The organism is Nocardia sp. NPDC005825 (assembly GCF_040630175.1).
Taxonomy (GTDB): domain Bacteria; phylum Actinomycetota; class Actinomycetes; order Mycobacteriales; family Mycobacteriaceae; genus Nocardia.
The window spans coordinates 57,672-288,357 of the sequence record NZ_JBEXXC010000002.1 but is presented as its reverse complement, the minus strand read 5'-3'; the positions used below and the strand labels follow the sequence as shown (position 1 = coordinate 288,357).

Genomic DNA, 230,686 nt, shown 5'->3' with positions numbered 1-230,686 from the left:
ACATTCCGCGCGGCGGCGTCGGCAATCGGCCGGGTGACACCGGCCGGCCGGCGGACCGGACCCCCCATCGACCACGGGCCATCCAGAATCTGCCGGGCCCGATTCTGACCGCCGCCGGAATCGTGTCGATCGCATTGACTTTGACTACCGCCGGGTACGGTGAGCTCACCTGGAGCGTGCTGTGCGGACTCACCGGGGCGCTCTGCCTGCGTTTCGGAATCGGCCTGATGGTCCTCGAACAGGACCGGATCAAAGCTGCGAAGGTCCAGGACAGGGCTGATCACGGCGATATTTGATCTTCAGCGAATTCCTGGATAAAGCGGAACACTCGTTTCTCTCCAGAACTTTCGATCGGAAGTACTGGGAAAGCCCTGTTCGGGCGACATTACAACCTTTCGCCAACCCTCGTTTCGCAAACTCATAGCATCCCGAAAAGCACTCTGACACTGCGAATTCGATGTTGCAGATGTACTTGCATCTGCGCAACGCACGGTCATAGACTCGTCGTTGCAAGGCACCAATAAGGGGACAACCAGAGAGCCGAGCGGTGAATCACCGGCGATTCTTCGCCCACGGTCAGCCGTCGGCCTGGCGTCAGGGGCGTTCGAATGAACCAGCCAATCAACCTCAGCCGACTCGGGTTTGCCGACAGAAGTCAGCCGGAGCAAACCTATTCACGTGAGACGGCAACCGCTTTCGTCATCCGCCAGGTCGAATCCACCGGAGCGGCCACTCGGTATGATTTTGACATCGAGCGGATCGTCACCACGGCCCACGCCATGGTGAACGACTGGGATCTGCACCACATGCAGCCGGAGGCGTTCTGGCGGATCGCTTCCAGCTTCATCAGGCAGTAACCGAATCCGGCCGTGCCGCAGACCCACCCGGTCCGTGACACGCTGATAGGGGCCCCGTGAGGGGCCCCTTATCCGTCTGCGGGGGTACCGCAGGGCAGCCGGCGCCGGTCCTGGGGACCAGCGCGGCGCTCAGTCGAGCTTCTCGGCAATCTTCGCCAGCTCTTTGCGAGAGCGCTCCGGCGGCTCCGCCTGCACGCTCAGCTGATCCATCACCTGGCGGTACAGCTCGAGGTCCTCACGGCGATCCAGGTACAGCGCGCTCGTGAGCTGCTCCAGATACACGATGTCGGGCAGTTCGGCCTCGGCGAAGCGAAGCATGGTGAACGAGCTTCCCGCAGCCGCGTGGCCACCCGCCCCGTACGGCAGGAACTGGATGGTGACATTCGGGCGCTTGGAGATCTCGATGAGGTACTCGATCTGACCACGCAGCACGCCCGGCCCGCCCACGGGACGGTGCAGGACCGCCTCGTCCAGCACGGCCCAGAAGCTGGGCGCGCCATCGCGGGTGAGTAGCTCCTGCCGACGCCGGCGCAGCGAGACGCGGCGCTCCCCATCCACGTCGTGCCCGAGGGCAACGACCGAGCGAGCGTAGTCGGGGGTCTGCAGCAGACCCGGGACCAGCTGTCCCTCGTAGGTGCGAATGGATTTCGCCGCGTGCTCGAGCCCCAGATAGGTTTCGAACCAGGATGGCAGCAGATCGCTGTAGCGGTGCCACCAGCCCGGCTGATTCGCCTTGCGAACCAGATCCAGGAACTGCTCGCGCTCGCCGGGATCGTCAACGCCGTACAGCGTCAACAGATCCCGGATATCGCGCTCCTTGAATCCGGTTCGCCCGAGTTCCAGGCGACTGATCTTGGCGTGGGATCCGCGGATGTGTTCACCCGCGGCCTCCCGCGTGATTTTGTTGAACTCCCGCAGCTTTCGTAGCTGGCTGCCCACCGCGATCCGCAGTGCGGTCGGGCCGCGTTCGGCGACAGCGGAATCCGCCTGCAGGTGGGCAAGGGGTTCTGCGATCATGAGGTCCACTCCGATGCTCGGGTTTGCCGGCAGTGGACTCACAACGGCTAGTCGCGAACCACCGCGCCGATTGCCAATGCTACCGCTCAGCGCGCGAGGTCGTCGAACTCTCCACTCTTCGCGCCTTGCAGGAACGCATCGATCTCCGGGCGCGTGTACACGATCAGCGAGCCTTCGGGGTCGCGCGAGTTGCGCACCGCGACGTGCCCGTTGGAGAGCGGGGCGAGTTCCACGCAGTTTCCACTGGGATTGCTGAAGGTGCTCTTGCGCCACAAGAGATTCGAGCGATCGATCGAGGTTGCCGAGATGTCCGTCATTTCAGACTCCTTGCCGGTACCGCCCGCAGACGGTGGTCCCAGTACTTGCAATTGTTCGATCAGATGTACTTACAGTTGCAACCGCAAGCACGACGATAGCACGCAGGTAGCCCATGATCGATGGCCTCGAGGCGGCACATCCTTTGCAACACAACAGATTTGATCTTGGAAACCCGTGTCCACGAGCGAAGTTGCGAAGGGAGAGCGGAGAATTCGGGTCAGTTCGTCCCGTTCGCCCGATTGTTCCGGAACCCTTTGTCCGAAAGGTCACGTGACGCCGGAATCTCTCCTCGACACCCGTGACGAGCGTGCAGATGTGCTTGCATCTGCACGATCCGAGCTCCTAAACTCGGTGCACCAATCCCCCACTCGGCCAGAGGCATCCCATGACACAGATGCTCGTCCGTCCCACCGATGCGGCCGCTCGCGGCGACCAATCCGGTGACTGCGAGGCGGAACCACGCACCCTCACCTACCGCCAGGCCCGCGCCGTCCTCCGTGCGCACGACCAGCACTTCGCCTGCCGGCAGTATCTGGCGGCCATAGCGTACCTCTCGGCCGACAACGACGTGGACTGACCGTACCGGGCGCGCGCACTATTGCGTTCGCGTCGATGCCCGATGACGAACAAGAGCGCGACTTCCCTTGCGTGACAGTGGGTCCGGCGAGTACCCCGGAGGGTGAATTGCCCCCGCGTGGAAGAGCGCCGAGATGTTTCTTATTGCCGCCCACGAGCTGCTGACCCAGATTCAGCACGCGCAGATCATCGACCCCACGCCCGAGACCCCGCCCGCGGCCCAGCCGCATCAGCGCTCGTCGGCGGCATCGTGGCGACGAGCGCGGGCACCATCATGAACGCGGTAATCGGTCAATAGCTCCCAATTCGGGCGCTCGAAAATCACCGAGAATTCTGCCAAGAGGGGTTGTCTGAGACGAGACCGACCCGTCGGCCCGAACTCACGCGGTCGCGGCCACCACACCGGCGTCGCCGGATCCGGCCGCACCGACCAGTTCCTCGAAGCGCGCCACCACTTTCCGGTGATACATGCCGAACAGATCCTCGAACAGCGCCAGCTGCGCCTCACTCGGACCGGCGTCGGATTCCCACACCGCCACCAGCGCCCGCCACACCAGCACGTGCAGATCCGGGGAGACCGCGAAGTAGGCCTCGACCGCCGCCGGCACCTCGAGCACCATCTCGCCGATCGAGTTGAGCACCGCGCGCTGCACCGAGAGCCCGAGCGCGGTGAGCATCCGGCGCAGCAGCCCGAGTTCGATGCTCAGCATCCGATACGGGTCCGGGTCCGTGCCGCGCGCAAGGGTTTCCAGTTCGTCGATCTCGGCCTTGAGTTCGGCCGGATCGAGCGGGCGCTCGCTGCCGGTGTAGGCCAGCAGCGCCTCGAGCGCGATCCCGCGTTCCTCGTCGACGATATTGCCGAACATCTCCGCGGCGATCTCCGGTTCCGGCATGGACAGCCGGAACAGCCGCCCGTACACGTCCACACCGCCCTCGGAGCGCACATCGCGGATCACGAATCCCTTGCCGCGGTGGGCGTCCACGAAGCCGTAGGATTCCAGCCGGCCCAGAATCAATTGCGCTGTAGCACGATTGAGGTCGAACTCCTCGGCGACCTGGCGGACGGACGGCATCAGACCACCGGGCTCGTACTCCCCGGATGCCACGCGGCGCGCCAATTCGTCGGCTACGTCGGCGACGACCGTCCGGTCTCCCATCGTGTCACCTCTCCAAAAACCCTCGATTACGTCCCAGACAGTCTAGGTGGTTGTTCGATCAACCGCACAAGTCTTCGAATCCGCAGGCAGCGGGGCCGGACAGTTCGGTATCTTTACGAATTCTCTACGGCATGGGGCTCCGATTCTCCCGGTTTCCAGACCTAGGCTGCGAGCGTGGTTTCACCGATCGACGTAGCCAAACGACTCGTGCTCGGACGGCCGTTTCGCAGTGATCGGCTCGGCGAGACCCTGCTGCCCAAGCGGCTCGCGCTGCCGATCTTCGCCAGCGACCCGCTGTCCTCGGTCGCCTACGCCACCCAGGAGATCCTGCTCATCCTGACCCTGGGCGGGCTGGCCTACCTGCACCTGACCCCGGTGGTCGCGGCGGGCGTGGTGGTCCTGCTGGCCGTGGTGGCGCTGTCGTATCGCCAGGTGGTGCAGGCGTATCCGTCCGGCGGCGGGTCCTACGAGGTGGTGGCCGAGAACCTCGGCGCGCTGCCCGGCCTGGTGGTGGCGGCCGCGCTGCTGGTCGACTACGTGATGACCGTGGCGGTGTCGGTGTCGGCCGGCGTGGACAACATCATCTCGGCGGTGCCCGACCTGAACGCCCACCGGGTGGCCATCGATCTGGGGTTCATCGTCTTCCTGACCGCCATGAACCTGCGTGGCGTGCGAGAGTCCGGCCGCGCCTTCGCGATTCCCACCTACGGGTTCGTCCTCGGGGTGTTCGCGCTCATCGTGGTCGGGCTGGGCCAGACCCTGCTCGGGCACACCCCGGTCGCGGAGAGCGCGCACTACGAGATCCACGCCGAGCAGGTGGGGCTGTCCACCGCCGGGGTCGCCTTCCTGCTGCTGCGGGCCTTCTCCTCCGGCTGTACCGCGCTCACCGGCGCGGAGGCCATCTCCAACGGGGTGCCGGCCTTCCGCAAGCCCAAGGCGCTCAATGCCGCGCGCACCATGACCGCCATGGGCGCCATCGCCATCGCCATGTTCTCCGGGGTGACGGCGCTGGCCATGATCACCAAGACCAGGGTCACCGAGAACACCTGCGACATCATCGGATTCGCCGGGGACTGCCACAACGACGCGCAGAAGACCGTCATCGCGCAGATCTCGGCGGCCGTGTTCGGCGGCAACTCGCTCGCCTTCTACTACCTGATGGTCACCACGGCGCTCATCCTCATCCTGGCCGCCAACACCGCCTACAACGGCTTCCCGCTGTTGAACTCGATTCTCGCGCAGCACCGCTACATGCCGCGCCAGCTGCACACCCGCGGCGACCGGCTGGCCTTCTCCAACGGCATCATCCTGCTGGCGGTGGCGGCGGGGACGCTCATCTACGCCTTCGACGGGTCCACCACCCGGCTCATCCAGCTCTACATCATCGGTGTGTTCACCTCGTTCACGCTGTGCCAGACCGGCATGGTGCGGCACTGGAACCGGGAGCTGCGGACCGCGCGGAGCTCCGGCGAGCGGCTGCGAATCCACCGGGCGCGCTTCATCAATGCCTTCGGCGCGTGCTTCACCGGGGTGGTGCTGGTGGTCGTGATGATCACCAAATTCACCCACGGCGCGTATCTGGTGGTCATCGCCATGCCGATCCTGGTGGCCATCATGTGGCTGATCCACCGGCACTACACGTCGGTGCGCGGCGAGCTGGCCATCGATCCGCACGATATGGAGATGCTGCCGGGGCGGGTGCACGCGCTGGTGCTGGTGTCGGGCTGGCACAAGGCAACACAGCGGGCGGTGCAGTTCGCGCGCGCGACCCGGCCGGACACGCTGATGGCGGTGACGGTCAATGTGGACGACGCCGATACCCGCGACCTGGCCCGGGACTGGGAGCGCTTCGGGGTCGGCATCCCGCTCAAGGTCATCGAATCGCCGTACCGGGAGATCACCCGTCCGGTGCTGGACGAGATCAAGCGGCAGCGCAAGTCGCGGCCCCGGGATGTGGTGAGCGTGTTCATTCCCGAGTACGTGGTGGGTCGCTGGTGGGAGAACCTGCTGCACAACCAGAGTTCGCTGCGGCTCAAGGCGCGGCTGCTGTTCGAGCCGGGGGTGATGGTGACCAGCGTGCCCTGGCAGCTGCATTCGTCGCGCTTCCGCGCCGTACCGCGTGAGGAGCACACGCCGGGTGAGATCCGGCGGGGCATCACAGGATCCGGCGACCGGGTCTGATCTTCCGCGCCGCCGAGCCCCGCGGCGCCCTTACCCGCCTTCGGTGTCGCGGGTGCCCTCGAGCTTGTCGGCCCACCGCTCCGACCACTCCCATACGCCTTCCAGGACGCGACCCAAGTCCTTACCGGCGGTGGTCAACTCGTAGGACTTGTCGGGCCGCTTGAGCACGACCTCGGCGTCGGCGAGCCGCTGCAGGCGCACCGACAGCATGCTCGACGAGCAATTGCCCATGCGGCGGCGCAGTTCCAGGAAGCCCAGTGCGCCCGGCTCCAATTCCCAGATCACGCGCAGGATCCAGCGCTGGCCGAGCAGGTCCATGGCGGCCAGGAGCGGGGCGGCCGAGTCGTCGGCACGGCTGTTGGCGGGCGGTGGCTGACTTGCGCTTCTCATTTCGAAGTACCAATGTAGTACTTCTGAATTAGAAGCACTCTGGTGGATGGAGGTCGCGCATGACTACGACGACAGGGAACGGGCGGCGCATCGTGCTGGTCACCGGGTCCTCCCGCGGTATCGGCGCGGAGACCGCGCGGGTGCTGGCGGGCCGGGGCGACCACGTGGTCGTGAACTACCGGGAGAAGCGCAAGCGAGCCGAGACCCTGGCCGCCGAGATCGCCGCCGCGGGTGGCAGTGCCTCGGTGGCGGGTGCGGACATCGCGGATCCCGAGAGCGCGCGGGCGCTCGTCGAGGGTGTGGTGGCCGAGTTCGGCCGCCTGGATGTGCTGGTGCTCAACGCCTCCGGTGGTCTGGAGCGCGATGCCGCGCCCGACTACGCCATGCTGCTCAATCGCGACGCCCAGACCGGGCTGGCCGCGCTCGCGCTGCCACATCTGCCCGCGGGCGGCCGGATCGTGTTCGTCACCAGCCACCAGGCCCACTTCTCCCCCACCCGCCAGGCCCCGCCCGGCTACGAGCAGATCGCCGCGAGCAAGCGGGCCGGTGAGGACGCGCTGCGTGCCATGACCGGCGAATTCGCCGACCGCGGAATCGGTTTCACCGTGGTGTCCGGCGACATGATCGACGGCACCATCATCGTGCGCCTGCTCGAGCGCCGCGACCCCGACGCGGTGACCCAGCGCCGCGACCAGGGCGATCTGCCGACGGTCGAGGAATTCGCCACCGCCGTCGCCGACGCCACCACCCTGGACGCGCCCCTGGGCCACACGGTCTACGTCGGCGGCCAGGACTTCCTGTCGGCGCCTGCCTCACCCCGTTGACCTGGCCCGGCAGTCCGCTGCGGGTCAGCGGGCGTCGGCCGCGAGGCCCAGGCCGAGCGCGACGAGGATCGCGGCCAGGGTGCGTTCGATGCGGTGGCGAATGCCGGTGCGGCGCAGCCAGGTTCCGGCGCGGTCGGCGGCCAGGACGACGCCGACGCACCACGAGGTGTCGATGACCAGCTGGATGGCGGCCAGGATGAACACAGTCGGCAGCACCGGGCCGCTGCCGGGTAGGAACTGCGGCAGAATCGTCAGGCCGAAGACCGCGGCCTTGGGGTTGGCCGCGATGGAGATCAACGAGGCGCGGAAGGCGGCTGCGGGCGTGCGGCCGCCGGGCAGCGCGGCGGTCAGCGCCGCACCGAAGGCGTCGTCGGCGCGGGCCCCGCGATCGCCGCGGGTGCCACGCCAGGCCTGGATTCCCAGCCAGATCAGGACGAACGCGCCGATCAGGTGGATGCCCACGTTCAGGATCTGGTTGGCCACCAGCAGCGCCGACAGTCCCGCGCCTCCGGCGACCGTCCACCCGAAGATGCCGATCTCATTGCCCACCACGGCCGCCAGCCCCGCGGCCCGCCCGTCGCGCACCGACCGCTGCAGGAACAGCGCGGTGGCCGGTCCGGGCAGCGCGGCCAGGATGAGCGAGGCGAGGGCGAAGGCGGGCAGCACCTGAATCCAGTGGGGCATGCCTCGATGCTGACACACCACCCCATGACTTCGGCGAGGGGTTTTCACCGGAATGCCGCACTCCGCACCCCTGATCGGCTGGTCGGGGCGTGCCACGCCGCCGTCGCGGGGACGATCATGGTGGTATCCAGCGTGGGAACGGGTAACGCCAGGGCGAGGAGGTGCGGCGATGGTCAATGACGTGGAGAAGCGGTGGAACGATCCGGAGATGCTGCGGCACGCGACCCGCTACGTGCTGAGCGTGCTCGGGATCGCGGTGGGGGGCGGCGTGATCGTGCTGGTGTGGGCGTCGGCCCGGGATCGGTGTCTGAACGCGGGGTCGGTGCTGTGCGACGGGACCTCGAAGGTGGTGGTGGGCCTGGTGCCGGGCGGAGTCCTGCTCGCCGGTGGCATCCTCGCGCTGGTGCTGGCGTTCCGCGCGTGGCGGGCCGGGCGGGCGTGGCCGATCTGGCAGGGCGTGGGCTGGTTCCTGTTCACGCTGATGGTCGTGTACCTGGGCATCGTGGGGTCGCAGGGCTGACCGATCAGACCGGGCAGCTCGCGGCGTCCGCGGTGCTGTCGTGGTGGTCGAACGGAGTGCCGCGGATGCCGGCGCGGGCGGCGAGGTAGCGCGCGACGCGGGTGTTGCGGTCCCACATGGGGTCGATGTGGCGGGCACGGCGGACCATGCGGGCGCGAGCGCCGGGCAGCCGGTCGTCGAGCGCCCGGAGCCGGACCTGAGTGGCCGCGGCCAGCGCGGTGAGCTGCGAGAAGGGTTGCAGCGGGACCGAACTCAACGGGGTGTCCGCGAGCAGAGCCCGGACCAGAGGCGCGCCGCTGTAGTAGGCGAGTGCGCCGAGCAGCGGTGCGGTGGCGGCGATTTGGAGGCGACCGGTCGGTGTTCCGGTAGTGAAGCGCCGGGTGGCGGCCCCGGCCATGGCGGCGGTCCACTGCGGGGCCACGCCCGCGGTGGCGACCATGTAGTCGGCCTGCTCCATCCCCTCGGCCGCCGTCCGCGGGACGAGTTCGTCGGCCACACCGAAGACGTGCGCGATATAGGCCCAGTAGTGCATCACCGCATCGAGCTGCCGGGTGGTGCTGCGCCGCCCGTGCACGTGGTCGAAACAGATGGGTGACAGACCGAAGGTGACCGCCGCGCCCATGGTGGTGGCGTTGGAGATGGGGTTGCCGTGTTCGGCGAAATGCTCGTCGCCCCAGGTGCGCCGGAGCATGGCTCGCACCTGGGCGTGCATGAGCCGGACCCGCACGGTGTCGTGGAAGATCGCGTTGCGGCGGTCCAGCGCTCCGGGCGCGGTGACGCTGCGGAACCAGACCGAGGATTCCAGGCCGCGCCGGTACGGGTCCCGCACGAACCGCCCGGTCTGACCAACGGCGGAGGCGACCTCCGCGCCGACGAAGGTGCCCATGAAGTCCTGCACGCCCATGGCCATCTTGCCCGCGAGCGATACGTTGATCCAGAGCCGGCGACCGTACTCCCACAGGTCCGGGTCGTACCAGTCGGGCGGATCATCCAGCAGCGCGAACAGATTCACCAGTTCCGGCAGCGGGTCGTCGAGGCTGTCGATGCCGTGGGTGAGGGCCTGGTTCAGCATGCGGCGACCGCCCGCGGATCCGAGGCGGCCGAACGCCGCGACGAGCGCGTCCATCGGTTCGTCGCCCTGCCACAGGTGATCGGCCATGAGCCGGGCGCGTGGCGTCTCGACGGGTTCGCGGCGCACGTCGATCCACGCGCCCAGCAACGCTTTCCGCGGTTCGAACCACAGGTCGGAGGCCACGGCTCGCGGCGGTGCCGGGCGCAGCGGCATCCCCGGCCGGTAGTAGTAGTCGTACGGGTGAGTCATGGCGTCACCACCCTGTCAGCTGGCGGAATCTGGTGATCCGGTCCGAGCCGCGATCGGCGTGGACCGGGCAGTAGTGCTTGCCCTCGGCGCGGTGTCCGGCGGCGGGCCACAGCATTTCGGGTGCTTCGGGCGGCGGCAGCCAGGCCGGGCGGCTCCCCGCGACTCGGCGGCGGGCGGCGTGAATACGCGGGAAGAAGTACTTGACCCCGTCGGGTGTCACCCGGTTCATGGCCGACAGCGTCCGGCAGAGCCGCTCGAACCGCCGCTGGTCGCGGTCGGTCCAGGTGAAACCCATGATCCGGCGGATCTCCGGATCGCACAGCCCGATCGTCACGAACCGATAGAACTGCCCGCCCGCGGGCCGGACGAGGTGTTCCCACAGTGGTGTCGGCAGCCGTCGCACCAGCGGGAACGGCGGTACGGGCACGGTGTCGACGAGCTGGAAGACATCGCGGGCGGCCTTGGTCGGTTCCAGGGTGTCGCGGCACATGCCGGCCCAATAGCGTTGGAAGGCGGGCCAGCTCGTCGGCACCACCCGCATGCTCATGCCGTACAGCTCGTACCAGCGATAGTGCTCGCGCCAGAGTTGTTCGCGCTCGGCCTCGCTCAGCCCGCCCATGAAAAGGTCGGCGGCACGCAGGTTCTGGACGAAGAACACCGCGTGCGCCCAGTAGAAGGTGCCCGGGTCCAGCGCGTGGTATCGGCGGCCCTGCCCGTCGACGCCTTTGATGTCACGGTGATAGCCGACGATCTCCCGTGCGGTCCGCCCGGCGCGCTCGCCGTCGAACACCACCCCGTAGATCGGATACAGCGACCGCAGAATTCGTTGATAGAACTCGTCGTGGATCTCGGAATGGAATTCGACTCCCGCTCCGAGCCCCGGGTGCATGTTCTGCACCATCCCGACGAACAATGCACTGGGCAGGAAGTACAGCGACCCGAAGGTCTTCCAGGTCAGCGAATCCGGTCCGAGCGGACCCCCGGGCTCTCGGATCTCCCGCGGCCCCTGGTCCGACACCACGTTGTGTGACACCATGTGCCAACGCTGACACGACTTTTCGCTCGCCTTCAATTCGCATTTCCGGATCTCGCCCGAATCGCCATGACATCGAAACGCCGCACCCCGAAATCACCGGTGCCGCCGCCGCGTCGGACCCCGCAGCAGGATCGTTCGCGCGCCATGGTGGCCCGCATCGTCGACGCGGGCCAGCGGGTGCTGATCACCCACGGCTACGATGGCGCGTCGACCAATCGCATTGCGGCGGCGGCGGATATCAGCCCGGGTTCGCTGTATCAGTACTTCCCGAACAAGGACGCGATCGTGGCCGCGGTGATCGAGCGCTACACCGTCGAGGTGGCCGAGCGGGTCCGCGCACGGGTGCTGTCGAATATCGGCCGTCCGCCGGAAGTGTCGGTGCCGGAGACGATCTCGTATCTGATGGATGCGCTGGGCAATGACCGTGAACTGTTGCGGGCCGTGGTCGAGCAGACGCCACGGCTTTCGGCGGCGGGCCCGGTGGTGGCGTTCGAGCAGCAGATCGGCGAGCTGGCCCGGGTCGCGCTGTCCATGCGGCAGTATCCGATTCCGGCCGAGGTGGACGCCGATGCGGCGGCGTGGATGCTGGTGCGGACGGTCGAGCATCTGACCATCCGCTATCTGCTGGACGGTCCGCCCATCCCGCGGGAGCGCTTCCTCGCCGACATCACGCGGCTGATCCTCAACTACTTCCGCGAGCCCGTGTCGCGAGCCGAACGCGAGTGATGGTTCGCCGACTCAGCGCCGCATGACCTTGCGCCGGTTCTGGGTCCGGACGGCGGGGAGGGCGAGCAGGAGGTCGACAGCCTTGGCCGCGCTCTGGGCGGCGCTCTCCATGGTGGCCGACCAGTCGGTCCGGGTCCAATCCCCCGCCAGCACCAGCGTGGGCACCGAGGTGGCCTGGTCCGGCCGCAACCCGTCGGTGCCGACCACCTGTGAGAAGGTGGCCCGCGGCATCGGAACCACCTGCGCGTGCAGCACTTCGGCTTCCTCGGCGGCCGGGTAGTAGCGCCGCAGCAGCGCCATCTGCTCGTCGACCACCTCGTGGTGCGGTTTGTGGATCTGCTCGTACGCGCCGCTGGTGGTCAGGCAGTACAGCCAGCCGTTCAGGGTCCCGCGCCCGTGCATGCGCTGCCGGTCGAAGACCTCGTCGATGACGCCGGTCCCGCCGATGAGGGCCTCCATGGCGGCCTTGGTGCCGAGCGGGCGGTCCAGATACAGGTTGGTGCTGACAATCGGCGTGTAGCCGAGTTTGTCGGCGGCCGAATAGATGCGGTCGTGCTCGGGCAGCTCGTCGAGCAGTCCGCCGATGTAGGAATTGGGGACCGCGCACACCACCGCGTCGGCGGGTTGCATCTCGCCCCCGGCCAATTCGACGCCGGTGACCGCACCGTCGGCGATGTGGATGCGGCGCGCCACGGCCCGGTATTTCACGTCCACCCCGTGCCGGTCGAAGACCCGCTGCGCGCCGGAGACGAACAAGGTGTCCAGATCGGTGGTCGGATAGCCGATGGTGACCGGACGCATCCGCTTGACGCCCAAGCGGATTCCGGTGGCCAGCACGTCGGCGAACACCTTGGCCGATTCCTGCCGCACCGGTTCGGCGGCGATACCGAGGGCCAGCCAGTCCCACAGCGCCTCGCGGGCGGTGTCGGGCATGCCGAGGCGGCGGAACCATTGGTCGGTGGTGAGGTCGGCCAGATCACCGGGCTGGCGCAGACTCTGCCAGCCCATCTTGACGGTCGCGGCGGCCGCGCGCACCCGGTCGGCGGCGCTCGCGTCGGGGTGGGCGCCGAGCAGGGCGCGCACGGCGGGAAGTCCGGTGGTGCCCATGATCGCCGTGCGCCCGCCGGGCCAGCGCAGCACGCCCTGCTGCGGGAAGCTCACGTACTGCCGGGTGCCGACGCTGGTCAGGTACCGGAACAGATGCTCGTAACCGCTGGCGATCACGTGCTGGCCGTTGTCGGGAATGTCGCGCAGCGGCGCGACTTCCAGCGAGTGCGTGCGCCCGCCGAGCCGTCCGCGGCGTTCCAGGAGCGTGACCTGTTTCCCGGCTTCGGCGAGCCAGACCGCGGAGGCCAATCCGGCCAGTCCCCCGCCGATGACAACATAGCGTCGCGGATCGTTCATGTTCACCCCTGGAACTAGCCTGCACCAAGCAAGCTACGCCCGCCGCGCGCCCCGCATGCCCGGATTTCATTACCTCGCACAGGGAATGAGACCCGGGGTGAAACGACTCCGCCCGCCCGGCCACGAGTGGGCGGCGGGCGGGCGTCGTCTCGGATCTGTCCGGAGTTACTGGTGGACAGCGCTTTCCGCGGATTTGCGGGCCATCAACGGATAGGCCGCGCACACCAGCAGACCCCACACCGCGCCGACCACGAGCGCGCTGCGACCGTCCTCGGTGAAGAACAGCAGCACCACGACCAGTGCCAGGAACGCCAGCGCCAGCGCCGTGGTGATCGGGGCTCCCGGCAGCCGGTAGTCGCTGCCCGGCAGCACGCCCTGCTTGACGCGGACCCGGTAGATCAGGTGGCAGATCAGGATCATGCCCCACACGAAGATGATGCCCATGGTGGACACCGAGGTGATGTAGCCGAACGCCTTGTCCGGCGAGAAGTAGTTCACCGCGACACCGATCACCATGACCGCCGCCGAGACCGCGATACCGGCCGCCGGCACCGACCGGCCGCTCAGGTTCGCCAGCGCGGGCGGCGCGTCCTGACGCTGCGACAGGCTGCGCAGCATGCGCCCGGTCGAGTAGATGCCCGAGTTGCACGACGACAGCGCCGCGGTGAGCAGCACGAAGTTGATGATCCCGGCCGCGCCCGGAATGCCGATCTGTTCGAAGACCTCCACGAACGGACTGCGACCCGCGTGGAAGGTGCGCCAGCTCGACACCGACATGATGACCACGAGCGCGCCGACGTAGAACAGGCCGATCCGCAACGGCAGCGAGTTGATGGCCTTGCGCAGCGTGCGCTTGGGGTCGCGGGCCTCACCGGCGGTCACGCCCACCAGCTCCACGCCGACATAGGCGAAGACCACGATCTGCAGGGCCAGCAGCGCCTGCCCGAAGCCGTTGGGGAACACGCCGCCGTCGTTCCACAGATTGGTGACGGTCGGGTTGGCGGCGTGGCCGAAGTGGAAGATCAGCACGCCCAGGCCGAGCACGATCATGGTGACGATGGCGGTCACCTTGATGGTGGAGAACCAGAACTCGCCCTCGCCGAACAGTCGCACCGACACCAGGTTGGCGACGAACATGATGCCCAGCACGACCAGCGCGGTCACCCACTGCGGGATATCGAACCAGTACTGCACGTACTTCCCGGCTACGGTGATCTCGGCCATGCAGGTGGCCACCCAGACCGCCCAGTAGGTCCAGCCGGTGGCGAATCCCGCGAAGCGACCCAGGAATTCGTGCGCGTAGTCGGCGAAACTGCCCGCGACCGGGCGATAGGTGAGCAGTTCGCCCAGCGCCCGCATGATCACGAAGATGGCCAGACCGGCGGCCAGGTAGCACAGGATGAGCGCGGGACCGGCCTTCTGGATCGCGCCGCCCGCGCCGTAGAACAGGCCGGTGCCGATCGCGCCGCCGATGGCGATCATCTGGATGGTGCGCGGGGAGAGGCCGCGCGAGTATCCCTCGTCCGTGGGTGCGGCGCCGGTGTCCGGTAGCTGCCGTTCCGAGGCTGTCAAATGGTGTTCCTTCCGCGTGCCGGCGGCCGGAACCCCCCTGTTCGCACCTGCGAGACACCGGCCGCGTCGAGCGTGCCGACGAATTGCGGCGCTCGATCCAACGGCGTGTCACGCTACCGGAGCGGTCTGTGGCTCACAGTGACCCCGGCGCGTGGTGTCGGGTCGGCGCGGTACAGGGCGCCGAGTCGGAGTGGCGCCCGGTGCCGGATCAGCGCGGCGAAGGGCGCTGGGGCTGGGTCCAGTCGCCCTCGTCGATCAGCTCCAGACCGGTGACGATCTCGGCCTCGATGCGGATGACGTGGTCCATCGGCATATTGATCCACGGGTCGAGCAGCGTCTCGTAGCGCTGCACCTGTTCGGGATCCATGACCACCCGCGCCACCCCGGTGACGATCACGCTCCAGCCCTGCCGGGTGTGCTCGTCGAACGAGTCGGCCTCGTACGCCACCACCTGACCGTCACCGCGCAGCAGGCTGGCGCCCAGGTGCGCGCGCACCACGACGACATCCTCCTCGACGATGTGATTGACCGGCCGGATGATCGGAAGTCCCCGGCGCGAGTAGACGATTCGCCCGTATTGCGCGCCCGCCAGTCGTTTCAGTGAATCGGCAGCCGAAAGCTCGCGTAGCTTCCGTGCCCCTACGCCGCCCATCCCTCCAATTGTGGTCGATCGCTACCGATAACGCCAATTGCCTTGCCCCATCGCGAGGTTCGCACGGGTGTCAGCGCCGTGGCGGGACCGAGACCAGGGCGGGCGGTTTGTCGGTGCGCAACCCTTTCCAGCTGGGCATGCGCAGGCGTTCGCCGGAGTATTCGCGATATTCGACGTCGGCGACGAGGATCGGATCCACCCAGCGCCAGCCCGCCCCCGCCGCTTCCGGTGGCGGCGGGTCGAAAGGGGCTGTGGAGACGGCGATCCCGTCGAGGGCACCGCGCAGGACGCGGCGGGCGGCGTGAGTGAAGCCGGTGCCGACATTGCCGATATAGACGAGCCGACCGGTCTCGTCGTGCGCACCCATGATCAGCGAGCCGAACGACGGTCCGAACGCGCCCGCGCCCGGTGTCCACCCGGCCACCACGACCTCGGTGTTCTGCCGCAGCGGCGTCTTGATCCAGGCGGGCGACCGGCGGCCGGGCAGATACACCGAATCGGTCCGTTTGGACACGATCCCCTCGATCCGATGTTCCCGCGCGACCTCCAGCAACTGTGCCGCATCCACATCGAGCCAGTGCGGCGGCGCCGACAGCGGTTCGACGAGCGGCAGCTCGGCCAGCCGCTCGCGCCGCTGGAGGTAGGTCTCCCCGGTGACGTCGAGGTCGTCCACACGAAGCACGTCGAAGACGAAGAAACGCACCGGGACCTCGCCGATCAGCTGCTCTCCCGGCCGTACCACGTGCATGCGCCGCTGCAACCGGCCGAACGAGGGCGCTCCCTCGCGGTCCGGCGCCACGATCTCGCCGTCCAGGATCAGAGATCGGTTGCCGGACAGGTCTTTCAGCGCCGTGACGATCTCCGGATAGGCCGCGCTGACGTCATTGCCGTTGCGGCTGAGCAAACTACATTCCCCGCCCTCGCGGATCGCGATGATGCGACATGTTGACTGAACTACCGCGTGTCCATTGGCGGGATATGTGATCGTTCGTCGATATGGAGGGTGGCAGGATGAGCATTGGCGCGGCGGCGTTGCCAACGGTGGGTCGGATCGAGCCGATCTCCGACGTTCCGGGCTGGTTGGTCAGGTTTCCAGACCGTCCTCATGAGGCTGCGGAGTTGTGGCTACGGGACTTGTGGACATGCGATTTGAGCTCCGCGTCACTTCGGAGCTACGCGTTCGATCTGCTGCGTTGGCTGCGGTTCCTGCACGCGCTGGGCGTGCCATGGCAGCGCGCGGAACGCTGGCATGTCCGCGAGTTGGTGGAGTACCTGCGAGTCGCGCCGAACCCGCAGCGGGTTCGGCGCTCACCTTCGGCCCCACCGTTGGGCTCGGTGAATCTTGTTACGGGGAAGCCTTATCCGACTCTGGGTTACGCGGCGAGGACGATCAATCACCAGTTGACGGTCGTGTCGGGGTTCTACACTTTCGCTATCGATGCCGATCTGGGGCCGCTGATGAATCCGGTCCCACAGCGAGCAGGGCGCGGCGGGGGCCGAATTTACGCTCACCACAATCCGATGGAGCCGTTCGCGGGGTCGCGGCGGGGAAAGTACCGGCAGCGCGTTCCTCGGCAGTTGCCTCGTTCGATCCCTGATCAGGCAGTGGACAATCTGTTCTCGGCCCTGCGCAGTGACCGGGACCGGGCCTTGGTTGCGTTCTATCTGTCGTCTGGGGTTCGAGCATCGGAGCTGTTGGGAGTGCGTCTCGACGGCATCGACGCCGGGCGGCGAACAATCGCGGTGATTGCCAAGGGAACTCGCGAGGCTGCCGAGGTTCCGGCATCGGCTGATGCGTTCGGATGGCTGGCTCTCTACCTGATGCAAGCCGCGCAGCAGGGGTGTCTGGACGACGGGTTGGTCTGGCATACCTTGCGCCGCCCCCATCGGCCGTTGACCTATCACGCGATGCGCGCCGTCCTGATGCGCGCAAACGAGGCGTTGGGAACGAACCACTCGCTGCACGATCTGCGGCACACTGCGGCGGCGCGGATGGCTTCGGACCCAACGTTCACCTTGGTCGATGTCCAGTCCATTCTTCGACATGCGTCGATCAGCACCACGTTGCTCTACACCAGGCCCCGGCTCGAGGATTTGATCGCCAAGGTCACCGAGCATCATGCCCGTCCCCGCCCCGTCGGTCTCCGGATCGGCGAGGAGTATGACGCGGCACAGGTTCGCGAACTGCTCGGGCTGACCGAATGAGCATTCATTCGACGCCGGTGTCTCGCACCGTTATCGAGGTTCCCCGAGACTCCCGATACGGTCCTGCCGGCCGCGTCCTTCTGCTCGCTGGCTATGACGCTGGCCACGCGCCGCCACCACGCCCCGACAACAGTCCAGGGGTCGAGCTGCTCACCCAGGATGCCGAAGCATTGACAGCCACCCTCACCGAAAGGCTTGAGCCGCTGCTTCCACCTGCCCCTCACAATCGGAAGCGCTGGATTCGGCATCTGCGGGTGATGCTGGAATGGCTTGGCGAGTTTCCCGGCGCGACTTGGGAGGAGCGGTGGCTGGCTAGCGGCGCGGATGAGGCACCTAGGGCTTGGGCCCGAGAGCTGGCACGTCAGGGACGGATTACCCGGTCCTACGATGGGCAGGGGGCATTGGTGGCGTTGACGTTCGGTCGGGTGATCCGGCCGTCCTATTCGTTCATGTTGTGCACCCGGATTCATGATTTGGTGCCGCGCTTCACGTTGTTCAACGATGCGGAATTGTTCGCTCGGCTGCGGGAATTGGAGACCTATCGGATCCAGGTCCGACGGTTGCAACTCGATGCCGAGACCTGCCTGATCCGGGTCATGATCCGCACCGGCAAACGTTTGGCGGAGGTGACCGGGGAGGACTTGCTCGCTTACGCCGATCTGGTCCGGGCCTCGGGTCGGCTCCGACGCGAGCATCTGGCCTGGGAGTTGATGGTCGAACTGGGGCCTTTCGCGGACGAGCCGCCGACACTGCGGGCAGTTTGGAGCGCCAAGGGCAATACTCGACAGCACTCCACAGTCGCGCTCGTCGACCGCTACGGTGTCCCGCCCAGCCCCGTCCGAGACCTGCTGGTCGACTACCTCGAAGAAATCCGGCCAGGAGTCGACTACGCCACGGTCCAGCACATCGCTCACCACCTGGTGCGCTTGTTCTGGTGGACGATTCTGCAAGACCACCCGAACCAAGCGGATCTGCGACTGAGCCCCGCGGTCATCGCGGCTTGGAGAGAACGCCTCTCATCGACCTACAACGGCCACGCTCGCGGGGACTACCATGGGATTCTTTTCAGCGTTCGCGCGTTCTACCGCGATATTCAGCAATGGGCCATCGAGGATCCGTCGCGCTGGGCCCAGTGGGCTGCGCCATCGCCGGTTCGTGACGCCGATGTTCGTTCCTCGACGAAGGTGCGCAATCGAGTCAAAGCGCGTATGCAGCAACGCACCCGCGTCCTGACTCCGTTGCTGCCCGCACTCACCGCCACTGCGACCCGACGCAAGGACGGGACCGCCCGCTTGCTTCGGGCCGCTGAAAACGCTGAGCACGAAACAGAATTCGAGATCGACGGCAGCTGCTATCGCCGCCACGACCCTCCCCTCGGGACTCCGCGCGAACGCCGCGCACGGATCTGGATCGCCGGCCCGGCTGAGCTGTCCAACAAGCTCGGTTTGATCGACGTGACCCAGCTCGAAGCGGACACTTTCTGGGCATGGGCGGTGATCGAGACCCTGCGGCTGACGGGCTGTCGCATCGAGGAGGTTGTGGAACTCACGCAGCTGTCAATCCGGCACTACACCCCGCCCACCACCGACACCCTGGTCCCGCTGCTGCACATCGCACCATCGAAGATCGATATCGAACGCCTCATCCCGATGAGCCCGGAACTGGTCGAAGTTCTTGTCGCCGTTCAGCGACGAGCCAAAGGCGGCCAACAACGCATACCGTTGTCGGTCCGCTACGACATACACGAGCGGCTGCACGGACCGCCGCTGCCTCACCTGTTCGCGCGCCGCGTCGGCTCGCGTCAGGAAGTGCTGTCCTTCCACTACATCCGAACCATTCTCAATGCCACCGCCCAGGCGGCCGAACTGGCCGACAACGGGACGCCGATCACGTTCACGCCTCATGATTTCCGCCGTCTGTTCAGCACCGACGCCGTCGGATCCGGGCTCCCGCTGCATATCGTTGCGGCGTTGCTCGGTCACTTGGATCTCGACACCACGCGCGGCTACACCGCGGTCTTCCCCGACGAGGTCATCCGCCACCATCAGGAGTTCATCGTTCACCGGCGGACCCTGCGCGAGTCCATCGAATATCGTGACGCCACGCCGGAGGAATGGGCCGAGTTCGAGCGGCATTTTCTGCTCCGACGCGTTGAGCTCGGTGATTGCTTTCGCCCCTACGGCACACCCTGCATCCACGAACACGCCTGCGTCCGTTGCCCATTCCTACGTTTGGACGCCGCCCAGCTACCCCGACTGGAACAGATGCGGGCCAACGCCGAAACACGCCTGGCGCAGGCACGCGAAAAGCAGTGGCTCGGTGAGGTCAGTGCTCTGCAGCAGACACTGCGCCATATCGACTCCAAGCAGGCACAACTTGCTCAGCAGACCGACTAACGCCTGCCGGGACTGACGACCCGGGGGCCCTTCGCCGAACTCACGACAGCTGTCAGTTTCTCAGGAGAGCATCGAAGGAAGGGCCACGCGAATAGGTGTAATTGGTCCTCGCCAACCAGGCCGAACAGCCGTGTAAGCGCGGCATAGCGTATCGATCCGGTAGCCTACGGATGCGGATCATCCGGCGTCCGAACTACCGCACGCGAAGCAAGCGCTGGATGTAGCCGTCGTGAATGCGCCTCAGATGATGGCGTCTCTACGAGAGGAAAGCGTGGCATCGCTAGTCCCCATCTTCGGGTTTCTGGCGTTTGATCCAGTGTCGCGGATTCACCACGACTGGCGATAAATCCGTGCGCTACCTACGCGTCGGATCTATCCGTAGGTCATGGCGGATCGGCGTTGTTGTGGATGACCCACCGGATCGCCCGTGAAAGGGGGATTGGAGTATCGTAATCCCGGCGTGAACCAGCAGCTCTCCACAAGGAGAGCTGCTGGTTCACGAGCAACTGAATGACAGAGCGGCCGACCTACTGGATTCGCAATAGCCAGTTTCCGAAATCGGGTTCACGACCGTATTGGATTCCAATCAATACATCGCGAAGCCGTGAGGTCAACGACTCGCCGGAAATCTGCATGATCACCGAGGCGCCGTTGTCGGACAGAATGCGACCAACAGGGGTTATCCCAGACGCTGTGCCACATGCGAACACCTCTGCGATGGTCCCGTCGTCGATCTGTTTGCAGAAGTCGTCGATCGCCATCCTTCGCTCCTCGACTGGAATGCCCAGTCGACCAGCGATCGAGATGACAGAATCTCTGGTCACGCCAGGCAGGATGGTATCGGTGAGAGGAGGCGTCACCAGCACTCCGGATCTGGTAACCCAGAACACATTCATGCCGCCCATCTCTTCGACCCATCGCTTCTCCGACGAGTCGAGCCAGAGCACCTGACGGCAGTCATGCTCTTCTGCTTCTTTCTGCGCCAGAAAGCTCGCGGCATAGTTGCCTGCACATTTGGCGAAACCCGTTCCCCCTGGAGCGGCCCGCGAGTATTTCCTGGATACCCACACGTCGATTGGCTCCAACATCGAGCCGAAGAAGGGGGCCGTGGGGAATCCGACGAGCAGAAAGGTGTATTCGATTGCCGGTCGCAACGCGAGGGTTGCTTCACTTGCGTAGATGGTCGGGCGAAGGTACAGGCTCTGTCCCTCGTCGCTGGGTATCCAGCGATCGTCGGCGATCGCCAACTCACGTACCGCCGCCACGAACATGCCCGCCGGTAAGGTCGGCATGGCCAGTCGACGTGCAGAGTCCCCAAACCGGTGCGCATAGTCCGCCGCGCGGAACGCGGCTATCCCGCCGTCAGGCTGGCGCAGCACCTTCAAACCTTCGAACACCACCTGGCCGTAGTGCAGCCCAACCAGGGACGGGTCCACCGACAACGGCCCATATGGAACCACGGTGCCGTTGTGCCATCCACGCTCCGCCGTCCAGGTCAGCATTACCATGTGCTCGGTGAAGTTACTGCCGAATCCGCCTGCAGCAGAACGCTTGTGAATCGTGGACTCAGATGCTCTGTGTGCCGCCGGAACCAAGGTTCTCGTCCACACATCGCTGGGGGTCGGCAGGCTCGAGGATGGCACCGAACCACTTTGTACGCTGGTCATGAAAAATCGTCTCGTCGATGCGACGCCGTCACTTCCTCGCCACGAACAGCCGCCCAGTCGGGAAGGCGAGTTCGATCGAGTCGACTGTCGAGAAGCCGGCATTTCGCAGCCGGTCCTTCCACTCGTCCTCGGACTGCAGGCGCCGCTTCATGAACTGCTTGTGAAAGTAGCTGACCGCTGCGCTGAACCGACGCTCTCGATCGTTCCGGAGGAACGGCACTGCTTCGGTCAATGCGAGGATGCCGCCAGGCGCCAAGGCGTCACGGCAGGCCGCAAGTACCCCGTCGGCAATCGACTCTTCGGTGGGGAACATATCGTGGAACACGAAGCCACCGTGAATAAGGTCGGCGCCTTCGAGCGGCGTCGCATCGGTGGCGACCGACTGGATCGATCGCTCGACAACCGTTAGCCGGTCCTGCACGCCCGCTGTCGCCGCTGCCTTCTCTGCGGCCACGCAGGAAGCGTGATCGAGATCGAGGCCGACCGCGCGTGAACCCGGAATATTCAGCAGTGTCTCGATGAGCAGCCGGCAAGTGCCCGAGCCGAGGTCGACGATCCGGTTGGGTCGTGTCTCAAGGATCAATGCCAATGCGGCCGGATAGAACGCCTTCGATCCCATCCACTGAGAACTCACCGCGACCTCGCGACCGTCGCGAAGGTTGATGCCGGTCCCACGCCCGAGATCGGTCAGAAACTCCCGAGCATTCTCGATGAACGGGCGATTGGCGTTCATCGTCCACGAGATGAACCCGGCCTGGTGCTGAATGATCGGGAACTCGGCAACTGCACGGTACCCGTCCCCATTCGTACCGACGGGTTCGATGATCGCCGCTGACTCGAGGGCTTCGCAGTATCCCGCCACGCCTTCGGCCGGGAGGTCGGAGGCCTCGGCGAGCTCCGCGACGGTGAAGGGTCGACCGGTCTCGATCACCGCGACCAGCCCCAGCCGATCGCCCATCTCCAGCAGGGCGGCAGCGGCGGCGAGCTCGGGTGCCCCGCCACCGGCCTCGCATTCGGCGAGGAAGTCGTGTCCGAGCGCCGACCCATTGATGGTCGATACGTCATTGGTAGACATTCACATACTCCTGATTCGATTTACTGTCGTTGGCTGATTTTCGGATTTAGGGCGCCGACCGCCACTACAGGAAAGCGGGGATGGTTTTCAGTGTTTTGCCGATCTGGTGCAATGATTCGGGCTGGTCGAAATCTTGATGTGCACACGCGATGTCGAACACCGTGATTTCGCCGTTGACGTAAGGGCGCCACGACACCGCCAAATCATGAGATTGCAGGGGAAGAGGATCACCCCGGTCGTCGAGGGTCGCTCTGAATATCGTCGCGTCACCGTTGTAGATCGACGGTAGGTGCCCTTCGACCGCTTGGATGTTGCGCATCGTGACCCGTATCGCGCGCGATACCCCTTCACGTACCAGAGCATCGTTGCGCTTTTCTCCGAAGCGTTTCTCGACCCATGTCTCAAGGTTCTCGGCGATCTGCTCTTCGTTCATGCCTGACAGCTCGTCGGGCGAGAGAGTAGGGTGACAGTCGATGAGTCCGACGAAGGCCACGGTTTGCCCGCGGCGCGTGAATTCGTACGCCATTTCGTGTGCCAGCATGCCGCCGTAGGACCAGCCCAAAAGAAAGTAGGGGCCGGTGGGCTGGAGATCGGATATCTGGTCGACGTAGTCGACTGCCATAGCGCGAAACGACTGTGCCGGTGCGGCGCTGTTGAGCCCCCGGGACTGAACGGCGTAGACGGACCGCTGGTCCAGGTGCTGGCCCAATGTCTGATAGAACCAGCCGAGTCCGCCGGCAGGGTGGATGCACCACACCGGCTCTTTCGGCCCTGAACTCGTCAACGGCAGTATCGGATCGAAGCTGAGGTCGGGCCCGTCGTGGTCGAGTCGCGGTGCGAGTGCGGCGACGGTCGGGGCCTCGAAGACCGTCGACAGCTTGAGGTCGACCCCGAGCGCCGCGCGTATCCGGCTGATCAGCCTGGCTGCGAGCAGGGAATGCCCACCCAGGTCGAAGAAGCTGTCGTCGAGACCGACCTGTGGTACGCCCAGTACCTCGGAGAACAGATTCACCAGGAGGTGTTCCCGCGGCGAACTCGGTGGTCGGGAATCGGCGGTGCGTGCGGGAGGTGGAGTCGGCAGCGCTTTGCGGTCGAGCTTGCCGTTGGGCGTGACCGGCAGGGTTTCCATCACCACGACGGTCGACGGCACCATGTATTCGGGCAGGCGGTCGGCGACGAACCTGCGCAGATCAGCGGTTCCGCCGTCGGCGCTCAGGGGCGATCGGTCGACGTCTGCGCCCGGCACGACATAGGCGACCAGTCGTCCACCGAGCGATCCAGCGCCGGTCCGGGAGATCTCGACCACGGCCTGGGCGATCATCGGGTGCGACAGCAGGACCGCTTCCACCTCGCCGGGTTCGACGCGGAACCCCCGGATCTTCGCTTGTTGGTCGACGCGTCCGATGAATTCCAGTTGGCCCGCCGAGCTCCAACGTCCGATGTCACCGGTGCGGTAGAGCCTGCCGCCCCTCTCGACGCTGCTGAATGGGTCGGCTACGAAGCGTGAGGCGGTCAGGGAAGGCTGACGATGGTAGCCGCGCGCGAGCTGCACGCCGGCGATGTACATCTCGCCGGGGACGCCGACGGGGACCGGCTTGAGCCGCGTATCCAGCACATAGGTCCGCATGTTGTCGATGGGACGGCCGACAGGAATGGAGGCGGCGCGGTAGTTGCGGTCCAGAGAGTATTCCGTCGCGTAGACGGTGGTCTCCGTCGCGCCGTACATGTTGACGAGCCGGACGTCGGGGTGGAATTTCTCCAGTGCGGCAATGACGCCGGCGGTGACTCGATCTGCACCAGTATTGAGCTGCTGGATGGAGGTCAGATCTGCTCGTGGGTCGGTGCCGGCGTTCTCGGCCAGGGCGGTGATCAAGGCGGGTGTTGCGAACATCTTCGTGATGGCGTTGCCGGCGACGATCGTGGTGAGGTCAGTGATATCGGTACGGCGGCCCAGGGCCAGCACGAGAGTTCCGCCACCCACCAGGGTGGGCCAGATCTCGTAGGTCGAGGCGTCGAAGGCGACCGAGGAATAGGCGATAACCCGGTCGGTGGGTGCGATGGTCCACGATTGGGTCATGAGCGCGCTCAGGCCGCCGTGGGAGATGGCCACACCCTTCGGCGTCCCCGTGGAGCCGGACGTGTAGATCAGATATGCCAGGTTTCCGGGCCGAAGCCTGGGGGCCGGTTCCACCTCGGACGGGCCCGGCGAGGGTAGGTCGTCATCGTCCGTGCGGTCGAGCAGCACGTGCGGTGTGGCGATGTCGGGCAGTTGCGGGAGGACAGCGCTGTCTGTGACGACGACCTGCGGCGAAGCGTCGTCGAGAATCGCTTCGATGCGCTGTGCGGGGTAGGCGCAGTCGATCGGCAGATAGGCCGCTCCGGCTCTGAGGACGGCGAGTGCGGCGATGACGAATTCCGCCGAGCGTGGCAGCGCAATCGCGAGAATGCTGTCGGGTCCGGACCCGAGGCGAATCAGACGGCGGGCAAGCGCTTCGACCCGCGTGTTGAGCTGATGGTAAGTGAGGACGACATCGGCGGCGACGATCGCGGGGTGGTCGGGCGACTGGAGGACGCGTGTCTGGAATTGCTCGACTATCGAGGTCCAGGCGGCGACAGGAGTGGACGTGTCGTTCCAGGTCTCCAGAATTAGCCGGCGCTCCTCGTCGTCGAGCGACTCCAGATCGCCGACGGGAGCGTCGGGGTTGCGGATCAGTTGTCGCAGGACGTTTCGGTAGCGTGCGGCGATGCTCTGCGCGGTCGAGCGGTCAAGCAGGTCGGTGGCGTATTCGAGAAATCCCTTGTACCCGGCCTCCGCCGGGGACGAGCCGGCGGGCGTATTTACGTCCCAGATATTGAGGGAAAGGTCGAACCGGGCGACGGTGGAGGGCACCTCGATCCGCACGACCCGGACCCCGGACAGCTCCGCGTCGGCCCGTGGGGCGTTGTGGAATGCGAGCGACACCTGAAACAGCGGGTGGTGGGCCGGGGATCGCGTGGGGTTCAGTAATTCCACCAACAGCTCGAAAGGAGCGTCCTGGTTGGCATAGGCGGCGATCGCCTTCGCCCGGACCTGTCCGACGATCTCGGCGAACGTCGAGGTTGCCTCGACGGTCGCACGTAGCACCCACGTGTTGACGAAGAAGCCGACCAGATCGGCCAGGTCGGCTTCGGTGCGTCCCGCGATCGGCGATCCGATGGCGATGTCGCTGCCTGCACCGAGTTTGTGGAGCACGACTGCCAGGGCTGCTTGCAGGACCATGGACACGGTGGCGCCGCGCTGACGGGCGAACTGCTCGACCGCGGCCCGCGTCGGCGCGTCGATATCGAGCGACACCGCCTGCCCCCGACTGGTGGCTACCCGAGGCCGGGGCCGGTCGAACGGCAGCTCAAGACTTTCGGGGATGCCGTCGAGTTCGTCATACCAGTAGTCGAGCTGCCGGGACAGGATGCTGTCGGGATCGCCCTCGCTGCCCAGCAACTCCCGCTGCCACAGGGTGTAGTCGGCGTACTGGACCGACAACGGTTCCCAGTCCGGTACCCGACTTTCGGACCGTGCCGCGTAGGCGACAGCGAGGTCTCGAAAGAACGGGGCGAGCGACCAGCCGTCTCCTGCGATGTGATGGATCACGAAGACCACGACGTATTCCGACGGCTTGTCCTGCAGCAGACGGACGCGAATCGGTATTTCCGACGAGAGATCGAATTCGTACTCGATGGCCGCGGAGATCGCTTCGTTCACGTCGTCCACCGCGGTCACCTCGGTGGAGAGCTCGTACTGTCCGGGTTCCAGGATGTGCTGAGTCGCGACACCATCCAATTCCTTAAAAATTGTCCGCAAGGATTCATGGCGTCCGACGATATCGTGAACGGCGGCATTCAGGGCGTCCACGTCCAATGTTCCGATCAGGCGCAACGCGACCGGAATATTGTATGTTGCAGACGATCCCTCGAATTTGTGGATGAACCACAATCGACGCTGTGCGTACGACAAAGGTATCACTCAAAATCCATTCTGACACAACTCGGAATGCGAACGTATTACACGAGGTTTCGACAGGCTTCGGTGCGGCAACGACGCGCGGGCCGTTATGATCTCTTCTCTCGATCCATTTTTCGCAGGCGCGGGCGGTGCGTCGCCTGCTGCGTCGGAAGGCTTTCGGCCAACTCGCGAACGGTTGGAGATTCGAAGATCGTCGGCAGCGGTACCTCCACACCCATCTCCGACCGTATCCTGCTGACCAACTGCGTCACCAGCAGAGAATGCCCGCCGAGGTCGAAGAAGCTGTCGTCGATCCCGACCCGCGGCACATCGAGGATTTTCTCGTACAGCGAGGTGAGAGAATTCTCGCGCTCGTCTCTCGGTGGTTGATATTCGATTGTGGTGTGGAATACCGGTGCTGGCAGCGCTCGTCGATCGAGTTTCCCGTTCGGCGTCAGCGGCAGGCTCTCCAGCATCATGATCGATGCGGGTACCATGTATTTCGGTAATTTCTCGGACAAGTAGTGGCGCAACTGCGCCGGATCCGGGTCGCCGCCCCTCGCGCGAGGCACTGCGTAGCCGATGAGCTGCGTGTCCAGGTCGGTCACGCCGATCGCCCTCGCCACCACCACGGCCTGGTCCACTCCGGGATGGGTTCGCAGGACGGTTTCGATCTCGCCGAGCTCGATGCGGTGTCCGCGGATCTTGACCTGGTTGTCGGCGCGGCCGATGAACTCCAGTTCTCCCGACAGGTTCCATCGCACGAGGTCACCCGTCCGGTAGAGACGTCCACCTCCGGAGACATCGAAGGGATCGGCCACGAAACGACCGGCGGTGAGGGCTGCCCGCCCTCGATAACACCGTGCCACCTGCGCCCCGGCGATGTACAACTCGCCGGCCACTCCTGCTGGGACCGGGCGTAGCCGGGTGTCCAGGACGAACACTCGGGTGTTGGCGATGGGTCGACCGATCGGCATCGGACCCTCGGCAGGCACGTGGTTGCCGCAGATCGCTTTGGAGGTCACGTATACCGTGGTCTCGGTCGGCCCGTATCCGTTGACGACTGTGGCGCCCGGCAGGAGCGCAGCGGTCCGCTCGACGAGGTCGTAGGTCAGTTGCTCACCGATGAACACGATCGTCTCGGCGCGAGGATCGGCCGACGAGTTGAGCACCGCGTTCCACGCCGACGGGACCGTGCTGAGCACGTCACCCTTCCATGGTCGGCCGTGCGCCAGCGTGAGCACGTCGGCTACGACCTCGATCGTGCCTCCGGCACACAGCACCCCGAAAATCTCCAGTACCGACACGTCGAAGGCGACCGAGGTGGTTGCCAGGGTCGTCCCGGAGAGGCTTTCCTGCAGATCGAGTGCGGCGGCCGCGACGAAACTCGTCGCGTTCCGATGGCTGACGGCGACCGCTTTCGGTACTCCGCTGGATCCCGAGGTGTAGATCAGGTAAGCGAGGTTGTCCGGATGTAGGTCGACGTCGGTACGACCGGGGGTCGGGTCGTCTGGTTCGCCGGGGTCGAGGTGGATGTCGATCGTGTCGAGCAGCAGGGGCTCGTGCCCCGTGTCGGGGAGCAACCCGGCTGTGGCACTGTCGGTCAACAGCAGAACCGGATCGGAGTCCTCGAGGATGAAAGCTAGTCGCTCGGAGGGGTAGTCCGGATCGACAGGGATGTAGGCTCCTCCGGCTTTGAGGACCGCGAGCATGGCGACGACCAGCGCGGCCGAGCGGGGGAACGCGACGGCGACGACGCTGTCGGGTGTGACTCCGCGGTGTATCAGCTGGCGCGCGCATACGTCGGCTCTGGCGTTCAGTTCGCGATACGACAGTTCGACGCCCTCGGACACGACTGCTATCGAGCGTGGACTTCGGCAAACCCGATCCTCGATCAGACTCACGAGCGTTGCGCGGTCGTCGATCGCCACCGCCGTGTCGTTCCATCTGCTCAACAGTTGTTCACGCTCGGATGCTGCCAGGATCTCCACGTCGCCGAGCGCGGTGTTCGGCGCGGTCGCTACCTGCTGCAGCACGCGGATAAACCGGGCAGCGAGGCCCTCGACGGTCGATTGTTCGAACAGGTCTGTCGAATACTCGATGAATCCTGTCCAGGCTTCCCCGGCCGGCGAGTCGAGGACGTCGAACAGGAGGTCGAAGCGTGCAACTGTCGATGCGATGGGCATCGTGTCGATGTCCAGTCCGGGGAGTGTGACGGTGGGTTGTGTGGTGTTCTGGAAGGCCAGTGAGATCTGGAACAGTGGATGCGCTGAGGAACGCACCGGGTTGAGCTGTTCGACCAGCAGCTCGAAGGGGGCGTCCTGATTCGAGTAAGCAGCCAACGACTTGGTCCTGACCTGCGACACCAACTCGGTGAATGACAGATCCGGTGTCACCCGCGCACGCAACACCCACGTGTTGACGAAGAACCCGACCAGGTCGTCCAACGCCTCGTCGGTGCGCCCTGCGATCGGCGAACCGATCGCAATGTCATCACCGGCCCCGAGCCGATGCAGCAAGGTCACCAACGCCGACTGCAACACCATCGACACGGTCGCGTTCGCCCGACGCGCCAACCGCTCGATCGACTCACGAGTCTCGGCGTCGATCCGCAGCGGGACGATGTCACCGCGATGACTGGCGACCCGAGGCCTGGGCCGATCGGTGGGCAACGCGATCTGTTCGGGAAGGCCCGCGAGCTCGCGACGCCAGTAGTCCAGCTGCTGCGACAACACGCTCGCCTCGTCGCCGGCCGAACCCAGAAGCTGCCGCTGCCACAACGTATAGTCCGCATATTGCACCGGCAACGGCACCCGATCAGCGACATCGCCGAGCACCCGCGCCGCATACGCGCTAGTCAGATCCCCAAAGAACGGCGCGACCGACCACCCGTCGCCCGCAATGTGATGAACCACCAGAACCAGCACATACTCATCGACCGAGCAACGAAACACACTGGCACGCAACGGAATTTCGCGCGAAAGATCGAAACGATACTGCGCCGCGGACACACACGCAGCGTCCAGATCATCGGCATCCGACACCGAGAACGGGACATCGACCTGCGCGATGTCCACCACCCGCTGCTCGGCAACCCCGTCCACCTCGATGAACACAGTGCGCAACGCTTCGTGGCGCTCGACGACGTCCACGACGGCAGCCCGCAATGCCACCAAGTCCACCGAACCGCTCAACCGCAACGCCACCGGCATGTTATAGGTCGCCGACGGGCCCTCGAAACGATGCAGGAACCACAACCGCTGCTGCGCGAACGACAACGGGACACTGCCCGGGCGGACCGTCCTCACCAGTGCAGGACGCACCGGGCCCGCCTCGTCGAGCCGAGTCACCAACTGCGCCACCGTCGGCCCGTCGAACACTACCGGCAACGGCACCTCGACACCGAAAACAGACCGGATCCTGCTCACCAGCCGCGTCGCCAACAGCGAATGCCCACCCAACTCGAAGAAACTGTCATCGACACCCACCCCCGACACACCCAGCACCTCACCGAACACATCAGCCAACAACCGCTCACGATCACCCCGCGGAGCCCGATACTCCACCGACGATTCGAACCCCGGATCCGGCAACGCCCGACGATCCAACTTCCCGTTCACCGTCAACGGAAACGCATCCAACACCATCACCCGCGCCGGAACCATGAACTCCGGCAACCGATCCCCCACGAAACGACGCAACTCCACACCCCCGACCGCTGGCTCGGCAGACGAGAGGACATAGCCGATCAGGTGAGCGTCACGCGCGATGACGACCGCGCGCGCCACGGCGGGATGGGCGAGTAGGGCAGCTTCGATCTCGCCGAGTTCGATGCGGTATCCGCGCAGCTTCACCTGCAGATCTCGTCGGCCTATGTATTCGAGCATCCCGGTCGGAGCCCAGGACGCCAGGTCGCCAGTGCGGTACAGGCGCCCACCGTCGGGATCGAACGGGTTCGCGACAAACCGGGAGGCGGTGAGCGCCGGTCGCTGGTGATAGCCCCGCGCCACCTGGACCCCGGCCAGGTAGAGCTCGCCGGCGACACCGATCGGCGTCGGGGCGAGGCGATGGTCGAGGACGTAGGCCCGGCAGTTTCCGTAGGGCCTGCCGATCGGCACGGAGTCGGGGGTGTCGTCTTCGCCGAGCGCGAACTCGGTGATGGCGACGGTGGTTTCGGTGGGGCCGTAGAGGTTGTAGAGCTGCGTCTGCGGATACGTGGAGTGCAGTGCGCCGACCGTGGTCGGCGGCAGCACCTCGGTGCCGGTGTCGATCCGCTTCAGACTGCCCAGTTGTGTCCCGTCGTCGGCGTCGAGCAGCGCCGCCAGTGCCGAACAGGTCGCGAACAGATGCGTGATCTGTTGGTTGTCGATCAGTTTGGTGATCGCGGTGGGCTCGAAACTCCCCGCAGGGCCCGGCACCAGGGTTGCCCCGCTGATGAGGGTGGGCCAGATCTCGTAGGCCGAGGCATCGAACGCGATGGCGCAGTGTGTCAGCACCCGGTCCCCCGGGCCGATTTGCCATGCCTGCTTGGTGACGTTGGCGATCGCGGCGTGGGTGACGACTGTTCCCTTCGGCATGCCGGTGGTGCCAGAGGTGTAGATCACGTAGGCCGCGTTCGCCGGTGTGGGGGCGTGAGCGCGACCGGCGTCCTCGAGGTTGCGGGATTTCTCGTCACCGATCAACTGGTCGACCAGCAGATGCGATGACTGCCTGGGGATTTGCGTGCTGGTCGCGCTGTCGGTGACGACGACGACGGGGGCAGCGTCGGTGAGTATGTAGTCGAGGCGTTCTGCGGGATAGGACAGATCGAGAGGCAGATAGGCCGCGCCGGCCTTGAGGATCCCGACGAGCGCGATGATCAGCTCGGGCGACCGGGGGAGGGCCACGGCGACGACGCTCTCCGGCCCTACACCGAGACCGAGGAGGGTGTACGCCAGAAGGTTTGTGCGCGTGTCCAATTCCCTGTATGTCAGGTGGGTCTCGGCGCCAAGGAGTGCGACGGCGTTGGGCGAGGCGGATACTCGCCGCTCGAACAGCTCGATCAGGGTGTCGTGGTCGACGTCAGTGGTCGTGCCGCTCCACCGGTTCAGCAGCAGATCGCGTTCGCCCTGGTCGAGTATGTCCACGGCGGCGACGGCGATCGTCGGGTCGGCCGCCGCGTTGCGCACCGTTCGAGCGAATCGTGCGGCGATGGTTTCGACTGTCACGCGGTCGAACAGGTCGGTCGAGTATTCGATGTAGCCGGCGAGGCCGGCGTGGTCGCGGTTGTTCAGCGCGTCGGGCTCGGACGTGTCTTCTTCCCGCAGATGGAAGGCGAGGTCGAAACGTGCGGTGTTCGTGGGTATCTCGAGTTCGGTGACGATCGTGCCGGGGAGTGTGACGGTGGGTTGTGTGGTGTTCTGGAAGGCCAGTGAGATCTGGAACAGTGGATGCGCTGAGGAACGCACCGGGTTGAGCTGTTCGACCAGCAGCTCGAAGGGGGCGTCCTGATTCGAGTAAGCAGCCAACGACTTGGTCCTGACCTGCGACACCAACTCGGTGAATGACAGATCCGGTGTCACCCGCGCACGCAACACCCACGTGTTGACGAAGAACCCGACCAGGTCGTCCAACGCCTCGTCGGTGCGCCCTGCGATCGGCGAACCGATCGCAATGTCATCACCGGCCCCGAGCCGATGCAGCAAGGTCACCAACGCCGACTGCAACACCATCGACACGGTCGCGTTCGCCCGACGCGCCAACCGCTCGATCGACTCACGAGTCTCGGCGTCGATCCGCAGCGGGACGATGTCACCGCGATGACTGGCGACCCGAGGCCTGGGCCGATCGGTGGGCAACGCGATCTGTTCGGGAAGGCCCGCGAGCTCGCGACGCCAGTAGTCCAGCTGCTGCGACAACACGCTCGCCTCGTCGCCGGCCGAACCCAGAAGCTGCCGCTGCCACAACGTATAGTCCGCATATTGCACCGGCAACGGCACCCGATCAGCGACATCGCCGAGCACCCGCGCCGCATACGCGCTAGTCAGATCCCCAAAGAACGGCGCGACCGACCACCCGTCGCCCGCAATGTGATGAACCACCAGAACCAGCACATACTCATCGACCGAGCAACGAAACACACTGGCACGCAACGGAATTTCGCGCGAAAGATCGAAACGATACTGCGCCGCGGACACACACGCAGCGTCCAGATCATCGGCATCCGACACCGAGAACGGGACATCGACCTGCGCGATGTCCACCACCCGCTGCTCGGCAACCCCGTCCACCTCGATGAACACAGTGCGCAACGCTTCGTGGCGCTCGACGACGTCCACGACGGCAGCCCGCAATGCCACCAAGTCCACCGAACCGCTCAACCGCAACGCCACCGGCATGTTATAGGTCGCCGACGGGCCCTCGAAACGATGCAGGAACCACAACCGCTGCTGCGCGAACGACAACGGGACACTGCCCGGGCGGACCGTCCTCACCAGTGCAGGACGCACCGGGCCCGCCTCGTCGAGCCGAGTCACCAACTGCGCCACCGTCGGCCCGTCGAACACTACCGGCAACGGCACCTCGACACCGAAAACAGACCGGATCCTGCTCACCAGCCGCGTCGCCAACAGCGAATGCCCACCCAACTCGAAGAAACTGTCATCGACACCCACCCCCGACACACCCAGCACCTCACCGAACACATCAGCCAACAACCGCTCACGATCACCCCGCGGAGCCCGATACTCCACCGACGATTCGAACCCCGGATCCGGCAACGCCCGACGATCCAACTTCCCGTTCACCGTCAACGGAAACGCATCCAACACCATCACCCGCGCCGGAACCATGAACTCCGGCAACCGATCCCCCACGAAACGACGCAACTCCACACCCCCGACGGTGTCGACGCCGCGGTGCAGCCGGACGTAGCCGATCAACCGCGGCTCCGCGTTCACGACGGATCTGTGCACATCGACGGCCGCTTGCACCACGGCGGGATGGGCGAGTAGGGCAGCTTCGATCTCGCCGAGTTCGATGCGGTATCCGCGCAGCTTCACCTGGTCGTCGGACCGGCCCAGGTAGTCGAGTTCACCGGTGCTCGTCCATCGGACCACGTCGCCGGTGCGGTACAGGCGAGCGCCGGGGGACTCGTCGAAGGGGTTCGCGACGAACCGTGCAGCAGTCAGTCCGGCGTGCCCGAGGTAGCCGCGGGCCAGTTGTCGCCCTGCGACATAGAGCTCGCCCGGTATTCCGATCGGCATCGGGCGCAGCGCCGAGTCCAGGACGTACGCGGTCATGCCCGACAGGGGCTGCCCTATCGGGCTTGCCTCGTCGAGCAGGTCGTCGGCGGTGATGACGCGGTGTGTCACGTGCACGGTGGACTCGGTGAGCCCGTACATGTTGATCAGTGTCACGTGGTCTGCTGCCGAGGAGTTCAGCCATTTCGAGACGCGACCCGGATCGAGCGCCTCGCCACCGAAGACCACCATGCGCAGTGCGGCTAGCTCGTCGGTGAACCGAGGCTCGCTGTCGATCAGCGAATAGAAGGCCGAGGGGGTCTGGTTGAGAATCGTGACGCCCTCCGCGGCGATCAGGCGCCGCAAGTCCTGGGGTGATCTCACCGCTTCCCATGGCGCGACAACGAGCCGCCCACCGTAGGCGAGCGCCCCCCACATCTCCCACACGGAGAAATCGAATGCGTGCGAATGGCACCAGATCCAGACGTCCTCCGGTCCGAACCGGGCCCATTCGGACGTGCTTCGGAGCAGACCGATGAGGTCGGCGTGGGTGATTGCCACGCCCTTGGGTCGCCCAGTGGAGCCCGAGGTGTAGATCACGTAGGCGAGGTGGTCGGGGCGCGAGGCGGGGGTTCGAGTGCTGCGGCCTGGATTGCCGCGGCCATCGTCGAGCGGATCCGCGTGGTCCACACGCATGACGACGCCCTCGAAGCCGGCGGGGATCAGCAGCGCGGAGGTCGCGTCGGTGACGATGACGACCGGGCCGGCGTCGGCGAGCATGAACTCGATTCGCTCGCGGGGAGAGGACAGATCGACGGGAAGATAAGCGCCGCCCGCCTTCATAACGGCGAGAAGAACGATGATCAGTTCGGGCGAGCGTGTCAGAGCGACCGCTACCACATCGTCGGGGCCGACGCCGTGCCCGATCAGGGTCCGGGCGAGGGCGTCGGCTCGAGCGGCCATCTCTCGATAGGTGATCGAGCCGCTGTCAAAGCTGATCGCGACAGAGTCGGGGGAAGCCGTCGACCAGTGTTCGATCAGATCGACGGTGCTCGGGCCGACGCTTGGGTGCTCGGGTGTGTTCGTCCGGTTCTCGAGAACAAGTTGTCGTTCGGCTTCGTCGAGCACGGCCAACGCACCGACGACGACATCGGGATCGCCGATCACCTGATCGAGGAATCGCCGGAGCAGGCTCGTGTACGTAATCAGATCCTCGCGGGCGTACAGCGCCGCGTCCGCCTCGAGGTTCACTGCCATCTCGGAGGTCGATCGCGGGTCGTAGCAGAACGTGATCGAGAATTCTCCGCTGCGTCCCGAACCCACCGGGTACAGACGCGCTTGCCCGTCACCGACCGGTATCGAGGTGGCCAATGGAAGGACGTTCACCGATGGACCGAACGGGTTGGTCGCGTGGCTCGACAGTCCGAGGTCACGCTTGATGCCGGCGATGCCGTACCGCGCGTGCCTGCCAGCGTCGAGGATCCGTCGGCGCAGGTCCCGAGTCAAGGACTGCAACGACGTGTCCCCGGCGACCTCGACGGTGACGGGCACCGTGGTCGAGACGACGCACGGTGTCCGCCCTACCGCGCCACGACGGTTCGACAGCGGCACTTGCAGGGAAAGGTCCTGCTGTTGGCTGCACCGGTGCAGGACTGCCGCAGTGACGGCCATCAACACGAACGGCGGCTCGACACGCCAACGATCAGCAAGTTCGACAACACCGTCGAGGGATTGGACAGGAAGAAGCATCGAGTGCGTTGTCCGGCCGAGGCGACCGCTGCGCATGGTGCCCGGGAATCCGGGGAACTCGTGGTGCCCCTCGACCTGGGCGAGCCAATAGTCGCGATCGACCGCCATTTCGTTGGCCTCGTAGCGGCGACGCGAGTCGAGGATCTCTTCGATCCCGACGAAGCCGCTCGGTTTGATTTCTCTCCCGTCGAGCAGTGAACCGTAGACCTCGAACACCCGATGCACCCACAGCGCCAAACCCGCCGCGTCGACGACAATGTGATGGAAGCACAAAGCGATGAAGTGCCGTGTGGTGTCGATGCGCAGCAGCGTCACCCTGTAGAGGTCGTCTTTCTGCAGATCGAACAGACGGGTGCGTTCGTCATCGAGGTATCGATCCGCGGCGGCGACGGCATCTGTCCGGCTCCTCAGATCGATCGTCTCCGGCGACCACTCGGTGTTGCGCCGAGAGATCACGCACAGTTGATCGTCCGCTTCGCGGAAGTTGATATTCAGAGTGGTGGATTCCGCCGCAACACGGCGCAGCGCGGCCCCGAGCAGGTCGATATCGACATCGGTGTCGATATCGATGTAGGCCACGACATTGTTCGCGGCCTCAGGATACAAGATCTGAGCGATCCAGAATTCTTCCTGAACTGTCGTGGCAATGTACACGGCCGACTCGTCGACGGATTCCATTTCTGATTCAGCCTTTCACTCAATCACGCATCATCGAACGACGCAGGCTTGCCGGCCGCATATCCGTCCAGTGATGTTCGACGTATTCGACGCAGGAGGCGCGGGACGCCTCACCGAAGACCGTGCGCCAGCCTTTCGGCACTTCAGCGAAGGCCGGCCACAGCGAATGCTGGTCCTCGTCGTTGACAAGCACGTAGAAGGATCCATCGTCATCGTCGAACGGATTCACAGTCATGACCACAGACTCCTGCGCCTCAACGGGGGCCGGCGGACTCGACCACCAGCGCGACGACATCGCCGACCGATTGCGCCTTGTAGACGTCATCGGGGCGGACATCCGAGTTGAATGCATCGTTCAGGTCGTCGATCAGTTCGATCATCGAGATCGAATCGATCGGAAGCGTGTACAAGGATGTTCCGGCATCCATGTCCGACAATCCGGCGGACGTCAATTCCTCGGCGGGAATTGCGCGTTCGACGAAACTGCGGATGACATCGACCACCGTACCGGGGTCGATCGTCGACAGTGACGACTCTGTCGGACTTCCCATATGAAATCTCCCTGAGGGTGCAGAATTGGTTATACGAGCGAATTGTCGAATTCGGCGACTGGGGCGGAGGGTCCTATCCCGTAGCCGTTCACGAGTTTGTTGGCATACACTTCGCGCATTGTCTCGGAACTCCCCGAGAACACGCCGAGAACACGGCTGTCGCGGTAGGAATCGGTGAGGTAGGTCGGATCGGAGAACACAGATCCGCTCACCGACCTGAAGCAGTTGCGGATGACTCTCTGCACGAGTTCGGCCGAGAGGAATTTTGCGCAGGCGGCCTCGGATTCTGAGACTCCGACATGATCTCTCCTCCTCATCATGTCCGCGAAGTAGGTCTCGAGAACGAAGACTTCGGCGATGTCCGCGGCCGCGGCTGTCCCCTTCGTGACGTCGTCCCAGTCGATGTGGACAGCGGTCTCGAGCGACCGACGGGCTGTCGCAGCGGCGCATACCGAGATGAGGAGCCGCTCGTTGGACAAGACCGTGGATGCTTCGGGGAAGCCGTTCCCGACCGTGCCGAGAACGGCCGAGTCCGGGACGTAGCAGTCGACGAATTCGAGCCAGCCGGTCGGAGAGGCACGCAATCCGGTCTTCTCGAGCGCCGCTTTCACCGAGAACCCGGGATTGCTCGTGTCGACGAGGAAGAGTGTGAATCCCAGTGCCCCACGACGCGGATCGGTGCGTGCGAGGACGACCAGGAAATCCGCGATGGGGCCGTTGGTGATGAACAGTTTCTGACCGTTGAGCACCCAGCCGTGTTTGGATCGTTCGGCGTCGAGTCGGATGGATCGGACCAGATCGGAGCCGCCGGACGGGTCGGTGATGGCGATTCCCGACACGAGTTCACCGGCCAGGGACGGAGCCAAATAGGTCCGTCGTTGATCTGGGCTGCCGAGTCTCGCGATCAGGGGCAGTACGCCGTGTGACTGAGCGACGAGGCTGGTCATCACACCTGCGACAGGGTATCGCATTAGTTCGTCGATCAGGATCCGGGATTGCTCGAAGGTTCCGCCGGCACCGCCGAGATCACGGTCGATGATCAGTCCGGTGAATCCGGCCTCGGCGAAGTCTTCGAACAGTGCGCGCGGCAGATCAGCGGTGTGGTCCCAATCCCGGTGATGGGGTGCGATCTTCGATTCCACGAATGTGCGGCATCGCGTGCGGAAGCTGCGCAGGGACGGGTCTTCGTGTGCTTCGGCGGTCTCGGCGAACGCGCGGCTCGCAGCCAGTGCTCCGACGACTTCGGACAGAAGATCGCCGCGCCCGAGCAGTGATGCCAATCGATGCGCGGACTGGTAGTCCACGGCGATCGGGTAGTTCTGCAGAAGGCCGCGTCCGCCGTAGAACTGGCAGCAATCGGCGACTGCCTCGGTGATCAACCGGCCTGCGGTGAGAGCCAGCTGGGCGGCGTGCCTTGCTCGATCGGCAGCGGTGCCCGTGCTCGCGAGGAAGGTCGTTGCGGCCTGCAGGGCGACCTGGCGGCCAGCGATTTCTGCCAATCGATGCCTGACGACTTGATAGTCGATCAGCTTTCCGCCCGCCATCTTGCGCCGAGCAGTGTGGTCCAGCGCTGAATCGAGGGATTGCCGCACGACGGCACCGCCCAGGGCGCACAGCAGTATTCGCGTCGTTTCGACGATAGCGGCGAGCCGCTCGAAATCATCCGGAAAGTCCGTCACCGAGCGGTCGGCAGAAAGCTCGCAATCGGTGAACTGGATATCGGCCGTCGTGAATCCCTCCAGGACTCCGACCGTCTGTCTGCGCACGGCGACACCGTCCGATCTCACCGGAACCGTGATGAGGACGGGGCTGTCGTCGAGTCGTGCTTGGACGTGGATGGACGCTGTGGTCTCGGTGATCGGGACGCCGGTGACGACTCCGCTCAGCGTTATCGTGCCGTCGGTCCTGGCAGCGTGAACCGACGAGGAGATACCGAAGAGTTCGGCGGTGAGTGCGGCGTCCAGCGCGATCGTTGCGGTGTCCGGTTGTGATGCGATAGGTGTGAGGTCGAGAACCGGGCGTAGAAAGGCGTTTCGGAAGATCTCCTGGACACGCGGTCCGACTGCCCGGCCGCTCTCGTTCAGAAGGACTCGCTCGAAGCTGACGATCTGATCCAGCAAATTCATGTTCTTGGTGTCTCCGCGAGAATTCGGTCTTCAGCGGCCGGGTCGGCTGTCGCTGGCGAACAGGCCAGCGGCTTCGGCCCTTCGCAGCTTCCCCGACGACGTTTTCGGCAGCGTCCCGGGCATGACCACCCGGACCGCCTTCGGACGGGCATCCACGGCGCGAAGGATGACGGTGCGGACCTCGGATTCGATTCTCGTGCGCACCGCGGCGTCGCTCGCTTCATGACTCTCGATGAGAATCCCGAAGCCGTCGGAGCCGAGCGACACCGCCGCGGCGCCGCCGGGTCGTACACCCTCGATTCCCGCGAGCTGACGTTCGACATCGACGGGATAGATGTTTCGACCGCCGACGATGATGATGTCCTTGCTGCGCCCGCAGATCACCAGACGGTCCTCGGGCGTGAAGTAGGCTCGGTCGCCGGTATCGAGCCAGCCGCTGGAGTCGTTGGCGGGCATCTTCCCGTCGACGGTCAGATAAAAGTTCGTGATCGAGCTGCCTCGGACCTGCAAATTTCCTACGTGCCTGCCCGGGAGGGCTTGTCCGTCACGATCGACCACTCGACATTCGAGCCCGTCGACGACGCGGCCGACGGTAGCGATCTCTCGGTGACCGTCCGCCTCGGAGGGCACGGCGACCAGGTTGTGTTCGAGCTCGAGCGGATCTATGCGGTCGGTGACCATTCCTTCGCCGGGTCGGCTCAACGCCACCGACAGGGTGGCCTCGGCCAGGCCGTAGCACGGCAGCAGGCACCCAGGATCCAGACCGAATCGCTGGCCGGCGTCGGCGAGGCGACGCATGGTTCGAGGATCGACGGGTTCGGCACCGTTGACGACGACGCGCAGGGCAGAAAGGTCGAACAGGCCGTCGGAGGACTTCTCGAACGTTCGCGCGAGTATGTCGTAGGCGAAGTTCGGAGCCGCGGTCATCGTGCCACGATGGGCAGCCAGCAATCGCGGCCACAGATCCGGTGACGCCATGAACTCCCGAGGTGTCGCCTTGACCAACGGGTATCCGAGTTGCATGGGGAGGGTGAAGAACACGATCATGCCCATGTCGTGGAACAGCGGCAACCAGCTGACAATCACGTCACGTGACGGTGCGAGCCCGAAGGCCGCGACATTGGCTTGAATATTGGCGTGCAGGTTCTCGTGGCTGATCGCGATCCCTTTCGGGAACGATGTCGAGCCGCTCGACAGCTGCAGCAGGGCGATGTCAGATTCGTCACCGTCGACCGGCTCGACGGGTTCGCAGTCGGCGAGCTCGGCCGCCGATTGCGTCGCGATCCCGTGGGAGTTCAACGCTTCGGCGAGGTGCGCGAAGTCCCCGTCGACGAGGACGAATCGAGCTCCAACCATCCGGCACGCTCGGGCGGTGTCGGCCGACCAGCTGTCCATGTCCGTGCGCGGGGTCGGCTGTTGAAGCATGGTCACCGTCGCGCGCAGCATCCAGATGCCCTGGATCAGCGGCGCGACCTGGCTGGGTGCTTGCATGAGCACTGCAATGACGTCTCCGGGCTCGATCCCTGCCTCACGCAGCCCCCCAGCGACTCGCCGTGCCGCGCGGTGTACTTCCGTCCAGGTGGTCGTGACGGGGGCGGTCGGGGGGCCGGTGATGAAGGAAGCCGCGGACGTCTCGCCGGTTGCGTACAGGTTCTTCGTGAAGCGGCTCAAAACGTGTTCCCTTCGAGATTTCCTCGGTGTCGACCCACGGTCGTTCGGTGATGGGACGCCGGCCATCGGATGTCCAGTGCCGGAGGCCCGAGATGTGTCCGCGATGCGCCCTCGCACAACGAGGTCGTTCACGCGGACACCGGGTTTCATCGTGCGAGAGTGGAATCGGGGTCCGGGTGGCGTGCGGGGGCGTCGTGGGCGCTGCTGCGATATCGGGCCACGAATCGGCTCAGGATCACCGGGGGTACCGTGATCTCCTCCCGCCGGCCGTCGGCGATGAGGTGTTCGGCCTCGCCGGTCGCGAAATAGCCACGCTCGCTATAGATCCTGATTCTGAGGGCGAGCCCGTCGGCGTCTAGTTCGGGATGGAACTGTGTCGCATACACATTGCGCCCGCTTCGGAACATCTGCACGGGGCAATCGATCGCCCCCGCCAGTAGGACGGCGGCGGCGGGAACGTGCTGGCATGCCTCTTTGTGTCCGACGAACGCGCGAAACGATCGCTGCAGTCCGAGGAGCAATGGGTCGCGGGTACCCGCGGTGGTGAGGGTAATCGTCTGTGCGCCCGGTGTTTCGCCGTATTGCTCGGTTCCCACCCGCGCGCCCAAGGTGTCGGCCAGTATCCCCATTCCGTAGCAGATGCCGAGATAAGGAAAGTCCCGGCGCACGATCTCTCCGATCAGCAGCCTGAGCCTCGGCTCGAAGAGCCGCTGGTAGGGGTACTTGTCGGCGGGTGAATCGCTCACATTGCTGGGTCCGCCGCCGACGATGACCGCGGCATAGTCGTCGAGGACGATGTCGTCAGGAAACCCCTGGTCCATGCGTACACGTACGACGTCTCGAGACGTCAGTTTGGCTCCTCGGAGAATCGCTCGATACTCGTCGTCCGACGCGGCGTCCTCAGGTCTCAACTGGAGCAGCAAGAATGGTTTGGTCACGCTACATACATCCCGTGAGCATTGTTCTCATTTCCACAGTGAGAATTTCTTGGTGAGTTGGTCGATAACCTCGCCGTCTCCGAAGGTCGCGATCGCCAGAGGGGTGAGATCGTCGCTTTTTGTAGCCGACGTGGACTCACGTTGACTGTCCGATCCGCCTGTCAGCATCGTGTCTAGGTATGTAACACATGGCAGGTCCCGGATCTGCAGCTCAGTTCCGAATGAACGAATATGCCCACCGGTTCCCCGCAGGACGATGAAGGGCCATTCACTGATCCACGGGTAGGTCTCACCGTCGAACGATTCGTACCGGACGAAATTCATTCGATCACGTTCTGCATGGAGGCTTGCGCTCAATCCCGCCGTGACGTGCCCCAGTCCGGATGCAAGCCTGGCGAGGTCGTAATTCTTGTTCAGAACGACAACGAATTTGGATTTCTGCACGGGGCTATTCCGGATCTGCGCTAGGCGAACACGACAATCGGATCACGCGTCGATCGCACGCCCAGAAAGCAGGCAGCAGTAATCCGCGAACCCGATGTCAATCGGCGGACTCCGTGTACGCGAGCCGCGTCGAACATGACGAGGTCGCCCTGTTCGGGATGAATGGACAATAGCGGTTCACCGAGATTCTCGCGGTCGATGCCGTAATCTTGTCGCTTGATCGACATGTACTGACTTTCATCGGTGAAACTGTGCCAGAAATCGACCTCGCCACCCCCGTCAGCAGGTGGGGTCTCGAGATAGACGTTGACGCCAATTCGCCTTTCGAGCCGGTATTCATCCAGCAGCGGCACACTCTTCTGATCGATGTGCGGATTTGCATGACCTCCCTTGACCCACCTGCGCACGATGCTGGCGAGCATCTGTCGACCCTCGTACCGCGCCAGTGTCACACCGGCCGGCCACCACTCGTCGCAACGCAGGCGTACCAGGTCCGCCGGAGCCGCCAGCCTCCCGAAGATGTCGTCGCGTATCTGGGTGGTGGTGTGTTGGGCTGTATCGAGGTAGCGCGATTGTGCAACCTCGGATTCACTGGCCTCCCCGATCGACGTTCCGAGGCTCTGCAGATCACCGGTCAGGGTGTAGTTGGCGGCTTCACATGCCTCGACGATCTTCGGCATCGCGGTCTGACAGCTTTCAGATGGATAGAACTTGTGGTGCCAGATTACGTCGATTCTCCCTTCGCTCAGATCGAGAAGAGTGTCTTGGCTCAATTCATGGGCAAGCGAAATAGCTTTAGTCATGGGTGCCACCTGTTTCGCTAGTTCGTTGTTCGACCGAACAAGATGGAGCGCCCCCGGGGCGCGACTACCGACAAATGTCACCTGCGGTGACGAATTTGCAAAATGACTCGCCGTGTTACCACGGGCGCAAACACCGAACTCCCCCTATGGACGTTGCACTACCGAATGCTAACTGCACTGGCAATTGGCCGAATACATTGCGCAAGAGCCTGTTAGTGCGCGATTCCGCAGTCAATCCGAACCCCCCGTCAATGAATCCCCCGTTTGGCTGCATCCCTATTTGCGAGCCGTAAGCGACAGTAACTACATCCGAATCCGAACGGCAAGTGGAAGGTTCATTTTTCAACTCAGATGTGAGTCATGACACAGTTGCTTGACAGTAACTGCACTACGTGCCGGTGTCACGCATCGCAGCCGAGGGCTGCCGCCCGAGATACATCAGCTACCAGGCCCGGCATCCCTGGTCTGATCGACCAGAAATCCGCTAGATCGGATTAGGAGATTGGACGGGACATACCACTTGCAGCGCGTGGCGAACGGCAGATAGCACTTCCAGTACGCCAGTTCAGATGAGAACTGACAACACCCTCCGCGCCGATCCCCATCATAAGTAGGACCGGTCGGTATTATTTGAACGATTGTCGAGCACCGTTCGAGTTCGGGAGAGGACCAGCGATGGCGACGAGGCAACGGTGACGGGGCTGCCGCACTATGCGCCGATGCTGGCCACCGCCGGCGTCATCCCCCGCGACGACATCGCATGGAACTACGAAGTGAAATTCGATGGCATTCGCGCGACCAGCTACATCACCGATCAGCTGCGTGTTCTATCTCGCAACGACAAGGACATCACCGCAGCCTGGCCCGAACTCGCCGCACTCGCACCAGCGAACCCGCCCTTCATCATCGACGGCGAAATCGTCGCACTCGCCGCAGACGGACGGTCCTCCTTCGAAGCGCTGCAGCCGCGGATGCATCAACGCAACCTGGCCACCATCCGCTCCCTCGCCGCCGCCACCCCAATCACCTACATGATCTTCGACCTGCTGCACATCGGCGACCGATCCCTGATCAACTTGCCCTATCAGCAACGGCGAGAACTCCTTGAGCAACTCGACCTGCGCGGCCCGCACTGGCAGACCCCGCCCCGCCTCGGCGGCCCTGGCGCAACCGTTCTCGACGAATCACGACGCCTCGGACTTGAGGGCATCATCTGCAAGCGCCTCGACAGCCGCTACCAGCCCGGGCGCCGTAGCCCACTCTGGCTCAAGGTCAAGAACATTCGCGATCAAGAGATCGTCATCGTCGGCTGGAAACCGGGCACCGGTCGCCGCGCCGGGCACATCGGCTCACTACTGATGGCCGTACACAGCGACACCGGCGAACTCACCTACGTAGGCAACGTTGGCACCGGCTTCGCCCAAGCCACCCTCAGCGACCTACGCACAAAACTCCAACCACTGCAACGCAACACAGCAACAGTCGACGCCCCGGTCCCCGATGCAGTCTGGGTTGAACCTGAACTCGTCGGCGAGGTCACCTTCACCGAATGGACCGGCGATGGACGATTACGACATCCTTCATGGCGCGGACTGCGCCTCGACAAGAACCCCCGCGACATTCGGCGAGCGCCATAGCGTCGACTTGCCAAGTTCAGAGAAGGACTCCGTCCCACTTCATCTCCACCGCCCACCCGGGCCCGCCCGGCGGCGGTCCCCCGGTCGCCAGCATGGGCGACGGGCCGCGGCGGACCGAGGCGGCCACGCGGGCCGCTATCCGCGCCGATATCCGGGCGAACGGGACATGCCCGAGAGTTTGCTATCGAGTTGCGTTCCCGCCGCCGCGGCACGCCGGGAACGCCCGGTTCGTTATGGTCCGCGGGCCCGGCGGGTCACCAGCCACGGATTCGGCGGACAAGCGGGCAGGACTCGCCGGACAACCTGCCGTATCGGGGTTTGGCCTGCGCGACAGCGGGCATTGCCCCGATATGTTCACAATCATCGGGCTCATCGCTCTGCTGGGTGCTGTGACCGTGGGTGTGGCCGGGGTCGCGGCCAACAGCGGTGACTCGCACGCACTTCCCAACGGCTTCACCGTATTCGACCACACCTATCACGGTTCGAGCGGACTGTTGTTCGCGTACGGGATGTTGATCGGCGCGGTCGGCGCGGCCGGAACGATCCTGCTGCTGGCCGGAATCTGGACCACCTCGCGGCGCGGGCAGGTGGCGCGGCGCGAGCTGCGTCAGTCGCGGCGGGAAATGGCTGCCGCGCGAAAGGAACTCACGAAACCGGCGCCCGCGACCAAGCCCACGGGTACCGTGGAGCCACCTCGGAAGCCGGTGGTTCCCCTGGCCAAGATGGCGCCGAAACGTGCCCTCTCGAAGCCGAACTGGTCGGTCAACCGTTTCCTCGGTCGTCCGAGCGGGTCCCCCGCACCGAAAGAATCCGCCGCCCAATAGGAACCCTCCGAATGTTCGTCGTGCTCGGCCTGGCGCTGCTCGACGCCGGCTGGCTGCTCGCCACCCCGGCTCTGTCCTCGCTCGGAATCATCGCCATGGCCGTCGCCCTGTTCCAGTGGCTGATGGGCGCGCCCGCCCGCTGGCTCGCGCACCCGCGCTATTGACTCGCGCACCCGCGTTCCAGACCGGACACCGAGGTCCGGTGCCACCACGCCGACCGGGATCCCGCCCGGTCGGCTAGCGTCGGTTTCATGACGGTGACGGTGCTGGTGCCCGACGAACACGGCTTCGCGGCGATCTCCCGGCTGCCCGGTGCGCGGCCGCTGCGCTACACGCTCGGCGAGCCGCTCCCCGACGGGGCGGACGAGGCCGAGGTGTTCGTGCCCGCGTTCCTGGCCAGCCGCCCCGAGAATCTCGAATTGGCCCGCGCGCTGCCCACATTGCGCCTGGTGCAGTTGCTCACCGCGGGCGCGGAAACCTGGATCGGACGACTGCCCGCGCACGTCATGATCTCCACGGGTCGCGGCGCGCACGGGGCCAGCACGGCGGAGTGGGCGATCACCGGATTGCTCACGGTCTACCGGGAATTCACCGAATTCGCGCTCGCCCAGCGTGAACACCGCTGGACCCAGCACCGCACGGACACCCTGCACGGCAAGCGCATTCTGATCATCGGCGCGGGCGACCTCGGCACCGAAACACAGCGCATGCTGCTGCCTTTCGGCACCACGGTCGAACTGGTCGGTACCCGACCCCGCGCCGGCGTCCACGGCATCGACGAACTCCCCGCCCTGCTCCCGCATTTCGACGCGGTGATCCTGATGGTTCCGGTCACCACCGACACCATCGGCATGGTCGACGCCGACTTCCTGTCCCGGATGGCCGACCGCGCCATCCTGGTCAATGCCGCCCGCGGCCCCGTCGTCCGCACCGACGACCTGCTCGCCGAACTGCAATCCGGCCGCCTGCGCGCCATTCTCGACGTCACCGACCCCGAACCGCTGCCCGCCGATCACCCGCTGTGGGACGCACCGGGCCTGCTGCTCACCCCGCACGTCGGCGGCAGCAGCACCGGAAACCTGGAGCGCGGCTGGACCATCGCCACCGCGGAAATCGCACGCTACCTCGCGGGTGAGCCGCCGGAGAATCTGGTCAGCGGCGAATACTGAACTCACACTGGGGGTTCGGGGCGAAACCTCCGGGAGCCGGGAGAGTTACAGCGTGTCCTTGCCGATCGGGCGATTGATCCCGCGCCACTCCCGCTCCCAGCGCGCGTACCGCCGGGCGTCGAGCACGGTCCCGGTGAACCACACGGTCGCCGCCGCCGCACACCAGGTTTCGACGAGGATCGCCAGCCCGGTCCCGATCCCCTCCGCGGCCGCGGACCCGGGCCGCGACGGCGCGATGGTCGGCTGCCCGTTCTTGGTCCACAGTGTCACCGTTGCCCCCGCGACCTGCGGCCCCGGCACGTCCACCGTCGCGGTCGCGATCTTCCCGCCGTTGTCCCATTGCACCGGCGCCTGATACCGCACCTGATGCGTCGCGTACCGATCCGAATCCGGCACCCGCATCGAATCCGCGGTCTCCGTGGCCACGACCCGGACCTTCCCCGAATCCTGTGCCACGATCCGGGCCTGCGCCCCCGTATAACTGACGGTCCCCACCGCACCCGCCACCGGGACCGCCGCGGCCACCACCACCACGGCCAGCGCCCGCAACACCACCTCCGCCCGATCCGACACACGCATCAACGGACTGGAGTTCCACGGGCGCACTCGCCACAGTCGTGCCGGCCACGAAGGACGCATCGACACCTGGACCACCTCTCCCCACGCGCCGTAATACCGCTTACATCGGTAGCTGTACCCAGAGGGATACGCCATGAACCAAGGAACGTCAAGGTCAACGCATGGTCAGGTTCGATGCGGTGGCGGGGTAGGACGACCTGCGGTTCTCGCCCGGTGGTATCGCCTGTAGTCGCGGGAACTATGGGGTCCGATTTCCGCCGGACGCGTGATCACGGTGTTCCTAGCGTCGGAATCATGGAACTCGACGTCATTCCGTCCTCGCGGGAACGGGTGCTACGGACACCCACGGTGTGGTTCATGGCCTTCGCGGCCGCGCTCGGGACCGCGAGCATGTATCCGCTGCATCCCGCGATCGCCGAGTTGGCCGGATCGCTGCATGCTTCGACGGCGGCCGTGGGCACGGCGTTGGCGTGCGGGCCGATCGGATATCTGGTGGGGCTGGCGTTGCTGGTGCCGCTGGTCGATCGGTATGCGCCACGCGCGGTGGTCTCGGTTCAATTCGCTGTACTGGCCGCGGTTCTGGCCGCCACGGCCGCGGTCGGTTCAGCGTGGCTGCTCGGCTTCGCGGTGGGCCTCGTCGGGGCGGGGTCCTCGATCGGCGCGCAATTGAGTTCGGTCGCGGGAAGATTCGCGGCCTCGCGTGAGCGGGCCACGGTGCTCGGGATCGTGACGGCGGGCATTTCGGCGGGCATCCTCGCGGGCCGAATCGTCGGTGGCTGGCTGACCGATCTCCTGGGGTGGCGGGGCATGCTGCTCGTTTTCGCCGCGGTGTGCGTCGGCTGCGCGGTCGCCGCTCGCGTCGCCCTGCCCACGGCGGCGGGCACGGCCACCGCGAGCTATCTCGCGACCCTGCGCGGAATGCCCGCACTGTTCGCCCGGCATCCGGCACTGCGCCTGGCGGCGATCCGAGGGTCCCTGTGGTTCTTCGCCTTCTGCGCGATCTGGGCCGGACTCGCGGTCGCCCTGTCCCAGCCGCCGTTCTCGTACTCCCCCGAACGGATCGGCCTGTACGCCTTCGCCGGACTCCTCGGCATTGTCGCCACCCGAATCGCGGGAACCTGGACCGATCGCATCGGCGCACGCCGGGTGATTCTGCTCGGCCTGCCGCTGGCGATCGCCAGTACGGCGATCCTCGCCGTCACCTTGTCGAACACGGCACTGATCCTGCTGTGCCTCGGCCTCTTCGACGCCGGACTGTTCGCCGCCCAGGTGGCCAATCAGAGCACCGTCCTGGCCATCGATCCCACCAGCCCTGCCCGCTTCAACAGCGCCTACATGGTCGTCTACTTCATCGGCGGCAGCCTCGGCACCGCGTTCGGCGCGGCGGCGGTCGGCTGGTTCGGCTGGACCGCCACCGCCTTGGCCGCTGCCACGGCAACCATCCTGGCCGTGACCATCACGGCCCTCACCGGACGCGACACCACACGGGCGTCATCCCTGAAGCGCCTTCACTAGCACCACCGCGGTCTCGGCACCGGCCCGGCGATCCTCCGAGATCCGTTGATAATCATCCGATTCCGCCCACGCCCGAAACGCCGCCTCATCGGGAAAGCTCATCAACACCACCTTGTCCCGATCCCACTCCCCTTCCACCACCCGCGGCGCCTCATCCGCCACGAGCAGCGTTCCCGAATACCGCTGGAACACATCCATGAACGCCGCTTGGTACCGGTTGTAGGCGTCGCGGTCGGTGAACTTCAGCTGTGCGATGGCATAGACGGTCATCCGGCCACCCTATCCCCGAGCGCGTCGATGACCTGCGATGCTGCGCACCGAGATTGGTGCGCTCGCCGTCAGGGTGTGCGGACGCTGAATTCGCCGTCGCAATACCCGTGTGTCGCCGTCTCAACCCTTTCCCTCGGAAGAACTTTCCGACTTCCCGAACAGTTTGAAGACCGGTATTCCGGGAATCGCGTGAAGGCCAGACTTGCCTCCACGAAGGAATTGTCATGATTATCCTGGGCCTCGTTCTGCTGATCCTGGGGCTGGTTCTCGGGATCGGCATCCTCACGACTATCGGCATCATTCTGCTGCTCATCGGCGCGGTCGCCTGGCTGCTCGGAGCGGCCGGACGACCGATCGGCGGCCGCGCGCACTACTGGTGATCGCACGATCACCAAGCGCGGCACTGAACCCGAAATCCCCGGACCGCCCTGTCGCGGGCCGGGGATTCGGTACGGCCGGACACGCGCCTACCCGTGATTCCTCCATCGAAACAAAATGCCGGACATCTCTTTTCGATGACCGGAGGCGGTTGTTCGGTGCGCTCGAGACCGGGCAGCGGATCCGGAATCTGATCAACAGTGACAGCAGGGCCGCGCGGCGTTATGCCGCGCGGCCCGTGCCACGGTCCGATCATTGATCAGCGTCGGGGTTCGATCGAACCGTGGCAGTCTCGTGGTCGGACAGTCACGCGGGGACCGCGTGCGTGACACGCCGCCAACCCCGTTGCCGCGCCGGCACTTCCGCGAACACGTAGGCGAATCGCACCGGGATGTCCGGCCGGGATGCCGTGGTGACCGCGTATCGGCCGTGTACCCGAACCGCCCCTAGGCGACCCAGGTCATCGGTGTGCAGGCGGCGGCGATCGTCGGGGCGGTTTCCAGCTCGGTGTCCTGACCGCAGACCTCCAACAGCCGGTCCACGCAGCGTGTTCCGGTGACCACCCGCAGTACTCGCTGCCGGCTGCGGGCCTGGTCGTCGGCATCCAGAATCGCTTGCAGCCCCGAGATGCTCAGGAAGGTCAGCCGCGACAGGTCTACCACCACGAGCCGAGTGCTGGTGGCGATGGCGTAACCGAGGTGTTCGCGGAATTCTCCGACATTGTTGTAGTCGACCTCGCCGGTGGCGGTCACCACCGTTGTCGACGGCGATGGCGTGCTGTGGGTGATCCCCAGCAGCGTGTCGCGCCCGCATCGCTCGGTTATCGCCGGTCCACCAGCGACGATGAATGAATTCGGCATCAGGATCAGATCCTTGTCCGTTTCATGTGACGCACCCCTGTCCGGGGGCGTCGCATCATGAGTCACCCGTGCCCCACGGCACAGGCTGGGCTGCTGGTTTTCAACCGTGAACATGGAGTACCCACTCCGACCCGAAATACACCCGTGACCCGTCGACGCCGCGTGCTCGTCAGACCTCGATGCGCTCGCCGAGGGTGATCGTGCGGTGGCGGGGCAGGTGGAAGTAGTCGGCCACGTCGGCGGAGAGGTGGCTGGTGGCGATGAAGAGCCTGGTGCGCCAGCGGGACATGGTGGGGTGGTCGGCGGGGCGGAGTTCCACTTCGGAGAGGAAGTAGGAGGCGTGGGGTAGGTCCAGTTCGCCCTCGGTCTCGTCGGTGTCGAGTCCGGCCAGGGCGGCGGGGACATCGGGGGGTTCCATGTAGCCGACCCGGACGGTGACGTGGAAGATGCCGTCGTCGCGGTAGTCGAGGTGGTCGATGCGGACGCGGTCGTCGGGTGAGATGCGGGGAACGGGTTCGGTTTCCACCGAGGCGATGACGGTGTGGCGGTGGCGGACGCTGTTGTGCTCGACATTGGCACGCAAGGCCAGGGGGACGCTTTGCTTGCCTCGGTTGAGGAAGACGGCGGTGCCGTCGACGATGGTCACTCGTGCGGGGTCGTGCCACAGCTCGTCGACGAACTCCCGCAGGGAGCCCTCGAGGCGGTCGCGCTCGTCGGCGACCACGGTGCGACCGCGTTGCCAGGTCGTCATGACCACGAATGCGGCCAGGCCGATCAGCAGCGGCAGCCAGGCGCCGTGCAGGAGTTTGGTGAGATTGGCGGCGACGAACAGCAGATCCACCGTGAGCAGCGGCGTCCACACCACGATGACGAGCCACAGCGGCAGTCGCCACATCGCGTGGGCGAGGTAGCCGAGCAGCAGCGTCGTGATGGTGATCGTGCACGTGACCGCCATCCCGAACGCGAAGGCCAGCGCGGTCGAACTGCGGAAGGCGAGAACCAGGGTCAGTACCGCCACCAGCAACAGCCAGTTGACCCACGGCACGTAGATCTGCCCAGGCGTCGACTCCGAGGTGTGAGCGATGCGCAGTCGCGGCAGGTAACCGATCCGCGCGGCTTGGGACGCCACCGAATACGCGCCGGTGATCACCGCCTGCGACGCGATGACCGTCGCCGCGGTGGCCAGCGCGACCATCGGAAGCCGACCCCAGTGCGGAACCAGCAGGAAGAACGGGCTCGCCACGTGGGCGCGCGTCCCGAGGATCAGGGCGGCCTGCCCGAAGTAGCTGAGCACACAGGCCGGCAGCACCAGCAGAAGCCAAGCGGTGGTGATGGATCGGCGGCCGAAGTGCCCCAGATCCGCGTACAGCGCCTCCGCTCCGGTGACGGCCAGCACGATGCCGGCCAGCGCGAAGAACGCGATGGTGAAGTGCCCGGTGAGGAAGCCGAGCGCGTAGCCCGGCCACAACGCCTTCAGGATCGCGGGGTGTTGCCGGATGCCGCCGATCCCGCAAGCGCCGATCGCCAGGAACCACACCACCATCACCGGCCCGAACAACCGGCCCACCGATTCCGTGCCGCGATGCTGAAAGATGAACAGCAGCACGATGATCAGCGCCGTAGCCGGCACGATCGCCTTGGCCAGAGACGGTTCCACCACCTCGATCCCCTCCACCGCGGACAGCACCGAGATGGCGGGGGTGATCATGCTGTCGCCGAAGAACAGTGCCGCGCCGAAGATTCCGAGAGCCGCCAGTATCGCCGCGGGCCGGCGGCCGCGGGCGGCGAAGCGCCGCACGAGCGTGATCAGTGCCATGATCCCGCCCTCGCCGTCGTTGTCGGCCCGCATGGCCAGCAGCACGTAGGTGACGGTCACGATGATCATCACCGACCAGAACACCAGCGACACGATGCCGTACACGTTCGCCGGCTCGGCCGGGACCGGATACGGATCCGATGGATCGAACACGGTCCGCAGCGTGTAGATCGGACTGGTCCCGATGTCCCCGAACACCACTCCCACCACCCCGATCAGCAGACCGGGCCGAACGGCGTCGCGCATCGAACCGTGGGGGCCCGGCAAACCGGACTGCCCGGCGGACCCCTGATCGTCCGATACCGTCGAATCCTGGCGCTCGGGCATCCTCTCACCGCGCTCGATCGTGTTCCGGATCGACCCCGATCGTCGGGTTCGGCCCGTCGCTTCCGGGTAGTGCGATCACGTCTTCATCGACTGCGCTACGGACTGGGTTGCGGCACATCGACATGGCAGTCGGCGATCTTGGGGTTCACGCCGAAGTAGTTGAGCGGGCCCGCCAGTATCGTGACCGCGATGGTTCCGGCGCTCGCGCAGTTGCTCGGCGCGCTGTCGTAATAGTGCCGCTGCCCGGCCGCCACGGCTCCGATGATCAGCCAGATCACCACGACCAGCAGCAGCATGCTGCTCGCACCCGTGCGGCGACGTCCGCGCCACACCCGGCGGTCATTCGCGAAAGTTCTCATTTCTCATCACCTTCTCCTGACGGGCGAATACCCCAGGAAATGCCCGCCTAACGAGGCATTCGACGCCGTACCGGGGGCAAGGGCGGACAGGGGAAATCCCCCGGCCTGTCGTGCTGCGAGCCAGGGGATTTCGTTGTGGTTACGTTCGAACCGGATCAGCGGCGCTGTTGTGCGCGCTGGCGCTGTTCCTCGGCCGCGGCTCGGGCGCGGTCCTTCTCGGCCTGGGCCTCCCGCTTGGCGGCATCGCGCTGGGCCTCGGCCTTGTCCTGCTGCGCCCGCCCCTCCTCGCGCAGCGCCTCATTGCCGAAGACCTTGCCCGCGGCTTCCTTGGCCGCGCCCTTGACGCCCTCGACCACGCCTTCGACGCCTTCCCGAGGTCCGCTCTTCTCGTGCTCTGACATGGGATATACCTCCGTATATCGATTTCAGGGACATTCCGGACCTACCCGGGTCGCCGCGCCCGAAACAGGCTGTCGGCCATTTCATTTCGACGCGAGAAAATCGGGTGCCGGGCGATGGTGCCGCACCGGCGGCGAGGCGGATAATGGGGCGATGGAGTCTTCGGCCGAACTTCCCGCGGAATCGCTGGTGTGGGCCGCGGGGGCGTATCCGGGCCCGCGGACGGGGAGCTTCTGGTTCTGGTTCGCCACCCGCCGCTGGGAGTGGTCCGCCGAGCTGTATCGCATGCACGGCTACACCCCCGGCGAGATCGAGCCCACCACCGAACTCCTTCTCGCCCACAAACATCCCGACGATCGCGGCAAGGTGGCCGAGGCGATCACCCGCTCCGTCGAATTGGGCGAGCCGTTCTCGAGCCGGCACCGGTTCATCGACACCCACGGCAACGAACATCACGTCATGGTGGTCGCCGACCGCATTCTCGACCAGGGTCGCGCGGTCGGCACCGCGGGGTTCTACATCGATCTGGCCGGCACCCTGATCAGCGCGCAGCGCGAGGCGCTCGAAGAACGGATGCCCGAGCTGGTGGAGGCGCGAGCCGTGATCGAGCAGGCCAAGGGCGTGCTGATGCGCATGTACCGCATCAACGACGAGCAGGCCTTCAAACTGCTGGTGTGGCGGTCCCAGGAGACCAACACCAAACTCCGCGCCCTGGCCGAACAACTCCTGCGCGAACTTCCCAATATCCCGCCCGCGCAGCCCGGCACCGTGTCGGCCTTCGACCACATTCTGCTGACCGTGCACGAACGCATCCAGGAGTGACCTCCGCGGCCGGGCGGACCCGGGCGCGGATCGAACGCTAGCGGCGCACCCCGAGGGTCCGTTCCCAGATCGTCGCCAGGACGTCCACGAGTGCGGCGAGCTCGGTGTCATCGGCGTCCGGGCGCAGATCGAGGAGCATGTGGATGTTCATCGTGGCCAGTGCGAGTGCGCTGCCGCGGGGATCGGGCAGGGGCGCACCGACTTCGGCGATCTTCTCGGTCGCCACGTCGACCACCGCCGCGACGAGGCTGTCCCGCACCGAGCGCACCTCCGGGTCGTCGGTTTCCGACCGGAAGATGGCGCGCAGGACCGCGCCGTGGCGGCGGTAGGTCCGGGCCGCGGCGAGGAGGGCCGCGCGACCCCCGGCGACCGGGTCGTCGGAGTTCCGCCAGTGGGCCAGCCCGGCATCCGCTTCGGCGCGCAGGGGCTGGATCAGGGTGGTGAGCAGCTCGGACCGATCGCGGAAGTACACGTAGAACGACTTTCGGGACAGCGTCGTGCGTTCCATGATCGCCGCCACCGTCGCTTCGTGCGCGGGGCGCGTCCGGAGCAATTCCGTTGCCGCGTTCAGGATCTCGGCGCGCGCTTCCTGCGGTTGCCGTCGGCGGCGCGGTTCTCGATCGGTCGTTACTGCCACAGTGGCAGTATAGTGGCGAACGTTAATGCCACCATGGCAGTAACAGCAGTCACGCACCTGCAGAACGGGTTTCACCATGAGTCGATTACGACCGACCACCTGGTATTGCTTGCTGGTCACGATCTTCCTGACCGTCCGCGCCACCACCACTCTCGCGACCGGACCACAGTTCTCGATGCCCGGAACAGGGTGGCGAGCGGCCTGGCAGCTGCTGCTCGCCGCCGTTCTCCTCGCCGGTTTGCTCCGCCCGCGCATCGCCCGCACCGCCGTCACCCTGGTCGCGGCGACCTACCTACTCGCGACCATCAGTGAGGCGCTCCACCCCGCCGATCTGCTCGGCCTGATCCCCGTCGACATGCGGGACCGGATCGTCCATCCAGCACTCGCGATCGCGGCCCTGGTGTGCGTCGCCGCGGAGGGAATGCTCGCCGATCCGCGCCGAATCACGCTCACATCCCGTTGAATTCGACGATCGGCGGCGGATAGTCGGCGGCCAGGACACCCGCCCGCCACGGGCGTTGGATCTCGGCGCCGGGCAGTTGGGCGAGTTCGGGGAGCCAGCGGCGGACGTAGTCGCCCTCGGGGTCGAAGCGGTCGGCTTGGCGGAGGGGGTTGAGGACGCGGCTGGAGCGGGTGTCGGTGCCGGTTCCAGCCATCCACTGCCAGTTCAGGCGGTTGTTGGCGACGTCGCCATCGACCAGCCAGCGTTCGAAGTGCTCGGCGCCGATGCGCCAGTCCACGCGGAGGGTCTTGACCAGGAAGCTGGCGGCGATCAATCGGGCCCGGCCCGGCATCCAGCCCTCGGCGAGCAGTTGCCGCATGCCCGCGTCGACCATGGGGTAGCCGGTCCGTCCGGCCTGCCAGGCCGCCACCCCGCGCGGATCGGACCGCCAGGGCTCGGCGGACACCGTCTTGTAGTCGGCCACGGCGACGCGGGGTTCATCGGCCAGGACCTGGTGGTAGAAGTCGCGCCAGGCGAGCTGACGGAGGAAGGCGAGGGCGCCGGGGTCGGCGGCGGGGGTGCGGGTCACGATCTCGGTGACGGACAGGCAGCCGAAATGCAGGTAGGGCGACAGTCGCGAGGTGCCGTCGGCGGCGGGGACGTCCTTGTCCTCCTCGTAGCGGCGGACCGGACCGGACAACCACTGCTCGAGCAGTTTTCGACCAGTGGTCTCACCACCGACCGCCAGCCGCGGCGACCCGGGACCCGCGTCGAGATCGGCCGCGCCGGGGATCGCCTCGCTCTCCACTTCCGGCACGGCCACGGTGACCGGCGGCGGCACCGGTCGACGCAGCGGCGTCTCCAGCCAACGGTTGAAATACGGCGTGAAGATCGCGTAATGCCCGCGCCCGGTATCCGGCCGGATCGCACCGGGATCCACCGCGGTGATCGAGCGGCCGTGCGCACGCAGTTCACATCCGGCCGACGAAAGCTGTTCCCGCAGCGCGTCCTCCCGTTTCCGGCTGTACGGGGTGCCGTCCGCCGCGAGGTGCACCGTCCGCGCCCCGACCTCGCGCGCGGCCCGCACGACCTCGTCGACCACCCGGCCGTGCCGCACCACCAGCCGCCCGCCCCGCGCGCCCAGCTCGTCGTCGAGCTCGCTCAGCGCCGAGCACAGGAACCGCAGCCGGTTCGCCGCGTCCCCGACCCGGGCCAGCAGATCGGTGTCCAGAACGAACAAGGGAACCACCGACTTGTCCTCGCGACATGCTGCCGCCAGCGCCGGATTGTCGTGGACCCGCAGATCCCTGGTGAACAACACGATCGACGTCGTCATGCCCGCGCCCCGCCTCCTGATCGATGGTTGCCTGATCGAAGCGACAGTACGGTCCGGCGGCCCGGCTCGCCCGCCCCGCAACGCAGGGCCGGTCGACGCGGATCATGATCAGCGTGCAGAATCGGACATATGCCTCACTCAAATCCGATCAGTGCCTGGAAATCGCTCCGCGACGGCAACGACCGCTTCGTGTCCGGCAGTCAGGTCCACCCCTCGCAGGGCGCCGGTCACCGCGAAGAGCTGGTCGCGGGCCAGCACCCCACCGCCATCCTGTTCGGCTGTGGTGACTCCCGGGTGGCCGCCGAGATCATTTTCGACCAGGGCCTCGGCGACATGTTCGTGGTCCGGACCGCGGGCCACGTCATCGACTCCTCGGTGCTGGGTTCCATCGAGTACGGCGTGCAGGTCCTGAACGTGCCGCTGATCGTGGTGCTCGGCCACGACAGCTGCGGCGCGGTCAAGGCCACCCTGGACGCTCTGGACGGCGGCGCGGTGCCCGGCGGGTTCATCCGCAGCCTCGTCGAGCGCGTCACCCCGTCGATCCTGCTCGGCCGCCGCGAGGGTCTGAGCACCGTCGACGAGCTCGAGGCCCGCCACGTCGCCGAGACCGCGCGCGTTCTCATGGAGCGCTCGCAGATCATCTCGCAGGCCGTCGACGCGGGCCGCCTGGCCATCGCCGGCGTCACCTACCAGCTCAGCGACGGCCGCGCCCAGCTCAACCAGGTCATCGGTAATATCGGCGAACAGCCCTGAGTTCGGCCGTGCGGAAATCGACAATTCCGCATTGAAATACCAACGGGTCCTGAGGCTTTCGCCGTGGTCACCGCAGGAAAAGGGCGGCGCTGTTCCGAATCCAATTTCGGGATTGGCGCCGCCTTTTTCTGCGTACACTCTCCCGCGATAGCCGACACCTATACAGCAGGGCTCAACAATGACAAAGCTCGACTGGACCACCACCGTGACAACCGGCCCCGGCGGCATCCGCACCGAGGAAGCCGGAACCCTCGACGGTGAGATCACCCTCCGCACCTTCTGGTCCGACACCGACAACCTCGCACTGGTCACGGTGCAGCACAATGAGATCCGCGAGTGGTACACGGTGGCGGGCAGCCCCGTCCCCGCCAACTCCAAGGAACTCGCCGAGGCCGTCCACCAGGCCGCCGTCGCCGCCGCCCGCGAGGGCGGCAACGCCACCGCCGGGTAGGAATTCCCCAGAGCGCCGAATCCACCACGGTTTTCGCTCGCGCATCAATTCCCACGGCTCGCTCGACGAGTTCGGAGGCGAAGACCTGGTGGATCAAGGTGAAACAGACGTAATTCAGATGCATTCGCGCGCCTGATCATTCGACATGTGTCGATCTGTTCACCCGTGGAACATCCTGTAGCTCCGGAACATTGGGTTCGGCGCTACGAGGCGCCTCCAGGATATGCCGGTCCTGGCAGAGGCCCAGGGTGGTGATGTTCCAGGAGGATTCGTGGTGACGATGCGCGACGCGCGCCGGTATCTGCCCAATACAGCGGCCACCATGGCGTTGATCGCGCTCGCGGTCGGCGGGGTCGCGATCACGGCGGATTCGCCGCAGAACGACCGGGCGGGCACTGTCGTGGCGTCGTCGAAGGTCTCCGATACCTCCACCGAGACGGACCCGGCCACCGAGATCGGGCCGGTCACCGAGCTCGCGGACGTGACCGAGACGCCGGAGGACGGGACCGTGCCGGACGACATGCCGGCCGCGGACACTCCTGACAGCGGAGACGTGCCCGGGACCGAGACACCGAGCCCCGACACCACCGACCCCGCCACCAGCACGCCGGTCACGACGACGACCGACACGCCGACCACGAGCCCGTCGTCGGGTCCGACCATCAATGTGAATGTGAGTGCGAGTCTGGGCATTTCGGCACAGGTCTCCCCGCCGACCGACGTGATCACGACGCTGACGCCCGGCCTCACCACCGTGACGACCATCCCCACACCGACCACCACGACCACCGACCCGGCCACGCCGATGCCCATCGCGGCGACGACGACCACCACCGCCACCCCGATCCCTGCCGCCGCGGTGACGACCACCCCGATCCCCGCGGCACCGGCGGCGACCATCACCACGACTCCGGTTCCAGCCGTCGCGACAACCACGACCACCCCGGTTCCCGCGACCACGACGACCACCACTGTCCCGCCCGCACCCACACCGGCCAAGGCGTCGACGACCCCGACCACCGTCCGCACGACCACCCCGTCCGCCAAGCCGACGACACCGCGCCGCACCCCGCCGTCGACCACGGTCACCAAAACGACCGCGCCCAAGCCGGTTCCGACCTCGGCCCGCCCGACGGTCGCGCAACCACCGACCACGACGCACCGGCCGGCACCGACGACCACGACGGTGGCCCCCACCACGCCCAAGCCCGTCCCGGCCAAGTAGCACGATGGCGATGACAGCGCGTCCGGCGCTGCTGGTGGCCGCGGTCGCGGCAGCCCTCGCGGGCTGTGGCGTCTCCGGCGAATCGTCCGATCCACCGCCGCCGCGCGCGAGCGAGTCGATTCCGGCGATCCGCCTCGACGCGGCCGAGTCTCCGCTCGACCAGCTCCGCGAGTGGGCGCGTGCGCGTTCCGAGACGAGCGGCATCCCGTTGCGGGCCTTGCAGGCGTACGGCTATGCGACGGTGGCCATGTCGAAGGCCCAGCCCGGTTGCCATCTCGGCTGGGTGACCCTGGCCGGCATCGCCCGGGTGGAAAGCAATCACGCCCGGTTCGGCGGCGCGACCATCGCCACCGATGGCTCGGTGCGACCGCCGATCCGAGGGATCGCGCTGGACGGCACGGGTGGCAATGCGCAGATCGTCGACCCCAATGCCACGGCCCGAAACGGTCATACGGTGTACGCGCGCGCGATGGGCCCGTTCCAGTTCATCCCCGACACCTGGAAACGCTGGGGCGTCCACGCGTCCGTCGGCTACAACACCCTCGCCCCCACGTTGAAGGCCGGCAAACCGGTTGCCACCAGCGACCTTTCGGGCAGCCCGGACAATATCGACGATGCCGCGCTCGCGGCCGGCCGATACCTGTGCGCGGCGGGCGGCGATCTGGCGACGGCGCACGGCTGGCGGCAGGCCATCCTGGCGTACAACCACTCCGCCGTGTACGTCGATCAAGTGCGCAGCAGCGCGCTCGGCTATCAGAAATAGCCGAGCGGCGGAAATCCGACCGTCAGCCGGCCTTGGTGGTCGTCGTGGTGGTGCGGCCGGTCGAGGTCGGGGTCGTCGTGGGCATGTCGATCACGTCCGGCAAGCGACCGCCGCCGAGGACGGGTACCGCGCTGGTCGGGGACGGCGGGACCAGTGGGGCGCTGCGGTGATCGCCGCATCCCGTGATCGCCGCCGCCACCATCGCTATCGCCGCCACCGTGATCAAGTGCTTGGGCACGAGTCAACCTTTCGAAGAGGGATAACCAATTCTGGTACACCCGCCTCGCGAATGTGGCGCGAAAGATCAACTTAGGCACACAAAGTCGGCCCCGGTGGCACAGCGACGCCCGATTAGTTCCGCGAGTCCGGTTCTCCGGCAGCAAATTCCGCAGCGAATCAGCAGCGAACGCCGGTGATGGTGAACCTTTCGACGTCAGCGACGTGACCCCCGGTGGCCGCGACGATGGTGAGCGTGGCCGGACAAGCATCCGAAACGGACACCGTGGCGCTCCAGGGTGATTCGGTACCGCCCGCGGGAATCGGAGCGGATCGCCCGACGGGCTGATCCCGATCCGAGCGCAGGATCCGGACCCGAATGCTCTCGTCCACGCCGGAAATGGTGCCGCCGACGGCCACCGGCGACGAGACCGCGCCGCCGTAGCGCGGCGTGGTCAGCCGGAAGGTGGTGTCGTCGGTGCCGACGACCTCCCACGGCGCGGTGTCACCGTGCCCCATCCGGGCCAGATGCACGACGGCCGCGACGACGGGCACACCGTTCGGATTGTCGAAGCCGACGCTGACCCGCGACTGGTCCCCGTCGGTGGCCACCTTCACGATCTTGTCCAGACTCGAGAACCCGAGGTAGTGCTGGGTGAAGGACTGCGCGGTGGCGGCGGGGTCGAGATGCCAGGGTTGATGCCCGGACCCGGCGTCCCGCTGCCAGGCTGCGGCTTCGGCGCTGTCGCGGAACGGCCACAGTGGTTGGTAGGGGAAGTCCGCGGCGGGGGACGTCGTGGTGGCGCCCGGCCCGCTGCTCGCCGGCGCGGAACTGCCCGGCGCGGTGGTCGTGGACGCGCCTCCCGGTGCGGCGGCGGTGGTGGTGGCCGAGGGCCCGCCTCCGCTGGAACAGGATGTCAGCACGAGCACCGCCGGAATCGCGGCCATCGCGAGGAAGGTCCGGCGGCGATGCCATCGAGAAGTCTTCGTGGTCATGTCCGCCCGGCCTCCTACCAACAATGGGCCCTTTGTCGGATTATCGGACGAATCCCCGGTGATCGCCATGATTCCGCGAGCATGTCCGGAACCGAATACCTCGGGCGTCGCCGGGTATGCGGGCGGTATGGAACCTCAGAACGTCGGATCCGGCATCGGGTCGGACGGAAACCCGGTTCCTCCGGTGCGACCGCCGGAACCGGTCCCACCGCTGGAGCCGGGCGAACCCATCCCGGAGCCCGAGCCGCCCGCACCCCTGCCCACACCGGGGCCGCCGATCCCCCGCCCGCCGGATCCGCTGTCGCCGCCCGTTCCGCCGACGCCGATTCCGGACCCGATGCCTCCGCTGGGCACGTTTCGGTCCCGTGCATCGGGTTACTCGACCGACTGCCGGCAGTCCGTCCGGCGCTCACGACAGCGGAAGGAAGACCTATGCTGATGCTCACCCCCACTGCCGTCGAAGCGGTACGCGGTATCACCTCCGGGGAAGGCGCTCCACAGGCCGCCGGATTGCGAATCACCACGCCGGACGACGCCGAGAGCTTCCAGCTCGCCGTCGCGCCCGGGCCGTCCGAGGACGACGAGGTCCTGACCGCCGAAGGCGCGCGGGTCTACATGGACCGTCGGTCCGCGGAGTTCTTCGACGACAAGATTCTCGACGCGGGCCTGGACGCGACGGGCAACGCCACCTTCGTCGTCGGCCCGCAGGCCACCAACGGCTAGTCACATGCCATGCCCGGCAATCTGGCGCGCACGCTGATCGCCTCGCACCTGGTGTCGGGTGCGATGACGCCGGGCACCGAGATCGCGATCCGGATCGATCAGACGCTGACCCAGGACGCCACCGGCACCGTGGTGATGCAGGAGCTCGAGGCCCTGGCCCTCGATCGCTCACGCACCGAGGTGAGCGTCCAGTACGTCGATCACAATCTGTTGCAGACCGACGAGAAGAACGCCGAGGACCACGAGTATCTCCGCACGGCCGCCCAGCGCTTCGGCCTGTGGTTCTCCAAGGCGGGCAACGGCGTCTCCCACCCCACGCACATGCAGCGTTTCGGGGTGCCGGGCAAGACGCTCGCGGGATCTGATTCGCACACGCCGGCGGCGGGCTCGCTGGGCATGCTCGCCATCGGCGTGGGCGGATTGGAAGTGGCGCTGGCCATCTCGGGTCAGCCGCTGCACCTGCGGATGCCGCAGATCTGGGGTATCCGGCTCGAAGGCGAACTGCCGCAGTGGTGTTCGGCCAAGGACGTGATCCTGGAAATGCTGCGCCGCCACGGCGTCAGCGGCGGGATCGAGCGCATCATCGAATACCACGGGCCGGGTCTGGCGGGACTGTCCGCGATGGACCGGCATGTGATCGCGAACATGGGCGCCGAACTCGGCGCCACCACCACGGTTTTCCCGAGCGACGAGGCCGTCCACGCCTTCCTGCGCGCGGAAGGCCGCGAGGACGACTGGGTCGAACTGGCCGCCGACACCGACGCCGAGTACGACATCGAGGAGACCATCGACCTGTCCACGCTCGAACCCCTCATCGCGCAGCCGTCGTCGCCGGGCGCGGTGGTGCCGGTGCGCGAGGTGGCGGGCACCGATATCGCGCAAGCGGTGATCGGGTCCAGCGCCAATCCGGGACTGCGGGATTTCGCCATGGCGGCGGCCATGGTGGCCGGACGGCAGACCGTGCCGCAGGTCAGTTTCGACGTGAACCCCACCTCGCGGGAGATCCTCACGGATCTGACCCGGATGGGCGCGGTCACCGACCTGGTCGAGGCGGGTGCGCGCATCCACCAGGCCGGGTGCCTGGGCTGCATCGGCATGGGTCAGGCCCCCGCGGTGGGCCGCAATTCGCTGCGCACCATGCCGCGCAATTTCCCGGGCCGCTCCGGCACCAAGGAGGACTCGGTCTGGCTGTGCTCGCCGGAGACGGCGGCCGCCTCCGCGCTCACCGGTGTGATCACCGATCCGCGGGAGTGGGCGCGCACGGTCGGCATGGACTATCCGAAACTCGAACTGCCCGTGCGGGCCTCGGTCAATACGGCGATGCTGGTCCCTCCGCTCGAGCCGGAGCGGGCACGGCTGGTGCGGCCGGTGAAGGGGCCCAATATCTCCAGCCTGCCGGAGCTGACGCCGCTGCCGGATCGGATCGTCGGACCGGTGCTGTTGAAGCTCGGCGACGATGTCTCCACCGACGCGATCTCCCCCGCCGGAGCCCGCGCCCTGCCCTACCGGTCCAATATCCCCAAGCTGGCCATGTTCGCCTTCACACCGCTCGACGAGCACTATCCCGAACGGGCACAACAGGTTTCCGACACCGGGCACTTCGTCGTCGCCGGCGAGAACTACGGTCAGGGATCCTCGCGCGAGCACGCGGCGATCACGCCCCGCTACCTCGGTCTGCGGGTGGTCATCGCCAAATCCTTCGCCCGCATCCATTGGCAGAACCTGGCCAACTTCGGTGTCCTGGCCCTCGAATTCGAGGATCCCACCGACTACGACCGCATCGACCGCGATGACGTGCTGCGACTGCTCGATCTGCACGCCATCGCCCACGCCACCACGCTCGAGGTGCTCGATATGAGCAAGGAATCCACTTTCACCGTGCGACACCGGCTTTCGCCGCGTCAGGTGCGAGACGTCCTGGCCGGTGGCCTCATCCCCCGGCTCGCGGCGCGCGGCTTCGCGTTTGAGAACGAGGACGCCGGGAACAGCGACGACATCAGCGCCTGCTGAGACAGCCTTCCGGAAAGGAATCACCATGCTGCGACGCATTGCCCACCCCCTGCTGGCGACCGCTTTCGTCGCCGACGGAATCGACACGCTCACCCATCCCGATCCCCGGATCAAGACCGCGACCGAGGCGGTGCGACAGGGCGAGCAGCGGTTGCCGGCCAAGCTCGCGGCCTATCTGCCCGACGACCCGGCCAGACTGGTCCGGATCAACGCGGCGGTCCGCGTCGGCGGCGGCGCGCTGCTGGCCCTGGGCAAGCTGCCCCGGCTGTCCACCGCCGTGCTCGCCGCGACCGTGATCCCGTCGGCCCTGACCGAACCAGGGTTCTGGACCGAGGAGGACCCCGAACGACGTTCGGCCCGGCGCAACGGGCTGCTGAAGGACGTGAGCCTGCTCGGCGGACTGCTCATCGCCTCGACCGACCGGCAGGGCAAGCCGTCGCTCGGCTGGCGTGGCCGCCGGGCCCTGGAGAAGCTGCAGGCCGACGACTCCGCCCCCACCCGGCTCGCCGACGCCGCCAAGGTCCACGGACCCGAACTCGCCGCGGCGGTGCGGACCCGCGGTGAGCACCTGGCGGAGACCGCCCGCGAACGCGGACCCGAACTGGCCGCGGCACTGCACGATCGCGGCGAACGACTCGCCGACATCGCGCAGCATCGCAGCGCGCAGCTCGCGGAATCGGCACGCGAACACGGACCGGAACTCGTCGCCGCACTGCATGATCGAGGCGAACGTCTGGCCGACGTCGTCCAGCATCGCGGCGAACAACTGGCCGAGGCGGCCCAGCACCGGGGAACCCAGCTCGCGGATTCCGCCAGGGAACTCGGCGCGCAATGGGGCGATGTCGCCGCGGAGCGCGGCGGTCACCTCCTCGACACCGCCCGCGATCAGGGCAGCCACCTCGCCGGGAAGGCCAAGCGGCGCGGTGAGCGGCTCGCTGACGCGGCGCGATCCGCGGCCGACCGGGCACACTGAAAGCCGCCGGGCACACTGGAAGGAGCCCTCCGTCATGGCATCTCAGCATTCACTCGCCCGCTGGCTGGGCGTGGCCGTGACGGCGGCCGCGCTCGCCGTGGGCTGCTCGAACAGCACCGAGCCCGGCGTACCGGGAACCGGTTCACCACAGCCGGAATCCGGGTCACCGACCATCGGCGCGAACGCCGCCAAGCAGCTGTGCGACATGATCCGACCCGAAGTCGACAAGTGGCGCGCGGAAGGCCCCGTCGAGGCCCGGCTGAAATTCAATGCCACCGTGCAGGATTGGGCGTTGCGCAACAATGGCGTGAACATCGCCGTGATGCGCAATCGCTCGGTGATCGACCAGACCACCACCACCGCGTGCCCGGAGGTCCGGGACGCGGCGATACAGGCGATCCGGATGCCGGATCTGGCCTCGGGTCTGGCGGGATTCTGATCAGGCGGCCGGGCGCCGGGCTCAGGTCGCGAGGCACTCGGCGCGCAGCCGGCCGAGGGTTTTCGCCAGGATGCGCGATACCTGCATCTGCGAGACCCCCAGCCGCTGCGCGATCTGGTTCTGGGTCTTCGATTCGAAGTAGCGCATGATCAGCACCCGCCGCTCCCGTTCGGGCAGCTCCGCGATGAGCGGGCGGACGGCGAGGTACTGGTCGACGTACTCATAACCGGGTTCCTCGTCCCCCAGGGCGTCCAGCATGGCCAGCGGGGTGTTCTCCCCGTCATCGGGACAGGCCGCTTCCAGTGACGAGCTCTGGTAGGCGTTGGCGGCCAGCAAGGCCTGCGTCAGCTCGGACTGGTCCACCTCGAGTTCGGCGGCCAGTTCGCGCGCCTTGGGCATGCGGCCCAGGCGCTGAGCGAGGGTTTCGACGGCGGCGCCGACGCGGATCTGGGTCTCCTTGACCCGGCGCGGTACGCGCACGGCCCAGGTGCTGTCCCGGAAATAGCGCCTGACCTCGCCCATGATGGTGGGCACCGCGAAGGACAGGAACCGCGACCCGCGCTCGACGTCGAACCGGTCGATGGATTGCACCAGCCCGAGCCGGGCCACCTGCACCAGGTCCTCGAACGACTCGCCACGACCGGAGAACTTGCGCGCGATGTGGTCGGCCAGCGGTAGGCATCGGTCGATCGCTTCCTCGCGCAATGCCTTTCGCTCGGGAGCATCGTTGTGCACGGCGACGGCAAGCTGTTTCAGCAGCGGCTCGATATCGTCATAGCTGTCACCCGTCATCGGAATCACCCCGTATTCGGCTGAACTGCATGAATATTGTGTACCCATATCGGTCCGCTGCGGAACCTGCTTTCGACGCCGGGATGGCCGCTTCTACCAAAACCCACGCGATGCACCAGGTCAGAGACGTATTGCCACAGAATAAATCTCGATCTCGGGCAGATCACCACCGAATGTTCGTGGTGTTTGACGGCTGGCGTACCGGGAACTGCCGGAATGTCACGATCGCTTCTACAAAGGAATAATCATGATCGTCCTGGGCCTCGTAATGCTGATCCTGGGAATTATCTTCGGCATCCACATCCTCACCACCATCGGTGTCATCCTGATGCTCATCGGCGCGGTCGCCTGGCTGCTCGGCACCGCCGGTCGCCCGATCGGCCGACGCTCCCGCTATTGGTGATCCGGCGCTTTCCGACCATGTACCCGACGAATCCGGCTCGGCCGCAGCGAATCACGCTGACCGGCCTCGCGCGACGATTCCACCGCGTCGGCCACCTCGACCGTGCCGTCACGGCCGCGGTCGCGCGCATGCCCGCCTCCGCACTGGATTCGAGCCTGCTGCGGCTGACCCGGGGCGCGGATTTCGGCGCGCTCTGGCTGGCCGTCGCCCTCACGCTCGGAGTCCGCGGCGGGGCGGACCGGCAAGCCGCGATCCGCGGCGTCGCCGCGCTCACCGGCGCGGAGGTGATGGTGAACGGTGTTCTCAAGCCGGTCATCGCGCGCCGCCGCCCGGCCGCCGATCTGCTGCCCCCGCCCCGGCGCCTGGACCCGCGGCCCGTCTCATCATCGTTCCCCTCCGGGCACAGCGCGGCGGCGGCCGCGTTCGCCACCGCGGTCGCGATCGAAAGTCCGCGTACCGCCGCGGGTCTCGTGCCGCTGGCGGGTCTGGTCGCGTATTCGCGGGTGCACACCGGTGCGCATTGGGGCAGTGATGTTCTGGCGGGCGCACTGGTCGGTTCGGTGATCGCCCTGGCCACCCGGCACTGGTGGCCGGCTCCGGTTCGAGCCACCGCCCGCGCGCGGCATCAGGGCACGCCCGCGCTCCCCGGCGGGAACGGGCTGCTCGTCCTGGTCAACCAGGCCGCGGGTGATCCGGCCGTCGATCCGAGCCAGGAACTCGCCGAACTGTTGCCCGGGGCCACGCTCGTCCCCACCGATCCCGGCGACGATCCCGCCCGGCGGCTCGAATTCGCGTTCCGCGCCTGCACACCGCCGCCGACGGCACTGGGCGTCGCGGGCGGTGACGGCACCGTCGCCGCGGCGGCCACGGTCGCACTGCGGCGCGGTCTGCCACTGGCGGTGTTCCCCACGGGCACCCGCAACCATTTCGCCCGCGATCTGGGTGTCCTCGACGCGGCCGAGGCGGCCGCGGCCGTCGAATCCGGCGACGCCGTGGACGTGGACATCGCGCGCGTCCGCTTCGACGACGAGCACGGGCAGCAAACCCGGCATGTGCTCAATGTGGCCAGTGTGGGCGCCTACCCGGAGATGGTGCGGCTGCGGCGGACCTGGCGGTCGCGCTGGGGGCGGCGTCCCGCGCTCGCGGCCGCGGCGGTGGCCGCGGTGCGCCGGGCCCGACCCCTCACAGTGGAGGTCGACGGAGACCTCCGACAGGTGTGGGTCCTGTTCTTCGGCAACGGTTCCTATCATCCGCGGCGCGCCACCCCGGCCGTGCGCGACCATCTCGCCGCGGGGCTGCTCGATATCCGATGGCTACGTGCCGATCGGCCGTGGTCGCGTACCCGGATCCTGCTGGCGGCCGGGCTCGCGGCGCTGGGACGCACCAGCCTCTACGGCGAATGCCGCCGACCGGAACTGACCGTCCGGCTCTCCTCGCGCGAACCCCTCGCCGCCGACGGCGAGGTGATCGGCACGGCCACCCGGATTCACATGACGGTGGCCCGGCGCCTGACGGTCTATCGCCTCATTCCGGCTGCCGGCTGTCGTCCCGGCATCGGGTGAATTCCACGACCACCGGGTATCCGCGTTGTACGACGTCGAATTCATCGGTGTCGACCGTTATCGAATCGGTCAGGGATTCCACGAAATGCCAGCCGAAACTGTGCTCGATCAGGCCGCCGCCGGTGCCGATCACCGATGTCACGCGAATCCGTACGCACTGCTCGTCGTAACGGAATTCGCAGTCGAGTGCGGCGTCGGGCACCGTCGCCACGATCATCGCGGTGGCGACCTGATCCAGCGCGACCCGCATGTCGATGGCCACGTCGATGGTGAAATCGGCTGTGAGCATGACGGTTTCGGCTATCGCGCGCAACATTTCCAGGTGTCCGGGGTCGGCGCGCACCCGCACCCCCACGTCGCCGGACAATCGCGGTGATACCGGCTCCACGTTGTCGGTGCGTATGCGCGCCTTGCCATCACCCAGTGGCGGTTCACTCATCACTCACCACCCATCCAGCCCCCATCGCGATCTTTCCCCCGCAATGTTCGCTTACCCGATGATGCCGGAAGGAAACCGCCCAAAAGTCAGGATTTGCGGAGCGGGAGCACGCGGTTCAAGAAGTCCTGGGCCTCGGGCTCGGCGAATTTCAGGATGGTGAAGTGGGTGGCGGCGGCGTGCAGCACGAGTTGGCTGTCCGTACCGGCCGACCGGAGCTGCTGCTGCAGCAGCACGGTGGTCGGAACGGGCTGAACGGTGTCGGATCCGCCCTGCAGCAGCACGACCGGTCCGCGATACCCGGTGGCGGGCACCGACAGGTAGTCGCGCAGCGCCGACATGACCGGATCGGGCAGGGCGGTGGTGAACAACTGGCCGACCGACTTGCCCGTGACGGCCGCCTCCAGGGAAGCCAGGCAATCGTTTCCGGCCCGCGCGATGGCGAGGACCTCGTGGCCGTGCGGCGACAGGTAGTCGGTGACGCCGAGGTCGGGGCGGGCGTGGTCGAGACCCGCGAGGATCATGACGAGCCGCGCGTGCAGGCCGTCGAGGCCGGGGAGCACGGGCACGCCCGGACGGCTCAGCAGGGCGATGATGTCCTCGACATTGCTGGTCGGCGCGTAGGCGAGGGTGCCGCGCAGGTCGAGGTCCGGCGCGTAGCCGGCGGACATCCCGGCCGCGGCGAGCACCGACTGCCCGCCGATGGAATGCCCGGCCAGCACGAAGGATTCGGACAGCCCGGCATCCACGGCGTGGCCGGCGCGCACGATGTCGAGGACCGCGTGGCCCGCCGCGCGCCCGGCCAGATACTCGTAGACGCCGTCCGCGCCCAGGCCGATGTAGTCGCTCGCGGCCACCACGTAGCCGCGCGCCAGATACGTTGACAGCTGCGGTGTCTCGTCGAACTTGTCCGCCATGCCGCCATCGATGGTGGGCGCGCAGCCCGCCGTCATGCCGCTGGTGCCATGCGCCCACGACACCATCGGCCGACCACCCGCCGGGGTCGCGCCGTCGGGCACGTAGATCGTGCCGCCACTGACCTCCGCCTCGCCGTTCTGGCCGGTCGTCCGGTACGTGATGCGATACCCGCTCGCCGCGCCGGGAATCAGCTCGCCGGCGTCAAGGGGCCGTGACGACACCACCGCGCCCGGCGCTCCTCCGGGATCCGGTTGCGCCACAGCCGATCCGGTCGCCGCGGCCGAGGACAGGGCGGTGATCGCCGCCAGGATCAGGTATCGCACGGGAAGCTCCTCCGGGATGAGCCGCCGACACCTGTCGGCGACTTTGCGAACACGTTCCGAAAGTAGCATCCGCAGGTCACACTGTCGAGAGACGAACAGGGCATGATGGCAGACATGTCCCGACCGACCGCCTCCTCCGGCCGCACCGGCCGCCCGCCCGTCACGTCCCGCACGGAGATCCTGACCGCGGCCCGCCGGTTGATCGACCGCGACGGCTGGGAGCGGCTCACCATTCGCGGCCTGGCCGCCGAGGCCGGAATCGGTGCGACCACGGTCTACCGCCACGTGCAGGACAAGGAGGATCTGCTGGTCCTGTTGCTCAACCACTACGCCGATCAGACCGAACGCCCGGAGCTGCCCCAGGATCCGCGGGACCGGATCGTCGCGGCCGCCACCGCCATGCACGATCTGCTGGCGAGCTGGCCCTGGGCCGCGGAGGTCCTCACCGTCGACGGTTTCGTCGGACTGCTGGACGAATCCGCGCTGTGGACGGTCGAATCCATTCTCGCGGCCGCCGAATCCAGCGGCCGCACCCCCGAGCAGGCCGCCTACATCTTCCGCTCGATCTGGTACTACACCGTCGGCGAGATCCTGGTCCGCACCCACTCCCAGCGCCGCGGCAGCCCCGCCGCCGCGGGCCGCGCCGCCTTCGGCAATCTCGATCCCGACCGCGTTCCCCGGCTGGCCGCGATCGGCGAACGCTGGCCCGCTCTGGCCGCCCGCGACACCTACGGCCAGGGCTTGCGCGCCTGTGTCGACGGCCTGCTGGCTCAGACCGGCCCCGCCGAATCGTGATGCCGCACGACCGGTTCCGGCCCCGATCCCCCGCCGTGGGTGACCGCTAGAGTGCGGGCATGCCGGAAAAGATCATCCGTAACACGTTCACCGTCCCCGCCTCCCCCGAGGCCGTCTACGACCACCTGATCCGGCCCGAGAACTACATCGGTCTCTCCCCGCTGGTCGTCGCGGTCGAGGACGTCCAGGAGGGTTCCTACCTCGCCGTCGAACGCTTCCGCTTCCTGGGCCTGAAGCACGACAATCGCATTCGCGTCGCCCTGCTCGGCACCCCCGGGAAGGCGGTCTGGGGCGAGGTCGACAGCCCCGGCGGCGTCCGCATGGGCTACCGGTTCGACCTCACCCCCACCGACGAGGGCACCCGCGTCGACGACGAGCTGCGCCTGCGAACCCCCTTCGGCCTCATGGCCTTCGCGTCCGGCCAGGCCCGCAAGGTCCAGCTCGCCCGCGCGGGTATCCTGGCCGACCGCCTCGCGACCGTCTAGGGCTTGAAGCCGACGCCGCCGGCGATGCAGTGGCGGACCGGGCTCAGCGGCGTGAGTTGCGGGCCGTCGGGCCACCATTCGTCGCATAGGACGAGTCCGGGTTCGATCATGGTGAGGTTGCCGAACAGGGCCTGGATCTCGTCGCGGGTGCGGAAGCGGCCCGAGCCCATGGGGCTGTGCACGAACTTCTCCTCCATCTTGCGCGCCAGGTCGCTGTGTTCGGCGGTCTCCGGGTCGAGGAAGTGGGCGATGGCCACATACGAGCCGGAGGGCAGTACGTCGAGGTAGCTGCGCATGACGGCGGCGGCATCGTCGGCGGCGTAGTGATGGAGGGTGCCGATCTGGAACAGCGCGATCGGACGGCTGAAGTCCAGTTCCTCACGGATATCGGGGTGTTTGACCACCTCGAACGGACGGAAGATGTCGGCCTCGACGATGGTGGTGCGCGGATTGCCCGCCAGCAGGGCGCGCGCGTGCGCCAGCACCATGGGGTCGTTGTCCACGTAGACCACCGAGGAACCCGGGTCCACGCGCTGCACGACCTGGTGGGTGTTCTCCGCGGTGGGCAGCCCCGAACCGAGGTCCAGGTACTGGTCGATGCCCGCTTCCTTGGCCAGGAAGCGGCAGACGCGGATCAGGAAATCCCGGTTCGCCCAGGCCAATTCGGCGACCCCGGGCGCGACCTCGCGCACCTGGTCCAGGACCGCGCGGTCGACTTCGAAATTGTCCTTGCCGTTCAATGCGGCGTCGTAGACGCGGGCGATGCTGGCGCGTGTGGTGTCCACCCCAACCGGCGCCGCACTCGGGTAACTCTGCACTGACTCGGACATCTCACGCTCCCTTGACAATCGATTCACTCCGGCCCCGGCCCACAGCAAGTCTGTCGCATACGCGATGATTTGGGACCGGATCGCCGGGTCCGCGCCGAATCGGTAGGGTGCGGCCGTGGATACAGCGGAATTCGTTCAGCGCGGCAGCACCATCGTGGACCGGTTGTCCACGACGCAGACCCCGCCGCCGTGGCAGCTGGTGGTGGGCACCGGCGTGGTGGCGCTGATACTGGTGGCGTTCCGCCCGACGTGGCGCATTCTGCGCAATGCGGTCACCATCGCCCACGAGGGCGGCCACGCCTTCACCGCGCTGCTGACCGGCCGCCGCCTCAACGGCATCCGATTGCATTCCGACACTTCGGGACTCACCGTGTCGAGCGGCAAACCCTATGGGCTCGGCATGATCCTGACCATGGCGGCCGGGTATCCCGCGCCGGCGCTGCTGGGGCTGGCCTACGCCGCGCTGCTGGGCGCGCACCGCATCACCCTCATGCTGTGGTTGACCATCGCGCTGCTGCTGGTGCTGCTGCTCAAGATCCGCAACTGGTACGGCCTGCTGTCGCTGCTGGTGACCGGCGGCGTGGTGTTCGCGGTGTCCTGGTTCGGCAGCGACACCACCCAGGCGGCGCTGGCGTACGCGGCGTCCTGGTTCCTGCTGCTGGCCGCGGTGCGCCCGGTGATCGAGTTGCAGCGCAATCGCGCGCACGAGCCGAACTCCGACGCCGACCAGCTGGCTCACCTGACCAGGATCCCGGGCCTGCTGTGGGTGCTGGCCTTCGGCGCGATTGCGCTGTGCTCGCTGGTCCTCGGGGCGCGGCTGCTGCTGGCCGACGTGTCGGGGGTGTGTGTGCCGCCGCTCACGCACAGCACCTGCGCGGCGTCAACCGCCGGGTGAGCATTGTCCCACCTCAGGGCGAGAGTGGTATCGCTGCAAGGATTCTGGCCAACGGGGACTACCATTCGGTTTGCACCGTCCGGGTGATCGGAAACACCGGATTTGCCCGGATCTCGGCCCGTCCGCACCACCGGCGGGCGTTCGACCGTTGCGGCTAGGAGGGTTTGGGGATGGACAGACCGGAGTGGGCACCCGAAGGCGTGGACATGACGCGGCCCAGCCCGGCGCGCATGTACGACGCGCTGCTGGGCGGCTCGCACAACTTCGAGGTCGATCGGCAGGCCGCGGAGGCGGGTAAAGCGCTGGTCCCGGACCTGCCGCGACTGGCCTTGAGCAATCGGGCGTTCCTGCGCCGCGCGGTTCGGTTCCTGGTGGACCAGGGCGTGCGGCAGTTCCTCGACATCGGGTCGGGCATCCCGACCGCGGGCAATGTGCACGAGGTGGCGCAGGCGATCGACCCGGAGTGCCGGGTGCTCTACGCCGATATCGACCCCGTGGCCGTGGCGCACGCGCGCGCCATCCTGAAGGGCAATGACCGGACCGCCGCGATCGAGGCCGATCTGCGCGAGCCCGAAGCACTGCTCACCCAGGCTCGCGGGACCGGCATCATCGATTTCGACCAACCGGTCGGTGTCCTCCTCATCGCGGTCCTGCACCTGATGAGCGACGACTACGCCCCCGTCGACAAGGTCGACGCCCTCTACGACGCGGTGCCGACCGGTAGTTACCTGGCCCTGTCGCACCTCACCTCGGCCACTCGCCCCGACGACGCCGCCAAACTGGTGGAGAACTCGCGCGACGTCAGCAGGATCGGCCTGCAATTCCGGACCCGTGAGCAAATCGCGGCCCTGTTCGGCAAGTGGGAGCCGATCGAGCCCGGTGTGGTGGAATTGCCGTTGTGGCGGCCGGAATCCGACCGTGACCAGCACGAGGCTCCCGGCCGATCGCTCGGTCTGGCGGGTGTGGGCCGCAAGGCCTGAGCAGGGGCACGAGGCAGGGGCAGGGGGTAGGCGGTGGGAGCACACGAGCTGGCGGTCCGATGGGCCGACGCTCTCGAGGGCGCGGTGGCGCCGACGATCACCCGGTCGCAGGTCGAGCAGTTGCTCGACGGTTTCGGCGACCGGTTGATCGCGGCCGTGCGCGGTACCGAGGACATGTCGGTGGCCCGGGATGCCGCCCGCGCCCTGGTGGGCGCCAACTACCGGGATCCGCTGACCGTGCACCGGTCGGTCCTGGTGCTGTGCAAGGACCTGGTCACCGACGCCTGCCCCGATCCCGGCTGCGCGGACTACTGGCCGGTGCGCGATCGCGCGATCGAGCTGGCCGCCGAGTTCGCGGCCGAGTTCACCGCCGGACTGCGCAGTGTGGCGTTGTCGGAACAGGAGAAGACCCTCACCGCGGCGCTGACCGCCGCGCGCGAGGCCGACGCCCGCAGACAGCTGTCCGAGGCCCGCTTCCAGGCCATCTTCGAGGGCGCGTCGGTGGGCATCGGCACGGTCGACATCACCACCGGCCAGGTGGTCGACGTCAACAACGCCATGGCCGAGACCCTGGGCGTCCCGGCCGGGCAGATGCCGGGCCGCTCGGTGGCCGAGATACTGGGCCCGATCAATATCGGCGAGGCGTTCGGTCTCTTCGAGCGTTTACTGTCCGGCGAGATCGACCGCTTCCGGTTCGAGACCGAGCACACCAAGCCCGACGGTTCGAACACCATCATCGATCTGTCCATGACGGTGGTCCGCGACAGCGACGGCAAGCCGCGCTTCCTGGTCGGGGTGACCGTGGACGTCACCGACCGCAAGGAACTGGCCGACCGGCTCTGGTACGACGCCCACCACGACTCGCTGACCGGCCTGCCGAACCGGCTGCTGTTCTTCGACCGGCTCGCGGCCGCCACCGGCCAGGTGGGCGTCTGCTACCTGGACCTGGACGGCTTCAAGGAGGTCAACGACCGCCGCGGCCACACCGCGGGCGATCAGGTGCTCTGCGAGGTGGCCCAGCGGCTGCGCCAGGCCGCGCCGCCGCACGGGGTGGCGGCCCGGCTGGGCGGCGACGAGTTCATCGTGCTGGTCGAAAGCTGCTCGGGCCCGGAGGAATTGGACTCGGTGTCCGAGGACCTGCTGGCCGCGCTGCGCGACCCCTTCGATGTGGCGGGCTTGTCGGTGCGGGTGGGCGCGAGTATCGGGACCGCGCTGGTGGACACCGACTCCACCGCCGTCGACGAGCTCATGCACGCCGTCGACACCGCCATGTACCGCGACAAGGCGCTGCGGCACGGTCGGTGAGACCCGCGCCGCACGGCCGCTAGATCACGAACGGCACCAGGGCCTTTCGCTCGGCCGGGTAGTCGGAGAACTTCTCGCGGTACCAGGTGTGGGTGGCGAAGGCGCGCGGCACCAGATTGCCGAAGGTGATCAGGAAGATGACCACGCCCGGCAGCGCCCAGGTGAGGATGGCGAACCCGGCCCAGGCGATGAGCTCGCCGAGATACGTGGGGCTGGTGACGAATCGGAAGCCCAGACCGAACGGAATCTTGTATTCCGTTGCGCCCGGATTGTTCTTATCGCGAAGATTCCGCACGATCCATTCGGAACTGGTGAGCAGCGCGAAACCGCAGAGGTAGATGATCGTTCCGATGATGAATCGCGGGTCGGTCAACCAGCCGGTGCCGTACTGACCGAGGTAGTCGTGGCTGAACAGCGCGCCATTGAGGTAGCCGTGCATGGCGGTGACGAACATGCCCATGCCCAGCACCGAGATGTTGAAACTGCTGGTCTTGCCGGGCACTTGGCGAATGGACAGGGGGAAGAACCACCCGCGGTTGGCGTAGTGGAGAATCCAGATGGCCGCCAGCACCAGGGAAGTCGGCTCGAAACGGTGCGGCCCGCTCAGGTACGCGACCGCGAAGACCACGGTGGCCGGAATCTCCATCAACCACCAGCCGAGTTTCGGGTTCAGGTTCAGTCCGAGCTTGGCGGTGGCGAACCGACCGTACGGGCTCTGCTGGAACAGGCCCCCGATCAGGACGAAGGCAGCGAAACCGAACGCGATCGTCAGCACGGTGTCGTAGACGGTATTGCCGGTATACCAGTTCATTCGTGGCCCTTCAGGTGAAAAACTAGAACAGGTTCTACCACAGCCCGAGCCCGACCGGTACCCACCGGCGGGCACGGACGGTGACCGGCGGGTAGGTTGGCGAGAACCCCGGAGGGAGGCAAGGTGGGTTCGCAGGGATGGGATGTGCTGATTCAGTGGATGCCGTTTTTTCTCGAGGAGGACGAGGACGCGGACGAATCGGGACTCGGCTGGAATCCCCGTTTCATTCAGGTCCGTGACGAACTCACCGGCCGCCGAGCGCATTTCGCGCAACAGGGCACCGAGATCGAGGTGCTGGTCGCGGTCCCGGAGAACGCCGACGAGGCCGATCGGTTGCTCCGCGTGATCGGCGAGCAGTCCGACGGCACCTGGGATCCGGTCCCGCTGCCGTCCGAATCCGATGCCACCGCACCGGATCCGCAGTGGCGGGCCATGCAGCGTGTGCACCAGCAGCCCCGCCTGGCGCGGGAGTGGAGCACCGGCTGGCAGCGCGGGGAATCGGTCGACCACCGCCGCGGCGTCGCCGAATCCGTGGTCACCGTGCTGCGCGACGGGCTCGGGATGGACGGCGGCCGGCTGCGGTTCGCCACCTGGAGCATGGACGCGCCCGGCACCGGCAGCTACGGCCTGCCCGCCGACCGGCCCAGCGAACGCGGCAAGCCCGTGGTGTGCACGGACTGGGACGATTTCGAGGAGCGGCTGGCCTGGGCGCTGACCACCCTGCCCTGGGACGGCGTCATCAACCTCAGCACCCCGCACCCCGGCCCGGACCCGTGCTTCGTCCAATTCCTGCACGGCAGGCAGCTTTTCAACGAGGCCAGCGGCTGGGACGTGGCCGGACTCGGCGCGAGCGAGTTCGACCGGCGCATGCGCGAGCTGGGCTGGAGCTTCGCCCCGCACAGCGTGCCCGGCGGGGCGGCGCTCATCTGGGAGGGGCCGCTGGCCAAGGCCGGATTCAATCCGAGCCTGTGCGGCGCTCCCCGACGGACGGTGAAGACCTTCACCGAGGTGTTCACCGTCGGGCATCCGCAGGATCTGGTGTTCCGGGCGTTCCGCAACGGTCGCCGCCGCGATCCGGAATTGCGTTATCTGGATATCGAACTCGGGATTCCGCGCGACGTGCGGTGAGTCGCGCGGCGGTGTGCCGGGGGCGGCCCGGGGATGGCCTCAGCGGCGACGCAGGTGGATCGGCAGCCCGTCCGCGGGTGTCGGTCCGGTTCCGGCGATCAGGGGCACCTCGTAGCCGTCCGGCACGCTCCAGCGGTACCCGAGCAGCATCCGGTGCATGGTCGCCTTGACCGTCATGCCGCCGAAGTACCGGCCGATGCACTTGTGCGCACCGCCGCCGAAGGGCGGCCAGGCGAAGCGGTGCGACTTGTCCTCGGCGCGCGCGGGATCGAAGCGCTCGGGATCGAAGATGTCCGGATCGTGCCAATACTCCGCATTGCGCATCATGGAGTAGGGGCCGACCATGAGCAGCGCGCCCTTGGGGATGAAGTAGCCCGCGATCTCGGTGTCCTCCAGGGCTTCTCGCACCATCTGCCCGACCGGGGCGTACATGCGCAGCGTCTCGCGGAAGGCCATCTCCAGGGCGGGCAGCCGGTCCAGGTCGGCGTAGTCGAGGGTCTCCTTGCCCAGCGCCGTCGACTCCGCGCGCAGCCGCTCCTGCCACTCCGGGTGACGGCCCAGCTCGTAGGCCAGCATCGAGATGGCCAGGGTGCTGGTGTCGTGGGCGGCCATCATCACGAAGATCATGTGGTCGACGATGTCGGCGTCGGTGAAGGACTCGCCGTCCTCGGTCTCGGCGTGGCAGAGCACGCTGAACAGGTCCTGGCCGTCACCGGCGCGCTTGGCGGGCAGCTCGCGGCGGAAGTAGTCCTCGAGCAGCCGGCGGCCGCGCAGGCCGCGATTCCACACGCCGCCGGGCATATTCGTACGGACGATGGCCTTGCCGCCGTGCACCGCGTCCTCGAAGGCGTGGGAGAGGGCGGTGGCCTCGGGGCCGAGTTCCGCGCCCGCGAACACCACGGTGGCCTGTTCCAGCAGCATCCGCTTGACGTGGTCGTAGAGCGGGAAGTCGGGGGCGGGCAGCCAGGAGTCGACGCCACGCACGATGCGCGGCGTGGTCAGCTCCAGGTAGCCGATCAGCCGGGGCCGGGTGAACGCCTGCTGCAGGATCCGCCGGTGGTAGCTGTGATCGTCGAAGTCGCGCAACAGGATTCCGCCGCGGAAGAACGGGCCGATCAGGAACTCCCAGCCGCGTTGCGCGGACAGCACATGCTTGCGGTCGAGCAGCACCTCCTCGGTGGCCGCGGGGCTGCCGATGCCGACCACCTGCCGGCCGAACACGCCCATCCACTGGACCGGGCCGTAGCGGCGCATGCGCTCCCGGCTGAAGGTCAGCGGATCGGCGAGGGTGCTCACCACGTAGCCGATGCCGGGCGGGCCGTAATCGCCCATCACCGGTTTCAGCCCGCTGCCGGGCGGCGGCGCGGCCAGCGGTCGCGGCAGGGTGGGGTACCGCTGCAGCACTCCGGCGGCCCGGCATTGAATTCGATGATTCACCACGGCTTTTCGTACAGCCATGCCTCCACGGTAGCGGAAACGCTAGTTTCCGTAAACGGTCGTTTCCCGATTTCTGTGCCAAGCTGACAGGGTGACGCGAGCTGCCAACGGGACCTATCGCGGCACCACCACCGACGAGCGGCGCGAGCAGCGCCGGCGACGGCTGCTGGACGCGGCCCTCGACATCGTCGGCACGCAGGGGCTGGCCGCACTCACGGTGCGCGGGGTGTGCGAACAGGCGAAGGTGGGGCCGCGATTCTTCTACGAATCGTTCACCGACCTGGACGCGCTGGCCACCGCCCTGCTCGACGAGGTGCAGGCCGAAGCCCTGGAACAGGCCCGCACCGCCATGACCGACACCCCCGGCGACCCGGAGGCCAAACTGCGCGCGGGGGTGGCGGCGCTGATCATCGGCGTCACCGACGATCCGCGCCGCGCCAATATCGCCTTCGCCCAGGCCTACGGGTCCGAACTGCTCATGCGCCGCCGCTTTGAGGGCATGCGGCGGGTGGCCGAGCTGCTCATCGAGCAGACCCGCGTCCTGCTCGACATCCCCGAAGGCGACGACACCGCGCTGACCGCCCTGGCCCAGCTCATCACCGGCGGCGCGGCCGAGCTGATCCTGGTGTGGCTGGACGGCGGCCTGAAGGTCGAGCGACCGGTGCTCATCGGCATCGTCGCGGATTACGTTGTGGCCATGGTGGATCGACTGCCCGGCATGCGGTCCCGCCTCCCCGAGACTTCAGCGCCGGACTGATCCGTCAAGTTCCGGAACGACCGATCCCGCTGTCCGCTATCTCCTCGACGACGATCTTCGCCGTCTCCATACAGGCGGTGATGCCGCCGTTGGCGTACTCCTTGACCGCGTCGCCGACATTCCAGAGATTGGCGATCGGGGTGTCGTGGGGCAGGTCGTAGCCGGCGACGGCCCGCTGAGGTGGCCAGTCGTCGCGGGTGACGGCGATGGACAGGATGCGGGCCCGCTCGAAGCCCGGGATCTCCTCGCGCAGGTCCTGGAGCACCAGCGCGGTCTCGGCCTCGGCGTCGAAGGTGCCGACCGAGGGTTTGGGCACGCCGGCGCCGACGTAGAGATGCCAGCCCTCGGGCGCCATCTCCGGGCAGGTGGCGGTGAAGTTGGCGACGTAGCACAGCCGCCGGGTGCGGGCGAAGCTGAGCAGCCCGGGCGCGTCGACCAGCGGTTCGCGGCTGGCGAAGTTGACCGAGATCATGGCGCAGGGCAGGTCGCGCTGGAGCACGCGGCCCACGTAGTCCGACGGAAAGTGCTCCGGGCCGACCAGATCCATGGTGGCCGACGGCCCGATGTCACTGACCGCGAAGGCGCACGTGATGTCGGAGATTTCGCCGTCGTGGCTGATCCGCGCCCCGGTGATCCGATCGCCCTCGACGTGTAGTTGCCGCACCTCGCTGCCGAGCCGGACCTGTCCCCCGTTGCGCTCCACCACCTCGGCGAGGGCCTTCCAGATGCCGATGGTGCCCTCGGGGCAGAAACCGAACTTCTTGAACGCCGCCTTCCGCGTGAAGTAGGTGAGGAACACCCGCGCGGGCAGCTCCTCGGAGCCGACCGCGAAGATGGAACCGCACATATTGCGGAAGATGCCTTGCACCGCATCGTTTTTGGTGTAGCGGCGCACCCAGTCGGCGGTGGACAGCTCCCGGTCCGGCAACTCCCCCTCCGCGCGGGCGGACCCGCCGAGCAGCTGGGCGCCGTGGCGGGTGAGCTGGGAGATGAGCAGTCCCCAGCCGCCGGTGGCGATGTCCACGTCACGGCCGTTGATCCGGTAGAGGATCGGCGGATCCGCCGGGCGCACTTCGAATTTCGCCCCGACCTCCTCGAAGGTCTGTTCGGTGATGCCGCCCAGTTCGATGACGACAGCGCCGGTATTGATGGTGAATCCGTCGAGCTCGGCGGTGGAAGCCCGCCCGCCGACTCGGTCGAGACGTTCGGCCACCAGGGTCCGATAGCCCCGGTGCGAGAGCCGGGCGGCCGCGCACAGCCCGCCCGCTCCGGCTCCGACAACCAGTGCGTCCCACGCGTTCTCGCTCATGGCGAGGCTCCTCAGAGCAGGCTCAGCCCGCTGGGTTCACCCCGGGCTGAGCGTCGGACATATCAGTAATACGGCTCCAATTCTCCCGCACCTGATCCACGCTCGGGACCTCACTGAAGAACACGGGCTTGTTCGCGAACAACTGGGCGCGTTGCACCGAGCCGCCGCCGACCACCAGCACCATGCCCGAGTCGGTGCAGTCCTCGCCCATCAGGTGCGCCACGATCGGGGCGACCTGCGCGGGCGGCAGCTTCTCGAGCATGGCCTCCGAGGCGATGTCGGCGGTCATGCGGGTGGCGGCCATGGGCGCCACGGCATTGACGGTGATGTCGTACTTGCGGCCCTCGATGGCGAGGGTGTTCATCATGCCGACCAGGCCCATCTTGGCGGCGCCGTAGTTGGCCTGACCGAAGTTGCCGTACAGGCCCGAGGTGGAGGTGGCCATGACGACACGCCCGAAGCCCTGCTCACGGAAGTGCGGCCAGGCGGCGTGGGTGACGTAGAAGGACCCGAACAGGTGCACACGCTGCACGGCTTCGAAGGCCTCGGGGGTCATCTTCACGAAGCTCATGTCGCGCAGGATGCCCGCGTTGTTCACGATGCCGTGCACCGCGCCGAAGCTGTCGATCGCGGTCTGCACCAGCGCCTTCGCGCCCTCTTCGGTGGCGACGCTGTCGTAGTTGGCGACCGCGGTGCCGCCGGCCGCGCGGATCTCCTCGACCACGGCGTCGGCCATATTGTGCCCGGATCCCGAGCCGTCGCGCGCGCCGCCGAGGTCGTTGACCACGACCTGAGCGCCCTCGCGAGCGAGCAGCAGTGCGTACTCGCGACCCAGACCGCCACCGGCTCCGGTGACAATGATGACGCGATCGGTTACACCAGGCATGAATTCTCCTTGCCGTATCTAATAGCTTTTCAGAAGTTAGCAGCAGGGATGCGCGGTCCCTGTGCTACCCGCCACACTCGTCGAGTAACTGGACAATCGTTAAGTTGGAGTGGTGATGCCGCACCTGTACCGCCTCCATCCCGAACTCGAGGCGACCCTGCCGCACTTGAGACTCGGCAGGGCCCCGACCCCGGTGCGCCGGCTCGACGCCCTCGACACCGCCTGTTCCGGCGGCGCGGAGATCTGGCTCAAGGACGACAGCGTGTTCGGCGACGGCGGCTGGGGCGGCAACAAGGTGCGCAAGCTGGAATGGCTGCTGCCCGACGCGCTGCGGCAGCGCCGCACCACCATCGTCACCGTGGGCGGACTGGGCACCAACTGGGGGCTGGTCACCGCGCTCTACGGACGCGAGCACGGGCTGAAAACCGTTCTGGCACTGATCGATCAGCCCGAGGACGACCATGTGCGCGCCCAGCTGAAGCGGCTGCGGGACTCGGGCGCGGAGCTGCACTTCACCCACACCAAGGCCCGGACCATCCTGAGCGCTCCGTACCTGCTGGCACGCCATTTCACCGGGTTCCGGCCGCCGTACTTCCTGCCCGCGGGCGGGTCCTCGGCGGTGGGCGCGCTCGGATACGTCGAGGCGGCACTGGAATTGGCCGAACAGGTCCGGGCCGGGGAACTGCCGGAACCGAGTCACATCGTGATCCCGGTCGGCTCGGGCGGGACGGCGGCGGGGCTGTCGCTGGGGCTGCGAATGGCGGGGCTGCGGACCCACGCGGTGGGCGTGGTCGTCAACGACACCCTGCGGCTGGACGAGCCGACGCTGACCGGGCTGGCCGGGCGCTGCGCGAAGCTGCTGCGCGCACGTGGCGCACGGATCCCCGAGAACATCTCCCCCGCGGGCAATCTGGATATCATCACCGAGTATCTGGGCCCGGGCTACGGCTATCCGATGCCGGAAGCCGCTACCGCGCAGGCGCTCTCGGCCGATCGCGAGCACATGACCCTGGATCCGGTCTACACCGCCAAGGCGATGGCCGCACTGCTGGACATGAACGCGCACGGCCGGTTCGGCGACGGTCCGGTGGTGTATCTCAACACCAACGGACCACGCTGACACCGGATTTCGCGTCCCTCACGCGGTCGCCAGCTTGGCGGCCAGGAAGTCCTCCCAGGTGCGCTGCCCCACGGCGTGCTCGGGGGTCAGGTTCGCGCCCGTCGCGTACACCCGGGCCGCCTTGCCGGGGGCCTTCACGGTGAACACCGGGCGGCGACGGCCGGTGGCCGCCAGATAGCTGCGCTCGAGTTCCTTCATGGTGTAGATGCGCGGACCGCCGATCTCCTCGACCAGTCCGGCGGGCTCGCCCTGCACCAGTTCCACCAGTCGCGCTGCCACCTCACCGGTTTCGATGGGCTGGAAGCGGAAATCGAAGGCGGGCACCACCGGCATCTTGCCCATGGCCGACACCATGGTGAAGAGCAGGTCGTGGAACTGGGTGGCGCGCAGCGTGGTCCACGGCAGGCCCGAGTTCTCCACCACCAGTTCGGCGTCGCGCTTCGAGGCCATGTAGCCCATCACCTGCCGGTCGATGGCGCTCTCCACCGGGACCCGCTCCGCGCCGACCACCGAGATGTAGACCAGGTGCGGGAACGCCCCGGCGGCATTGATGGCGTCGACCAGGACGCGGGTCTTGTCGCCGTCGCCCTTGGTGGTGCCCGCCAGGTGCAACACGGTGTCCACGCCCGCGACCGCCTCGGCGATGCCCGCGCCGGTTTCCAGGTCGCCGGCCACGAATTCGATGCCGTCCTTCGCCTCGTGCGCGCTGCGGCTGAGCACCCGCACACCCAGCCCGGCCTGCCGCAGCAGCGGGGTGACCAGGCTGCCCAGGGTGCCCGTGCCGCCGGTGACCAGAACCGTCTTCGCCATGATGACCATCTCCTTCGTCTCGCGCCGCCGCTGTGGTGGCGTCCTGCCTTGATGACGACGCGGGGCCCGCGGGTGTGACACGACGTGATCGGCGGCACAGCGCGGGCGGGTCGTAGGCTGGCCACATGCCCGATCCCGGTTCCCCGCAGCGGTTCGAGCGACTGCTGGAGCTGGTCTCCGGCCGCCGCGTCGCGGTGCTGACCGGCGCGGGCATCTCCACCGACAGCGGCATCCCCGACTACCGCAGCCCCGGCGCGCCGCCGCGAACCCCGATGACCTACCAGCAGTTCGTCGGCGATCCGGTGTTCCGCCAACGGTATTGGGCCCGCAACCACGTCGGCTGGCGGCGCATGGACGCGGCCCGGCCCAACCCCTCGCACCACGCGCTGGCCCGGTTGGAGCGCGCGGGCATCGTGACCGGGCTGCTCACCCAGAACGTGGATCTGCTGCACACCAAGGCGGGACATCGCCGGGTGATCGACCTGCACGGCGTCTACGCCCGCGTCCGCTGTCTGTCCTGCGAGGCGCTGACCTCTCGCATGACTCTGGCCGACCGGCTCGAGGCCGCCAATCCCGGCTTCGCCGAATCGGTCCCGCTCGACGGTCTCGAGGTCGCCCCCGACGCCGACGCCGTGGTGACCGATACTGCGTCCTTCCGCATGGTCGACTGCCTGACCTGCGGCGGGCTCCTCAAGCCCGACATCGTCTACTTCGGCGAATCCGTGCCCAAGCCGCGCGTGGCCGCCTCGTTCGAGCTGGTGGACGACGCCGACGCCCTGCTGGTCGTGGGCTCCTCGCTCACGGTCATGTCGGGTCTGCGGTTCGCCCGCCGTACCGCCAAGTCCGGTCGCCCGGTCGTCATCCTCAATCGCGGCCGCACCCGTGCCGACGATCTCGCGGCCCTGACCTTCGACACCGGTTGCGCCCCGATCCTCACCGCCCTCGCCGACGCGCTCGCGCCGGTCGCGGCCTAGCGCGCTAGTCCCGGACCTCGAGGCGGCGGACCAGCGCGACCAGTGCGGCGCGCAGGGTCTCGGGATTGTCGGTGTCCGCGCCCAGGATCATCCGGACCACCTGCGGCGCGGCGAACCACCAGGCCGCCAGCGCCGCGACCGCGTAGAGCAGATAGCCGGGTGCGACATCGTCGGGCAGCGTCCCGGCCCGTTGCGCGGATGCCAGCGCGGCGACCTTGTCCGCGTAGTGCGAGGCCCGGGCCGACTCCGCGGGCAGTTCGCCGGCCTGCGGCTGCAGGCCCTCCCAGTACATGAGCCGCAGGAACTGCGGGTGCGTGTGGTGGAAGTCGAAGACGTGTCCCGCGTACTCGGCGAGGTCCCCGGCGGTGTCGGCGGAGAGCGGGCTGGCCGCGGCGAGCTGTTCCAGCTGGTCGGTGAGGACCGCTTCGAACAGGCCGCGTTTGTCGCCGAAGTACTGGTAGATGCGTTCCTTGTTGATGCCGGCGCGGGTCGCGATGGCATTGACCCGGGCGCCGTCGGGCCCGCGTTCGGCGAACTCGTGGACGGCCGCCTCGAGCAGCAGTCGTCTGGTTCTCTCGGTATCCCACGCCATGGGGTCCATCCAACCATCTCCAACCGGATGGTTGCGGTTGGGCTCGCGGCTGTGGCAAACTCCAACCATTCAGTTGCAACCGTTTGGTTGTGGATGGTCGAGGCGAAGCAGGAGGTGACGTCGTGCCCGAGTTGCGCTCACGCACGGTCACGCACGGTCGGAACATGGCGGGGGCCCGCGCGCTCATGCGGGCCAGCGGAGTCCCGTCGGCCGATATCGGCCGCAAGCCGGTGGTCGCGATCGCCAACAGCTTCACCGAGTTCGTGCCCGGCCACACCCACCTGCAGCCGGTCGGGCGAATGGTGTCCGAGGCGGTGCGCGCCGCGGGCGGCATCCCGCGCGAGTTCAACACCATCGCCGTCGACGACGGAATCGCCATGGGGCACAGCGGAATGCTGTACTCGCTGCCGTCGCGGGACCTGATCGCGGACTCGATCGAGTACATGGTGAACGCGCACTGCGCCGACGCACTGGTGTGCATCTCCAACTGCGACAAGATCACCCCGGGCATGCTGATGGCCGCCTTGCGGCTGAACATCCCGACGGTGTTCGTCTCCGGCGGCCCCATGGAGGGCGGCAGCGCGGTGCTGGTCGACGGCACCGTGCGCAGCCGTCTGGACCTCATCACCACCATGGCCGACGCGGTCTCCCCCGACGTCTCCGACGCCGACCTCGCCCTCATCGAGGAGAACGCCTGCCCCACCTGCGGCTCCTGCGCGGGCATGTTCACCGCCAACTCGATGAACTGCCTGACCGAGGCGCTGGGCCTGGCCCTGCCCGGCAACGGCACCACCCTGGCCACCCACACCGCCCGCGCCGAGCTGTACCGCGATGCCGGGCGCACGGTGATGGAACTGACCCGCCGCTACTACGACGAGGACGACGCCGGGGTCCTGCCCCGGAACATCGCCTCCCGCAACGCCTTCGACAACGCCATGGCCCTGGATCTGGCCATGGGCGGCTCCACCAACACCGTCCTGCACCTGCTGGCGGCCGCGCACGAGGCGGGTCTGGACTACACGCTCACCGATATCGAGAAGATGTCGTTGCAGGTGCCGTGCCTGTGCAAGGTCGCTCCCAACGGCGAGTACCTGATGGAGGACGTGCACCGCGCGGGCGGCATCCCCGCGCTGCTGGGCGAGCTCGACCGGGCAGGGCTGCTGCACCGCGATGTGCGTGCGGTGCACGCGGATTCACTCGGCGTGTGGCTGAACGACTGGGATGTGCGCGGGGGCCGGCCGTCCGCGGCGGCGCTCGACCTGTTCCACGCCGCGCCGGGCGGCAAGCGGTCCGCCACCGCCTTCTCCCAGTCCGAGCGGTGGCATTCCCTCGACCTGGACGCGGCCCAGGGGTGCATTCACGATGTGGCGCACGCCTTCTCCCGCGACGGCGGACTGGCGGTGTTGCGCGGCAACCTGTCCCCCGACGGCGCGGTGGTGAAATCGGCGGGCGTGGCCGCGCACATGCACACCTTCACCGGTCCGGCCCTGGTGGTGGAGTCGCAGGAGGACGCCGTCGAGGCGATCCTGTCCCGCCGCATCAAATCCGGTGACGTGCTGGTCATCCGCTACGAGGGTCCCAGCGGCGGGCCGGGCATGCAGGAGATGCTGTACCCGACGTCGTATCTCAAGGGCCTGGGCCTGGCCGGGGAATGCGCGCTGATCACCGACGGCCGCTTCTCGGGCGGCTCCTCGGGCTGCTCGATCGGCCACATCTCCCCCGAGGCGGCGGCGGGCGGCCCGCTGGCGCTGGTGCGCGACGGCGACTCGATCACGATCGACATCCCGTCCCGCACCCTCACCATGGACGTGCCCGACGCCGAATTGGCCAGGCGGCGCGCCGAACTGGAGGCGACCGGCGGCTACCGGCCGCGACACCGCGAACGGCAGGTCTCCCCCGCCCTCAAAACCTATGCGCTGCTGGCCACCTCGGCGGACCGGGGAGCGGTGCGCGACACCACGCTGCTCCCCGGCTGAGGCCTCACTGCGGCAGGGTGGCCAGCTCGCGCTGGACGGCCGCGTCGTGTTCGGCGGCCTCCTCCGCGGCCTTCTGGGGGCTCCAGTGGCCGGCCATGATGAACACGAACGGGATGAAGCAGATCTGGGCGATCAGGCAGATCCACCACCAGGTCTTCCACTGCTGCGGTGAATCCTTCTGCGCCTGCTGGACTTCCTTGCCGTGCTCGGACAGGTAGGCCAGGTCGTCGGCGGGGATCGCGCTCACGGCCTTGAGTTTGGCGCTGGCGGCGGTCAGGGCCGGGCCGGTCTGGGAAGCCACGGCCAGCTGATCGACGGGCACCTTCCCGGCCGCCGCGATCCGGGCGCCGGCCTGATCCGGCGGGATGGCGAACTTCTGGGCGACCTGCCCGACCGCGGTGGCCTGGGCCGCCTGGTCATTGGGGTCGGTCAGGAGTTTGACCAGCACCTTCTGATCGATGGCCTGCAGGGTGGCCAGTTCCTCGGGGTACTTGGCGTTGAGCTCGACCGTGGTCTTGATGTCGGCCGGGGAATCCCCGGTCAGCTTCACCAGGGCGGCGACCTGCGCTCCGACGTCGTTCGGATTCTTGCCGAGGGCGGTGAGCGTGTCCTCGCCGACGGTCTGAATGGTCGCGATCTCCTCGTGGTACTTGGCGTTGATGGCCTGCAACCGCGGCCCGTAGTTGACCAGCGTGCCCGCCGCGGTCACCACCAGCAGCAGCCCCAGCAGCACGAACGTCACCACCGTGCGCAGCACGCCGCCCCACACCGCGAGCCCGACCGCCGTGGCCGCCGGATTCCGCTTCTCCACGGTCTCGGTGAAGCTCGCCATCCAGGTCGAGTAGGCGATGCCGCTGCCGACCGCGGTGAAGCTCATGACGATCGCGAAGGTGTAGTAGTCGGTGCCGGGCTGGTCGGTGTAGCTGAGGAACACGTAGGTCCCGATGATGCTGATGATCGCGCCGAACACCATGAACGGTTTGCGGACCTTCAACTTGTCCGACACGATGCCGGTGATCACCAGCGAGAAGGCGCTCGCGATCCAATACCAGTTGCCCAGCGCGTTGGCCTGGGCGGCGGTGAACCCGAAATTGGTCGCCATGTAGACCGGCAGGAACGACACGATCGTGTAGAAGAACGCCAGGAAGATCGAGATGGCCAGCGCCGAGCCGACGATGTCGAGGTGCATCATCTGCTTCCACTGATTGCGTTCCAGCGCACCGACATCCAGCCCGCGCGCCCGCGCCTCGATCAGCGCCTTGTCCCGCAGCGACACCATGATCTGATCCCGCAGCCGGGGGCTGAGCTCACGCAGCCCGACCAGACCGACGAGCGAGATCGCCAGGCAGATGACACCCGCGAGCCGGTAGTGGTACTGCCAGTCCGGGTGCGCGTCGAGGGTGTGCGTGGAGATCTCGGTGGTGACGAGCGCGCCCAGCACCGGCCCGAGGGTCCAGAAGCCCATGGCCGAGGCGCGGTCCAACTGCGGGGAGAAGTCGCGCACCAGCGCGGGCGTCGCCACCAGCACCGCGCCCTCGACGATGCTGATGACGCAGTAGATGGCCAGGAACGATTCCTTGGTCGTGCACTGCGGCTGCGCGAACAGGGTCAGCAGCGAGGTGACGACGGTGCCGTAGGCGACGATATTGGCCCGGCCCCAGCGGTCCAGGACGCCGGTCACCACCGAGGCCACCGCGCCGAAGGCCGCGCCGATGATGAAGATCCCGACGAAGTAGCGGAAGGTCAGGTGGAAATCGGCGATCAGCTGGTTGCCGACGGCTCCCGACACGAACAGCTGGTAGTACAGCGCGACGGAGACCACGACGACGAGGAAGAGGTACCAGGACCGGGCGGGCGTTTCCGGATAGTGCGGGAGCTTGCGCTGCCAGAGTCCGGTGACCAGCGTCGGAGGGGGGAATTCCGCGGCCGGAGGCACCGCGGTCGGTGTGCTGCTCATGTTCGAGACGCCTTTCTCTCCACGGCGTTCGCGCAGCCACAAGGCCCTTGGTTCGCGGCGCGAGCAACCGGGTGACAACAGGGTAGCGGCCATGAGTGACTCAGATCACTGTTATCGGACTCAGCGCCCGCACACCCGCACCGCGCCCGTTCACCAATTGTTGGCCGAGACAACAGCATCTGGCCGTCGGGACATCGCGGACCGGTCATCGGCGCTGGTCACCGTAATGCGGCTTGTATCACTGCATGAATTCGAGGATTCGATGTCGAACACCACCGTCGCGCGGGGCCGCCTGGTCGCCGCGTTCGCGGGCGCGCTGATGGCCCTGACCAGTGCCGTCGCGTTCGCCGCCCCCGGGGACCCGGGCGAGCGGCCCTCCTTCTGCGACCACGACCAGCGGTCCACCCCCGGCGCGGCCTACCTGTGCGCCAAGACCGACGATCTGGTCGACGTCCGCATCGGCGATGTGCTGCCGACCCAGCCGTCACTGGGCTACGACGAGGTGTTCTACAAGCTGGGCCGCTACACGCTCGGCAAGGACGCGGTGAACAAGAAGTTCGACGACTGGTGCGAGGCCAACGGCCAGGTCGCCGCCGCCACCGTGAACCCGGGTGCGCAGCTGAAGGATTCGTCCTCGTTCACCTGCAAGGTGGCGATCGGCGCCGAGACCGCCGACTCCATCGCGCCGATGAAGACCGTGGTGATCGGTCCCCAGGGCCGGCTGTACCTCACCGACGGCCACCACACCCTGACCTCGTTCTTCGAGACCCCGGACGGCGGCGCGGACACCCACGTGCGCCTGCGCGTGCTCGGCAACCTGAGCACCCTGCCCGACGGCAAGTTCTGGGACGCCATGAAGGCCAACGGCTGGACGTGGCTCAAGGACGTCAACGGCAACGCCATCAAGGAGCACCAGCTCCCGAAGTCGGTGGGCCTGGCCAACTTCGCCGATGACAAGTACCGCAGCATGATGTACTTCGCCCGCGACATCGGCTTCCACGAGGGCACCCTGCCCTTCGAGGAGTTCTACTGGGGCGCGTGGATGCGCGACAACAAGGTCGGCGGCGACTGGAACCGCAATGATTTCGCCGCCTACCTGGCCGCGCTGAAGACGGTCACCCAGGCGCAGGTCGCGCTCGGCCCGAACACCGTGGTGGCCGAGGGCAAGACCGCCTCGCAGCTGGATGTGCTCCCGGCGTGGAACGGCGGCAGCGCCGAGGACAAGGGCGAGTTCGGCAAGATCTCCAAGCCGTACTCCGACGCCAAGCCCGGCAAGCTCGGCTACGCCATCGAGTACCGCCTGCGCACCGGCCGCTGATCACCGGACCGCGACGAAAAGACCTCGGGATCGCCTGACGCGATCCCGAGGTCTTTCGGTTCGATCAGGGGTAGGCCTGAACGATCTCGACGTTCACCAAGGCGTTGAACGAGTCGCAGCTGGCCCACGACTGGTTCTGCCCGTACTGCATGGGCCCGTACTTCCAGTAGGTGAAGGGGACGGGCCAGGCGACACAGGTGAGCTTCACCTGATGCCAGGTCGGCAACTCGCAATTGGACATTCCGCCGGTATTGAAAATGTTGTACAGGTGGCAATTCGCCTGCCACACCGGCACATCGTCGGCCTGGGCCGTTCCACCACCGGCGAGCACCATGCCCGCGGCCGCGGTGGCGACGACGGCACTGGCAGCAAGCCGCTTCGCAGATAGCATTCCGACCTCCTGAATTGGTGTTGTCCTAGAGCAAATCGCACTCGGGTGCTACTTGTTACGGAAAACAAAACAATTGATTACTTCGGAGGATCGTCCTTTATTCGGAATTGCCCTGTTCGATCAGGGAATCGGGGGCGGGCGATCCGGGACCAGAAGGGTCGCAATGGCAGTGCCGATGGGGATCGCGTTATTCGTGTCGGCGTTCGCGGTGGCGCCCAGGGTGGCGTAGACGACGACGGTGGTGGCGGTCCTGGTGTCGTAGAACGCGACTCCGTTGTAGCCGCCGTAGGACGGGTTCATGAACAGCCAGTCGCCCAGGTGCGGAACGCCGAACGCGAAGTACTTCTGCGCGGTGAGCGGGCCGAGTCCGGCGGTCGAGGGGGCCATCATCTGCTGAAACCGGTCTGCGGGAAGCAGTTCCCCCTTGCCCAGGGCGCGAACCCAGCGGCCGACGTCGGTGACGGTGGAGTTCATATTGCCGCTGTGCAGGAAAGCGGTCGGATTCCAGAAGGTGGCGTCCTCGAAGATCTTTCGCTCATCGGTGTAGCCGTGCAGGATCGGCTCGTCCACCTGGGCGGTGAGCATCACCTTGCTCTTCTTCATGTCGAGCGGTGCCAGGACGTAGTCGGATATCAGCTCGCCCAAAGGTTTTCCCGACGCCTTCTGCAGAACTTCGCCGAGCACGACCAGATCGCTGTGGGCGTAGGCGAAGCTCGTGCCCGGGTCGAACAGCGGTGGTCGGGCATTGGCCAGGTCGAACAGTTCCTGAGCATTCCAGGTGTGAAACGGGTTGTCGCCGAATCGTTTCAGGAATTCCGGATCGGTGACATAGTCGGAGATTCCGGAGGTGCTGTTGGCGAGCATTCTCGGAGTAATGCGTTCGGCGCGTGGGAAATTCGGCAGCCATCGGGCAATCGGCTCGTCCATTTTCAGCGTGCCGTTCTCGTCCAGCCGCCAGAGCACGGTGGACAGCATCGGCTCCATCGGCTGGCCCACCCGCAACTGCATATCGCTGGCCGCCGGGACACCGAGCGGTGAGTCCCCCACCGCGCCGACGGCCACTTCCTTGCCGTCGCGCCAGGCGCCGAACACCGCCGCGGTGAGATCGAGCTCGCCGAGCTTCGCGCGAACGATATCGGTGATCTGCTCGACCTCCTTCGACGGCGGAGCCGGACTGCCGGACTCCGAGCCCCGATCCGACCCGCACCCGCCGACGATCAGGCTCAGCGCGACCATCAGCCCCGCACCTGCGCGCCATCGAGCAGACACACTCATCACCGGGTCCCTTCGCCGAAGAAGACGGGCGGAGCAGCGTTGATCAGAATCTACGCCGGGAGCCGACCCATGGCCACGACCGATCCATAACCCGCGCGGCGCGGTCGCGGGCCCGAATCACGGCCCCGAAAACCCGGGGCATGCGGCCCGCCGCCGATCGGTGAACAGTGCTATTCGCAAATGATCATCCCGCCTAATCAGCGTTGCCGAATCGAGAAGCCCGCACCATGCGTACCTCAGTCCGCACCCTCGCCGCGGCCGGAATCACCGCCACCGCCTCCGCCCTGACCGCGCTCGCCGCCGGACCGGCCGCCCACGCCGACGTCACCGGCACGGGAATGACCGTGCAGGGCAGCAACTTCCAGGTCGGCCAGACCTACAATGTCGTCATCCCCGTCTCCGACTGCACCGGTGGCAGCCTGTCCGACACCTCCAACGGCGTCACCGTCCGCTCCGACTGGAAAGGCAAGTCGAGCATCGCGGGCCAACCCTGCATGGGCACCACCTCCACCTGGACCTTCCAGTGGAAGCCCCTCACCCCCGGCACCCACGTCCTCGGTTTCGGATACGGCAACAGCAACGTCAGCCTCCCCCCGTACACCGACATGGCCTCCGCCACCGTCCAGGTCAGCGGCTCCGGCAGCACCGACCCCCAGGCCTGCGACACCGCCTGCACCACGGTCCACGGCACGCCTCAGGTCGGCTGCACCCTCACCGTGACCATGTCCACCATCCCGGCCTCCCTCGCCACCTCCTCCGGCTCCTCCCTCCTGCAATCCCTCAGCTCCGGCACCCCCACCCGCAACGCCTGGTTCGACGACAACGGCACCGGCACCGCCACCACAACCATCACCGGCACCTCGGTCACCATGAAGTGGACCCCCACCACCACCGGCTACCACCACCTCGCCGGCAAGTACGACACCGGCGCCCAACCCCCCTTCCTCGGCGACGGCATAGTCCTCCCCGGCTACGCCGGCGACATCTGGCTCCAGGTAGCCCCCACCGGAACCCAGCCCTGCGCCTGAGTCGCGTTCGGATCATCCACGGGCCGAGGTGATCTCGGCCCGTGGATGTCGGCGCGCGATGCGATCATCATGAGGCGCAATCGAGTTACCGGATCCACCGGAGAAACCTCCGCGATCATCTTCGAGTTCTCCCGCCACCCGGACGAGCCCGGCGAGCCGGGGCCGACCGGGTTCGATTTCGGCGACATGGACGTCGTCGGCGATCTGGGCAGTGCCTCGTCCGGAGACGGCGGCCAGTCCATGATGATCTTCTTGTCTGTCACGATGTTGCTGGACGAGCTGTCCGCGCTGATCGAACGGGGCCGCGGCGGATTCGACTGGATGGGAATATCGTCGGGATTCTCGCTCAACTTCACACTCATGAAAGGGCGGATGCGCGTTCGCGCCGGCCGCGTCGAGATCACCGACACAGCCGCCGTGCACGTACTTGACGCAGTCCAGCAAGCCGTCCGTGAGTTCGCCGCTCGACAGCTACCGCTGCTCGACGCGAAAGACATCGGGCGAAACGACTTGGAGGACTCAATGGCGAGCTACTCACGGGCCGTCCAGCGATACGCGGAGGCCGAGCAAACCCCCAAGCGGCCTACCACTACCCGGAAACGCTCACCACGTCGCCAGCCGTGGCAATAGACCCGGACAAGCACCGTGTCGGGGGACGACGGACCAGTCGTATGTCATGGCTGGCACGGTAGCAATGCCGATCTGCCCGGCCGGGGGTCTGCGGATCGAGTAGTCAGCGGGTCCGTGTACTGCGTTCGCAGTACACCCGACGGCCGTCACCGGGACGATGCCGACTACAGAGGCGTCGAACGAGCATGGCCGCATGGCGAAATTCCTGTACCGGGTCGGCCGGTTCGCGTTCGAGAAGCGGCGGCTGGTCGTGCTGCTGTGGGTGGGGCTGATGGCCGCGCTGGTGGTGGGAGCCGCCAGTGCGCCGCCCGCGCCACCGGATACGTTCTCGATTCCGGGGACCGAGTCCCAGCAGGCGTTCGACCTGCTGGAGCAACGGTTCCCGGGCACCAAATCCGATGGGGCGCAGGCACGGATCGTGTTCGTCGCGCCCGAGGGGCAGCAGATCGGCTCCGACGCCAACAAGGCGGTGGTGGAGCGGATCGTCGCCGATGTCTCGGGCGGCGCGCAGGTGAAGGGCGTGCTCGACCCGTTCCAGACGGGCGCGGTCAGCAAGAGCGGCACCACCGCGTACGCGACCGTGAGCTACGGCGCTACCGGTGACAACCTCACCGATGCCACGAAGACGGCGCTGACCGACGCGGTGGACACCGGGAAGGCCGCCGGGGTCACCGTGGAGATCGGCGGGTCCGCGCTCCAGGCGAAGCCGGAGATGGCGGGGGCGACCGAGGCCATCGGCATCGCCATCGCGGCCGTCGTGCTGATGATCACGTTCGGCGCGTTCGCCGCGGCGGGCTTGCCGCTGATCACCGCGCTCGTCGGGATCGGCGTCGGGATCGCTGCGATCGTGGCCATCGGGATGTCCACCACGACAACGACTCTGGCGATGATGCTCGGGCTCGCGGTCGGCATCGACTACGCGCTGTTCATCGTGTCCCGCTACCGCACCGAACGCGCCGAGGGATACAGCGCGTCGGAGGCCGCGGGACGGGCCGTCGGAACCGCCGGATCCGCGGTGGTTTTCGCCGGACTCACCGTGGTGATCGCGCTCGCCGGACTGGCCGTGGTCGGGATTCCGGCTCTCACCAAGATGGGATTGGCCGCCGCCGGCACCGTCGCCGTCGCCGTGACCATCGCGTTGACGCTGCTGCCCGCACTGCTGGGCTTCTTCCAGAACGCGGTGCTGCCCAAGGCTTTCCGCAAGCAGCAGCAGGATCGCACCAGTCTGCCCGCCCAGTCGATGCCGGAGGACGAGCCCGGGATGGGCACGCGCTGGGCGCGGTTCGTCGTCCGCCGTCCGGTGGCCGTGCTGTTGATCGGGCTGGTCGGCATGGGTGCCCTCGCGCTGCCGATGACGAGCCTGGAACTCGGTATGCCGGGTGAGGAATCGCAGCCGACGTCCACGACGCAGCGCCGCGCCTACGATGCGCTCGCCGAGGGCTTCGGGCCCGGCTTCAACGGGCCGCTCACCGTCGCACTGGATGTCAAGGGTGTCAGCGATCCACGGGCCGCGGTGGAACGGGCGACCAGCACGCTCGCCGCGACCAAGGGTGTCGTGTCGGTGTCGCCCGCGATGTTCAATCAGGCCGGTGACGCCGCCATGATCACGGTGGTCCCCGCCACCGGTCCCTCGACCACCGCGACCAAGGACCTCGTGCACGCCCTGCGCGGTGAGGCCGGCGGCCTGCGGGCGGCGACCGGCGCGACCATGCTCGTCACGGGTGCGACCGCGATGAATATCGATGTCTCGCAGAAGATGTCGGACGCCCTGCTCCCCTATCTCGCGGTGGTGGTCGGGCTCGCGATCCTGCTGCTGATGGTCGTGTTCCGTTCGATCGCCGTGCCGATCAAGGCGGCCTTGGGCTTCCTGTTGTCGGTGGGCGCGGCATTCGGTGTGATCGTCGCGGTCTTCCAGTGGGGTTGGCTGGCCGATCTGATCGGCGTGCACCAGACCGGTCCGGTGATGAGCATGATGCCGATCTTCCTGATCGGCGTGGTGTTCGGGCTCGCCATGGATTACGAGGTCTTCCTCGTCACCCGGATGCGGGAGGCCTTCGCGCACGGCGAGAGCGCCCGGGACGCCATCGTCACCGGATTCCGGCACAGCGGCCGGGTGGTGGTGGCCGCGGCCGCCATCATGATCGCGGTGTTCGCCGGGTTCATCGGCGGCGGGGAACCGATGATCAAGATGATGGGCCTCGGGCTCGCCGCGGCGGTGTTCTTCGACGCCTTCATCGTCCGCATGACGCTGGTCCCGGCGGTACTGGCGCTGCTCGGCGACAAGGCGTGGTGGCTGCCGGGCCGGCTGGCCAAGATCCTGCCGAACGTGGACGTGGAGGGCGAGAGCCTGAACCGTCCGGTGGCCGCCCAACCGGAGCGGGAGCTCGAATCCGCGCGCGTCTGAGCCGCGGGCCGGGCCTGCGACAGGTACCGGTAGGCCGTCCCGAGCGGGCGGCCTACCGGTCGGTTCGGGACCTGCCGATTAGTGTTCTCGACGAGGAGAAGGAGTGCCGATGACCACCGAATGGTCGCAGTGGCCGCGCCGGCACAGCCGGGCGGTCGATGTGGTGGTGGCCATCCTGCTGTGCGCGCTGGCCACCTACGCGAGCCGGTTCATCGACACCGCGAACGGTCAGGGTCCGGTGGCGGTCCGGTCGGTTTCGCCCGGGGTGTTCGCACTGTCGGCGGCGGCCTCGATCGCCTTGTTGTGGCGCCGGGCGTATCCGCGCGCGGTCCTGGCGATCACGACGGCCTGCGGTATCGCGATCGGCGCCTCGGGTTTCGAGGTCTCGGTGTTCACGGCGGGTGCGGCGTTCGTCGCCATGTATTCGCTGGGCTTGTGGTATCCCGATGCCCGCACGGCCAAGCTCGCGCCGGTGGTCGCGGGCGCCGCGCTGCTGCTCACCTCGCTGGTGCACGACTTCAATCCGCTGCTGACCGGCGGACGCATCACACTGATCGCCGGTGACCTGCTGGCCGGCGCGTTCGCCGAGGCCGGGCGCAATCGGCGCAACTACCTGGCGGCCTTGCACGCGCGCGCCGAGCTGGCCGAACGGACACGGGAGGAGGAGGCGCGGCAGCGGGTCGGCGAGGAGCGGGTCCGGATCGCGAGGGAGTTGCACGACATCGTCGCCCACCACATGGCGTTGGCGCACGCGCAAGCCTCCACTGCCGCATACCTGCTGCGCAGCCAACCCGATCAGGCGCAGGAGATGCTCGACGAGCTGGCCGGCACCACCTCCGCGGCGCTGCGTGAACTCAAAGCCACCGTGGGTCTGCTGCGGGAGGACGATTCCGATGCCCCGCTCGAACCGACGCCCGGCCTGGCTCAGCTGTCGGAACTGCTCACGTCTTTCGAGCGAACCGGTTTGACGTTGTCGTTGTCGATCACCGGTGTGCCGCGCCCGCTCTCACCGGGTGCGGATCTGACGGCGTATCGGATCATCCAGGAGGCGCTCACCAATGTCACCAAGCACGCGAGCACCGCGACCGCGACCGTGCGACTGGTCTACTCGCGCCTACTGCTGACCATCAGCGTCAGCGACGACGGCGGCCACGCGCCCGAAACTGCTCGTGGTGAACAGGATTCGGCCGAGCGGGATTCGAACGCACAAGGTTACGGCTTGATCGGCATGAACGAGCGCGCCGTCTCGGTCGGCGGCCACCTGCGCGCCGGCCGCAAACCCGGCGGCGGTTTCGAAGTCACCACCGAACTTCCTCTCGAACCACCGAAAACCCCTGACGACGAGGACGAGACGCCATGACCATCCGGGTACTGCTCGCCGACGATCAAGCCCTGCTGGCCGGCACCTTCCGCCTGCTGATCGATTCGGCCGAGGACATGGAGGTGGTCGGCATCGCCGGAAACGGCCGGGAGGCCGTCGAACTCGCTCGAGCCACTATCCCCGACGTGGTCGTGATGGACATCCGTATGCCCGGCACCGACGGTCTCACCGCCACCCAGGAGATCTGTGCCGACCCCGCCCTGCGCGACACCCGCGTCATGATCCTCACCACCTTCGAACTCGACGAGTACGTGGCGCAAGCCCTCCGCGCGGGAGCCAGCGGCTTCCTCGGCAAGGACGTGGGTCCCGAGGAACTCCTCCGCTCCATCCGCGCGGTAGCCGCCGGCGACGCCCTCCTCTCCCCCACCGCGACCCGCACCCTCATCGCCCGCTACCTCTCCCGCCCCGAAAGCCGCATCAGCGCAGCCGATTCCCTCGATGTCCTCACCGCCCGCGAACGCGAGGTCGTCGCCATGGTCGCCGAAGGCCTCTCCAACGAGGAAATCGCCGAAAAGATGTACGTCAGCCCCCTCACCGTCCGCACCCACGTTCAACGCGCCATGTCGAAACTCGGCGTCCAGAACCGAGCCCAACTCGTCGTCCTTGCGTTCCAATCCGGCCTGGTCCGGGTAGAACCACCCCGCCCCTGACCGATCGCGCAGACTTTGCGGTTAGGTTGGAGTGGTGACTCGGATCGACGGTCACGTCGAAGGGCCGTGGGGGGTACCGCTTGATGGAAACGCCAGAAGCTCGTATCGACGATGCGGGCAATATCCTGGTCGCACCAGCCGGATTGCAGGACAACGACTTGCTGAGGAACTTCTTCGGGTCCACGATCACGGCGGAGGATCTTGCTTCCGGTTCACCTGACCTCGCACAGAAGGACGTCTACCTGTGTGGTGATGTTTCGGTGATCAGCGACCGATCCCTGCGGGCGGCCCGGCGGGTGTTCGTGGTGCGGGAGCTGTCGCACGGTTTCCGCGAGAACGTGGACGATGCGTGGACCCTCATCGGCATCGGCCGGGTTCCCGTCGGTATTCACGGTGTGGGCGTGTATTACCGCCGCTTCTTCGACCTCGGCGAGGACCACTTCGGACGGATCCGCTCGGAGCACGAGTTCCAGGCTCTGACCGAGTCCACCAAGCCTGGGACCGCCCATCGCAGCGGAATCTATCTGACGCCTGTCACGCGCAGTGGTGATGAGCTGCGGTTTCGGCTGCTGCGCTGCTCCACGAATCTCTCGGGGCCGACCGAGAATTTCCGCGCGACCGATATGAGCATCGTCGAGGCCCTGAATCGCGAGGCCGCCACCATCTTTCGGGATCAGGCACCGCTGAATCACGTCCTCGCGCAGATCTACCACAACACTCATGCCACGGCTGAACGGAAGCAGTCCAAAGCCAAGATTTCGGCGCATGCCGACAAGACCAAGGACATGCCCGTCAACGGGATCATGGCCTTCTGCACCTTCTACGACGGGCTCGACAAACTGCGGGCCCTGGCCGAAGACCCGTTCGACCTCGGCGTGAAGAATGCCAGCGGGCTGACCAGTCTCCGCTTCCGCCTCAAGGATTCGGTCGAGGAGCGCGACGGTCTTCCCGCGCAGTTCGACCTGCCCCTCTACCCGGGCTCCGTCTTCTTCATGCCGTTGGCCACCAACCGCCTGTACACCCACGAGATCCGGCCTTCGACGCTGAATTCCGAAATGCTGCCGACCCGCCTGGGATACGTAGTGCGGTGCTCGAACACCGAGGCCGTACACAAGAACGGCCAGACTTTTCTGGACAGGGGCGGAGACTTGGTGCAGCTCGAGCCGCCCACGCCGGAGGGCATGGACCAGCTGCGGAGGCTGTACGCCGAGGAGAACCGGAGCTCATCCTTCGTCGATTACGGCGACCGGTTTCTGTTCAGCATGAACACGGGAGACTACGTTGCGCCTCGAGCCTAGGTTCTCGGACGAGATCCTCTCCTGCACTTTGCCGTTCGAGGAGGACCTCTTCGACGAGTTGTCCGCCTCGGCCCACCTGGAAGACGTGGGCAAAGGTCGGCGCGGTGCCACGCTCACCAAGACCGACGAAGCGGGCCGCGTGCCACTCGTCCGCACGACCACTCGATATGCCAACCCAGCACAGCATTTCCGAGCGGTGCACAACCGTCTGGCACAACGGATTCAAGCCCGGGCGGGAATCTCGTTCGCCTTCAACAACGCTCTCATCGAGAGCTACACGAACGCATATGCCTCGATGGGCAGCCATTCGGACCAAGCGCTGGATCTCGCCGACGAGTCGTTCATCGCCGTCTTCTCCTGCTACCGACGCCCGGAAGCGGTCCCGCCCAGGAAGCTGATCTTCGAACGAAAGGGGTCCGGCGAGAAGTTCGAGATTCCTCTCGCCCACAACGGCGTCGTCGCCTTCTCCGTCGCATCGAACCGGCTTCTCAAGCACAAGATCGTGCTCGACTCACCCGCACTGGCAGCCGAGAACGAATGGCTGGGCGTAACCTTCCGAACGTCGAAGACTTTCCTCCGGTTTCACGAGGGACAGCCGTACTTCCCGCAGGGCGCACGCCTCGTTCCAGCTGACGAGGATCAGCAACGCGAGTTCTACCGACTACGACGTCGCGAAAACAATGAAACAGAATTCACCTACCCCGCTCTGACATACACCGTCAGCGTTAGCGACCTGTCCCCACCTGCCTGAACCAGCCACGAGCACCGGGCTCGAGATCGGCGTCACGGGACATGCGCACCCATGCCGCACCCGCCAGCAACGACAGCGCCACAACATAGAGCAACCGGACGCCCACCACGAACGGCTGAAATGCCAAGGGCATCAGTGGAAGAAGCGACAAGCTGAGCGCGGCGACCAATCCAGTGGCCGGCCAGAATCGCTTCGGCGCGCGCCGGGTGGCCGGTGGATCACCGTGCCAGGCCCGCAGCAGTCCACGCCGGCCGATGTAATAGAACAACCCGAGCGCGAGCACCGCACCACCCAAGGTCGATGTCTGCTGCAGCAGGTACCACCAAGGCCTGCCGAACAGGCCTGACTGCAACAGCACAGGAAACCTGGCTACTCCCCACCCATGCCCGCCGACCGGATCATGCGTGAACCCGTCCCAGAAGATATGGGTGACCGCACCGATCAAAATCGAGTATCCCGTGACGTACCACGGATATCGCACGACGCTGAGCACCCCGTACGCGGGCAATTCGAACCCCCCGAACCGGGGCAGATGCACGGCGATATCCGCGGCACCCCAACGGATCGCCACCGTCGCGACAAGCCCCACCGGCAAACACCACCACAACAACCCCACCAGTGTGTGCGTCTCCGGCATCGAAAAGAACCCCGCCACCGGATAGGACGCATCCGGAACCGCCGCACCCACCACCAATGCGACACCATCCAGACGACGAGGCCACCGAATCTTCAACGGCAGTACGGCCAACGCATGCGACGGAAAGGTAAGCGGCACGGCCCAGTCTATCCACCGCCGTTGCGGACGGCCTCGCTCAGCCTTCGGCGGCCAGCACCATCCAATGTTTGTTCACGATTCGGTGGGGTTGCGGAAGTAGAGGGTGTTGGTGCCGTGGGCGGAGAGGGGGGCTGCTTCGGCGGCTTGGCGGATGCCGCTGCCGGGGAGGCAGGTGAGTTTGGTGAACATGGTGGTGTTGCCGAAGGCGGAGCGGACCTGGGTTTCGGAGGCGTAGTCGGCGCCGTAGTCGGAGAGGGCCTTGAAGTCCAAGGGGGCCAAGGGCTTTTCCAACGGGATCTGGGCGGCGGGGAGGCCCAGGCAGGCGTATTGGGTGGCGGCGCCGCCCTCGTACCAGCACAACTCGTAGGACATTTGCTCGGTGGTGGTGACGCTGACCACCGGCCATTCCTGGGAGAGGCGCAGGGCGAGTGGGTGGCGGCCTACGGGGGCCACTTCCCAATTGAGGCTTTTGACCGAGACCCAGTGTTCGGAGACCTTCTCGATGAGGACGACGTCCTCGCCGAGACGTTCGGCGCGGTTGGGTTCGGGTTCGGGTGTGCTCCAGTGCTTCTTGTCGACGCCCAGATAGGCGGAGCTCTGGACCGGTTCGGCGCCGTCGGCGGTGTAGGCGGCCAGGATGGCCGCGCGAACCAGGGTGACCGCATTGCGGGAGGAGCAGCGGACGGCCAGCGCGCCGAAGGAGGTGTTGATCTCGACCGGCTTGGAGGGCTGGTCAGGGAGAGCGCCCGCGGCGAGCGGCTTGAGGCCGACCAGGGCGAGCTGCCAGTTGATCTCCTCGATCGTCGCCAGGTCACCGGCCGTCTGATAGAGGATCTGCTGCTGGGTCAGATACCCCGCGCGTTCGAGGGTGGCGCATTCGAGCTTGCGCAAGGCGGTGACGGTCTTGCCGGTGAATCCGATGTCCTCGACCCGGATTTCGCGCAGCCGCTGCGTCATGCCCGTGGAGGTGACCTTGGCGTAGCACTCGCGGTACATGGCCAGGGCCTGCTTGCGTTGACGGCCCACCATGAGGGTGCGCAGCAGGGTGTTCAAGGTCGACAGATAGCGGTTGGCCTGGTCCGGGTCGGCGGCGAACAGGCTCGCCCGGATCCGGACCGCGTCCTCACCCGCCGCGACAGCGGCCTTGGGATCGAGGCGGCACAGCCACACGCTGCACTTGGACAGCGCGTCGGCCGACGCGCCCGCGGCGAGCGGATAGGTCTGCGCCACATGCCGATACGCCTGGCAGGCGTTGCGGATGGTGGAAGTGGCCAGCTCGCGGTGGCCGATGGTGCGGGCCGCCTGCTCGAACAGGCGTAGCGCCTCGGTCACCTCGGCGGCGAACGGCGCGGTCACATGCCCGGCGGTGAGCCAGCGCAGCCGGAGAAGCACCGCCTCCTGTGCGGGCTCCAGCGCCGACGCGGACCGATCCCGCGATTCCGGATCGGTCTTGGTCGCCATCAGCGCGCGGGCCAGCTCGCACAGCGAGGTGGCCAGGGCCAGCTCCGCCTCCAGCGTCCGATCCCGTGCTGCCCCGCGATCCGCGGCCACCTGCCGCTCGATGGCGCTGACATCCATTGCGACCTTCAAAACCTCGTACCCCGTACTGCTTCGATCACTACTACCGTTGATCGCCCATCGACCGACCGCGTGTTTGCGCCGAGTCTGCCATAAATCGCGAACTCGGGTCGGGCGTCCGCCGGTATGCCCGGATTTCGGCGAGACCGGCGCGTCGGGGCCGGGATCAGGCCGGATGCGTATAACGCAACTGCCCGGGTTTCCCGCGATCGAATTCCGCGCGTCCCGAGAGATGCTGCGGCACACCGACTTCCCACCACGCGCCCGCCTCGGTCCAGGCGGACGGCTGGGTGCGAACCACGACGACGGCCGGCCGCGACTCCGTTCGGGCGGCCGTCCGTGCGGCGGCATAGGCGTCGCGGAACTCGCCGAGCTCGACGGCCGTGAACACCGAACAGCCCAGGGCGCGAGCGTGCGCGGCGAAGTCCACGCGCGGCGGGGTGGCGTGTTTGGTGCGGCAGTCGGCGTAGAAGTTGTTGAACGCCGTGCCGCCCTGGCCTTCCTGCAAACGGGCGATCACCGCATACCCGTCGTTGTCGCACACCACCGCGACGAACGGGTGACCGGCGAAGGCGGCGGAGAACAGTTCGGAGTTGAGCATCAGGTAGGAGCCGTCCCCGAGCAGGGTCGTGACCAGGCCCTCGGCATCGGCGCGCGCCAGCGCCGCACCCCAGGCGCCGGCCAGCTCGTATCCCATGCAGGAGAACCCGTATTCGACGTCCATCGTCGGCAGACCGCCGGTCGCGCGCCAGCCGCCGATCAATTCGCCGGGCAGGCCTCCGGAGGCGGTCATGACATAGTCCGACGCCTCGCTGAGTTCGTTCACGGTGCCGACGATCTGCGCGTAGCTGGGCGTCCCGGGCGTGGGCGCACGCAGTTTGTCGACATGCGCGTCCCAGTCCGATCGGACCGCCGCGGCGCGCGCGGTCCAGCCGGGATCGGCAGACCACTCCCCCAGTTCGGGTCCGAGATCGCGCAGCGTCGCGTCGGCGTCTCCCACCACCGCCAGCGCCCCGTGCTTGACCGCGTCGAATCGTGCCGTATTGATGTGCACGAGACCGACTTCCGGCCCGAACACCGTCCACGACGCTGTGGTGAAATCCTGCAAGCGGGTGCCGACAGCCAGCACCACGTCCGCCGCCGCGGCCAGCGTATTCGCCGACGCCGCGCCCGTGATCCCGAGCGGACCGGCGAACAGCGGATGGTCATGAGGCACCAATGTGCGCCCGGCGGTGGTCTCGGTCACCGGAATCCCGTGCCGCTCAGCGAATTCCATCGCCTGACCACCCGCCCCCGAATACCGCACCCCACCGCCGAGAATCAGCAGCGGACGCTCAGCGTCGCGCAATACGCGCGCGGCCTCGGTGACACCGCGCCGATCGGGACGTGGGCGCGGAACATGATGCACCACGGGCTCGAACAGCGCGTCGGGGAAGTCGAAGGTCTCGGCCTGCACATCCTGCGGCAGGGCCAGCACCACCGGCCCGGTATCGGCGGGATCGGTGAGCACCCGCGCCACCTGCGGCAGTGTCGCGATCAGCTGCTCGGGCCGGGTGATGCGGTCGAAGTAGCGGCTCACCGGCCGGAACGCGTCGTTCACGGTGACGGTCGGATCGCCGAAATGCTCCACCTGCTGCAACACCGGATCGGGGGCCCGGCTGACGAAGGTGTCACCGGGGAGCAGCAGCACCGGCAGCCGATTCGCGTGTGCCACACCGGCGGCCGTCACCATGTTCAGCGCGCCCGGCCCGATCGAGGAGGTCGCGACCCCGACCTGCCGCCGCTGGGTGGCCTTGGCCAGCCCGACCGCCGCCAGCGCCATACCCTCCTCGGTGTGCCCGCGCCACAGCGGCAGCGCGTCGCGATGCTCGGCCAACGCGGTGCCCAGACCCAGCACATTGCCGTGTCCGAAAATGCCGAAAGCGGCCGGGAACAACGGCACTTCGACGCCTTCGAGGGTTTCCGAACGCTGGGCGACGAGCCAGGCCACCAGCGCCTGCGCGGTCGTGAGCCTCATCCGAGCCGTCCTTCGTGGGAGGTGACCGGGCACCGCGGGTCCACCGCTTCCGACGCCCAGCCCGCCCGCACCCAGGCGTGCGCGGGGTCGTCGCAAAACGCCATGGACCGCTCTGGCGCGGGACCGGCCAGCACGTTCAGGTAGTACATGGGGTAGCCGGGCGCGGCCACACAGGGACCGTGGTAGCCGTGCGGCACCAGGAAGACGTCGCCGTCACGGACCGCCACGTTCTCGTCGAGTGCGCCGTCGGGGGTGTAGGTGCGGTGGAATCCGAAACCTTCAGGGCTCGTGGTGATCGCGTCGCGTCCCGCGATGCGGAAGTAGTAGATCTCCTCGTTCACGACCTCGCACTCGGAGGCTTCGTCGTGCTTGTGCGGTGGATAGGAGGACCAGTTCCCGTCCGGGGTGATCAGTTCGCAGGCATTGAGCTTGTCGGCGTGATCCCACACGCCGGGCGTGCCGAAGTTGGTGACCTGCCGGGTGGCGTGGCCGGCGCCGCGCACCTCGACCGGAACCTGTTCGGCCGGTCCGTATTTCGGCTCCAGCCGCCTTCCGCAGCGCGCCATCGGCAGCGCGACCTCGAGGCCGTCCACCGTGGCCAACTCCACCTCGGCGTCGCGTGGCACATACGCGAAGTCGGTCACCCGCGTGAACACGGAATCCCGCCCGGCGAGTTCGACGGTCATCCCGTCCACCCGCACCGTGCACGCCCCGGCCAGCGGCAGCACGAACGCCTCGAACTCCCCGGTGGAGATCACCCGCCGCTCCCCCGCCGCCAGCCGCAGCACCCGCAGCCCGGCGTACGACCACCCCGCGTCCTCGGGCGTCAACAGCACGGGATCCCCCGCGTCGGCCAGCGTTCCGGCACGTCGATGGAGATGCTTCATCGCGCCGCCTCCAACACCCGCGCCGCCGCCCGCACCGCGCCCGCGACATCCCCGTCGGGCGGGTACAGCAGGCTCCGCCCGATCACCAGGCCGCGCGCCACATCGTGACGCAATGCCGCACCCCAGGACGCCAGGTCCGCTTCCAGCTCCCCCGATGGCGCGCCACCGAGCACCAGTACCGGCAGGGTGGTGGCGTCGAAGACCGACACATCGTCGGGCGCGGGGATTTTCAGCCACGTGTACGCGGAGGTCACGCCCAGCCCCGAGGCGACGGTGATCGCGCGTTGCAGGGAGGCCGAATCCTTGTGCATGGCCAGCGCGCCGCTGTGGTCCCGGGCGTACGGCAGCGGCTCCACCATCGCCATGAGCCCGTGCTCGGCCAGTTCGGACACCGCGCGGGCGCACGCTTCCAAGGTCGGGATGGTGCCGGGATCCGAATCCACCAGGCGCAGCAGCATTTTCCCGCCGTCGAGGCGGTACTTCACCAAGGATTCGGCGTCGTACCCGGTGAAGCGGTCGTCGATCTCCCAGTCCGCTCCGGCCAGCCCACCCCGGTTCATGGACCCGATGACGATCTTGTCGTGGACGGCATCGAGCAGCAGCAACTCCTCCACGATGTCGGGTGACCCGAGCACACCGTCCACGGCCGGGTCCGCGAGCGCGATGAGCAGTCGTTCCAGCAGGGTGCGGCGGTCGGCCATGGCGGTGCGGTCCGCGCCGACGCCCAGCGCGCCCCGAGCGGGATGGTCGGCGGCGACCAGGAACAGGGTCCCGGTACCCGACAGCAGGTTCGGGCGGCGGCGCCGGTCGGCGTAGGCCCGGCGGATGGCCTCGGGGTCGGTGGCGCGGGTGCGCAGCAGGTTGTACCAGCGCGCGTCGTTCAGGTGCACAGCATCTCCTCGATCTCGGCGGCGGTCGGCATGGCGTCCGCGCAGGCCAGCCGGGACGCCACCAGCGCGCCGGCGGCATTGGCGTAGGCGGCGACCCGGTGCGGGTCCCAGCCCGCGAGCAGCCCGTGGATCAGCGCGCCCCCGAAGCCGTCGCCCGCGCCGAGTCCGCACAGCACCCGCACCGGGCACGGCGGCACCGTCCAGCGTTCGGATTCGGTGGCGATGAGCACGCCCTCCGCGCCGCGCTTCACCACGGCCAGCCGCACCCCGCGCGCCAGCAGCCGGTCGGCGGCCTCGTCGGGATCGGCGGTGCCGACCGCCACCTGTACCTCGGTCCGATTGCCCACCACCACGTTCACGTGGTCGACCATCCAGCCGATCTCGGCGCGCGCGGTGTCCATGTCCGGCCAGAACATGGGCCGATAATCGAGATCCAGCACGGTGTGCCCGCGCCGGGCCCGGCGTTCAAGGATCGCGCGCTGGGTGGTGCGACCGGGTTCGGCGCTGACGCCGGTGCCGGTCACCCACAGCAGCGGTACGGAATCCACTACATCCCAGGGGATCTCGTCCTCGGTGAGGGTGAGGTCGGGTGCGATGGGCGACCGATAGAACAGGAGCGGCGGGTCGGCGGGCGGGTTCAGTTCGCAGAACACCACCGGCGTCAGGAGCCCGGCCGCCGTCCCGACATACCGGGACGTGACCCCGAACCCCTCCAGCGCGTCGCGGACGAAGTCGCCGAACCCGTCCGGCCCGACCTTGGTCAGCACCGCGGTCCGCCGCCCCAGCCGGGCCGCGGCCACCGCCACATTGGTGGCGGTGCCGCCGAGGAACTTGGCGAAGGTCCGCACCTGCGCGAGCGGCACCCCGCTCTGCTCGGGATACAGGTCGACGCCGACCCGGCCGATCGTCAGGGCCTCCAGCTCGGTCACGGCACCACCCGCTCCAATTCGTGTTGCAGCGCCTCGAGTTCCGCGCCGCCGGCCATCAACCGGGTCAGCTCGGTGAGGTCGATCTGCGACTTCTCGTAACCGCCCAGCGCGGACCCGCGTTTGAGCAGCAGGAACCGATCCCCGACCGGGTAGGCGTGATGCGGATTGTGGGTGATCAGCACGACCCCCAGCCCACGGTCGCGGGCCTGCACCACGTACCGCAGCACCACCCCGGCCTGCTTCACGCCCAGCGCCGCGGTCGGCTCGTCGAGGATCAGCACCTTGGCCCCGTAGTGCACCGCGCGGGCGATGGCCACGCACTGGCGCTGCCCGCCGGAGAGCGTGCCGACCGGCTGTTCCAGGTCGGGTATGTCGATCCCCATGTCCGCCAGCCCTTTTCGGGCGATGTCCTGGGCGCCTTTGCGGTCCAGCAGCTCGAACGGCCCGTAGCGTTTCACCGGTTCGGAGCCGAGCACGAAATTGCGCCACACGCTCATCAGCGGCACGACCGCCAGATCCTGGTACACGGTGGCGATGCCGAGGTCCAAAGCCTCACGGGGCGAAGACAATCGCCGCTCGCGGCCCTCGATCCGCAGTTCCCCGCTGTCGTGCTGGTGCACGCCCGCCAGGATCTTGATCAGCGTCGACTTGCCCGCGCCGTTGTCGCCGAGCACGCAGGTGACCTCGCCCGCGTTCACCACCGTCGACACATCGCGCAGCGCGACCACGCCGCCGTAACTCTTTCCGATGCCGACGGTTTCGATCAATGGCACGATCATCGGCGTACCCTTTCGGCTCGTTTCTTGAATGCGTTGTTGACCAGCACCGCCGAGAACAGCAGTACGCCGAGGAACAACATGAACCAGTCGCTGTTCCAGCCCGCCAGCACGATGCCCTGCCGCGCCATGCCGAAGATGAGCGCGCCCACGGCCGCACCCACCACCGAGCCGAAACCACCGGTGAGCAGGCAGCCCCCGATCACGGCGGCGATGATGTACTGGAACTCCAGGCCCACTCCCTGATTGGCCTGCACGCTGGCGAACCGCATCAGGTTGCACGCGCCCACGATCCAGCCCGCGAACGCGGTGGTCATGAACAGCAGGATCTTGGTGCGGGTGGCGGGCACGCCGACCGCGCGGGCGGTGGGCAGCGAGCCGCCGACCGCGAAGATCCAGTTCCCGAACCGGGTGCGGGTCAGCACGATCGCCGCGACCGCGGTCACCACGATCCACCACACCACCGACGCCTGGATGCTGGCGCTTCCGATCTTGGTGGTGGAGGCGAAAACCCAACCGGCGGACTGATATCCGTCCGCAGACCGCACCCCAGACACCTGCACGGTGCCGGTGGCCCAGCGGGTCACGCCGAGGTTCAGGCCCTGCAACGCCAGGAAGGTGCCCAGGGTGACGATGAAGCTCGGCAGCCCGGTGCGCATCACCACCCAGCCGTTGAGCGCCCCCACCGCGAGCGCGAACACCAGCGACACCGCCAGCGCGAACCACACGTTCCAGCCCGCGTGTACCGCGAGCAGTCCGGTGATCAGCGCGGTGGAGGCCGTCATCACGCCGGTGGACAGGTCGAACTCCCCGCCGATCATGAGCAGCGCGACGGCCACCGCCATGATGCCGAGCGTGGAGGCGTCGTCCAGCCAGGTCGAAATGCCCAGGGGCTTCAGGAATTTGGTGGTGACGATGGTGAAGAACACGAACACCACCACCGCACCCAGCAGCGCGCCCACCTCGGGGCGGGCCACCAGCCGGTTGAGGATGGCGAGCCGGTCGGGCGGGGCCACCACGGTCGCCGAGTTCTCGGATGTGGTTGTCGTCGTAGTCATGTCGGCGTCTCCCGGCCCGTTCACCGCGTGCCCTGGCCGACCAGGCCGGCGACGGCATCGACGGTGGTCTTGTCCACGAACGCCGGCCCGGTCTGCACCGGATGCCCGCCGCCCACGGTATTGAGGTTCGACTTGTACAGCTTCAGCATGACGACGGGCAGATAGCCCTGCTCGTACTGCTGCTGGTCCACCGCGAACAAGAGGTTTCCGGCCCGGATCGCGCTCACCACATCGGAATTCAGGTCGAAGGTCGCCACGGTGGTGGTCGCCTTCGACTCCTTCACCGCGTCCACTGCGCGGGCGGCGATCTGCGAGTTCAGCGTCAGCACCGCGTCGATGGAACGATCGGCTTCGAGGGCGCCCTTGATGCGGGACTGCACATCGGTGGGATTGTTGATGTCGACCTGCAGCGTGGTGGCCGACCCGAAGCCCTGGATCGCGCCCGCACACCGCTCATTGGCCCCGACATTGCCCGCCTCGTGAATCACGCACAGCATCTTGTGTTTTCCGGCGTCGGCGAGCCGTTTGCCCGCGGCCTCACCGGCCTGGCGTTCGCTCTGGCCGACATGGCCGATGGCCCCGAACTTCGTGCTCTCGGCCTCACCGGAGTTGATGGTCACCACCGGAATGCCCGCGGCCACCGCCTTTTCCACAGAGGGCCGCAGCGCGTCCGGATTGGCCATGGACACCACCAGCCCATCGACGCCCTGCGCGACGGCATTGTCGATGAGCTTGGCCTGCTGGGTCGGATCGCCCGCCGAGTTGTACTCGACCCGGATGCCGAGCTCCTTCCCGGCGGCCTCCGCGCCGTTCTTGACCACGTTCCAGAAGGCGTCGCCGGGCGAGCCGTGGGTCACCACCGCCACCGATCGCACGGTGCCCACCGTGACGGGAGCCGCGCCGGGACCGGTGGCGTCCGAACCCGGGCCGCTGCAGGCGGCGAGCACGGCCGCGGCGGCCAGCCACGGCGTCAGGCGCAGCCGGCGGGGGCGGCGCGGACGGGAGAATACGGACATCGTCGTCACCTCCCCACTAAATCCGAGCCGAGGCGAGACCGGCGGCGATCTCGGCCAGGTGTCGCAGACTTCGTCGCGCGGCCGCGGTCGGGCCCTCGGCGGTCTCGCCGGGGGTCAGCGCGGTGTCCTGCTCGATCACGTACCAGCCGCGGTATCCACCGGCGTGCGCCTCGCGGATCAGGGCGGTGATATCGACATCGCCCGCGCCGAGCGGAACGTAGAGACCTCGCCGGACCGCCTCGCTGTATTCGACTGTGCCGCCGCGCACTTCGGCGGCCATGGTCGCGCGGACGTCCTTGAGGTGTATGTGCCCGATGCGATCGGCGTGGCGGCGGGCCAGTTCGACCGGGTCGGTGCCGCCGATGAGCAGGTGCCCGGTGTCGAGGCAGAGGTCCATTTCCGAGTCGGTGAGAAAGCGTTCCACCTCGGCGGACGTCTCGATGTGGGTGCCCACGTGCGGGTGCAGCACCGGGCGCAGGCCGTGTTCGACGACGATGTCGCCGACGGCGGCCGCGGTCTCGAGGAGTGTGCGCCACTCGCGATCGTCGAGGGGTGTGCGGGCGTCGTAGCCGTGCTCCCCGGTGGCCGCGGCCAGCACCAGCACCTCGGCCCCGGCCGCTTCGAACCGTGCGGCGGCCGAGCGCGCGATATCCAGGGCACGGCTCGGTTCGCGATGCAGGGTGAGGGCGAGGAAGCCGCCGACCGGCGCAATACCGTAGTCGCGCAGGGTCTTCCGTAGTTCGAGCGGATCGTCCGGTAGGTAGCCGGGCGGCCCGAATTCGGTGGCGGACAGGCCCAGGCCCGACATCTGCGCCAGGACGGTGGCCGGGTCGAGGACGTGCCCCCAGCCGGGGACCTCGCAGACTCCCCAGGAGATCGGCGCGGCGGCGATTCGTAATGGACGCAAGGGATGGAGCGGTTCGGTCATCGGCACTTCCCAGACCCGTCGTTGGCCATCGTGAGGCTCGCTATTGGAGCGCTCCAACAATGTAACCCGGCTCACTCGGGTGTCAAGATCCCGACATGCGCCGAAAAGTAGCGAGCACGCTCGGAAAACACTGTCTTGCAGGGGGAATCATGAGAACCAATGGTGACTGAAAAGTCCGGTTAGAGCGCTCTATTGCCCCGGCCCGCGGCCACGCGGTAGCGTGCGTCGCATGACCCGACCCACCATGGAGGATGTCGCCGCCCGCGCCGGCGTCTCCCGGGCCCTGGTGTCGCTGGTCATGCGCAACTCCCCCAAGGTCAGCGCCCACCGCCGCGACGCGGTGCTGGCGGCCGCGGCCGAACTCGGCTACCAGCCGCACGCCATGGCCCGCTCGCTGGCCAGCCGCACCTCCAATATCGTCGGCGTCATGGTGTCGGACCTGCGCAATCCCTTCTTCGCCGATGTCGTCGAGGGCATGGACCAGGCCGCCCAGGAGGACGGGCTCGAACTCATCCTCAATACCGGCCGCCGCAGCGCGGGCCGCGAACGCGCCGCCCTGGAGAGCCTGCTCGCCTTCCGCCCGGGCGGGGTGATCCTGCTGTCACCGGTGCTGCCCGCCGCCGCCATCCGCGACGCGGCCGCACGCTGCCCGGTGGTACTGGTGTCGCGCACCTCCACCAGCGGCGCGGTCGACACCGTCAACGACGACGGCGAACTCGGCGCGGCGCTGGCCGTGGATCACCTTGTCGCACTGGGCCATCGGCGCATCGTGCACCTGGACGGCGGGGCGGCCTTCGCGGCCCCGCCGCGGCGCAAGGGCTACACCGCCGCCATGGCCCGCTACGGCCTCGAACCCATGGTGATCCCGAGCGAGCACACCGACACCGCGGGCGCGGCCGCCGTCCGCAAACTGCTGAACATCTTCTCCCCCGGCACCTTTCCCACCGCACTGGTGTGCGGCAACGACTTCAACGCCGTGGGCGCGGCCGCCGCGCTCGACGCGGCGGGTCTGCGTGTGCCCGAGGACGTTTCGATCGTCGGCTACGACAACACCTCGCTCGCGGCGCTGCGGCACGTCGCGCTCACCACCATCGACCAGCCGCGCAACCGCATCGGGCGACTGGCCGTCACGGCACTGACCGAACGCCTGCGCGAGGGCCGCACCGAGCCGGTCCGCCAGCGCCTCGAGCCGTCCCTGGTCGTCCGCTCGACCACCGCACCACCCCGAGACTGACCCCGCACCGCGACTGACAGGAGCTCCGCCATGTCCCCGATCACTGTGGGCCTCGCCGGCACCGGCCGCATCGGAACCTCCCACGCCGAGACCCTCGCGACCCTGCCCGGCGTGGCCCGGGTCATCGTGACCGACGCCGACGCCGAGCGTGCCCGGGCCACGGCCGACAAGCTCGGGCTGGAATACGCGCCCGACATCGACGCGCTGTTCGACGCCGGGATCGACGGCCTGGTCGTCGCCACCGCCACCGACTCGCATCCGGCCCTGATCACCGCCGCCGTCGACCGCGGCATCCCGGTCTTCTGCGAAAAGCCCATCGCCGCCGACATTCTGGGCACGCTGCGCGTGGTCGAGCGGCTCGAACGCTCCGAGGTCCCGGTCCAGATCGGCTTCCAGCGGCGCTTCGACGCCGGATACCGGGCCGCCCGCGCCGCCATCGCCGCCGGGAACCTGGGCTGGATCCACACGCTGCGGGCCACCACCCTGGACCCCGCGCCCCCGCCCGCGGACTACATTCCGCGCTCGGGCGGGCTGTTCCGTGATTGCGGCGTCCACGATTTCGACATCATTCGCTGGGTCACCGGGCGCGAGGTGGTGGAGGTCTTCGCGACCGGCGCCAATCGTGGGGAGGCGTTCTTCGCCGAGTCCGGCGACGTCGACACCGCGGCGGTGGTGCTGCGCCTCGACGACGGCTGCCTGGCCAATGTCTCGCTCAGCCGCTACAACGGCGCGGGCTACGACGTGCGGCTGGAGGTGCTCGGCTCGACCGGCAACGCCATCGTCGGCCTCGACGAGCGCGCGCCGCTGCATTCGGTGGAACCCGGCTACCCGCCCTCGGCGCTGCCGGTGTACCCCGGATTCATGGACCGCTTCCACGGCGCCTACGTCGAGGAACTCGCGACCTTCGTCGGCGTGGTCACCGGGCAGATCGCCAATCCGTGCCCGCCCGCGGACGCCCTGGAGGCCTTCTACATCGCCGAAGCCTGCGAACTGTCCCGCCACCAGGGCAGACCGGTCCGGCTGGCCGACATTCGCCGCTGACGGATCCCGCCGCCGAAACTTCCGGCTACCGCCCGGCCGCATCCCCGTATAACTTGTGTGTTTGCCCGGTGAGAACAGCGGGACCACCGAGCGAGAGTTATTGCGATGAGCGGCAATTCGATACCACCGGGCTATGATCCGCACGACGAGCTGTGGACCCAGGACACCATGGTGTTCGAGGCCGTACAGGACGACCGTGACCAGCGCGGCAACGGGCGCGCCGGCGGCCTGGCGGGCCTGCTGGGCGGCTCACCCGCCACCCGCTACGCCATCATCGGCCTGACCGCGACCATTGCGGTGTCCCTGGTGGCCATCGTGGGCATTCTGCTCTCCGGGAACAGCGGCTGGGACGCCGCGCCGAACGCCGAGAAAGGACCCGGTCCGACCCGGGTCCTGATCACCACCTCGGCGCGGCCCACCCCGACCACCGCGGCCCAGGAGGTCGACGTGACGACCGCGCCCGAGCGGACCACCACGACGACCACCTCCAGCACCACGACCACCACGACCACGTCGACGACCACCACCACGACCAGCCCGGTCGTCGGCAGCCAGCTACCCTGCGAGCAGGTCGGCATGACCGCGGCGATGGCCGACGGTACGGTCCTGACCTGCGACGCGACCGGCGGCGCGAGCCCGCACTGGCTGCCCATCACCCGGCCCGCGCTCGGATCCCCGTGCAACGCGGGCGAAGCGGGCAGCTTCGGCTACACCTCCGGCGGCACCCAACTGGTCTGTTCCCGCCGTCCCGGCAGCAGCGCGGCGTCCTATGTATGGGACAGCCCCGGCACCCTCACCAGCGGTACGCACGAGCCCGGCCAGGTCTGCAATCTCAAGAAGGACGGGATCGCCAAGTCCGCGAGCGGGCGGGCCGTCTACTGCTTGCCCGGGGACAACTCCAGCAGCCCGATCGGCGTCTGGAAACAGGTCTACTGACGCCGGGGTGACCCCCGCCTCGGGAGACTGTCTCAGCTCACCAGCAAACCGACGGCGAGCCCGGTCATCACGAGCGCGATGAGCGAGTCCAGCACCCGCCACGCCTTCGGCTTCGCGAAGACCGGGGCCAGCAGGCGCGCGCCGAAGCCCAGCGACAGGAACCAGATCAAGCTGCCCGCGATGGCGCCGGCGGTCAGGAACCAGCGGTCCGGGGTGGCGTAGGTATTGGCGAAGGAGCCCAGCAGCACCACCGTGTCCAGGTAGGCGTGCGGGTTGAGCCAGGTGACGGCCAGGCAGGTGGCGATGGCCGCCCCCAGCGCGATCGGGGCGCCGCCGCCCGCGGACAGCGCCGACGCGGACAGCGCGCGCTTGGCGGCGAGCGCCGCGTAGCCCAGGAGGAAGGCCGCGCCCGCGTACTTCGCGACGGTCATGACCATCGGCGCAGAATTCACGATCGCGCCGAAGCCCGCGACGCCGAGCGTCATGAGGACCACATCGGAGCCGATGCACACCGCGACCACCGGCAGGACATGTTCGCCGCGGATCCCTTGTCGCAGGACGAAGGCGTTCTGCGCGCCGATCGCCATGATGAGGGAGAGTCCGAAGCCGAGTCCTGAGATGGCCGCCAGGGCCGCCGATGATGCGTTCACCCTTCGAAAGTAGGCAACCGTCCAGCACCAGGCCAGCTAAAGATTCTGAGGTGCCATTAGAATCTCTTACCGTGGATCTGCAGCTCGACCAACTGCGCGCCCTCGACGCGGTCATCGGGGAAGGCACCTTCGAGGCGGCCGCCCGCAAACTCAGTGTCACACCCTCGGCTATCAGCCAGCGCATCAAGGCGCTCGAGGACGCGGCGGGCCGCATCCTGGTGCAACGCACCAAACCGGTGCAGCCGACCGAATCCGGGCTGGCCGTACTGCGCCTGGCCCGGCAGATCCAACTGCTCACCGGCGACACCGCCCGCGAACTCGGCGAGGCGCATCAGCCCGCCGATCGGCCGGTGGTCATTCCCATCGCCGTGAACGCCGATTCACTGCACACCTGGGTGGTGGCCGCGCTCGGCCGCGCCAACGCGATCCAGCCCGGGGCGACGGGCCTCTCGTTCGAGATCCATCGCGAGGACGAGGAGCACACCACCCGCCTGCTGCGCGACGGCACCGTGATGGCGGCCATCACCTCCACCGCGGCACCCGTGCAGGGCTGTACCGTGCGGCGTCTGGGAGCCATGCGCTATCGCCCGATGGCCCATCCCGAGTTCGCCCGCACCTGGTTTTCCGACGGCGCGAATGCGAAGGCGTTCGCACACGCGCCCGTGGTGCTCTTCGATCGCAAGGACGATCTGCAATTCCGCCTGGTCCGCCACTACACTCGCAAGCCGGTGGATCCGCCGCGTCACTACATCCCGTCCTCGGCCGCGTTCAACGACGCCGTGCGCGCGGGACTGGGCTGGGGCATGATCCCCGACCTGATGATTCGTCCCGAGGACGGCCTGGTTCCGCTGGACGACAAGGTCTTCGTGGACGTGCCGCTGTACTGGCAGCAATGGCGACTGGATTCACCCGCCCTGACAGTCGTCGCCGCGACCATAGCCGAGGCCGCGGAGCAATCGCTGCTGTGATAGGACACTGTTCTTGTGATCGGACACAAGGGGATTCATTGTGCGTGACCCGGGGTAATAGATGACGTGGGCGGAACCGGATGCAATAGTCGGAGGCATTGCGTTTAGCCAGGAAGGAATTTCGTTGTCCCAAATTGTGCGCGGCGTTGTCGCTCGCTCGAAGAACGCGCCCGTCGAAGTCACCGAGATCGTGATCCCGGACCCGGGTCCCGGCGAAGCCGTGGTCCGGGTGCAGGCCTGCGGCGTCTGCCACACCGACCTGCACTACCGCGAGGGCGGCATCAACGACGAATTCCCGTTCCTGCTAGGACACGAGGCCGCCGGCATCGTGGAATCGGTGGGCGAGGGCGTCACCGATGTGGAGCCCGGCGATTTCGTCATCCTGAACTGGCGCGCGGTCTGCGGTTCGTGCCGGGCCTGCCGGAAGGGCAAGCCCCAGTATTGTTTCGACACCTTCAATGCCGCCCAGCCGATGACGCTGACCGACGGCACCCCGCTCACCCCGGCCCTGGGCATCGGCGCGTTCGCCGAGAAGACCCTGGTCCACGCGGGTCAGTGCACGAAGGTGGACCCGAGCGTGTCCCCCGCCGCCGCGGGCCTGCTGGGCTGCGGCGTGATGGCGGGCCTGGGCGCGGCCATCAACACCGGCGGCGTGAGCCGTGGTGACTCGGTCGCGGTCATCGGCTGCGGCGGTGTCGGCAATGCCGCGATCGCGGGCGCCAAGCTGGCGGGCGCGACCACCATCATCGCGGTCGACCTCGACGAGCGGAAGCTGGAGTGGGCCACCGGTTTCGGCGCCACCCACACCGTCAACGCCGCCAAAGAGGATGCGGTGGAACGGGTTCAGGAACTCACCGACAGCTTCGGCGCGGACGTGGTGATCGATGCCGTCGGCCGCCCGGAGACCTGGAAGCAGGCGTTCTACGCGCGCGACCTGGCCGGCACCGTGGTGCTGGTCGGGGTGCCCACCCCGGACATGACCCTCGAGATGCCGCTCATCGACTTCTTCTCGCGCGGTGGGTCGTTGAAGTCCTCGTGGTACGGCGACTGCCTGCCCTCGCGCGACTTCCCGTACCTGATCGAGCTCTACAAGCAGGGTCGCCTGGACCTGGACGGGTTCGTCTCGGAGACCATCGCGCTCGACGAGGTGGAGGCCGCCTTCACCAAGATGCATCACGGCGACGTGCTGCGCTCGGTGGTGGTGTTCTGATGGCGCACATCGACCACGCGGTGACCGTCGGCACCTTCTCCCTCGACGGCGAGACCTTCGACGTCGACAACAATGTGTGGGTGGTGGGCGACGATCTGGAGTGCGTCGTCATCGACGCCCCGCACAATGTCGAGGCGATTCTCGACGTGATCGGCACCCGTCAGGTGAAGGCCATCCTGGTCACCCACGCGCACGACGACCACGTCCGGGTCGCCCCCGAATTGGCCAGGGCCACCGGCGCTCCGATCCTCATGCACCCCGAGGACATGGTGCTGTGGCAGCAGACCCACCCGCAGGTCAGCCCCGACGGCGAGCTGGCGGACAAGCAGATCATCGCGGTCGGCGGCACCGAGCTGCACGTGCTGCACACGCCGGGCCACGCGCCCGGGTCGGTCTGCTTCTACTCCCCCGACCTGGGTGCGGTGTTCACCGGCGACACGCTGTTCCACGGCGGTCCTGGTGCGACGGGCCGGTCGTACTCCGATTTCGGCACCATCGTGGAGTCGATCGCCGACCGGCTGCTGACCCTGCCGCCGGAGACCCTGGTGCACACCGGCCACGGCGAATCCACCACCATCGGCGCGGAACTCCCGCAGCTGGAGGAGTGGCGGGCCCGGGTCGGCTGATCCTTCGGCAGTGGTCCGGCCGGTCGCCCACGCAGACCGGACCGGATCACTGCCCGAGCCCCTAATCCGCCCCCCAAAGCGGCGGAGCGCTTCTCGTTTCCAGGATTTTCCGGACGAGTCCGCGCCTAGAGTTGTCCATGAGAAAACTGACAGCCGTTCTGGCGCTGACCTCCGTTCCCCTGCTCGCGGTGGGCTGTTCGGTGTCCACCGGTTCCTCGTCCGTGAGCAAGAGCGATGTCCAGGCCAAGGCCTCGAGCTTCTACAAGGACAAGTCGCACGAGGACGCGAAAACGGTGAGCTGCGACGGAAATCTGGCCGCCAAGGTCGATGCCACGCAGACGTGCACCGCCACCGCGGGCGACGGCCAGAACTGGGTGATCGACACCAAGGTCACCGACGTCGACGGCAGCAACGTCCACTACGAACTGACCTTCGCCGACGCCTACGTCGCCCCCGACGACGTGGCCTCCACCATCGCCGACACCTACCGCCAGAAGTTCGGCACGTCCCCCCAGTCCTCCACCTGCAACGGCCTGCTACGCGGCGCCACCGGCGCCTCCATCCGCTGCGTCGTCACCGAGAACGACGGCACCCGCTGGGGATTCACCGCCAAGACCACCAATGTGGAAGGCACCAAGGTCAACTACGACATGATCGTCGACGACCAGCCCCTCCCGTAATCCCGGAAATCCGAATCGATCCCACCCCGAGGACCCGAACGCCGGTCGTCCGTCGGGTCTACCGGCACGTGTACAGGGTCGCGTCGGCGAGTTCGGCCACCACGTCCGAGAGGTCGCCGCGGGCGCGAAAGGCGTTGAGCTGCCGACGCGCTCCATTGCCGCGCGACAGCAGGGCGGCGATCGTGTCGGTGACGAAGGGGAGATCGCCCAGGCGTTCCAGGGCCGGCTGGACGAGGGTGACGAAGTGGTCCAGCAGTTCGGGGACCTGGATCGGGCGGCCGGTCACGGGGTCGATCACGGTGCCGTCAAGGCCCTCGTGCGCGGCGCGCCAATAGGCCGCGCGGAGTGCGGGTTCCGGGACCGGGGGCCGGGGGTCGGCGGTACGGGCGGTCATGGCGGCGGCGCGGACCAGGGTCGCCAGGAGGGCGGATTCCTCGACCGTGGCGGGGACGTCGCTGACGCGCACCTCGACCGTCGGGAACGTATAGGAGGGACGGACGTCCCAATAGATCATCTTGTGATCGAGGATCACGCCGAGCGCCAGCATGGATTCCACGGCCGCCTCGTATTCCGCGACCGACGCGAAGTAGGGCGGTGGACCGGCGCTGGGCCAGCGCCGCCACATGATGTTGCGCCAGCTGGCGTATCCGGTCTCGCAGCCGCGGTAGATGGCGGAATTGGCGGTCAGAGCCAGCAGGACCGGCAGCCAGGGGCGCAGGAAGTTGCTGACCCGCAAGGCTTCGGCGAGGCCGGGGACGGCGACGTGCACGTGGCAGCCGCACAGGCCCTGTTCTCGGGCGAGCCTGCCGAATCGGTCGGCGATGCGGCTGTAGCGCGGGGTGCTGGTGATGGCGAGCTCCTCGGGGACCGAGGGCGGTACCGCGGCGGCCAGCAGCAGCGCGTCGTTCTTCTCGGCGCAGGCGGCCGCGCCGCGCCGGAGCTCCCGCAGTTCCCGGAGCAGGTCATCGGTGGTGGTGTGCACGCGGGTAGTGGTCTCGACCTGGCAGCGCATGATCTCCAGTTGCAGGTCCATGCCGAGGTCCGCCGCGGTCCGGGCGACGTCGGCGTTCCTGCCGACCGGCGCGCCGGTGCGCGGATCCACGAGGAGGAACTCCTCTTCGACACCGACCGTAGGCGGGGCTTCCACATCCGGTGGATACCTCACCGGCGCGGGTCCACACCTGTCGGAGCGGTCTCTCCGGGTCACCCCTACCAGTGTCCAGGTTGCCCCGGATCGTCGGTGGGCGGGGTCACACTATCGGCATGGCATACGACGAGGAGCTGGCCGACCGCATCCGCGACGCGCTCGGGCCCGAGGTGGCCCACGTGGTCGAGAAGAAGATGTTCGGCGGCCTGGCGTTTCTGGTGGGCGGCAATATGGCCGTCGCGGCCAGCGGCAAGGGCGGGCTGCTGGTGCGCGCCGACCCGGACACCGCCGGGGACCTGCTGCGGGCCGGTGCGGTCGAGCCCATGGAGATGGGCGGCAAGAAGATGACCGGGTGGCTACGCGTCACCGCCGAGACGGTCACCGACGACGACGCGCTCGACGAGTGGGTGCGCCTCGGGGTCGGCTACGCCAAGACGCTGCCGCCGAAATAGCCGCGAGGCAAATCTGTGCCGCGCGGCACAGCGCGAACGCCGCTGTGTCAGGCTTCACCCAATTGTGAGCTGCCACAACAGGTTCGCCGCGACTTGTCATGCCGTCTTTACACCGCACCACAGTGCGGAAACCTGCGTCGAGCACTGTGGTGAACATGAGGCAAACCGAGATACATGCACTGGCATGCGAGGTCTGTGGTCGTCTGCCCCATCCCACACGCACCCGGCTGGCCCTGGCCAAGCTCGCCGCGGTCCTTCCCGTCGAACTGGCCCTGCACGCCCTGGTCATCCATCTCGAGCTGCCGTATCTGGCGACGGTGGCGAGCCTGGCGGTGACCGCGACCATCCTGGTCATCTGGGTGGTCGAGCCCGGGGCGATGCGGTACCTGAGCCGCTGGCTGCACGCCCCGGAACTGCGGCACCGGCACCACCTCGACAGCGCCGAGCGACTGTGGCGCATCCGGGTGCGCCTGGACGACAAGCCCGGCCGATTGGAAATGCTGGCCAAGCAGCTGGCCGACCGGCGGGCCAATATCCTCGCCATGCACGTGCACCATCTCGAGAACGGCGTGCTCGACGAACTGGTGGTCTCCACCCCCGCGGAGGTGCTGCCCCAGCGCCTGACCCACGCGGTCACCAAGGCGGGCGGGGTGGCGATCGGCATCTGGCCCGCGTCGGCGCTGACCCTGGTCGACGGCCAGACCCGGGCACTGGGCCTGGCCGGGCGGGTGGCCGCCGATCCGGGTGAGCTGCCGCTGGCCATCGCGGAACTGCTGGGCGCGCAATACCTTCCGGACCCCGATCCGGCCCGTGTGCCCGGTGGCACGCTGCTCGAAGTCGAGGCCGAATCCGACCGCGCGGCCATGACCTTCCTCCGCACCGGGGAGCCGTTCACGCCCGCCGAGGTGGCCCGCGCGCACCGGCTCATCGACCTCGCGGTGGTCGCCACCCGCCAACCGTAACCGCCCCGACCTGCGAATTCCCGTCGCGCGATCCAGCTTTCGGCCACTCGGACCGAGCCGTTCCGATTTTCACACCACACGGTTTCACTTCGTGGCAGACTCCCTCGTGCGCGTTCGCTCGAAACGCGCTCGAGGGGTTGGTTGATCGATGAGTGTTCGACGGGCAGGAACCGATATCGGCGGGAATCCGCCCGCCCGCACGGCGGTTCGCACGGCCACCCTGGCGGCGGTCCCGCTGTCCTTCGCCGGACGGCAGGTGGCCGGGGCGAGCCGGCGCGTACTGGGCCGGCGCGCCGACGACATCGACCGCGAGATCCAGCTCCGCACCGCCGAGCACATGGCCGACGTGCTCGGCGAATTGAAGGGCTGTGCCGCCAAATTGGGGCAGATCCTGAGCGTCTACGAGCTCGCGCTGCCCGCCGAGCTGGCCGAGCCGTACCGGATCGCGCTCGGCCGCCTCCAGGATGCCGCGCCCGCCATGCTGCCGCGCACGGTGCATCTGGCGCTGGCGGAGTCGTTCGGACCGGACTGGCGCGACAATTTCCGCGCCTTCGACGATCGCCGGTCGGCCTCGGCCAGTATCGGGCAGGTACATCGCGCGGTCTGGCACGACGGCCGCCCGGTGGCGGTGAAGGTGATGTATCCGGGCGCGCGGGCCGCGATCGACAGCGATCTGCGGCAGTTGCGCGGATTGGCATGGCTGACATCGGTGTTCGCCCCGCACGTCGACGGCCGCGCGGTGGTCGACGAGCTCGCCGAATGCCTGCGCGCGGAAATGGATTTCGAGGCCGAGGCCCGGAATCAGCGGCGTTTCGCGGACGCCTACGCCGATGATCCCGATTTCGTGGTGCCGCAGGTCGTGGCCCAGCGCGGGGATGTGCTCGTCTCGGAGTGGCTGGACGGGATTCCGCTGTCGCGCTTGATCACCACCGGCTCGCGGGCCGAGCGGGACCGGGTGGGCATGCTGGCGGTCCGGTTCTTCTGGTCGTCGGCGCCGAAGTCGGGCCTGCTCTACGGCGACCCGCAGCCGGGCAATTTCCGGGCGCTGCCCGACGGCCGCCTGGGGGTGGTGGGTTTCGGGGCGTGCCCGGTCTGGCCGCCCGCGCAGTTCCCGGCGCTGGTGCACGATCTGGCCGACGCGCTCATCCACGGCGGCCCGGCCGACCTGGACGCCGTGACCCAGCGGCACGGTTTCACCGATGCGCAGCGCGGCCTGGACAGCGCCGCGCTGGCCGCGAAGCTGCTGCCGTTCACCGAACCGCTGCGCCACGAGACGTTCCGGGTGGATACCGACTGGTTGCGTGGCCGCACCCGGGATGCCCTCAGCCCGAAACTCGACAATGCCTACCGGCAGCTCGGTGTCCCCGCGTATCTGCTGCCGTTCCAGCGCGCGCTGATCACCTTGCTCGGGTTGGTCGCCCAATTGGGCACCACAGGTCCGATGCGAGCGGAGATCCTGCGCTGGTCACCGGAATTGAGCGCGGTGATGGATCGCTGCGCACCCACCCCTTGATCACTGTCCCAGACAGACCTACGCTGGAGTGATGGGCGCAGAGCGGCTTTCGACTCCGGACCACGAGGTCGTGGTGATCGGTGCGGGCCCGGGCGGGATCGCCGCCGGGGTCGCGCTGAAGCGGGCCGGGGTGCGCGACTTCGTGATCCTGGAGCGCGCCGACGAGGTCGGCGGCAGCTGGCACGAAAACCACTACCCCGGACTGGAAGTCGACATCCCGTCGCTGGCCTACCAGTACTCGTTCGCACGAAATCCGGACTGGAGCACACTGTTCGCCTCGGGCGCGGAGGTCAAGCGGTATCACCAGGCGGTGGCCCGCCGCTTCGGGCTGTACCCGCATGTGCGGTTCGGCACCGAGGTGGCCGCCGAGGAGTGGGACGAGGATCGCCACCGCTGGCGCCTGCGCCTCGCCGACGGCAGCGCGCTGTCCGCGCGGTTCGTGGTCAGCGCGGTGGGCGCGTTCATCAGTCCCAAGGTGGATCCCGGGATTCCGGGACTAGCCGACTACCGCGGCCGCATCCAGCGCCCCTCGGACTGGGACGACGGCTACGACCTGGCCGGGCGGCGGGTCGCGATCATCGGGACCGGCGCGAGTTCGGTCCAGATCACCCCCGCCATCGCGGGCGAGGTGGGCAGCCTCGCGGTCTTCCAGCGCACCCCGGTCTGGTGCCTGCCCAAACCGAATCCGCGGATCCCGCGCGCCGTCCGGCTGGCGCTGCGCGTCCCGGGGGTGCAGGCGGGCGTGCACGGTGCGGCACTGGTGGCGGTCGACGCCGCGCTGCGGACCATGTCCAGCGCGCCGCTGCCCGTGGTCCGCCCCGCACTCCGCGCCATCGACGCCACCGCCATCCGCGGCTATCGCGGCCTGCTGCGACTCATGGTGCGAGATCGCGAGATTCGCGAACGCCTGGCCCCGGACTACGGCCCGATCGCCAAGCGCCCGACCCTCAACACCGGCTACCTGCTGGCCTTCAACCGCGACAATGTCGATCTGGTGACCTCCCCGATCGAGCGGTTCACCGCGCACGGCCTGCGTACCGCCGACGGCGTCGAGCGCGAGTTCGACATGATCGTGCTGGCCACCGGCTATCACGTCTTCTCCGATCCGGAGACCTACACGGCCGGTCTGGTGGTGGGCCGCGACGGCCTGGATCTGGGCAAGTACTTCACCGAGAACGGCCTGCAGGCCTACGAGAGCGTGGCGCTGCCCGGCCTGCCCAATCGGTGGACCCTGGTCGGCCCGTATTCGTGGACCGGCAGCGGCTGGCACGCCTTCGTGGAGATGACCGCGGCCCACGCGGTGCGCGCCATCGCCGAGGCGCGGCGGCGCGGCGCGACCTGTGTGGCCGTGCGCCAGGACGCGCACGACGCCTATCACCGCCGCGTCTACCGGCACGGCGCGGCCATGCGCTACTACCTGGCCGAACTGAACGCGCACGTGCCGACCTACTACCGCAATTCGCAGGGCGATTCGACGTACATCCGGCCCACCGGGTTCTTCTCGGCGCGCCGGGCGCACCACCGATTCCCGTTCTCGGACTACGACTTCGACCGTCTGCCCGCCTGACCGTTCCCGCTCCCGAGGTTCCGTGCCCATGATCGAACTGCCGAAATCGGTCCGGATCGCGCTCGGCGCGGCCGGCTACGGCATCAGCGACCGCCGTCTCGCACCGGCCGTCACCGGTTCCGTGATCCTGGTGACCGGCGCCTCCTCGGGCGTCGGGCGCGCCACCGCGCTGCGGCTGGCCGCCAATGGGGCGACCGTGCTCGCGGTGGCCCGCCGAGCGGCCCGGCTCGAGGAACTGTGTACCGAGACGGCGGATTTCCCGGGCCGGGTGTACGCCTATCCGGCGGACCTGTCCGACACCGATGCCTGCGCCGCGCTGATCGAGCGGGTGCTCGCCGATCACGGGCGCGTGGACGTCTTCGTCAACAACGCGGGCAAGTCGATTCGCCGCTGGCTCTCCGATTCCCTGGACCGCTGGGACAATATCGACGACACCGCCCGCGTCAACTTCCTCGGCCCCGCGCGGCTGGTCATGAGCTTGCTGCCGTCCATGCGGGCCCGGCGACAGGGCCACATCGTGAATATCAGCACCGCCGGAGTGCACGGCCCCGGCGTGGGCTGGACCGCCTACATCGCCTCGAAGTCGGCGTTCAATTCCTGGATGCGCGGCGCCGCACCGGAATTGCGGGCGGACGGCATCGACGTCACCACGGTGCACCTGCAATTGGTGCGCTCGGAGATGCTGGGCCCCTATCGGATCTACCGCTACACCCCGAGCATGTCGACCGAGGAGGCGGCGAGCCTGGTGTGCCGGGCGATCGTGGACCGGCCCTTGGCGATTCGCCCGTGGTGGGAACGGGTGAGCGCGCCCCTGTCGTACGCGCTCGACAGTTCCCCGGCGGCACAACGCATGCTGACGCTGTACGCGAAGGCCGGGAACTGGAACAACCGTCCGGTGGATTGGGCCGGTCCGCTCGGCCGCCTGGAACGCACGGTCAATCTGCTCGACGACGCGGTCACGGTGGCCGGGTGGATTCCGGCCGGCGGCGTGCTGGAACAACTGCCTCCGACCCGGATTCCCCAGCTGGCCAGGGCATTACGTGACGGGTTCGGGCTGGCCACGGCGCTGTCGCTGTTCGCGGCGCGGTTTCCGGACCGACCCGCCATGGTCGACGATGACGGCCCGATCACCGCGGCTGAGCTGGATCGGCAGGTGCGGCGGCTGGCGGCGGCGCTGCGGGCGCGCTGGCGGATCGGGCGCGGGCAGCGGGTCGGGGTGCTGTGCCGCAACCACCGCGGATTCGTGCTGGCGGCCTACGCGGCCGCGCGACTCTCGGTGGATCTGGTGCCGTTGAACTACGGTTTCGCCGGGCCGCAGATCGGCGAGGTGCTCGCTCGCGAGCGCGTCGAATTACTGTTCTACGACGGCGAATTCCACGACGAGATCGAGAAGTCCGGGTACGGCGGACGGCGCGTGGTGGTCCGGGGCGCGGCCGGTGGCCTGCCGACGGTGGCGGAATTGGTGGCGGCGGGTGGACCGCCGGTGCGCGAGCCCGCGTCCGGGGGCACGTTGATCCTGCTCACCGGCGGAACGACCGGTGTGCCCAAAGGCGCGCCGCGCACCTTCGGCAGCGGCAGGGCCGGATCGTTGAGCCCGCACATGCTGGCGGCCGTCGGCGATCTCGCCCGGGTCGCGCCGATCCCGCGTCTGGGCCGGCCCATGGTGATCGCGCCCCCGCTGCATCACACCTACGGGTTCCTGGCCACCGCCGGTGCGTTCCTGCTCGGTTCGACCGTGGTCGTGCACGAGCGTTTCGATGCCGCGACCCTGCTCGCCGATATCGAGCGGTATCGCGCCCAGATCGTGTGCGTGGTGCCGACCATGCTCGGCCGGGTGATGGCGCTGCCGCCCGAGGTGCGCGGCGGCCACGATCTGTCGAGCCTGCGCATGATGGTGTGCGGGGCCGCTCCCCTGCCGCCGTGGCTGGCCACGGCGTTCCAGGACGAGTTCGGCGAGGTGCTGTTCAACGGCTACGCCTCCACCGAGACCGGCGCCGGCACCTTCGCCACACCCGCCGATCTGCGGGCCGCGCCCGGCACCGTGGGCCGCCCGCTCGCCGGGATCGTGGATATCCGCATCGTCGACGGCGACGGCCGCGAACTGCCCGCCGGCGTCACCGGCCGGATCGTCAACAAGAACCCGAGCATGTCCCACGGCTACAGCGACGGCCGGACCAGGGAGATGGTCGGACAGCACATGGACTCCGGCGATCTCGGCCATTTCGATTCGGAGGGGCGGCTTTTCGTGGACGGCCGTTCCGACGACATGATCGTCTCCGGCGGCGAGAACGTCTTCCCGCAGGAGGTCGAGGAGGCGCTGCTGGCGCATCCGGCGGTGGCCGACGCGGGTGCGGTCGGGGTGCCCGACGACGATTTCGGGCAGCGGCTCGTCGCAGCCGTCGTGCTGGAGCCGGGCGCGCGGGTGGACGCCGGCACCTTGCAGCGGCACATCAAGACGACGCTGGCCGGGTACAAGGTGCCGCGTGACATCGTCTTCGTCCCGGAACTGCCGCGCACGACCGCGGGCAAATTACGGCGGCAACAACTTCCGGCGATCGTCGATGCACAATGGGGCGCATGACGCAGCGACAGAATGTTTCCTCCGGCGCGCAGTGGGAGCCGATCGTCGGTTATTCGCGCGCGGTGCGGGTCGGCCCGTGGATCTCGGTCGCGGGAACCACCGCGGTCGACCCGGACGGCGGCGCGGTGGGCGGCGACGATATCGCCGAGCAGACTCGGGAAGCGTTGCGCCGAATTGTGGCCGCGCTGGCGGAAGTCGGCGCGGCACCCGAGAATGTCGTGCGCACCCGTATTTTCGTCACCGATATCTCCCGCTGGGAAGAGGTCGGCAAGGCGCACGGGGAGGTCTTCGCGGCGATCCGTCCGGCGGCGACAATGGTCGAGGTGAGCAGCCTGATCGATCCCGCGCTGCTGGTCGAGATCGAGGCCGACGCGGTCCTTCCGGAAACCGCTTGAGCGCTTCGGTTTTCAGCCGCGCAAATCCTCGATTTCGTGCCGCAGGACATCCAGGAGTTTCTCGGGGTCGTCGAATTCCGCGGGGTCGATCGGCGTTCCGAAGTGGATGGTAACTGGATGGTGGCGGTTGAATCGGCGTCCGGCATTTCCCCGGCGCAGGGGTAGGACACCGTCGGTGCCCGTGGTGGCGACCGGGATGATCGGAACACCGGGCGCCATGGCCAGCGTCGCGACGCCCGGTTTGTACGGTTCGCGCTCGCCGGCCGGGACCAGACGGCCCTCCGGATAGATGATGAGCACGCCGCCGAAGCGCAGCACCCGCGCCGCGCGGCGCACCGCGGTGCGCCCGGAGTCGGGGTCGCGCCGGACCACCGGAATATGGCCCAGCAGCCGCACCAACCGCCCGACGACCGGCCAGGTCCACAGTTCGGCCATGGCGATGGCCACCGCGCGCCGCCGCAGCGCACCCCACAGGAAGACCGCGTCGAGCAGGGAGATGTGATTGCTCGCGATGATCACCGGTCCGGTCGCGGGCACCCGATCGCGGCCGAGCACGGTGACGCGGACGAAACGGGACCAGACCACGGTACGCAGGACTCGGCGGACCAATTGTGTTGTGAGCCAAGCCCGTTTGCCCAGTCCGCGGGGTCGTCGCGCGTCGGTGTTCATGGCTCTCCCGGATCAATGGTTGTGACAACGGTTTTCATCCTCGTTCGGTAACCGATCGGAGACCACCGCAGAACTACTCAGTCACAACCACGTATTTCGAGAAATAGCCTATGGCTATCAAGACATCTTGGGCGTAGCCTGGTGGTTGCTGTACTCACGGCAATATCACACCGAAAATTCCGAGAAGGTCGTGTGCTGCCATGGTCGGAAACTGGTGGCGTAACACCGTTCTGCTTCAACTGCGTAGATCACCGGCGAACGCCGCGGTGCTTTTCGTCGTGGCGGATGACGGGACCCCGGTCATCACCTTCCCGAGACTTCATTGGGGGGTGGTGGCGATCGCTTCCGCGGCAGTTCTGTTCTTCGGGATCATGGTCGCAATGTTGGTGAGCCTCGCCTATTTCGACGAGCCCACCAGCACCGTCCCGAATGCTCCGGCATCCTGTGAACCGTTCTGCGGCACACCGCCGCCCTAGAGTGGCTGCCTCGCCACGCCCACAAACGTTCGACTCCCCGGTCATTCCGATCGGTACTGTCTCGAATCGCCGGAGTTGGCTCCGGCGATATGGAGTCATGACATGTGGGAGAGCGAATGAGGTTCTGGAAAGTCTCAGCCGTTTGTCTCGTCGCGGCGGTCACCGCGGTGGCCGCCGGTTGCGGAACCAAGTCGGACGACAAGGCTGCCGGTTCGGATGATGTGCGCACGATAGCCAAGGAGGCCTACACTTACGGCTTTCCGATGGTCGACATGTACCGCATCGAGAATTCGTATGTGGTGGACAAGAACAGCGGCCAGTACGTGGGCGACTGGAACCAGCTGCACAGCATCGCCCGGGTTTTCACGCCGGCCGACACGGTGGTCCAAACGCCCAATTCGGACACACCGTACTCGTTCCTGGTCGCTGACCTGCGGACCGAGCCGATGGTGATCACCGTGCCCCCGATCGAGGAGAAGCGCTACTACTCGCTCGAGTTCATCGACAACTACACCTATGTCTATGACCTGGTCGGGAGCCGGACCACCGGGAACGGCGGCGGCACTTACCTGCTCGCCGGTCCGGGATGGAAGGGCGACAAGCCCGCCGGGGTGGACAAGGTCATCACCTCGGCGACCGACTTCTCGATGGTGCTGTACCGGACCCAGTTGTTCGATCCGGCCGATCTGGACAACGTCAAGAAGATCCAGTCCGAGTACCAGGTGAAGCCGCTGTCGTCGTTCGAGAACAAGGCGGCACCGGCGCCCGCGCCGGCGGTCGACTTCATCAAGCCGCTGACACCGGAGGAGGAGCAGACCTCCCTCGACTTCTTCAAGGTTCTCAACTTCACACTGAAGTACGCGCCGGTCCTGCCGAACGAGAAGGAGCTGCGCGAGCGGTTCGCGAAGATCGGCATCGGCCCGGACGGCGATTTCGATCCCGCGAAGCTGAGTGCCGATGACCGCAAGGCCTTCCAGGACGGCATGGCCGACGCCTGGGCGGAACTGCAGAACTTCCGGAAGAACGAGGTGGACACCGGCAAGGTGAGTTCCGGTCAGCTGTTCGGATCCGCCGAACAGCTGAAGGGGAACTACCTGTACCGCTTCGCCGGTGCGGTCACGGGCATCCTGGGGCTGCCGGGCGCGGAGGCCATGTACTTCCCGCTCACCGTCGACAACACGGGCGCAAAGCTGAACGGCGCCAACAACTACACCCTCACCTTCCCCGGCGGGAAGCTACCGCCGGTGAAGGCGTTCTGGTCGGTGACGATGTACAAGTTGCCGGAGATCCTGCTGGTGGAGAATCCGATCAACCGCTACCTGATCAATTCTCCGATGCTGCCCAACCTGGTGCGCAACCCGGACGGCGGGATCACGCTCTACATCCAGCAGACGTCGCCGGGCGCGGACAAGGAGGCCAACTGGCTCCCGACTCCCCCCGGTGACTTCGAGATGATCCTGCGGACCTACTGGCCCGAGCAGGCCATCACCGATGGCAGCTGGACCCCGCCGAAGGTGACCAAGGCCTAGACCTGGTCGTCAGACGGGAACAACAGAGTGACAACGGTGCTGCCGGGCGAGGACTCGATCACAGGACTCGCACCGTGCAGCGCCGCCACCTGTGCCGCGATGGCCGGCCCGAGGCCGTGGCCGGGAGTGGTCCGCGCCGCGGAGGACCGATAGAAGCGGTCGAAGACATGCGGCAGATCATCGGGTGGGATGCCGGGGCCGTTGTCCCGCACCGAGATCCGGTTTGCTGCGACAGTCACGCTGACGGTGCCGCCGGGCGGGCTGAACTTGGCGGCATTGTCGAGGAGGTTGGTGACCGCCCGGACCAGTCGCGCGGGGGCGCCCGGCACGGTCACGGGACGCAGATCGTCAGCGAATGTGATTCCGGGCCAATGCTTTCGAGCCGCCGCCACGCAGTCCGCGGTCAGCAGATCGAGGCGCAGGTCTTCCAGTGATTCGGGCACGGCGTCGGGGTCGTCGCGGCTTCACCGACGCACAGTCCCTGCCGGGCTCGGGGCCCGGCTTCACCTGGCCCGCGTCACGACCTCTGGCCCGCCTGGACCACCTCCTGGTCCGCGGCCTCACCCCGGCGTCCGCGTCCGTACTCCGTCTCCCCGGCCCCGATCACCGCGCGCCCACGGCCGCCGTCGCGTTCCCGCCACGGTGACCTTCGATAGGCGGATACTGCACTTATAACGTGTTACAAACCACCCGCCACGTGGCGGGACCGATCCACGGGGGTGAACTGCGATGACACGGTTCGATCTGGTGATTCGCGGGGGCACGGTGTACGACGGGACGGGCGGGCCCGGGGTGCGGGCCGATGTCGGGGTGATCGACGGCACGGTAGCCGCCATCGAGGGCGGCGGGCTGCCCGACGGGGAGCGGACGCTCGACGCCACCGGCAGCTGGGTGATGCCCGGCATGCTGGACGTCCACACCCACTACGACGCCGAGGTGCTGGGCAGTCCCGGCCTGGGCGAATCGGTGCGGCACGGTGTCACCACGGTGGTGCTCGGCAACTGCTCGCTGTCGACGGTGTACTCCGAGGCCGAGGACTGCGCCGACCTGTTCGCGCGGGTCGAGGCGCTGCCGTGGGACGCGGTGCACTCGGCGGTCAAGGAGCACAAGGACTGGGACGACCCGCGGTCGTACCGGAAGTCACTCGCCGATCGGCCGCTCGGCGCGAATGTCGCCGCGTTCCTGGGACATTCGGATATGCGCGTGAGGGTCATGGGCCTGGGCCGGTCGGTGGACGCGCAGGCCCGCCCGACGTTCGCTGAGCTGCACCGCATGTGCGCAATGCTGGAGGCGGCGCTGGACGCCGGATTCCTGGGGCTGTCCACGATCCGCAGTTCGTTCTCGAAGCTGGAGGGCGTGCGGTTCCCGACCCGGCAGCTGCCGTCCACGTACGCGACGTGGCGGGAGTACCGGGCGTTGAACGCCGTGCTGCGGCGGCGCGGCCGGGTGCATCAGAGCACCCCGAACCTGACCAGCCGCGCCGAACTGGTGAACTACTTCGCGCAGAGCGCGGGCCGGTTCCGCGCGCCGCTCAAGACGACGCTCATCGCGGGCATGGACGTCAAGGCCGACCGCACCACCGCACGGGCCGCCATGGCATCGGCCTGGATCGCGAATACCGTTGGCGGAGCGCGGTTCCGGTGGCAGCATCTGCCGGTCCCGTTCGAGGTGTACGCCGACGGGGTGGATCTGGTGGTGTTCGAGGAGTTCGGCTCCGGCAGCGCCGCGCTCAATATCCGCGACGCCATGAAGCGCGGCGAGCTCCTGGCCGACGAGGACTACCGCCGACGGTTCCGCAAGGATCTGGCCAAGAAGTACGGGCCGCGGGTCTGGAACCGCGACCTCTACGACGCCGTGATCGTCGCCTGCCCCGACGCGGACGTGGTCGGGAAGTCGTTCGGCGCGGTCGCCGACGAACGCGGCATCGATCCCGCCGACGCCATGCTGGATCTCACGGTGGAGCACGGCCCGGCATTGCGGTGGCGCACCGTCATCGCCAATGACCGCGAGGAGGTGCTCGACCGGTTGCAGCGCTCACCCATGATGCAGGTCGGGTTCGCCGATTCCGGTGCGCACCTGCGGAATATGGCGTTCTACAACTTCGGGGTGCGGATGCTGGAGCGGGCGCAGCAGCGGGGGTTCCTGCCGATCGAGACCGCGGTCCACCGGCTCACCGGCGAGCTCGCGGATTGGTACAGCCTGGACGCCGGGCGTCTGCGGGTCGGCGGGCGCGCCGATATCGCGGTCATCGATCCGGCGGGGTTCGACGGCACCTCCAGCGCGTACGCCGAAGCGCCGTTCCCCGGGGTCGCGGGGTTGCAGCGCATGGTCAATCGCAATGACCGGGCGGTCGCGGCCACCGTGGTCGGCGGCCGCGTCGTCTACGAATACGGTGAATTCGCACCGGGATTCGGCACCACCCTGCACGCGGGCAGCTTCCTGACCGCGCAGGGGTGAGGCCCTAGACGAGTTCCGGGGTGCGCCCGCGCGCGCGGTACTCCTGCGGTGGGCAGCCCTGCCAGCGCCGGAAGGCGCGGATGAAGGACGCCGCCTCGGCGTAGCCCAGCCGGGCCGCCACCTGTTCGGTGGTCATGTCGGTGCGGTCCAGCAGCTCCTCGGAGAGGGCTTGGCGCACCTCGTCGAGCAGGGCGCGGAACGAGGTGCCCTCCTCGTTGAGCCGCCGCGACAGAGTGCGCGGGCTGACGAACAGCCCGGCCGCCACGGCCGACTGATCCGGGATCACGCCCGGATCGCGGATGAGCACGCCGCGTACGACGGCCGCGAAACCCGAGCGGACGTAGCGGCGCGCCAGCAGTTCCTGGCACATCTGCTCGCAGGTGCTGCGGGCCTGTTCGGTCGGTTGCGGCAGGACGACGTCCAGGAACGAGGAGTCGAAGGCGAGTTCGTCGACGCTGGTTCCGAAGAGCGGCTCGACGCCGAAAACCGACCGGTAGCGGCTGGTATCGGGCGGTGCGGCGTGCCGGAAACTGACGCGGCGTACCGGTACGTTCACCGAGTACAGCTCACGGCCGAGCATCTGGATTCCGGCCAGCACCCGCTCGGCCAGGAAGCCGCGCACGTCCTCCGGAACGTCCCGGTCGTCGAACCGCAGCCGCCCTTCGCCGTCCACTTCCTCGAAGGTCACCTGCCCGAACGCGAAGGCCAGCTCGACGTATCCCGGCGCCACCACGATCGCGTCCCGCATGGTCCGGCTGGCCAACAGGGCCAGACCCCAGGGCCCCGACAGCGGCACGTGATACCGCGTCCCCGCCTCCACGCCCAATCCCGGTTCCCGGCCGAACCGGGCGAGGAGATTCCGCACCACCGCAAGTTCTTGCCGCGCCGTCGCTTCCGTGGTCTGTTCGACCACCGAGTCGGGCGCGAGACCCGCTCCGGCGAGGCATTCCCCCGCCGGCATCCCTCTTTCATCGGCCAGCCGGGTCAGAATGTGCACACCGGATGTGTGCCTGGCTAGATCCCAGTCGAGCATGTGCGCTGTGTCCTCTTCGAGTACTCCCGACCCAAATGTCTGTTCCCCATCGGGGTTGGCGCAACATATCAACGAGAGACCGCCCGGTGTGGCGCATCCGACATTTTTGATCGCGCAGCGGTGATGCGCGCGACGCGCGGAACACGATTCGTCACGTAACAGCCGATGCGCCGGTGCGATTCACCCACAACCGGTTCGGACGACGACCAGCAATCGAGGTCTGCCCACCATGAGTTCCACCGCGATCCTGCTACTTCCCATGCTCGCGGCCCCCGCGTTCGGCGTCGGCATCTGGCTCGGCATCCGCTCGGTTACCGGCGAATGCGCCTCCGAACGCCGCCAAGCACGCTGCCGACGCACCCGATAACGTGCACGGTATGAGCAGCTTATCGACCCGCACCGTGGTCGTCACCGGCGCGTCCTCCGGCATCGGCAAGGCCACCGCCGCGGCCTTCGCGGCCCGCGGCCACAAGGTGATCGGCACCAGCCGCAATCCCGACAACCTCGCCGAGGCCGACCGGGCGCCGGGCGTCGAGTACCGTGCGCTCGATATCACCGACCTGGACTCGATCGAACGGTTCACGGCCGAGCTCGGGGCGATCGATGTGCTGATCAACAATGCCGGGGAGAGTCAGGCCGGGCCGCTGTCCGACCTGCCGCGTGACGCGATCGAAAGACTGTTCCAGCTCAATGTTTTCGGGCCGGTGTCGTTGACCCAGGCCGTGTTGCCCGGCATGCGTGAGCGTGGGTATGGGCGGATCGTCATGGTCGGCTCCATGCTCGGGAGCTTCCCGATGCCGTACCGCTCGTCCTACGTGGCGACCAAAGCGGCCGTGCGCGGCTTCGCGACCGCCGCGCGGTTCGAGGAGTCTCCGTTCGGCATCTGGATCACTACCGTCGAGCCCGGCCAGATCGACACCGGACTGAGTGAGCGCCGCGCCAAGTACATCGCCGATGGGTCACCTCATACCGCGGACTTCACGAAATTCATGGCCCGCCTCGATGCTCAGATGAGCAAAGGCATTTCGCCTGTCCAGGTGGCGGAAACCATTGTGGCGGCGGTCAACTCCGACCGGCCGAAGCCGCTCTACGCGGTCGGAAGCAATGCGCCATTGATGTTCGCGATTCGTCGGGTGCTGCCGCGGAGCGTTATGGAACGTGTGATTGCAGCGGCTCAAGGGCTCAAACGATAAGGACCACAAGACTTAAAGAGAAGAAGAGATAAAGACGCCTGGAGAAGGAAGAGAGGGTGGCCGAGCTTGCGAGGCCCGCTCACGTACCAGCCCCACTCACGGCTCGGCCGCGCGTCGTCCCGGGGAAACGAAGGGATGGGGTTGGGCGGTTTCGGTAGAAGGTGATCCGTGCAGTCCGTGGGCTGGGATCGGCGGCTGACGGTTCCTGGGTCGGCGTCAGCCCCAGTGCGGTAGGGCAGGCGAGGCGACCACACTCTGTGTAGTTCTGCGAACGCACTTGCTGCACGAGCATTCGTGACGCACGCAGCCCGAAGGGCCCCACCATTGGTGAGGCTCGAACGGGCATCAGGGGCGTGACCACCATTTGACCGGTGGGCGTGTGCGGTCGCGCAGTCGCGCCAGCGACGCGGCCATCAGTTCACCGGCGTGGTGACGTTCGTTGACCTGGGGTGTGCCGGTCGGGTCGATATGGCGCGGCGCTATCCACCCGGTACGGCCTGCGTACTCGGAATCCTTCGGCATGGCAACGGTTTTCCAGCCGCCGGGGCCGTCGTGGATGAGCGCATGGCAGGCATCGCAGGCCAAGGTGAGGTTTTCGATGTCGGTGGTGCCGCCCTTGTTCCATTCGGTCACGTGGTGGACTTGGGTGAGGGTGGCAGGGGCGCTGCAACCAGGGCGGGTGCAGCCGCGCTCGGTGGCGATCAATGCCATCCGCTGGGCGGCGTTGGCGAGGCGCTTCGTGCGGCCCAGGTGCAAGGGGCGTCCGGCGTGGTCGAAGATCGCCAGGAAGGGCTTGGACTTCTGCGCCAGCTGCAGCGCTTCTTCCAGCGGCACGGTCCCGCCCGAAGCGGTGGTAGCAACACCCGCAGCAGCTTCGACCTCCGCAAGCGACATGGTGATGATCGTCGAGACAGGCAGACCCCGGTGCTGGCCGGTGCTCTCCGGTCCCATCTCGGGACGCAGGAACGCCAACAGCGCGTCATGGTTGCGCTGCGCCGCAGTACGAGGATCACGGCGTGCGGCACGCTCCAACCCCGCGAGGGCTTCGTCATCGAGTCCTTCAGTGACCCAGGGGCTTTCAGCATCGTCGGCATTACACATGCCCGGCCGCGCCAGACTGGCGAAGATCGGGTCCAGCACAGCACGAAGCGCGGGCGTCACCTGTGCGGTAATCACCGACATCCCGTCCACACCCTGCTTACCGATCGTCAAACCACGGCGACGCTGCCGGTCCACCTCGCGGTTGAAGCGCCCATCAGGATCGAGGTAACCCAGGATCCGGTCACCGATCTTGGGCAGGTCATCCGGCGTGGACTGCGCGGCGAAGCTCGCCAACTCGAATTCAGCGAGATCCCGATCCTCGACGTCGATCTCGGCCGGAATGCGGTCCATGATCTGCGCGATCCGCCGCGCGGAATCCGCCGACACGATGCCCATCTGCTGATAGGCGGCAGTCCACGGCAACCGAGGCTCCAGCACTTCACCTCCGGCTTGCCGCATCCCGAGCTGTTCCGCGGCACGCACCCGAGCACACGCCTCGGCATGCCCGAGGCGCAAAGTCCGCTCGAGGTACTTCGAAACCCTTTTCACCCCGGCCTTTTCGGGCAGGTTCCGAGCCTCTACTTCCCGAACCAACTTGTGCTCGAATGCGGCCATCCGACGGCGTGTGGTCTCCCAATCCCGCATCAATTCCACGAGATCCTCATCCGAAATCGGATCCAGGGAGTCATTGAGCAGGACGTCCACAGCATCGAACACCACACCGGTGGCATCGCCCACCGTGATGTCCTCGCTGAGATTCGGCCCGCCCAATTTCATGCCTCTATTCTATCAATGACACCCTTCACCTGTGATCGAATTACCATGTGTAGCAGGTCTTTTCAGATATCCATCGAATAATTACGACCGTTCGGTAAGCCGCAAATCCCGTCCGATAATCTCCCGCATGATTTCGGAAGTCCCGCCGTACACCCGAGTGATCCGCGCATCTGCCGCCATCCGCGCAATCGGATACTCACGCATGTACCCGTAGCCTCCGAACAGCTGCTGGCACCGGTCGATGCAACGGAACTCCATCTCCGAGGCCCACAGTTTGGCCTTGGCGGCATCAGCAGGCGTCAACCGCCCCGCATTCAATTCCAGCACGCACTTGTCGATGAACGCTTCCGCCACCGACACCTCGGTAGCCACGTCGGCGAGTGTGAACTTGGTGTTCTGGAATGCCCCGATCGGCTGTCCGAAAGCCTCACGTTCCCCGACGTATTCGATGGTCGTCCGCAACGCGACCCGGGCTCGCGCCAGGCAGGCGACGGCGATCTGCATCCGTTCCTGGGGAAGGTTCCGCATCAGGTAGGTGAATCCGCGCCCCACCTCCCCGAGCACGTTCTCCTTGGGCACCCGGACGTCGGTGAAGTTGAGCTCGGCCGTGTCTTGGGAGTGCAGACCGAGCTTGTCCAGGTTGCGGCCACGCTCGAAGCCCTCCATGCCGCGCTCGAGCACCATCACGGTGACCCCCGTGTGGCGTTCGGCGGAGGTCCGGACCGCCGTGATCACCAGATCCGCGTTGATGCCGTTGGTGATGAAGGTCTTCGCACCGTTCACCACGAAGTGATCACCCATATCGACTGCCGCCGTGCGGATTCCGGCGACATCGGATCCCGCGCCCGGCTCGGTCATGCCGATAGCCGCGATCCGGGTCCCCGCCACGAACCCCGGCAGCCACCGCTCCCGCTGTGCCTCGGTCGTCAGATCCACCAGGTACGGCGTGCAGATGTCATTGTGCAGCGCGAAGTTCAGGCCGACTCCCGCGCAGTCGGCTTCCATGAATTCCTCGATGAGGATCTGGTTGAACCGGAAGTCCGCGACGCCCAGCCCACCGTAGCTCTGCGGCACCGCGAATCCGAGCAGACCCAGGTCGCCGGCCCGCGCGAACACCGACCGCGGCACGATCCCGGCCTCTTCCCAGCCCAGGTAGTGCGGCGCGACTTCCTTGCGCACGAATCCCCTCGCCAGCTCGGCGAATGCCCGATGATCGTCACCGTAGTGCCCTCGTTCCATGGGCCCATGGTTGTGGACGATCGCGGCGGGGGACCAGAGAATCGCGGCCAACCCCAGGACGCATCACTGCCGGGTGATGGTGGTCGAGGACGGATTCGATCCGCCCTCGACCACTCTCACGCGCCGCCTACCCGTCGACCGTGAGCACCGTGCCCGCGGCGACCGTCAGGTTGCCTTCGCGCACAGCGAATCCCAGCCCCGGTTCCAGCGGGACCGCGCGGTCGAGGGTCACCGCCAGTTCGACGGTGTCGCCCGGCATGGCACGCCCCTCCGGCAGCGTCACCTGCCCGGAGACGTCGCCCGTGCGGACGAAGAACTGCGGGCGGTAGCCGCTGGCGATGGGCGTGCGCCGGCCGCCCTGCGCGGCGGTCAGCAGCCGGACGCGCGCGGTGAACCCGGTGTGCACGGCGATGCTGCCCACCGCCGCGACCACCTGGCCGCGCGCCACCTGACCGCGCTGTACACCGCGCAGCAGCAGCGCCACATTGTCGCCGGCCTCGGCCGATTCCATGGTGCGGCCGAAGGTTTCGACGCCGGTGACCACGGCCTCGATCGCGCCGCCGTAACCCAGCACCGCGACCTTGTCGCCCATCCGGACCACGCCGCGCTCCACCGCACCCGTCACGACGGTGCCGCGGCCGGTGATGGTGAGGACGTTCTCCACGGGCATGAGGAACGGCGCGTCGAGGTAGCGCTCCGGCATCGGCACGTACTCGTCGACGGCGTCGAGCAGCCGCACCAGCTGGTCGGACCAGTGCGGGTCGCCCTCCAGCGCCCGCAGCCCGGATACCGGCACCACGGGTACGCCGTCGCCGTCGTAGCCATTGGCGGACAACAGCTCTCGCACCTCGAGCTCGATCAGCTCCAGCAGCTCGCCGTCGGCGACGTCGGACTTGTTGAGCGCGACCACGATGTGCTCGACGCCCACCTGCCGCGCCAGCAGCACGTGCTCGGCGGTCTGCGGCATCACGCCGTCGTCCGCCGACACCACCAGGATGGCCCCGTCGAGCTGGGCCGCGCCGGTGATCATGTTCTTCACGAAGTCGGCGTGCCCCGGCATGTCCACGTGCGCGTAATGCCGTGTCGCCGTCTCGTATTCGACGTGGGCGATATTGATGGTGATGCCGCGCTCGATCTCCTCCGGCGCCCGGTCGATGCGGTCGAAGGGGACGAAAGCGGTGCCGCCGCGCTCCGCCAGCACCTTCGTGATGGCGGCGGTCAGCGTGGTCTTGCCGTGGTCGACGTGACCCATGGTGCCGATGTTCAGGTGCGGCTTGGTGCGGACATAGGCCTGCTTGGCCATGATGAATTCTCCATCCGGGATGTTCGAGGGGGACCTCAGCAGCGAGCCGACCTTCCCCGTCTGAGGTCCCGGGACGTCCCGGAGAAGGTCAGCGTCGTGCGCCGTCGAATGCGGATGCCGCCAGGGCGAGCACCGGGAGGTAGAGCGCAGCCATCGCACCCGCGACTGCGGGGTATGCGGCGATGGACTGCGGGAACATGCGAGACATGCTGCCCGGCGGAAGCCCTCTCGCGCCAGTTATTTTCGTGCCGGACCGAACCCGCTGACGGCTACGAAGACCGCCGCGGCCAGGATCATGACGGCCGAAACCAGCAGCGCCACATCCAGTCCGTGATGGAACGCGACCGTCGCCGTCTGCAGAACCTCGTTCACGTGCGGGGCGTATTTCAGCGCCGTGGCCAGGTCGACGCCCGCGGGGATGCGCCCACGTTCCACCGCGTCGATCGCGATCGGTTGCAAATTGTCCGGCAGCCCCAGCTCGGTCATCCGAGCGCGCAGGTCGGCGGTGAGGAACCCGTTGACCAGCGACCCGAGCACCGCGACTCCGACCGCCGCCCCCACTTGCCGCATGGTGTTGGTAGCCGCGGCGGCCATTCCCGAATGCTCCGCCGGCACCCCGGTCAGCACGGCGGAGGTCAAGGGCACGACCGCGATTCCGAATCCGAGCCCGGCCACCGCCAGCGTGATCGCGAGCGGCGTGAATTCGACCGTGCCGTCCAGCGAATGCCGGGTCAGCAGAATCCCGCCCGCGCCCAGCACGCACCCTGCGATCATCGGCATCCGCGCCCCGCTGCGCGCCACCCAGAACCCCGCCGCCAGCGACCCCGCCACGATGGCGGCCGCCATCGGCGCGAACACCGCCGCCGTGCGCCCGGCCGAATAGTGGATCATCACCTGCAGATACAGCGCGGTGAAGAAGAAGATCGAGAAGACCCCGAAGTAGACCGCGAACGCGACCACCAGCGCACTGCGCACCGGCGGCAGCCGCAGATACCGGAAGTCGAAGACCGGGTTGCGGACTCGCGTCTCGACGATCAGGAACGCCACGAACGCGACCGCCCCCACCACGAACAACGCGATCACCGACGGCGCGTCATACCCCCGGCTCTCGCCCGTGATCGCCGCGAAGATCACCGTGCCCAGGAAGATCGCGCCGAGCAGCGACCCGAGCCAATCCATCTGCCCCGGTCGCGGATCCGCGCTCTCGGGCACATACCGCAGCGCCGCCGCCAGCACCACGACCCCGATGATCAGGTTGAACCAGAAGATCGACCGCCACCCCCACGCCCCGACGAGCGCGCCGCCGAGCACCGGCCCCGCGGCCAGCGCCAGCCCGGACACCGCCGCCCACACCCCCAGCGCCTTCGCGCGGGTTCGCGCCTCGGGGAACACCTGCCGCAGCACCGACAACGTGCCCGGCTCGGACGCGGCGGCCCCCAGTCCCATGACCGCGCGCCCGAGAATCAGCACCGGCACGCTCGTGGCGAGCGCCGAAATCACCGATCCCGCACCGAAGATCACCAGGCCGATCACCATCACCCGTTTGCGGCCCCACCGGTCGCCGAGTGATCCGGCGGCGAGCATCAGGCTCGCGAACACCAGCGTGTAGGCGTTGACGACCCATTGCAGCAGTTGGACATCGGTGCTCAGATCCGAGCGGATGTCGGCCAGCGCGACGCTGACGACGGTCGTGTCGAGGAAGGTAACGAACAGGACCGCGGTGACCGTGGCCAACGCGATTCCGGGCCGCGTCGCAGCGCGCGACGTGTCACCGATTGCCACCTCCCCAGGTTACGGGGCACCGATAGCGGCTGTCCGGTTTCGATCGGCGTGGCGAGCACGGTCGGGCCCTGCTGACGGTCGGTGCGGATGGCGTCCCGGGTCAGCGGCTGCGCGGAATCGATGTCGACGGATCGACCATCGGGTCACCGGTCACCGCGGGCGTGCCGACGCCGCCGGGACCGGTGGGCGTGTGCGCCGCCTCGCAGGCGGCCATGCCCAGTGACAGGGCGCAGACGGCGATGACGGCGGCGGACTTCAACCGCATGGGATGCCTCCAGGGATTCGAGGGCGTCCGGTTCGTCGCCCACCATCAGAGTCGGTCCGGCGGCTTGGAACCGGCCAATGGCCCACCAATCGGCCCGGTGGCGCGCAGGATGTAGGCGGTCCGCGGCGGCGGGTCCGGTTCCGGAGCGACGAAAGGTGAGGATCGGTGCAGGACAGGCGGCTGATCGGCGGCGGCCCGGCCCCTCTAGACTGCCGAACGGGGAGGTCGGTTTGCTGAGGTTCTCGGTACTGGGCGAGGTCCGCGCATGGCGCGGGGACACGCCCCTGGATCTGGGCCCGCCACAACGGCGGGCGGTGCTCGCCGCACTGTTGCTGCGCGAGGGCAAGGCGGTCACGGCCGCCGAACTCGTCGAGGGCATCTGGGGCGAGGACCCGGTGCTGCGCGCCGTCCCCGCGCTGCGCACCCACGTCGCCAAACTCCGCCGCGAACTCGAACCCGACCGCGCCAATCGCGGCCCCTCCAGTCTGCTGGTCTCCGTCGGCGATGGCTACGTGCTGCGACTACCGCCCGGCCGCACCGACATTCACGACGTCGCCGGCCAGGTCGCGGCCGCCGAACGACTGCGGCACGAGGACCCCGACAGCGCCCGCGGCACCCTCGAATCGGCGCTGTCGCGCTGGCAGGGCGCGGCGCTCGGCGGTCTGCCGGGCCCCTACGCCGAACGCCAGCGCGCCCGGCTCGAGCAGTGGCGGCTGTCCATCCTGGAGGACCGCCTCGCCCTCGACATCGAAACCGGCCGCAGCGCCGAGGCGGTCGCCGAACTGGGCCCGCTCATCGAGGAACATCCGCTGCGGGAACGCTTCCGCGCGCTGCTCATGACCGCCCTCTACCACTGCGGCCGACAGGCCGAGGCGCTCGACGAATACGGCCGCGCCCGCCGCGCCCTGGTCGACGGCGTCGGCGTGGAACCCGGCCCGGAACTGAGCGAGGTGCACGCCCGCATCCTGCGCGCCGACCTGCCCAGCGTGGCGCGACCGGCCCCCACTCGGCTCGCCCCGGCCCAATTGCCGCCCGACATCGCCGATTTCACCGGCCGCTCCCGGGTGGCCGAGCAGATCGCGGCCCAGCTCACCGGTGGCGGACCGGCGGTGGCCATCTCCGCGGTCGGCGGCATGGGCGGGGTCGGCAAGACCACCCTGGCCCTGCACATCGCCCACCAGGTGCGCGACCGATTCCCCGACGGCCAGCTGTACGTGAACCTGCGCGGCGTGGACCCCGACCCACTGCCCACCGGCGACGCCCTGGGCGGATTCCTGCGCGGCCTCGGGGTCGCCGAGGGCGATATCCCTCCCGCCGTCGACGATCGGGCCGCGCACCTGCGAACCCTGTTGAGCGACAAGCGGATTCTCATGGTCCTCGACAATGCCCGCGACGCCGCCCAGGTATCGCCGCTGCTGCCCGGTACGCCCGGCACCGCGGTCCTGATCACCAGCCGCTCCGCGCTCACCGAGCTGCCCGCGGTCCGCCGCACCCGCCTCGACGTCCTCGAACCCGCGGAGGCCATGACCCTGCTGACCCGCATCCTCGGCGCCGAACGCGTTGCCGCCGAGCAGGATGCGGCGTTCGCGGTGATCGAGCTGTGCGCGTGCCTGCCGCTGGCGGTGCGGATCGTCGGCGCGCGGCTGGCGGTACGGCCGCAGTGGACCATCGCCTCCCTGGTCGCGCGGCTGGCCGACGAGAACCAGCGGCTGGAGGTGCTGCAGACCGGCGATCTCACCCTGGAGGCGGCGTTCCGGCTCGGGTACGGCCAGCTGAACACCGAGCAGGCCAGGGCTTTCCGCACCCTCGCCCGCGCCGATGTGCCCGACTTCCCGGTAGACGGCGCCGCCGCGCTGCTGGGCGTCCCGGTGCCCCAGGCCGAGCTGGTGTGCGAATCCCTGGTGGATCTGAGCCTGCTGGAGACGCCCGCGCCCGGCCGCTACCGCTTCCACGACCTGCTGCGGCTGTTCGCCGCACGCCTGGCGGGAAGCCACGACGGCGGTGAGAGCGAGGCCGAGATCGTGGCCCGCCTGCTGGACTACTACCTGGCCAGCACCAAGAACCTGCTCGGCGCACTGGATTACAGCAACACCACCCTGCTGCTGGTGCCGACCACCGTCCCCGGCCACACCTTCGCCGGCGGCGTGGAAGGCCAGTCCTGGAACGATATCGAGCGCCCGGTGATCATCGCCCTGTACCGGCAGGCTGCCCGGCTGGGCGGCCGGGCGGTGGCGCTGGCCGCGGATCTGGCCTGGGTGATGGCCGAGCTGATGGACACCGGCAGCCGCGCCCGCGAACTCGCCGACGGCCTGAAAGCCTTGCTGGACACCGCGGTCCGGGACGACGATCACGCCAGCTCCCGGCGGCTGCGGGTGGCGCTGGGCGCCATGATGCAGATCGGGCTCGGCGAGGTCGAGGCCAGTCTCGAATTCCTGCAACCCATCTCGCAGCCCGCCGACGACGCCGAGCGGCGGCTCCAGGTGCTGGCCGAGATCCTGCTCGGGGTGGCGGATCGGCGCGTCGGCAATACCAAGGACTCGCACCGGCACTACGCCAATGCCATCGCCTGGACCCGGGCGCTGGACGACCGCTCGCTGGAAGCCTGGATCCTGGCGCTGGCCACCCGCACCCTGTGCGAATCCGGGCAGTACGCCGAGGCGGTGGCGGTGGCCGAGCGGGCCATCGCGCTGGCCCAGGAGTCGTCCAACGCGGTCGCGCTGGGCTGGGCCACCCACGAATTGGCGGCCACCCGGTCCATGCTCGACGACCACGAGCTCGCGCTCGAGCTGGCGGCCGACGCTGTGCGCATGACACACCGCAACGGCGTGCGGCTGTGGGAGGGCTGGGCGCGCACCCGGCTGGCCCAGATCCACCTGCGCGCCGGGCACGACGCCGCCGCGGAATCCGAGGCGACCCAGGCCCTGCGGCTGCTGAGCAAGGCCGCCGACCCCCTCGACCGGGCCCGCGCCCTGTTCCTGCGGGCCACCGCCCGCACCGGCGACGCCGAGGCCGCCGCCCGCGAGCACGCCGACGCCGCCGAGATCTTCCGTCGCGCCGGACTGCCCGCCCCGACCCCCGCGACCCTGTTCTCACCAGGCCCGGACCAACCATAGAGAACGTTTATTCGCTTTTTATCGGCCCGTGGGAACCTGCATCCACGCGGGCGCCCCGGAGCTGCAACCTCCGGGGTTCCCGCGCGCGATGAGGTCATGACCGCATGCGTCACGAGGGGTGCGCATTCGGTTCATGCGGGTCGGACGGCCGTCGCCCACCGCGGCGACGGCTCCACCGCATCACCCGCGATCACGCCGGGGCATCCAGGGCCAGACCGAGGCCGCGCAGGTGCGCTGTGGCCGTCCCCGATTCGAACTCGGCTCGTTTGGCGGCCGTGAAGTAGCGCTGCATCGGATAGTCGAGGTAGATGCCGGTGCCGGCGTGCACGTGGACGGCCGTGTGCGCGACGCGGTGACCCGCCTCCGACGCCCAGAACTTCGCCACGTCGATCTCGGATTCCGCGGCCAGGCCCCGCGATTCCCGCCAGGCGGCCTGCCACAGGGTCAGGCGGACGGCCTCGACATCGATGTAGGCGTCGGCCAGACGCTGACGCACCGCCTGGAACGCGCCGATCGGCTTGTCGAATTGTTTTCTGGTGCGGGCATATTCGGCTGTCATCTCCAGCGCCCGTTCGAGGACGCCCAACTGGTGGGCGCAGACGGCCAGGGCCGCGCGGCGACGGGCCCACGCGGGCGCTTCGGGCGCTGAGATCGCGTCGGCCCGCGGGACCAGGACGGCATCCAGTTCCAACAGAGCCGCGTCGGTGCCGTTCACCGCGTGCTGCCGGGTGACCGTGACGCCCTCGGCCTCCCGATCCACCAGGAGCAGAACCGAGTTCGCCCCGCTTCGAGCCTCGATCAGGTAGCCGTCGGCGAAGGCTCCCGCCGCGACCACCGAGTGGGAACCCCGGACTCGCCAGCCCTTCTCGCCGCGTTCGGCCTCGAAGGACGCGAAGTCGCGGGCCAGTGCTGGCGCGAGCGTATTCTCACCCCGCAGCATCGGCCGCAGCCAGCGCCGCACCTGCGAGTCGTCGCCGAATTCGGCCAGCGCCGCCGCGACCACGGCGATGCTCGTGGCATACGGTGCGGGCGCGACGGTCCGGCCGATCTCGATCAGCACGCTGCACTGTTCGAGCAGCCCGTACCCGCCGCCGCCCGCCTGCTCGGGCAGCGCCGTGTCCAGCAGTCCCGCGCCGGCCATCGCACCCCACAGCTCCGCGTCGAACCCGGTGTCATCCGGGTTGCGATGCCGCCCGGCCCAGTCGGTGAGCAGTTCGCGGGCCAGTCCCGACAGGTCCCGCTGCGCCTCGGTGTATTCGAAATCCATTGTCCTGCTCCTGTGTTCGGCTCAGCGGGTGACGGGCAGCCCGAGGGCGTTCTTGGCGATGATGTCGCGCTGCACCTCGTTGATCCCGCCGCCGAAGGTCAGGATGAGCGCGGAGCGATGGAACCGTTCGAGTCGTCCGAGCAGCAGTGCGCCCGGGGAATCGGCGCGCAGCACGGCCGCGGCCCCGAGCACCTCCATGAGCAGGCGGTAGCCCTCGATGGCGAATTCGGTGCCGAACACCTTGGTGGCCGAGGCGTCCGCCGGGCCGAGCTCGCCGCGATCGGCGGCCCACGCGGTCCGCCAGTTCCGCAGCTTCAGGTACTCGGTATGGGCGTGTACGCGGGCCAGGTGCAGGCGCACCCATTCGGCGTCCATGACCCGGGTCCCGTCCGGCAGTGTGGTGGCGCGCGCCCACGCGACGACCTGCCGCAGCGACTCTTCGAGCGGCGCGGCCGAGGCCAGCGCCACCCGTTCGTGATTGAGCTGATTGGTGATCAGCGCCCAGCCCCGGTTCTCCCCATGCACCAGGTTCGCCCCGGGCACCCGCACGTCGGAGTAGTAGGTCGCGCTGGTGCCGACACCGGCCATGGTGTGCACCTTCGTCCACGAGAACCCTTGCGCGGTGGTCGGAACGATGAAGATCGACAGCCCGGCGTGCTTGCCCGCCGCCGGATCGGTGCGCGCGGCGAGCCAGACGTAGTCGGCGTATTCGATGAGGCTGGTCCACATCTTCTCGCCGTTGACCACCCATTCGTCGCCGTCGCGCACCGCGCGGGTGCGCAGGGAGGCCAGGTCGGTGCCCGCGTTCGGCTCCGAATAGCCGATGGAGAAATGCAGGTCGCCCCGGGCGATCCGCGGCAGGAAATAGGCCTTCTGTTCCTCGGTACCGTAGCGCATGATGGTCGGCCCGACTGTGTTCACGGTCAGGTACGGCAGCGGCACGCCGGCGGCCGCGGCCTCGTCCAGGAAGACGAGCTGATCGAGCATCGAACGTCCCTGTCCGCCATACTCTTCCGGCCATCCCAGGACCAGCCAGCCGTCCGCGCCCAACCGGCGCACCACCTCCTTGTAGACGGTTCCGTCGCCGTGCTCCCCGCCCGGCCCCGACCGCAGCGCCGCCCGCACGTCGGGGGTGGCGAGGTCGGCGAAATACTCGCGCAGGCGCTTGCGCAGGCGGTGCTGTTCTTCGCTCGAACTGATGTGCATAAATGGAAGGTAGGAATCGGCCGGGCCGGATCCGCCCCGGTGGCAGGAAGCTGCCAGATTCCAGGGAAACCCCCGGTCACCTGCCAGGATCGGGGAAGTGATGCAGCGACAGCCGACCGGAGCGACCGGGCATCCGGCCACCGGGATCGTCCGGTTCAGCCAGGACGGGCACTGGGACCAGGACGTCCACCACCTGCTCCGCTACGCCCGGCGCGAGGCGGTGGTGGCGGTGTCGAACCCCACCCGCTCCACCGATCACCTCCGCCTGGGCCAGGTGGTCGTCGACGACCTGCTGGCCGCGGGCAAGGAGGTCCGGCTCCTCTACTCCCCCGACTATCTGGAGATCCGCGACCACCAACCGCTGCTGCGCCAATCCTCGCTCGGCGCGCAGATCCGCGTCACCGACAACGACTTCCACAACGTCCTGATCCTCGACCGCACCGTCGCGGTGCTGTGGAGCGGCGCCGGAGCCGACCACCCCTACGCCTACCTGGTCCGCGAACCGGCCCTGCTCCGCGCCCTGCACCAATTCGCCCTGCTCAGCTGGCAATCCGGCCACGGCCTCGCCGGCCGCGTCCCCACCGACCCCATCGACCTGAGCCCCACCGCCCGCACCGTCCTCAACACCCTCAACCTGGGCCTCATCGATGAGACAGCCGCCCGCCGACTCGATATGTCGCTGCGCACCTACCGCCGCCACATCGCCGACCTCATGACCCGCTTGGACGTGCGCAGCCGCTTCCAGATCGGGGTGCGCGCAGCCCAACTCGGCCTGCTCGACGAACCCCGGGAGTAGTCGCCACACCGGTGAGTACCCCCGCCGGTGGCAGCGCGACACCGCGCACCTCTGCCGGTGGTGGCGCCCCCGGGCACGGCAATCGACTGGGGCTTCTCCGCAGGTTGTCCTGGGGCACTGGGTCATTCGATATTGCTTGGCATGAACGTGGTGGCGGCGCTCAAGCTCAATATGACCAATGTCGACGACCCTCGGGCCGGGAATCACGAGCGGTATCGGGCCGCGCTCGCGATGGCCGAGTACGCCGAGCGGGTCGGGTTCGCTGTGGTGAATGTCGAGGAGCATCACGGGTCGGGCACCGGCTGGCTGCCCGCGCCGCTGCTGATGGCGTCGGCGGTGGCGGCCCGCACCGAGCGGATCCGGATCAGCATCGGGGCGTTGATCGTGCCGCTGTACGACCCGGTGCGGCTGGCCGAGGATCTGGCGGTGCTCGACAATCTGGCAGGCGGGCGGCTCACCGTTCTCGCCGCGATCGGGTACCGACCGGCCGAATATGCCGCGCTCGGAAAGGATTTCACGCGCCGCGGCAAGCTCATGGACGAGGCGCTGGAGATCATGCTCGCGGCCTGGCGCGACGAGCCGATGCGGCGCGGCGGGCAGTCCTTCGACGTCACGCCCAAGCCGTTCAGTAAGCCGCATCCGCATCTGCTCATCGCCGGAATGAGCCCGGCGACCGCCCGGCGGGCCGCGCGCTTCGGGCTCGGGCTGGCGCTGCCCCTGCCCGCGCCGGAGGTGGAGGAGCTCTACGAGCGGGAGCTGATCCGCTGCGGCACCAGCGGTTACATCCACAAGCCCGAACCGGACAGCCGCCACACCCTGCTGCACGAGGACCCGGATCGGGCCTGGCACGACTTCGCCCCGCACATTCTCACCGAGATCCGCGAGTACGCGTCGTGGGGTCGCGAGGGCATTCACCGCCCGCACGACGCCGTGCCGGATTCGGTCGAGTCCCTGCGCGCCCACGGCTATCTGGAGATCCTCACCCCGGCGCAGCTGCGCGACCAGATCGCGGCCGGGCGCACCGAGATCCTGATGAACCCGCTGATCGGCGGCCTTCCGATCGAGGCGGGCTGGGACAGTCTGCGCCTGCTGGGCGAGGACGTGCTGTCCCTCACCACCGTTCGATGACCCGACAACCGGCAAGAGGAAGTTCATGACAGATCTGCGCCCCGGGCGGCTGACGGCCGCCGCCAAGAAGTTCCTGACCTGGGACGAGAATCCCGCCGTCTTCGGTGTCACCATCCCCTGCCCGGTTCCGGTCGGCATGGGCCTCGAGGACGCGCGGAAGCTGATCAACACCCTGATCGACACCCACGAATCGCTGCGCAGCCGATACAGCTACGGCGAGAACGCGTTCTGCGAGATCGAGCCCGAATCCGGCGGCGTCATCGACCCCGCCCGGGTCGACGTGCGGGCCATCGACATCGAGGACCTCGACGCCGAGGCGCTCACCACCCTCATCCAGGAGCAGTCCGCCGCGGCCAATCTGCGGCTGGACCCCACCGCCGGGAAGATCGTCACCGCGGTACTGCTCACCCGCTCCTTCGACGTGAACATCCTGCTGTTCACCGCCCACCACATCGCCATCGACGGCATCTCCATGTGGGTGCTGTGGGAGGACATCGCCACCTACGCCCGGCAATGGGCGGCGGGCGAGGAGATCGCGCTGCCGCCGGAACCGATCACCGGATCGGAGTGGGCGGAATTCCTCGACGAGTACGCGAAGACCCGGGTCGGCGAACGCGACTACTGGCTGGCCGCCTCCGACATCGAACCGACCACCCTGGACCGGCCCGCCACCCCGAAGTCGGCGCACTTCGACGGCGTCATCGACGGCGCGCTGGCACAGCGGCTGCTGGTCGAACTGCCCGCCGCGCTCGGGGCCAGTTACACCCGGATCCTGCTCGTCACACTGGGTTTGGCCATCGAGGATGCGACCGGCGTGGCCCGGCCCATCACCGTGCAGAAGCACGGCCGCTACAGCCGCCTGCGGCCCGGCACCGACCTGTCGCGGACGGTCGCCTGGATCTCCGACGACTACCCGTGGCTGCTGCGCCCCGCCACCGGCACCCTGGGCGACCGGCTGCACGACGCCCTCGACGGGTATCCCACACACCCCGAGGATTTCACGCTGCTGCGCTGGCATCACCCCGAAAGCTGGTCGCATTTCCTGACTTTCAACTCGCCCAAGTTCTACTTCAACTTCCTCGGCGACGTGGGCGTGTGGATTCCGGACGCGCATTCGCGGGAGCAGGCCCGGTTGAAGATGTTCGACATGAGCCTGTTCCTGGGCACCAGCAAGCCCGAAGGCGTGGAACAGGTGCACTATTCGGTGCACTCCCCCGACGGCGGCATCGGCGCGGATCGGATGCGGGCCATCGTCACCCGCTGGCTGACCATTCTCGAGAGTGTGGAGGTCCGATGAGCAGGATCGTTCTGGTCGGCATCGGCAGTCGCGGCGACATCGCGCCGCTGACCGGGCTGGGCGTGGGGCTGCGCGACGCGGGACACGAGGTGGTGGTGGCCGCGCACACCCTGTTCGCGGAGCAGATCGCCGGATGCGGGCTCGAATTCCGGGAGATGACCCACGATATCGACATCGACATGACCGATCCGGATGTCAATCGACTCTCCGCGGGCTGGAAGTTCTCCTCCCCCAAGGGAGTTCGCAGTCTCGGTCTGGGCATGATCCGGGCGCTGATCGACGAGCCCGCCGATGTCCTGCTGCTGCCGCCGCCGACGGAATACGCGGGCCTGGCACTGGCGGAGGCCAAGGGCATCCCCTCGATCGGGCTGCGCTTCCAGCCCTTGTCCGCCACCGCCGAGCACGCGCCTTCCGGTTACGGCGCTTACGATTTCGGCGCCCGCGGTAACCGTCTGGCCGCCGATTTCGGGGCCTGGTTCAACGACCGCTTCTACGCGAGCACCGTCGCCTTCTTCCGCCGCGAACTCGGGCTGCCGCCGATCTCGGTGTACGACCTGCGCCGGGCCCGGACCGCGGCGGGCTGGCCGATGCTCAACGGCTACTCCCCCAGTGTCGTACCGCGCCCGGCCGATTGGCGGGCCGGCCTGGAAGTCACCGGCTACTGGTGGCCGCCGCGCCCCGACGGCTGGGAACCGACCGCCGAACTGACCGATTTCCTGGCCGCCGGTCCACCGCCGGTGTTCATCGGGTTCGGCAGCATGGCCGACAGCAAGGAAGGCACCGCCCGCACCGGACGGATCATCGCTGGGGCGCTGCGCCGGGCGGGCGTACGCGGCGTCGTGCAGAGCGGCTGGCTCAACCTCGACGTCACCGGCGACGACGTGCTGACCATCGGTGAGGCCCCGCACGATTGGCTGTTCCCGCGCATGGCGGCGGTGGTCCACCACTGCGGCGCGGGCACCACCGCCGCGGGCCTGCGCGCCGGCGTTCCGGCCATCGGCGCGCCCGTCTACGCCGATCAGCCGTTCTGGGCGCAGCGCCTCATCGATCTGGGCGTCAGCCCGGCGACCATCCCGTACTCGAAGATGTCCGAGGACCGGCTCACCGACGCCCTCCGGCGCGCCACCACCGACACCGCGCTGCGCGACAACGCGACTCGGCTGGCCGCCCGGATCGCCGCCGAGGACGGGGTAGGCCAGGCCGTGAAGGCCATCGAGGCGCACCTGGGCGCCCTGCGGAAGGGGTGACGGTGTAACTCGCCCCGCCCGGACCACCCGCCCCCGCCGGGTCCAGCGGCCCGACTGTGGTTAGATAGCGCGCAGTTTCGCCAGGTAGTTGCTGTGCATCGAACCCTATTGGCTGTTATTCAGCGGTGGAGGCGGGCCTCTTGAGCGTGCTGCGCGGACATAAATTGCTCTACTCGAATCTGGCTCTGATCGTGCTACTCGCGGTCGGAGCCGGATATCTGTTGATCACGGTGGCGCGGGTGCAGAGACCGGGCAACACCTACTCGGTCACCGTGCAACTGGATCGCTCCGGCGGTTTGCAGGCCGGTAACGATGTGACCTGGCGCGGGTTCCGGGTCGGCTCGGTCCGATCGGTCGACATCATCGACGGCGGGGCCGGGATCGCGGCGACGGCGGACATCGAGAAGAAGTACCAGATTCCGGCCGACACCGACATCGCGGTGGCGGCGTTGTCCGCCGCGGGCGAGCAGTACATCGATTTCCGCCCGCACACCGACGCGCCGCCGTTCCTGCACGACGGGCAAGTGGTGCGGTTCGACCCGAGCAAGATCAGCACCCCGACGCCGGTGTGGCAGACGCTGACCGACAGCAATGAACTCATCGCCTCGATCGATCCGGACAAGGTGGGCGTGATCCTCGATCAGCTGGACATCGCGCTCGGCGGTGGACCCGATCAGCTGCGCGGGCTCATCGAGGGCTTGAGCGTGGCCACCACCGGATTGGACAACCGGCTGCCGCAGACCGTCAGCCTGCTGCAGAACCTGCAGATCATCGCCGGAACCACCGCCCACGCGCAGCCGGATCTGAGCACGGTGACCCGCAATTCGTCGATCCTGGTCGAACAGGCCCGCGCCGCAGACCGGGAACTGCGCGGGCTGCTCGATCGCGCGCCCGAGCAGATCGCCATCCTGGACGGCACCCTGGACCGGAACCTGGATCCGATCCAGAGCCTGGCCACCACCATGCAGGCCATCGTGCAGGCCGCGCTGCTGCGGCTGCCCGCGGTCCGGGCGCTGTTCCCGGCGCTGGTCATCGGCACCTCCGCCATGGGCGTGCCCGCGCACGACGGCGAGTTCTACACCATCCTCGACATCTGGAACCGGCCGTGGTGCCAGTACCCGGTGCCGGCGCTGGCGGCGACCAGCGCCACCGACCGCACGTTCGGACGCTGGAACTACTGCAACAATCCGCCCGACGACCAGCAGATTCGCGGATCCGCCAATGCGCCGCGCCCGAACGTTCCCAATAACGGCGCGCACCGGCCGACCGGCGTCGACCCGCAGGAACGCACGCTGCCGCCGGTCAAATGAACCCGCCGCCACACCCGGGAGCGGGGCGGATTCGGCGTGCCGTGCATTTCGAACGGGCGTGTCGGCGTGCCTGACGCGGTTTATCCCGCGAATCGCCCTCGTTACCAGTCAGAATGATCTACCGGTACCCCTTGGTCCCGTGCTTGTGTCAACGGAAGAGTCCCTTCGCCCTGGCAGGCGAGTTCGAACAGGGCGGTGGGCAAGGCTAGGAGAGGGTCGAACGCGATGAGCAGCAGAAGTTCCCTCGGTTTGGCGGCGCGATCGGCGGTCTTCGCCGGTGTGGCGGCCGCAGGACTCGCGGCGGCGCCCGCGCAGGCCGAACCATTGTGGCCCGGTGGACCGGACGTGCCCGGTATTCCGGCGATCATCCCCGGCATCGCCCCCGGCGATGTCAACGCGCCGTGTGCGACGGCCGGCGCGCGCGCCTGCCTCAAGCTCAGCACCAACGAGGCGTGGCTGATGGACAACGGCAAGGTCATCTTCGGCCCCACCCCCATCTCCCACGGCATGCCCGGCTACGAGACTCCGCCGGGCGTCTTCCACGTCGCCTTCAAGAAGCCGTTCCACTGGAGCACCATGCACAACGCCCCGATGGAGTACGCGGTCTTCTTCAACGGCGACATCGCCTTCCACATCGGACCGGTCGACAAGAAGTCGCACGGCTGTATCCGCATGACCCCGGACGGCGCGCGGGAGTTCTTCAACTACCTGAACCCCGGCGACATCGTGGAAGTGGTTCCGTAGCAACACCTTCCGGTGGCACATCGACGCGGGACCGCCCGCGCCGGTGTGCCACCGGTCTTTTCGGCGACGGATCAGGCGGCGCAGTTGTGGTACGCCGTGATCAGCCAGCGGCCCTCCCGCCGGACCAGCGTCCAGGTCGCGAGCACCCAGCGGTCGGCGGGGGCCTCGGTCTCACCGGCCATGAGGATGGCGGCGCGGCTGACCACCACGGCGGTGTCCGGGGCCGGGAACCGCACCTGCCGGGGTTCGTCCAGGACGCTGGAGCCGCGCAGCGGGCCCGCGAATCCGGCGGCCATGCCGTCCCGCACCGCCGCGCGGCCGCTACGGAACACGCCCGGCAGGATCGAGGTGGCGTCGGGGTCGTAATCGGCGACGAAGGCGTCGGCGTCATTGGCGGCCCAGGCGACGTAGAGGTCTTTCAGGACGGTCAGGACGGCGTCGCGGTCGGTGGTCTCGCGGACGGCGGTGTCGTTCATGGTTACTCCTCGGTCGAGGGCCGCCCGGTATGGCGGCTCACGAGTACCTACCGGCGAGGTGTGCCCGATTCATCGCTCGCGGTGTAGAAAGTTCCGCAGGGCCCTGTTTCGACCGGTGGGGGCCGGGTTCCGAGGAGTGAGAGCATGGCGGACACCGACTTCGCGGCGCACACCGACCGATATCGGCGCGAATTGCTGGCCCATTGCTACCGCATGCTCGGGTCGGTGCAGGACGCCGAGGATCTGGTGCAGGAAACCTATCTGCGGGCCTGGCGCTCCCGCGACACCTACGACGAGTCCCGGGCCGGGATGCGGACCTGGCTGTACCGGATCGCCACCAACGCCTGCCTGACCGCGCTCGAACAGCGTGGGCGGCGGCCCATGCCGTCGGGGCTCGGGCACGCACCCGGCGACGATCCGCGCGAGGAACTCGTCCACGGCGGGGAAATCCCTTGGCTGCAACCGATTCCGGATGTTCTGCTCGGCGATCCCTCCGACGCCGCGGTGGCGCAGGGCAGTCTGCGGCTCGCCCTGGTCGCCGCCATGCAGCAGTTGCCCGCGCGGCAGCGGGCGGTGCTGGTGCTGCGCGAGGTGCTGGACTGGCCCGCCGCGGACGTGGCACAGGCTCTCGACATGACTCCGGCAGCCGTCAACAGCGCCTTGCAGCGGGCGCGGAAGACTCTCGGCCAGAACGGTATTCGCGAGGACGAGGTGACCGAGCGGGCCGAGCAGCGGGCCGTGGTGGACAACTACGTGACCGCCTTCCGCAATGCCGACCTCAGCGCCCTGGAGAAGCTGCTGTCCCATGACGTGATCATGGAGATGCCGCCCATGCTCAATTGGTACCTGGGCCGCGCGGCGTATGTCGGGTTCATGGCGCGGGTGTTCGAGTGGAAGGGCTCCGATTGGCGGTTGGAGCCGGTGTGGGCCAACGGCCAGCCCGGGTTGGCGGCCTACTCCCGCGACGGCGACGGGTACGAGCGGCACACCTTGCAGGTCTTCACCGTGCGCGACGGTCTGATCACCAATCTGATCGTCTACCAGCTCGACGAGATCTTCGACCTGTTCGGCATGCCGCCCCGGCTGCCCTGACCCTCAGTCGTTCTCACCGGCGGTCAGCAGACCGTGCTCGTGGGCGAAGGCGGCGGCCTCGGTCCGGCTGGCGACCCCCAGCTTGGTGAGGATTCGCGAGACGTGCACCCCGGCGGTATTGGCGCTGATGAACAATTCCGCCGCCAGCGCGCGATTGCTCAGGCCCTTGGCGACCAGGTGCAGAACATCCAGCTCGCGTGCGGTCAGGCCGTAGCGGCCGGACATGGCGCCGCTCTTGGCTTTCGGGGCCCGCTCGGCCGATCCGTCGAGCGGGAGGCGGGCGCGCTCGGCCACCGCCGTGGCGGCCGCGGCCAGCGGGACCGCTCCCAGCGCGGCGGCGATATCGAGCGACTCCCGCAGTGCCGACGCCGCCTCGACCCGATTACCTTCGGCCGCAGCGGCTTCCGCGAGACCCAGCAGGGCGATGGCCACATCGTAGGGCCGTCCGACGCCGCGCCAGGCCGCGACGGCCTCCGACCAGCGGGCCGCCGTGCCCGCCAGGTGCGCCGTGAACACGGCACGCTGGGCGGCATCCACCGGCGACGCCGTGGGCAGCGTGTCCCCGAGTGCGAGCAGTTCCGGTGGCGCTCCGGTGATTCGAGCACCGAGCACCACCAGCGGCCACGCCTCGTGCGGATGCGCGAACAGCGTGCCGACCCCGTCGCCGCCTTCGAGTACGCGGATCAACTCCGTCGCCGCCCCGCCCTCGTCGTCGCTCACCAAGGCCAGCGTGCAGTTCAAAGCCGCCAGTTCGAGTCGATACTGCGCCGCCCATCGATTGCCTCCCAGCAGCCGCGCGGCCGTGACGGCCCCTTCCCGAGCCGCCCCGAAATCCCCGGTGGCCAAGGAGATCCGCCCGAAGCAGACGAGAAGCGCCGCCCGGCTCAACGGCGGCAACTGCTCGAGCTGCGTCTCGTCGACCACCGCCCGCGCCTCGTCCCACCGCCCCAGGGCCGCCAGCGCCTGCCCCCACTTCACGAACAGAATCGGCGCCGACTCCGCGAACCGGAACGACTCGTGCGCCGCCCGCAACCCCTGCCGCACCGCCGCGATCGCCGCCTCGTACCGCCCCGCCCCCACCAGCACCGCCGACTCCCACGTGGCCACATCCACCACGATCCGCGCATCCCCCGCCAGCGCCGCCGCCCGATGCGCCTGCGCGAAATGCTCCAGCGCCCAATCGGTTTCACTGGCAGCCTGCGCATCTTCCTCGGGCCGCGCAACACTCACCACCGGCTCGATGTCGGCAGGTCGCGAAACTGGCTGTGCCAGTTCATCTCCCTCCGGGGTGTTCCCTGCTTCGGCTGTATCCGCTTCCAGGGCGCCCCCGGCGGCGGCAGCGCCCGCCAGCCCCAAGTGCGCGTGTGCTCGCGCCACCAACGCGTCCGCGCCCAGTCTCCGCGCGATGGCCAGGGCCGCGCGCGCGTGGGCCGCCGAGCCCGCCGCGTCACCTTGGAAGACTCGCGCGGCCGCCGACTGCACCAGCGCCTCAGCTCGTTCCACGCTGGCCGGCGCGTCCGACATGAGCGCCAGCGCCCGCTCGAGGTCCGCTCCCGGCCCGGCCCCGGTCGTCGCGCGCAGGTAGGCCCGTCGCCGGTACATTCGGGCCGACCGCTCGGGATCGGCACCGGCATAGTCGATTTCGCCTGTGCCACCAGAGATGGTCACACCGTCCAGGGTTGCCGAGTGCGCGCCGACCACGTCGTCGTCCTGGCTCCACACCGGCAGCGTGGCGGGTGCGGCGGCAGCCGCGGGGGCCAGGAAAGCGAGGGCCGCGTCGGCGGCGGCGATGCCGTGTTCGGTGGCGCCGCAGGCGACCGCGACATCGACGATCTGTTCCAGGACGGACAGTTTGGTGGTGGGGAGGATTTCGGCGGGGGCGGGGACCCGGTCCCAGAGGGCGAGGATTTGTTCGAGGAGACGGAGGCGTTCGGGGTGGGTGGCGGGCACTCCGGCGATGGCGGACCAGTAGGCGCGCAGGGCCCGGTCGAGATCTCCGGCGGCGCGGGCGTGGCGGGCGAGATCGGCGTGGGATTCGGAGTCGAGGGCGTCGCCGCGGGCGTGCAGGGCCGCGGCGGCGCGGGTGTGCAGGCGGGTGCGCTCGATGGGGAGCAGGTGGTCGTAGATGGCCTGCCGGATGAGGCCGTGGCGGAATTCGTAGCCGGTGTCGGTGGTGAGCAGCAGGTGGCGGTCGACGAGTTCGCGCAGGGCTGCGGGTAGTTCGTCCGGGGGTAGGTCGACCGTCGCGGCGAGGAGGTCGTGGTGGATCGGCGAGCCGAGGACGGCAGCCGGGGCGACCACGGCGAGCGCCTGCGCGGACAGACCGGTCTGGAATCCCAGCAGCAGGTCGGCGAGGTCGGCGGGGAGTTCGTCGGGGCACTGCCCCAGCGCCTCGACGAACAGCGGGTTGCCGCCGCTGCGGTCGAAAACCTTGGTGATGAGCTCGGTTCCGGGTTCACGCCCGAGCAGGGCTGCGAGCTGACGGCCGACCTCGTGCCGGGTCAGCGGGTGCAGTTCCAGCACGCGCACGCCCGGGTTGCGGCGCAGTTCGGCGACCAGTCCGCGCAGCGGCCCCGCCTCGCCCGGCCGATAGGTGCCCACCAGCAGGGCATTGGCGTCGGCGAGATTGGCGGCCAGGAAGGTGAGCAGTTCCCGGCTGGCGTCGTCGGCCCAGTGCAGGTCCTCGAGCACCAGCACCGCCGGCCGCGCCATCGCCAATTGCTCCAGCAGCGTGAGGATTTCGCCGAACAACCGGATCCGGTCGGCCTCGGGCGCCGCGCCGCCGGTGTGGACGGCCAGCTGCGGCAGCCAGTTGGCGAGCGCCGGATGCGGCGGCAGCAGCGTCGCCACGGCCGCACCGCCGAGTCGTCTGACGAGTCCGCGCAGCACGGTCAGGAACGGCGCGTAGGCGACACCCGCGGCGCCGAGTTCGGGACATCGGCCGAGCAGCACCAGCGCGTCGCCGCCGAGCCGTTCGGTGAACTCGGCGACCAGGCGGGATTTCCCGATCCCGGCCTCGCCCGCGATGAGCACGGTCTGCGTGCCGGCATCACCGACCGCCTCGACCACCGCGGACACCTCCGCGGCCCGACCGACCAGGACACCGCTGCCGGGGAAACTCACCACGCCACGATCATGCCGCACCTTCGCATTTCGCCCAGCCGGGACACAAAATAACGAATAGTCGTGATGTGGCCACCCGGTCTTTATCGGAAAACTCGATGGCATGACCGACACCGAGAACCGCGCCATCCACCCCTTCCGCATCGACATCCCGCAGGCCGACCTCGACGACTTGCGCGACCGCCTGACCCGCACCCGCTGGATCGACGAGGTCCCCGGCACCGGCTGGGAGCGCGGCGTGCCCACCGCCTACCTGCGCGAGCTCGCCGCCTACTGGGCCGAGAAGTTCGATTGGCGCGCGGTGGAGGCCGCCCTCAACGCGCACCCGCAATTCACCACCACGATCGATGGCCAGCGCCTGCACTTCCTGCACATCCGCTCGGCCCGCCCGGACGCGACCCCGCTGCTGCTGATCCACGGCTGGCCCGGCACCCCCGCCGACTTCCTGGACCTGATCGGCCCGCTGACCGATCCGGCCGCCCACGGCGATCCCGACGCCCCCGCCTTCCACCTCGTCATCCCGACCCTGCCCGGTCACGGCTTCTCCGGCCCGCTCACCGAAACCGGCTGGCACGACGGCAAAGTCGCCGCCGCCCTGGCCGAGCTGATGGCGCGCCTCGGCTACGACCGTTACGGCGTGCAGGGCGGCGACCACGGCGCGTTCGTGGCCCCGCGCCTGGCCCGCGAGCACGCCGACCATGTGATCGGTGTGCACGTGAACGCCCTGGTCACCTTCCCGACCGGCGATCCGGCGGATATGGCCGCGCTCGGCGAGGCCGACCGGAAGCGACTGGCGGGCATGAAGCGATTCCAGGACGACGGCTCGGCGTACATGAACCTGGCCGGATCCCGCCCGCACACGCTGGCGCAGCTGCTGGCGGATTCGCCCGTGGGACAGCTGGGCTGGATCGTGGAGAAGTACAAGGAGTGGACCGCCGAACGTCACGAACTGCCCGAGCAGGCCATCGACCGCGACCGGATCCTGACCACCGTGGCCGTCTACTGGCTCACCGACACCGCGCGCAGCGTCGCCGACTACTACTTCGAGCGCTTCCACGACCGCACCATGTTCATGCCCAAGCCGAAGGGCACGGTGCCGACCGGTGTCGCGGTGTTCGCCAACGGCGACTACGCGATTCGCCGCTTCGCGGAGCAGGCGCACCATGTCGTGCACTGGTCGGAGTTCTACTCCGGCGGCCACTTCCCCGCGCTCGAGGTGCCCGACCTGCTCGCGGGGGATATCCGAGCCTTCTTCGCGGGCCTGACCAGCTGATCCGGCAGCGGCGAGACACCCTCGGCCACACCGCCGCCGCGATGACCGCACTGTCGCGCCAACGCGCAGTGCGGTATTCGCCGTTGTGAGGACCGGTCACGCATATTGCCGCGAAACGTGACCCCGGCTACAGTTACGGTCCAGTAGGAACGCCAGCGTTCCCAGACTGCTGTGGAGGCAACGCGCATGATCAAGGCAACGCAACCCCTCACGGCGGCACCGATTTCCGGACCCCTGCGTGACGCGCGCGGTCTCTCGGCCGCCCTCGTCGCGCATTTCGCCGAACACGTGGCCCGCTGCGGCACCCTGCCCGGGGACGCGCTGCGCGGTGAGGTCACCACCGTCACCCGCACCTGCCTGGAACTGGCCGCCGGCGTCCTCGAGGGCCGGGACGTGAGCGCCAAGATCGAACGGCTGCAACGCGCGGGCGCGGACTGGGCCCGCGAGGGCATTCCGATCGGCACCATCCACCGGGCGGTGCACGACGGCTTCGCCCTGGGCTTCGATCTCATCGTCGACGCCACCGGCCCCGAGGACTACGCCCGGCTCGCGGTGACCGCGCGCCGCCTGTTCGAGGTGCTGGCCATGGTGGATTCGACCTTCGCGGTGGCCTATGTGCGCGAGCACCGCGCGGTGGTGGCCGAACACCACACGGCGGTGCACACCGTGGCCTCCGCGCTGCTGGCCGGGCATCCCGCCTCCACCATGGCGCGCGCGGGCGGCATCGAGATCGACGAGTCGTATCACGTACTGGCCCTGAGCATTCCGCCGCATCCGGGGGAATCGGACTCCCGCGTGGACGGCGAAGTGGTGGCGCGGCGCAAGCTGCGGCGCATCCAGTCCGAGCTGGCGCGCCGCGGCGATGGCCGGGCGTTGTCGCTGCTCAGCGCCGACGGCGGCACCGTGCTGCTGCCCGCCACCGCCGCGACCGGCGCCGAACTGGCCGACCTGATCTCCGGATTGTCCACGGCCGCACAGGTTCCGGTGACCGCCACGGTGATCCACGCCGAGACGCCGCGCATCCCCGAGGCCGCAGAGCAGGCGCACGAACTGCTCGACATGGTGCACCGCCTGGAATGCGTGCCCGGCCTGCACCGCTTCGACGACCTGGCCATGGAATACCAGCTGACCCGTCCCGGCCCGGCCCGCGAATACCTCGGCACCCTGCTCGATCCGCTGGACGCGCATCCGGAACTGCTGGAAACCCTGCGCCGCCATATCGGCAACGACCTGAGTCGACGGCATACGGCGCGCTTGCTGGGCGTGCACACCAATACCGTCGACAATCGGCTCAAGCGGATCGGGCAGCTGACCGGATTCGATCCGGCGCAGCCGTCGGGGCTGTGGTATCTGCGGTCGGCGCTGGTGGCGCGCAGTTATCGGAAGTCCGACCGGGTGCGGATCGGGCGGCCCGACACCATGGTCGCGACCAGCGCCGCCAAATGACCGTGCTCGCGCACGGCGCGGCGGGAGGCGGCGACCGACCACACCGTGCGCACCTCGGACGGCGGCAGCGGGCGATCGGCGAGGCGGTCGGCCAGCCAGTCCACCATCACCGGAATGGAGATGAACTGCAACGGCAGATGGGTGCTGAGCCGGTCGCGCAGGTAGCGCACGTGGGCGCCATGCTCGTGGTAGCGCCGCACATGGGCGTCGACGTCGGCGACCGCGATCACCTCGTCGTTGACGCCCTGTACGACCAGCAGCGGCATGGCGGGAGCCTGGGCGCCGGGGCGGATGTCGTCCAGAACGGCCCGCATCTCGGGCCGGGTCAGCAGCGCGCCGAGCCCACCGCGGATGTGCCGGTTGGCATTTCGCCCGGCGTAGCGGGCCAGCAGCGGGAAGGTGGCGATGGACTCGGCGTCGTCGAGCAGGCGCAGATACTCCTGCGACACCAGGCCGCGCACGCAGCCGTCGAGTTCCGGGTAGGCGCGACGCAGACCGGAGGTGAACACCATGGCGAACCCCGCGAAGGGTGAGCCGTTCAGCCGGACGAACGCCTCGGCCGGATCGCCCACCGGTGACCCCGCGACCGCGCCGGCGATGTCGAGTTCGGGCGCGTAGCTCGCCGCGAGCTCCGCGGCCCACACGGTGGCCAGCCCGCCACCGGAGTAGCCCCACAACCCGATTCGGGTCCGCGGCCCCAGGCCCAGCGGCTCGAAGCGCAGGGCCGCGCGCAGGCCGTCGAGTGCGCGGTGGCCCGGTTCGCGGGCCGCGCCGAAATGGCCGTTCAGGCCCTCGTGGTCGGGCACCGACACCGCCCACCCGCGGGCCAGGGCCGCGGCGATGAGCGGGAACTCCACCTGCGGGATGGCGCCGAGCGCGCGGGCGCGGTGCCGTAAGGCGTAGGAGGGGAAGCATTTCGGGGCGACGGCGTCGATGGCGCACTGGAACGACACCAGCGGCCGGTCCAGGGCCGGGTCGGCGTCCCAGGGCAGCAGGACGGTGGTGACCGTCGCCTCGGGCGCGCCGTCGAGATCGGTGCTGCGGTAGAGCAGCTGCCAGGCCCGGACGCGCTGCGGAATGCGTCCGAACAGGGCCAGCCGCACCGGCCGCGACCTCAGGATGGTGCCCGGCGCCACGGACGCCGGGTCGATCGGCGATCGGTAGAACGGATCCTCCCCCGGCAGCAGCGGTATTCCGCCGACTGCCTCCGGTTCTGTTGTGACACTGCTCGTTTCGACCGCATCGCCGATCGTCATCGTTGTCCTTTCCGTACCGCAGCGGCTAGACGTGGCCGCTGCCGCCGATCATCCAGGGGTTGAAGGTGCAGACCAGGGCCGGGTGCGCGGCCGGGTCGAGGGCGCGCAGGGCGATCGACGCCGCCCGCGGCGAGTACATGACGGTCAGGTGATCGGAGACGTCCTCGGGGCAATCCTGTTGCAGCGTGATGTTTTCCACGCTCGCCTCGGGGCCTGGGGTGAGGAAGGTCCACTCGTAGGGGTTGGAGATCTCGTCGTGGCGGGTGCCGACGGCGGTGTACTCGACCCCGGGCACGGTATCGCCGTCGGCAGTGAGCCTGGCGTAGAACGGCGAGCCGACGACCTGCTCGGTGTTGGACTGGCCGATCAACGGCTGATAGAAGCCGAGGATGTTCACCCCGAGGTTGGTGATCACCCGGCCCAGCGTGGCGATGCCGAGCAGCGAGGTGCCGTGGCTGGTCGCGCCGAAGCTGACGACCTTGCGCACCTTGCCCTGTCCGCCTTCGAATTTCAGGTACTGGCTGGTGACCGGCCCGCCCTGCGAGTGCGCGATCACATCGACTGCGGGCGCGCCGGTGGCGGCCAGGACGCGATCCACGAACCCCGCGAGCTGCTTCGCCGAATCCCCCATCGGCCCGACGCCGAAGCGGCCCGGCAGGATCGGCCCGATGCCGCCGCCCCCGAGGGGTGTCTCCCGGCCGAAATTGAAGGCGAAGACGCAGAATCCGGCCCGCGCGACCTGCGGCGACAGGAACGCGAAGCTGTCGTAGGTATTGAGCCAGGTGCCGTGCACCAGCACCACCGGCCGCGGATGTTCGGCGCTCGGCTTGCAGTTCCAGTCGTTGGCGCCGGGCGGCGCGGCGTCGGGGTGGGTCAGACCGTACGCGAAAGCGGCCAGATAGGCCGACATCTCCGGACCCACGCCCACGGTGTCGGTGGCGGTGCTGACCACCGCCGAGCCCGAGGAGCTGCCCGCATCGGGCGCGGCCTCGGGTTCGGAGCTGGCCACACCGGTGGCGAAGGCCACGGCGAACGCGGTGACGGTGGCGAACACGGCGCTGCCGCGGGTACGGATGGTCGGTCTCATGAACTCTCCCCTACGATTCGAACCCGACCGAACGCGTCGAATTCCCTTGCGACCGTAGGAGCGGGCCACCGCCCGTGTCACCGGCGTTGTGCCAGGTGACAGCGTGCACGGTCCGGGCCGCCCGGGGATTGTGGCGGGGAACAGCCGTCAGGGCGCGGGGGTGCTCGCGATGGTGACGGCGGTGCGGGTGAACAGCGGCACCAGTTCCGGCAGCGCCTGCGCGCCCTTGGTGTGCAGGCAGGCGCGCACCCGGTCGTCGATCCCGCCGAGCAGCATGTCCACCATCTCCCGATCCGGTTCCGCCACCAGATCGCCGTCGCGTACCCCGACCTGTGCCACCGCCATGATGTAGTCGGCGAACCGGTCGTGCACGCGCAGCCGGTGGGCCACCAGTCCCGGTCCGGCCGCGAGCGTTTCGACATACAGCGCGCGCGCCGCGCCGGGCTGGACGGCGAGGAAGCCGAGATAGATCTCGAAGGAGATCCGCACCCGGTCCGCGAAGGTGACGCCTTCGAGCCCGGTGACGGTTTCCTTCAGTTGTTCCAGCGCGGCCCCGACCGCGAGATCGTAGGCGGCGGCGAAGCATTCGTCCTTGCCGCCGAAGACGGAGTAGAAGGTGCGGCGCGCCACCTGGGCGCGGGTCACGATATCGGCGACGGTGGTGGCCGCGAAGCCGAGCTCGCCCACCGCTTCCAGGACGGCGGTGCACAAGCGCCGGTATTGCGAGGCCTCCACCTGCTCGCGGGTCAGCCCGTGCCGGCCACGCGGCAAGGGTCCCGGTTCACCGATGGTTTCCACACTCACGTCCCCAGAATAGGTTTCCACGTCACCGAGCGACTAACCGTCCGGCAGATACCACAGCGGTTCGTCCATGATTCCCTGTCGGACGACGGTGGCAAGCATGGGGTCCAGACTATAGGTACCGACCGGTCTTGATTGTTGGTCGAGGTGGACGGGCTCACCCGGCCCGGCCGGCGCGCCATTCCCGGTAGGCAGGCCGGGAGCACACCGCGCACGGGCGGTAACCGGCCGCGATCGCGGTCGGCTCGTCGGCGAAGAACACGCGATGAGAGACATAGCCGCCGCGGGCCAGGGCGCGCAGGGCGGCCGGGCAGTCGAGGCGGCCGTAGATCTTCAGGCGGCGGTGGCCGCCCAGGACGCCGGGCGTGCGACTGCGGTACGGGCGGCCGTCCACGCCGAGCAGGACGTACTCCCTGTCACGCTCGGCCTCACTGTCACGCTCGGTCTCACTGTCGTGCTCGGTCTCACTGTCGTGCTCGGTCTCGCGCATGGTCAGGCGTCGTGGAAGACGAGGCCGAGGGTTCTTCGCCGCCCGGATCGCACCAGGCTCACGCCGTGGCGCATGGGCGCGGCCGACCAGCCTCGGGCGCTGCGGACCGGACGGTCGCGGGTGGTGAAGACCAGACCGTGCCCCTGTGGCAAGGCCAGTGCCGCGCCGCGGGATTGGGCGCGGGGCCGCTGCTCGACCATGAGGAACTCCCCGCCGGCGTAGTCCTCGCCGGGGACATCCAGTCCGATGACCACCTGGAGCGGAAACACCATGTCCCCGAACAGGTCCCGATGCAGGGCGTTCCAGTCACCGGGCCCGTAGCGCAGCAGGATCTGCGAACCCTTCGTCTGCCCGGACCGATGACACTGGGCGATCCAGTCCTCGAGCCGGTCCGGCCAGGTGCCGGGCCGCCCCAGCCGGGTGGCCCAGTCCCGGGCGATGGGCAGCAGCATCGGATAGAGGGCGGCCCGCAGTTCCGCCACGGGCTCGGGCAGGTCGTGGGTGAAGTACCGGTACTCGCCGGAGCCGAACCGGTGCCGGGCCATGTCGACCGTCGACCGGAAATGGTCGTCCACGTCGTAAAGCGCCGCGAGCGTGCGGCATTCGCCGGCGGTGAGCAGTGGCCCGGTGAGCGCGTGCCCGTACGCGTCGAGCTCCCCGGCCAGGGCCGCCCAGTCCTGGTCGGCGACCCCGGCCGCGGCACCGCGGATGCCGGCGGTCATCACGCGGCCCGCTCGAGCTCCAGCAGCAGCTGCTTGCGTTCGATGCCCCCGGCGTAGCCGGTCAGCGACCCGTCGGCCCCGATCACGCGGTGGCAGGGCCGCACGATGAGCAGCGGGTTCGCGCCGATGGCCGAGCCCACCGCGCGCACCGCCGCCCGGGATGCCCCGATCCGGTTCGCGATCTCCCCGTAGGTGACGGTGACGCCATACGGGATCTGGTCGAGGGCCTGCCACACCCGGCGCTGGAAATCGGTGCCGCGGCCGCCCATCGGGAGGTCGAAACTGTCCCGCTCCCCGGCGAAGTAGGCGGTCAGCTGGTCGACGACCTCGGCGAAGGCGTCCGCGTCGGCCTCCCAGTCGCCTTCCACCAGAAGGCTTTTACTGCCCGCCATCGACACCGCGGTCAGCTCCACCCCGCTCCCGCGCCGCTCGCCCGCGAGCAGCAGCTCGCCGACCGGGCTGGCCATTGTCGTGTACACGCTCATCGCTTCCTCCTGTGTCGCCTCGTTCGTTTCCGCTCCCTACTCTGGCCCAGCCGATCGGCGATGACCGGCGGGAATCGGCCATCGCGTTTCCGGCCTCGGCGCGGGCGGCTCGTACCATGGGGCCATGGCTGCGGATTCGGTCGTTGTCGCCGGGACCTTGGTGGATGTCACCGTGCCGACCCTGCCGGGCCGCTGCCCCGGGGTCAGCATGGCCGGGTTCCGGGCGCGCGCGTCGGGCCTGGACCATCTGCCGGTGGTGCCGTTCCCGGCGGTGACGATGTTCATCGACCTCGGGGACATGGTGATGGTCGAGGATGCCGGCGGGAACCGGGCCGCGGGCAGCGGCGTGGTGGGCCTGTGCCCGATCGGGGTGTACGGGCAGGCGCGGCACGTGGATCTGCTGCAGGTGCGGCTGTCGCCGGTGATGGCGTACGCGACGCTGGGCGGCTCGCCGGAGGTGTCCGGTGGCGTGATCGGGCTCGACGAGCTGTGGGGGCGTGAGGTCGAGCTGCTGCGCGAGCGCATGCACGAGAGCCGTTCCTGGGACGAACGATTCGCGATCCTGGACGACGTCCTGACCGCACGGCACCGGAACGGACCGGCCGCCGACCCGGAGGTGAGCTACGCCTGGCGGCGAATCATCCTGAGCGGCGGGCAGATTCGGGTCGAAGCGCTGGCCGACGAGATCGGGTGGAGCCGGAAGCGACTGTGGTCGCGATTCCGAACCCAGATCGGCCTGACGCCCAAGCGGGCCGCGCAGCTGGTTCGATTCGACGACGCCACCCATAGACTCGCCGCGGGGAACAGCGCAGCGCGAGTGTCGGCGGAGAGCGGGTACGCCGATCAATCGCATTTCAGCCGGGAGACGATGACCTTCGCGGGACTGACGCCGACGGCGCTCGCGGACGCGCCGTGGCTGGCGGTCGACCCGGTCGCGTGGGCGGGCGGGCGCGCGCTGAGTCGCGCCGGGAACATTTCTTCAATACACCTCGACGATGCCCGCCGATGCTGGGATCCATGTCCAGACACGACGGTGATAACCAGACCCGGCCCGGCAAGTTCGACCAGCCGCCGCGCGGAATTCGCATCCTCCACGCCTTGCGCAAGGACCCGGACTGGGAGGCCCTGACGCCCGAGGAGTTGAGCGCCCATGTGGAGGCGGCGAATCGGCTGGCGGGATCCAAGTTCCTGCGGGGGGTGATCACCGGGTTTCCGGTGCGCGGCACCAGTATCGAATGGCGGCGGGTGACGTTTCCCGATCGCGCGGTCCCGGTCCGGGTGTACCGTCCGGCCGGGGAGCGCACGGGCGCCCTGCCGCTCGTCCTCCATGTGCACGGCGGCGGCTTCGCGGGCACGGCGGCGCAATGCGACTGGGGCAATAGCCATCTCGCCGCCGAGCTGCCCGCGGTCGTCGTCTCCGTCGAGCATCGGCTGATGGCGCCGGGCACTCCCTTGCCCGATGCCGTCGACGACGACTGGGATGTATTGCGGCACCTCCTGGATCACGCCGGCGAATGGGGAATCGATCCGGCGCGCGTCATTCTCGCGGGCGAGAGCGGCGGCGCCCTGATCAGCGCCCTCACCGCGGTTCGCGCCGCCGCGAGCGGCCTGCCCCTGCTGGCGCAGGTGCTGATCAACCCGGCCTTCGACCTGACCGACACCATGTTCGACTACCCGACGATGACCCGCTATGCCGAGACCCCGACCTTGAATCTGCCGCGACTGAAACTGTTCCGGCGCTTGGCCGTCCCGCCGGGCGAGGACCCGCGCCCGCTCTCGCCGCTCTACGCCGACCTCACCGGCCAGCCGCCCGCCCTGGTCGTGATCCCGACCCTCGACCCGCTGGCCGACCAGGGCCGCCGCTACGCCGACCGCCTCCGCGATTTCGGCATCCCCGCCCAACTGACCGAGTATCCGGGCGCGCCGCACGCCTTCGTCGCCATGCCCGGCCTGGTGCCGCAAGCCAAGGCGGCCCGCGCCGACATCACCGCTTTCCTCCGCGCCCAACTGTCCGACTCGATCACCCGCAGTAAACTCGACAGGTAACCTTGCAAGTCTTCCTGCCTTGTGCCACCCTGGGAGGGTGAGCTCGAACGCAGCGGCCCGTCCATCGGCCGACGTCACGGCCGCCGCGAGCGAACTCCGCGTCGTGGCCAGTCGGTTGCTGCGCCGGCTCCGCTCGGCGCGAGCCGGTTTCGAGATGACACCCTCCCAGGCCGTGGCCCTGAGCCGCCTCGGCCAGGAAGGCCCCCTCTCGGTCGCCGACCTGGCCCGCGCCGAGCGCGTGCGCCCGCAGTCCATGCGCACCACCCTGGCCGCCCTCGAAGACCGCGGCCTGGTCACCCGCACCCCGCACCCCACCGATCAACGACAGATCCTGCTGTCCCTGTCGGCCGAGGGTGAACGCCTCCTGCGCCTGGCCCACCATGCCAAGGAGGACTGGCTGGCGACCGCCATCACCACCAAACTCTCCCCCGCCGAACGGGATTCGCTGATCGCCGCGATCCCCCTGCTGGCCCGCCTCGTCGAGGACTGAACCGATCCCCCACTCCCACCGAAGGATCCCGCTGTGACGGACACTCTCCTGGACCCGACATCCGCCCTGGTCCTCATCGACCTGCAGCGCGGCATCGTGGCCGCCCCCACCCAGCCGCATCCCGCCGACGACGTGGTCGCCCACTCCGCGGCCCTCGCCAAGGCCTTCCGCGCGGCCGGCCTCCCCGTGGTCCTGGTTCGAGTCTCCTTCTCCCCCGACGGTTCCGACATGCCGCCCGGCCGCACCATGCAGCCCACCGGCGCCTTCACCCCGCCGGCGGGCTGGGACGAGATCCTGCCCGAGCTGGACCCCCACCCCTCCGACATCCGAATCACCAAGCACCAGTGGGGCGCGTTCCACGGCACCGACCTCGATCTCCAACTGCGCCGCCGCGGCATCACCACCATCGTCCTGGGCGGCATCACCACCAGCATCGGCGTCGAATCCACCGCCCGCGCCGCCCACGAGCACGCCTACAGCGTCGTGATCGCCACCGACGCCACCTCCGACCGCGACCCCGCCCCCTATGCCCACTCGGTGGAGAAGATCTTCCCCCGCCTCGGAGTCACCGCCACCACCGAGGAAATCCTCGCCGCCCTGCCCATCCGGTAGGCCGTCCGCTGTGGCGACCCGGCCGCGATCGACCCTCGTCAATGCCGGATAACTACGTAGTCGGCTAGTAGTCTGCTTCGCGACGGGCACGGAAGGTGGTCGGGCGCGTGGTGGCGAATCTGGCTGTTCTGATCGGTGTGGTCGCGGTGTCGGCCGGGGTCTTGTTCGCGGGCGCTCGGGCGGTGCGGGTTGCGCCGGAGGCTGTCGAGCGGATGCCCTATCTGTCGGGCGCCGCGGCTGTCGAACATGCGGTGTCGCGATTTCATGTGCGCTGGTACACGATCACGATGATCTTCCTGGCGTTCGATATGGAAATGGCGTTCATGTATCCGTGGGCCGTGGTGGTGGGCGAGATCGGAGCCTCGGCCGTGGTGGAGATGTTCGGGTTCCTGGCGGTGCTGATGGTCGCGGTGCTGTACGCGTGGCGGGAGGGGGCGCTGCGATGGACGTGAGCGGGTGGCTTCGGCGGCGGATCGCGGTGGTTCCACTGGTGGCGGTCGCGCCCGGGGGCACGCAGACCCGGCTCGCGATCGAGAGGGTGCTACGCGAGAACGGGTGGCGACAGGCCGAAAGTCCCGCTGCCGCAGACCTTCTGGTCGTCGCCGGACGTGGCGGGGTCGAGTTCGAGGCCGCGGTGGCGCGAATCCACGAGGCCATGCCATTGCCCCGACTACGCATCGACGTCACCGACCCCGCCGCGGCTTCGGCCGCTCTCGCCACCGCGGCGACAGACCTACGCTCGCTCCGCACGGCGTCACCCGGTGAGCACGGCGAACACCATGGCCACGAGCCGCCCGGAGATATGGCCGACGCGCACGCCGGGCATTCGATGGCGATGGGCGAGGCCGACGACCATGGCGCGCACGAGGATCACGCGGGGCACGAGGATCACGGCGCACACGACGACGGCATGGATCACGGCGCGCATGGCGGGCATGCGGACCACAGTGGACACGAGTCACATGGGGCGCATGGCGGGCATGGGGGTGGGATGCCACTGCCGGGTGGGTTGGTGATGGCGGATCGGGAGGCCGATCGGGACGGGCTCGCGCTGGATGTATTGACGGTTTCGTTGGGGCCGGTGTTGGTGGATTGGCCAGGTGGGTTGGTGGTGAGGGCGCGGTTGCAGGGGGATGTGATTTCGGGAGTGGCGGTTTCGACATTGGGGGCGGGGCACGGGGGTGAGCCGTATTGGCTTGGTCCGTGGTTGCGCGCCGAAGGCGGGGAGGCGGTGGGGGAACGGGAGTTGCGGGGGTGGCGGGCCGCGCGGGCGCTGGATGTGGTGGCGACGTTGCTGGAGGTGGCCGGGTGGGAGGACGCCGCGGCGGCGGGACGGCGGTTCCGGGATGACGTGCTCGCAGGCTTGGCGAATCCGGGTGTACAGCAGCACGCGCACGAAGCGATGGATCATTCACCGGAATTGTTGGACAGCAACCTGTTCGCGGTCGATGCGGGGCTGGATCGGTGGGCGCGCCGGGTTGCTAGGTCCCGGGTGCTGCGCTGGTCGCTGCGGGATGTCGGGCGGGTCGATGGCGGCGAAGGGGTTCCGCCCGGGTTGGTGGGTGATACCCATGATCGGCTGCTGGCCTGGGTGGCCGAGGCGGTCGGGGGTGGTCGGGTCGCTGATTTCTCCTCGGAAGCAAGGGAATTCGTCGCCGTCGAACGGGCGCGCAATCGGTGGATCGTGGATCACCTCCCGCGTCTGCTTACCGGGGCGGAGTTGGGGGAAGCGCGATTGATCGTGGCGGGGCTCGGGGTGGATGCCGATGTGGCCGGGTGGGATGCGGCCGGGGCGGGGGTGCCGCGTGGTTGAGCTCGCGCCGTGGTGGATGGCCGCGGTTCTGCCGGTGCTGGTGCTGGTCCTCGTCTGGGGTGTGGAGACCGCGGAGGCGTTGACCCGGGCGAGAGTCTCCGGCGCGGGCACTGCGATCGCGGCTGTCGCGCCACTGCGGACGGTGGCATTGCTCCTGGTCCAGCAGCGGCGGCGGATCGTCGGGTCGGATGTATTGCTGGGGCGCGCTGCTGGTTTCGTATTGCTGGTCGCCGCCATCGGCGCTGCCGCGCTGGTTCCGATCGGCGATCGTGTGGTGCTGGATTCCACGGTGAGCCTGGCCTGGTTCAATACGCTCGAGATCGGGTCGTGGGCGGCGGTGTGGCTGGCGGGGTGGGGCGCGAATTCTGCGTTCTCACTGGTCGGCGGGTATCGGTTCGTCGCGCAGGGGCTGGCCTACGAGTTGCCGCACATGTTCGCGCTGATCTGCGCGGCGGTCGGGGCCGGGTCGCTGAGTGTCGCCGATATCGTTGCCGCGCAGCAGGATCAGTGGTTCGTGGTGACCATGCCGGTGGCGTTCCTGGTCTATCTGCTGTCGGTGCCCGCGATGTCGTTCAGTCCGCCGTTCGCCGCGGCGCTGGGCCGGGATATCGCCGGTGGCGCGGTGGCCGAGCTGTCGGGCCCGGATCGGCTGCTCGTGACCCTGTCCCGCCGGGCGCTTTTCGTCGCCGGGTCGGCCATGGCGGTGCCGTTGTTCCTGGGTGGCGGCGCGGGGCCGTGGCTGCCGGGCTGGTTGTGGTCGCCGGCGAAGACCGTGGCCGTGCTGGCGGTGCTGCTGTGGGTGGGACGCCGGTTCCCCGCGATTCGGATGTCGCGCTACATGGAGGTCGCGTGGATCGTGCTGCTGCCGCTGATTCTGCTGCAGGCCCTGGTCGTTTCGGTCCTGGCGTTGTGAGGCGGGAGGACGCGGCATGGGGTCCCAGGTGATCTTCTGGCTGTGCGCGGTGGGCGCGGTGGCTTCCGGGATCGCGGTGTTCCGGGTGGATTCCATGGCGCGCGCGACCTTCGCGCTGCTGCTGTCGTTCGTGTTCGTGGCGGGCACGGTGCTGCTGGTCGACCTGGCCTACCTGGGCGTCCTGATCATCCTGATGATGATCATGGAAATGCTGATCATGGTCGTCTTCATGATCATGTACATGATGAACCCGGCGGGTCTGATGCCCATGACCATGGTGCACAACCGCACCGGGGCCCTTGCCATCTCGGCCTCGGTCTTCGCCGCGCTGACCGCGGCGGCACTGCTGGTCGACTGGCCGGCCCGCGACCGTCCCCTCCCGCCGGACCCGACCGCGTCGCTGGGCGAGGCGATCATGGGTTCCAAGATGCTGGTGATGATCATCGTCGGCTTGGTGCTGTTCACCACGATCGTCGCCACGGTGGTGCTGGCCACCCATCGCGGCCGCTACGACCGCTTCGGCGATCGGCTCGACCGCCGGGTCCCGGACGATCCCGTCGAAGGAGGTGTCGGCCGGTGAATCTGCCCGAATTCCTGGTCCTGGCGGCCGCTCTGTTCAGTGTCGGACTGTTCGGCGTGCTGTCCCAGCAGTCCATCGTCATGATCATGATGGGCTTGGAGCTCATGATCAACGCGGTCATCGTGGCCGCGGCCGCGTTCTGGTACTTCGCCTGGCCCACCGCCGACGCCCAGGTCCTGGTGCTGGTCGCGGTCACCGCCATGGCGGTGGAGATGGCGGCGGGTTTCGCCGTGACCACGGCCATCTTCCGGGCCCGCGATGTCGACATGGTCGACTCGGCCGCGGATCTGAAGGGCTGAGCCCGTGCTGTGGTGGCTGATCGCCGTTCCGGCGCTGAGCGGAGTCTCGCTGCTGCTGTGCGGCCGTCGCGCGGACGGGATCGCGCCCGCGGCAGCGGTGACGGTCGCCGTGACGACACTGGGCCTGGCCGTCGCGAATGCCGTTCACCGCCGGGAGGTTTCGGCCCCGTTCCTGGCGAACGCACCGATCCGCCTGGGTGTGGACGGGCTGTCGGCGGTCCTGATCGTCACCGTGGCCGCGGTCGTGCTCTGCGTCCTGCTCTTCGCCGCGGGTGATCTCGCCCCACACGAACCCCGGGCCCGATTCCATGGCCTGATGCTGATGTTCGCCGCCGCCATGCTCGCCACCGTGACCGCGCAGACCCTGCTCACCCTGCTGTTCGCGTGGGAGCTCATGGGCGCGGCCTCCTACGCCCTCATCGGTTTCCATTGGCGCGACGAGCAGCGCGCGGCCTCGGGTCTGGTGGCGTTCCTGACCACCCGCACCGGCGATCTCGGCATGTACCTGGCCGCCGGCGCGACCCTCGCGGGCGGTTCGGCGGCCCTCGCGCTGGACGCCCTGCCCACCCTGTCGGACGGCTGGCGGGACGCCGCGGCGGCGGGCATCGTGGCAGCGGCGCTGGGCAAGTCGGCGCAACTGCCGTTCAGCTTCTGGTTGTCGCGCGCCATGGCGGGCCCGAGTCCGGTATCGGCCCTGCTGCATTCGGCGACCATGGTCGCGGCAGGCGCGTACCTGCTGATTCGCCTGGAACCGCTGCTGGCCTCGACGAGCTGGGCCGGTCCGGTGACCGCGTGGGCCGGCGCGCTGACGGCGGTGTCCCTCGGCGCGGTCGCGGTGTGCCAGCGGGATCTCAAGCAGTTACTCGCCGCCTCCACCTGTGCTCAGGTCGGCTTGATGGTGCTGGCCGCCGGGTCCGGAGCGATGGTCGCGCACGCGGCCACCGACCTGGCGGCCGACGGTGGCGGAATCGCCGCGGGCAGTGCCCATCTGGTCGCGCACGCGGCGGTGAAGAGCCTGCTGTTCCTGGCGGCGGGCGCGTGGCTGACGGCCCTCGGCACCAAGCAGCTCGCCGGGCTGCGGGGCGCGGCTCACGCGTATCCCCTGGTGGGCGTGCCCTTCACGATCGGCGCGCTCGGGCTGGCAGGCGTGCCGCCGTTCGCCTTGTGGCCGACGAAGGACGCCGTGCTCGCGGTATCCCGCGAGATCTCGACTCCGCTCTACGTGGCGGGTTTCGCCGCCACCATCCTGGGGGCGGTCTACGCCGCCCGAGCCCTCACCCTGGTGTGGCTGCCGAAGACCCCCGACAGCGAGAAGGCTTGGGACACCGAGGAACCCGGTACCCGCACGGTGAATCCGGCCGCGTGGCTGCCGCTGGTGGTGCTCGCGACCGCCGTGATCGCGGGCGGCGTCGCCGTCGCGCCCAGCGTGCACGACCGGTTCGCCCGCATCGTGCACACCGGCGCTGCCCCGGCCACCACCTGGTCCGAACTCGCCCTGTCCGGCACGGTCGCGATCCTGACGGTGGCCGTCGTCGCCACGCTGATCCGCCGCCGCGGCGACCTGCCCGCCCCGGCTCCTCTGGCGAACTGGCTCGGCCTCGAAGCCGCCGCCCGGAAACTGGTGGCCACACCGACTCTCGCGCTCGCGAACCTCCTCGCCGCCTTCGACGATCGCGTGCTCGCCCGCGGCATCCAGCTCGCCGCGACCTCCGGCCTGGCCGCCGCCCGCACCGTCGACCGCCGCGCCGAGGGCGCGATCGAGGCCACGGTGTCCGGCATCGCCACCGCCGCCCGCGATCTGGGCCGCTGGGCACGCCGCCCGGAAACCGGTCTGGTGCACCAGTACTACGCACAGGCGGTCGTGGCGCTCATGGTGCTGGCGGTCGTGCTGATGGTGCTGCGGTGACCCCGACCCGACGAAAGACGAGGTGAACGTGCTCACCGTCCTGGTGTTCCTGCCGCTGCTGGCGGGCGCGACCCTGCTCGCCGTGCCCCGGCTGGGTGACGGCGTGGTCCGCGCTGCCTGGGTGGGTGCCGGTGTCATCGAGGTCGCGCTGACGGTGGCGCTGTGGATCGGGTTCACCCGGAACCCGCCCGCCGCAGGAGAATTCGCCTACGAGGCGCACCACACCTGGATCCCCACGCTGCGCTCCGGCTACCACATCGGCGTCGACGGCCTCAGCCTCCCGCTGGTCTCGCTCACCACCGTGTTGTTCCTGGCCTGCGCGTGCTACGCCTGGCGTCGCCGGGATCGGCTGCGCTGGTTCGCGGCCCTGTTCCTGTTCCTGGAGTCGGTGTGCCTGGGCGTGTTCGTGTCCCTGGACCTGGTGCTGTTCTTCGTGTTCTTCGATCTGACGATCGTCGGCATGTACTTCGTCATCAATGGCTGGGGCCACGAGCGGGCCCGGCAGGCGGCATTGCAGTTCTTCCTCTACACCTTCATCGGCTCGCTGGCCCTGCTGCTGGGTTTCATCGTGCTGTACCTGGCCGCGGACCCGCACACCTTCGACATGGTCGAGTTGACCGCGGCGAATCCGCTGGCGGGCAACTCGGCTCGCGGCGCGGTGGCGCTGGCCGCCATCGTGCTGGGCCTGGCGATCAAGACCCCCACGTTCCCGTTCCATACCTGGCTGCCGCTCGCGCACACCGAGGCTCCTTCCGAGGGCTCGGCCATCCTGGCGGGCGTGCTGCTCAAGCTGGGCACCTACGGTTTCCTGCGGATCGCCATGCCGCTGCTGCCCGAGGCGTGGCGGCGCTACGCCCTGGTCCTGGTGGTCATCGGCGTGATCAGCGTGCTCTACGGGGCGCTCGTCGCGATGGCGCAGCGCAATGTCAAACGCATGATCGCCTACACCTCGGTCAATCACATGGGGTACGTGGTGCTGGCCGTCGGCGCGGCGGGCCTGGTCGCGGGCAATTCCGAGCACGCGCGCACCCTCGCGATCACCGGCGCGGTCACACAGATGGTCAGCCACGGCCTGATCACCGGCGCGCTGTTCCTGCTCGCGGGAGTCCTCTACGAACGCCGCCACATCTACGAGCTGGACGCCTTCGGTGGACTCGCCGGGCAGGCGCCGGTGTTCGCGGCCGTCACCGCGGCCGCGTTCTTCGCCTCGCTGGGCCTGCCGGGCTTCTCGGGATTCATCGCCGAGTTCCAGATCTTCGTCGGATCCTTCGCTCCCGCACCGGTGTTCACGGCGCTGGCGTTCCCGGGCATCGTGATCACGGCGGCGTTGCTCTTGCGCGCCTATCAGCGCCTGTTCCTCGGCGTCCCGCGCACCGAGGCGAGCTTCACCGATTTCACCGCGCCCGAGGCGATCTCGATCATGCCCCTGATGGTGCTGTCGGTCGCGATCGGCATCGCGCCGCGCGTGCTGCTGGATGTGGTGGAGCCCGCCGCCCGCGCCCTCGGCATCCTGGTGATGCGCTGATATGGGCGGGATGGGACCGATGTCCGAGGACCTGATGGTCCAGGACCTGCTCACCCTGATTCCCGAAGCGGCGCTGGCCCTTTCCGCGGTCCTGGGACTGGTGCTGGGTTCCTTCCTGCCCTGGGACAGGCAGTGGCCGGTGCGCCTGCTGGCCGCGGCGGGCGCGGTGACCGCGATCGTCCTGACGGTGATGGTCTGGAACGACCCGGCGAAGACCATTTTCGACGGCAGCTACGGCATCGATGTCGCCACCAATGCCATCCGCGTGACCGTCGCGGCCTCCCTGCTGATCCTGCTGGCCCTGTCGCTACCCGGAACCCGCGCCGCCGCACGCGAATCCGAGTTCATCGTGCTGCTCACTCTGTCCGGTGTCGGCACGATCCTGCTCGCCGGAGCCACCGACCTGCTGATCCTCATCAGTGCCTACCTACTGGCCAGCATTCCGCTCTACGCGCTCACCGGTTTCGGCAAGGACGCGCTGGGCACCGAGGCGGCCTTGAAGTTCTACCTGTTCGGCGCGCTCTTCGGCACCACCATGCTCTTCGGCGCGGTCCTGGTCCTGGGCGCGGGCGGCGCGACCGCCTACCCGATGATCGCGCAGACGGCCGCCGCCGCGCCACGCGCCGCGCTGGGGATCGGCGCGGTCGCGGTGCTGGGCGGACTGCTGTTCAAGGCGGGCGCGGTCCCGGCCCACTTCTGGGTTCCCGATGTCACCCAGGGCACCCGCCCGGAGGTCGCGGCCCTCGTCACCACGGTGCCGAAACTCGGTGCGGTGGTGGCCGTCTACCGGATCGCCGCCGAAGTCCTCGACGCCGGGGACCTGGACTGGCGCATGCTGATCGCCGTGATCGCGGTGGCCACCATGACGCTCGGCAATTTCGGGGCCTTCTTCCAAACCGATGTCCGCCGCCTGCTCGGCTATTCGACCATCTCCCAGGTCGGCTACCTGCTGGTCGGTGTCGCCGCCGCGAACCGCTCCACCCTGGCCCTCGGCGGGGTCCTCCTCTATCTCGCCGCGTACGCGCTCACCAATCTCGGTGCGTTCGCGGTCGTCTGCGCACTCCCCCGGCTGCGCACGCTCACCGACTACACCGGGTTGCTGCGCGCCCGGCCCGGACTCCTTGTCGCACTGGTGGTCTGCCTGCTCGGACTGGTGGGCACCCCGCCGACGGGCGTGTTCCTCGGCAAGCTCACCGTCTTCACCGCCGCCTTCGACGCGGGCCTGGGCTGGCTGGTGGTGATCGCCGTCCTCAATACGGTGGCCAGCGTCTTCTATTACCTCCGCTGGATCATCCCGGCTCTGAAGGGGCGTGCGGACCTGCCCGACTCCGCACCGGTCCCCCGCGTCACGGCCTACCTCGCCGCGGCGGGCTCCCTCATCGTCGGCCTGCTCGCAGGTCCCCTCCTCCATGCCTTCGAAGCCTCACCGCTCGCACACTGATTCACCGAACCGCCCGGAGTGGCAGTCGCCCGCACCGCTCCCGGCCCGGCAAGATGGCCTCATGGAACGAGTGCTCGGAATCGGCGGCTACTTCCTGCGGGCGAAGGACCCTGAGGCCCTCGGCGCCTGGTACCGGGAGAACCTCGGACTCGACGCCGATGAGCACGGCCTGTGGCGGCAGGAATCCGGGCTGACCGTATTCTCCACCTTCCCGGCCGACACCGATTACTTCGGCTCCCGCGACCAGCAGACCATGCTCAACTTCCGGGTCCGCGACCTGGACGCCATGCTCGCGCAATTGCGGGCCCGGGGCGCGAACGTCGCCGAGGAGATCGAGGACATGGAGGGTGTCGGCCGATTCGGCTGGGTGACCGATCCCGAAGGCCACCGCATCGAGCTGTGGCAGTCGGCCTGACCCTCCGCCCGGTCAGACCGAGACCGGCTCGGGCAGGCGCTCTTCCGCACGCCGCACCGGCTGATCTTCCTGCGGCCCTTCGATATTCAGTTCCGGCAGGATCCGGTCGAGGCGGCGCGGCAGCCACCACGCGGCCCGGCCCAGCAGGGCCAGCACGGCGGGGACCAGGGTCAGCCGCACCGCGAACGCGTCCACCAGCACACCCACGGCCAGCGCGAAGGCGATCGGCTTGATCATGGCGTCGTCGGTGGGCACGAACGAGGCGAAGACCACGACCATGATGGTGGCCGCCGCGGTGACCACCCGGGCATTGTGCCGGGTGCCCTCCACGATCGACCCCGTCGCGTCGCCCTCGCGCAGCCACTGTTCGCGGATCCCGGAGACGAGGAACACCTCGTAGTCCATGGCCAGCCCGAACAGCACGCCCACCAGGATGATCGGCAGGAACGCCACCACCGGACCGGTCTTGGCGACACCGAGAAGATCGGCCGCCCAACCCCATTGGAACACCGCGACCGTCACCCCGAGCGCGGCCGCGACCGACAGCAGGAAGGTCAGCGCCGCCTTCACCGGCACCGCGATCGAGCGGAACACCACCACCAGCAACAGCAGACTCAGCCCGACCACGACGCCGAGGAACGGGACCAGCGAAGCCGAAAGCCGTTGCGAGACATCGATGGTGACCGCCGTGTCACCGGTGACGGCCACCCGGGCGTCGGGGACGGCGGCGGGCGCCTGGCCGCGGATCGCGTGCACGAGGTCGGCGGTCTGCCCGGACTCCGGCGCGCTGCCCGGAACGACCATGACCAGCGACTGCCCGGTCCGCTGCGTCGGCTGCGGCGGCGCCACGAAGGCGACATCCGGCAGCCCGCGCACGGTCTCGGCCACCCGCGCGGCCGCTCCGGTATCGCCGCCGGCGTCGACGACCAACACGAGCGGGCCGTTGAATCCGGGACCGAACTTCTCGGCGATGGTGTCGTAGGCCTGCCGCTGCCCGGTCGCGGCGGCCGCGGATCCATTGTCGGGCAGCGCCATTCGCAGGGAGGCCGCGGGAATCGCCAGCACGATCAGCGCCCCCGCCACCGCCGCCACCGTCAGGATCGGCCGCGCGGTGACCAGGCGCGCCCAGCGCGCGCCCATGCTGTTCGCGCCGGTGGCCGCGGCCCGGCGCTCGGCCCGCGAACCGGCACGCGGCGCCAGCCGCGGACCGGCGAATCCGGCCAGCGCGGGGAGCAGCGTGATCGCCACCGCGACGGCGACCAGCACCGCGCCCGAGGCGGCCAGGCCCATGACGGTCAGGAACGGAATCCCGATGACGCTCAGCGCCGCCAGCGCGATGATCACCGTGGTGCCGGCGAACACGACCGCGCTGCCCGCGGTCTGGTTGGCCCGGACCACCGAGTCCCGAGGGGAGAGCCCCGCGGCCAGCTGCGACCGATGCCGCGACAGGATGAACAACGCGTAGTCGATCCCGACCGCCAGCCCGAGCATGAGCGCCAGCGTCAGGGCGGTCGAGGACACCGGCGCGACCGCGGCCACCCCCAGCAGCCCGCCCACCGTGACGGCGATGCCGAAGATCGCCGACAGCAGAGGCATCCCGGCCGCCAGCAGCGATCCGAAGGTGATGAGCAGCACCAGCACGGCCACACCCAGCCCGAGGACTTCGGTGAGTCCCGGTTGCATCTGGCCGACGCCGTACACGGTGCCGCCGACCGACACGTCCAGTCCGGCCTCCCGCGCCGAGTCTGCCGACCGCTCCACGGTGGTGCGGGCGTCCTCGCTCACCTGGGAGCGGTCGCCGGTGAAGGACACCATCGCGATCGCGGTCCGCTGATCGGGTGAGATCGTTCCCGCCTGCTGCGGCGTCGTGACCCCGACCGCGCCCGGCGCGGTGCCGGCGACCTCCAGGGTGTGCGCGATGGCCGCGCGGTAGGGCGCCTCCGAGATGAGGTGACCCGGCGGCGCGGTGAAGACCAGTTGGGCCGTGGCCCCCGCCGCGCCCGGTGCCGTCTCGGCCAAGGTGTCCAGCGCGTGCTGCGATTCGGCCCCCGGCACGGTGAACCGGTCGTCGAGGTGGCCACCCCCGACGGCGGCGCCACCGATCACGGCGATCAGCAGCGCGATCCAGATCGAGACGACCAGGCCGCGGCGTCGGAAGGCGAAGTCGCCGATCCTCCCCAGCACTGCGCTCATGGTTGATTCCCCTCGTGACACGAATGTTGACGTGTGTGAACTTTATGGGTGTTAACTTGCCACCGGATCTGTACAGGTGTCAACATCAATGTCGTGGCCATCACTGAGGACGCGCCGCAACGACCCGCTCGCGAAGCCCCCTATCACCACGGGGACCTGCGCAACGCCCTCGTTCGCGCCAGCGCCGAGCTCGCCGAGATCGGCGGACCCACCGCCGTCACCGTTCGCGCCGCGGCCCGTGCGGTCGGCGTGACGGCCACGGCCGCCTACCGCCATTTCAAGGGGCAGGAGGAGCTGCTGGCCGCGGTCCACGACCGGGCGGCCGAGCTGCTGTTCGAGGCCCTCGACACCGCGATGAAAGGCGTTCCGCAACAACCGGACCCGACCGCCACCGCCATCGCCCGGCTGGCGACCGCCGGCCGCGCCTACATCGAGTACGCCGACCGCGAACGCGGCCTGTTCCGAACCGCCTTCTGCACCACCGACATCGACATCGACAAGGACGTCACCGAGGACCCGATCTTCCACCTCATCGGGGTCGGCCTGGACGCCCTGGTCACCGTGGGCTTCATGGATTCCCGCCAACGCCCCGGCGCCGAATTCACCGCCTGGGCGGCGGTCCACGGCCTGGCCACTCTCCTCATCGACGCCCCCCTGGCCGATGCCACCGACGCCGACCGGGAGGCGGCGATCCACCACGCGATCGCCACCGTCCTGCGCGGCCTGGCCACCGGCCCCCACGCCGAGCCCTACCGCTCGAACGACCCGCACATCGCCCTTCCGGCCTGAACCGGCATGCCGCGCCGGGCGGCGGCGTCGGCATCAGCGGCACGAAAGTCGGCCACACCTCGAAACTCATCCGCATCCCGATATTCGAAGTCTCGGATTGCGGGAATTGGGATACGGTGGCATCGTCCGGAACTGATGACGTTGTGACATAAGGTGTCTGAGTCACATCGAGTGAATCGCCTGTTGCGCTGGAGCGTTTCCCGGTGATTACCAGCGGTGAAATCTGGATTTCACGGTCCGGTCACGAATGCGCGGACATTCGAAATCGGCTCCCGAACAATCGAATTCCAACCGTTCGGAACTCGATCGACAGCATGCGATCACTCCCGTACGATCTGGCCATACGGGGAGAACCGGCCCGTCGAACGGGGGAATCGGAGTTGAGGAGTCGCTTACCGGCGACCATTCGCAATGCCGCGGAATGGACGCGACGCCTGGCGCGCACCGCACCGGGTGTCATCGGCGCGGTGGGCGCGGCCCTCGCCCTGCTCGCCTTGATCGGCGGCCTGGTGACGGCGAATCAGCAGAGCGCCAAGCTCTCTCGCCACGACACCGCGCTGGCGCACACCGAGCCGCTGGCGAATGCCGCGCAACGCCTCTATGTGGCGCTCTCGACCGCCGACGCCGCGGCCTCCACCGCGTACCTGTCCGGCGGCATCGAGTCGCCCGAGGTCCGGATGCGCTACGAGAACGCGCTCACCGACGCGGCGGCCGCGCTGGCCGAGGCCACCACCGGAGCCTCGGACAACGAGACCCGCACCATCCTCGCCAAGATTTCGTCCGAATTGCCCAGTTACACCGGCTATGTCGAGGCGGCCCGCGCCAATAACCGCCAGGGCCTGCCGGTCGGCTCCGCCTATCTGCGCCAGGCCTCGGCCCTCATGCAGGGCTCGCTGCTGACGAACGCGGCCGAACTGGAGGGCATCCGCCTCGATCAACTGCACCGCGACCAGCGCGCCATCACCGGCCTGCCGCTGTGGAGCGTGGGCCTGCTGGTTCTCTTGCTGGCGGCCTGCGGCTACGGCTCCTGGCTGCTGGTGAACCGCACCAACCGGTGGATCAATCCGGGCGTGGTCGCCGCCGCGGGCCTCACCGCGATCGCCCTGCTCTGGATTCTGACCACCACCATCGCGGCCTCCGCGGCGATCGACACCGGCGCGACGGCCCGCTTCGAGAAGATCGCGCAGGCCCGGATTCTGGCCCAGCAGGCCCGCACCGAGGAGACCCTGCAACTGATCACCCGCAGCGACAGCAAGGCCAGCGAGGACCGCTTCGCCGCGGGCAGCGCGAAACTGCGCGCCGATCTGGGCGACCTGGTGAGCGCGGACTCACCCGCGTCCAAGGCCTTCTCCGGCTGGCAGGACGGCCATCAGAAGGAAGTGGCCGCGTATCTGAGCAATAACTATCGGGGCGCGGTGGACCAGACCGTGAAGGCCGACGGCACCGGATCCGCCGCGCAGTTCGCCGCGCTCGATGCCGCCTTGAAGACCGAACTCGAGCGCACCCGCCAGGAAGTGCGCGACGATGTGAACACGGCCGGAAATGCTCTCACCCTGAGTCCCCTGGGCACGCTGGCGCTGCTGCTGGCGGCGGCGGGCTCGATCGTCGTCGGGGTGTGGCCACGGTTGAAGGAGTTCTTGTGAAGCGGATGCGGATCATGGTGCTGGCGGCGGTGGCGCTGCTGGCCGCCGCGTGCGGTTCGACGCCCGAGGCCCCGCCCTTCCAGCTGCCTCCCGACAACCGGCTGCCGGCGGGTGCGAAGGTGCTCACCGCCGCCCCCAACCAGCGGATCGACCAGTCCTGCAACCCGACCGCGAGCCTGCGGCCGCAGGGCCCGCAGCCGCAGCCGGGTTCCATGCCGGCCGGATCGACCATGGCGGCCATCGTCGCCAACGGCAAGATCCGGGTCGGGGTGAACCAGAACGAATTCCTGTTCGGCTACCGCAATCCGGCGACCGGCGAGATCGAGGGCTTCGACATCGATCTGGCGCACGAGGTGGCCCGGGACCTGTTCGGCGACCCGGACCGGGTGGAGCTCAAGCCCATCGAGACCGCGAACCGGGTGCAGGCGCTGACCAAGGGTCAGGTCGACATGGTGGTGCAGAGCTTCACCGCGACGTGTGCGCGCCGCAAGGACATCCAGTTCTCCACGGTCTACTTCGAGACCGACCAGCGGGTTCTGGTGACCAAGGGCTCGGGTATCCGCTCGGCCGCCGACCTGGGCGGCAAGAAGGTGTGCGGCATCCCCAACTCGACCACCCTCGACGCGGTCTTCGCGCTCCCCCAGCGCCCCATCGTGATCGGCATCGACAACTGGCTGGACTGCCTGACCGCGCTGCAACAGGGCGAGGTCGACGCCGCGAGCACCGATCTGCCGCTGCTGTACGGACTGAAGATCCAGGACCCGAATCTCGAGGTGGTCGGTGACGCCATGGCCTCGGACAACTACGCCATCGGGATCCAGCAGCAGGCCACCGATTTCGTGCGCTTCGTCAACGGCGTGCTGGAGCGGGTGCGCAACGACGGCACCTGGCAGCGGCTCTACAACAAGCGGCTGAGCGTGCTCGGGCCGTCCAACGGTCCCCCGGCGCCCAAGTACAGCGATTGAGTTCGGCCATGCAACCGAATCCGGGGCACATTCTCAGCGTCGCCGAGATCGATCGCGACATCGCCGAGCGCGCCCGCGAGATCGAGATCATCGCCGCGACCCTGGTGGAATTGGACAAGCATCCCGGTCTGGTCCTGCTGCGGCGGTTCCCGCCCACCGGCGTGACCGAGCAGCGCTGGGCTCCGGCCCGCGCGGCGCTGGAACTGCTGTGGGAGGACTTCGGCCGCCTGGGCACGGTGCTGGATCGCGCGCGGTCCGCGCGGGCCCGGCGGCGACTGGACGCCCTCGATCGCGAGGAGCTGACCCGGCTGCTGCGCGGGCAGCCGATCGAGCTGGCGCGCACCGCGATTCCCATGTCGCAGCGCGCGCTGGGCGGGCCGCGCGAACAGGTCCAGCTGATCGGGATCGCCGAACTGCTCGAGCGCATGCACGCGGCCTTCCCGGGCGTGGTGCGGGTGCTCGAAGCCGTGGAGGCGGTCAATGACCGGGTGATGTCGGAGGTCGCGCCGCTGCGCGCGGAACTGGATCGGGTCGGCTCGGCCATGCCGCAATTGCGGTCGCTGGCCGTCGATCTCGACGAACTGTCGGTCCAGGTCGCCACCGATCCGCTCGCGCTGGCGCCGGACGCCCTGGACCGCCGGTTGACCGAGCTGTCGCGCCGCATGCGCGAGGCCGCGACCGTCCTGGCCGATCTGCGCGCCATGTCCGCGGACTGGGACACCGCGGTCGAACGCGTGCGGACGCTGATCGACGTGCTGCGCAAGACCTATGAGCGCGCCGACCACGCGCGCGCCGAAGTGGAAAGCATCATCCTGGCCGCGCCCCTGCCCCGCCACGCCGACGACAGTTCCGTCTACAGCGCGGAATTGACCGCGCTCGACGCCGAGCAGCCCACCCCGGCCGCGCTGTGGGAGCTGCGCCAGCGCATCGCCGCCGCTCTCGACACCGCGACCCACAACGAGCAGCTGGCCCAGGGGCTGCTCGACCGCCGACTGGAACTGAAGGGACGCTTCAGCTCCTATCGCGCGAAGGCCGCGCGCCTGGGCGTCAGCGAGGAACAGGATGTCCTGGCCTCGAGTCGCATCGCCGCCGGACTGCTGGCGCGCCGGCCCTGCGACCTGGCCGCGGTCACCCGCGCCATCACGGACTACCGCCAGCTCATCGCGCAGAAATCGGGGAGGCGATCATGAACTGCACCGAGCCCGGCTGCACCGGGACCATCGAGGACGGGTACTGCACCGTCTGCGGCACCGCCCCGAGCCCGGGGGCGGCCACACCGAGCACCGGGGGCGCGTCGGGCTCGGCACCCGGCAACCCGGTCACGAGCACGGGCATCCCGGCCGGCGCGTCGTCCGACAGTTGCACCGAACCCGGCTGCACGGGAACGATTCTCGACGGCTACTGTGACGTCTGCGGCAGCGCGCCCGCACCGGTCTCGGCGCTGGCCACCACCGCGCAGGCGAGTAGCGCGACCACCGGCACCGGATCCACGGCCACCAGCCGGGCCTCCCGCAGTGGGCGTTCGGTCCGCACCGGCCGCTCGGGTTCCTCCGGCGCGAGCCGCGGCCGACTCGGCGCGGGCATGGTGAAGGTCCCCTCGGTCCCCCGCCGCGATCCCACCGAAGCGGTCCTCGCCGACCCGGAAGTGCCCGAGCACCACCGTGATTGCGGCAAGTGCGGCCGACCGGTCGGCCGTAGCCGCAATGGCGAGCCGGGCCGCGCCGAGGGGTTCTGCGCGCATTGCGGGACCCGCTTCTCCTTCACCCCCAAGCTGTCGAGCGCCGATCTGGTCGGCGGCCAGTACCAGGTGCTGGGCCCGCTCGCGCACGGCGGCCTGGGCTGGATCTATCTGGCGGTCGACCACAAGGTCGACAATCGCCCGGTGGTGCTCAAGGGCCTGCTCAATACCGGCGACGCCGACGCCATGCGGGCGGCGGTGGCCGAGAAGCGGTTCCTCGCCCAGGTGGATCACCCGAACATCGTGCGGATCTACAACTTCGCCGAGGACACCGGTCCCGACGGCAAGCCGGTCGGCTACATCGTCATGGAGTACGTGGGCGGCAAATCGCTCAAGCAGATCCTGCGCGAGCAGCGCACCGCCGATCAGCAGTACCTGCGGCCCGCGCGCGCCATCGCCTACATCCTGGAGATGCTGCCCGCCCTGGAGTACCTGCACGATCGCGGCCTGGCCTACTGCGATTTCAAGCCCGACAACGTGATGCAGACCGAGGAGCAGCTCAAGCTCATCGACCTGGGCGCGGTGATCGGCCTGCACGATCAGACCGAAACCATCTACGGCACACCGGGATACCAGGCCAAGGAGATCGCCCGGACCGGGCCGACCGTGGCCTCCGAGGTGTACACCGTGGGCCGCACGCTGGCGGCGCTGATCATGCGGATCCCGCCGGTGAACAACGAGCTGGGCCCGCTGCCCGGCCCGGACGCCGAACCGCTGATGGCCCGCCACGAGTCGCTCTACCGATTCCTGCTGCGCGCCACCGACATCGACCCCGACGCGCGGTTCACCTCCATGACCGAGATGGGCGATCAGCTCACCGGCGTGCTGCGCGAGGTGCTGGCCCGCGAGGACGGACGGCCCCGGCCGGGCCTGTCCACCCGGTTCGGCCCGCCGCGCGGGGTGTTCGGCGTCGGTGACCAGCTGCCCGATGACCCGCGCGACATCATCGCCGCGCTGCCGGTCCCGCTGATCGATCCGGGCGACAGCGGCGCCGCCCTGCTCGCCTCGACCAGCGCGGTCACCCCCGAGGACCTGGAGCGCGAGATCAACGCGGGCCTGCAGTCGGTGGTCACCGGCCAGTCCGAGTCGGTCGAGATCCCGCTCCGATTGATCCGCGCCGCACTGGAATTCGGAGACGCCGACGACGCCCTGCGCCGTCTCGACGAGGTGGAGTCCACGCTCGCCGGGGACTGGCGGCTGACCTGGTTCGCGGGTCAGGCCCGCCTGCTGCAAGGCGATTGGGCCGCCGCCACCGCCGAATTCGACGCGCTCTACAGCGCGCTGCCGGGCGAGGCCGCCCCGAAGCTGGCCCTGGCCGTCACCGCCGAGCTGCTGGCCGCCGACGGCGCCGAGGCCGACGCCGCCCGCGCGGAAACCTATTACGACCTGGTGTGGCGTACCGACCGCACCTTCACCAGCGCGGCCTTCGGCGCCGCCCGCTCGCGTCGCGCGGCCGGTGACGGCCCGGGCGCGGTCGCGGTGCTGGACCAGGTCGACGCCGCTTCGGCGGTGCACACCGAGGCGGGTGTCACCGCCGTCGAGACCTTGCTGGCCGTGAACGATCCCGCCGAGCTCACCGAACAACTGGTGCGCGACGCGGGGACCCGGATCGGCAAGCTGACCCTGGACTCGAAACGCCGTGCCGCCCAGGCCCGGCTGCGAGTCCTGGACGCGGCGCTGCGCTGGCTGCGCCTGGGCAGGGTGCCCACCGACCATTCCCCGCTACTGGGGGTGGCGCTCGATCAACAAGGGGTACGGACCGGTTTGGAACGCTGCTATCGCGATCTCGCGCACGAGACCGACGACATGTGGGAGCGCATCGCCCTGGTGGAACAGGCCAATGCCGTGCGCCCGAGGACGCTGCTGTGACGGCCCGCTGCCCGCGCTGCGGCACCTTCGCCGCGGACACCGACCGCTTCTGCGAGGCGTGCGGGAGCAAACTGGGGGTGCGGCTGATCGCTCTGCCGCCCAAGGAGTTCCGGCCCGGGTCCGGCTCCACGGTGCCGGTGGCCGACGCGGCCCGCAATGCGCGCCGCGAGGGCGGCGACGGCGCCGGCTTCGCGGCGGGTCCAGCTCCTGACTGCCACGGCTGCGGGGGCACGGCCTTCGATCCGGACGGCTACTGCGCCAGTTGCGGTGAGCTGGGCCCCGAGCGCGACCGCTTCGAGGCGGACCTGGGCACGGCGTGCCTGGTCACCGATCGTGGTCTGCTGCATGCCCGCAACGAGGACGCGGTCGCCGCGGCCGTGCTCGACAGCGCGTCGCCGGATCGTCCCGCCACCGCGGTGATCGCGGTCTGCGACGGGGTGTCCACCTCCGAGGATCCGCAGGCGGCCTCGGGCGCGGCGGTCCGCGCGGGCCTGGACGCCACCCTGGCCGCGCTCGCGGCCGGCCGGTCCGCCGAGGACTGCGCCCTGGCCGGGCTCACCGCCGCCGCCGACGCGGTCAAGGCGGTGGGCACCCCCGACGGCAAGTCCCCGTCGTGCACCTACGTCTCGGCGATCGTGCAGTTCCAGCCCGACGGCGGCGCGGCCGTCACGGTCGCGAACGTCGGTGACAGCCGGGCCTATTGGCTGCGCCCGGGCGACGACTCCGAACGCCTCACCGTCGACGACACCCTGGCCCAGGCCATGGTGGACAACGGCCTGCTGGACGCGGCCACCGCCATGGACGGCCCGCACGCGCACGTGCTCACCCGCTGGCTCGGCGCCGATTCCGAGCACCAGTGGTCCCCCAGCTGCGTTCGCACCCTGCGCACCAGCGAACCCGGAGTGCTGCTGCTGTGCAGCGACGGCCTGTGGAACTACCTCCCCGAGGCGGCGGCCCTGTCCCGCTTCACCAGCTCGCAGCCCGCCCTGCTCGCGGCGCGCGCCTTGGTGGAGCACGCGCTCGGCGCGGGCGGCAAGGACAACATCACCGTCGCGCTCGTCCCCGTCCCCTCCCTCGCACCGTCAGGAGACACCCCGTGACTTCCGCTGAGAACCAAGGCCTTTCGGTCGCCGTCGACCAGAACGAATTCCTCGCCGAGGGCGCGCGCACGGTCGACGCCATCGTGACCGTGGAGGCCACCGACGATCTGGTGGTGTCGGTGGCGCCCGCGCCCCGGGTCGAGATCCTGATCATCGACACCTCGGGCTCGATGGGCGGCGCGGGCAAGTTCGCGGGCGCGCGCCAGGCCACCCTGGCAGCCTTGGATGTCATGCCCGACGGCACCCGTTTCGCGATCGTGGAGGGCACCGACAAGGCGCAGGTGGTGTACCCGCACAGCGGCGCGTCCGCGGTGGCGAGCCGGCAGGAACGCGCCAATGCTCGTCGCGCCCTGGACAAGCTGTCCCCGCACGGCGGCACCGCCATCGGCACCTGGCTGGGCCTGTCGCGGCTGATCGCCAAGCAGCATCCGGGCGCGATGGTGCACGCCATCCTTCTCACCGACGGCCGCAACGAGCACGAGACGCCGGAGCGGCTGGCCGAGGAGATCCAGTTGTCGACGGGCGTCTTCACCTGCGACTGCCGCGGCGTCGGCGCGGACTGGGAGCCGAACGAGCTGCGCGCCATCGCCTCCGCGCTGCACGGCACCGTGGACATCGTGAAGACCGCGGACCAGCTGGCCCAGGATTTCGCGGCCATGATGGAAACCTCCATGGAGAAGGCGATTCCGGAGCTCACGCTGCGGGTGTGGACGCCGGTGGGCGCGCGGATCGCGTTCATCAAGCAGGTCGCGCCGTTCATCGAGGACCTCACCGCGCGCCGCGTCGAGGCGGGTCCGCAGATCGGCGAGTACGCGCTGGGTTCGTGGGGCGCGGAGGATCGCGACTACCACGTGCAGCTCGATGTCGAGCCGGCCGCGGCCGGTCGGGAGAAGCTGACCGCGCGGGTGAGCGTGCTGGCCGACGGCGAGATCCTCGGGCAGGGTCTGGTCAAGGCGGCCTGGACCACCGACACCGACAAGTCGGCGATCATCAGCCGCCGCGTCGCCCACTACACCGGGCAGGCCGAACTGGCTCAGACCGTGCAGGAGGGCCTGGCCGCGCGCAAGCAGGGCGACTTCGCCACGGCCACCGCCAAACTCCAGCGCGCGTACCACCTGGCCACCGAGTCCGGCAATGAGAACACCGCCAAGCTGCTGCTGAGTGTGGTCGACGTGGTCGACGAGCGCACCGGCACCATCCGGCTGCGCAACAAGGTCGATCCCGCCGACGAGATGGCCCTCGACGTGCGCTCCACGAAGACGGCCCGCGTCCGCAAGGAGCCGTGATGGCGTTCTGCACCGACGGGCACGAGACCACCGCCGCCGACTACTGCGACACCTGTGGTGCGCCGGTCGGGGACGGGCCGGTCACCGCCGCACCGCCTCCGGCGCTGTGCCCGTCCTGCGGGGTGCCCGCCGAGGGGCGGTTCTGCGAGAACTGCGGGCACGATTCGGCCATGCCGCCACCGCCGCCCGCACCGACCGCGCCAGGCGGGGACGAGCGGTCGGCAGGGACGGTCGGGGAGCCCGAGGGGTCGACGGCGCAAACCGAGGGCGACATCCGGGAGAACCCCGACGGCGGGCCGGTCTGGGTGGCGACGGTGACCGCCGATCCGGGGCACTACGCGCGCATGCGGGCCCAGAAGGGCCCGGACCTGGATCGGGTCGACTTCCCCGACTACTACCCCGATCGCCGAATCCCGTTGCGGGGGCCCAATATCCTGATCGGGAAACGCAGTGTCTCGCAGGGCGTGCACCCGGATATCGATCTGTCGGTCGCGCCCGCCGATATCGCGGTGTCGCGCTCGCACGCGATCCTCCATATCAGTGGCAGCACGCTGACCGTCACCGATCTCGGGTCCACCAACGGCACCTGCATCAACGAGAGCCCGACCCCGATCGCACCCAAGACCGCCATACCCCTGCGGGACGGCGATCGCATCCATGTGGGCGGCTGGACGACCATCACGTTGAGCACGGAACCAGGCTGACCCCACCGATTCGGGCGATTCGGCGATCTTGGACCGCCGTCCAGGTTAGGCTCCCCGCTCTATGAGCCTGACGCGCCGAGACTTCGCCCGCACCACCCTGGCCGCCGTCGCCGGCACGGTCGCCACCGGCCTGACCGGCGCTGCGGCCCAGGCGATTCCGCACGCCCGGACCGTGGCGGCGGCCCCGCAGGCGTGGATGGCGGCACTGGCCGACACCACCCCGCTGCTGCGCCTGACCATTCCCGGCACCCACGACTCCTGCGCCACCGATCCGGCCAACGGCACCGAATGGTCCCACACCCAGAACTGGTCGCTGCCCGACCAGTTCGCGCACGGCATCCGGTTCCTCGACATGCGCTGCAACGGACTGCAGGACCACACCGCCGACTCCTTCGGCATCTACCACAGCGGCTTCTACCAGGGCATCACCTTCGACACCGTGCTCGATCAGTGCCGGACCTTCCTGGCCCGCAATCCGGGCGAGGTCCTGATCATGCGGGTCAAGAAGGAGGACGGCACCAATAACGACGTGGGCTCGAACTTCGAGCGAATCTTCAACGGCTACCTGGACGCCAAGGGCTACCGCTCGCTGTTCTGGCTGGAGAACCGCTTCCCCGCGCTCGGCGAGGCGCGCGGCAAGATCGTGCTCATCGCGCAGTTCGCGAACGCCCTGGGCTGCCTGCAGTGGCCGGGTGGCGACAACGGCGTGTTCAGCACCGATCGCATCTACCTGCAGGACCGGTACAAGGACCGCGGACTGGCCGGACTGGATTCGGGATCCTCGAACTTCGGTTCCTCCGGCGGCGACAAATTCGATTACGTCCGCGACTGTTTCGACAAAGCCGCGGCCGATCCCGCCAACACCGTCGAGTACATCAACTTCACCAGTTTCGCCGACAACGCCTGGCCCAAGGACAATGCCGCGGCCATCATGCCGAAGGTCGACGCCTACCTCACCGCGCACCGGAGCCAGGCCGCGCACTACGGCATCGTGCCCATGGACTTCCCCGACCGCTACCCCACGGTTGTCACCCAGTTGATCGAAAAGAACTTCGCCTGAGGCGATCTCGCCGGATGGCCGCCACCGTGGCCGCTGTGGTGGCCGTGGTGGCGGCGGATCGGTGATCCAGCAATCGATCTCAGCGTCGTAGCAGCGTCCAGAACATCCACGCGCCCGCACCCAGTGCGAAGGCCACCACGAGCGCCATCCCGATCAGGGGGACGAACGTCGTGAGGTCGGCGGGTCCCCCCGCGCTCGCCTGGATCAGGAATCCGGCGGCGACGGGCCCGATGAGCAGCAGCCCGATGAAGGTCAGTAGCAGGGCGGCGATACCCAGGGATGGCAACTTACCAGCATTCTTCATCTGTCCTCGAATCCATGTCTCGTGAGATGCATTCGAACAAGATCAACGCTAACAGTTTCTGCATGTCAGATTGGCCACCGAAACGCAAAGGTCACCTCGACCGACGTCTGACGACAGCCGGTGCGACCTCGGGTGACAGCCGAGTCCGACATTTCGCAAATTTTCAGCAAATCAACCTCGCATTATCAGCGCTACGTACGCAGCGTGCGATGGAGAATAGTGCGCAATTCCCGCGCTTGGTCAGCGCCCCCCGAACCGGTCAATTCCTCGGGCAGCCGGTGCAATTGCCGCAGGGTCCGGCTGGAGTGCGTCTCGGAGGCGATCACGAGCGCGTGCCGGGCCGCCTCCAGCGCCTGATCGGCCTGACCGGTCCGCGCCTGCGCCACCGCCAGCAGGGCCAGACCCCGCCCCAGATCGCGGCGATCCTCGATCTGCCACAGCGGCAGCGCTTTCAGCAAGGTCTCCACCGCCGCGTCCGGCCTGCCCAGGTGCACCCAGCTGTTCGCGGCTTCCATGCGAATGAATTCCGGCGTGCAATAGCCGGCCAGATCCCCATCCCCCGACGCGGAATCGGCGGTGGCCTCCCAGGCCTGTCCGATGGCCCGATCGGATTCGCTTCCCTCCTTCCGCAGTGCGTGCCCGTGCGCCAATTGCAGCAGCGCCAGTGTGCGCAGCCGGGGCTGCTCGGCGGAATTGCGCAGCGCCGCCCGCGCCAATTCGATCGCGATCGCGGGATTGCCCGATTCGGCGGCGATATTGCTCTGCCGCACCAGGGTGTAGGACCGCAGTCGCTCGTCGCCGCATTCACCGGCCAGCGTGGCGGCCCGCCCGGTCCATTCGCGGGCCGTCGCGAGATTGCCCGCGTCCTGGTACAGCCAGCCGAGGAATTCGGCGAAACGCGCTCGCAGCAGCGGCAATCCGGTGCGCACCGAGCCGCCGCCGGTGCCGTCGAGTTGTTCGACGTAGCGCATCTGCTGCGTGATGATCGGGATCAGCCGATGCGCCCCGGCGACCCGATCGGTGCGGACGTACTGCTCGAGTACGGTCGAGAAGGAGTCGACCAGCAGATCCGCCGGCACCGGCGCCGCCGCCGCGACCAGCGCGCCGTTGTCGAGCGCTGGATCGCGGGTGACCGGCGGCGCTGGATCCGACCCGTCGAGTTCGAACCACAGCAGCTCGGCCGGAATGCCCAATGTGCGCGCGTACCAGTTCAGTTTGTCCAGGTCACGCACCCGATGGCGGCCACTCTCGATCCGGCTGAGCTGCCCCTGGGTGATACCCAGCCACCTGGCGAGTTCGATCTGCGGCACCGGCCGGCCGCCGTGCGAGGGGTGTCGCCGCCAGGCCCGCAGCACCGTACCGAACTCCCTGGTGAGCAGCGCCTGCCGCATGGCCTCCGTCCGCCACTGGGACGGCTCCAGCCGCGGCAGCCGCTCGCGGCCCCGGTCGCAGGGGCCGCACAGCTCGCCGGTGTTGTCGCGCGCCAGGCGGCTACCGCAGCGGATACACGATTTCGCACCTGAACTCACCCGCATCCCACCTACCTGCCGAATCCCGACGATCGAACGGATGGCGCGTACCCGAGCAACCATTCGATGCTATCGGACCGTTTGGACCCCCAGATCAATTGGCGCGGAACGGATTATCGGCTGTGAGTGCACAGAAATAGATCAGAGGCGACCGGCGGCGTCGAGCCACTTTTCGGGCTCCGACCTGCGTACGGAGGCGATGCCTATTCCCTCGGCACGTAATTGACGGACCTTCTCGGGATTGTTGGTGAGAAGTTCGACACAGTCCAGGCCGAGCGCGAACAACATCTGCGCCGCGACCCGATAGGTGCGTTCGTCCTCGCCGCGTCCGAGCAGCCGGTTGGCCTCGAAGGTGTCGTACCCGGCGTCCTGCAGGACGTAGGCGTCGAGCTTGTTGTACAGGCCGATGCCGCGGCCTTCCTGACGCAGGTAGAGCAGCACGCCGCCGCGCCCGGCGATCAGCGCCATCGCCTCGTGCAGCTGTTCGCCGCACTGGCAGCGGTCGCAGCCCAGCAAGTCGCCGGTCAGGCATTCACTGTGTACCCGCACCAGGGGAATTCCCGCCGCCCCGTCGGGGGGTTCGATGACGAAGGCCACGTGCTCGCCGGGATCCTCGAGGTGGTCGAACGTGACAACCTCTGCCACACAGTCGACTCCGCGGCGCAGTGCCACGGGCACCCGGGCCCGCACGGTCGCGATCGGGGCCGTCGTCGTCCTGCCGAGCTTCAGCAAATCAGCACTCCCGCGGTTGCTCGTGTCCGTTCATTCTGATGCCGTACAAAACTGGAGCCACGCTAACACTCCGCAATCTTCTAGCAGACTCACAGCAATCGAACGGTCATAGTTTCTGACATCGCGTGACACGCAGGCGACCATCCGCGACAGCCGGTCCGCGACAGCCGATTACGGCCGCACGCCGTCCGGGCGTGCACCGAGCGGCGAATCCGGCGCGGGCCGCACGGCCAGCATATGGTCGCGGTACTCCCGGGGAGTCAGACCGGTCTCGCCACGGAATACGCGGTAGAAGTTGCGATCCCCGGCGAATCCACAGCCGCTCGATAGAGCACCTCATCATCGGCTCGCTCAGGATGGACGCCCACAGATCGAACGATTCGCCGGCGGAAACCCCCGCGGTCGAGATGCGCGGGCCGCCGACGGTCACTTCGTAGGCATTCATGGGGCAATCCTGCCAGCAACCCTCGCGCCGCCGGGCCGACCCAGCAAACGAACCGAGTGGTTCTGTGTGGCTAGCGAAGTAGATTGACCAGTTGCCGGTAGGCGGCCCGCGTCGGCGGGGCCAGCCGCCGCCAGGTGACCGGGCCGCCCGAGCCCAGGTGCGTGTCGTAGGGGATCTCGGCAACCGCGCGGACCACGTCGCCCAGGTACTTGCGCACGTGCTCGGTGACCAGCGGCCCGTCCTTGGGGTGCTGGCGGGTGACGACGATGACCGCGTCGGCGAGGTGATACTGGCTGTAGTTGTCGTCGAGCCAGATCAGCGCGGGTTTCAGGCGATTCACCGCATCCGGGCGGGCCGCCAGGGTGATCACCAGCGAGATGCGCGAATCGCTCAGCAACGGCGCGACCATGCGGCTGGTGACCGGCGCGCCACCGTCGTACACGGGCAGGCATCCCGCCTCGACCAGGTCCCGGTGGACCGAGGAGTAGGTCTCGCGCCGGGGCAGCGCCTCGGGCCCGCGCGGCAGAACGCCTACGCCGGAACTGTTTTCACCGCAGCTGTCGATGACCGTTGACGGCAGGCTGCGGTGCGCCATGTTCAGCCAGGACTGGACCGTGCCGGCGGCATCGATGGTGTCGCACCCGCGCGCGGCGAGGTCACCGCCGGTGGTGGTGGCGTCCACGACCACCGGCGAGTGCTCGCCGTAGTCGTAGGCGGCCGCGCCCGCGATGCCGAGTGCGGTGGTGGTCGCGCCGGAGCCGCCGGAGCTGCCCAGCACGAGCACGGGCGGCAGGTCGGCCCACAGCAGGTAGCCGTTGCTCGGATGCATGCGCACCATGTCGGTGGGTCCTCCGGGCGGGGCCGGACGCAACAGCAGGGACAGGTCGGTGGGTGTGGAAGAAAGGGCCGCGGGATGATCCGGGAAGTTTTCGGACATCGCTAGATTCCTTTGGTGCGAGCGGCAGTCGATACTGCGGAATCCGTGTGGTCACCACGTCGCGCGCAGCCGGCCCCTGCGTCTCGCCATCAACGCCCCCACCGCGTCGACGAGCTGCCCCTGCGCTTCGACATTTTTCGAAGCCTGAAGTCGATTTCCCCCCGATACCCCCTACCGCCCTGAAGTCGATCAAGAGTGCAAAAAGGGTTGCTGTGCAGCCCCTTTCGATGTCGCCAGATATTACATGATCTTGTCAACAATGCATCCGGATCGATAGCCCTTCAGAATCGCTGGCACTGAATGTCAGAGGTCCGGCCGCGAACGGCCGGACCTCTGGGATGGATGCGGGTTTTCAGCCGATGTCGGTGGTGAGCGGCAGCGCGGTCACCGAGGTCCCGACGTGCAGGGTGAAGGAACCGGGTTCGACGGCCCAGCCGTCGGCGGTCCAGTGCTCGAACGCGCGCCGCGGCAATTCGATGGTGGCACTGACGGATTCACCGGCGCCCGCCTCGATCACCGCGAATCCGGCGAGCCAGCGTACCGGGCGATCGACGGCGCTGTCCGCACGCGACAGGTACGCCTGCACGACCTGACGACCGGCGCGCGCCCCGGTGTTGCGGACGGTGACGGTGGCGGTGCGGCCGGACACCGTCAGCTCGGCGAGCTCCCAGGTGGTGTAGCCGAGTCCGTGGCCGAACGGATAGGCCGGGGCCACACCGGATTTCAGCCACGCCCGATACCCGATGTGAATGCCCTCGGAGTACGGCAGCGCGTTGTCGGGTCCGGGCTTGGTGTCCAGCACCGGGACATCGGCAATGGTCACGGGCCAGGTGGTCGGCAGGCGGCCGCCGGGTTCGGCGGCACCGGTCAGCACGTCGGCCAGCGCAGCACCGAATTCCTGTCCGGGGAACCAGGTGAGCAGGACCGCGGCGACGTCGTCGCGCCACGGCATCTCCACGGGGGAACCGGAATTCACCACCACGACGGTGCGCGGGTTGGCCGCGGCGACGGCGGCGACCAGTTCGTCCTGGCGGCCGGGCAGCCGCAGCGTGGTGCGGTCGAAGCCCTCGGACTCGATCTGCTCGGTGGTGCCGACCACGACCACGGCCACGTCGCTGGTGCGGGCCAGGTCGATGGCGGCGGCGAACTCGTCGTCGTCGGAGCGGCGCGGGCGGCCGACCGCGCAGGTGATGCCCATGGCGGGGAAGCCGCCGCCGGGCGCCATGCGCACCAGGATCTCGACCTCCTCGCCCTCGGCGAGGGCGCGGGTCACGAAGCGCTGCGGCGGATTCAGCAGCATCTCGACCGGGTCGGCGCCGTCGGGCAGCACGGTCTCCTCGAGCACCTGTTCGCCGTCCAGCGCCAGGGTCAGCGCGCCCACGCCCGCGAAGCCGATGCGCCACTCCCCCGCCACGTCGGCGCGCAGCCGCCCGCGCAGTTCGATGACTTTGGCCTGCACCGCGTTCGGGTTGCCGAACAGCATGAGGCTGCCCGCGGTGCGGTGTTCGGTGTCGAGCACGGTGTCCTCGCCGAGGTACCGCAGCGACAACCCGGGCTCGCCGGTCTCGGGATCGGTGACCAGATCCAACGGGATGGGAATCATGTTCTCGCTCAGGTGGACGCCGGGGGTGTACACCACCGGCAGCACCTCGGAGAGCCCCTCCAGCGGGGAGGTGGTGTGCGCCGGAATCACGGTCGCGCTGCCGCCGCCCATGAACCGCGGTTCGGCGGCGGCGGAGCCGAGCAGCGCCACCCGGGCGGGCGCGCGCAGCGGCAGGGTGCCGTCATTGCTCGCCAGCACCATGGCCAGCGCGGCGGCCTCGCGCACCAGTTGCCGGGACTGTTCGTCGGTGAATGCCGGGACGGGCGTGGGGGTTCCGTTCAGCGCGCCGACGCGTTCGGCGAAGCGCAGGATGCGCCGCACCTTCTCGTCGATCGCGGATTCGGGGACCTGACCCTCGCGCACGGCCTGTTCCAGCGGCGCGCCCCACAGCTCCCACGGGCCGGGCATGGCCAGGTCGTTGCCCTTGGCCGCACCCTGGGTCGAGCGGACGGCGGTCCAGTCCGAGACCACCACGCCGTCGAAACCCCACTCGCCCTTCAAGGGTTCGTCGAGCAGGTCGTTCTCGGTCATGGTGGTGCCGTTGACGGAGTTGTAGGCCGCCATCACCATCCACGCGCCCGCCTCCACGGACCGCTCGAACGGGTACAGGTAGAGCTCGCGCAGGGTGCGCTCGTCGGCGATGACGTCGGCGGTGAAGCGCTCGGTCTCGGAGTCGTTGGCGACGTAGTGCTTGGGGCACGCGCTCACCCCGTGCGCCTGCACCGCGCGCACATACGCGTCGGCCATCTCGGCGGTCAGCATCGGATCCTCGGAGAAGCATTCGAAATGCCGTCCGCCGAGCGGGGATCGGTGCAGGTTGATGGTCGGACCCAGGACCGCGTACACGTCCTTGCGGCGGGCCTCGGCGGCGATGAGCGCCCCGATGTCGGTGAGCAGGTCCCGGTCCCAGGTGGCGGCCAGGGCGGTGCCCGAGGGCAGGCTCACCGACGGGTCGCGCTCGTCCCACTGCTCGCCGCGCACGCCGGACGGGCCGTCGGAGACCGGCATGTCGGCCAGGCCGATGCTCTCGTCACCGGCGAAGCGGAAGAAGTTGGCTCCCGAGACGAGCCGGATCTTGGCGGGCAGATCCAGTTTCGCGAGCAGGTCGTCGATGGCGTCGGTCATGCTCGTTCCTTCCAGAAGGTCACCAGGTCCGCGCAGACCCGGTCGGGGACGTCCTCGTTGGGCACGTGGCCGGAGCCGGGATAGACGGCGGTCTGCGCGCCCAGCTGGGCGGCGAAGCGCTCGTGCACCTCGGGGGCCCACAGGTCGTTGGTGTCGCCGTAGGCCACCAGCAGCGGCACGCCCGAATCCCGCAGCACGGCGGGATCTTTCACCGGCGGCTCGGCCATGCAGGTGAGGATGCCGACGATATTGGCCTTCTTGGTGCGCAGGATCCGCTCGCGCAGGAATTCCTGGCGCTGTGGCGAGGGTTGCTGGTCGGCCTGCGCCATGACCGCGCTCATCTGCTGCCAGATCACCTCCTGCCCACCGGCGTCCACCATCTGCGCGACCAGCAGCGGCGGCGGGAAGTTGATGTCCTCCACCGAGGACGGGCCCGAGGCGAGCAGGGTGAAGGTGCGGAACCGTTCGGGGCGCTCGATCACCGCGACGCGGGAGACGTAGCCGCCGAAGGAGTGCCCGACCAGATGGATGGGCTCGTCGGGTGAGATCTGGTCGACCACGCCGTGGAGGTCGCCGACGAAATCGGCCAGGGTGTAGCCCGAGACCTCGTCGGGCCCCTCGGACTCCCACTGCCCGCGCTGGTCGTAGGCGACGGCACGATAGCCCGCGTCCGCCAGCAGCGGCAGCATGTCCTCGAAGTCCTCCTTCGAGCCGGTGAAGCCCGGCACCAGCAGCGCGGTCCCGCGGTATTCGGTCCCGGCGGGCGGCGCGGCCTCCCAGGCGGCCAGTTTTCCAGCGGCTCCCCGCAGTGTGAACGGCGTGATCAGGGCCTGACTCATCCGGCGATCCTTCCCTCGTACTGCCTTGTACGGCTGGCCCCGAGTGTGCCAGCGGATACCGCATTTACCGAGTGGTCATTAGGTAACGTTATCCTTTCGTTACCCGGATCTGGTTTTGCCTGCTCAACACGCTTGACTAGTGTCCCACCACATGACGCCGCATCCCCGACGCCGCGGCCGGGGCGACGACCGCCGCGAGCAGATCATCGACGAGGCCCTCAAGGCCTTCGCCGACAACGGCTATCGCAGCACCTCCATCGCCGAGATCGCCGAACGCTGCGGCCTGTCCCAGCCCGGGGTCCTGCACTACTTCCCCAACAAGGCGGCGCTGCTGTCCGCCGTCCTCGACTACCGCGACCGCCTCGACTACGACCGGCTGGGCTTCGATCAGCAGCTGCGCGGCAAGGACGCCCTGGTGCGCCTCGCGCAGCTGGTGGATCACAACACGCACGTGCCCGGCCTGGTTCGGCTGTTCACGGTTCTCACCAGCGAGGCCGTCACCGTCGATCATCCCGCGCACGGCTGGGCCCAGAACCGCTACCGGAGGCTCCAGGACTACCTGGGCGCGGCGCTCGAGGCCGGGCAGGCCGACGGCAGCGTGCGCGCCGACATCGACCCCGCGGCGGTCGCCCGGCAGGTCTTCGCCATGATGGACGGCCTGCAACTGCAGTGGCTGGTCGACCCGGACCGGGTCGACATGGCCACGCTCTTCCGCGCCTACATCGACGAGCTCATCGCCTGGATCTCGTAGGGGCGCAGACAAATCCGGCACAGGCGCCGGAAACGGCGAATCGGGCTAGGCCGAGTCGGCCGCGTACTGGTATTTGCCGCGGTCCAGCTTGCGGACATTGCTGTTGTCGCGCTGCGCCATTCGGCCCAGCGCCACCGCGACGTGATGACGGGCGCTGATCGGCAGCTCCACGCCACGTCCCTGCAACGCCGCGATCACCTCGGCGGGGGTCCAGGTCTGCTCGGGGTGCTCGGCGAGGAAATCCGCCACCACCCGCGGCAGCGAACGGTTCTGCTCCGGCGCGGGCCCGCCCGGGTCGGACGACGGGGCGTCCTGGAACTGATCGTCGCGGGCCGTGTCCAGCCAGTTGGCGACGGTCAGCAGTTTCGAGCAGGCCGCACGCAACTCCGCACCCGGCGAACGGATGTCGCCGAGGTTGTACATCGCCTGGTAGTAGCGGCCGATGTTGGTGAGCATCTCGATGACCTGCTGCTCGGTGTCGGCGACGATGGCTTCGCTGCTGCGACCCGATTGCGCGGCCGCCGCCACTGCTCCCACGTCCACGTCCGGCGTTCCCCTTTGCTGTAGACCGGTTGCTTCCAGTACCCGGTGGATGCAAGACAGCCCAGACAGTAGCCGGGGCCGCCCACCGAATTGTGAAAGACTACAAGGTCATTGCCACGTCCGGCGACCCAACGGCAGGACCATGATCGAAAAGCCCGACTCGCGCGAGCGCGACACGCCGAACGTTTCGGAGCGGGCGTCTATCGCGATATCACCTCCGTGGGAGGCACGCTCGAACCCGGAGAGAACTTCGCCGGCTACCAGATCTTGCGAAAGCTGGGGGCCGGCGGAATGGGCGCGGTCTATCAAGCCCGAGACCGCGACCTGCCACGATTCGTGGCCCTGAAACTGCTGACCCTGCCCGGCGGCGAACGCGAACACCGGGCCCGGTTCCAGCGCGAGGCCGATACGGTTGCGCGCCTGCAGCATCCGAACATCGTCACGGTCTACGCGCGCGGCGAGGAAGACGACCGGCTGTGGATCTCCATGACCTTCGTCGACGGCAGCGACGTCGCGCGGGCACTGCGAGAGGGACCCATGCACCCGGCGCGGGCCGTGCGCATCATCGCCGAGACCGCGGCGGCGCTCGACCACGCCCACGACACCGGCATCCTGCACCGCGACGTGAAACCCGCCAATATCCTGCTCGCGGACGGACGTCCGGAACGCGCCGTGCTCACCGATTTCGGCATCGCCAAATCCTTCGACGAGAGCCGCCAGCTCACCCAGAACGGGGAGATCCTGGCCAGCTTCCAGTACGCGGCCCCCGAACGGCTCACCCGGCCCGAGGAAGCCGATCGGCGCGCCGACGTGTACTCGCTGGGGTGCACGCTGTTTCACATGCTGACCGGGGAGGCGCCCTACCCCGGGCAGAACGTCGGGCAGATCATCTACGGGCACGCCTACGAGCCGGTGCCGATGCCCTCGGACCGGAACCCCACGCTGCCACGGGGTTTCGACGAGCTCATCGCCCGCGCCATGGCCAAGGACCCGGAACGGCGCTTCGACACCTGCACGCATCTCGCCTGGGCGGCCTCGCGAATCCTGCGCCAGCCGGGGACGCATCGGACCGCGCCGGCGGGGACGGTGCACTTCAGCGGGCCCAGATCCGGTGCGGGACAACCCGAGCGCAATGCCACCACCATGCCGCCGGCGCCGCTGCCGATTCCGATCCGGCCCGGCAACGGTCCCGCCACCACGCGGCCGGGACCGGAACCCACGCGGCTGAACAGCGGTCCGGGGCCGGCTCACGTGAACAGCGGACCGGCTCCGGCCCGCGCGAATTCCGGTCCCGGTCGGGTCACTTCCGGTGCCGCGGCGACGCGTCCCACGACGGGTCCCGCGCCGACTCGCCTGGTGACCGGACCCGCACCCCTGCGCGAGACCACCGGACCCGCACCCGGTTCGAACAACACCGGGCCCGCGCCGACCCGTTTCGTGACCGGACCCGTGCCGTCCGATGTGAGCGGGCCTCCCGGGGTCCTGGGCATCGGCACCCGCACCGGATTCGACCTGGGCACCGGGACAGATACGGACGCAAGCGTTCCCGGCAAGCGCCGCGGGCCCGGCCGGATCCTGCTGGCCCTGGCCCTGGTGGTCACCGTGACGGTCCTCGGGTACCTGCTGGTGCGCGCGGGCAACGGTTATTCCGGGCCGAGCAATGCGGCGGCCTCGAACACGCCCACCATCACGGCGACGACCACCGGGGCTGTCACGACCGAACCGACCACCGCCACAGAGGTTCCGCAGGTCACGACCGCGCCCTACACGCAGCCGACCACGGCGGCCCCGTACACGCCGCCGCCGGTCACCTCCCAGCAGCCGAAAACCGTTCCGGTGCCGGATGTCGTCGGGTCCGCGATCGCACAGGCGAAGACGCGTCTGGAGAAGGACGGGTTCGTCGTCGAACAGGCTCAGCGTGAGGACAAGAGCACGAAAGGCACTGTCCTGGAGACCTCCCCGGCCGCCGGGACCGTGAAGCCGGTCGGCTCGACGGTCAAGGTGACCGTGTCCTCCGGTCCCCCGACCACCACGACCATCACCGTGCCCACTCTGATCGGCCTCTCCCCCGCCGCCGTCACCTCCGCGCTGCAGGCTCTCGGCTGGCACGGCAGCGTCGCGAAATCCACCGGGCCGACCAACGATTCCACCAAGGACGGCAAGGTAATCGCGCAGAACCCGACAGCCGGAACCCCGGTGACCGCGGACCAGGCGATCACCATCACCGTCGGCGCCTACACCATCACCTCCACCAGCCCCGTCAGCTCGACGACACCGGCGGCCGGCTGAATCTCGGGTCAGACGTCCGCATCCCGCGTGGCTGCGGGCAGATCGGGCAGGGCCAGGCAGAGGGCTTCCAGCGCGGCGGTGAAACCGTGGTCCGAGGGGGTGGCGTAACCGATCACCAGGCCGTCACGGTCGGGCATGGGACTGTCGGGATGCCGGTAGCGCCGCAGACCGTCGAGGGCCAAACCCCGGCGGCGGGCGGCGTGGACGGCGAAATCCTCGGTGCCGGGCGGGAGTTCGAGAACCGCGTGCAAGCCCGCGGCGATGCCGCCGATCCGGATGTGCGGGGCGCGCTCGGCGAGGGTGCGCACCAGGAGGTCCCGGCGCCGGCGGTAGCTGATCCGGGTGCGGCGCAGATGCCGATCGTATGCCCCGGTGGTGAAGAAGTCGGCGAGGGTCAGCTGGTCCACGACGCTGACCTGCATCTCCCGGGATCCCTTGGCGGACAGGACATCGTCGACCAGGCGGGCGGGCAGGGCCATCCACCCGACGCGCAGGGCCGGGGACAGGCTCTTGCTGACCGATCCCAGATAGACGACGCGGTCGGGGTCCAGGCCCTGGACGGCGCCGACGGGTTGGCGGTCGTAGCGGTATTCGCCGTCGTAGTCGTCCTCGAGCAGGACGCCGCCGCTGGATCTGGCCCAATCGATCACGGCCGCACGGCGTTCCGGATGCAGGGGGCCGCCTGTCGGGTACTGGTGGGCGGGGGTGAGCAGGACCGATCGGGCATCGATGGCGGAAAGTTCCTCGATCCGCGCGCCGTGGGGGTCGACGGTCAGCGGGATGGTGCGTGTGCCCGCGCCGCGCAGGATGTCGCGGTAGAAGTCCAGTCCGTACGCCTCCATGGCCATCGGGCCGTCCAGGACGGTGGCCAGCAGCCGCAGCCCGTGGGCGAAGCCGGAGCAGATGACGATGTACCGCGGGTCGGTGCGCACGCCGCGGGCCCGGGTCAGGTATTCGGCCAGCGCGGTGCGCAATTCTGGGCGACCGCGCGGATCACCCACGCCGAACGCGTCATTGGGGGCGGAGTGAAGGGCGCGACGGGTGGCCGCGATCCAGTCGGTGCGCGGAAAGGCCGCCGCATTGGGTGAACTGGGCTGGAGATCATGGCGGACCGGGCGCGGGCCGGGGCGGGACGGCCCAGCGGCGCGCTCGTCCGGGGCGGGGACGGCCCGTTCGGCCACCCGCGTGCCCGCACCCTGGCGGGCCGTCAGCCAGCCCTCCGCCACCAGCTCGGCGTAGGCGGCCGCCACCGTATTGCGGGCCATCCCCAGATCGACCGCGAGGCTGCGGTACGGGGGCAGCCGGGCTCCCGGGACCAGACGCCCGGAGCGAATGGCCTCCCGCAACGCGGCCATCAGCCGGGCGCGGTTACTCCCCGTGCCGGTCAATTCGAGATGCAGGTCGACGCCCTGATCGGTCTCGGCCGCCACCGCCGACCGCTCCGAATTGACCCATCTTTCCGCCATGGAATTGAACCCTATCTGGGGTTCATTCCAGACCTAGGTTTATGTCATCGCGCCGGGTGGCTCCCATCGAGCCGCCCCGCGGGAACCCCTGTGCACGAAAGGTTTTCCGCCATGACTACCCTGCGCACCACCACGACGCCCGAGCGCACCCCGATCCGGGGATGGCTCGCCGTCCTGGCCGTGGCCCTGGGCATCTTCTCCCTGATGACCTCCGAACTGCTGCCGGTCGGCCTGCTCACCCCGGTCGGTGCGGCGCTGCGCGTCTCCGAAGGCGCCGCCGGACTGATGGTGACCGTGCCCGGCCTGGTGGCCGCGTTCTCCGCGCCCCTGATCACCGTCCTCACCGGCCGCGTCGACCGCCGGCTGATGCTCATCGCCCTGATCGCCCTGATGGGCGCGGCAAACCTGGCCTCCAGCATGGCGACCAGCTTCGCGGTCGTCCTGCTCGCGCGGTTCCTGATCGGCATCGCGGTCGGCGGATTCTGGTCCATCGCAGGCGGTATCGCGTTGCGCCTGGTTCCCGAGCATCAGGTCGGCCGGGCCACCGCGGTCATCTTCGGCGGCGTCGAGACCGCGTCCGTCTTCGGCGTCCCCACCGGCACCTTCATCGGCGACCTGGGCGGCTGGCGCGCCGCCTTCGCGGTGGTCGGGCTGCTCGGCTTGTTCTCGGTGGTGGCCATGGCGTTCCTGCTGCCGCGCCTGCCCGCCGAACGCGGCTTCACCTTCGCCGATCTGCCGAAGGTGTTCCGCGGCAACGCCGCCCTGCGCGCCGCCCTGGCCCTGACCTTCCTGGTCATCACCGGTCACTTCCTGGCCTACACCTTCGTCCGGCCGATCCTCCTCGACCACGGCGTCGGCGACAGCACCATCGGCCCCCTGCTGCTGGTCTTCGGCATCGCCGGGATCACCGGCAACTTCGCCGCCGGCGGGCTGGTGTCGAAGAGCCTGCGCCGCACCGCCACCGCCATCGCCGCGGCGCTCACCCTGGCCATGCTGACCCTCGCGGTCGCCGACCACACCACCATCACCGCCGCGGCCGCCCTGATCGTCTGGGGCCTCGGTTACGGCGCGGTCCCCGTCACCTTCCAAACCTGGATCATGCGCGCCGCCCCCGACACCACCGAGGCCGCCTCCTCCCTGTTCGTGTCCACCTTCAATATCTCCATCGCCTTGGGCGCCCTCTGCGGCGGCGTCATCGTCAACGCGCTCCCGACCACCGGCGTCCTCTGGATCGGCGCGGGCCTGATCCTGCTCGCCCTGCCCATCATTCACCGCTCCCGTCGGTGACCGATCCGTGTACGGCCGGCTACCAGATGTTCCAACTGGTCCGCCCGCGCATCGACTCGATCTCCTTGGCGATCGTCTCGAGCCGGGGCACCAGTCCCTGGAAATACCGCCGCGCATCGCAACTCTCACCGCACCCTTGATGCACGGTCAAACCCCGCTGCGCCGCTTGCAAATTCATGACCGGATAGTCGGGTGCGTCATGCGAAATCGCCCTCACGACCGCACCCCCGTCCGCTGCGCCGCCGCATTGATCACGGCAATTGCCTGACGTTTCCTGGCGCACACTGACATCGGGCACCCCTCGTGTACCCGCAACACGTCCCGCGCGTACGCGGTGGTCATCATGGTCACCGCTTCATGGCTCTCGATCGGTATGCGGAACATGCTCGACTCCGATTGTCGGCGTGGATGTTTGAGTTCCCCTTCGGCGGGGTGCGTCAAGTAGACCACTTATCGAATCGCGGGTGGAAAGTTTCCGACGCGGCGGTGGTCCGCAATTCTCTCCATTCCGAAACAACGCACCATCGATAGTGCGACTGAGGGAATGCCCCGTCAGGCTGTCAGATCACCTGCCCCACATCAGTTTTCACCAGTCGATCCAGGGCGCGCTCGGCCAAAGCGGCGATCGTCATCGACGGATTACAGGCCGCGGTATTGCCGGGCATGAGGGCGCCGTCGAGGACATAGAGGCCGGATTGGCCGAGGACCCGGCCGTCCAGGTCGCAGACCGCGCCCATACTCGCACCGCCGAGCGGGTGCCAGGTGGACGGGAACGCGAGGTTGGTGTCGAGCAGGGTGCTCGACGGGCCGGCGATGCGCTGGACGGCGGGGCCGATGTGATCGTTCTGGATGGCGGCGTCGCCGTCGACGGGCCAGTGCAGGGTCGCGGCGTCGGCGGCGGAGTCGTAGCGGAATTCGCCGCGGCCGGTGCTGACGCCGTAGCCGACCATCATGGTGCTGTGCGCGTCGACCGACAGCGGCGGGATGGAGGCCTGGATGACGGTGTGCGCGCCGTGCGGGTCGTCCCAGTTCAGGCTGCCGTAGACGACGGGTCCGCCCTGGGCGAGGCCGAATTCCTCGGTGGGCGCGGTCCAGACGTAGATGCGGTCGGCATTGGTGCCCCAGCCGCGGCCGAGCTGGTCGGGCAGATCGGGGATCTGACCCTTGGCGGCCGCGCGCACCAGCAGGCGGGTCGTATTGAGGCTGCCCGCCGACAGCACCAGGGCATTGGTGGTGAGGATCTTGTTCTCCAGCACCGTGCCCGCGGTGTCGGTGCGGTTCACGTGCACGGTCCAGCGGCCGTCGGGGGCGCGCTCGATATCGGTGACCTCGTGCAGGGTTTGCACGGTGACCCGGCCGGTGGCCTCGGCGGCGGCGACGTAGGTGACGTCGACGGTGTGCTTGCCGCCATTGTTGACGCCGAGGGAACCGGCCCCGTTGGTGTAGGAGGCGGCCATCTCGCCGCGCAGTTCGGCGAGCGCGTAATTCCAGTCGATGGGCATGGGGATCTTCGACACGGGCAGCCCCGCGTCGCGGGCGTGCTCGGCGAAAACACGGGCGGCCTTGTAGTTAGGCGTCTCGACGAGTTCGTCGGGTGCGACGGCCAAGCCCAGCATGCGCGCGACGCGGGGGTAGTAGACACTGTTGAGCGCCGCCCAGTCCAGCCCGCCGGGGAAGTGGGTGCTGAACACCGCCTCGGTCGGCTGCAACGACATGCCCTGGTACACCAGCGATCCCCCGCCCAGCCCGGCCGCGCACAGGGCCGTCATGTTCTCGCCGGGCACCGCTTCCACCAGGCCGGTGTACTTGTCGAAAGCGACCGGCCGGCCGAACAATTCGGGACTGGACCGATGCCACAGCATCCGTTTGTCCGGCGCGGTGGCGTTGGGGAAGGTGGTGGCGTTCGGACCGGTCGGCCACCGCATGCCGCGCTCCAGCAGCAGCACGGGCACCCCGGCTTCGGCCAGGCGCAGCGCGGTCACCCCGCCGCCGAACCCCGAGCCGATGACGATGACCCGATGCTCCTCCCGGGTGAGCTCGACCCGGTTGATCCGGGCGGCGATGCCCGCGCGGGCGGCGGGCGCGGTCGCGAGCAGGGCGGCGGTGGCGGCGACTCCGGACAGCAGGGAACGACGCGAGATTTCAGACATGGGACACCTACGTGATCGGCGAGAAGGGAACGGCGGCGGGAATTCTCAGGCGAAGGCGCAACCCGAGAGCGGTGTGCCATTGAGCCGGTCCATCAGATAGCCGATCGCATTGTTGGTGCCGAAACCGTCGATCAATTCCGGTCCGAAGTGATTGGGAATGGTCGCGCCCGACAGGATGGGCGGCAATGTGTTGGTGCGGAAGCTGACCGTCGCGCCCGCGGCGCACCAATCGCTCGCCAACTGCTTGGCCTGATCGTAGGGGACGGTGTCGTCATTGACGCCGCTGGTGATCAGTACCGGGCTGGCCGGGGTCAGCGATCCGATCCGCTGCTGCCGCAGAATGTTCTGGATCGACGGGATTTCGCGCATGTGGTCGACGAGCGGACGCTGATCGACGGTGAAGGCGTTGGTGCGCAGGAACGGATGCAGCGCGATCACATCGCCGATGCACGCGTTCGACAGTTCATTGAGCAGACCCTGCCCGGCAGGCGTCACCCGAGAATTGAATTCGGGGCGCAGGTCCGGGTACCGGTCCAGGAAGCCGTTGAGCGCGAACCCGACCGCGCCGCCGATCAGACTGCCCTCGATCCGGTCCAGGATCGCCGACAGATCCGCGGTCGGCGCGCCCGCCCAGGTGCCCTTCAGGTTCAGTTCCGGCGCGTAGCTCGGCTGCATCTCCGCGGCGGCCGCGCTCGCCCCGCCGCCCTGCGAGTACCCCCAGAACGCGAGCGGCGTGTCCGCCCCGGTCCCCGCGAGCCGGTTCGCGGCGCGGGCGGCGTCGAGCACGGCGTGCGCCTCCTCGATCCGGTTCGCGTAGGTGTGGATGCCGGGCGTGCCCATCCCGATGTAGTCGGTGACGAAGACCCGCGCGCCGAGCGCGTTCCAGGCGAAAGCGGCCAGGACCTCCTGGTTCGCCGAGAAGGTCGGCGGGGTCAGACTCGCGTACATGCCGGTCGGGAAGGCCAGTGACAGCGCGCACTGGTCACCCTGTCCGACCGTGCCCGGCGCGATCAGCACCGTCGGGCGCGGGCCCTGCCCCTGCCACGGGCGGCTGGAATCGATGAACGTGCCGGTCACGGCGACGGGCGTGTCGTCCTGGGTGCGGGAGGTGTACATGACCCGTTGCGCCGCCAGCGGCCAGGTCCCGTCGGCGGCGGGCAGCGCGGGCAGCACCGACATGCCCTCGGTCTTGATCACCGCGCCGGGTGCGGAATCGAATTGCTGTGGCGGGTAATAGAAGTCGCTCATCGGGTCGGCCGCGGCAGGCGGCACCGCGGCACAACCGGCCACGACCGCAAGCGCCGCGACGGCGACTTTGACGAAGCTGATCGGCCGCCGGGCAGCCGGGACGGGCGAGTACTGCTGACGAGGCATAGTGCTCTTTCTCCACGGAAGTCACACCCGAGTAACCGGGTTACTCGAGTAACGGCGTTACTGTAGCGGCATGGCGAAGGAGACGGAAGAGGCAATACGGGCACGAATCCTGCTCGAGGTACGCGCCCTCCTGGAGTCCGAAGGTCCGGACGCCGTCCAACTCCGCGAGGTGGCCCGCCGCGCCCGCGTCTCCCTCACCACCATCTACAAGTTCTTCCCCACCCGCGATGACCTGCTGGTATCCGCCATCGAAGCCTGGATGGAAGACAACACCTACCTCCCGATGGAACCCCCGCCGCCCGGCGAACCCCTCCGCGACGGCCTGCTCCGGGTCATGCGCCACGTCTTCGACCCGTGGGAGCGCCACCCCACCATGCTCACCGCCTACCACCGCGCCCGCACCGGCCCCGCCCGCCACCGCCTCGACAATCACGGTCTCGACGCCGTCTTCCCCATCGCCGCCGCCGTCCTCGCCGGCGCCACCCCCCGCTACCTCGAAGACATCGCCGTCATCCTCGCCAACCTCACCTCCTCCCTCCTCGCCCAATGCGCCGACGGCACCCTCCAGGTCCCCGAAGTCCTCCCCATCCTCGAACGAGCCATCCACCGCCTCACCACCAACAACGAACCCGAAGCCGCCGAAGCCCTCACCCGCCGCGAAGCCACCACCCCCTACCCCCTCTCCCCCGACGTAGCAGCCCCCTTCGTCCGCACCCCCACGGATTCCCCTGCGCCAGAACAGACCTGACCCCACCCCACCCCTCCCCCCGCAACCCCACCCACACGCCGATAACCAGCCGATTTGGATGTTCAGGGGGGTAGTGGGGTAATCTCGTCGAGCACGAGCGAGAGCAAATGCAACGGGCTGTGGCGCAGCTTGGTAGCGCACCTGACTGGGGGTCAGGTGGTCGCAGGTTCAAATCCTGTCAGCCCGACGTAAGAAACCCTCTCCGACCTGGTCGGAGAGGGTTTTCTGCTATTTGATCAATCGGAGATGGTAGCCGCTACGGTGCCGCGAGGTGTAGCGAGAGAAGATTTCCGGCCTGCTGCAGCGCCGCGGTGTCCGGGTGTAGATAGAGCTGGGTGACGCGGGGGTCGGAATGGCCGGCGATCTTTGCAATAGATGACCGCTCACACCGGCGTCGGCGAACCAGGTCAGCCCGGTGTGCCGGAGACTGTGCCGCAGGAAATGCTCGTAACCGCGCGCGGCCACCACCTCGTCCCAATGAGTTGCGCGCCGTAGACAGTGATCTGGATGCGCCCGCCACGCGGCCCGACGAACAACCGGGCTTCCCTGTACGCCTTGGTGCGGGTGGCCGCGTCGGCATCCTTCATCGTGGATCTCCGTCATCGCGAGCCCGTGCCCGAGCAATTGCCCTGACCACAATGGGGCGAAGCTCCTCGATGACTGGAATGGTCCGGGCACGTTTACCTTTCGTGCCCTCGTCCTTCAATCCGCCTGGGCCTGGTGTCGTTTGCCGGCGCAAGGTCCACATCCATAGGTCGGTATCGATATCCCCGACGCGGCAGCCGGACACCTCGCCGATACGGGCCGCGGTGCATGCCTCGTACACGACGACCTCACCCCAGACCTCGTATCGATCCGATGATGCGGCGACCAGGGCGTCGGCCAGCCCTGTGAGCGTCTGCCAGTCTGGCAGCGCCAGGGCAGGAGGATTGTTCAACTCATCCTCGTGTCGCTCGTATTGCCGTTGCCATCCAGGGACTTCACCACACCAAGTTCGCGGTGCTCCCGCTGCTCGCCGCGAGCATCGGGCTCATGCTGCTGCTGTCGTGCACGTTTCACCGGGCGCCGTGGGCTCGGGTAGTCACTCCGGTCCGGCTCGCCGCTGTGGTGGCGGTGAGCTTCATGGCCGCGCGCTTGCGTGGCTGGCGGTGGGCGCACTCGTCGTGGGCCTGCTCAGCGGATTCAGTGTGTGCGCTGGCGCCGATCTGGTTGAGCATGACTCTGCTGCCGGGCCTGTTCACCACGACCCGCGGCCAGTTCACCCTGATCGCGGCCGGATGGTTCGGTGCGGTCCCGGGCTGCGTGGCCACCCTGGTCGACGTCCCGATTCCCGGCGCGGTGCTGACCGGGATCTCCGCGGCCACCATCTCGATCATGCTGCTCTTGAGCCGGGTCCTGCCCCTACCTGAGGACGAAATCGGCAGCCCGAAGGAGCACCCATCGAAGCCAGTGACCGGCGACTAACCCGGGAGGTCGCGGGACCGCGGCTTGGCTGCGGGACCGCGACCCTCAGCAATCTCTAGAAGTCACTGCGCGGCATCAGGATTCGGTCCGATGAAGCACACCAGGGTCAGCCGCCCAGCGGCGGACGAGGTTCGGGCCAAGGGAGGATCCAAGTGCTTGGTTCCGCAGATGATTCGTTTAAACAAATGCATGCGCAACCCAGGGAGAAGGACAAGTGTTGGTCTTGGTCAGTTCTGGGCGGACCTGACTCCGTGGAGGGTATCGGCGGCGCGCTGAAACCAGGTTTCGGCTTCGTCCCGCTTGCCGCGCCGTCGAAGTAAGTGACCCAAGTTGTTCATCGCAATGGAGGAAAAGCGGTCGTTTGTGTCGGCGGCGCGCCGGAACCAGGTTTCGGCTTCGTCCAGCTCACCACGCTGTTCGAATAGGTCACCCAGGTTGTTCATGGCGTACGGTTCGCTGGCGCCGGCGGCGCGCCGGAACCAGGCTTCGGCTTCGTCCAGCTCACCACGCCGTACAAATAATTCACCCAGGTTGGTCATCGCGATCGGTTCGCCCGCGTCGGCGGCGCGCCGGTACCAGGCTTCGCCTTCATCCAGCTTGCCCCGCAGTTCGAGTAGGTAACCCAGATTGGTCATCGCGTATGGCTCGCCGACGTCGGCGGCGCGCCGGAACCAGGCTTCGGCCTCATCCAGCTCACCACGCTGTTCGAATAGGTCACCCAGGTTGGTCATCGCCACTGGTTCGCCGGCGTCGGCGGCGCGCCGGTACCAGGCTTCGGCTTCGGCTTTGCTTTCAGCCATGGCCAGCTTGCCATGTTGTTCGAGTAGGTGACCCAGGTTAGTCATCGCAACCGGTTCGCCAGCGTCGGCGGCACGTCGGAACCAGGCTTCGGCTTCGTCCAGCTGGCCCCGCTGTTCGAGTAGCTGACCCAGGTTAGTCATCGCAACCGGTTCGCCAGCGTCGGCGGCACGCCGGTACCAGGCTTCGGCTTCGTCCAGCTGGCCCCGCTGTTCGAGTAGCTGACCCAGGTTAGTCATCGCAACCGGTTCGCCAGCTTCAGCGGCGCGCAGAAATCGGTGTTCCGGTCCTAGTTCCCCGAACAGGCGTACTTCTCCGGCGACGTCGATGCTGCGGCTTTGCGGGCGCGGGTGCCCATCACGGCGCAGATGCTGCTCGGCTTCGTGGTACAGATCGTTGAGAGTGCTGCCTGGAGCCGCTGCGGCCGCGTTGAGCAGGGCGCCGGTGAATGCGGTGTTGCGATGCCCGGTGGGGGCGAACGACGGTTCGTTGGCCGCGGACGACGCGATCGTGTATGTGCCGCGCAGTTCGGTCTGCCCTGCGACCAGACCGGGCAAATCGGTCATGGCTTCGAAGGCGCGGCCGGCGAAGCAGCAGTCCAGGATCAGGATCCGGACGCGGGCGGGGCTGTCGAGGATCTCTTCGCGCAGCGTTTCGAATGGCACCGTGGTCCATCGGATCCGGTCTGGGGCGCTACCGGTTAGCGTCAGGTGCAGTCGGCCCTTGCGGTCGAGCAACCCATGACCGGTGTAGTACACCAGCAACACCCCCGTCGCCTCCTGAGCAGCCCGGCCGACAGCATGGCCCACGTCGGCTGTGCGGCTGGGGTCGATGATGGAGATGCAGTGCTCGGTAGTGAACGCCCCACCAGACCCGGTGAGGACCTCGGCGAGGTCGTTGACATTCGCCACGACCGCGGGGATCGGGTCGAGACCGTCGTGTTCATAGCGGCTGGTGCCGATCAGGATCGCACGAGAGTCCTGCGGGACCTGGCCCTCGGTCATTGCCTGGTGTCCGTGTCCGGCGGGTCGAGCAGGTCCGCCAGTTCGCGCATCACCTCTGGGGCTTTCACACGCGTGGCGGCGAGCTCAACAGTTGTTCCGCCGCGGGTGACGGTGAGCTTGACATCGGAGCGGCGGTGGGTAAGCCAGGCCCTCAGCGATGCCGCGAGTGCGGATCCGATCCCGCTGGCTCCGAGCGCCACCGCCAGCACATCAACCGCCCCGGCGCTCATCTGCCCCTCGTCGGCGTGCGCGGACCGCGGATGCGCCCGGCCCCGTAAGGCGTCATCGTGACCGAACCAGTCCAGCAGCCCGAGCAACTCGTCCGAGCCACCGTCGACCCGAATCGTCAATCCCGGATTCCCCTCTGACACAAGCACATCCTGCCCCAGAACCAGCACGGCTTCACCCCGAATCGTAGAGGCACTCTAAATGGCTTGACGGTGGGCGGCACGAATCGGCTCCGATGTCCAGAGCGTCCGTTGTAGCCGACTGCACCCTCACGCCGACCAACCTGACAAAGCCGAGATCACCTGCCCACAGCAGGAACCCAGTCAGCAGAGCACCCGCGGCATCCACAGGCTCACGACCTCGCAACAACGGAGATGACGAAAATTGACGTGGACGTCAAACGTGGTTCTTCTCATACTTGTTCGGTGCTAACTGACGATGCCGGCTACCACCTGCCGAACGCCCTCCTCATCGCAGATGGATGAAGTCCTACGCCGCATGATTGCCCAACTGACAGGCTCTAATCTCGAGGCCTGGATCATCTTCGAAGGACAGTCCACGGACTGGCTAGTCCAGAACAGCCTCGTTGTACTGGATCAAGCCACCCTGCGCTGGCGGTATGAGTCGAACCGCGGCGATGAATATCGAAAGTGTCTGAAGGAAACCGACAAGCTGAGAAACGACAGAAACCTCGTGATACATGGCGATTGGGCAACCACTAACAGGCTTTCTAGCCCCGCCAAGCCCCGCTCGACCGATGCAGCGCATGCCGCTGAGACCTTCTTTGTAATGCGTAGTCGGTACCGGCGGTGGGGCCACGAAGAGTGTTGGAGTGCAGCCGATGTCGACGCTGTCGCGAGCGCCATCCAGGATTGGATCACACGGGTAATAGTCATACTCGACGAAGACCAGGAACTCTGAGCGGATGCGCAGGGGAAGATGCTCCCCAGCATTGCTGACTCCGCCTCAATCCACGATTCGCCGTCAGTTGATTCATGGGCATCAACTGACGAAAGTCGGGGAGGACCTCGCACACGCAGTTACGCCCCGTCATCAACCACAACGGAAGAGTGGCTTACCTGAGGGTACGGCCTAAGTGTCGACTCGGCCGACGCGCATGTTTCAACCGAGAGTTGAAACAGAAATGCAAAATGCCGTAGCATGAGCCCGTGACTTCCAATAACCGCTGGCTGAGCGATGCTGAAATTGAAAAATCCAAGGAAGAAACGCGCAAGAATAACCAGACCACCGTAGAGCACCACTATGTGCCCCGGATGTATTTGAAGCGCTGGGCATCGGACGCAGGAGAAGTTCGATTCACAAACATGACTACCAATCACTCCGATTGCGTGCCACCGGAAGTGATTGCAGTGGAATCGAACTTCTATCAAATATCCGCGTCAGACATAAATTCTGAAGAAAATCCAGATATGTGGTTCGAGACTCACATGGGCAGGATAGAAGATCGGGCGGCGCACTGGCTGCGAGCACTCGATGAGTACAAACTTGGACGAATCAAGGATACGAACCTCATCTCCAACCTGTCGGTTTTCATCGGGCTACAGAGTCAGCGAACTAAACGCGGGCGCCAAGGTGAGCTGACGATAAATGATGCTATCGACAAGTACGGCGCCGAGACACTACTGAATATACCCGGATTCCTTCAGATACTGTGCTCGGTACAAAAGATCCCGTACTCCCCACAACGACATAGCGCGATCGTCGCTGAAATGATCCGAAAAAGCAGCACTAGCTCAAGCGCCAAGCCGAAGGCCATCGAGAGCGCAATCGGCGTCTGGCGCAACTCAATTACACCCATGATGGAAGACGAGAGACTGTGGTGGATCGTCGATTCCGAGACGCCGATGATTACCGGAGATGAGCCGGTTTTGCGGATACCGACCAGGCGAAATTCGCGCGAACTTCCAGTGTCATTCCTCAACGCTAAGTTGATAGTGTTCCCCGTTAGCCCTACCAGGGCAGTGATCATGAGCCACAAAAACTTGGCCATTAACCGACCATTCACAATTACCTCAACTGAGGTCACATTCTTGAATCGTGAATTTGCGTACAGCTGCAACGAGCTCGTCTTCGAACACCCCGATTCGAATATCACAACTTCTATGCGCGTTCCCTGCTATCCCACAGAAGCAACAGACCTACCAACTACCGTCAGCACGGTCCAAGAGCTTATGCGCATTCTCCACCCTCCCACTAGGTGGTCCGGAGCTTCGCATGCACCTCAGTGGCCACTCGCACGCTGGACATCAAGCTAGCCGAAGAGGTGGGTGCACAACGGGAGACAACGGTCCAACCAAACCGTTGCCCGATGGCACTTTTCACCTTGGCCTGCTCGACCTACCACCGACTGATCCGACTGCGACCTCGAGGAGCCATAACAGCGAGATCGCGGTGGCCAATCGGTGGCCACACGGCATTCGCGGCGACGAACAACGCCTGGCCGCCGCAGACCACGGCGAATAGGCCCGGCGTGTGTGACGTGCGCAAACGATCTAGGTGTGAAACTGGGGGTCAAGTGGTCGCAGGTTCAAATCCTGTCAGCCCGACAAAGAAATCCCCTCCGACCTCGGTCGGAGGGGATTTCTCATTCCCAGCCGATGGCCCGAATTCGAGCCGATCTCACAGAAACCTCACATTTTCGATCGCTCGCCGCGGGCCCACCGTTCGAGGACGTCGCGGTTGTCGGGCGCTGTCTCCGGGATGTCGATGTAGTGAGCTTTGGCGACTGCCTCGGTGTTGCCGAGTTGCCGCGCCGCTCGCTCGGGGTCGCCGTAGGCGTTGTCGACTTCCGTGCCGACACCGCGGCGGAACGTGCGCGGCGTGACCCAGGAATAGTTGTCGCCGCGCGCGGCCCGCCAGCTGCGCCCGAAGTTGTTGGGGTTGCGCAGCGCGCCGGTGCGTGCAGGAAAGAGCACGCGGTGCGGATTCGGATTGCCGGTCACCTCCAGATCCTTCAGCGCCTCACGGCACGCCTGCACGGAATGCTCCGGCAGCAGCAACCGGCGCCAGCCGTGCACCGACTTCGGAAACGGCTTGCGCACCCATCCGCCGGTCCCCGAACCCTTCACCTCGACAAGGGTTCCCGTGACATCGAGGTATGGGACCGTAGCATCCAGATGGATGTCGTCCAGCCCCACCGCGAAGACCTCGTGCGGACGCAGCCCGGTACCGCAGATCAGGTCCACCACCCACACCACCGACCAGTCACGTGCCGGCCCCGAGGTATACGCCGGCGTACCAGGAATCGCCTCTCCGGCCGCCCACGCACGCACCTGAGCCCTGAAACCGGGCAAGGCATCCTGATCCAGCACCTTCCCGCGAGCAGGCGCGCTACGGCGAGTGAAGGGGCTGACGCCATCGATCGGATTGGTATCCACGGCGCCATGCCGCACCGCGATCTGCATCATCGCACGCAGGATAATCTTGTGCTGCTTCGCCTTACGGCGCAGCCCGAGCGCCACCAGACGTTTGAGATGACGATCGAGCTCACCAGCCGTGGCTTGCCACACCTGCAGTTTTCCAATCGAGTTCTCAATCTTGATGGTCGCCGGATCCGCACGCTTGTCTTTCGACCTGTAGATCTCACGCCGGTAGTCCTCGACATTGCCTTCTGTGTAGGCGTCATCAGTTTGGAGCTCCGCGAGCAATTCGGCCGCGAGATCGATCAGCTTGGTGCTGCGAGTGATGCGCTGATACCCCAACTGTTCTTGATAGTCGCGCATCGCCTCGGCAAGACGGTTACTTGCGTCGTCCGCACTGCGGCCCAGACGCTCCAGCTGCTTCGGCCCCGACGCTCCGTAGAACCGAACAGTGGTGCGCCAGCGCCCGTTCTGCTGCTTCTTCGGTCTCGTCGGTAGCCCGAATGTACCTACAGGTTTCGGGATCCGACCTCCCACGTTTCACCTCCGCAATTTGAGATCGGTAGCCACAGATAGCCCCGATCGACCCTTGGATCGAGTCGGCTACGCAACGCCACACTTGAAAGGCCGCAGGAACGTGCTGGAAGTCCCTGCTACCCAACGAAACCGACCTACTCAGGTTCGCAACAGCCCGGGAAGAAGGCAACGAACTAAAGGTCGCTACATGATTGCTAATGGCAGGCTCGCAGCCACCTTGATGCCCGAGAGGTGAAGCCTCCTCTGCATCACATCCGTCTCTCGATCGTCGCACTGAGGGCGCCTTGAGCCAATCACTTCACCAGCCTGTGATCGGCGGCATCGTTCATTCCCGTCTGTCGCAGCCGCCGCGCCGGGCTCCCCCGCCAACGCATCATGATCAGAGAGGGCTCGCCGATGACGCGACCTATCCGAACCATCAGTCCCACTCGACAAGCACCGCACCGAGGTGTTCGATGGAGCAAGCCATCGCATCACCGGGAACCAGCAGAGGCGCTGTTGCGCGGCGACCGTCAACAGCGCGGCGCAACTGCACCCGGACGGGACGTCACCGTGGGAATCGACATCACGTGTCCGACTTGCAGCCGCCACGACCAGGTTCAGAGCGTTCCTGCCGTTCAAGCCTCAGGCACGTCGATAGTCCGCGGGATCGACGTCCACTCAGGAATCGGTGTCAGCTCTGCAGGTTTGATTCCAGTCATCGGCTCTGCCGCCGTCGAGCGAGTCGAGTCGACCCGCCTCGCGCAGTATCTTGCCCCGGCCCCTAGCCGACGTACCGCTGGCAAGCTGGTCGTCCTCGGCATCCTCTTGATCGTGCCTGCCCTCTTCTATCTCCTGTTCAGCTTCATCGCTCTTGGCGAGCCCGAAGCTACTTCGTCCCTGCCCTGGTTCATCGGCGCGAACACGGGATTCATCCTGGCGCTGGCCACACCTTCGATCCTCCTATTCGTGACCGCGTCACGCCGAACTCGCCGCAACCACCAGATTGTTCGCGGGCTTCCCTTCGCTCAAAGTGTTTGGCGAGCTGGCCACTACTGTCACCGCTGTGGCTCCTGCTTCTGGCCCTACCAGCCGGCACCTGGCGTCCCGGTAGGGCATCCCGTATCGCTGAATCAGTTTCAGGGGATCGTTTGGAACGCAGGTGGTTACGCGAACGTCTAACGGATAGAACCCTAGCGTTCACCAAATCAACGGCTAGCGCATCGAGCCGGTGCAGACAAGAAGAGGCTTCCCGTCCGTGCCGGACTGTCGGCCTGATGCTGTAGCGTCTCGACTCGGACTTGATCAAGTCATTCAACACGATGCGATCAGGGCCGATTACCCACAGAAGAGCCCTGCCGGTTGGCCACCACTTCAGTCACGGTGACCGCTATTCACCCGGCAGGGCTCTTCGTGCGTCCTGAGCACTCGTCGCCGTTGCGATCTCGTTGGGCCGGTACCGCAAGCCGCCGACCCATACAACCTCGCCAGCGTTCAGGGGCTTCGGTCGGCAGGAGGTGGAGGATCGATTCGACTCCTGCACCAAGGTCACCAGCTTCGAGGCGAACCGTCACGTGGACGCCGGAATCGCACTTCTAACCGGCCATGCCTGGACCCTCCAGATGTGTCTGCTACCCGCCGCTCCTGGTCCAGGCCGAATCTCTGCGGCAGCCAGAAGGTGGACCTGCCTACGGCGTCGCCCGCTGAGGAAGCGGTACCTGACTCACGCGCAGGTCGTGCGGCACACGGCGCGGTCGGTTCCGACCCCGGAATTCCTCGGCAAGAAGCTCCGGATGGTGCTCGCCGGCTTCCTGCGTGCCCCCAGTCGGGTTCGAACCGAAACTGTGCGGATTTTGAGGTGGCCTCTCTCGACGTTGGAATTCGTTAGATAGCGTTGGTACGCAAGAGGATCTGGCCACTGAGCGGGAGATGGCTCGGTTGCACCATTGGTGGGATCGAGCTGCGATCGGGGCCGCTGCGGCTGGTTGCGGACCCTGCGGTTGATGTCGTCGTAGATCGCACTCGATTGTAGGGGCCGATGCCAGTTACCCACGGAGGCCATGGGTTTGGGGAATCTATGTCACGAAGTTCACAAGCCTGGCTAGCGTGGTACTGGCCGGTTCTGGGTTTGAGCGGAGGAAATCCTATGGGGTACTTCGATGGCTACATCAAGTACGGCGATCTCGCGATCCAGGCAACGATGGAGGAGGCTCGCTACGTTCTTGACCGTACCCGGCGCGCGCTCGACACTGGGCAAACAGAGTTGGTCGTGTTCGGCGGTGAGCAGCAAGGCGGTGTCCGCGCAATCACCGTCGGACCCGGTATACCTATCTACTTCAGATTCGAGCCAGGTACCGACCTGGGCCAAGGACCGCGGTAACACATACCTATGGCCCGTTGGTCTTGACGAGGGCAGATCAGATAACAAGGCCCCGATGAGCCGTTGGATCTGCTGGTGCCTTCGAAGATGTCGAGGATCTCGCAACCAATTTCGTTCACATGCACGAAGATTGTCGAACCATGCTCCGAGCTGGGTATCGGACTCTCGTGACTTCTGCCCAGTTCTGTCGCGTTCCGGGACCGCGACGGCCTGAAGACGGCCTGGCCGCGGAGCATAGCTCGTGCTTGTTGTCGGCTGGAGAATGGCGACGGCTTTGTGGCGCTATCCGCTGACCAGACAGTGGAGTACCCAGTCCGCGAGTGCGCGTGTAACTCCGGCGCAGAAGCCTCCCAGCACCACTCGGGTCCACGCCTTCCTCTCGGTGTCAGCGCTGACTTTCCCGTTGTAATGCTTGGCCATAGTCTTCCTCCTTCGTGACCTCGCTGGTCGAAGGCCATGACATCCAGACTGCGGGTGTCGGTACACCACTTGGACAACTCTGGGCAAAGCTGGACGAGGATTGACATCCGGTCCGGAAAAGCTCCACGAAGGTTGCGAGCCTGCGAAGCTTGAACTTGACATCACTTGACGGAAACGCAGGAGAACATGGTTGGTATCCCACTGCCGGGGGAGAGCCAGTTACCGCCGGGTGCTACGCGCCAACTGGTTGTGTACTTGCATGAGCTGTATGCAGCAGCCGGGAAGCCTTCTCTTCGCGAGATCAGCGTGTGGATTCGAGATCAGCACGACCTCCCTGGCACACTGAGCCACCAAGGAGTCAGCGATGCCCTTCAGGGTCGGACTGTTCCTCGGTGGAGCAATCTTGAGTCCCTGGTGCGAGTGTTCGCCCAGAACCGGAGGATTGGGGACAGCGATGTCGAGGCATCAGTCGCGCGAGTTCACGGCTTGTGGCTGGCGGCGTCCAGTCTGCCTGTCGAACTGACGTCAGCGAGACCAGAGGAACCTACTCGCCGGGAGGAAAGTCGTGGCGAGACGATCGAATTGGGGCTCCCAGACAGGGTTGCACCGCCAACCTCAAGGCAGGAACTACTGACTCTGTTGTCCTGGGCGTATGTGGTCTCTGGGGCAACCATGACCGACATCGCGGAACGCATTGGGGTCCGGCGGTCGGAAGTCGTTGCCGTTATCGGCATTGGACCGCGCTATTTCCCCAGTCATGAGTTGTTCATGGACATCGTGCGAGATCTTGTCGATTCCCGACATCATGCGAATTGGTCGGTTGCGTGGCGGAATGTCGGTGGGCCCCGGTGAACGATCAAAGGAGGCTGTGTCAAGGGTGGGCGGGTGCCCATCGGCGTAGCTGACGCGTAGCGACCTCGAGCCGCCACTGTGCGGGTTTTAAGCTAGCCAATCTCGACGCTTGCGGTCGTTGGCTGGGTACGGGTTCTGTCGAATCGGCTTCCCGACTTGGGAAATCGTTCCGCGGCATCGCTGGTCGTCGCTGGCTCCGCGTAGAAGTACTACGCAGCAGCTGCGGACTGATCTCAACATCGACGGATCGCCGTTCGCACACCTACTGGCACACACGTTCGCTTGTCAGTGGTAGCTGAGATGCTGGGCAACAGGCAGTCCGGTTACTGGAGAAGTGAATGGTTGAACGTGGTGGAGGTAAGACAAGTGAGCCCGACGAACCTTTGCGTGGTGGGCTCGACGTGGGTTCACACGAACGAGGGGGCCCGGCAGGTGAAGGGGCTCATCGACATTCCGTTCGCGGCCATCGTGGACGGCAAACTCTACGCGACCTTCTCTCGCGGATTCTTCAAGACGGGCACCAAGGACGTCGTAAAACTGCGAACCTCTGAGGGTTACGAGGTACGACTGACTGCCGGCCACAAGGTTCTGACGTACACCCCGAAGTCGAGCCGCTATGCAACAGACGATCAATATGAGTGGTGCCCAGCCGGTGATCTCAAGCGGGGTACCCTCGTTCGCCTGAGTGACAACCAGGGCGCCAGCTGGGGCGGTCGTGGCACGGAGGGACAGGGCTACGTGCTCGGCAACCTTGTTGGTGACGGAACCTTCCATATCCGCGAGAACGGAGGCTATGGCGCCGTCGCCTATTGGGACACCGATCCTGGCTTCGAGCCGGTGCGTGACTACCTCCACGAGCAGGTGATGAAGCTCGGCACGCGCGCCGACTTCAAAGGCTGGGGTCGCGTGCCCAAGAGCGACCAATACCGCTTGAAGACTGCGGGCATCCGCGACCTCGCCGCAGAGTTCAACATCACCGCTGGCCACAAGACCGTCACGCCCGTTGTTGAGCGCGCGTCGTCTGACTTCTACCGGGGCTTTCTACGCGCCCTGTTCGATGCAGATGGCCATATCGAGGGTGCTTCCACTGCTGGCGGCGTGAGCATTCGGCTTACGTCCATCGACCTCCCTGCTCTCCATGCGGTTCAGCGAATGCTCGCTCGCCTGGGCATCCGGTCCTCTATCCGGAATCTCAAGGACGAGAGAGTCCATGATTGGGGTGACCGCGGCGGAAAATACACCTCGCGCCGTAGCTACCGTTTGATCATCACCGGAGCAAGTGCGGAGCGCCATATGGAGGCGGTGGGCTTCCTGAACTCGGCAAAGACGGCGAAGTGGGTGACCCTCACGAGCAGCATGCGCCGGGGCTTCTACTGGAAGCCGTACACGGCGACTGTGGCTAGCGTCGAGCCTGACGGGCATGAGGATGTCTACGACGTGGCTGTGGCCGACGTGCACGCCTTCGACGGCAACGGCTTCATGCTCCACAACTGCGGCGAGATCGCGCTCGGCCTCGGGTTGTCTAGCCGCCCATGATTGCTCGTCCCCCTCATCCTCAGATCAGCCGAGCCGCACTGGCTGGAGTGGACTGCGCGGCGGACGAGGCGGGCCGCAGAAGCCCCTGTCTATGCGACCTCTTTGTCCCGAACGCTGCTAGTGGCTTCCGGGGTGGCCTGAGCGGTGCCTCTGAACTGCGGGGAGGTGCTGGGCGGTCCTGTCGGTACTGCCGCGTCTCGGACGTCCTGCTGCTTTCCCGCTGCCTGACGGCAGGCGCTGCAATGCCGAATGCCGTGCATGGCCATCAGCCCGGCAGGGTCACGGAGAGCCCAAGCTCCGACCACATCCCCGGTCATGCGCCTCCAGTTCTCACTGGAGGTGGAAGATGGGCGACGTGAGCTCTCCGCAGAACCGGCAAGCCCCACGGCGCAAGATCCCTATGCGCACAACCCGATTGAGAAACCCTCGTCCTGCGCGCCGTCGGCCACCAGCAAGAACGTTGAAGCGGCCGCGACCGATCTCGAAGCGACCGCGGCGCATCGCAAGTGTCAAGCCGAAGCAGAGGAGCCGCTTCAGCCGTGCGAGGACACGCACACTCGCCGTGTTGACCTGGGACGGTTGGCTGAAACTTGGTGCGATCGCAGCAGCGGTCGGTGTTCTTGGGGGCCTGTGGTTTACAGCTCACTCGTTCGAGTTTGCTGGCAAACAGGTCGAGATCGCTAACAGACAGGCCGGGGTCGCAGAACAGACTGAGATCACAACAAGGTTTTCGAAGGCGGTCGAGCAACTGGGCAGCCAGACCATAGATGTTCGACTCGGCGGCATTTACTCGCTCGAGCGTTTGACGCGAGATTCGGATCCAGACCGTTCCACTATCCTTGACGTCCTGACCTCGTTCGTGCGCAGCCATGCACCAAACGGCAAATCATGCACACGAGAAGTATCCCCAAGGCCAAGCCCCGATGTTCAGGCTGCGCTGACAGTCATTAGCCGCCGAAGCGTTGACACATACCCGCTCGATCTCTCAGGGGCCTGCCTTCGCGGAGCCAGCTTGATGCGTGCAAACCTTCGACTAACTTGGTTCTATCTGACGGACCTGACGGATGCCCAGTTGGAGGCAGCGGACCTGCAGGACACCACCTTCATCGGATCCGACTTGAGCAACACCCACTTGGAAGGCGCGGATCTGGGGCGCGCACGACTCGCCTACTCGAACCTCGATGGCGCCAAGATGGCCGGACTAGGAGTGCGCCGCGGGGAGGATTTCACCAGGCCGACAACCCTAGATGACGCGTATATCGAGGAATGTCACTACGACAAGGACACGGCTTGGCCTAGCGGCTTTCCCCAACCGCCGCAAGGACTTGGGAGCCACAGAACAGGATGATGAGACATCGGATAGCTGAGGTTCCCCCACTTCCTTGGAAGGCTCTGACGGATCGGATGCCGGTGTGCGAGTGGGATACTTAGATCGCGATCTGCGGAGCGCATTGACATGCCGCCGCATACCGCGCTGTCCGAACCGGCCAGGCGCGGCCGAGTCTTGGCGACTTCTCTTTCCCCGCTTCCTCATACAGGCGGCTCTCAGTGGAGGGAGGGCGTGTCAAGGGTGCCGTAGGCATCGCGGAGCGACGCGACGTAGGAGCGCCCTTTACTCGTCCGAGTGGAGCGAGACCATGGGCCGATGAGGAGGCAGGGACGGCTGAACGGGAGCGTGGTCCGGTCCTTCGCGCCGAACTCCCGAAATCGTTGCGCGGATGGCTGTTCGAGGAGTCGGGGCGAGTGGCCGGACGGTCGTGGCCGACGCGCCGGCGCCGCAGCGAGAGCCCGCAGCGAGGACGCCGCGGCGTGGCGGCGGCGGCCGGTAGGCCGCCGCATTTGATCCTGTATGGCGGAATTCGGCAGTGGAATGCGATGCAAAACGCTGGCGTGCGGATGGAGCTGGGGGCTGTGGGCTGTCGCTAGCTTTGGGTTCCCGGATCGCTCGTGCATTCGAGCCTGCGGACTCCGGTGGTCGGAATGTTGATTGCCACCGCAGAGGGACCGCCGCGCTCCCAGTTGTGGGGCCACCGACGATAGCGCAGGAGTCGAATGGGAAGCTGCCCAGATCCAGGTTGCGAAGCGCACAGGACGGCGAGAAGCGTGGGTTCGCCTGTCGCACATTTATGAGCGATTTCTCCGCCTTGCGTGGACGCTTCTGTCAGCTACACTAACTTTCGATTTGTGAACTGGCGCAACGTGTGTCGGTGATTTGGGGGGCTTGAGTATGGCTGCACAGGATCAGAGTCCTGCTAGGAGGATCGCTAGTCTCGGGGTTGTCGTGCTGTTGGTCGGCGCGCTGTTCTTGGGGCTCAGTTTCGCTGCGGCCCATAATGCGCAGCATCCGCGCTGTGATGGTCATCAGATGTCCTCGGGTGATACGTGTCTGTCGTCGCGTTCGGGCGCGCAGAGCCGTGACCAACGCGCCGCGTCTGCCGCGTCGGACGTCAATTGGATGCGGCCGCTGGGCTTGATCCTGATCGTCGGCGGGCTGGTGGCGGCCGGTGGTGGCATGGCCGCCGCCACGAGCCGCCGCTGAACCCGCGCGCAGTCGATAGCACCGGTCGCCACTGTGCGACCCCGGTGAGATTCTCCGCCTGTCTTCGAGGTGCCGCCCTAGTAGGACACGGAAAGAGCTGGGAATCAGTCGGATTCGAACAGAACCGGGAGACCCCGGTTTGTGGCCCGTGCAGGATTCTGTGCGGTCCACCCGGCCGTCGACCCCTTCCGAGCACGCCGGCCCGCCATCGACACCCGCGGTCGGCTAACAGCGCGTCAGCGTCGCCAGGTAGCGTGCCCCGTCGCGCTGGACCGCGCCGAGATTCCAATCGGTGTTGGCCACCACTTGTTGAAGATCCGGCACTGATAGGAGCCATAGGTCAAACCACACTGTGGCCCGGATGCCGTGCCGGATCCGGAGGCGCATTTGCCCACCGACGCGCCCGGACTCGAAATTGCGTTTGTAGTAGGCCAGGTGTGTAGGGTTCAAAGAGAGGTAGGGGTCCGTTGAGATCCCGAAGATTCGCGCACTCGGTGAGGTGACCGAAGCCGCCGCTATGAGGAATGCTCTTGCGGTGCTCGGACCCTGGAGGAATCCCAGGTTGCCGCCGAGCATGAGCACGCTGTCGAAGGTTTCCTGCTGGGGTGGAAGGTCGAAGATAGTTCCGAGGACGATGTTTTGAACGCCTCGCCGTCGGCAGACTTGGACAGCGAGGGGCGAGTTGTAAACGGCCAGAACTGATTGGTTGCGTTGTTGGAGGGTGAGTGTCGCGCGGCCCGCTCCGGCACCCAAGTCGAGGACGCGTCCGCTGGCGCTGTCGATGGCAACCTTTTCCAGCTCAGGCCAGTCGGAATACTCGGCGAAATAGCGGGCGATGGGGTGGACGCCAACGAACCCGTCGTCGCGTTCTGCGACCTCGAAGGCGTTGCCGTGTTCGAGTTCCTCGAGCAGAGCGGTCCCGAAGGCATCGCCGATTTCTACACGGTCGGTCATCATTGTGGATTTGCCTCCTGAGTACTGGCGGACGGTCATGTGCGCCAGCGGGCGCAGTAGTACGCCTCCGCGAACGACGTCCCGCATTGCGCGCCACGGACAGCGGCCATGCCCCGCAGCGCGGCTTCGGACCGGGTATGCGGTTCGTCGCGCCATTGGCTGGCATGGACCCGAAGCCCGGCGATCTTGCGGTCGAGGTCATCGGTGGTCAGCTCGACGAAGAAGTTTCGAGGCGCGACGACCGCTTGTTTGGTCCAGGTGTCGCCCACTTCCTCGTACATCAGCGCGAGGGCGGGTTGGCGGCGATGCGTGTCCGGACCAGGGCGCAGCGCGGTGACGGAGGCCGCGCCGACAGCCGCGTGGTCCTGGTTGTAGCTCCCTGGATCGGGAAATGCGATCACTGTCGGTGCGAGCGTGGACAGCGAGAGGGGATGGTCGCCGCGCTCGATAAGGTCGATCAGATCAGCTTGTGCCATGGCATCGAGCCGGAGATTGTAGGCAGCGCCGGGCAAAGCGAGATGGCTGCCATCCACTGGCCAAAACGTATGTGCTGCCTGCACTTCGTGCCGCCGCTGCTGCGCGGTGGACCGACCTGCCGGGGAGAAGTCGCGAATGTCGGCAATGGTCAGCCATAAGACGAAGACCTCACCGCCTTCGCGGATGACCCGGCTGATGAGACCGCCACAACCGATCGCCTCGTCGTCGGGATGCGGCGCGATGATCAGAACCCGCTGCTGGGACCAATTCACAGCGTGCTCGTCCTGTACGCCGCCCACGCGTCACCGATGATGTCCGCCAGGTCCGGCCTCTGCGGCTTCCAGCCCAGCACCCTGGCGGCTTTGTCGGATGTCGCGACCGAAACGATGGCGTCGCCGGGGCGCCGCCCCGCCTCAACAACCGGGAACCGGCTGCCGGTGACTTGTTGGACGGTGTTGATCACTTCTCGGTTGGTGTAACCGTTACCGTTGCCCAGATTGAACACCTCGTACCGGCCAGGGCGAATGTCGTTGAGCGCGGCCAGGTGCGCGCCAGCGAGGTCGGACACGTGAATGTAGTCACGGACGCAGGTACCGTCCGGTGTCTCGCTGTAGTCGGTGCCGTAGAGGGTGAACGAGTCACGGTCGCCCGCAGCGCATTGCAGCAGGATCGGAATCAGGTGGGTTTCAGGGTCGTGGCGTTCGGCGAGCCACCGTCCCTCACCCGTGCGTACTGCTCCGGCAGCGTTGAAATAGCGCAGCACCGCAGCCCCCAGCGGTGTCCCGGGGCGTCCGCATTCGCCGGCAATCATCATGTCGATCGAGTACTTCGTCACCGCATACGGATTCTGCGGCACGATCAGAGACTCTTCGGTGAACGGCGGCACCCCCGAGTACAGGCTCCCCGTCGAGGAGAACACCAGTCGCGGTGTGCCCGCGGCTCGGATTGCGTCGAACAGGGCGAGCGTTCCTCGGATGTTGTTGTCCCAGAATCGTTCCGGGTGGGCGACGGATTCCGCGACCTCGATCTTCGCGGCGAAATGGAGCACCGCGTCGAATCCTGCTTCGGGGGTGAGGACCTGGTCGATGTTGTGCAGCGGTATCTGTTCGAGCCGTGCCGCAGCCGGGATGTTGTCGGCATACCCGGATGACAGGTCGTCGAGCACCACCACATCGTGGCCCGCGTCGATGAGTTGGTGCGCGACGACCGAGCCGATGTAGCCAGCACCGCCAGTGACAAGTACCTGCATGACAAACCCCTTTGTGTTATCGGTCGGATGAAGCGTCGGCTGCACACCGGAAGCCCAGATCGAAACAGCTGTACCAAGGTACGCACGCCATGCGCTCTGTGGTGCGAATCTGCCAGCGCAGGTGCTTCCAACTGCCACCGCGCACCACGCGATAGCGGTGGAGACTAGCAGCGGCGAACGCCGGGTCGTAGGTTCTAGCCGGGTCGTAGAAGGTGTAGCTGCTGGCCGTCCATTCGCTGACATTGCCGGCCATGTCTGTGACCCCGAACAGTGAATCACCCGCGGGGTAGAAGGTCCCGACCTCCGTGGTCGCGGGAGCCGAACAGTGGTGGGCGTAGCGGTCCTGCCACCACGACTGCCAGCACCCGAAGGTCTGAACCGGTGCTTCTGCCCAGTGGTCGGCACAGTTGACGCGGTGGGGGCGCCATTGGTGGCCCCACGGATACGGGGACCAGAGTTCGCCGTGCGCGGCGTATTCCCACTCGACTTCGGTGGGAAGCCGCTTGCCAGCCCAGCAGGCGTATGCGGTCGCGTCGGTGTGGTCGACGTGGAGCACAGGGTGCTCTGGTCGGTCAGCGAGCGCGTCGATGCCGGGCGCTGGGAACCGCCAGCAGATGCCAGGCTCGACCTGCCAATACGTCTGGCCGTAGATCAGCCCATACCCCTGCTGTTCGGGGCCGGTCACGTAGCCGGTCGCGTCCACGAATTCGGCGAATGCCGCATTCGTCACTGGCGTCCGGTCGATGCGGAACGCCGCGACGTCGCACAGGTGTTGTGGTGCTTCGTCTTCGAACCATTCCCGCCCATAGCTCTGGCGCGTGGCGAGTTCGTCGAGGTGGTGTTCCGGCGCACCGATCTCGACCTGCGCGGCAGGGATATCGACCATGTCTTCGAGCACCTCAGCCTCCCATCAGAGCGGCGATGATCTGGAGTTCGCCGCCGCGGGGATCGATGGTGGTTTCGAGTCCGCGCAGTGTGCGAACCTCAATCTGGTTGAGGGTCACCAGAGCCCACGGCGCGATTTCGCCGTCGGGGGTGCTGTAGCGCTTGCTCAGGTCCGGGTACCGGTCGGTGAACCATGCGAGAGCCTCCCGGACCGTCAATGCATCACAGGTCAGCTCCGAGAGCGGGGTGACGCTATTCCAGCTCGGCGGCACCACGAACCTCACGGTGGCCATCACCGCACCGCGGTCTCAGCGTGGATGATCGGCGACATCCAGTCCAGCGTGCGTTCGATGCCGGTTTCCAGGCTCGTGCTCGCTGCCCAGGACAGGGCCTGGGCAGCGAGCTCAGTATCGGGTTGCCGCCGGTGCGTATCGCCGACACGGCCCGGTACGATCTGCACTCGCCCGCTGCCCGCGATCTGAACAACCAGCTCCCCCAGCGCGGCGATCGAGACCTCGCAGGCGGGGTTGCCGAGGTTGACCGGCCCGAACGAATCTGAGCCCATCATCGCCGCCACGCCGTCGATGAAATCGTCGACGTAGCAAAAGGACCGGGTTTGATCGCCTGCAGCGACCTCGAGAGTTCCGCCGCGCAGGGCACTCGCGCAGAACGAGGACACCACACGGCCGTCGTCGGGCCACATGTTCGGGCCGTAGACGTTGAACGGCCGCACGATTCCGACGTTGGTGCCCTCGCGCGAGTGTGCCGCGGCCGCGGCTTCGAGTACCCGTTTGCCTTCGGTGTAGGCACTGAACGCTCCGACGGGGTCGCAGTTGCCGCGATAGGTCTCGTTCTGCGGATGCTCGAGCGGGTCACCGTAGATCTCCGAACTCGACGCGCACACCACGCGGGCGCCGGTGCGGGCAGCGAGGTCCAGAACGTTGAGCGTGCCGACCGAGCAGGCGCGGATGGTGTCCAGCGGCATCTTGGTGTTGGCTTTCGGGCTGGCCGGACAGGCCAGGTGCACGACGTGTGTGAGCCCGTCGAGTTCGACGAGCGCGCCAGGGGCCGTGATATCGGTGGCGCGCAGCGTGAACCGCGAGTTGTCCATGAGATCGGCAATGTTGTCCGCCCGGCCGGTCGACCAGTTGTCCACCGCCGTGACATCGCTGCCGGTCTTGAGCAGGTACCGGCACAGGTGGGATCCAATGAATCCCGCGCCGCCGGTGATCAAGATCTTCTGAGCGGGCATGATTTCTCTCCTCTGGTTGTTCGAAACCTGTTGGTGTTCAAAGGTGTTCGATATTGGGTCCGGGTTCCAACACGCCACATGCGTCGAATACGTACCGCGCACAGCGCAAGAGATCGGGGTCGAGGTCGCGGTGGGCGACGAGCACGGCGACCGCTGCGGCCTGGGTCACCAGTTCCGGTGTGAGCTCGGCCAGCGCACCGACCTCGGCCGCGAACGGGTCGACAACGATCACCTCAGTACCGGTGAGGCGCAGTTCCGTAGCGACCTTCAGGGCACATGAGTTCCGCAGATCTGCGATATCGGGTTTGTAGGTGGCCCCGATCACGACGATCAGCGCCGCGCCAGTGGGGACGGTGCCGCTGCGCCCAGTCAAGCCGGTGATGATCCGGTCGGCCACATAGCGGGGTTGATCCCGGTTGACCTGTGCCGCTGCTTCGATCAGCGGCGACGGATACCCCGCAGTCCGCAGGCACCACGTCAGGTAGGCGGTGTCCGCGGGCAAGCAGTGGCCCCCGGCACCGGCTCCCGGCCGGAATGGCATGAAGCCGTACGGCTTCGTTGCTGCCAGGTCCAGCGCCGCCCAGACCGATACCCCCAATGCGGCCGCGTCGCGGGCGAGTTCGTTGACGAAGGAGATGTTGAGCAGCCGGAAGGCATTCTCGGCGAGCTTCGCGAACTCCGCGGTGCGGATATCGGGTGCTGGGACGACGGTATCGACCAGGTCGCACCAGAATTCGACAACCGCGCCCAGCGATTCGGCGTCGATCCCGGCTGCAACCTTCGGCAAGTGCACGACGCTGTCGAAGCCGGTCCCCGGATTCAGCCGTTCCGGCGCGTAGCCGAGCTGGAAGTCACGCCCTGCCTTCAAGCCGGACGACACTTCCAGAGCCGGTGCGACGACATCGGTTGTTGTGCCCGGATACGTTGTGGATTCGAGGATTACCAGGCACCGCGGCCGCAGGTGCACCGCGAGGGTCTTGGCCGCCGCCTCTACGCAGCTCAAGTCCGGACGTTCATCGATGGCTGGGGTCGGGACGGCGATCAGCGCGACGTCGAAGCCCTTCAACGCATCCGGATCGCCGGTCGGCAGGTACCGGCCCGAGCGCAACGCCTCGCGCAGCTGCACCGAGGACACATCCGCGACATAGGAATCACCGTGTTCGAGCCGGAGAACCCGGTCGGGATCGGTGTCGAACCCGACTACCGAATGACCAGCCCGGACCGCCAGCATCGCCGCCGGTAGTCCAACAAATCCCTGCCCTACAACGGCAACTCGACGAGGGGCCATTGTGGTTCTCCTGACTTGCGCTCTAGAGGGCTTCGCTGGAATCGGTGGTCGATGCTCCCGGGCAGCGGTGGTTGTCCGTTCACGGCTTCTTCGACCAGGTCAGACCACTCGGTAGCCAAAAGGCCCAGCGCGTGCCATTCGGCGTGCACCCGGCTTTCGTCGGATTCGCGAAACAGCGCCGCAATCGCCTTCAGATGGGCCACGGCCATCCGGTCGACCGCCTGTCCCAACGACTGACTGCACTCAGCGGAGTGCGGGGCGCACCGGGCAACCCAACCGTCGATGCTGGCGATCAATGCGCGCCTCGCACCGTCGAGAATGGCCGCGGCCGCATGGTCTTGCCGTGTCGTGTGAAGTTCGGCCAGCCTCCGCGCGCACCGGGTAACCGGATGTGCGTCCGGATCATCGCCGATATGTCCGCAGAACGCCGCGAACAACTCATGCCAATCCGGCAGTGCACGACGGCCGGCACCGACCATCAACGGACGACTCGGCGAATAGGCTTGAACACCCATGACCTCCAACCCCTTCGCTCTCCGAGGGCGGCTTGTCTTTGTGGTCCCTTGCGTTGCAGCGCAAAGTTTCGGAATCAGACGGACGCGAGACCCTGGCGTATGCCTGATCTGACGGACGTGAGGACCACCAGCCCGGACGGCCGGAAGGTGCCCTGAGGAGACTGGACCCAACGCCGGAATCCGGTTTGGTGGTCCGCCGGAGATGGCAAGGCGATCTCACCGCCCGTGCGAATCACTGAGACGTTGCAGCGGAACAACTCCGCGAACAACTCCATGTCGTCGGGCAAATCCGGCCGGATGAGATATGCCCACCGCTGCGATCGGGGGTGCGAGACAGTCGGGCCGAGCGCCTGATTCCTGCGCTGCATGTCGGTCTTGACGTACTGGCCCAACGCCGCGGGCATCGTCATCGCCCACACCAGCCCCGCCTGCACGACGATCCGACCGACCGCCGGATTTACTCCTGCGGGCAGCCCGCACTGCTGCCGATAGAACCGGCAGCACTCCAGTGCTTCCGTGACAGCCGGTCGCTGCTCCATGGTGGTGACCCCTTATATCGCGTCGAAAGACTTGTGTCGCACCCGGGCCCGGGCCCTATGCCCCGGCTTCGCGGTCCTTTCCCGCGTAGCCGATGACCGATAACCGAGATCAGGCGACTGCGAGCCAGGCCCGAGTGCATGTTCGAGTCTGTGTCCCCGCCCGCCCCGACCGGTATATGTTGAGTCCGGACGAAAAACTGTCCGCATCACCAAGGCTTGTTGGCGCTGAACGGATTCCGGGCGATCGAGAGGGCAGTGATGCCACAGCAACCGCGAGAATTGACCGCCGTGGAGTCGGCGCGGCAATCCTTCGGAGCCGAACTGCGACATTGGCGAAAGCTGCGCAACCTGTCGCCCGCCAAGCTCGGCGCGATCACCAACGACAGCGGCTCGCTGATCGAAAAGGTAGAGAAGGCTACGCGCCGCCCGACTCGCGACTTCGCGCAGCGCATGGACCAGGCCCTCGACACCGGCGGGGTGCTGGAGCGGATGTGGATGAAAATGAATCAGCCTGCCTGGCAGGATGATTCAGCCGACCCCCTGGTACCCGATGGGCCGGAACAGGGGTGGGTCGGATTCGGCGAATTCAATCCGGTCATCGAATGGTTCGCCGCCGCGCGCGCACCCGAGTTCGTCGGCATTGGCCGCCGCCGCATCGGGGCCGCGGATTTGGAGATCATGTGGTCGATGTGCGGGGTG

General features: G+C 67.8%; 209 protein-coding genes and 1 tRNA gene (2 of these 210 only partly in view). 109 read left to right on the top strand and 101 right to left on the bottom strand.

What is annotated here, in order from left to right:
- Positions 1–296, top strand: the 3' portion of a protein-coding gene (locus ABZ382_RS05960) for a hypothetical protein (protein ID WP_357084775.1). It extends 58 nt beyond the left edge of the window; the window shows 296 of its 354 coding nt (coding positions 59–354); its start codon lies off the left edge, out of view; it ends in the stop codon at positions 294–296.
- Between the two features lie 312 nt (positions 297–608).
- Positions 609–857: a hypothetical protein gene (locus ABZ382_RS05955; protein ID WP_213554958.1), complete on the top strand. Its 249-nt coding sequence runs from the start codon at positions 609–611 to the stop codon at positions 855–857.
- A 129-nt stretch (positions 858–986) separates the two neighbouring features.
- Here ABZ382_RS05955 and ABZ382_RS05950 read toward each other — a convergent pair whose 3' ends face one another.
- Positions 987–1,874 (bottom strand): helix-turn-helix transcriptional regulator, encoded by an 888-nt coding sequence (locus tag ABZ382_RS05950; protein ID WP_357084772.1) that lies wholly within the window; start codon positions 1,872–1,874, stop codon positions 987–989.
- An 86-nt stretch (positions 1,875–1,960) separates the two neighbouring features.
- Positions 1,961–2,191, bottom strand: a complete 231-nt coding sequence (locus tag ABZ382_RS05945) for a DUF397 domain-containing protein (protein WP_357084769.1) — start codon at positions 2,189–2,191, stop codon at positions 1,961–1,963.
- 386 nt (positions 2,192–2,577) lie between these two features.
- Between ABZ382_RS05945 and ABZ382_RS05940 the strand changes: the two genes are divergently transcribed.
- On the top strand, positions 2,578–2,769 hold the full coding sequence (locus ABZ382_RS05940; RefSeq protein WP_357084766.1) for a hypothetical protein: 192 nt from the start codon (positions 2,578–2,580) through the stop codon (positions 2,767–2,769).
- Between the two features lie 379 nt (positions 2,770–3,148).
- On the opposite strand, the gene ABZ382_RS05935 is transcribed toward ABZ382_RS05940, so the two are convergent.
- Positions 3,149–3,925, bottom strand: coding sequence for a GntR family transcriptional regulator (locus ABZ382_RS05935; protein ID WP_357084763.1), 777 nt, complete (start codon positions 3,923–3,925; stop codon positions 3,149–3,151).
- Between the two features lie 174 nt (positions 3,926–4,099).
- Here ABZ382_RS05935 and ABZ382_RS05930 point away from each other — a divergent pair, with 174 nt between their 5' ends.
- Positions 4,100–6,106 (top strand): APC family permease, encoded by a 2,007-nt coding sequence (locus tag ABZ382_RS05930; protein WP_357084760.1) that lies wholly within the window; start codon positions 4,100–4,102, stop codon positions 6,104–6,106.
- A 30-nt stretch (positions 6,107–6,136) separates the two neighbouring features.
- Here ABZ382_RS05930 and ABZ382_RS05925 read toward each other — a convergent pair whose 3' ends face one another.
- Positions 6,137–6,496, bottom strand: coding sequence for a helix-turn-helix domain-containing protein (locus ABZ382_RS05925; RefSeq protein ID WP_357084757.1), 360 nt, complete (start codon positions 6,494–6,496; stop codon positions 6,137–6,139).
- A 59-nt stretch (positions 6,497–6,555) separates the two neighbouring features.
- Here ABZ382_RS05925 and ABZ382_RS05920 point away from each other — a divergent pair, with 59 nt between their 5' ends.
- A complete protein-coding gene (locus tag ABZ382_RS05920; protein ID WP_357084754.1) occupies positions 6,556–7,320 on the top strand; it encodes an SDR family oxidoreductase in 765 nt (254 codons plus the stop codon).
- A gap of 24 nt (positions 7,321–7,344) precedes the next feature.
- Here the strand turns inward: ABZ382_RS05920 and ABZ382_RS05915 are convergent, their stop codons facing one another.
- On the bottom strand, positions 7,345–8,004 hold the full coding sequence (locus ABZ382_RS05915) for a LysE family translocator (RefSeq protein ID WP_357084751.1): 660 nt from the start codon (positions 8,002–8,004) through the stop codon (positions 7,345–7,347).
- A 169-nt stretch (positions 8,005–8,173) separates the two neighbouring features.
- Between ABZ382_RS05915 and ABZ382_RS05910 the strand changes: the two genes are divergently transcribed.
- A complete protein-coding gene (locus tag ABZ382_RS05910) occupies positions 8,174–8,524 on the top strand; it encodes a hypothetical protein (RefSeq protein WP_357084748.1) in 351 nt (116 codons plus the stop codon).
- A gap of 4 nt (positions 8,525–8,528) precedes the next feature.
- Here the strand turns inward: ABZ382_RS05910 and ABZ382_RS05905 are convergent, their stop codons facing one another.
- Both ABZ382_RS05905 and ABZ382_RS05900 read right to left on the bottom strand, forming a co-directional pair.
- The gene (locus ABZ382_RS05905; protein ID WP_357084745.1) at positions 8,529–9,845 is read right to left on the bottom strand and encodes an oxygenase MpaB family protein; all 1,317 of its coding nucleotides are present in this window, start codon (positions 9,843–9,845) and stop codon (positions 8,529–8,531) included.
- 4 nt (positions 9,846–9,849) lie between these two features.
- Positions 9,850–10,881, bottom strand: coding sequence for an oxygenase MpaB family protein (locus tag ABZ382_RS05900; protein ID WP_357084742.1), 1,032 nt, complete (start codon positions 10,879–10,881; stop codon positions 9,850–9,852).
- 66 nt (positions 10,882–10,947) lie between these two features.
- On the opposite strand from ABZ382_RS05900, the gene ABZ382_RS05895 reads away from it, so the two are divergent.
- Entirely contained in the window at positions 10,948–11,607 is a 660-nt protein-coding gene (locus tag ABZ382_RS05895; protein ID WP_357084739.1) for a TetR/AcrR family transcriptional regulator, read from the top strand.
- A 12-nt stretch (positions 11,608–11,619) separates the two neighbouring features.
- Here the strand turns inward: ABZ382_RS05895 and hpnE are convergent, their stop codons facing one another.
- From hpnE to ABZ382_RS05875, 4 genes are all read right to left on the bottom strand, one after another.
- Positions 11,620–13,011, bottom strand: coding sequence for a hydroxysqualene dehydroxylase HpnE (gene hpnE, locus ABZ382_RS05890; protein ID WP_357084736.1), 1,392 nt, complete (start codon positions 13,009–13,011; stop codon positions 11,620–11,622).
- 165 nt (positions 13,012–13,176) lie between these two features.
- Positions 13,177–14,583, bottom strand: a complete 1,407-nt coding sequence (locus ABZ382_RS05885; protein WP_357084733.1) for an amino acid permease — start codon at positions 14,581–14,583, stop codon at positions 13,177–13,179.
- Between the two features lie 208 nt (positions 14,584–14,791).
- Positions 14,792–15,235, bottom strand: coding sequence for a pyridoxamine 5'-phosphate oxidase family protein (locus ABZ382_RS05880; RefSeq protein WP_357084730.1), 444 nt, complete (start codon positions 15,233–15,235; stop codon positions 14,792–14,794).
- Between the two features lie 70 nt (positions 15,236–15,305).
- Positions 15,306–16,274, bottom strand: a complete 969-nt coding sequence (locus ABZ382_RS05875) for an ATP-dependent DNA ligase (RefSeq protein ID WP_357084728.1) — start codon at positions 16,272–16,274, stop codon at positions 15,306–15,308.
- Between ABZ382_RS05875 and ABZ382_RS05870 the strand changes: the two genes are divergently transcribed.
- Both ABZ382_RS05870 and ABZ382_RS05865 read left to right on the top strand, forming a co-directional pair.
- Positions 16,247–17,440: a tyrosine-type recombinase/integrase gene (locus ABZ382_RS05870; RefSeq protein ID WP_357084725.1), complete on the top strand. Its 1,194-nt coding sequence runs from the start codon at positions 16,247–16,249 to the stop codon at positions 17,438–17,440. The genes ABZ382_RS05875 and ABZ382_RS05870 overlap by 28 nt on opposite strands.
- On the top strand, positions 17,437–19,836 hold the full coding sequence (locus ABZ382_RS05865; protein WP_357084722.1) for a tyrosine-type recombinase/integrase: 2,400 nt from the start codon (positions 17,437–17,439) through the stop codon (positions 19,834–19,836). Before ABZ382_RS05870 ends, ABZ382_RS05865 begins: the two co-directional genes overlap by 4 nt.
- A 527-nt stretch (positions 19,837–20,363) precedes the next feature.
- On the opposite strand, the gene ABZ382_RS05860 is transcribed toward ABZ382_RS05865, so the two are convergent.
- The 11 genes from ABZ382_RS05860 to ABZ382_RS05810 form a co-directional block, all read right to left on the bottom strand.
- Complete coding sequence (locus tag ABZ382_RS05860; protein WP_357084719.1) at positions 20,364–21,503, bottom strand: branched-chain amino acid aminotransferase; 1,140 nt, start codon at positions 21,501–21,503, stop codon at positions 20,364–20,366.
- Between the two features lie 28 nt (positions 21,504–21,531).
- Positions 21,532–22,578, bottom strand: a complete 1,047-nt coding sequence (locus ABZ382_RS05855) for a class I SAM-dependent methyltransferase (protein WP_357084716.1) — start codon at positions 22,576–22,578, stop codon at positions 21,532–21,534.
- A 64-nt stretch (positions 22,579–22,642) separates the two neighbouring features.
- A complete protein-coding gene (locus tag ABZ382_RS05850) occupies positions 22,643–26,569 on the bottom strand; it encodes an amino acid adenylation domain-containing protein (protein ID WP_357084713.1) in 3,927 nt (1,308 codons plus the stop codon).
- Positions 26,570–26,664: 95 nt separating this feature from the next.
- Complete coding sequence (locus tag ABZ382_RS05845; RefSeq protein ID WP_357084710.1) at positions 26,665–36,204, bottom strand: amino acid adenylation domain-containing protein; 9,540 nt, start codon at positions 36,202–36,204, stop codon at positions 26,665–26,667.
- 19 nt (positions 36,205–36,223) lie between these two features.
- A complete protein-coding gene (locus ABZ382_RS05840; RefSeq protein WP_357084706.1) occupies positions 36,224–36,439 on the bottom strand; it encodes an MbtH family protein in 216 nt (71 codons plus the stop codon).
- 19 nt (positions 36,440–36,458) lie between these two features.
- Positions 36,459–36,755, bottom strand: a complete 297-nt coding sequence (locus ABZ382_RS05835; RefSeq protein WP_357084704.1) for an acyl carrier protein — start codon at positions 36,753–36,755, stop codon at positions 36,459–36,461.
- A 29-nt stretch (positions 36,756–36,784) separates the two neighbouring features.
- Positions 36,785–38,881, bottom strand: coding sequence for an acyl-CoA dehydrogenase family protein (locus tag ABZ382_RS05830; RefSeq protein WP_357084701.1), 2,097 nt, complete (start codon positions 38,879–38,881; stop codon positions 36,785–36,787).
- A 30-nt stretch (positions 38,882–38,911) separates the two neighbouring features.
- Positions 38,912–40,552 (bottom strand): fatty acyl-AMP ligase, encoded by a 1,641-nt coding sequence (locus ABZ382_RS05825; RefSeq protein ID WP_357084698.1) that lies wholly within the window; start codon positions 40,550–40,552, stop codon positions 38,912–38,914.
- A 146-nt stretch (positions 40,553–40,698) separates the two neighbouring features.
- Complete coding sequence (locus ABZ382_RS05820) at positions 40,699–41,490, bottom strand: glutamine amidotransferase (RefSeq protein WP_357084695.1); 792 nt, start codon at positions 41,488–41,490, stop codon at positions 40,699–40,701.
- Positions 41,491–41,517: 27 nt separating this feature from the next.
- The gene (locus ABZ382_RS05815) at positions 41,518–41,934 is read right to left on the bottom strand and encodes a DUF2000 domain-containing protein (protein ID WP_357084692.1); all 417 of its coding nucleotides are present in this window, start codon (positions 41,932–41,934) and stop codon (positions 41,518–41,520) included.
- Between the two features lie 20 nt (positions 41,935–41,954).
- Complete coding sequence (locus ABZ382_RS05810; protein WP_357084689.1) at positions 41,955–42,737, bottom strand: 2OG-Fe(II) oxygenase; 783 nt, start codon at positions 42,735–42,737, stop codon at positions 41,955–41,957.
- A gap of 638 nt (positions 42,738–43,375) precedes the next feature.
- On the opposite strand from ABZ382_RS05810, the gene ligD reads away from it, so the two are divergent.
- The 4 genes from ligD to ABZ382_RS05790 all read left to right on the top strand — a co-directional run bounded on the left by ligD (position 43,376) and on the right by ABZ382_RS05790 (position 46,367).
- Positions 43,376–44,374 carry a non-homologous end-joining DNA ligase gene (ligD, locus tag ABZ382_RS05805; protein WP_357084687.1) on the top strand — a complete coding sequence of 333 codons (999 nt, stop codon included), beginning with the start codon at positions 43,376–43,378 and terminating at the stop codon, positions 44,372–44,374.
- A gap of 350 nt (positions 44,375–44,724) precedes the next feature.
- Positions 44,725–45,198, top strand: coding sequence for a hypothetical protein (locus tag ABZ382_RS05800; RefSeq protein WP_357084684.1), 474 nt, complete (start codon positions 44,725–44,727; stop codon positions 45,196–45,198).
- 11 nt (positions 45,199–45,209) lie between these two features.
- Positions 45,210–45,362, top strand: coding sequence for a hypothetical protein (locus ABZ382_RS05795; RefSeq protein ID WP_357084681.1), 153 nt, complete (start codon positions 45,210–45,212; stop codon positions 45,360–45,362).
- Positions 45,363–45,449: 87 nt separating this feature from the next.
- Positions 45,450–46,367 (top strand): 2-hydroxyacid dehydrogenase, encoded by a 918-nt coding sequence (locus ABZ382_RS05790; RefSeq protein ID WP_357084678.1) that lies wholly within the window; start codon positions 45,450–45,452, stop codon positions 46,365–46,367.
- Positions 46,368–46,412: 45 nt separating this feature from the next.
- On the opposite strand, the gene ABZ382_RS05785 is transcribed toward ABZ382_RS05790, so the two are convergent.
- Positions 46,413–46,946: a hypothetical protein gene (locus tag ABZ382_RS05785; RefSeq protein WP_357084676.1), complete on the bottom strand. Its 534-nt coding sequence runs from the start codon at positions 46,944–46,946 to the stop codon at positions 46,413–46,415.
- 294 nt (positions 46,947–47,240) lie between these two features.
- Here ABZ382_RS05785 and ABZ382_RS05780 point away from each other — a divergent pair, with 294 nt between their 5' ends.
- Positions 47,241–48,461, top strand: a complete 1,221-nt coding sequence (locus ABZ382_RS05780; protein WP_357084673.1) for an MFS transporter — start codon at positions 47,241–47,243, stop codon at positions 48,459–48,461.
- Here ABZ382_RS05780 and ABZ382_RS05775 read toward each other — a convergent pair.
- Positions 48,438–48,731 (bottom strand): DUF1330 domain-containing protein, encoded by a 294-nt coding sequence (locus ABZ382_RS05775; RefSeq protein ID WP_357084670.1) that lies wholly within the window; start codon positions 48,729–48,731, stop codon positions 48,438–48,440. The two genes, ABZ382_RS05780 and ABZ382_RS05775, sit on opposite strands and share 24 nt — an antisense overlap.
- 224 nt (positions 48,732–48,955) lie before the next feature.
- Between ABZ382_RS05775 and ABZ382_RS05770 the strand changes: the two genes are divergently transcribed.
- Entirely contained in the window at positions 48,956–49,111 is a 156-nt protein-coding gene (locus ABZ382_RS05770; RefSeq protein ID WP_357084667.1) for a hypothetical protein, read from the top strand.
- A 444-nt stretch (positions 49,112–49,555) separates the two neighbouring features.
- Here ABZ382_RS05770 and ABZ382_RS05765 read toward each other — a convergent pair whose 3' ends face one another.
- The 4 genes from ABZ382_RS05765 to ABZ382_RS05750 form a co-directional block, all read right to left on the bottom strand.
- On the bottom strand, positions 49,556–49,969 hold the full coding sequence (locus ABZ382_RS05765; protein WP_357084664.1) for an STAS domain-containing protein: 414 nt from the start codon (positions 49,967–49,969) through the stop codon (positions 49,556–49,558).
- A gap of 169 nt (positions 49,970–50,138) precedes the next feature.
- Positions 50,139–52,031 carry a KUP/HAK/KT family potassium transporter gene (locus tag ABZ382_RS05760; protein ID WP_357085883.1) on the bottom strand — a complete coding sequence of 631 codons (1,893 nt, stop codon included), beginning with the start codon at positions 52,029–52,031 and terminating at the stop codon, positions 50,139–50,141.
- Positions 52,032–52,207: 176 nt separating this feature from the next.
- Positions 52,208–52,408: a hypothetical protein gene (locus tag ABZ382_RS05755; protein WP_357085881.1), complete on the bottom strand. Its 201-nt coding sequence runs from the start codon at positions 52,406–52,408 to the stop codon at positions 52,208–52,210.
- Between the two features lie 218 nt (positions 52,409–52,626).
- Positions 52,627–52,872, bottom strand: coding sequence for a CsbD family protein (locus ABZ382_RS05750; RefSeq protein ID WP_357084662.1), 246 nt, complete (start codon positions 52,870–52,872; stop codon positions 52,627–52,629).
- A 151-nt stretch (positions 52,873–53,023) separates the two neighbouring features.
- On the opposite strand from ABZ382_RS05750, the gene ABZ382_RS05745 reads away from it, so the two are divergent.
- On the top strand, positions 53,024–53,692 hold the full coding sequence (locus tag ABZ382_RS05745; RefSeq protein WP_357084659.1) for a PAS and ANTAR domain-containing protein: 669 nt from the start codon (positions 53,024–53,026) through the stop codon (positions 53,690–53,692).
- Between the two features lie 37 nt (positions 53,693–53,729).
- Here the strand turns inward: ABZ382_RS05745 and ABZ382_RS05740 are convergent, their stop codons facing one another.
- Positions 53,730–54,329 carry a helix-turn-helix domain-containing protein gene (locus tag ABZ382_RS05740; RefSeq protein ID WP_357084656.1) on the bottom strand — a complete coding sequence of 200 codons (600 nt, stop codon included), beginning with the start codon at positions 54,327–54,329 and terminating at the stop codon, positions 53,730–53,732.
- 76 nt (positions 54,330–54,405) lie between these two features.
- Between ABZ382_RS05740 and ABZ382_RS05735 the strand changes: the two genes are divergently transcribed.
- Positions 54,406–54,792 carry a DUF4383 domain-containing protein gene (locus ABZ382_RS05735; protein WP_357084653.1) on the top strand — a complete coding sequence of 129 codons (387 nt, stop codon included), beginning with the start codon at positions 54,406–54,408 and terminating at the stop codon, positions 54,790–54,792.
- Here ABZ382_RS05735 and ABZ382_RS05730 read toward each other — a convergent pair.
- A complete protein-coding gene (locus ABZ382_RS05730) occupies positions 54,779–56,107 on the bottom strand; it encodes a deoxyribodipyrimidine photo-lyase (RefSeq protein WP_357084650.1) in 1,329 nt (442 codons plus the stop codon). The genes ABZ382_RS05735 and ABZ382_RS05730 overlap by 14 nt on opposite strands.
- A 129-nt stretch (positions 56,108–56,236) precedes the next feature.
- Between ABZ382_RS05730 and ABZ382_RS05725 the strand changes: the two genes are divergently transcribed.
- The 4 genes from ABZ382_RS05725 to ABZ382_RS05710 all read left to right on the top strand — a co-directional run bounded on the left by ABZ382_RS05725 (position 56,237) and on the right by ABZ382_RS05710 (position 59,299).
- Positions 56,237–56,860 carry a carbonic anhydrase gene (locus tag ABZ382_RS05725; RefSeq protein WP_357084647.1) on the top strand — a complete coding sequence of 208 codons (624 nt, stop codon included), beginning with the start codon at positions 56,237–56,239 and terminating at the stop codon, positions 56,858–56,860.
- A gap of 178 nt (positions 56,861–57,038) precedes the next feature.
- On the top strand, positions 57,039–57,311 hold the full coding sequence (locus ABZ382_RS05720) for a hypothetical protein (protein ID WP_357084644.1): 273 nt from the start codon (positions 57,039–57,041) through the stop codon (positions 57,309–57,311).
- Positions 57,312–57,582: 271 nt separating this feature from the next.
- On the top strand, positions 57,583–58,536 hold the full coding sequence (locus tag ABZ382_RS05715; protein WP_357084642.1) for a hypothetical protein: 954 nt from the start codon (positions 57,583–57,585) through the stop codon (positions 58,534–58,536).
- 10 nt (positions 58,537–58,546) lie between these two features.
- Positions 58,547–59,299, top strand: coding sequence for a lytic transglycosylase domain-containing protein (locus ABZ382_RS05710; protein ID WP_357084639.1), 753 nt, complete (start codon positions 58,547–58,549; stop codon positions 59,297–59,299).
- Positions 59,300–59,321: 22 nt separating this feature from the next.
- Here the strand turns inward: ABZ382_RS05710 and ABZ382_RS05705 are convergent, their stop codons facing one another.
- Positions 59,322–59,537 carry a hypothetical protein gene (locus ABZ382_RS05705; protein WP_357084636.1) on the bottom strand — a complete coding sequence of 72 codons (216 nt, stop codon included), beginning with the start codon at positions 59,535–59,537 and terminating at the stop codon, positions 59,322–59,324.
- Positions 59,538–59,695: 158 nt separating this feature from the next.
- Complete coding sequence (locus tag ABZ382_RS05700) at positions 59,696–60,511, bottom strand: hypothetical protein (RefSeq protein ID WP_357084634.1); 816 nt, start codon at positions 60,509–60,511, stop codon at positions 59,696–59,698.
- Between the two features lie 438 nt (positions 60,512–60,949).
- Here ABZ382_RS05700 and ABZ382_RS05695 point away from each other — a divergent pair, with 438 nt between their 5' ends.
- The 4 genes from ABZ382_RS05695 to ABZ382_RS05680 are packed head-to-tail and all read left to right on the top strand — an operon-like array spanning position 60,950 to position 64,656.
- Positions 60,950–61,234: a hypothetical protein gene (locus ABZ382_RS05695; protein WP_357084631.1), complete on the top strand. Its 285-nt coding sequence runs from the start codon at positions 60,950–60,952 to the stop codon at positions 61,232–61,234.
- A gap of 9 nt (positions 61,235–61,243) precedes the next feature.
- On the top strand, positions 61,244–63,244 hold the full coding sequence (locus tag ABZ382_RS05690) for an aconitate hydratase (protein ID WP_357084628.1): 2,001 nt from the start codon (positions 61,244–61,246) through the stop codon (positions 63,242–63,244).
- Positions 63,245–63,269: 25 nt separating this feature from the next.
- Complete coding sequence (locus ABZ382_RS05685; protein ID WP_357084625.1) at positions 63,270–64,217, top strand: hypothetical protein; 948 nt, start codon at positions 63,270–63,272, stop codon at positions 64,215–64,217.
- 34 nt (positions 64,218–64,251) lie between these two features.
- A complete protein-coding gene (locus ABZ382_RS05680; RefSeq protein ID WP_357084623.1) occupies positions 64,252–64,656 on the top strand; it encodes a hypothetical protein in 405 nt (134 codons plus the stop codon).
- Between the two features lie 21 nt (positions 64,657–64,677).
- Here ABZ382_RS05680 and ABZ382_RS05675 read toward each other — a convergent pair whose 3' ends face one another.
- Positions 64,678–65,448 carry an RNA polymerase sigma factor SigF gene (locus ABZ382_RS05675; RefSeq protein WP_357084620.1) on the bottom strand — a complete coding sequence of 257 codons (771 nt, stop codon included), beginning with the start codon at positions 65,446–65,448 and terminating at the stop codon, positions 64,678–64,680.
- A gap of 208 nt (positions 65,449–65,656) precedes the next feature.
- On the opposite strand from ABZ382_RS05675, the gene ABZ382_RS05670 reads away from it, so the two are divergent.
- Both ABZ382_RS05670 and ABZ382_RS05665 read left to right on the top strand, forming a co-directional pair.
- Positions 65,657–65,851: a DUF6131 family protein gene (locus ABZ382_RS05670; RefSeq protein ID WP_357085879.1), complete on the top strand. Its 195-nt coding sequence runs from the start codon at positions 65,657–65,659 to the stop codon at positions 65,849–65,851.
- The gene (locus ABZ382_RS05665; RefSeq protein ID WP_357085877.1) at positions 65,848–67,413 is read left to right on the top strand and encodes a phosphatase PAP2 family protein; all 1,566 of its coding nucleotides are present in this window, start codon (positions 65,848–65,850) and stop codon (positions 67,411–67,413) included. Before ABZ382_RS05670 ends, ABZ382_RS05665 begins: the two co-directional genes overlap by 4 nt.
- Here ABZ382_RS05665 and ABZ382_RS05660 read toward each other — a convergent pair.
- Positions 67,376–67,852, bottom strand: coding sequence for an anti-sigma factor (locus tag ABZ382_RS05660; RefSeq protein ID WP_357084617.1), 477 nt, complete (start codon positions 67,850–67,852; stop codon positions 67,376–67,378). The genes ABZ382_RS05665 and ABZ382_RS05660 overlap by 38 nt on opposite strands.
- Positions 67,853–67,938: 86 nt before the next feature.
- Positions 67,939–69,090: a lipase family protein gene (locus tag ABZ382_RS05655; protein ID WP_357084614.1), complete on the bottom strand. Its 1,152-nt coding sequence runs from the start codon at positions 69,088–69,090 to the stop codon at positions 67,939–67,941.
- A 114-nt stretch (positions 69,091–69,204) separates the two neighbouring features.
- Here ABZ382_RS05655 and ABZ382_RS05650 point away from each other — a divergent pair, with 114 nt between their 5' ends.
- Both ABZ382_RS05650 and ABZ382_RS05645 read left to right on the top strand, forming a co-directional pair.
- Positions 69,205–69,885, top strand: a complete 681-nt coding sequence (locus ABZ382_RS05650; RefSeq protein ID WP_357084611.1) for a TetR/AcrR family transcriptional regulator — start codon at positions 69,205–69,207, stop codon at positions 69,883–69,885.
- 59 nt (positions 69,886–69,944) lie between these two features.
- Entirely contained in the window at positions 69,945–70,370 is a 426-nt protein-coding gene (locus ABZ382_RS05645) for an SRPBCC family protein (RefSeq protein ID WP_357084608.1), read from the top strand.
- Here the strand turns inward: ABZ382_RS05645 and ABZ382_RS05640 are convergent.
- Entirely contained in the window at positions 70,367–71,200 is an 834-nt protein-coding gene (locus ABZ382_RS05640; protein WP_357084605.1) for an SAM-dependent methyltransferase, read from the bottom strand. The genes ABZ382_RS05645 and ABZ382_RS05640 overlap by 4 nt on opposite strands.
- A 115-nt stretch (positions 71,201–71,315) precedes the next feature.
- On the opposite strand from ABZ382_RS05640, the gene ABZ382_RS05635 reads away from it, so the two are divergent.
- The 3 genes from ABZ382_RS05635 (at position 71,316) to ABZ382_RS05625 (ending at position 74,380) form a co-directional block, all read left to right on the top strand.
- Positions 71,316–72,095 carry a M50 family metallopeptidase gene (locus ABZ382_RS05635; protein ID WP_357084602.1) on the top strand — a complete coding sequence of 260 codons (780 nt, stop codon included), beginning with the start codon at positions 71,316–71,318 and terminating at the stop codon, positions 72,093–72,095.
- A gap of 170 nt (positions 72,096–72,265) precedes the next feature.
- The gene (locus ABZ382_RS05630; RefSeq protein WP_357084600.1) at positions 72,266–73,075 is read left to right on the top strand and encodes an SAM-dependent methyltransferase; all 810 of its coding nucleotides are present in this window, start codon (positions 72,266–72,268) and stop codon (positions 73,073–73,075) included.
- A gap of 33 nt (positions 73,076–73,108) precedes the next feature.
- Positions 73,109–74,380 (top strand): sensor domain-containing diguanylate cyclase, encoded by a 1,272-nt coding sequence (locus ABZ382_RS05625; protein WP_357084597.1) that lies wholly within the window; start codon positions 73,109–73,111, stop codon positions 74,378–74,380.
- Between the two features lie 19 nt (positions 74,381–74,399).
- Here the strand turns inward: ABZ382_RS05625 and ABZ382_RS05620 are convergent, their stop codons facing one another.
- Entirely contained in the window at positions 74,400–75,191 is a 792-nt protein-coding gene (locus ABZ382_RS05620) for a 3-oxo-5-alpha-steroid 4-dehydrogenase (protein WP_357084594.1), read from the bottom strand.
- A gap of 159 nt (positions 75,192–75,350) precedes the next feature.
- Here ABZ382_RS05620 and ABZ382_RS05615 point away from each other — a divergent pair, with 159 nt between their 5' ends.
- Entirely contained in the window at positions 75,351–76,319 is a 969-nt protein-coding gene (locus ABZ382_RS05615; protein WP_357084591.1) for a hypothetical protein, read from the top strand.
- A 39-nt stretch (positions 76,320–76,358) separates the two neighbouring features.
- Here the strand turns inward: ABZ382_RS05615 and ABZ382_RS05610 are convergent, their stop codons facing one another.
- Entirely contained in the window at positions 76,359–77,777 is a 1,419-nt protein-coding gene (locus ABZ382_RS05610) for a cytochrome P450 (RefSeq protein ID WP_357084588.1), read from the bottom strand.
- A 70-nt stretch (positions 77,778–77,847) separates the two neighbouring features.
- On the opposite strand from ABZ382_RS05610, the gene ABZ382_RS05605 reads away from it, so the two are divergent.
- The gene (locus tag ABZ382_RS05605; protein WP_357084585.1) at positions 77,848–78,513 is read left to right on the top strand and encodes a TetR/AcrR family transcriptional regulator; all 666 of its coding nucleotides are present in this window, start codon (positions 77,848–77,850) and stop codon (positions 78,511–78,513) included.
- A 4-nt stretch (positions 78,514–78,517) separates the two neighbouring features.
- Here the strand turns inward: ABZ382_RS05605 and ABZ382_RS05600 are convergent, their stop codons facing one another.
- Both ABZ382_RS05600 and ABZ382_RS05595 read right to left on the bottom strand, forming a co-directional pair.
- On the bottom strand, positions 78,518–79,822 hold the full coding sequence (locus ABZ382_RS05600; protein ID WP_357084582.1) for an FAD-dependent oxidoreductase: 1,305 nt from the start codon (positions 79,820–79,822) through the stop codon (positions 78,518–78,520).
- 22 nt (positions 79,823–79,844) lie between these two features.
- Positions 79,845–80,708 (bottom strand): SDR family oxidoreductase, encoded by an 864-nt coding sequence (locus ABZ382_RS05595; protein WP_357084579.1) that lies wholly within the window; start codon positions 80,706–80,708, stop codon positions 79,845–79,847.
- 115 nt (positions 80,709–80,823) lie between these two features.
- Here ABZ382_RS05595 and ABZ382_RS05590 point away from each other — a divergent pair, with 115 nt between their 5' ends.
- A complete protein-coding gene (locus ABZ382_RS05590) occupies positions 80,824–81,828 on the top strand; it encodes a pyridoxal-phosphate dependent enzyme (protein WP_357084576.1) in 1,005 nt (334 codons plus the stop codon).
- Positions 81,829–81,846: 18 nt separating this feature from the next.
- Here ABZ382_RS05590 and ABZ382_RS05585 read toward each other — a convergent pair whose 3' ends face one another.
- Positions 81,847–82,638, bottom strand: a complete 792-nt coding sequence (locus ABZ382_RS05585) for an SDR family oxidoreductase (protein WP_357084573.1) — start codon at positions 82,636–82,638, stop codon at positions 81,847–81,849.
- Positions 82,639–82,763: 125 nt separating this feature from the next.
- Between ABZ382_RS05585 and ABZ382_RS05580 the strand changes: the two genes are divergently transcribed.
- The gene (locus ABZ382_RS05580; RefSeq protein ID WP_357084570.1) at positions 82,764–83,612 is read left to right on the top strand and encodes an NAD-dependent protein deacetylase; all 849 of its coding nucleotides are present in this window, start codon (positions 82,764–82,766) and stop codon (positions 83,610–83,612) included.
- A 4-nt stretch (positions 83,613–83,616) separates the two neighbouring features.
- On the opposite strand, the gene ABZ382_RS05575 is transcribed toward ABZ382_RS05580, so the two are convergent.
- The gene (locus ABZ382_RS05575) at positions 83,617–84,204 is read right to left on the bottom strand and encodes a TetR family transcriptional regulator (protein ID WP_357084567.1); all 588 of its coding nucleotides are present in this window, start codon (positions 84,202–84,204) and stop codon (positions 83,617–83,619) included.
- A gap of 122 nt (positions 84,205–84,326) precedes the next feature.
- Here ABZ382_RS05575 and ilvD point away from each other — a divergent pair, with 122 nt between their 5' ends.
- Positions 84,327–86,180 (top strand): dihydroxy-acid dehydratase, encoded by a 1,854-nt coding sequence (ilvD, locus tag ABZ382_RS05570; protein WP_357084564.1) that lies wholly within the window; start codon positions 84,327–84,329, stop codon positions 86,178–86,180.
- 4 nt (positions 86,181–86,184) lie between these two features.
- Here ilvD and ABZ382_RS05565 read toward each other — a convergent pair whose 3' ends face one another.
- Positions 86,185–88,137, bottom strand: a complete 1,953-nt coding sequence (locus ABZ382_RS05565) for an MFS transporter (protein ID WP_357084561.1) — start codon at positions 88,135–88,137, stop codon at positions 86,185–86,187.
- A 262-nt stretch (positions 88,138–88,399) separates the two neighbouring features.
- On the opposite strand from ABZ382_RS05565, the gene ABZ382_RS05560 reads away from it, so the two are divergent.
- On the top strand, positions 88,400–89,455 hold the full coding sequence (locus ABZ382_RS05560) for a ParB/Srx family N-terminal domain-containing protein (protein WP_357084558.1): 1,056 nt from the start codon (positions 88,400–88,402) through the stop codon (positions 89,453–89,455).
- A 64-nt stretch (positions 89,456–89,519) separates the two neighbouring features.
- Here the strand turns inward: ABZ382_RS05560 and ABZ382_RS05555 are convergent, their stop codons facing one another.
- Together ABZ382_RS05555 and ABZ382_RS05550 are read right to left on the bottom strand one after the other, a co-directional pair.
- Entirely contained in the window at positions 89,520–89,846 is a 327-nt protein-coding gene (locus ABZ382_RS05555) for a hypothetical protein (RefSeq protein WP_357084555.1), read from the bottom strand.
- A 120-nt stretch (positions 89,847–89,966) separates the two neighbouring features.
- Positions 89,967–91,121, bottom strand: a complete 1,155-nt coding sequence (locus ABZ382_RS05550) for a serine hydrolase domain-containing protein (protein ID WP_357084552.1) — start codon at positions 91,119–91,121, stop codon at positions 89,967–89,969.
- Positions 91,122–91,348: 227 nt separating this feature from the next.
- Here ABZ382_RS05550 and ABZ382_RS05545 point away from each other — a divergent pair, with 227 nt between their 5' ends.
- The 7 genes from ABZ382_RS05545 (at position 91,349) to ABZ382_RS05515 (ending at position 99,263) form a co-directional block, all read left to right on the top strand.
- Positions 91,349–92,149: a hypothetical protein gene (locus ABZ382_RS05545; protein WP_357084549.1), complete on the top strand. Its 801-nt coding sequence runs from the start codon at positions 91,349–91,351 to the stop codon at positions 92,147–92,149.
- A 45-nt stretch (positions 92,150–92,194) separates the two neighbouring features.
- The gene (locus tag ABZ382_RS05540; RefSeq protein ID WP_357084546.1) at positions 92,195–92,779 is read left to right on the top strand and encodes a hypothetical protein; all 585 of its coding nucleotides are present in this window, start codon (positions 92,195–92,197) and stop codon (positions 92,777–92,779) included.
- Between the two features lie 193 nt (positions 92,780–92,972).
- On the top strand, positions 92,973–95,183 hold the full coding sequence (locus ABZ382_RS05535; protein WP_357084543.1) for an MMPL family transporter: 2,211 nt from the start codon (positions 92,973–92,975) through the stop codon (positions 95,181–95,183).
- A 109-nt stretch (positions 95,184–95,292) separates the two neighbouring features.
- Positions 95,293–96,543 carry a sensor histidine kinase gene (locus ABZ382_RS05530; protein WP_357084540.1) on the top strand — a complete coding sequence of 417 codons (1,251 nt, stop codon included), beginning with the start codon at positions 95,293–95,295 and terminating at the stop codon, positions 96,541–96,543.
- Positions 96,540–97,214 (top strand): response regulator transcription factor, encoded by a 675-nt coding sequence (locus ABZ382_RS05525; protein ID WP_357084537.1) that lies wholly within the window; start codon positions 96,540–96,542, stop codon positions 97,212–97,214. The genes ABZ382_RS05530 and ABZ382_RS05525 overlap by 4 nt, the downstream gene beginning before the upstream one ends.
- A gap of 83 nt (positions 97,215–97,297) precedes the next feature.
- Complete coding sequence (locus ABZ382_RS05520; protein WP_357084534.1) at positions 97,298–98,512, top strand: hypothetical protein; 1,215 nt, start codon at positions 97,298–97,300, stop codon at positions 98,510–98,512.
- Positions 98,496–99,263 (top strand): alpha-ketoglutarate-dependent dioxygenase AlkB, encoded by a 768-nt coding sequence (locus ABZ382_RS05515; RefSeq protein ID WP_357084531.1) that lies wholly within the window; start codon positions 98,496–98,498, stop codon positions 99,261–99,263. Before ABZ382_RS05520 ends, ABZ382_RS05515 begins: the two co-directional genes overlap by 17 nt.
- On the opposite strand, the gene ABZ382_RS05510 is transcribed toward ABZ382_RS05515, so the two are convergent.
- The 10 genes from ABZ382_RS05510 to ABZ382_RS05465 all read right to left on the bottom strand — a co-directional run bounded on the left by ABZ382_RS05510 (position 99,238) and on the right by ABZ382_RS05465 (position 110,117).
- Positions 99,238–100,038, bottom strand: coding sequence for a DUF4184 family protein (locus ABZ382_RS05510; RefSeq protein ID WP_357084528.1), 801 nt, complete (start codon positions 100,036–100,038; stop codon positions 99,238–99,240). The two genes, ABZ382_RS05515 and ABZ382_RS05510, sit on opposite strands and share 26 nt — an antisense overlap.
- Positions 100,039–100,110: 72 nt before the next feature.
- A complete protein-coding gene (locus ABZ382_RS05505; RefSeq protein ID WP_357084525.1) occupies positions 100,111–101,628 on the bottom strand; it encodes a hypothetical protein in 1,518 nt (505 codons plus the stop codon).
- A gap of 154 nt (positions 101,629–101,782) precedes the next feature.
- The gene (gene iolD / locus ABZ382_RS05500; protein WP_357084522.1) at positions 101,783–103,633 is read right to left on the bottom strand and encodes a 3D-(3,5/4)-trihydroxycyclohexane-1,2-dione acylhydrolase (decyclizing); all 1,851 of its coding nucleotides are present in this window, start codon (positions 103,631–103,633) and stop codon (positions 101,783–101,785) included.
- Positions 103,630–104,520: a 5-deoxy-glucuronate isomerase gene (gene iolB, locus ABZ382_RS05495; protein ID WP_357084519.1), complete on the bottom strand. Its 891-nt coding sequence runs from the start codon at positions 104,518–104,520 to the stop codon at positions 103,630–103,632. Before iolB ends, iolD begins: the two co-directional genes overlap by 4 nt.
- Positions 104,517–105,410 (bottom strand): aldolase, encoded by an 894-nt coding sequence (locus tag ABZ382_RS05490; RefSeq protein ID WP_357084517.1) that lies wholly within the window; start codon positions 105,408–105,410, stop codon positions 104,517–104,519. The genes iolB and ABZ382_RS05490 overlap by 4 nt, the downstream gene beginning before the upstream one ends.
- Positions 105,401–106,339, bottom strand: coding sequence for a 5-dehydro-2-deoxygluconokinase (gene iolC, locus ABZ382_RS05485; protein ID WP_357084514.1), 939 nt, complete (start codon positions 106,337–106,339; stop codon positions 105,401–105,403). Before iolC ends, ABZ382_RS05490 begins: the two co-directional genes overlap by 10 nt.
- A complete protein-coding gene (locus ABZ382_RS05480) occupies positions 106,336–107,118 on the bottom strand; it encodes an ATP-binding cassette domain-containing protein (protein ID WP_357084512.1) in 783 nt (260 codons plus the stop codon). The genes iolC and ABZ382_RS05480 overlap by 4 nt, the downstream gene beginning before the upstream one ends.
- Positions 107,115–108,173, bottom strand: coding sequence for an ABC transporter permease (locus ABZ382_RS05475; RefSeq protein ID WP_357084509.1), 1,059 nt, complete (start codon positions 108,171–108,173; stop codon positions 107,115–107,117). Before ABZ382_RS05475 ends, ABZ382_RS05480 begins: the two co-directional genes overlap by 4 nt.
- A 20-nt stretch (positions 108,174–108,193) precedes the next feature.
- Complete coding sequence (locus ABZ382_RS05470) at positions 108,194–109,189, bottom strand: sugar ABC transporter substrate-binding protein (protein ID WP_357084506.1); 996 nt, start codon at positions 109,187–109,189, stop codon at positions 108,194–108,196.
- 16 nt (positions 109,190–109,205) lie between these two features.
- Positions 109,206–110,117, bottom strand: coding sequence for a TIM barrel protein (locus ABZ382_RS05465; RefSeq protein WP_357084503.1), 912 nt, complete (start codon positions 110,115–110,117; stop codon positions 109,206–109,208).
- Between the two features lie 229 nt (positions 110,118–110,346).
- On the opposite strand from ABZ382_RS05465, the gene ABZ382_RS05460 reads away from it, so the two are divergent.
- The 3 genes from ABZ382_RS05460 (at position 110,347) to ABZ382_RS05450 (ending at position 113,328) form a co-directional block, all read left to right on the top strand.
- Entirely contained in the window at positions 110,347–111,351 is a 1,005-nt protein-coding gene (locus ABZ382_RS05460; protein WP_357084500.1) for a LacI family DNA-binding transcriptional regulator, read from the top strand.
- A gap of 30 nt (positions 111,352–111,381) precedes the next feature.
- The gene (locus tag ABZ382_RS05455; protein ID WP_357084497.1) at positions 111,382–112,392 is read left to right on the top strand and encodes a Gfo/Idh/MocA family oxidoreductase; all 1,011 of its coding nucleotides are present in this window, start codon (positions 111,382–111,384) and stop codon (positions 112,390–112,392) included.
- Positions 112,393–112,497: 105 nt separating this feature from the next.
- Positions 112,498–113,328, top strand: a complete 831-nt coding sequence (locus tag ABZ382_RS05450) for a hypothetical protein (RefSeq protein WP_357084494.1) — start codon at positions 112,498–112,500, stop codon at positions 113,326–113,328.
- 32 nt (positions 113,329–113,360) lie between these two features.
- Here the strand turns inward: ABZ382_RS05450 and ABZ382_RS05445 are convergent, their stop codons facing one another.
- Complete coding sequence (locus tag ABZ382_RS05445; protein WP_357085875.1) at positions 113,361–113,915, bottom strand: LysE/ArgO family amino acid transporter; 555 nt, start codon at positions 113,913–113,915, stop codon at positions 113,361–113,363.
- A 134-nt stretch (positions 113,916–114,049) separates the two neighbouring features.
- Between ABZ382_RS05445 and ABZ382_RS05440 the strand changes: the two genes are divergently transcribed.
- From ABZ382_RS05440 to ABZ382_RS05425, 4 genes are all read left to right on the top strand, one after another.
- Positions 114,050–114,946, top strand: coding sequence for a LysR family transcriptional regulator ArgP (locus ABZ382_RS05440; protein WP_357084491.1), 897 nt, complete (start codon positions 114,050–114,052; stop codon positions 114,944–114,946).
- Between the two features lie 124 nt (positions 114,947–115,070).
- The gene (locus ABZ382_RS05435) at positions 115,071–116,156 is read left to right on the top strand and encodes an S-(hydroxymethyl)mycothiol dehydrogenase (RefSeq protein WP_357084488.1); all 1,086 of its coding nucleotides are present in this window, start codon (positions 115,071–115,073) and stop codon (positions 116,154–116,156) included.
- Positions 116,153–116,782: an MBL fold metallo-hydrolase gene (locus ABZ382_RS05430; protein ID WP_357085873.1), complete on the top strand. Its 630-nt coding sequence runs from the start codon at positions 116,153–116,155 to the stop codon at positions 116,780–116,782. Before ABZ382_RS05435 ends, ABZ382_RS05430 begins: the two co-directional genes overlap by 4 nt.
- A gap of 137 nt (positions 116,783–116,919) precedes the next feature.
- Positions 116,920–117,462 carry a DUF4333 domain-containing protein gene (locus ABZ382_RS05425; RefSeq protein ID WP_357084486.1) on the top strand — a complete coding sequence of 181 codons (543 nt, stop codon included), beginning with the start codon at positions 116,920–116,922 and terminating at the stop codon, positions 117,460–117,462.
- Between the two features lie 58 nt (positions 117,463–117,520).
- On the opposite strand, the gene ABZ382_RS05420 is transcribed toward ABZ382_RS05425, so the two are convergent.
- Complete coding sequence (locus ABZ382_RS05420) at positions 117,521–118,609, bottom strand: glutamate--cysteine ligase (RefSeq protein WP_357084483.1); 1,089 nt, start codon at positions 118,607–118,609, stop codon at positions 117,521–117,523.
- A 116-nt stretch (positions 118,610–118,725) separates the two neighbouring features.
- Between ABZ382_RS05420 and ABZ382_RS05415 the strand changes: the two genes are divergently transcribed.
- The 6 genes from ABZ382_RS05415 (at position 118,726) to ABZ382_RS05390 (ending at position 126,079) form a co-directional block, all read left to right on the top strand.
- A complete protein-coding gene (locus tag ABZ382_RS05415) occupies positions 118,726–119,061 on the top strand; it encodes a TfoX/Sxy family protein (RefSeq protein ID WP_357084480.1) in 336 nt (111 codons plus the stop codon).
- A gap of 155 nt (positions 119,062–119,216) precedes the next feature.
- Positions 119,217–120,023, top strand: coding sequence for an amino acid-binding protein (locus ABZ382_RS05410; protein ID WP_357084478.1), 807 nt, complete (start codon positions 119,217–119,219; stop codon positions 120,021–120,023).
- A gap of 148 nt (positions 120,024–120,171) precedes the next feature.
- Positions 120,172–121,536, top strand: a complete 1,365-nt coding sequence (locus tag ABZ382_RS05405) for an AarF/ABC1/UbiB kinase family protein (RefSeq protein WP_357084476.1) — start codon at positions 120,172–120,174, stop codon at positions 121,534–121,536.
- A gap of 31 nt (positions 121,537–121,567) precedes the next feature.
- On the top strand, positions 121,568–123,103 hold the full coding sequence (locus ABZ382_RS05400; protein WP_357084473.1) for an NAD(P)/FAD-dependent oxidoreductase: 1,536 nt from the start codon (positions 121,568–121,570) through the stop codon (positions 123,101–123,103).
- 28 nt (positions 123,104–123,131) lie between these two features.
- Positions 123,132–125,684: an SDR family NAD(P)-dependent oxidoreductase gene (locus ABZ382_RS05395; protein ID WP_357084470.1), complete on the top strand. Its 2,553-nt coding sequence runs from the start codon at positions 123,132–123,134 to the stop codon at positions 125,682–125,684.
- Entirely contained in the window at positions 125,672–126,079 is a 408-nt protein-coding gene (locus tag ABZ382_RS05390; protein ID WP_357084467.1) for a RidA family protein, read from the top strand. Before ABZ382_RS05395 ends, ABZ382_RS05390 begins: the two co-directional genes overlap by 13 nt.
- Positions 126,080–126,091: 12 nt before the next feature.
- On the opposite strand, the gene ABZ382_RS05385 is transcribed toward ABZ382_RS05390, so the two are convergent.
- Positions 126,092–126,748: a lysophospholipid acyltransferase family protein gene (locus ABZ382_RS05385; protein WP_357084464.1), complete on the bottom strand. Its 657-nt coding sequence runs from the start codon at positions 126,746–126,748 to the stop codon at positions 126,092–126,094.
- 200 nt (positions 126,749–126,948) lie between these two features.
- On the opposite strand from ABZ382_RS05385, the gene ABZ382_RS05380 reads away from it, so the two are divergent.
- Positions 126,949–127,224: a hypothetical protein gene (locus tag ABZ382_RS05380; protein ID WP_357084461.1), complete on the top strand. Its 276-nt coding sequence runs from the start codon at positions 126,949–126,951 to the stop codon at positions 127,222–127,224.
- Positions 127,225–127,340: 116 nt separating this feature from the next.
- Positions 127,341–128,753 (top strand): DUF1254 domain-containing protein, encoded by a 1,413-nt coding sequence (locus ABZ382_RS05375; RefSeq protein WP_357084458.1) that lies wholly within the window; start codon positions 127,341–127,343, stop codon positions 128,751–128,753.
- Here the strand turns inward: ABZ382_RS05375 and ABZ382_RS05370 are convergent.
- Positions 128,750–129,196: a sensor histidine kinase gene (locus ABZ382_RS05370; protein WP_357084455.1), complete on the bottom strand. Its 447-nt coding sequence runs from the start codon at positions 129,194–129,196 to the stop codon at positions 128,750–128,752. The genes ABZ382_RS05375 and ABZ382_RS05370 overlap by 4 nt on opposite strands.
- Before the next feature lie 286 nt (positions 129,197–129,482).
- Here ABZ382_RS05370 and ABZ382_RS05365 point away from each other — a divergent pair, with 286 nt between their 5' ends.
- Entirely contained in the window at positions 129,483–131,210 is a 1,728-nt protein-coding gene (locus tag ABZ382_RS05365) for an amidohydrolase family protein (protein ID WP_357084452.1), read from the top strand.
- A gap of 4 nt (positions 131,211–131,214) precedes the next feature.
- Here ABZ382_RS05365 and ABZ382_RS05360 read toward each other — a convergent pair whose 3' ends face one another.
- Positions 131,215–132,207 carry an AraC family transcriptional regulator gene (locus ABZ382_RS05360; RefSeq protein WP_357084449.1) on the bottom strand — a complete coding sequence of 331 codons (993 nt, stop codon included), beginning with the start codon at positions 132,205–132,207 and terminating at the stop codon, positions 131,215–131,217.
- Between the two features lie 265 nt (positions 132,208–132,472).
- Between ABZ382_RS05360 and ABZ382_RS05355 the strand changes: the two genes are divergently transcribed.
- Together ABZ382_RS05355 and ABZ382_RS05350 are read left to right on the top strand one after the other, a co-directional pair.
- Complete coding sequence (locus ABZ382_RS05355; protein ID WP_357084446.1) at positions 132,473–132,610, top strand: hypothetical protein; 138 nt, start codon at positions 132,473–132,475, stop codon at positions 132,608–132,610.
- Positions 132,611–132,620: 10 nt separating this feature from the next.
- Positions 132,621–133,436, top strand: a complete 816-nt coding sequence (locus tag ABZ382_RS05350) for an SDR family oxidoreductase (RefSeq protein WP_357085871.1) — start codon at positions 132,621–132,623, stop codon at positions 133,434–133,436.
- 345 nt (positions 133,437–133,781) lie between these two features.
- On the opposite strand, the gene ABZ382_RS05345 is transcribed toward ABZ382_RS05350, so the two are convergent.
- From ABZ382_RS05345 to ABZ382_RS05325, 5 genes are all read right to left on the bottom strand, one after another.
- Positions 133,782–135,254: a DUF222 domain-containing protein gene (locus ABZ382_RS05345; protein WP_357084443.1), complete on the bottom strand. Its 1,473-nt coding sequence runs from the start codon at positions 135,252–135,254 to the stop codon at positions 133,782–133,784.
- A gap of 81 nt (positions 135,255–135,335) precedes the next feature.
- Positions 135,336–136,493: an acyl-CoA dehydrogenase family protein gene (locus tag ABZ382_RS05340; protein WP_357084441.1), complete on the bottom strand. Its 1,158-nt coding sequence runs from the start codon at positions 136,491–136,493 to the stop codon at positions 135,336–135,338.
- Between the two features lie 127 nt (positions 136,494–136,620).
- Complete coding sequence (gene tuf / locus ABZ382_RS05335) at positions 136,621–137,796, bottom strand: elongation factor Tu (RefSeq protein WP_357084438.1); 1,176 nt, start codon at positions 137,794–137,796, stop codon at positions 136,621–136,623.
- A gap of 237 nt (positions 137,797–138,033) precedes the next feature.
- Entirely contained in the window at positions 138,034–139,578 is a 1,545-nt protein-coding gene (locus ABZ382_RS05330) for an MFS transporter (protein WP_357084435.1), read from the bottom strand.
- 100 nt (positions 139,579–139,678) lie between these two features.
- A complete protein-coding gene (locus ABZ382_RS05325) occupies positions 139,679–139,843 on the bottom strand; it encodes a hypothetical protein (protein ID WP_357084432.1) in 165 nt (54 codons plus the stop codon).
- A 230-nt stretch (positions 139,844–140,073) separates the two neighbouring features.
- On the opposite strand from ABZ382_RS05325, the gene ABZ382_RS05320 reads away from it, so the two are divergent.
- Positions 140,074–142,956 carry a BTAD domain-containing putative transcriptional regulator gene (locus ABZ382_RS05320; protein ID WP_357084429.1) on the top strand — a complete coding sequence of 961 codons (2,883 nt, stop codon included), beginning with the start codon at positions 140,074–140,076 and terminating at the stop codon, positions 142,954–142,956.
- Positions 142,957–143,146: 190 nt separating this feature from the next.
- Here the strand turns inward: ABZ382_RS05320 and ABZ382_RS05315 are convergent, their stop codons facing one another.
- Positions 143,147–144,223: an acyl-CoA dehydrogenase family protein gene (locus ABZ382_RS05315; RefSeq protein WP_357084426.1), complete on the bottom strand. Its 1,077-nt coding sequence runs from the start codon at positions 144,221–144,223 to the stop codon at positions 143,147–143,149.
- A gap of 21 nt (positions 144,224–144,244) precedes the next feature.
- Entirely contained in the window at positions 144,245–145,429 is a 1,185-nt protein-coding gene (locus ABZ382_RS05310) for an acyl-CoA dehydrogenase family protein (RefSeq protein ID WP_357084423.1), read from the bottom strand.
- Between the two features lie 100 nt (positions 145,430–145,529).
- On the opposite strand from ABZ382_RS05310, the gene ABZ382_RS05305 reads away from it, so the two are divergent.
- The 6 genes from ABZ382_RS05305 to ABZ382_RS05280 all read left to right on the top strand — a co-directional run bounded on the left by ABZ382_RS05305 (position 145,530) and on the right by ABZ382_RS05280 (position 151,951).
- Positions 145,530–146,225, top strand: coding sequence for a hypothetical protein (locus ABZ382_RS05305; RefSeq protein ID WP_357084420.1), 696 nt, complete (start codon positions 145,530–145,532; stop codon positions 146,223–146,225).
- Between the two features lie 141 nt (positions 146,226–146,366).
- Positions 146,367–147,353 (top strand): LLM class flavin-dependent oxidoreductase, encoded by a 987-nt coding sequence (locus ABZ382_RS05300; RefSeq protein WP_357084417.1) that lies wholly within the window; start codon positions 146,367–146,369, stop codon positions 147,351–147,353.
- 25 nt (positions 147,354–147,378) lie between these two features.
- On the top strand, positions 147,379–148,650 hold the full coding sequence (locus ABZ382_RS05295) for a condensation domain-containing protein (RefSeq protein ID WP_357084414.1): 1,272 nt from the start codon (positions 147,379–147,381) through the stop codon (positions 148,648–148,650).
- A complete protein-coding gene (locus ABZ382_RS05290) occupies positions 148,647–149,897 on the top strand; it encodes a glycosyltransferase (protein WP_357084411.1) in 1,251 nt (416 codons plus the stop codon). The genes ABZ382_RS05295 and ABZ382_RS05290 overlap by 4 nt, the downstream gene beginning before the upstream one ends.
- Before the next feature lie 125 nt (positions 149,898–150,022).
- On the top strand, positions 150,023–151,207 hold the full coding sequence (locus tag ABZ382_RS05285; RefSeq protein ID WP_357084408.1) for an MlaD family protein: 1,185 nt from the start codon (positions 150,023–150,025) through the stop codon (positions 151,205–151,207).
- Positions 151,208–151,432: 225 nt separating this feature from the next.
- Positions 151,433–151,951 carry a L,D-transpeptidase gene (locus ABZ382_RS05280; protein ID WP_357084405.1) on the top strand — a complete coding sequence of 173 codons (519 nt, stop codon included), beginning with the start codon at positions 151,433–151,435 and terminating at the stop codon, positions 151,949–151,951.
- A gap of 71 nt (positions 151,952–152,022) precedes the next feature.
- On the opposite strand, the gene ABZ382_RS05275 is transcribed toward ABZ382_RS05280, so the two are convergent.
- Positions 152,023–152,427: an SgcJ/EcaC family oxidoreductase gene (locus tag ABZ382_RS05275; protein ID WP_357084402.1), complete on the bottom strand. Its 405-nt coding sequence runs from the start codon at positions 152,425–152,427 to the stop codon at positions 152,023–152,025.
- 144 nt (positions 152,428–152,571) lie between these two features.
- Between ABZ382_RS05275 and ABZ382_RS05270 the strand changes: the two genes are divergently transcribed.
- Positions 152,572–153,519, top strand: coding sequence for a sigma-70 family RNA polymerase sigma factor (locus tag ABZ382_RS05270; protein WP_357084399.1), 948 nt, complete (start codon positions 152,572–152,574; stop codon positions 153,517–153,519).
- 3 nt (positions 153,520–153,522) lie between these two features.
- On the opposite strand, the gene ABZ382_RS05265 is transcribed toward ABZ382_RS05270, so the two are convergent.
- A complete protein-coding gene (locus tag ABZ382_RS05265) occupies positions 153,523–156,645 on the bottom strand; it encodes an AAA family ATPase (RefSeq protein WP_357084396.1) in 3,123 nt (1,040 codons plus the stop codon).
- Positions 156,646–156,745: 100 nt separating this feature from the next.
- Between ABZ382_RS05265 and ABZ382_RS05260 the strand changes: the two genes are divergently transcribed.
- Both ABZ382_RS05260 and ABZ382_RS05255 read left to right on the top strand, forming a co-directional pair.
- Positions 156,746–157,915 carry an epoxide hydrolase family protein gene (locus ABZ382_RS05260; protein WP_357084393.1) on the top strand — a complete coding sequence of 390 codons (1,170 nt, stop codon included), beginning with the start codon at positions 156,746–156,748 and terminating at the stop codon, positions 157,913–157,915.
- 186 nt (positions 157,916–158,101) lie between these two features.
- On the top strand, positions 158,102–159,361 hold the full coding sequence (locus ABZ382_RS05255; protein WP_357084390.1) for a helix-turn-helix domain-containing protein: 1,260 nt from the start codon (positions 158,102–158,104) through the stop codon (positions 159,359–159,361).
- Here the strand turns inward: ABZ382_RS05255 and ABZ382_RS05250 are convergent.
- The 6 genes from ABZ382_RS05250 to ABZ382_RS05225 form a co-directional block, all read right to left on the bottom strand.
- Positions 159,292–160,617, bottom strand: a complete 1,326-nt coding sequence (locus ABZ382_RS05250; protein ID WP_357084387.1) for a lipase family protein — start codon at positions 160,615–160,617, stop codon at positions 159,292–159,294. The genes ABZ382_RS05255 and ABZ382_RS05250 overlap by 70 nt on opposite strands.
- 25 nt (positions 160,618–160,642) lie before the next feature.
- Positions 160,643–161,704 (bottom strand): alpha/beta fold hydrolase, encoded by a 1,062-nt coding sequence (locus ABZ382_RS05245; protein ID WP_357084384.1) that lies wholly within the window; start codon positions 161,702–161,704, stop codon positions 160,643–160,645.
- Between the two features lie 147 nt (positions 161,705–161,851).
- Positions 161,852–162,508: a TetR/AcrR family transcriptional regulator gene (locus tag ABZ382_RS05240; RefSeq protein ID WP_357084381.1), complete on the bottom strand. Its 657-nt coding sequence runs from the start codon at positions 162,506–162,508 to the stop codon at positions 161,852–161,854.
- Between the two features lie 154 nt (positions 162,509–162,662).
- A complete protein-coding gene (locus ABZ382_RS05235; RefSeq protein ID WP_357085869.1) occupies positions 162,663–162,908 on the bottom strand; it encodes an Ada metal-binding domain-containing protein in 246 nt (81 codons plus the stop codon).
- Between the two features lie 89 nt (positions 162,909–162,997).
- Entirely contained in the window at positions 162,998–163,717 is a 720-nt protein-coding gene (locus ABZ382_RS05230) for a 2OG-Fe(II) oxygenase (protein WP_357084378.1), read from the bottom strand.
- Positions 163,717–164,202 carry a methylated-DNA--[protein]-cysteine S-methyltransferase gene (locus ABZ382_RS05225; RefSeq protein WP_357084375.1) on the bottom strand — a complete coding sequence of 162 codons (486 nt, stop codon included), beginning with the start codon at positions 164,200–164,202 and terminating at the stop codon, positions 163,717–163,719. Before ABZ382_RS05225 ends, ABZ382_RS05230 begins: the two co-directional genes overlap by 1 nt.
- A gap of 124 nt (positions 164,203–164,326) precedes the next feature.
- Between ABZ382_RS05225 and ABZ382_RS05220 the strand changes: the two genes are divergently transcribed.
- The 5 genes from ABZ382_RS05220 to ABZ382_RS05200 all read left to right on the top strand — a co-directional run bounded on the left by ABZ382_RS05220 (position 164,327) and on the right by ABZ382_RS05200 (position 167,802).
- Complete coding sequence (locus tag ABZ382_RS05220) at positions 164,327–165,331, top strand: helix-turn-helix domain-containing protein (protein WP_357084372.1); 1,005 nt, start codon at positions 164,327–164,329, stop codon at positions 165,329–165,331.
- Entirely contained in the window at positions 165,220–166,248 is a 1,029-nt protein-coding gene (locus ABZ382_RS05215; RefSeq protein WP_357084369.1) for an alpha/beta hydrolase, read from the top strand. Before ABZ382_RS05220 ends, ABZ382_RS05215 begins: the two co-directional genes overlap by 112 nt.
- Positions 166,249–166,285: 37 nt before the next feature.
- Complete coding sequence (locus ABZ382_RS05210; protein WP_357084366.1) at positions 166,286–166,738, top strand: MarR family transcriptional regulator; 453 nt, start codon at positions 166,286–166,288, stop codon at positions 166,736–166,738.
- Between the two features lie 33 nt (positions 166,739–166,771).
- Positions 166,772–167,350, top strand: a complete 579-nt coding sequence (locus ABZ382_RS05205) for a hydrolase (RefSeq protein ID WP_357084364.1) — start codon at positions 166,772–166,774, stop codon at positions 167,348–167,350.
- Positions 167,351–167,511: 161 nt separating this feature from the next.
- Positions 167,512–167,802 (top strand): NADH-quinone oxidoreductase subunit A, encoded by a 291-nt coding sequence (locus ABZ382_RS05200; protein ID WP_357085867.1) that lies wholly within the window; start codon positions 167,512–167,514, stop codon positions 167,800–167,802.
- 302 nt (positions 167,803–168,104) lie between these two features.
- Here ABZ382_RS05200 and ABZ382_RS05195 read toward each other — a convergent pair whose 3' ends face one another.
- Complete coding sequence (locus ABZ382_RS05195; protein WP_357084361.1) at positions 168,105–168,287, bottom strand: hypothetical protein; 183 nt, start codon at positions 168,285–168,287, stop codon at positions 168,105–168,107.
- A gap of 210 nt (positions 168,288–168,497) precedes the next feature.
- On the opposite strand from ABZ382_RS05195, the gene ABZ382_RS05190 reads away from it, so the two are divergent.
- From ABZ382_RS05190 to ABZ382_RS05155, 8 genes are all read left to right on the top strand, one after another.
- A complete protein-coding gene (locus ABZ382_RS05190; protein ID WP_357084358.1) occupies positions 168,498–169,163 on the top strand; it encodes a hypothetical protein in 666 nt (221 codons plus the stop codon).
- Positions 169,156–170,076 carry an NADH-quinone oxidoreductase subunit H gene (locus tag ABZ382_RS05185; protein ID WP_357084355.1) on the top strand — a complete coding sequence of 307 codons (921 nt, stop codon included), beginning with the start codon at positions 169,156–169,158 and terminating at the stop codon, positions 170,074–170,076. Before ABZ382_RS05190 ends, ABZ382_RS05185 begins: the two co-directional genes overlap by 8 nt.
- A 16-nt stretch (positions 170,077–170,092) precedes the next feature.
- Positions 170,093–170,656, top strand: a complete 564-nt coding sequence (locus ABZ382_RS05180; protein WP_357084352.1) for an NADH-quinone oxidoreductase subunit J — start codon at positions 170,093–170,095, stop codon at positions 170,654–170,656.
- A complete protein-coding gene (nuoK, locus tag ABZ382_RS05175) occupies positions 170,653–170,955 on the top strand; it encodes an NADH-quinone oxidoreductase subunit NuoK (protein ID WP_357084349.1) in 303 nt (100 codons plus the stop codon). The genes ABZ382_RS05180 and nuoK overlap by 4 nt, the downstream gene beginning before the upstream one ends.
- Positions 170,956–170,959: 4 nt before the next feature.
- Complete coding sequence (locus ABZ382_RS05170) at positions 170,960–172,861, top strand: proton-conducting transporter membrane subunit (RefSeq protein ID WP_357084346.1); 1,902 nt, start codon at positions 170,960–170,962, stop codon at positions 172,859–172,861.
- A 28-nt stretch (positions 172,862–172,889) separates the two neighbouring features.
- Complete coding sequence (locus ABZ382_RS05165; RefSeq protein WP_357085866.1) at positions 172,890–174,386, top strand: NADH-quinone oxidoreductase subunit M; 1,497 nt, start codon at positions 172,890–172,892, stop codon at positions 174,384–174,386.
- Between the two features lie 19 nt (positions 174,387–174,405).
- On the top strand, positions 174,406–175,827 hold the full coding sequence (locus ABZ382_RS05160) for an NADH-quinone oxidoreductase subunit N (protein ID WP_357084343.1): 1,422 nt from the start codon (positions 174,406–174,408) through the stop codon (positions 175,825–175,827).
- Positions 175,828–175,888: 61 nt separating this feature from the next.
- Positions 175,889–176,242, top strand: coding sequence for a VOC family protein (locus tag ABZ382_RS05155; protein WP_357084340.1), 354 nt, complete (start codon positions 175,889–175,891; stop codon positions 176,240–176,242).
- Positions 176,243–176,254: 12 nt separating this feature from the next.
- Here ABZ382_RS05155 and ABZ382_RS05150 read toward each other — a convergent pair whose 3' ends face one another.
- Entirely contained in the window at positions 176,255–178,435 is a 2,181-nt protein-coding gene (locus ABZ382_RS05150; protein WP_357084337.1) for an MMPL family transporter, read from the bottom strand.
- A gap of 93 nt (positions 178,436–178,528) precedes the next feature.
- Here ABZ382_RS05150 and ABZ382_RS05145 point away from each other — a divergent pair, with 93 nt between their 5' ends.
- From ABZ382_RS05145 to ABZ382_RS05105, 9 genes are all read left to right on the top strand, one after another.
- Positions 178,529–179,224, top strand: coding sequence for a TetR/AcrR family transcriptional regulator (locus ABZ382_RS05145; RefSeq protein ID WP_357084334.1), 696 nt, complete (start codon positions 178,529–178,531; stop codon positions 179,222–179,224).
- Positions 179,225–179,604: 380 nt separating this feature from the next.
- On the top strand, positions 179,605–180,867 hold the full coding sequence (locus ABZ382_RS05140; protein ID WP_357084332.1) for a hypothetical protein: 1,263 nt from the start codon (positions 179,605–179,607) through the stop codon (positions 180,865–180,867).
- Between the two features lie 5 nt (positions 180,868–180,872).
- On the top strand, positions 180,873–181,832 hold the full coding sequence (locus ABZ382_RS05135) for a glutamate ABC transporter substrate-binding protein (RefSeq protein WP_357085864.1): 960 nt from the start codon (positions 180,873–180,875) through the stop codon (positions 181,830–181,832).
- A gap of 8 nt (positions 181,833–181,840) precedes the next feature.
- On the top strand, positions 181,841–183,022 hold the full coding sequence (locus tag ABZ382_RS05130) for a hypothetical protein (protein ID WP_357084329.1): 1,182 nt from the start codon (positions 181,841–181,843) through the stop codon (positions 183,020–183,022).
- Positions 183,019–185,439 (top strand): tetratricopeptide repeat protein, encoded by a 2,421-nt coding sequence (locus ABZ382_RS05125; RefSeq protein ID WP_357084326.1) that lies wholly within the window; start codon positions 183,019–183,021, stop codon positions 185,437–185,439. The genes ABZ382_RS05130 and ABZ382_RS05125 overlap by 4 nt, the downstream gene beginning before the upstream one ends.
- On the top strand, positions 185,436–186,539 hold the full coding sequence (locus tag ABZ382_RS05120) for a PP2C family serine/threonine-protein phosphatase (protein WP_357084323.1): 1,104 nt from the start codon (positions 185,436–185,438) through the stop codon (positions 186,537–186,539). Before ABZ382_RS05125 ends, ABZ382_RS05120 begins: the two co-directional genes overlap by 4 nt.
- On the top strand, positions 186,536–187,825 hold the full coding sequence (locus tag ABZ382_RS05115; protein ID WP_357084320.1) for a VWA domain-containing protein: 1,290 nt from the start codon (positions 186,536–186,538) through the stop codon (positions 187,823–187,825). Before ABZ382_RS05120 ends, ABZ382_RS05115 begins: the two co-directional genes overlap by 4 nt.
- Positions 187,825–188,529 (top strand): FHA domain-containing protein, encoded by a 705-nt coding sequence (locus tag ABZ382_RS05110; protein WP_357084317.1) that lies wholly within the window; start codon positions 187,825–187,827, stop codon positions 188,527–188,529. Before ABZ382_RS05115 ends, ABZ382_RS05110 begins: the two co-directional genes overlap by 1 nt.
- 61 nt (positions 188,530–188,590) lie before the next feature.
- A complete protein-coding gene (locus ABZ382_RS05105) occupies positions 188,591–189,589 on the top strand; it encodes a phosphatidylinositol-specific phospholipase C (RefSeq protein ID WP_357084314.1) in 999 nt (332 codons plus the stop codon).
- Positions 189,590–189,668: 79 nt separating this feature from the next.
- Here the strand turns inward: ABZ382_RS05105 and ABZ382_RS05100 are convergent, their stop codons facing one another.
- From ABZ382_RS05100 to ABZ382_RS05075, 6 genes are all read right to left on the bottom strand, one after another.
- Positions 189,669–189,893, bottom strand: coding sequence for a hypothetical protein (locus ABZ382_RS05100; protein WP_357084311.1), 225 nt, complete (start codon positions 189,891–189,893; stop codon positions 189,669–189,671).
- Positions 189,894–190,084: 191 nt separating this feature from the next.
- Entirely contained in the window at positions 190,085–191,422 is a 1,338-nt protein-coding gene (locus ABZ382_RS05095; RefSeq protein WP_357084309.1) for a helix-turn-helix domain-containing protein, read from the bottom strand.
- A gap of 141 nt (positions 191,423–191,563) precedes the next feature.
- Positions 191,564–192,067: a GTP cyclohydrolase II RibA gene (gene ribA / locus ABZ382_RS05090; protein ID WP_357084306.1), complete on the bottom strand. Its 504-nt coding sequence runs from the start codon at positions 192,065–192,067 to the stop codon at positions 191,564–191,566.
- A 602-nt stretch (positions 192,068–192,669) separates the two neighbouring features.
- Positions 192,670–193,536, bottom strand: coding sequence for a hypothetical protein (locus ABZ382_RS05085; protein ID WP_357084303.1), 867 nt, complete (start codon positions 193,534–193,536; stop codon positions 192,670–192,672).
- Between the two features lie 352 nt (positions 193,537–193,888).
- Complete coding sequence (locus tag ABZ382_RS05080) at positions 193,889–196,264, bottom strand: glycoside hydrolase family 3 C-terminal domain-containing protein (RefSeq protein WP_357084300.1); 2,376 nt, start codon at positions 196,262–196,264, stop codon at positions 193,889–193,891.
- On the bottom strand, positions 196,261–197,103 hold the full coding sequence (locus ABZ382_RS05075) for an alpha/beta hydrolase (protein WP_357084297.1): 843 nt from the start codon (positions 197,101–197,103) through the stop codon (positions 196,261–196,263). The genes ABZ382_RS05080 and ABZ382_RS05075 overlap by 4 nt, the downstream gene beginning before the upstream one ends.
- A gap of 151 nt (positions 197,104–197,254) precedes the next feature.
- On the opposite strand from ABZ382_RS05075, the gene ABZ382_RS05070 reads away from it, so the two are divergent.
- Entirely contained in the window at positions 197,255–197,854 is a 600-nt protein-coding gene (locus ABZ382_RS05070) for a TetR/AcrR family transcriptional regulator (protein WP_357084294.1), read from the top strand.
- 45 nt (positions 197,855–197,899) lie between these two features.
- Here the strand turns inward: ABZ382_RS05070 and ABZ382_RS05065 are convergent, their stop codons facing one another.
- The gene (locus ABZ382_RS05065; RefSeq protein WP_357084291.1) at positions 197,900–198,397 is read right to left on the bottom strand and encodes a hypothetical protein; all 498 of its coding nucleotides are present in this window, start codon (positions 198,395–198,397) and stop codon (positions 197,900–197,902) included.
- Between the two features lie 219 nt (positions 198,398–198,616).
- Here ABZ382_RS05065 and ABZ382_RS05060 point away from each other — a divergent pair, with 219 nt between their 5' ends.
- Entirely contained in the window at positions 198,617–200,686 is a 2,070-nt protein-coding gene (locus ABZ382_RS05060) for a protein kinase (protein WP_357084288.1), read from the top strand.
- Between the two features lie 8 nt (positions 200,687–200,694).
- On the opposite strand, the gene ABZ382_RS05055 is transcribed toward ABZ382_RS05060, so the two are convergent.
- Positions 200,695–202,152, bottom strand: a complete 1,458-nt coding sequence (locus tag ABZ382_RS05055) for a PLP-dependent aminotransferase family protein (protein ID WP_357084285.1) — start codon at positions 202,150–202,152, stop codon at positions 200,695–200,697.
- Positions 202,153–202,263: 111 nt separating this feature from the next.
- On the opposite strand from ABZ382_RS05055, the gene ABZ382_RS05050 reads away from it, so the two are divergent.
- Complete coding sequence (locus ABZ382_RS05050; RefSeq protein WP_357084282.1) at positions 202,264–203,439, top strand: MFS transporter; 1,176 nt, start codon at positions 202,264–202,266, stop codon at positions 203,437–203,439.
- Between the two features lie 19 nt (positions 203,440–203,458).
- On the opposite strand, the gene ABZ382_RS05045 is transcribed toward ABZ382_RS05050, so the two are convergent.
- The 3 genes from ABZ382_RS05045 to ABZ382_RS05035 form a co-directional block, all read right to left on the bottom strand.
- The gene (locus tag ABZ382_RS05045; RefSeq protein WP_357084279.1) at positions 203,459–203,617 is read right to left on the bottom strand and encodes a hypothetical protein; all 159 of its coding nucleotides are present in this window, start codon (positions 203,615–203,617) and stop codon (positions 203,459–203,461) included.
- A gap of 382 nt (positions 203,618–203,999) precedes the next feature.
- Positions 204,000–205,589, bottom strand: coding sequence for a GMC oxidoreductase (locus ABZ382_RS05040; protein WP_357084276.1), 1,590 nt, complete (start codon positions 205,587–205,589; stop codon positions 204,000–204,002).
- 45 nt (positions 205,590–205,634) lie between these two features.
- On the bottom strand, positions 205,635–206,963 hold the full coding sequence (locus ABZ382_RS05035; RefSeq protein ID WP_357084273.1) for a lipase family protein: 1,329 nt from the start codon (positions 206,961–206,963) through the stop codon (positions 205,635–205,637).
- A 70-nt stretch (positions 206,964–207,033) separates the two neighbouring features.
- Between ABZ382_RS05035 and ABZ382_RS05030 the strand changes: the two genes are divergently transcribed.
- Together ABZ382_RS05030 and ABZ382_RS05025 are read left to right on the top strand one after the other, a co-directional pair.
- A complete protein-coding gene (locus ABZ382_RS05030) occupies positions 207,034–207,711 on the top strand; it encodes a TetR family transcriptional regulator (RefSeq protein WP_357084270.1) in 678 nt (225 codons plus the stop codon).
- 113 nt (positions 207,712–207,824) lie between these two features.
- Positions 207,825–207,898: transfer RNA gene (locus ABZ382_RS05025), tRNA-Pro, on the top strand.
- Positions 207,899–208,118: 220 nt separating this feature from the next.
- On the opposite strand, the gene ABZ382_RS05020 is transcribed toward ABZ382_RS05025, so the two are convergent.
- Positions 208,119–208,298, bottom strand: coding sequence for a hypothetical protein (locus ABZ382_RS05020; RefSeq protein ID WP_357084267.1), 180 nt, complete (start codon positions 208,296–208,298; stop codon positions 208,119–208,121).
- A gap of 412 nt (positions 208,299–208,710) precedes the next feature.
- Between ABZ382_RS05020 and ABZ382_RS05015 the strand changes: the two genes are divergently transcribed.
- Entirely contained in the window at positions 208,711–209,175 is a 465-nt protein-coding gene (locus tag ABZ382_RS05015) for a hypothetical protein (RefSeq protein ID WP_357084264.1), read from the top strand.
- A 227-nt stretch (positions 209,176–209,402) separates the two neighbouring features.
- Here the strand turns inward: ABZ382_RS05015 and ABZ382_RS05010 are convergent, their stop codons facing one another.
- Both ABZ382_RS05010 and ABZ382_RS05005 read right to left on the bottom strand, forming a co-directional pair.
- The gene (locus ABZ382_RS05010; protein ID WP_357084261.1) at positions 209,403–210,977 is read right to left on the bottom strand and encodes a tetratricopeptide repeat protein; all 1,575 of its coding nucleotides are present in this window, start codon (positions 210,975–210,977) and stop codon (positions 209,403–209,405) included.
- Positions 210,974–211,375: a hypothetical protein gene (locus ABZ382_RS05005; RefSeq protein WP_357084258.1), complete on the bottom strand. Its 402-nt coding sequence runs from the start codon at positions 211,373–211,375 to the stop codon at positions 210,974–210,976. Before ABZ382_RS05005 ends, ABZ382_RS05010 begins: the two co-directional genes overlap by 4 nt.
- A 307-nt stretch (positions 211,376–211,682) precedes the next feature.
- On the opposite strand from ABZ382_RS05005, the gene ABZ382_RS05000 reads away from it, so the two are divergent.
- Entirely contained in the window at positions 211,683–212,126 is a 444-nt protein-coding gene (locus ABZ382_RS05000; protein WP_357084255.1) for a hypothetical protein, read from the top strand.
- Positions 212,127–212,374: 248 nt separating this feature from the next.
- On the top strand, positions 212,375–213,481 hold the full coding sequence (locus ABZ382_RS04995) for a DUF4238 domain-containing protein (protein WP_357084252.1): 1,107 nt from the start codon (positions 212,375–212,377) through the stop codon (positions 213,479–213,481).
- 375 nt (positions 213,482–213,856) lie between these two features.
- Here the strand turns inward: ABZ382_RS04995 and ABZ382_RS04990 are convergent, their stop codons facing one another.
- Positions 213,857–215,122, bottom strand: a complete 1,266-nt coding sequence (locus ABZ382_RS04990; protein ID WP_357084249.1) for a hypothetical protein — start codon at positions 215,120–215,122, stop codon at positions 213,857–213,859.
- A gap of 552 nt (positions 215,123–215,674) precedes the next feature.
- On the opposite strand from ABZ382_RS04990, the gene ABZ382_RS04985 reads away from it, so the two are divergent.
- The 5 genes from ABZ382_RS04985 to ABZ382_RS04965 all read left to right on the top strand — a co-directional run bounded on the left by ABZ382_RS04985 (position 215,675) and on the right by ABZ382_RS04965 (position 222,828).
- Entirely contained in the window at positions 215,675–216,283 is a 609-nt protein-coding gene (locus tag ABZ382_RS04985; RefSeq protein ID WP_357084246.1) for a hypothetical protein, read from the top strand.
- Between the two features lie 964 nt (positions 216,284–217,247).
- The gene (locus ABZ382_RS04980; RefSeq protein WP_357084244.1) at positions 217,248–217,481 is read left to right on the top strand and encodes a hypothetical protein; all 234 of its coding nucleotides are present in this window, start codon (positions 217,248–217,250) and stop codon (positions 217,479–217,481) included.
- A gap of 1,638 nt (positions 217,482–219,119) precedes the next feature.
- The gene (locus ABZ382_RS04975) at positions 219,120–220,289 is read left to right on the top strand and encodes an LAGLIDADG family homing endonuclease (RefSeq protein ID WP_357084241.1); all 1,170 of its coding nucleotides are present in this window, start codon (positions 219,120–219,122) and stop codon (positions 220,287–220,289) included.
- Positions 220,290–220,854: 565 nt separating this feature from the next.
- Positions 220,855–221,637 (top strand): pentapeptide repeat-containing protein, encoded by a 783-nt coding sequence (locus ABZ382_RS04970; RefSeq protein WP_357084238.1) that lies wholly within the window; start codon positions 220,855–220,857, stop codon positions 221,635–221,637.
- Between the two features lie 1,017 nt (positions 221,638–222,654).
- Positions 222,655–222,828 (top strand): hypothetical protein, encoded by a 174-nt coding sequence (locus tag ABZ382_RS04965; RefSeq protein WP_357084236.1) that lies wholly within the window; start codon positions 222,655–222,657, stop codon positions 222,826–222,828.
- Between the two features lie 225 nt (positions 222,829–223,053).
- Here ABZ382_RS04965 and ABZ382_RS04960 read toward each other — a convergent pair whose 3' ends face one another.
- The 9 genes from ABZ382_RS04960 to ABZ382_RS04920 form a co-directional block, all read right to left on the bottom strand.
- Positions 223,054–223,821 (bottom strand): class I SAM-dependent methyltransferase, encoded by a 768-nt coding sequence (locus ABZ382_RS04960; RefSeq protein ID WP_357084234.1) that lies wholly within the window; start codon positions 223,819–223,821, stop codon positions 223,054–223,056.
- A complete protein-coding gene (locus tag ABZ382_RS04955; protein ID WP_357084232.1) occupies positions 223,818–224,531 on the bottom strand; it encodes a PIG-L deacetylase family protein in 714 nt (237 codons plus the stop codon). Before ABZ382_RS04955 ends, ABZ382_RS04960 begins: the two co-directional genes overlap by 4 nt.
- Positions 224,528–225,508 carry a UDP-glucose 4-epimerase GalE gene (gene galE, locus ABZ382_RS04950; RefSeq protein WP_357084230.1) on the bottom strand — a complete coding sequence of 327 codons (981 nt, stop codon included), beginning with the start codon at positions 225,506–225,508 and terminating at the stop codon, positions 224,528–224,530. Before galE ends, ABZ382_RS04955 begins: the two co-directional genes overlap by 4 nt.
- 16 nt (positions 225,509–225,524) lie before the next feature.
- Positions 225,525–226,406 (bottom strand): SUMF1/EgtB/PvdO family nonheme iron enzyme, encoded by an 882-nt coding sequence (locus ABZ382_RS04945; protein WP_357084228.1) that lies wholly within the window; start codon positions 226,404–226,406, stop codon positions 225,525–225,527.
- A 1-nt stretch (position 226,407) separates the two neighbouring features.
- Positions 226,408–226,686 (bottom strand): hypothetical protein, encoded by a 279-nt coding sequence (locus ABZ382_RS04940; RefSeq protein WP_357084225.1) that lies wholly within the window; start codon positions 226,684–226,686, stop codon positions 226,408–226,410.
- Positions 226,686–227,627, bottom strand: a complete 942-nt coding sequence (locus tag ABZ382_RS04935; RefSeq protein ID WP_357084222.1) for an NAD-dependent epimerase/dehydratase family protein — start codon at positions 227,625–227,627, stop codon at positions 226,686–226,688. Before ABZ382_RS04935 ends, ABZ382_RS04940 begins: the two co-directional genes overlap by 1 nt.
- 55 nt (positions 227,628–227,682) lie before the next feature.
- Positions 227,683–228,933 carry a nucleotide sugar dehydrogenase gene (locus ABZ382_RS04930; RefSeq protein ID WP_357084220.1) on the bottom strand — a complete coding sequence of 417 codons (1,251 nt, stop codon included), beginning with the start codon at positions 228,931–228,933 and terminating at the stop codon, positions 227,683–227,685.
- Complete coding sequence (locus ABZ382_RS04925; protein WP_357084217.1) at positions 228,906–229,448, bottom strand: DUF4254 domain-containing protein; 543 nt, start codon at positions 229,446–229,448, stop codon at positions 228,906–228,908. The genes ABZ382_RS04930 and ABZ382_RS04925 overlap by 28 nt, the downstream gene beginning before the upstream one ends.
- A gap of 74 nt (positions 229,449–229,522) precedes the next feature.
- Positions 229,523–229,987, bottom strand: coding sequence for a DNA-directed RNA polymerase subunit beta (locus tag ABZ382_RS04920; RefSeq protein ID WP_357084214.1), 465 nt, complete (start codon positions 229,985–229,987; stop codon positions 229,523–229,525).
- Between the two features lie 258 nt (positions 229,988–230,245).
- On the opposite strand from ABZ382_RS04920, the gene ABZ382_RS04915 reads away from it, so the two are divergent.
- Positions 230,246–230,686 carry the start of a helix-turn-helix transcriptional regulator gene (locus ABZ382_RS04915; RefSeq protein ID WP_357084211.1) on the top strand. The gene runs 876 nt beyond the window's last position, so only the first 441 of its 1,317 coding nucleotides appear in the window; its start codon is at positions 230,246–230,248; its stop codon lies beyond the right edge, outside the window.

Excerpts from the sequence above, each read along its gene's own strand:
- ABZ382_RS05000 (WP_357084255.1), top strand. The coding sequence starts at position 211,683 with ATGGATGAAGTCCTACGCCGCATGATTGCCCAACTGACAGGCTCTAAT.
- ABZ382_RS05135 (WP_357085864.1), top strand. The coding sequence starts at position 180,873 with ATGCGGATCATGGTGCTGGCGGCGGTGGCGCTGCTGGCCGCCGCGTGC.
- ABZ382_RS05785 (WP_357084676.1), bottom strand. The coding sequence starts at position 46,946 with ATGCGTGTGTCGGATCGGGCGGAGGTGGTGTTGCGGGCGCTGGCCGTG.
- ABZ382_RS05455 (WP_357084497.1), top strand. The coding sequence starts at position 111,382 with ATGTCCCCGATCACTGTGGGCCTCGCCGGCACCGGCCGCATCGGAACC.
- ABZ382_RS05865 (WP_357084722.1), top strand. The coding sequence starts at position 17,437 with ATGAGCATTCATTCGACGCCGGTGTCTCGCACCGTTATCGAGGTTCCC.
- ABZ382_RS05390 (WP_357084467.1), top strand. The coding sequence starts at position 125,672 with ATGGGGCGCATGACGCAGCGACAGAATGTTTCCTCCGGCGCGCAGTGG.
- ABZ382_RS05385 (WP_357084464.1), bottom strand. The coding sequence starts at position 126,748 with ATGAACACCGACGCGCGACGACCCCGCGGACTGGGCAAACGGGCTTGG.
- ABZ382_RS05800 (WP_357084684.1), top strand. The coding sequence starts at position 44,725 with ATGTTCACAATCATCGGGCTCATCGCTCTGCTGGGTGCTGTGACCGTG.
- ABZ382_RS05365 (WP_357084452.1), top strand. The coding sequence starts at position 129,483 with ATGACACGGTTCGATCTGGTGATTCGCGGGGGCACGGTGTACGACGGG.
- ABZ382_RS05445 (WP_357085875.1), bottom strand. The coding sequence starts at position 113,915 with ATGGCGATCGGCGCGCAGAACGCCTTCGTCCTGCGACAAGGGATCCGC.
- ABZ382_RS04965 (WP_357084236.1), top strand. The coding sequence starts at position 222,655 with ATGTCCTCGGGTGATACGTGTCTGTCGTCGCGTTCGGGCGCGCAGAGC.
- ABZ382_RS05280 (WP_357084405.1), top strand. The coding sequence starts at position 151,433 with ATGAGCAGCAGAAGTTCCCTCGGTTTGGCGGCGCGATCGGCGGTCTTC.
- ABZ382_RS05565 (WP_357084561.1), bottom strand. The coding sequence starts at position 88,137 with ATGAGCAGCACACCGACCGCGGTGCCTCCGGCCGCGGAATTCCCCCCT.
- ABZ382_RS05340 (WP_357084441.1), bottom strand. The coding sequence starts at position 136,493 with ATGGAACGAGGGCACTACGGTGACGATCATCGGGCATTCGCCGAGCTG.
- ABZ382_RS05880 (WP_357084730.1), bottom strand. The coding sequence starts at position 15,235 with ATGGGCGGCGTAGGGGCACGGAAGCTACGCGAGCTTTCGGCTGCCGAT.
- ABZ382_RS05775 (WP_357084670.1), bottom strand. The coding sequence starts at position 48,731 with ATGACCGTCTATGCCATCGCACAGCTGAAGTTCACCGACCGCGACGCC.
- ABZ382_RS05475 (WP_357084509.1), bottom strand. The coding sequence starts at position 108,173 with ATGACTACGACGACAACCACATCCGAGAACTCGGCGACCGTGGTGGCC.
- ABZ382_RS05695 (WP_357084631.1), top strand. The coding sequence starts at position 60,950 with ATGCTCACCCCCACTGCCGTCGAAGCGGTACGCGGTATCACCTCCGGG.
- ABZ382_RS05615 (WP_357084591.1), top strand. The coding sequence starts at position 75,351 with ATGCCGTTTTTTCTCGAGGAGGACGAGGACGCGGACGAATCGGGACTC.
- ABZ382_RS05480 (WP_357084512.1), bottom strand. The coding sequence starts at position 107,118 with ATGATCGTGCCATTGATCGAAACCGTCGGCATCGGAAAGAGTTACGGC.
- ABZ382_RS05845 (WP_357084710.1), bottom strand. The coding sequence starts at position 36,204 with ATGGAATCCGTCGACGAGTCGGCCGTGTACATTGCCACGACAGTTCAG.
- ABZ382_RS05395 (WP_357084470.1), top strand. The coding sequence starts at position 123,132 with ATGATCGAACTGCCGAAATCGGTCCGGATCGCGCTCGGCGCGGCCGGC.
- ABZ382_RS05260 (WP_357084393.1), top strand. The coding sequence starts at position 156,746 with ATGACCGACACCGAGAACCGCGCCATCCACCCCTTCCGCATCGACATC.
- ABZ382_RS05195 (WP_357084361.1), bottom strand. The coding sequence starts at position 168,287 with ATGCCCGCCATGCGCGCCGTGATCCATGCCGTCGTCGTGTGCGCCGTG.
- ABZ382_RS05100 (WP_357084311.1), bottom strand. The coding sequence starts at position 189,893 with ATGAAGAATGCTGGTAAGTTGCCATCCCTGGGTATCGCCGCCCTGCTA.
- ABZ382_RS05045 (WP_357084279.1), bottom strand. The coding sequence starts at position 203,617 with ATGAATTTGCAAGCGGCGCAGCGGGGTTTGACCGTGCATCAAGGGTGC.
- ABZ382_RS05555 (WP_357084555.1), bottom strand. The coding sequence starts at position 89,846 with ATGCTATCTGCGAAGCGGCTTGCTGCCAGTGCCGTCGTCGCCACCGCG.
- ABZ382_RS05545 (WP_357084549.1), top strand. The coding sequence starts at position 91,349 with ATGCGTACCTCAGTCCGCACCCTCGCCGCGGCCGGAATCACCGCCACC.
- ABZ382_RS05075 (WP_357084297.1), bottom strand. The coding sequence starts at position 197,103 with ATGAGTCAGGCCCTGATCACGCCGTTCACACTGCGGGGAGCCGCTGGA.
- ABZ382_RS05900 (WP_357084742.1), bottom strand. The coding sequence starts at position 10,881 with ATGGTGTCACACAACGTGGTGTCGGACCAGGGGCCGCGGGAGATCCGA.
- ABZ382_RS05830 (WP_357084701.1), bottom strand. The coding sequence starts at position 38,881 with ATGAATTTGCTGGATCAGATCGTCAGCTTCGAGCGAGTCCTTCTGAAC.
- ABZ382_RS05160 (WP_357084343.1), top strand. The coding sequence starts at position 174,406 with ATGTCCGAGGACCTGATGGTCCAGGACCTGCTCACCCTGATTCCCGAA.
- ABZ382_RS05795 (WP_357084681.1), top strand. The coding sequence starts at position 45,210 with ATGTTCGTCGTGCTCGGCCTGGCGCTGCTCGACGCCGGCTGGCTGCTC.
- ABZ382_RS05755 (WP_357085881.1), bottom strand. The coding sequence starts at position 52,408 with ATGCTGCTGCTGGTCGTGGTGATCTGGCTGATCATCGGAGCCGTGGCG.
- ABZ382_RS05245 (WP_357084384.1), bottom strand. The coding sequence starts at position 161,704 with ATGAGACCGACCATCCGTACCCGCGGCAGCGCCGTGTTCGCCACCGTC.
- ABZ382_RS05620 (WP_357084594.1), bottom strand. The coding sequence starts at position 75,191 with ATGAACTGGTATACCGGCAATACCGTCTACGACACCGTGCTGACGATC.
- ABZ382_RS05345 (WP_357084443.1), bottom strand. The coding sequence starts at position 135,254 with ATGAAATTGGGCGGGCCGAATCTCAGCGAGGACATCACGGTGGGCGAT.
- ABZ382_RS05730 (WP_357084650.1), bottom strand. The coding sequence starts at position 56,107 with ATGACGACGTCGATCGTGTTGTTCACCAGGGATCTGCGGGTCCACGAC.
- ABZ382_RS05125 (WP_357084326.1), top strand. The coding sequence starts at position 183,019 with ATGAACTGCACCGAGCCCGGCTGCACCGGGACCATCGAGGACGGGTAC.
- ABZ382_RS05030 (WP_357084270.1), top strand. The coding sequence starts at position 207,034 with ATGGCGAAGGAGACGGAAGAGGCAATACGGGCACGAATCCTGCTCGAG.
- ABZ382_RS05040 (WP_357084276.1), bottom strand. The coding sequence starts at position 205,589 with ATGTCTGAAATCTCGCGTCGTTCCCTGCTGTCCGGAGTCGCCGCCACC.
- ABZ382_RS05070 (WP_357084294.1), top strand. The coding sequence starts at position 197,255 with ATGACGCCGCATCCCCGACGCCGCGGCCGGGGCGACGACCGCCGCGAG.
- ABZ382_RS05315 (WP_357084426.1), bottom strand. The coding sequence starts at position 144,223 with ATGGATTTCGAATACACCGAGGCGCAGCGGGACCTGTCGGGACTGGCC.
- iolD (WP_357084522.1), bottom strand. The coding sequence starts at position 103,633 with ATGAGGCTCACGACCGCGCAGGCGCTGGTGGCCTGGCTCGTCGCCCAG.
- ABZ382_RS05050 (WP_357084282.1), top strand. The coding sequence starts at position 202,264 with ATGACTACCCTGCGCACCACCACGACGCCCGAGCGCACCCCGATCCGG.
- ABZ382_RS05640 (WP_357084605.1), bottom strand. The coding sequence starts at position 71,200 with ATGTCCGAGTCAGTGCAGAGTTACCCGAGTGCGGCGCCGGTTGGGGTG.
- ABZ382_RS05910 (WP_357084748.1), top strand. The coding sequence starts at position 8,174 with ATGGTCAATGACGTGGAGAAGCGGTGGAACGATCCGGAGATGCTGCGG.
- ABZ382_RS05790 (WP_357084678.1), top strand. The coding sequence starts at position 45,450 with ATGACGGTGACGGTGCTGGTGCCCGACGAACACGGCTTCGCGGCGATC.
- ABZ382_RS05415 (WP_357084480.1), top strand. The coding sequence starts at position 118,726 with ATGGCATACGACGAGGAGCTGGCCGACCGCATCCGCGACGCGCTCGGG.
- ABZ382_RS05215 (WP_357084369.1), top strand. The coding sequence starts at position 165,220 with ATGTCCAGACACGACGGTGATAACCAGACCCGGCCCGGCAAGTTCGAC.
- ABZ382_RS05855 (WP_357084716.1), bottom strand. The coding sequence starts at position 22,578 with ATGTCTACCAATGACGTATCGACCATCAATGGGTCGGCGCTCGGACAC.
- ABZ382_RS05010 (WP_357084261.1), bottom strand. The coding sequence starts at position 210,977 with ATGACCGAGGGCCAGGTCCCGCAGGACTCTCGTGCGATCCTGATCGGC.
- ABZ382_RS05760 (WP_357085883.1), bottom strand. The coding sequence starts at position 52,031 with ATGCGCGACGCCGTTCGGCCCGGTCTGCTGATCGGGGTGGTGGGAGTG.
- ABZ382_RS05765 (WP_357084664.1), bottom strand. The coding sequence starts at position 49,969 with ATGCCGAATTCATTCATCGTCGCTGGTGGACCGGCGATAACCGAGCGA.
- ABZ382_RS04920 (WP_357084214.1), bottom strand. The coding sequence starts at position 229,987 with ATGGAGCAGCGACCGGCTGTCACGGAAGCACTGGAGTGCTGCCGGTTC.
- ABZ382_RS05645 (WP_357084608.1), top strand. The coding sequence starts at position 69,945 with ATGCCGGAAAAGATCATCCGTAACACGTTCACCGTCCCCGCCTCCCCC.
- ABZ382_RS05290 (WP_357084411.1), top strand. The coding sequence starts at position 148,647 with ATGAGCAGGATCGTTCTGGTCGGCATCGGCAGTCGCGGCGACATCGCG.
- ABZ382_RS05525 (WP_357084537.1), top strand. The coding sequence starts at position 96,540 with ATGACCATCCGGGTACTGCTCGCCGACGATCAAGCCCTGCTGGCCGGC.
- ABZ382_RS05055 (WP_357084285.1), bottom strand. The coding sequence starts at position 202,152 with ATGGCGGAAAGATGGGTCAATTCGGAGCGGTCGGCGGTGGCGGCCGAG.
- ABZ382_RS05580 (WP_357084570.1), top strand. The coding sequence starts at position 82,764 with ATGCCCGATCCCGGTTCCCCGCAGCGGTTCGAGCGACTGCTGGAGCTG.
- ABZ382_RS05350 (WP_357085871.1), top strand. The coding sequence starts at position 132,621 with ATGAGCAGCTTATCGACCCGCACCGTGGTCGTCACCGGCGCGTCCTCC.
- ABZ382_RS05600 (WP_357084582.1), bottom strand. The coding sequence starts at position 79,822 with ATGAGCGAGAACGCGTGGGACGCACTGGTTGTCGGAGCCGGAGCGGGC.
- ABZ382_RS05735 (WP_357084653.1), top strand. The coding sequence starts at position 54,406 with ATGAGTCGATTACGACCGACCACCTGGTATTGCTTGCTGGTCACGATC.
- ABZ382_RS05895 (WP_357084739.1), top strand. The coding sequence starts at position 10,948 with ATGACATCGAAACGCCGCACCCCGAAATCACCGGTGCCGCCGCCGCGT.
- ABZ382_RS05275 (WP_357084402.1), bottom strand. The coding sequence starts at position 152,427 with ATGAACGACACCGCCGTCCGCGAGACCACCGACCGCGACGCCGTCCTG.
- ABZ382_RS05870 (WP_357084725.1), top strand. The coding sequence starts at position 16,247 with ATGAGCATTGGCGCGGCGGCGTTGCCAACGGTGGGTCGGATCGAGCCG.
- ABZ382_RS05915 (WP_357084751.1), bottom strand. The coding sequence starts at position 8,004 with ATGCCCCACTGGATTCAGGTGCTGCCCGCCTTCGCCCTCGCCTCGCTC.
- ABZ382_RS05835 (WP_357084704.1), bottom strand. The coding sequence starts at position 36,755 with ATGGGAAGTCCGACAGAGTCGTCACTGTCGACGATCGACCCCGGTACG.
- ABZ382_RS05460 (WP_357084500.1), top strand. The coding sequence starts at position 110,347 with ATGACCCGACCCACCATGGAGGATGTCGCCGCCCGCGCCGGCGTCTCC.
- ABZ382_RS04940 (WP_357084225.1), bottom strand. The coding sequence starts at position 226,686 with ATGGCCACCGTGAGGTTCGTGGTGCCGCCGAGCTGGAATAGCGTCACC.
- ABZ382_RS05840 (WP_357084706.1), bottom strand. The coding sequence starts at position 36,439 with ATGACTGTGAATCCGTTCGACGATGACGATGGATCCTTCTACGTGCTT.
- ABZ382_RS05935 (WP_357084763.1), bottom strand. The coding sequence starts at position 3,925 with ATGGGAGACCGGACGGTCGTCGCCGACGTAGCCGACGAATTGGCGCGC.
- ABZ382_RS05410 (WP_357084478.1), top strand. The coding sequence starts at position 119,217 with ATGAGGCAAACCGAGATACATGCACTGGCATGCGAGGTCTGTGGTCGT.
- ABZ382_RS05945 (WP_357084769.1), bottom strand. The coding sequence starts at position 2,191 with ATGACGGACATCTCGGCAACCTCGATCGATCGCTCGAATCTCTTGTGG.
- ABZ382_RS05680 (WP_357084623.1), top strand. The coding sequence starts at position 64,252 with ATGGCATCTCAGCATTCACTCGCCCGCTGGCTGGGCGTGGCCGTGACG.
- ABZ382_RS05035 (WP_357084273.1), bottom strand. The coding sequence starts at position 206,963 with ATGCCTCGTCAGCAGTACTCGCCCGTCCCGGCTGCCCGGCGGCCGATC.
- ABZ382_RS05405 (WP_357084476.1), top strand. The coding sequence starts at position 120,172 with ATGAGTGTTCGACGGGCAGGAACCGATATCGGCGGGAATCCGCCCGCC.
- ABZ382_RS05780 (WP_357084673.1), top strand. The coding sequence starts at position 47,241 with ATGGAACTCGACGTCATTCCGTCCTCGCGGGAACGGGTGCTACGGACA.
- ABZ382_RS05690 (WP_357084628.1), top strand. The coding sequence starts at position 61,244 with ATGCCCGGCAATCTGGCGCGCACGCTGATCGCCTCGCACCTGGTGTCG.
- ABZ382_RS05610 (WP_357084588.1), bottom strand. The coding sequence starts at position 77,777 with ATGGCTGTACGAAAAGCCGTGGTGAATCATCGAATTCAATGCCGGGCC.
- ABZ382_RS04980 (WP_357084244.1), top strand. The coding sequence starts at position 217,248 with ATGGGGTACTTCGATGGCTACATCAAGTACGGCGATCTCGCGATCCAG.
- ABZ382_RS05750 (WP_357084662.1), bottom strand. The coding sequence starts at position 52,872 with ATGTCAGAGCACGAGAAGAGCGGACCTCGGGAAGGCGTCGAAGGCGTG.
- ABZ382_RS05400 (WP_357084473.1), top strand. The coding sequence starts at position 121,568 with ATGGGCGCAGAGCGGCTTTCGACTCCGGACCACGAGGTCGTGGTGATC.
- ABZ382_RS05305 (WP_357084420.1), top strand. The coding sequence starts at position 145,530 with ATGCAGCGACAGCCGACCGGAGCGACCGGGCATCCGGCCACCGGGATC.
- ABZ382_RS05020 (WP_357084267.1), bottom strand. The coding sequence starts at position 208,298 with ATGAAGGATGCCGACGCGGCCACCCGCACCAAGGCGTACAGGGAAGCC.
- ABZ382_RS04960 (WP_357084234.1), bottom strand. The coding sequence starts at position 223,821 with ATGACCGTCCGCCAGTACTCAGGAGGCAAATCCACAATGATGACCGAC.
- ABZ382_RS05925 (WP_357084757.1), bottom strand. The coding sequence starts at position 6,496 with ATGAGAAGCGCAAGTCAGCCACCGCCCGCCAACAGCCGTGCCGACGAC.
- ABZ382_RS05595 (WP_357084579.1), bottom strand. The coding sequence starts at position 80,708 with ATGCCTGGTGTAACCGATCGCGTCATCATTGTCACCGGAGCCGGTGGC.
- ABZ382_RS05535 (WP_357084543.1), top strand. The coding sequence starts at position 92,973 with ATGGCGAAATTCCTGTACCGGGTCGGCCGGTTCGCGTTCGAGAAGCGG.
- ABZ382_RS05110 (WP_357084317.1), top strand. The coding sequence starts at position 187,825 with ATGGCGTTCTGCACCGACGGGCACGAGACCACCGCCGCCGACTACTGC.
- ABZ382_RS05225 (WP_357084375.1), bottom strand. The coding sequence starts at position 164,202 with ATGAGCGTGTACACGACAATGGCCAGCCCGGTCGGCGAGCTGCTGCTC.
- ABZ382_RS05080 (WP_357084300.1), bottom strand. The coding sequence starts at position 196,264 with ATGACCGACGCCATCGACGACCTGCTCGCGAAACTGGATCTGCCCGCC.
- ABZ382_RS05905 (WP_357084745.1), bottom strand. The coding sequence starts at position 9,845 with ATGACTCACCCGTACGACTACTACTACCGGCCGGGGATGCCGCTGCGC.
- ABZ382_RS05270 (WP_357084399.1), top strand. The coding sequence starts at position 152,572 with ATGGCGGACACCGACTTCGCGGCGCACACCGACCGATATCGGCGCGAA.
- ABZ382_RS05325 (WP_357084432.1), bottom strand. The coding sequence starts at position 139,843 with ATGCGGTTGAAGTCCGCCGCCGTCATCGCCGTCTGCGCCCTGTCACTG.
- tuf (WP_357084438.1), bottom strand. The coding sequence starts at position 137,796 with ATGGCCAAGCAGGCCTATGTCCGCACCAAGCCGCACCTGAACATCGGC.
- ABZ382_RS05155 (WP_357084340.1), top strand. The coding sequence starts at position 175,889 with ATGGAACGAGTGCTCGGAATCGGCGGCTACTTCCTGCGGGCGAAGGAC.
- ABZ382_RS05130 (WP_357084329.1), top strand. The coding sequence starts at position 181,841 with ATGCAACCGAATCCGGGGCACATTCTCAGCGTCGCCGAGATCGATCGC.
- ABZ382_RS05310 (WP_357084423.1), bottom strand. The coding sequence starts at position 145,429 with ATGCACATCAGTTCGAGCGAAGAACAGCACCGCCTGCGCAAGCGCCTG.
- ABZ382_RS05295 (WP_357084414.1), top strand. The coding sequence starts at position 147,379 with ATGACAGATCTGCGCCCCGGGCGGCTGACGGCCGCCGCCAAGAAGTTC.
- ABZ382_RS05725 (WP_357084647.1), top strand. The coding sequence starts at position 56,237 with ATGCCTCACTCAAATCCGATCAGTGCCTGGAAATCGCTCCGCGACGGC.
- ABZ382_RS05255 (WP_357084390.1), top strand. The coding sequence starts at position 158,102 with ATGATCAAGGCAACGCAACCCCTCACGGCGGCACCGATTTCCGGACCC.
- ABZ382_RS05955 (WP_213554958.1), top strand. The coding sequence starts at position 609 with ATGAACCAGCCAATCAACCTCAGCCGACTCGGGTTTGCCGACAGAAGT.
- ABZ382_RS05180 (WP_357084352.1), top strand. The coding sequence starts at position 170,093 with ATGGGGTCCCAGGTGATCTTCTGGCTGTGCGCGGTGGGCGCGGTGGCT.
- ABZ382_RS05550 (WP_357084552.1), bottom strand. The coding sequence starts at position 91,121 with ATGAGTGTGTCTGCTCGATGGCGCGCAGGTGCGGGGCTGATGGTCGCG.
- ABZ382_RS05530 (WP_357084540.1), top strand. The coding sequence starts at position 95,293 with ATGACCACCGAATGGTCGCAGTGGCCGCGCCGGCACAGCCGGGCGGTC.
- ABZ382_RS05230 (WP_357084378.1), bottom strand. The coding sequence starts at position 163,717 with ATGACCGCCGGCATCCGCGGTGCCGCGGCCGGGGTCGCCGACCAGGAC.
- ABZ382_RS05105 (WP_357084314.1), top strand. The coding sequence starts at position 188,591 with ATGAGCCTGACGCGCCGAGACTTCGCCCGCACCACCCTGGCCGCCGTC.
- ABZ382_RS05355 (WP_357084446.1), top strand. The coding sequence starts at position 132,473 with ATGAGTTCCACCGCGATCCTGCTACTTCCCATGCTCGCGGCCCCCGCG.
- ABZ382_RS05650 (WP_357084611.1), top strand. The coding sequence starts at position 69,205 with ATGTCCCGACCGACCGCCTCCTCCGGCCGCACCGGCCGCCCGCCCGTC.
- ABZ382_RS05590 (WP_357084576.1), top strand. The coding sequence starts at position 80,824 with ATGCCGCACCTGTACCGCCTCCATCCCGAACTCGAGGCGACCCTGCCG.
- ABZ382_RS05250 (WP_357084387.1), bottom strand. The coding sequence starts at position 160,617 with ATGACGATCGGCGATGCGGTCGAAACGAGCAGTGTCACAACAGAACCG.
- ABZ382_RS05425 (WP_357084486.1), top strand. The coding sequence starts at position 116,920 with ATGAGAAAACTGACAGCCGTTCTGGCGCTGACCTCCGTTCCCCTGCTC.
- ABZ382_RS05375 (WP_357084458.1), top strand. The coding sequence starts at position 127,341 with ATGAGGTTCTGGAAAGTCTCAGCCGTTTGTCTCGTCGCGGCGGTCACC.
- hpnE (WP_357084736.1), bottom strand. The coding sequence starts at position 13,011 with ATGAACGATCCGCGACGCTATGTTGTCATCGGCGGGGGACTGGCCGGA.
- ABZ382_RS05585 (WP_357084573.1), bottom strand. The coding sequence starts at position 82,638 with ATGGCGAAGACGGTTCTGGTCACCGGCGGCACGGGCACCCTGGGCAGC.
- ABZ382_RS04930 (WP_357084220.1), bottom strand. The coding sequence starts at position 228,933 with ATGGCCCCTCGTCGAGTTGCCGTTGTAGGGCAGGGATTTGTTGGACTA.
- ABZ382_RS05860 (WP_357084719.1), bottom strand. The coding sequence starts at position 21,503 with ATGACCAGCGTACAAAGTGGTTCGGTGCCATCCTCGAGCCTGCCGACC.
- ABZ382_RS05950 (WP_357084772.1), bottom strand. The coding sequence starts at position 1,874 with ATGATCGCAGAACCCCTTGCCCACCTGCAGGCGGATTCCGCTGTCGCC.
- ABZ382_RS05685 (WP_357084625.1), top strand. The coding sequence starts at position 63,270 with ATGCTGCGACGCATTGCCCACCCCCTGCTGGCGACCGCTTTCGTCGCC.
- ABZ382_RS05920 (WP_357084754.1), top strand. The coding sequence starts at position 6,556 with ATGACTACGACGACAGGGAACGGGCGGCGCATCGTGCTGGTCACCGGG.
- ABZ382_RS05720 (WP_357084644.1), top strand. The coding sequence starts at position 57,039 with ATGACAAAGCTCGACTGGACCACCACCGTGACAACCGGCCCCGGCGGC.
- ABZ382_RS04925 (WP_357084217.1), bottom strand. The coding sequence starts at position 229,448 with ATGGGTGTTCAAGCCTATTCGCCGAGTCGTCCGTTGATGGTCGGTGCC.
- ABZ382_RS05675 (WP_357084620.1), bottom strand. The coding sequence starts at position 65,448 with ATGACGGGTGACAGCTATGACGATATCGAGCCGCTGCTGAAACAGCTT.
- ABZ382_RS05150 (WP_357084337.1), bottom strand. The coding sequence starts at position 178,435 with ATGAGCGCAGTGCTGGGGAGGATCGGCGACTTCGCCTTCCGACGCCGC.
- ABZ382_RS05380 (WP_357084461.1), top strand. The coding sequence starts at position 126,949 with ATGGTCGGAAACTGGTGGCGTAACACCGTTCTGCTTCAACTGCGTAGA.
- ABZ382_RS05465 (WP_357084503.1), bottom strand. The coding sequence starts at position 110,117 with ATGACCGAACCGCTCCATCCCTTGCGTCCATTACGAATCGCCGCCGCG.
- ABZ382_RS05710 (WP_357084639.1), top strand. The coding sequence starts at position 58,547 with ATGACAGCGCGTCCGGCGCTGCTGGTGGCCGCGGTCGCGGCAGCCCTC.
- ABZ382_RS05540 (WP_357084546.1), top strand. The coding sequence starts at position 92,195 with ATGTCGGCGCGCGATGCGATCATCATGAGGCGCAATCGAGTTACCGGA.
- ABZ382_RS05520 (WP_357084534.1), top strand. The coding sequence starts at position 97,298 with ATGGAAACGCCAGAAGCTCGTATCGACGATGCGGGCAATATCCTGGTC.
- ABZ382_RS05940 (WP_357084766.1), top strand. The coding sequence starts at position 2,578 with ATGACACAGATGCTCGTCCGTCCCACCGATGCGGCCGCTCGCGGCGAC.
- ABZ382_RS05810 (WP_357084689.1), bottom strand. The coding sequence starts at position 42,737 with ATGACTAAAGCTATTTCGCTTGCCCATGAATTGAGCCAAGACACTCTT.
- ABZ382_RS05560 (WP_357084558.1), top strand. The coding sequence starts at position 88,400 with ATGTCGAACACCACCGTCGCGCGGGGCCGCCTGGTCGCCGCGTTCGCG.
- ABZ382_RS05450 (WP_357084494.1), top strand. The coding sequence starts at position 112,498 with ATGAGCGGCAATTCGATACCACCGGGCTATGATCCGCACGACGAGCTG.
- iolB (WP_357084519.1), bottom strand. The coding sequence starts at position 104,520 with ATGAAGCATCTCCATCGACGTGCCGGAACGCTGGCCGACGCGGGGGAT.
- ABZ382_RS05770 (WP_357084667.1), top strand. The coding sequence starts at position 48,956 with ATGATTATCCTGGGCCTCGTTCTGCTGATCCTGGGGCTGGTTCTCGGG.
- ABZ382_RS05660 (WP_357084617.1), bottom strand. The coding sequence starts at position 67,852 with ATGAGTGAACCGCCACTGGGTGATGGCAAGGCGCGCATACGCACCGAC.
- ABZ382_RS05085 (WP_357084303.1), bottom strand. The coding sequence starts at position 193,536 with ATGTCCGAAAACTTCCCGGATCATCCCGCGGCCCTTTCTTCCACACCC.
- ABZ382_RS05470 (WP_357084506.1), bottom strand. The coding sequence starts at position 109,189 with ATGTCCGTATTCTCCCGTCCGCGCCGCCCCCGCCGGCTGCGCCTGACG.
- ABZ382_RS05630 (WP_357084600.1), top strand. The coding sequence starts at position 72,266 with ATGGACAGACCGGAGTGGGCACCCGAAGGCGTGGACATGACGCGGCCC.
- ABZ382_RS05700 (WP_357084634.1), bottom strand. The coding sequence starts at position 60,511 with ATGACCACGAAGACTTCTCGATGGCATCGCCGCCGGACCTTCCTCGCG.
- ABZ382_RS05745 (WP_357084659.1), top strand. The coding sequence starts at position 53,024 with ATGGAGTCTTCGGCCGAACTTCCCGCGGAATCGCTGGTGTGGGCCGCG.
- ABZ382_RS05220 (WP_357084372.1), top strand. The coding sequence starts at position 164,327 with ATGGCTGCGGATTCGGTCGTTGTCGCCGGGACCTTGGTGGATGTCACC.
- galE (WP_357084230.1), bottom strand. The coding sequence starts at position 225,508 with ATGCAGGTACTTGTCACTGGCGGTGCTGGCTACATCGGCTCGGTCGTC.
- ABZ382_RS05300 (WP_357084417.1), top strand. The coding sequence starts at position 146,367 with ATGAACGTGGTGGCGGCGCTCAAGCTCAATATGACCAATGTCGACGAC.
- ABZ382_RS05575 (WP_357084567.1), bottom strand. The coding sequence starts at position 84,204 with ATGGCGTGGGATACCGAGAGAACCAGACGACTGCTGCTCGAGGCGGCC.